Origin of the sequence: uncultured Kordia sp., assembly GCF_947496985.1 — a bacterium.
Lineage (GTDB): Bacteria > Bacteroidota > Bacteroidia > Flavobacteriales > Flavobacteriaceae > Kordia.
In genome coordinates this window covers 230,686-402,469 of the sequence record NZ_CANMEZ010000005.1, presented here as the reverse complement: position 1 = coordinate 402,469, position 171,784 = coordinate 230,686, and the positions used below count along the sequence as shown (strand labels likewise).

The following is a 171,784-nucleotide window of genomic DNA, read 5'->3' as shown; positions in this document are numbered from 1 at the left end:
GGAGTTTGAGTGCCATAGATTTCTGTTTGTGTCTGAGTTAAATCAAACATATCAAATCCATCCAAATTCGCCGCATCATCACATTCTTCTAAATCAGTGATCACTAGTGGCAATACTGGAATTGGTGTCACTGTTAATTCTAATGGAGTTACAGTGAAACATCCTGTTACGGTATTGGTAGCCAGCACATAGATCGTTTGACTATCCATCATGATATTAGTATATGGACTTGCCAGTGGAAATAGATTCTGCTCAGCATCTGATAACGTTTCATGGAAACTATAATCTACATCTGGTTCATTGTTGATGATATCATTCACTAAATCTGTTAAATTAAACTGTTGGAAACCATCATTGTCCTCATCACAGATATCAGCTGTTAGCATTCCATTAGGATCCAATGTTGGACTTGGCAGTGGATTGACTCTGATATCAAAGGTGATGGTATTTTGACAACCTGTAGTATCATTGGTTGCTAGTACAAAAATCGTTTGTACTCCAATTTCTGTATTGCTATACATACTTGGATCGGCAATTGGCGTATCACTGGCTAAATCAGCCGCATTAGCGTAATAGCTTAAGCTAATCCCTGGTGCACTGTTGAGTAAATCCTCTGAAAGCGACGTCAAATCAAATACTTCAACTCCATCATTTAAACTCACCGCATCACAGGTATCTAGTCCTGGTAATTGAACAAGTGTTGGCAATTCATTTACAATCAGTGTTAGATTGGTTACTGTAAAACATCCTGTGGTTAGATCTTCCACACGCACCCAAATCACTTGTGGACTTGGTGGAATGTTGCTATAGGCATTTGGATTGTTGATCTCACCTGTGGCAGTTCCTGCAGTAGCATTGACTTGTGTGTTGTAATAACGAACGGTATGTGTTAAGGGATCTTCTCCGTTTAAAATAGCTGTTTCACTCTCTGTTAGATCAAACTGAGTAATCCCATCAGTATCGCCATCACACTCCGCAAGCAAAGCTGCATCAATGGCAGAAAGCTCTGGTGAATCATGTACAATTAAATCAAGTGGGACCACATTGAAACATCCCGTAAGGACATTTTCTACACGTACATAAATTGTTTGATTGTAGGCATTGATATTGGTGTAAGTATCATCCAACACATTGACATTATTATCAGCATCTTCTGGTGTTTCATGATAGGTAACTGTTACCTGTCCTGGAATGAGTCCACCTGTGATTTCGCTCTCAGTACTTCTGATATCAAAAATACCAAAACCGTCATTGTCAGTATCACAGTATTCTAAAGGTGTCGCTGGGAAAACAGCTGGTGTATCATTAATGTTTACCGTTAACTGTGTAACAATATGACAACCAGTATTGATATCCTCCACACGAACAAATACCGAATATGTAGTTGGTGTTGCAGTGTTTTCATATGGCATTGGAAGTGCATTCATATCACCATCCGCATCCACTTGCGTTAAGTGATATGAAACATTTAAATCTGGGTTCGATGCCGTTATTTCATCATTTTTAATTGTTAAGTCTGTTGGTGCTATTCCATCCGCAGTTTCATCATCACATGCTTCAAGTGTAGTTGGCGCAACAAATACTGGCAATGGTGGTACTTGTAATTCAAAACTTCCTACTTGAATACATCCAAGAAGATTTACAGCACGTACCCAAATTAATTGCCCATCTGTTCCTATTGTGTTGGTAATTGGAGCAACATCAGCATCAGCGTCTGCTTCATTTAAGTGATAACTAATTGTAAGACCTACTTGTCCATTTTCAATTACCGTTGTATGTGTTGTCAAATCAAACATCTCCATCATATCACCCGTGTTATTAAAATCACAAGCAATCATTGGTGGAATGTTGTCTAAATTTGGTAATGGATCTACAATTAAGATCAATTCTACTACACTATGACACCCTGTAATATTATCTGTAACTCTTGCATGAATAATCTGCAAAGAAGGTGTCGTCGTTGTGTATAAGCCCATGATTTCTGTTCCTGCTAATCCAGCTTGTGCTAAAGCATCTGATGTATAGTAGCTAACAGTAGCTGTTCCTACTAAAGCACCTAAAATTTCAGCATCTTTAGTAGATAAATCAAAGGTTCCTAGATTATTTGTATCATTCCCATCCGTATCATCACAAACACTATAGTTTGTTGGTACTGTTGCTACGATACCTGGGTTTACTTGTAAATCTAAAGACGATGTATTTACACAACCTGTAATCGTGTTTTCGATACGAATATGTACCGTTTGATTGTCCATTGTTTCATTTACATATGCAGCTGGAAGCGGTGTCCCTCCTCCTGCTAACGCTTCTGCTGGTGTTAGGTAATAACTAATTACCATTGGATCCGTAGAAGTTTGTCCTGCAAGTATTTCTGCATCAGCATTTGTTAATGTAAACCCTACAAAGCCATCTGTATCATCATCACATTCTTGTAATGTAGTTGGCACTACTGGTGCTGGCAATGGATTTACTTGTACTTCAAAACTCGTTGTTGTGTAACATATATTTGTAGTATCAGAGCTATCTACTCTTACAAATATTACTTCTGTTGGATTTGTATTTACGTATGTTGTTGATAATGGATTTGCATCTGCGTCTGCGTCTGCTTGATTTCCATGAAAAGTAACCTCTACATCTCCTAAAGCTTGTCCTCCTATTATCTCTGTGATTTTAGTTGTAAAATCAAATGTATCAATTCCGTCATTTGAAACATCATCACACACAACCATATTTACAGGCTGAACTGCTGTTGGTTGATAGTCTACACATATTTCAAAATTTGTTGTATCAAAACAAGATGGATCAACATTATTTTCAATCCTCACAAAAATCTGTTCACAATCATTTGTATTTGTGTATGGGCTTACCAATGGATTTGTTCCTGTATCTGCATCTATTTGTGATCCATAATATGTAACAGAAAACGTTGTTCCATTTTGTGTTCCTAAAACTTGAATATCATAATCTGTTAATGTAAAACCTTCAACTCCATCATTACTATCATCATCGCACACAACAACATTTGCTACTACATTTGCTATTGGCAATGCATTTACTGTAACATTATACTGAGTTATAGCCACACAAGTAGTTGCTATATTTTCTACTCTTACTACAATTAAATCTGTTGGATTCACATTAGGATACATATCTGGAAGTGGGTTCGCATTTGCTGTAGCATCTGCTACCGAACTGTGATATGTGATTGTAAAATCTAATGGATCTTGCGCGCCAAGTATAGAAGGTATTTGTGATGGTAAATTAAAAATTTCAGTCCCATCATTTGTAGGATCATCACAAACAATTATATCAGCTGGTGCTGTAAGTGTTGGTTCTGAATTTAGCACTAAATTAAATGATGTTAATGCATAACAAGATGGATCTGCATTATCTTCTATTCTAACAAATATATCATCCGTTGGTGCTGTTACATTTGTATATAAACAAGGTAATGGGTTTTGATCTGTATCTGCATCATTTTGCGTATCGTGGTATGTTACTGTATAATTTGCCGGATCTAAAGCTCCTAAAACTGCTGCAGTTTGTGAACATAAATCAAATTCTTCTTCACTATCATTTCCAATATCACACAATACTATATCTGGTACTGTATTCGCCGTTGTATTTCCAATATTCAGTGTAAATGAATCTGTAGAGAAACAATCAATTGTTGTTGTTCCTGTATATGTTATTCTTACAAAGATTTCTTCACCATCATTTCCGGTGTATGCTTGTGCTTCTGCATCTGTTAATGGATTTGCTCCTGTATCTGCATCTGCTTGTGACAAATGATAGGTGACTTCCATATCGGTAGTATCTGCAATAGGCGCTAATACTTGCGCAGTATTCACTGTTAAGTCAAATACTTCCGTAGCATTATTAGAACATTCAGATAAGTTTGAAGCAGGTCCGTTGTTAATTTCAGGAGCTACATCAATACAGATTGTTTCTGTATACACACAACCTAAATCATCATTTACTTCATATGTATAACAGTGTTGACCAGCTGTTGCAGGCTGTACTGTAATTACGTTTCCTACTGTATTTGTAATAGATGGATCTGTTAACCACTCTTCTGTTAAGATAGAAGAAGGTGGAGGAAGTAAACTTGAATCAAAATCTAAGTTCCAAGAAAAAAGTGTTCCATCATCTGCTCCCCATGTATCAATGATTTCAAATGTCCAAGTTCCATTTAACTCAGAACCTAAAAGATTATCAAACGAACTAGAAGCTAACGGCGCATAAGTTCCTGCTGGAACAGTAGTAACACCTCCTAAATTTGCTGCTTGATCCAGCGTTTGTGTTGCTGTAGGAGAAAAACAATATTCCCATCCTGTACCTGGGTTTCCATTATCTGCTTGATCAGGAATCCCTAAATTATCTCCTGGATCCGTTCCATCACCATATGAAATAAATAATACTTGCGATCCGTTTGGTGCTGTCAAAATCATATCCAAATCTCCCATAAAAGAATGCTCCATTACGATACAGATTTGATTGATTTGAGATACATCTGTAATTACTTGTCCTGACCCATAACAATCAACTTCAATAGTAGAGTTATAAGATGTCGCCGTACCTGTTGACACTGTATCTTGCAACCAAGTTTGATCAAATATTTCTGGGGCACAATCTTCAAAAGGAGGAATCACTGCAACTCCTGTAATGTCTGTAGATTCACCAAAACATATTTCGGGATTTGCCGCCTGAGTTCCTGTAAAATCTACTGGTGTAGAAACATATACCAATTGATCTATATTATTAACACTCATACAATCATTATCAGGATCTCCATCTGAGTTCGCTGGATTATTATCACGTATAACTAAATTAACTCTATAAATTCCTGATTGCGCATAAGTATGTGTTACACTTGCTCCATTTAAAACGTTTGTATCACCCATATTCCATTCGTAGGTAGCTCCAGTTCCATCAGAAGCAAAAGTTCCACTTCCATTTAGTGTTAATGGATCTCCTAAACAAACTCTTAAAATTCCATCAGTTGAAACAGCAGGAACAGCACTATCTAAATTTGCTGTAATTGTTTGACAAGGTACAAAACAACTTAAAGCTGCTTGCCACCCAATATTTACACCTGCTCCATCAGATACAAATCGAATTGTTAAACATCCTGAAGTATTTGAACCAGAAGCCTCCACTAATCCTGGAGAAGCGGTTCCTGTATAAGTCCCTATTAATGGAGATGAAGTGTCTGGGCCATCAAAGATATCCATAAAGTCACTATTATTTTGCAAACCAAACGACGCAAAATCCATACGTACGGATTGTCCTGGTTCAGAAGTACATAGTGTCAACACGAAGTTTTCATCATTAGAGTATTGTCCGGCTCCACTACCTCCTGTATCTAGAAAAACAGGACTCGCTGAACAGTCAACATCTAAGTTTCCATTCTGCATTAATATATTCTGACTTAACAGTATACATGGTAATAATATCAGTAGAAAGGTTAGTATTTTTTTCATTTCCTGTGTTTTTAGCGAGTTTTTTGAGGAGTTATTACAAGAATGTATTGTTGGTTGATCCTGTATCTAGTTAGTTCATTTGAGAAAAAGTTAATATCATATCGCAACGGATTGAAATTATTAACATTAAACATGTTATTCCTCATTATATTTTTGTTGTAAGTTTTAAAAAGCGGAACTGTAGAAAGATTTACGAAGTCCTCTCCTTCTTTATAGTTTAATCTGTAGAATGAAATCCTGTTAAGCAGCAAATCTTTGAATCGCTCATAACGGATAGGATCGGAAAAAACGATAGTATTTGCTTGTTTTTGATAAACTTCTTTTATAAAGTTATCTACTTGATTAGGTTTTACTTTAGGTGCCTCTTTAGTGTTTTGTGCAAAAGTACTAGTTATACAAAAACACAAGGCAATAATTAAAAAGCTGCATGTACGCATAGAAACAATCTTTAAATTCAAATATTATAAGCCCTCATAACATATTAACGTTTAAGAACTTGTGTTCTGGTTGGTATTTAATTATGGTATTTATAGACAATGCCCTTCGTCCAATAAAAAACTCATAATTAAAGCTTCAATTCTTCTCTTTCTTTATATAACAACAACACCTATGAAAATCCGACATTGTGTTAAAAAAATTATTTTGAAACGCGGAAAATTAAGAAAATTTTATGATATACATAATTCTTTAACACATTTATTTACGGCGTGTTCGATCAAATCATATTCAATAATTAATTATCTTTGCAGTCTTGTTAAATTTTGAAAAAAATTGTGTAAGAATACTAAGTTATTTAGAAGTTTAAAATCTTCTACAAAATTCGGTAATTTACATCCTAATTTTTCACACATTAAAGAAATATTGAATAGATGAAAATAGATAAGGCACTTGAAGAGGAAATACAAGCTATAGGAGATGACCATATAATGACTTCATATGATACTCCATTGCGTACTGATGCTTTTGAGTTAAGCGATGCTGAAAAAATAGCTAGTATCAAAAAAGACGTTGCCAATATTATGCAAACATTAGGTTTGGATATGACTGACGATAGCCTGAAAGGAACTCCTAATAGAGTAGCAAAAATGTTTGTCAAAGAAATTTTTGGCGGATTACATCCTGACAGAAAGCCAAAAGCTTCTACTTTTGACAATAAGTATAAGTATGAAGAAATGCTCGTAGAAAAAAACATTACGGTGTATTCTACTTGCGAACATCATTTACTTCCTATTGTTGGAAGAGCGCACATTGCTTATATCTCTAATGGAACAGTTGTTGGACTTTCTAAAATGAATAGAATTGTTGATTATTATGCAAAAAGACCACAAGTTCAAGAGCGTTTAACGATTCAAGTCGTAAAAGAACTACAAGAAGTATTAGGAACTGATGATGTTGCCTGTGTAATTGACGCAAAACATCTCTGTGTTAATTCGCGAGGAATCAGAGACATAGAGAGTAGCACTGTAACTGCTGAGTTTGGCGGAAAATTTAAAAACGAAAAAACTCGTCTAGAATTCCTAGATTATATTAAATTAGATACAAAATTTTAAACAATCACATTTTTTATTAATACCATGAAATTATATCAAGAACAAGAACTAAAAATATACAATTCCCTCACAAACCAAAAAGAAGTTTTTACACCTATTAATGAAGGTCATGTTGGAATGTATGTCTGCGGTCCTACAGTATACAGTAATGTACACTTAGGAAACGTACGAACGTTCATGTCGTTTGATATGATTTTTAGATATTTAAACCATCTAGGCTATAAAGTACGTTATGTGCGAAACATTACGGATGTTGGTCATTTAGAGAATGATGCGGAAGAAGGTGAAGATAAAATTGCCAAAAAAGCACGTTTGGAAGAATTAGAACCAATGGAAATTGTACAACGTTATACAATTGATTTCCATGAAATTCTACAAAAATTCAATTTCAAACCACCTAGTATTGAACCAACAGCTACTGGGCATATTATTGAACAAATAGAAATTGTAAAATCCATTCTTGAAAAAGGATTTGCTTACGAAGTCAATGGCTCTGTATATTTTGATGTTCATAAATTCAATGAAACGAATGATTATGGAACATTAAGCAAGCGTAATTTAGAAGATTTAGTACATAATACACGTGCGCTAGACGGACAGAGTGATAAAAAGAATCCACAAGATTTTGCACTTTGGAAAAAAGCTGACAAAAAACACCTCATGCATTGGCCATCTCCTTGGAGTGAAGGTTTTCCTGGTTGGCATTTGGAATGTACAGCAATGAGTACAAAATATTTAGGTGAAAAATTTGACATTCACGGTGGCGGAATGGACTTGAAATTTCCACATCACGAATGTGAAATTGCCCAAAATGAAGCTTGCAAAGGAACTTCCCCTGTAAATTATTGGATGCATGCTAATATGCTGACAATGAACAGCAAAAAAATGGCGAAATCAACAGGAAATAATATTCTTCCTGGCGAAATTTTCTCTGGAGATAATAAAAATTTATCTAAAGGGTTTGCTCCTAGCGTTGCTCGTTTCTTTATGATGCAAGCACATTACAGAAGCATTCTTGATTTTAGTAATGATGCATTATTAGCTTCTGAAAAAGGTTTCAATAAGCTAATGGAAGCAATCAAAACACTTGACAACTTAAAGCCCGTTGGCGATAAAACAAGCTTTAACTTTTCTGTATGGAAACGTAATTGCTACAACGCTCTGAATGATGACTTTAATACTCCAATTTTAATTGCTGACTTGTTTGAAGCTGTAAAATACATCAATCAACTAAAAGATGGAAAAGCAACTATTTTACCTGAAACTTTAGTTGCCTTAAAAGAAAGTATGCATGCATTTGTATTTGAAATTTTAGGGTTAGAGCGACAAACTGGCACTACTGATGATGGAAATGCACTTTCAGGCGTAGTTGAGCTATTGATTAAACTTAGAAATGAAGCAAGAGCCAATAAAGATTTTGCAACATCAGATAAAATTCGTGATGAATTATTAGCTTTAGGAATTCAATTAAAAGACGGAAAAGAAGGCACTTCTTTTGCTGTCAGTTAATGCATAGCATATATAACTAACAAAACAACATACATCATATGAGTGGCTTAGGAATTATTTTCCTCATTGTTGGTGGTATTATTATTTTATACAATATCATCATACAATTTGCGAACCTGTCAAAAATTATTCAATATTCTTTTGCAACCAACTCACTCGGAAGCTACTGGGAATATTATTTTAAAAATAATTTTAGCGCAAGAGCTCTTATATCATCGTTGATTGGTTTAGTTATTGCTATTGCAATTTTCTTTGTCATAGCACCATTCATTCTGTATAGAAAATATGTTTTAAAAAATGATATTGATAGTCAGTTAAAATCTGGATTATTATTTAATTATGAAGAATCATATCCACATACAAATAAAGATGGAATTTTCTATACAAACATTGATTTCTTACATGTAAAAGATATACAAGTTAACACTACTGGAATACTCAAACTTGATTTGATTACGGTTGTTTCAAAGGTTTCTGAATATTGCGAAGCAAACAACAAGAAAGTTGATTTCGCTTTTATGGAAAAAGTAAAATTGAGCAATAAAGCTACCGCAACAGTTCCAGTAATGATGACTTTAAATGATAGAAAGTATCCTTTGTATTTAATTTACACAGAAGAACACAAAGAAAAGTTTCAAGAAATGAAGAAATTATTATTTCAAAGTGATTACAGAGATTGCATCTACTTTTCTATTCATAAAATAGTGTAACTTTACATAATTAATCAAACAAAAACGACTATTAAAAAAGTACTTATATATCCGTTTATTTTATTGATTCGCTTTTACCAAAGTGCAATTTCTCCATTTACTCCCGCAACCTGTAGATATTCACCAACGTGTTCGCACTATACTGCAGAAGCATTGCAAAAACATGGTTTATTTCGTGGTGGGAAATTAGCGATTAAACGTATTTTTAGCTGCCATCCTTGGGGCGGAAGTGGTCATGACCCTGTCCCAGATGAATTACCTAAAAACAAATAAGATTTCAATTTAAAATCTTTTGAATTTATTAAACTTTTAAAGCTAACAACAATACAATATTGGCTCAACTTCCAACTTTAAGCACATCTTACATATTTCTCACAATTGAGTTTCATAAAATAACATTCCTTTACCATTTGCTTTCTTTGATTTTCGTTTCGTTTGCCTATATTTACATTTTATAAACAACTCCATATGCACTTACTTAGTATCAACTGGAATCCTAGCGAAGTTTTACTGAATTTAGGCCCAATTCAAATCAGATATTACAGCTTAATGTTCATTATTGCATTCAGCTTAGGATATTATATCATGAAACGAATTTATACAGTTGAAAAGATTCCACTGGAATATTTAGACTCTTTATTTATGTACACGGTAATTGCCACCTTACTTGGCGCTCGATTAGGGGAAGTATTCTTCTACAATTGGGGTTACTACCAAGAACATTTAATAGAAATCTTACTCCCAATAAAAGAAGATCCTAATGCAAGTTTGTTTGGGTTTATTAATGGATATAAATTCACTGGATTTGCAGGATTAGCAAGTCATGGAGCAGCCATCGGGATAATAACAGCATTGTATTTATACAGACGCAAATACGAATACAAAACCTTACTTTGGATTTTAGACAAAGTTGTAATTCCTGTGTCTATTGGTGGAGTTTTTGTTCGACTTGGAAATTTTTTCAATTCAGAAATTGTTGGAAAATTTACTGATTCCAATTTTGGAGTCGTTTTTCAAGGAAGAGGCGACACACTTCCACGTCATCCAGCGCAATTATACGAAGCATTTTGCTATATATTTGTATTTGCCATTTTATGGTATGTATATTGGAAAACTGACAAGAAAGAAAAACATGGATACATTTTCGGACTATTTCTAGTGCTTTTATGGACTGTTCGTTTCTTTGTTGAATTTGTAAAAGAAAGTCAAGGTGGATTTGAAGATAAACTAGGAGATGTACTTTCCACGGGACAATGGTTAAGTATTCCTTTTGTCATAGTTGGATTTTACTTTATGTTTAGAAAAACTAAAAATACAGCTTCAGAAGCATGAAAAAAATTTTAATATTACTTTGCTTTACAATTACATTTGTTTCATGTAAAAATGATCAAAATAAAAAAGTAAAAACTGCCGAAATTAAGTTTACAAAAGAAGGTGAATTAACGCTTTTTAAAGCTAGCGGCGACGAAGTAATTACTATTGATATAGAGTTTGCAGAAACTGATTACGAACGCGAAACTGGCTTGATGCATCGCACCTCAATGGAAGATAACCAAGGAATGCTATTTATCTTTTCCACAGAGTTTCCACGTAGTTTTTATATGAAAAATACATACATTCCTTTAGATATAATCTACTTAGACGAACAGAAAAAAATTGTTAGCTTTCAAGAAAATGCTGTTCCACTTAATGAAGCAGGTTTACCTTCGGAAATTCCTGCTATGTACGTATTGGAAGTTAATGCTGGATTAGCCGAAAAATGGCTATTAGAGATTGGTGATACTATTTCTTTTTCTAAAACTAAATAAGACGTCTAGAACTATTCCATACACACCAAATTCTCAACAAAGTAAAAGCACACAAAGTCAGGCTAATTATTGAATTATACGGTTTTACCATACTAGAATCTTATTTCTGGTTTATATCTTTAAAGTATAAATTTAGAAATTATATCATCATGAAAACTAAAAAATTCAAAAGCTTACTATTAAACAAAACATCAGTTTCAAAATTAACTTCTCAACAACTTATTGGTGGCGCTCCTACAACTCACAAAACAAATATTACTTGTGGTGGTATTTGTGAGAATAGCGTTATTATTTGTAATGTAAAATAACACTCAATCAATCAGCTATATACAAAGTAACGTTTCGAAGTATTTTAAACATTGATTATCAAGCAAACTTTATGGTTTTCCCGTAACAAAATTTTATTTCTGATTTATAATTTAGAAGTTCACATAAAACTTTGAAAACATGAAAACTAAAAGAGCAAACAGTTTATTATTAAACAAGAAATCAATCGCAACTTTTGAAATCACTGGAGGAAGAGCTGCGCAACCAACTACTAATGTTACTAATGTTACTTGTGGTGGTATTTGCAAAAAATCAGTAATTATTTGCGACAAGTAATTCAACAGAAGTCATGTATCGTTTCACACAAGAACGATATATCATACTTGAAAAATAAAAAGAGGCTGTTTAAAGAATAACGAAAAGCATCATTCTGGACTTGATCTAAAATCCAATCATATTGTTTTACAATGATGATGAGAAACCAAATCAAGTTCGATTTGACGAAAATTCAACTTTTTAGACAACCTCTTTTTCAATCACCTATCTTACAACAATATAGCCTAAAAACTTTGACCGTTAATTCGATAATCAAGGTTTACTTTATTATTTTTCTTGATACTGCTTTTATAGTTTCGTACTGATTAATTATTTAAACCATTATTATGAAAAAGCAACAATTAAGATCACTTAACTTAAAGAAACAATCAATTTCTACGCTTCTTACAGGAGGAAAAACAGCCATCCCAACAACATTAAAAACCAATGCAACTTGCGGAGGCGGTATATGCGATGCGTCTGTTCTTATAGCATGTACTTCTATAGCTAATTGCTCTTTAGTTTGTGGTGCCCCAGAACTAACTAGAGGTAGTTGTTAGTTAGTATATAGTATAGTAAAAGAGTAAAAAAGAGCATCACTAAATTTAGTGATGCTCTTTTTTTTAAGAACCCAAATATCAATCAATTCAAAATTCCTTTTAATCAGAGATACTAATACGATAATCAATGCTACTATTTTTAATTATTCTAGCTTCAATATTATAGCTTCATGACCAAATAAAATTCTATATTATAAAAAAACAACATTTAAAACTTTAAAGCTTAATAAAATTTCGATCCATTCATTTATTAAAGGAGAAAAAAAGACTCCTCTTTCTACAGATTGCTAGATTATAAAGAAACTAGCTTTTGAAAAAGCAAAAACGCCACTCAAATGAGTGGCGTTTTTTATTCATATAAGTATATAAGAGTGCTTATTCAGCTTCTTCTAACCCTTTGTTGATATCACCATCTTTGATTGTATCAAACATTACTGGCGTTGCAATAAACATAGACGAATATGTACCCACAATTACACCTACAATTAATGCAAACATAAATCCACGGATAGATTCTCCACCGAAGATAAAGATTGCTAATAACACTACTAAAGTAGTTAACGATGTATTTAACGTTCTACTTAATGTACTATTCAATGCCGCATTTACTACTTTACTAAACTTCCAGTTTGCATTCTCATCCATGAATTCACGAATTCTATCAAACACTACCACGGTATCATTCAGCGAGTATCCAATTACGGTTAGTATTGCCGCAATAAATGCTTGGTTGATTTCCATGTTGAATGGAAGGAATTTCCAAGCTAAAGAGAAGATTCCTAATACAATTAACACATCATGGAATACAGCCGTAACCGCTCCAAGTGAGAATTGCCATCTTCTGAATCGCAATAAGATATATAAGAATACTACTACTAATGAACCTAATACAGCCCAGAATGAGTTTTTCTTGATATCATCCGCAATAGTCGGTCCTACTTTAATAGATTTCATAATTCCCGCATCTTTATCTTCAGCACCATCTACAAATCGTGCAAGTGTCATATCTGCAGGTAAGAATGATTTTACTCCATTAAACAACATGTCTTTGATTTCATCATCAACTTTAGTTCCTGTTTCGTTTACTTTGTATTTAGTTGTAATTTTTAACTGATTATCATTTCCAAAAGTTTTTACTTCTGGCGAGTTTTCAGCTCCAAAAACAACCGTCAATTTATCTTTTACATCTTGTGGGCTTACATCATTTTTAAATCGTACTTGATACGAACGTCCTCCAACAAAATCAACACCTTCATTTAAACCATTTCCAAAGAAATAAGATCCTAATCCTACCAATATCACTGCTCCAGAGATAACATATGCAATTTTACGTTTCTTTAAGAACTCAACATTCATATTTCTGAATAAGTTCTTCGTAGCTCCTGTAGAGAATGCTAATGTGTTTCCTTTTCCAACATACCAGTCAATTAATAAACGAGTGATAAAGATTGCTGTAAATAATGACGTTGCAATACCTATTAATAAAGTAGTTGCAAAACCTTTAATTGGCCCTGTTCCGAATAAGAATAAGATTAAAGCCGTTAAACCAGTTGTAATATTGGCATCAAAGATAGAAGACATTGCTCCTTTCCAGCTAAATGCATGACTGATTGCTTCTTGTAATGTTTTCCCTTTTGCTAATTCTTCTCTAACACGCTCATATAAAAGTACGTTGGCATCCACCGACATACCTATAGTAAGTACAATACCAGCAATTCCAGGCAGCGTTAATACAGCGCCTAAGTTTGCTAATACTCCAAAAATCAATACAATGTTGAATACTAAGGCAATATCTGCAAAAATACCTGCTCTACCATAGTAGAATACCATCCAAACTAATACTAATGCTAATGCAATAAGGAATGACATTAAACCACTATCAATTGCTTCCTGCCCTAATGATGGACCTACAATTTCTGATTGTAAGATATCTGCTGTAGCTGGCAATTTACCTGCACGTAATACGTTTGCTAAATCTTGCGCCTCTTCAATTGTAAAGTTTCCTGAGATTTGAGAGTTTCCACCTGAGATTTTTCCGTTCGTTACACTTGGCGCAGAGTATACAATGTTATCTAAAACAATTGCGATAAATCCGCCTTCTTTATGTACTTCTTCTGTTAATTTCTCCCATTGCTTCGCTCCAATTCCGTTCATTTGCATGTTAACGTTTGGCTTATTACCTCCGCCTTGAAAACCTTGACTTGCTCCATCAATTACATCACCTTTCATTTGAGGCTCAGAGTTAGCTCCTTTTCTTTCTCCTGCTAACACATATAAATCTTGATATCCTTGCTCGTCAATTTCTTTTCCAAAAGCAAAACGAATAGAACGCAAATCTGCTGGTCTTACTTGCTTAATAACATCGTTATCAAGCAATTTCATTACAGTATCCTTATCAGTTTCTTTTACTTTACCGATAATACCACCACCTTGGAATGTAAATCTAATTCTATCAAATAATGGATTTACCACATTTAAACTATCTTCTTCTGTAGACGTTAATAAGTCTTCTGCTTGCTTGTCATCTGTTGCATCTTCCGCAGTAGCATCATCAGCCACTTCCTCTTTCTTTTCTTCTTTTTGAGAAGCATATTGAGGAAGCTCTTTTAACTTTTCGTTTGCAGCCGCAAGGAACGTACTTAATTTTGAGTTATCGTTGTACGTTTTCCAGAATTCAAGTTCAGCTGTTGTTTGTAATAATTTCTCAATACGAATTACATCTTTTGCTCCTGGTAATTCAATTAAGATACGTCCAGAAGTACCTAAACGTTGAATGTTTGGTTGCGTAACTCCAAACTCATCAATACGCTTGTTTAATACTTCTTTTGCAGAAATAATAGACTCATTGATTTTTTGTCTAATTACACGCTTTACATCACTGTCAGGCGTTTCAAATGAAGGAATATCTTCTTGTAATGCTTGTGTAAAGAAAATATCTGGATCTGCCAATAATAAACCTGCTGGCTTTATCTCGTCAAACGCTCTAAAAAACGATTCTACATAATCTTCTTGTGCATTTGCTTGTAACACATCAGCTCTTTCTAAAGCTTTGTTAAACGTTTCATTTTCGGTTTTGTTAGCCAATCCCCTTAAGATATCTTTTACAGATACTTGAAGAATTACGTTAATTCCACCTTTAAGGTCTAATCCTTTGTTTAGTTCTTTTTCTTTTGCTTCAGAATATGTAAATGAAGTAAGACCATAACTAATTGGCTCATTTCTATCTATAGAATCTAAATACTGCTTTTCAACAAGACCTCTTCTTGTTGAAGTTTCTTTTGTTTCAGATTCGCCTGGCGCTGGTTTTGGCACTTGCGAAACTGCATACGTTTTTGCCTCATTTTCAATTTTATTCGTGATAAACGTAAACGATAATTGGTAAATACTTACCAATCCGAATAAAAGGGCAAATAATTTTATTAATCCTTTGTTCTGCATTATTCAATATTTTTGGTCAAATTTTTTAAAACGAGCAAATATATAATTTACCGCATGATTTGACAATTATTTTTTTTCGTGATTTAATTGTGATAAAAAGTCTTTTACAACTTTGAGCTAGCGTATTTAAAATCATATAACTAATTGATTTAACACTATTTCTTGAAGTAATTCTTAGCTTTCAGACTAAGTAATTACGAATGTAAAGAAGAAGTTGGCCCTGCGCGTACATCAGGAATTTCGTATGAAATGTTTTCTTTAAGAATCGTAGTATATGTTGATTCTGTATAAGCTAATGCTATTGTAGTTTTGAATTCTCCGGTAATATACGAACTCGTATTTCCAAACGAATTTGGACTTGGCGGAGACTTGTCGTAATCTTTTTGTAATGCTAAAACGTACTTTCCATGAATGTCTGCATACGGATTTGAAGTAGTTTGTATCTCGTATACATCTAACTTAAATGTGTCAACATTTCCGTGATCTTGAATCTTGACAACTTTATTATTCGTTGGAATATTTTCAGAATGTCTTTCAGATGTAATTCCTTTGGAAGAAAGTATACTTTTGATATCTGCAACAGCAGCATCACTGTAATATGCGATTTTCAGAATTCCATTTTCTTGTTCTCTAACTTGAATATCTGAAATTCCTAACGCTTCTAATTGCTGTTTGATTGCTTGAATAATATCTTCAGTGTCTTCAACAACAACTTCTTGATCAACAAATTGAAGCTCTATTTCCTGATTTGGTGCAGGATTTTGCTTCTTGTAAAAACCAAGGAGTGTAATTAGAATGATTAAAGCACTAAAATACCTTTTTGCAATCATGCGCCAAATATAAAAATAAAGACTGCATTTACGCAGGATTTTGTAATTAATTTTTAGCAATATTTTGATAAGAAGTGTTTATATGTGAACAAATTACACTAAAATATATGCTTGCAATTTATATGTACTCATATTATAAATATTTACTTTTCTTAAGTTTTGGAATTGCAAGAACAAAATACAACGCTAACATATTCACATTTAAAAACTTACAACTCCATTATTTTTACAATTTTAACTTTAGGAATTGTTCTTGTTTGAATAACACTTGCTAAAATAGCCGCTTCTGCTTTGGTAAAACCTCCTGAAATTTGAGTTCTTCCTCCCTTGATAGCACCTGCACTAACTCTTGGTGCCGAATATACAATGTCGTCAATTACGATAGCAATATATCCTCTTTCTTGATATACTTTTTCGGTTAATCGTTCCCAAATAACAGCTCCTTCTTCATTCATCTGCAAATCAATCATATATTGATCATCACTATACTGACTTTGACTATAAGAAGCATTTTTCATGTATGAACCATCTAAATGCGGTTCGTTTTCTGATGTTAAAAAAACAGGATAGAGACCTGATACTCCATTCTCATCTTTTCCTAATAGAAATTTCACTCTTCTTTTGATTGAGCTTATAAAAATAGGCGTTTTGAATATTGATGTTGCTTTTAAATTTGCTATGTTTTCTTTAGATACATACCCTATAACACCGCCAAAAAGCGTTTTTTCAATATTGATATTTTTTAGAAACTCTAAAACATCTTTATTACCAAGAGTTTCATCCGTTGTTAAATTTTCTTCGTCAGTTGCAGGGTATTTTTCTTTAAAATAATCCATGATGAGTTCTTTAGATGTACATACTTCGTAGAACTCTAAATTCCCTTTTGTTGAAAAACATGCTTCTAACACTTCAGAAGCAAAATGACCTCTATAACTCAGTGTTAACAATTCTTCCTTCTCAGAAACCACACTTACATTTTTAGCGCCAAGCGATAGCAATCGGTTTTGAATATTCTGTACAGCTTCATCTTTTTCATTTTCTGTAAGATCAGTCGCTTCAATTTCTAATTGAATCATATGAGTGGGACTAAAAAACATTTTATTACACCCTAATAATAGGGTTAACAATAACATTGCACTGATTAGAATAGCTGTTTTTTTCATTTGGCAAGTATATACTTTTTGAATTACTCTTTTGCGAGTATTATATCAAATTACTATAATATAGATGAAAATAAAAAATCCTCACGAAAATAATCATGAGGATTTTTATAAATATATGTTTTTAGAATTTTATAATTCTAACAATCCGTTTGTTTTCTTTACACCTTCAGCACTTTCTGTCATGTGAGTTTTTTCAGCATCGCTTAATTCGATTTCTACGATACTTTCAATTCCGTTCTTTCCTAAGATTACTGGAACACCAATACATAAGTCGTCTAATCCGTATTCACCCTCTAATAAAGCTGAACATGGGAACATTTTCTTTTGATCACAAGCAATTGCTTGAACTAATCCTGAAACTGCTGCTCCTGGTGCGTACCATGCAGAAGTTCCTAGTAATTTTGTTAATGTTGCTCCACCAACTTTCGTTGCTTGTTTTACTTCTTCTAAACGTTCTTCTGATAAGAATTCAGAAACTTTTACACTGTTACGAGTTGCATGTGCTGTTAAAGGAACCATTCCTTTGTCACTATGACCTCCGATTACCATTCCATCAACATCAGAAATTGGTGCTCCTAATGCTTCTGCTAATCTGTATTTGAAACGCGCGCTATCTAAAGCTCCACCCATTCCAATGATTCTATTTTTAGCTAATCCTGTAGTTTTGTGAACTAAATACGTCATTGTGTCCATTGGATTACTTACAACAATGATGATTGTATTTGGAGAATGTGCTATTAAGCTTGAAGAAACTGTTTTTACAATTCCTGCGTTGATTCCGATTAACTCTTCACGTGTCATTCCTGGTTTACGAGGAATTCCAGAAGTAATTACACAGATATCGCTACCAGCTGTTTTTGTGTAGTCATTTGTACTTCCTGTGATTTTTGTATCAAAACCATTTAGAGAAGCTGTTTGCATTAAATCCATTGCTTTTCCTTCAGCATATCCTTCTTTAATGTCTAATAAAACCACTTCTGAAGCAAAATTTTTGATTGCAATATACTCTGCACAACTAGCACCAACGGCTCCTGCTCCTACAACTGTAACTTTCATATTTTTATATTTTTTTGATGTATTGTTTTTAACGCTGCAAAGGTCACATTTTTTATACGGAAAAACAATGTTATTTTGAATTATTTACAGTAAGGTATTTATCGGATACTTAATGCGATACCTGCCGTTAAGGTATTGAATTTCTGCAAGGTGTAATCACCAAATATTTTTACAGGACCTAAATTTAGTCGCGCTCCAAGTGTCGTTCGAACACCATTAGCTTCAAAGTCTAGATTTACAGGATTAGAGATCGTTTCTGTTACAGTTGCAACGTTATTCCCATTACTGTCTTGCACGTCATACGTTAAACTATAATCTCCTTTTATATTGATTTCAGATTTCCCATTGTTATACCCGAAACCACCATATAAGGTAATTATTTTAAAATCTAACGAACCTATAGCTTGAATTGTCCAAGCATTCATTGTGAATTCTGTTTCACCATTCTGAATGCTTACATTATCCGTTAGACTATCATCATTGATAGCATATGTAGCTTTTAAGTTTGTAAATGCTCCAAGAATAGAAACACTTAATGGTAATTTATCTATAGGTCCAAAATATTGTGTAATATCGTGTTGCAGACCAAATCCTATAAGACTAGCTTCTACATCATCGTCAAAGTTGATTTTTGGTACGAATCGTAATTTCACGTCTGTTTTTGTTGGCAACCCTACTCCAACTTGAATCATTGGTGCTGGCGCTGCATTTATAGGAAAATCTTCTGCTATTCCACCTGGCATATTAAAACTTCCCACTTTGAATGTATTTGTTCCATCAATAGGAATACTAACATCTATTGTAGTTTCAGCACTACTATCACTCATTACTGTTGGCAACGATGTTTCTCCGTTTGCAGTTGTTAGAAATTCATAATCGGCAGGATTGAATGTAAAGTTTTGCTTAGCGCTTGGGACAAAGCTTAAGTTTGCAGAAATGGTGATATCGAAACCAAATTTCTTATGCGTTTTAGCAGTTGTATACCAACCACCATTGATACTGTATAATAATCCTTCCATTAAAGGATTCATATAATTTTCAGTAAGTTTACTTGCATCATCTCCAGCAAGTAAGAGGCTTTCTAATTCTTGGGCTTTCACAGAAGTGATCATTAAAAGAATAATGATCGAGGCTTTTAGTTTTTTCATTTTTGTTAGGTTAAGTTTACTGATTTTAAAAGTAGTAAAAAACTAATATAATACATAGAGGAAATTCCCCCTTTTTCTTTTCAATTTTGAGAAAAGAGCACAAAAAAAAGCAACTACTTAATAGATAAGTAATTGCTTTTGATATAATTTTGAGTGAGTGTCTTTTAGCTACGCATCAATATTTGCATATACTGCATTTTTCTCGATAAATTCTCTACGTGGCGGAACTTCGTCTCCCATTAACATTGAGAATACTCTATCCGCTTCTCCTCCATTATCAATCATTACTTGGCGTAATGTTCTAAACTCAGGATTCATTGTTGTATCCCATAATTGTTCAGCATTCATTTCCCCAAGACCTTTGTATCGTTGAATGTTTGCACCTCCACCAAATTCATTAACAATAGAATCACGTTGATCATCATCCCAAGCATATCTACGTTTTGCTCCTTTTTTCACTAAGTATAGTGGTGGCGCAGCAATGTAAATGTGTCCGTTTTCAATCAATTCTTTCATGTAACGGAAGAAGAATGTTAAGATTAAAGTTGCAATATGCGATCCATCGACATCGGCATCACACATAATTACAATTTTATGATATCTTAGTTTTGAAAGGTTTAATGCTTTACTATCTTCTTCTGTTCCGATTGTTACACCTAAGGCAGTAAAAATATTTTTGATTTCTTCGTTTTCAAAAACTTTGTGTTGCATCGCTTTTTCAACATTTAGGATTTTACCACGTAATGGTAAAATTGCTTGAAACATACGATCACGACCTTGTTTTGCAGTTCCGCCTGCCGAATCTCCCTCGACAAGAAATACTTCACATTTTGCAGGATCTTGCTCAGAGCAATCACTTAGCTTCCCAGGCAAACCTCCAATGCTCATCACCGTTTTACGCTGCACCATTTCACGCGCTTTTTGAGCGGCATGACGTGCTTGCGCAGCTAATACCACTTTTTGCACAATGGTTTTGGCATCATCTGGATGTTCTTCTAAGTAATCCGTTAGCATTTCAGATACAGCCTGACTTACAGACGCTGATACTTCACGGTTTCCTAGTTTTGTTTTGGTTTGTCCTTCAAATTGAGGTTCTGCAACTTTTACAGATATAATTGCTGTTAATCCTTCACGGAAATCATCTCCAGAAATATCAAACTTTAATTTGTCTAACATTCCAGTTCCTTCCGCATACTTTTTCAGCGTATGCGTTAAACCTCTTCTGAATCCTGATAAGTGTGTTCCTCCTTCGTGTGTATTAATGTTGTTTACATACGAATGTAAGTTTTCAGAATATGAAGTATTATACGTCATAGCAACCTCAACAGGAATTCCGTTTTTTTCTCCTTCAAAGGCAACAACATCTTCAATAATTTGCTCACGGTTTCCGTCTAGGTATTTGATAAATTCCTTGAGTCCTTCATCTGAATGAAAAACTTCACCAACATACTCTCCTTTTTCATCCTTGTTACGTTTATCAACTAATGAAATTGTGATTCCTTTATTAAGGTATGACAATTCACGCATACGATTAGCAAGCGTTTCATAGTTGTATTCTAACGTTTGTGTAAAGATAGAAGCATCAGGTTTAAACGTTACAGCGGTCCCTCTTTTATCAGAATCACCAATTGCTTTTACGGGATATAATGGCTTTCCTCTTTCGTATTCTTGTTCCCAAATTTTTCCATCTCTGTAAACAGTAGCTCTTAAATGGTCTGATAATGCGTTCACACAACTTACACCAACTCCGTGTAATCCACCAGATACTTTATAGGAATCTTTATCGAATTTTCCTCCGGCACCAATTTTAGTCATTACAACTTCTAATGCAGAAACACCTTCTTTTTCATGAATTCCTACAGGAATACCACGACCGTTATCTTCTGTAGTAATAGAATTATCTTCATTAATGACAACCGTAATCGTATCACAGTGACCTGCTAATGCTTCATCAATAGAGTTATCGACAACTTCATATACCAAGTGGTGTAAACCTCTAACTCCAACATCTCCAATGTACATGGAAGGACGCATACGTACGTGTTCCATTCCTTCTAATGCTTGTATACTGGAAGCGGAATATTGATTTTTGCTTTCTTCGCTCATAAATGTTCTCCTTAGTTTTATATTTTTAGAACTGCTTCGCGCGTTCTTATTTTTTAATCGCTAAAGAACAAATATAATATTTCAAAAATTCATTTTTACATACTTTTAAGCTGCTTTTTAAATAGTTATTAACATTTAAGCTTTTTACAGAAAATTGCTTAGAATGGCTTAAAATAGCTTTTTCAGCATTTTGAAGTTGTTTTTTTACGGACGCCTGATTAGAATATGAAAAGAATAGCTCAGAAACGATATTTTGAGCTTTATTTTTTTACTTAAAATGCTTTAAATTTTGTATTTACAGCAAAAAAAAACTTTTTTACTACGCCTCTCTTTTGTTTTTAGTAGATTTGTTACACTAACAACTATTATTAAACATGAATCAATGAAAACAAAATTACTTTTAGTTGCGCTGCTTTTTAGCTTCGTAACCTATTCACAAACAATTTCTTCGTTTAACAGTGACCCAAACACAGATTTTACGATTGTAACACCCGCAGCTGCACTTGATCAATCACCAACAGGTATGAACGCAATTTGGACATTTAATAATTTAACTGCAGGAGGAACAAATATTGATACCTATGCCCCGCCAACAGCAGCAGAATTGACTACATATCCAGGGACTACAGAAGTTTTATCAATTACTACACAAGGTGGTACACCAACGGTAAGTGAATTTTTCCAAAGAACTGATGGAAGTGGAACATATATTACTGGTGCTTCACAAGGTGATATTGTTTTAAATTACAGCTCTACAAATGCTTTTGTAGGCTTATTTCCATTAAACTTTGGAGCTAATAACTCAGGAACTGCCGCAGGAACATTTACATTTATGGGAACTAGTGGTACTTTTACAGGAACATTTACAGCAACTGTTGAAGCGTATGGAACATTAAACATTCCTGATCCGACTTTTCCTGATTATTCATCACCTGTAACACGTTTACGTATTGATCAGACATTAAGTTTTAGCATTCCTCCTATTTTTAATAATATTGGAACATTGACACAAACTACGTATTACTATTATGATAATACTGCTGATAATATCGCATTTAGATATACTAATGCTACTTTAGTTTCTGCATTTTTAGGTATCAACCAAACTACTGAAACTTATGAGCGTAATACAGCCGTTACACTTTCTAGAAATACGGTTGATGCTTCAAATTTTCAGTTGTATCCGAATCCTGCTAAAGATTTTATAACAATTGACTCTAAAGATAATCAAGTTATTAAAAGTGTTTCTATTGTAGATATGCAAGGAAGAAATGTATTTAGTTCAACTGTTGAAACTGAGCGTATTTCAGTGTCAAATTTACAACAAGGAATGTACTTTGTAACGCTTGAAACTGAAACAGGTGCTACAACTACAAAGAAATTTATGAAACAGTAATAGTTTACTTATATAAAAATTAAAACGCTCAGAGCAATATAGGAACTCTGAGCGTTTTTTTATGGCTTACATTTAAACAACTTTATTAATTATGGAATAGTGTTTGATAAATATCTATGAAACCGACTATTATGAAAAAACTACTATTTCTATTTACTCTTTTGTTAAGCTTTCAATCTGTGATTGCAGATTGCTCAGCCTTTGGAATCCAATTTTATCCGATGCAAGAAAAGATAAATCGCAATGCAATGTTTATTATTCAGGGGTATGCAATGAATATTAAAACTATTAAGACATTTAAGAATCGAAAAGTATATTTAAAAAGTGAATCTGGCGAACTTGTTGAATTAAAATTACAAGAGATTTTGTATAGTCAAATGAATTTAGCACAAGCTATTTTTATGCCTTCAAAAACATTGCGATCAAACACGAAATATTTTTTAAAATACGAGAATCAAACTGATAAAGAAACTAAAGATATGCAATCTCGATTTTATGGTGATAAAAAGCCTTTGTATTGGATTACTAGTACTGAAGAATACGGCAAAACATTTTCGACACCAGTTTCCGCTACATACAAAACTTCACGTGTAGAGTATTATGGTTGTGGGCCAGAAGCTAATGCCATTTTTGACGTAAAGAACGATCCAAGCAAGAAAACTTGGTACAGAACTGAACTTCTTGATGTTTCAACAAATACTACAAGTGTATACTATATTCAATCCTATAATAATAAAATTAGTGTTGGTCATGATATGTGCTCTGGCGCATTTAGCTTTAATAGAAAAGGAATGTATAAAGTGCGTTTTACACCTATAAATTCGGATGGAAAAGCAGCTAGAGCTACAAATTGGATTACTTTTAAGAGTCCTTTTGCGGGAAATAAATTAAATGGGTTTTAATGGAGAGTAATTCCTGATTTGTTTGCGCTTATGTAATTTCAATTATTTGAAAGATAAAAAATCATTAAAATTAACCTTAAAAGCTTGAATTGGTTAGGAGTCCATATTATATTTGTATTTTATTACATACGTACTCAAAAATAATATATGAGATTATATGATTTAATACTGAAATCTAATGAAATTTCCATCTCTTTAGATGAACTACATTTAAGTACTCACAACCAAAAACAGCTAGAGCAATTACTTGATGAGTTTAATTATTTTGAAGCTTTAAAGCTGTATGATTTACCAATAGCAAATAAAATACTATTACACGGTCATACTGGTTGTGGAAAAACTGCTACAGCGAAAGCTATTGCAAAGGAGTTAAATAAAGAAATCATTATTCTGAATTTAGGAAATTTTGTTTCTTCCAAATTAGGGGAAACCGCTAAGAATATTACGGATATATTTAAAAAAGCTGCTCGTGAACAAGCTGTTCTATTTCTTGATGAATTTGATTATATCGGAAAGATTAGAGATTACGACAGTAAAGATTCTGGAGAAATGAAACGTATTGTAAATACAACCATTCAACTCATCGATTATTTATCGAACGAAACTTTGTTAATTGCCGCAACAAATTATGTAGAAATTATAGACACAGCTTTGTTACGACGTTTCCAATTAAGGCTTCAATACGATTTGCCAAATAAAGAAGCTTTAGATCGTTATTATGAAGACCTTTTAAGTAAGTATCCTAAAAAATATCAAAAGCTTACAAGAGTATATAATATTTCATATGCTGAGGCTAAAGATATTGTCATCCATAGTATAAAGAAATACATCATTGCTGCCGAAAAATTAAAAGCTATTGAAATAACTCAATATTTGTTTTCGTATGGAACATTGCAATTAAAAAATGTTCAACAAGAAACTTATGGACGTGTTTTAACTGGAAGTAAAGACTCTTTAAAAAACTACACGCTAGATTCTTTAAAAATTACCGACACTGAAGTACTCACAAAAAGCAAACAAGAGTTTCATCCTATCGCAATAAAAACAAATAATAATGATGACTTTATTGAAGGTGTTATTTTTGAGATAACAGAACAAGAGTTATTAGATACAGATACGTATGAAGTAGATGATTATGAAAGAGTTTTAGAAACATTTGCTTCTGGTAAAAAAGCTTGGGTTTATGTAGCAAAGAATAACTAAATTAAAATAGCGCCTGAACCATTTTTATCAGCATAAGTAATTTCTCCATTAGTAAATGTTACGCCAGTTGCAATATCATTTTGCAACAACATCGCTCCGTCAGCATCTATATAATCTAGTAAAGGCGCGAATTGAGTAAGGTTTGAAATTCCAATGGTAGATTCTGTCATGCAACCTACCATTATTTTGAGTTGTTTTGCTTTCGCGATTTGAATCATTTGTAATGCCGGTGTAATGCCTCCACATTTCATAAGTTTGATATTGATTCCGTGAAAAACGTCTGCACAAATTGAAACATCTTTGAGTTGTTGACAACTTTCATCCGCAATGATAGGTAATACACTTTTTTCTTTTAGAATTTTCATGCCTTCCCAATTGTCTGCTTTTAGTGGTTGTTCTATAAATTCAACTCCTATTTTTTTGAAAGCTTCTGCATTTTTAAGTGTTTCTTCTATTGTCCAAGCACAATTAGCATCTACTCGAAAAACTGCATCTGTAATTTCGCGAAGTGATTGAATGATTTCTAAATCGTTTTTTGTACCTAATTTGATTTTATAAATAGGCCAAGGCGTTTCTTGAATTTTTGATTTCATTACCTCAACAGAATCAATTCCTATGGTGAAGTTTGTTTTGGGTAAGTTTTCATCATGTTCACTCCAAAATCTTCGTAATGGCTTTTGTTGTTGTTTTGCATATAAATCCCAATACGCACAGTCAATTGCGCATAACGCAAAGTAGTTGTCGTTTAAATGCGGTTCTAATTGTTTCCAGAGCTTCGTAGGATGTGTGTTTTCTTCAACAGCTTCAAGTACAGATTTGACACTTCTGGCGGAAGCCTTTAAACTTTCAATAGTACTGTTATAATAAGGATTGACTGTTGCTTCTCCATAACCTGTATAGTTTCCATCTGATATTGAAACTACCACCGTTTTTTGAACCGTAACCGTATATCGCGAAATTGTAAACGGATTATTTAAAGGCAGTTCAAAGTTTTGTATGGTTATGGTTAGTTTCATGTTTTAAAGATAGTTGTTTTCTTTATTTCGAAAATAAAAAAGCGTCATATTGATTTAATATGACGCTTTTTAAAAGTGTAATTATGTATAAAAGTGTGTGTGCAAATTAATACGCTTCTTCGTGAACATTTGCTACTGCTCTTCCTGAAGGATCGTTCATGTTTTTGAATGATTCATCCCATTCTAATGCTGTTACCGAACTACATGCTACTGAAGGAACCGATGGAACCGTTAATGAAGCAGTTTCTGATGGGAAATGTTCTTCAAAAATAGTCCTGTAATAGTATTCTTCTTTGGCTCTTGGTGTTTGAATTGGAAAACGATACTTAGCATTTGCCAATTGCTCATCAGATACTTCGCTTTCTACTAATTCTTTTAAGGTGTCAATCCAACTGTACCCAACTCCATCACTAAATTGTTCTTTTTGTCTCCAAGCTACGCTTTCTGGTAAGTAGGATTCGAAAGCTTTACGCAATACCCACTTTTCCATACGTTTGCCGTTGATCATTTTATCTTCTGGATTGATGCGCATGGCTACATCCATAAACTCTTTATCTAAGAAAGGCACACGACCTTCAATTCCCCAAGCAGCTAAGGATTTGTTGGCACGTAAACAATCGTATTGATATAACTTGTCTAGCTTACGAACCGTTTCTTTGTGTAATTCTTCTGCGCTTGGCGCTTTGTGAAAGTATAAATATCCTCCAAAAATTTCGTCAGCTCCTTCTCCAGAAAGTACCATTTTAATCCCCATAGACTTGATGACTCTTGCTAATAGATACATAGGCGTCGAAGCGCGAATTGTCGTAATATCATAGGTTTCTAAGTGATAAATTACATCTTTTATCGCATCCAATCCTTCTTGGATCGTAAATTTTACTTCGTGATGAATAGTTCCAATATGATCTGCGACTTTTTGGGCTGCAGCCAAATCTGGAGAACCTTCTAACCCAATTGAGAACGAATGTAATTGTGGCCACCAAGCTTCACTTTGATCGTCTGTCTCTATACGTTTTTGCGCATATTTTTTCGCGACAGCAGATGTTATAGAAGAATCTAATCCACCTGAAAGTAATACTCCATAAGGAACATCAGACATTAATTGTCTGTGAATTGAAGCTTCTAATGCTTCACGCAATTCGTCAATACTTGTTTGGTTTTCTTTTACTGCTTCATATTCCATCCAATCACGTTGGTACCATTTTTTTAATTCTCCTTCTTTACTATCTAAGTAGTATCCTGGAGGAAATACTTCTATTTTACTACAAACGCCTTCTAATGCTTTTAATTCAGAAGCTACATAAAATGTTCCGTTTTTGTCCCAACCAATATATAAAGGAATAATTCCCATATGATCTCGGGCAACTAAATATCGATCTTCTTGTACATCGTACACTGCAAAACCGAAGATTCCATTTAATTCATCTAAAAATGTACTTCCTTTTTCTTTGTATAATGCTAGAATTACTTCACAATCGGATTGTGTTTGAAACACATATGAATCTTTAAATTGCTTACGTAATTCTCTATGATTGTATATTTCGCCATTTGCGGCTAATACTAATTGTTTGTCTTCACTGAATAATGGTTGTTTTCCAGAAGCTGGATCTACAATTGCTAAACGCTCATGCGCTAGGATTGCTTTTTCATTACTATATATTCCTGACCAATCTGGTCCACGGTGACGGATTTTTTTCGACATCTCTAAAAGTTGAGGTCTTAATACTTCTGTTTTTTCTTTTAGATCAAAAGCGCATACAATTCCACACATAATCTTTTCTTTTTATTATAATTACACTACAAATATGAATTTAAACTTTCATTTTAAAAACATATCAACTATTTATAGTTATAATTTAAAACTAAAAAAGATTATTTAAGTGTCAATTGAAAATTTTAAACCTAAAAAAGACGAACAAACTTACAGACTATAAAAATGTAATGTATTATTCTCACCAAGTACAGTTTCTCAGATCCGTATTACAGACTTCAAAGCAAGAATCTCCTGTAAAGTCTTTAAATCCTCCTTTGATATTCTTTCTATTGAAAAGATTTACAATAGTGTTTCTTTTGAATTGTAAGCGTTGAATTTGTTTTCTTTTTTTCATGAGATTGGTTTTTAAATTATTACTTAAACTTATTGCATTTCCATGAAAGGTCTGTATGGCTTCACCGTACTTATTAAGATAATATATATGTTTACATGATAGTTTTTGAAGATCAGCAGAATTTTAACATCTCTAGTAAAAGTTTAACATTATTCTAAGAATAAGTTTTAGTAGTTTTATATCATAAATAATTCATCATGAAAAAAAGCTTTTTAGCTACCGTTTTTTTTATTGCACTACTACTTTGTAGTGTTGATGCTTCTGCTCAAAAATTTAGCGATATTGACAAAAGCCCTCATGATATTAGTTATTTTAAAGCAAAAAGAAATGCGCCTCCTGTGATTAAGGTTGTCTATGGAAGACCTCAAAAGAAAGGAAGATCTATTTTTGGAAATTTAGTTCCGTATAGTAAAGTATGGAGAACTGGCGCAAATGAAGCTACTGAGGTTACGTTTTTTCAAGATGTAAAATTAGGCGAAAAAGAAATCAAGGCTGGAACGTATTCATTATTTACGATTCCTGGAAAAAAATCTTGGACAATTATTTTAAATTCAGACACGGACATTTGGGGTTCTTATTATTATGACGAAGATAAAGACGTTGCCCGATTAGATGTTCCTGTTAAAAATATTGATACAGTTGAATATTTTTCAATTGCATTCAAAAAAGAAACTGATGGTACCAACATGGTATTAGCATGGGACAATATCAGCGTTGCTGTACCGTTTAGTTTTTAATTATTCTTTATTTATTGTTATTATTGGTTATTTGAAGAACTCAGAGGTCGTAAGACTTCTGAGTTTTTTTTGTTCTATATATTGAACTTCTGAATACTAAAAGTACTTTCTATTGTTAATTATTAACATACAAAGTGTTATATTTATAGAATCCCTACCAAGTTAAACCCTATTCTATTAATTTAATTTGATTAACCAAACATTTATGGAAACTTCAATTAGTATTAAAAACATTGCTGAATCACTTCGAGAAAGACATCTTTTTATGAATGATTATTTAAACATTACAGGTAGCTTCACCTCTTGGAAAAAAGATGCTTTACCTACGAATGTTGTTAAAGTGGAAGACCAAGACTGTTTGAAAATGATTAAAAGAGGTACAATGGTTGCGCTTGTTACAAAAGATGAAAACTTAGTAAATAATTTTACGAATGCGTTGCATTATAAACGTGATAGTGATATGATTACTGTTTTTGAAACACTTTCAAATAAAATAGCAACACAAGAAGGAAAAGAAAATAGCATTCTTGAAAATGATGTTTCGTCTGTTTTTTCTATTTCTTACGAAAATGAAATGATTCTAACTGATATGATTTTAGATCCACAACTTGGATTTAATTTTATTGCTATTGATTTTTACGGTGGAAATATTAATTTGGAAAAACTTACTACAACTATCCTTTCAAAAGAAGCTAATGAAACAAACTACACAGCTGTCATTGGTGTTTTTCCTCCGCAACTTTCAGCTATTGAACTTGCTGCTTTAGTAGAATGCCCTACACATGACAATTCTGTCACGGTAAATTTTAGTCCTCAAGCTAGTTTCTTTAAAAATATCGTACACACAGCAGCGGAAACAGCTAAAGAAACTGCTAGAGCAACTAATGTTACAGCAAAAACTGCTGTTGACACAGCTGAACTTACTGAAGGAGTTGGACAAGGTGTTGGTGGTGATGGTGGCGAGGAAGCACTTTTACGATTAAGAAATGTTGCAAAAGATGCTCAAAATAAGGTTTCTAAAAAAGAGGTTTCCATGTTGCACAGTACGGACTCAGAAGCTTCGGTTAGCGAATTACTTAATTTGAGAAATAAACTTCTAAAATCGTAATGAATGACATCTCAAATATATACTTTTAGTATACTTACATTTTTTGGTGTTTGGTTACTCATCTCTATATTTTGTCAATTTAATAAAACTAAAATTAGCACTTTTTTAAGACAGTTAGACCTTTTCTCTTTAATTCCATTTTGGTCATTTTTTGCGCCCAATCCAGGCACAACAGATTATCATTTGTTATATAGAGACAAGGTCAATTCTAGTACTGGCAGTTATTGGAAAGAATATAAACTCAGTAGCAACAGATCGCTTATTGGAGCTCTATGGAATCCTAAAAAAAGAACTAAAAAAGTATTGTCGGATGCAGTATCTTCCTTGATCACTTTATCAAAGGATATGAAGGATAATGAATATAAAACAACGCTTCCTTATATTGCTTTGTTAAATTTTATTGCTTCTATTCCAAGAGAAAATTCAGCTACAGCTACACAATTTATCATCATGGAATCTTACGGACACTTTACAGAAAGTAAACCTGTAGTAATTTTCAGGTCAGAATTTCATAAGATTTAAATTATGGAGCAGTTTACGGATATCACTTTTGTGTATTTGTGCGTTAAATACGTTGCACTTATTGGAATTTTAATCTCATCTTTAGAGTTATTATACAATTGGAAAACGTATAAAGATGATGCTCTTTTTAGTTGGAAAATTATTTCTTCTACGAAGACATCGCAACACAAAGGAATTCATGATTTTTTAAGTTTCTTTTTAAAATATCCTAATTTTCTAGGTATACTATCTGTTCAGGTTATTGCTGTCCTATTAACTTTTATATTAGGAAACACGCTTGAAACTCTCCTGATCGCTATCATCATAATCACGACATTGTTAATAAATTATAGAAGTATTTATGGGCAAGATGGTTCCGATCAAATGTCGTCTATTATTTTAGTTACGTTGTTTATTTATAGTATTGACCCGAGCAACTACATGATAGCTAATGCAGGAATTTGGTTTATTTGCTTACAAGCAATTTTATCGTATTTCACAGCAGGTTTTTATAAAGCTAAAGGTGAAAAATGGACAACCAAACCGAATGCCGTTTTTTTAATATTTAATACTTCAACATACGGTTCTAAACCTATCGCTTCCGTATTAAAAGATAATGCACCAATGACTAAATTATTAACATGGTCTACCGTAGTTATTGAGTGCACTTTTCCGTTGGTTTTAATTACTGGATATCCTGGAATGATCGTATTTTTAGGATGGGGATTTGCTTTTCATTTGATGAATGCATTAGTTATGGGACTCAACTCTTTTTTCTGGGCATTTATAGCTACCTATATAACTATTATATATTGCGCATTTCAAATAGCTGAGTATTGGATTTTATAATTTTGAATTGCTGTGATTTTGAAAATAATCTATTTTACTTTTTTCCCAGCTACATATGTAGATTGAACCGTTGTTTTTAGAATTTCGTTTTCTGGAATTTCCATGATGTTTTTGTCTAAAATGATAAAGTCTGCAAATTTCCCAACTTCAATACTCCCCTTTTCGTTTTCTTCAAAATTGCTATATGCTGCCCAAATGGTCATCCCTTTTAGTGTTTCTTCGCGAGATAAGGCATTCTCTTTTTGGAAACCATCTTTTGGATAGTTATCTGAGTCTTTTCTGGCTACAGCCGCATAAAATGTTTTAAACGTACTTACATCTTCTACTGGAAAGTCCGTTCCTAAAGCAACTTGACCTGAAATATCTAATAGTTTTTTATATGCGTACGCATCTTTTAAACGTTTTTCTCCCAAACGATCGCCTGCCCAATACATATCACTTGTAGCGTGCGTAGGTTGTACTGACGGAATGATGTTTTTGTTTTCAAATTGTACAAAATCGGTTTCATCAATTACTTGTGCGTGTTCTACTTTCCAGCGACGGTCTATTTGCCCTTTAAGTACGTTTGCATAGGTTTTTAGCACTTGATAATTTGCCGAATCGCCAATAGCATGTGTATTCATTTGGTATTTCGTCTTAGCAATTCGTGCTGCTAGTTTTGACAATTCTTCTGGACTTATAACCATTGCACCAAAATGATTTTCCTTGTCTGTATATGAATCTTTTAAAACAGCTCCACGCGAACCTAATGCGCCATCTCCATATACTTTGAATGATCCGACGTTTAAATAATCCGTTTTGTACGGTTCTTTGTTAATGTAATGTGCTACGTTTTCGGGTGTATTGCTAATCATTGCATACATACGCATGCGTAACGCGCCTGCTTTCTGCAAACTATCAATTAAATTGATGACGCTTTTGTCCAATCCAGCATCATTAACGGTTGTTAGACCATAATCAAAACATGCCTTTTCTGCGTCTTTTAAAGCTTCAATTTGTTGCTTTTTAGATGGCTTTGGAATGATTTTATCAATTAGATCCATTGGATTGTCTACTAAAATCCCTGTTAACTTTCCATCTTTCAATTGTATTTCGCCACCAGCTATTTTTGTTTCAGGATTTATTCCTGCCAAATCCAATGCTTTCTGATTTACCAAATATGCATGTCCATCTACACGCGTTAATGCAACTGGTGTATCTGGAAACAACTCATCTAATTTATCTTTTGTTGGAAATTCTTGTACTTCCCAATCATTTTGATCCCAACCACGTCCTGTTATAAATGATACTTTTTTTTCTTTTTGAAACGCTACAACTTTTGCAAGTACTTCTTTGTAACTTTTTGTTCCTACTAAATTTACACTTTGCATGTTCATTCCTAAACCATAAAAATGACAATGCGCATCTATAAATCCTGGAAAAACAGTTCTTCCATTTACATCTATCGTTTCTGCTGCTTTGTATTTTTCTAAGATTTCACTTTTATCTCCAACAGCAATAAATCTTCCATCTTTTATTGCAAATGCTTCAGCTTTTGAAAATTCTGAATCTACTGTATAAATTTTTGCGTTGGTAACAATCATATCTACTTGTTCTTTTTCCGTACAAGATGTGAACAGCAATGTGATTGCAATGAAAATGGTTAGTTTATGCATTTTGAGTTGATTTGGTGTTTGAAAATTAAAACGTATTTCTAGCACTTCTCGATATAACTTTCTTTATTTCTTTGCGAAAATCACTCGAAGAGACTTTTTAAGGAATTAAAAATACAATTTTTTAAAATTGTTCGTAGATGTTTTGAGTTTGATTGAATAAAATTCACAAAAAAAGCGTCCAATGTGAATTGAACGCTTTTATTTATACTCTATTTTATCTTTTAGAAGTCAAACTTATATGTTGCTCCTGCCATGATTTGAAATTGCTGCACTGGGAAATTTACCCAACGTTGGTAATCTTGATTGGCAATATTGTTTGCTTTTACAAACGCCGTTAACCTATCATTGAAACGATATCCTAAATGTGCGTTCACATCAATAAAGCTATCTAATGTAACAATTGTTGATGTTGGCGCAATAATTCCACCTGCACTCGTTACTAAATCTTTGCGTTCTCCAATGAAGAAAATATTTGCACCAGCAAACCAGTTTTCAGTGATTTGATAATCTGCAAAGATAGAAGCTTCCAATTCTGGCAAGTTCCAAGCTTCTGCTTGTTGGTCCATGCTATAATTGAAGTATTCTGCTTTTGCTCCAAATTTAAAGTTACTTGTAATATCTACGTTTACTTCTCCAAATACTGATATTGTATTTACATCGTCATATAGCACATTGAATGAATTTCCGTAGGTATATCCATTATCTGAAGTTGCAGAAGGATTGAATTCATTTACTTGAAACAATGCTTTTCCGTTTTCAGCAATATATGAAGCGCGTGCATTATAACTCACACTTGATGTTAGCTTTCCTTTGATTCCTAAATATCCATTATATTGCTGATCAGTTGGAGCAATTGCTAACGTTGGTGACACAAAGTTATTTTCTTGTACAAAGTCGTAATATGAATTTTGTTTTAAATCACCTTCTATTCCTGCGTAAGCGATTACATTATCACCACTTAATTTGTATTGCGCTGTAATTCTTGGGTAGATGTAAATATCATTTTTACTGTTTTCAGCATCTAAACCATAATAAATTCCTGCTCCAAAGTTTACCGTTAGGTCATCTCTAAGAATCACTAAACTTGGTGAGATTCCAGCTTTTAAATTACTATAATCAATTCCACCTGTACCTACGATATTGTTTTTGAACGTTCCCCCAACATAGTCTATATCTACAACTGTTTTGATCAATTCACCAGCAATTGCTACTTCAAATTCAGGCTGAAGTATTAATCTATTTTCTCCTGAACTAAACGCATCAAACATTCTTCTGTATAATACAGTTCCTCCATTAAAAAACGAGTCTTCCATTTTTACATCCGCACCAACATACACGTTATGATATGTTTGTTGTTCACTTATTGTTCCTATTTGATCAGGCGTTAAGAAACCTTCTGGCAATCCATACCAATTATAAACCTGATGTTGATATCCTAATTTTCCTTTCCATGATAAATCACGTCCACGATTGATATATGCTAAGTCTAGTTTTGTATCAAAGAATTTATCATCTAATTGTACATTGTCAATTCCGCCTTGCGAAGAATGATGATTTAAAGAGATGTCAAATGTTTCGTCTCTACTAATCGCTCTACTTGTGTAAAAATCAAGTGCAGCTGTATTGTAATTTCCTAAACCAAGTGATAGATACGTATTGTATAGTTTTACTTTTTTTGCTTTCTTCAACCCTTCTGCTTTTCCTTTTGCAGGCGTAAATGTTGACGCTACTGGAAACGAAAAAATAGAATATTTAATTTCCTTCTTTTTGTTTGTTTCTTTATCGTTTAATGAAGGTGTTTGTTTTATTTTGAAAGCATCCGAAATTGTAGGTGTATACGATCGTACTACGTTTACAACTTCCGTTCCGATGTTTTTTTCCTTCTCCTTCTCTTTTTCGTCTTCTGTTTTCTGAGCATTCGCCAAATTAGCCATAAAGAATATCGCTAGAATAAAACTTGATTTTAATATTTGGTTTCGCATAAATTGCTTGCTTTGTATGTTTATGTTTGATTTCAAAATGTCGTCTTTAGGATTAGTTTCCATCATTATCTTCAGCTGGCGTTACAGATGAATTACGTTTAGCTTCCTCTTTTTTGATTTTAGCTAATTCCTTTTCTGCTTCTACAACTTCTTCAGGATAATCCGTAAAGTTTTTAATAACACTTTCTAAAATATATGTTGCTTGGAATGCATCTTCTAAGGCATAAAAGTTTTTCGCCATTAGAATTAATCCTTTTGCGCCAAATTGCTTATAACTCGAATAGTCTTTTACCAATTTTTGAACCGCCGTATTAGATGCATCATGACTTCCTTCTTTGTTTTTGAAATACGCATCATAGTATAATGCTTCTGCCGCTAGTTTTCCATTGGCAATTTTTTGTACCTCTTGGTATGCTAATTTCGCTTTATCTTCATTATTCGTAGCAATTGCAGAGCGTGCAATAATTACGTGCGCATCACTTTTGATTCGATCATCTATTTTTTCGTTTGCCAATACTTTTTCAGCATAACTTACAGCTTGTTCATAACTGTTAAGCTCGTAATTCGCTTTCATTAAGTTTGATTGTGCAAACGTGATATTCTGTGGGAAATCAGCGCTTTCTTCCAATCGTTTTAATACTGGAATTGCTTTGGTATAACTATCTGTCTCTAAGAATACTTGTGCTAAACGCGCCAAGGCTTGCTCTGTATATTCGTTACGCTCTGTCTGTAATACAAATTCGTAATACGGAATTGTTTTTTGCGTTTCTCCTTGACTAAAGTATGATTGTGCTAAGTAGAAGTTTGCATTGGTAGCATGCAATCCATTTGGAAATTGCTGTATATATTTTTCAAATCCTTCTATAGCTTTCTTTGTATTGTTTTGGATGAATTGTTTTTCAGCAGCTTCATACGTTGCGTTATCCAATTCTGCATCTGTAACATCTACAAAATCTAGATTTTTCACCCAGTTTGCATATACTTCCACTTGACCTAATTCAATGTAAATCAATTTTGCAGTTTCCACAGCTTGAACCGATTCTTCTGTATTTGGAAATTTAGCAACAACTGCTCTAAACTTCGTCAATGCGACTTGATTTTTTCCTGAATTATAATTAATCAATCCTTGTTTTAAAATTGCTTTGGGTACATATGAACTTTTTGCATAGTCTTGCACCATCTCTTCATACGTATTTAATCCATCTTCAATTTTTTCTTCGCTAATGTATGTATTTCCTAATTCGTACAATGCATCATCACGTAATGATGATTTTTTATACTTTTTGGTAAACTTATCTAATTCACTAATTTTTGTATTTGTTTTTCCTGTAAAGCCATAACTAATTGCTTTTTGAAAGTATGCGTAATCTTCATCCACACCTTTCATTGCAATTGCTTTATCATATGCTTTAATAGCATCAGCATATTTACTTGTTACAAAATGACTGTCTCCTAATCGCAAATAACTATCATTTACACGGCCTTTATCATCCCCGTTATTTGCAATAAACTTTTCAAAGTTTACAATTGCATTTGAGTAATCTTTTTGTTTAAAGTACGTATATGCTAAATTATAATCAATGGTTTCTGATTCTTCCGTATCTGTAATATTTGCATTTACAAACGACTTGAAACCAGCTAATGCAATGTCATAATTATCTAATAAATAATTAGTTTCCGCTTTCCAAAAAGTAGCTCGTGCTGTATATTCTGGCGCTTCGTTTTCTTTCAATGATTTTTCAAAGTATGTTAATGCATCTTGATATTTTCCATCATTGAATAATTCAATTGCTCTGTAAAATGCTACTTTTTGATATGTTGCTTTGTCACTGTATTTTTTACTTGCTTCTAATAAGCTTAACGCCGCTTCGTAATCTTTTGACGTAATGTATGAACTTACTAATAACTCTTCCAATTCGGCTTGGTGTTCTGTTTCTGGATATTTTTTAAGGTATGAAGTTAATACAGAAGGAACACTTTCGTACGGATTCCCTATTTCGTAACTCAAACGCGCATAGTTTAATCCGGCATCTTCTTGAATTTTTACATCAAAATCCATTTGTGAAGCATTACGAAATGCATTCAATGCTTGTTGTTTTTTATCTGTATTTAAGTAACATTCACCTAAGTGATAGTAAGCATTTTGTGCTACAAAGTTGCTTCCGCTTACAATTTTATTGAATTGTTTGATAGCGTTTTCATAATCTTGTTGCTTATAATATGCATATCCTAATTGGTAGAAATCTGTGTTGTTCCATTTTCCTTTTTTACCTTTATATGCTTTTAAATATGGAATAGCTTCGTCATATTTTTTTAGATTGAAATAACTTTCTCCTATAATTTTATTGAGTTCAGAAATTTCTTTTCTATCAGCATTTGGCAATTCCTTTTTAGATAAATCAATTGCTTTTTGAAAGTTTCCAAGCTTAAAATTCATATCTGCTTTGAAATATGATAGTTTTTCATTGAATTCATCTTCTTGAGAAACGCCTTCAAAATACTCGTTTGCTTCTTCATATTTATCTTCTTGATACGCAATGTATCCTGTATAATATTTTGCTTGTGAACCGTATTTTTGAGAATCTAATAGTTTTTGAAAATACTTTTTAGCTTCATCATATTTTTTGGATGTAAAATAGGCGTATCCTTTTTTGAAGTTATAGTCTTCTCGTTGTGAATTTGTCAAATTGTTTTCACCTGATTTGTCATACCATTTTAACGCACGTGAATATCTTCCATTTTCAAAATAGTAATCTGCTACATCAATGTACGCTGAATTTCGTTTGGTACTTGTTGGATATCTTTTTACAAAATCCTCCATCATACGATCTGCGCCTAATTGATTTAATCGAACAGCACAATTGGCTATATAATATGCACAATTGGCTTCTGTTTCATAATCTTTAGTATCGCCTTTTACACGATCAAAAAGTGCTTGTGAAGCTTGATATTGTTTACTGTTATACAAATGTAATGCTTCATTATAATCTTTTAAATCATGTGTGTACACTTTGGTTTTTTGTGCGTATGATAGTTGAAAACATACGAACATGAAGCATAGCATAAATTGAAGATGTTTTTTGCTCATGAATCTTGTTATTTTATGAGTTTTGCAATGAATTGCGATTAAAAATCTTGATGATATATTGGTATTTCAAACTTTCATAATAAAGTTCTAACACATCATAAAGATTGGTTTTTTATTACTTACAAACTTAACGCAAATATATCTGTTTCGCTAACTTTCCGTACTTGCTTTTTGTTAAGAAAAACACAATTGTCTTAATCACATAACGTGTGTTTTTTAGGATAATTATATTTTTCAGTAAGAATTGAGATATTAGTATTACCTAATACATATTTTTTAGTCCTGAATTCGAAATTTAGTATTGTGAGTATTAAGTTGAATCATCTAAAGAAACAACTCAACAAACAGGTAAAAATCGCTCAATATTAATTTTGCGATAGTGAAAAACCAGATTATGAATTATATTTGTTTACTTTGTGTATTCGATTTAAAATCATTCACTATACATGGAGCAAATTCTCAACCTTAGAGGCGTTTCTATTTTTCAAAGAGAAAATCTTATTCTATCAGATATCAACCTTGCTATTAATAAAGGTGATTTTGTATACTTGATAGGAAAAACTGGTTCAGGGAAAAGTAGTTTTATTAAAACTTTGTATGGCGATTTACCTTTGACAGAAGGAGAAGGAAGTATTGTTGATTTTGATTTGAAAACATTGAAAGAAAAAGAAATTCCTTTTTTACGTAGAAAGTTAGGGATTGTTTTTCAGGATTTCCAACTACTCAATGATAGAACTATAGCAGCTAATTTATTATTTGTATTGAAAGCTACCGGCTGGAAAGATAAAGAAAAAATGGAAGCTAAAATTGATGAAGTTTTGGACAAAGTAGGTATGAAGACGAAAAACTTCAAATATCCACATCAACTTTCTGGAGGAGAACAACAACGTATTGCAATTGCGCGTGCACTTTTAAATGATCCGGAACTTATTATTGCTGATGAGCCTACTGGAAATTTAGATCCGCAAACCAGTATGGAAGTAATGCAAGTACTACAAGAAATCAATAAAAACGGACGTACCATTTTAATGGCGACTCACGATTATGCTTTGATTTTAAAATATCCTTCTAAAACTCTTAAATGCGACGGAGGCAAAGTCTTCGAAGTGGTTCAGAAGAATGTATAATACACTCAAAAACACCCTTAAAAAGATACTACCAAAGCGTTTTATCTTTAATAATGAACCATTTTTCAGGTTTTTTTATGGTATTTTTTATTTAGGAAAATCACATCAATGTACTGTATGTGATAAAAAACTAGGTTCTTTTATCAAACTAAAAAGAAATGATTTCTTGTGTCCTTTTTGTGGAAGTTTAGCTCGAAATCGTCGTCTTTGGAATGTATTACATACTGAATATTCTTTGCAAGGAAATGTGCTGCATTTTTCACCTTCAAGAAATATCTACAGAAAACTAAAAAAACGCACAGACATTTCATATATCACTTCCGATTATGAAGATGAATTTATTGCTGATCATCATTTTGACATTACAAATATTGATCAAAAAGACGCTTCTTTTGATCGCATTATTTGTTTCCATGTATTGGAACATATTTCAGAAGACACAAAAGCAATGCAAGAATTATACAGAGTTACCAAACCTGATGGAATTGTTTTTATTCAGACACCTTTCAAAGAAGGAATTATTTATGAAAATGAAGCTATTACAAGTCCCGAAGATCGTTTGAAACATTTTGGTCAGGAAGACCACGTTCGAATTTATTCACCTAAAGGACTGAAAGAAAGATTGACAAATGTTGGTTTTCAGGTAAAAACGCTTACTTTTGAACCAACAGAACATGATAAATATTATGGATATATTTCTCCTGAAACTATTTTAATTGCTACCAAACAATGTTGTCAATCTTAATTCCTACCTATAATTATGACATTTACCCATTGGTAAAACAACTACACGCACAGCTATCTAAAACGGATTATATTTTTGAAATTTTATGCTTAGATGATCATTCAAAAGATGTAGATTCCATAAAGCAAAACGAAAATATTAATTCATTAGCGAATGCTTCGTACACAATTTTACCTGAGAATATCGGTCGCAGCCGAATTCGGAATTTGTTAGCTCAAAAGGCAATTTATAAATGGTTGTTATTTTTAGATGCAGATGTATTGCCTGTTGCCGAAGATTATATCACCAAGTATGTAGCATCAATTTCTGATGAAAAAGAAGTAATTTATGGAGGTATTTTATACCAACAAGAAAAACCAAAAGAGGAAAATGTATTGCGTTGGATTTATGGAAAAGAACGTGAAGCATTGAGCGTTTCTCAACGTCAACAAGCTTCATATTTACGTTTTTTAACCTTGAGTTTTTTAATCCGAAAAGATGTTTTTGAACGTGTAAAATTTAATGAAGAAATTCCAAATGCACGACATGAAGACACCTTATTTGCAAATGACTTAAAGCATAAGGAAGTGCATATGACACATATTCACAATCCTGTATATCACCTAGGTTTAGACACAAGCAAAGGGTTTATTCAAAAATCAATGGAGTCAGTAGAAGTGCTAATTTTATTCATGAAGAATAACTTAATTGAACCCAATGACATTTTAATAACGAAAGTATTTTCACGCGTTAAAAAGTTTGGACTAAATCATTTGTTATCAATAATGTATACTTGGTTTGGAAAATTATTTGAAAAAAACCTATTGTCTAAAAATCCTTCAATGTTTATTTTTGACTTGTATCGATTAACGTATCTTTGTTACTTAGACAAACGCCAATAATGCCTTTATTTTCTGTTATTATTCCGCTTTACAACAAAGCAATGTACATTCAAGAAACCATTGAAAGTGTATTGCAACAGCATTTTTCAGATTATGAAATCATTGTTGTAAACGACGCTAGTACAGATGACAGTTTACAAATTGTCTCTACAATTTCAGATCCTAGAATTTCAATTATTGATAATCCTAAAAATTTAGGATTATCAGCTACTCGAAATGTTGGAATTTCCAAAGCAAAAGGAAACATTATCGCACTATTAGATGCTGATGACATGTGGCTTCCTAACTTTTTAGATACAATTAAAAATTTACACGATTCATTTCCTGAAGCAGCTATCTACGGAACTGATTACAGTGAAATTTACACTACTCATAAAGCAATTGAATCTAAAAAAAATATTCCTATTTCATTAAAAGGTACTTCTTTTGTGGTGAATGATTTTTTTATTGCAAATATGTTTCAACCTATTTTCAATCCAAGTTGTTTGGCTTTTAAAAAAATTATTTGTGAAGATTCAAACGTTTTTGATTCTGCAATTACATTTTCAGAAGATATTGATTTTTATATAAAATATGGTTCAAAACATAAAGTAGCATATCACTATGAATCGTTGGTAAAAATGCATTTTGATGTTCCTAATCAAATGACTAGAAGTGCTATTAGCAAAAAAACACTTCCCGATTTAGATCGCTATGAAACTTTAGCTAAGAATAATGTTTCATTAAAAAAGTTTTTGGATTTGTATCGATATATTTATGCGTCCTTGTATCATTTAGAAAATGCTAAGCTGCAAAAAAAGAAAATGTTACAACAAATAGATTATGCTAATTTGACATTAAAACAACGCTTACTTTTAAAAAGTCCACGATTTATTTCAATTTTACTTAAGAAGCTAAAAGGTATTTTATTGAAGTATAATATTAAAGTTACTTCGTTTTAAGTTAGGCTGTTTGATAAAAATGTTAGATTAAAAACACAAAACATTCTCTATATTCAATAGCATGTATACTACTTAGAAAGTTTTACATTCTCTTTTGTTATCACAAAATCCTGATAATCACGAATATAATCAGACTCATCAAATTCATCAGAAGCTAATACTAAACAAACTGCACCTGAAGAAAAGTTTTCCAATTCGCGCCAAATTCCATGTGGAATTAAACAACCTTGATTGGGTTTATTTAATAATACGCGTCTTTTTTCTGTTCCATCTTTAAATATTACCTCAAAACTTCCACTCAATGCAATGAGTACTTCATGCTGTTCTACATGCGCGTGTCCGCCTCTTTTTGCACCACTAGGGATGTCATATAAATAGTATACGCGTTTACACTTAAAAGGAATAGTTTCTCCTTCAATAACAGAAATATTCCCTCTAAAATCTTCTATTTTGGGGATGGTTATAAGTTGTATATCAGCTACAGTAGTAGACATATTTTAGTTGTTTAAGAGGTGAATCCATTGCTGGATTACTAGTTTTTCAGTGAATTTTTTTATGGAAGATACTGTATTTTGTTTACATTTCCCATACAAGTCTATATTTTCGACCAACAGTATCATAGCATCTTTTAACTTCACAAAGTTTTGATCTTCAACGAGCAAACCATTGCTTTTTTCTTGAATAATTTCATTTGGTCCAGACTTACAATCAAATGAAATTACAGGCGTTTGTTGTTTCAATGCTTCTATTATAACCATTGGAAAGCCTTCTACCCTACTTGATAACACTAAATATTTTGCATTTTTTATATATTCAGCTACATTTTCAACAAATCCCATCAATTTTACATGGTTTGTAAGTGCTAATTTTTCAATTAAATTTTGCAAAGATTCTTTATCATCTCCATCACCTAAAATTAATAGTTGAATATTTTTTTGGGCTAAGTTAGTAGCTTTGTAAGTTTCTATCAAACGATCAAATTGTTTGATGTCGTTTTGTAAGCGTCCAACAGCTACAATGTAATTTTCTGGAAAAATGGTTTGAGTTTCCTGAACTTTTTCTGTTTCAATAATATAATTAGGAATATGAATCGTATTTGTAAATCCGTAATCTGCAATTAGTTTTTCTTCTATTCCTTTGGAAACAGCAACAATTGCTTTTGTTTTATTGTAAATTTTCTTAAAAAAATCACTTTTAGGAATATGCCATGCTATTTCATAACTATGTACCATCATGATCATTTTTTCAGAACGAAATATAAATCGATGTAGTAAGCGCTCCATCCAAACTCTACTTCGTATTCTGAAATCAATATATACATTTGCATTACAATCGTTGTATGCTTTTTTAAATGCAAAAAATTTACGGACCTGTTTGATAATTTTCATCGAAGATTCCTGAAGACCAAGGTTATATAATTTTCCATCGTATGAATAGGTAATTTGATCTTTTAGAGCGATAATAGAAACGTCAAATCCTTGCTTGTGTAATGATTTTGAAAAGCTAGCTGCTTGCTTTTCTGAACCACCTACACTTAAACTATCGACAATTATACATATTTTCTTTTTAGAATTTTGCTGCATAAAGTTTTCCTACTATCTTTCACGCAAATATACTGTTATTTATGCGAATATTATTGATTGGAGAATACAGTAGATTTCATAACTCACTGAAAGAAGGTCTACAAAAATTACATCACGATGTCACGTTAGTCGGCAATGCTGATAGTTTTAAAAATTTCCCTATTGATATTTCGTTAGATGTTACTTTTTTCAACAAAAAATTACCCAATCTTTTTCGTCAATTTTTTTATCGTATATGCAAAAAAGATATTGCCTTTTTGGAAACTGCATATCGTTTTTACAAACATAGAAAAGCATTTCAAAATTATGATGCCGTACAATTGATTAACGAGTTTCCATTTGCTACTATTCCATTTATAGAGCGCAAATTATTGAAATACATTTTTAAACATAATAAGAATGTGTTCTTATCTTCTTGTGGAGATGATTTTCATTATTTGAATTATATTTTACATGCAGATCTTCCTTATCATATTTTAACACCTTGCGTTCAAAATAAAGCAGTTAAGAAACAATTTATATATTCATTACAATATTTATGCAAGTCACATAAAAAACTTCATCATTTTGTAATTGATAATGTAAAAGGAATCATTCCTGCTAATTTTGATTATGATATGGCATACAAAACGCACCCAAAAGCTTTGCCATTAGTTCCTTTCCCTATAAATGTTGATTCATTACCGTTTAATAAGCTTACGAATACTGAGAAAGTAATCATTTTTCATGGTGTGAATAAGGTAAATTATTTAAAAAAAGGAAATGATATTATTGAAAAAGCCTTGGTAATTATTGCTGAGAAGTATCCGGAAAAAGTTGTTGTAAAAACTGCTTATAGTTTGCCATATAATGAATACATTAAAACCTATGATGAAGCACATATTATCATGGATCAGGTATATGGATACGATCAAGGATATAATGCTTTGGAAGCCATGGCAAAAGGAAAAGTAGTGTTTTCAGGAGCCGAAACTGCTTTCCAAGAATACTATAAACTGGATAATACTGTTGTGATTAATGCAACTCCAAATGTGGAAGATTTGGTTGAAAAACTTAGCTTTTTGATTGAAAATCCAGCAGAATTAATTCAGATTGGAAAAAACGCACGTGCTTTTATTGAAACGCATCATGAATACGAAAGTATTGCTAATGAGTATGTGAAACGCTGGAAAATGTGATGTAGAGATTGAAGTTTAAATCAAACTATCGTCTTTTCGAGTGATTTTCAATAAAAATTTTATCGAGAAATACTTAGAAACGATTCTTTTAAATTACTTTTCTTCTCTTCCAATATAAGTTATTGCAACTGCAATAAGACTCATTCCACTTATTAAACCTAAACCGATAGCGCCGCCATTCATTCCTGAATGCGTAGTTACATAACTACTAGTTGTATAATAAGATATATTTTCACTAATAGCTGGAGAAGGGTTAGCAACTATTTGATTTACTTTTTCATTGATTTTCAAGCTTCCGAAATAGGCAGAAGCAATTCCGCAAATTAAAGCTACTAAGATTAAAAACCCTCTAAATGTATTCATATACTTTAATTTTATTACAATCGGTTAAAAATACAAATTGATTGAGGGAAGAATTCAAATATACATTTTTTCACAATATAAAAACAAATCATTTATTTCAATCTTCTAATTCCTTCAAAGACAACGATACTTACAGCATTTGCTAAGTTTAAACTTCTTATATGCTCACTAAACATTGGAATGGTATATAATTGATCTGGGAATTTTTCTGTAATTTCTTTTGGCAAACCAACCGATTCTTTTCCAAAAACTAAATATAAGTCATCTTCATATGGAATTTCATCATAGGTTTTTGTTCCATGACTGGACAAGTATACCATTTTTTTAGTTGAATTTTTCTCGTAGAATTCTTCTATATTTTCATAGATATGAACTGATAAATGCTGCCAATAATCCAATCCAGCACGTTTGAGTCGTGCATCTGTTATTTCAAATCCGAAAGGTTTTACTAAGTGTAAGTTTGATCCTGAAGCCAAACTGAGTCTACCTATATTTCCTGTATTTGTTGGAATTTCAGGTTCTATAAGTACAATATTGTATGCCATTATTTAAAGTCTATGTAATCAATTTCCATTTTAAAATCACCTGCTCTTTTTTCATTTGTTACGAAACCTAAACGAAGTATGTTTGTTAGTTCTTCTTCTGTAGGTGCTCCAGGCTTTTTTCTTCCAACACTATATTTGATAAATTCAGAAAATAAAATTTCTTGTTTTACCCATTTCCAATCTGTATTTGGCAAATCGCGTTTGTAGTATGGCAAAAACCAGCGTTTATCCATTTCCATCGTCATTGCCATTGCATATCCTTTAGAGCGATATTTGACAACAATTTTTGTGTATTTAGATAAATCCATTTTTTTAAATGGACCCTTGTATGATGAAAAACCGCCATTATTTCGCAACGAAACTGTTCCACTAAACACGACACAATCATCAAACATAAACGTCTTCCCTTTGGAAAGTCCGCCCATAACACCATCATTTATGATTTGCCAGCGTTCGCCGTCTAAATCAGATCCGAAATCAACTTTCAATTTTTGAGCTATGGTAACTTGCGCGAAGATTAATAAAGAGACTAGTAAAATTCTTTTCATTGCTTTTTTAGTTTAAATATACAAAGATTTGAAAAAGGTTTTATGAGATTTCACTAACTATTTTAGCAGGAACTCCAGCAATAATAACATTATCAGGAAAACTTTTTGTCACTACGGCCGCGCTTCCAACAACAACATTTTTTCCAAGTGTAACACCTTTTAGAATCGTAACATTATTTCCTATAAATACATTTTCATCAATAAAAACTTCTTGTGGATCAGGATCAGTTTCATGACGTTTATCTATAGCTAAGTTATGAAAAGAGCTATCACTAATATGACAATTATAACCAATAACTGTATTTTTTGAAATCGTAATTTTCTTTTCAGCTGTTATCACACATGAATTGTTGATTGCGACATATTCACCAAAGTGAATTTCAGCTTGCTTTCCTCGCGCCTCTACATATCCGTATCCACTCATTAAATAAGGCGATCTATAGATTCCGAAACATGCATTATGCCCAAAATATATCGTTCCATTTCCTTCTAACAATAGAGGTTGTACATATATGGGTTTTCCTTTTTTGTTGGAAATTGTACTTAGAAATTTATATTTCCGCACTCTCCAACGCAATAAAATATGTTTTAGCAATTGCTTCATTGTTCCAAAAATACACTTTTTCGTTTAGCTATACTTTTTCTTGATGAATTTTACTCAATAATTAAGATTTGGACACAGGAAGTTTGCCAAATAACGATTTTCTAAAAATGAGTACTAATAATAGTAATGCAACAAAACTTCGTGCACAATGCGCCATCACAACACCTTCTATACCAACTTGATTGGTAAAATAAATACTTAATGAATAGAATAAAACTAATGAACTGATTTCCACAAAAAGATAATATCCGAGCATTTTTTTAGCATATAATTGATACGCTATTACGAGTGATATTACTTTAAAAAAATCACCTAATAGTTGCCAAAAGAATAAACTTTCAGTTGGTAAAAAGTCTTCATTATAAATAAATTGAATGACCCAAATTCGTAAGAAATAAATGACAATAAGTCCAATGGTGAAAATTGGCAAAATGGTTTTATAGAAATTAAAAACAATAGTTCTAAAACCTGTAATCGTTTTGTTTTCAGAAAGTTTTGGCAATACATACAATGTCAACAAAGACGTAACAAATATCAAGTATTGATTAGAAATTCGCTGCATTGCTTCCCAATAACCCGCTGCATCTTCGCCTATAGTTTCAATAATATGATTTCGAACAAATACATATATAATTGGAAAAATAAACGCTGAAATAACTGCCATTAATGTATACGACAGGTATTTTTTTACATATGCTTTTGAAAATGCATTTACCGTAAATGTTGTTGGTAATAAAATTCGTTCTCTGTATAGTAATATCAAGCTAAAAACTAGCAAAATAGAAGGCACAATACTTAACGAAATTAATGCTCCATCTAATGCAAATTTCCACATTAAACATACCGTAAACACTAAATTTACTAGATATCCAACAATATTCAAGATGATGAATTTCTTGTACTTTTTAAATCCATTAATGATTCCTAAACACAATACATTTATCGCGTATAATGGTAAAACGAGCGCAAGAATTTTAAAGATGTAACTAAATTCTTTTCCTTTAAAAATAAGTTCATTCCAATAGTTTGCTCCAAAAAATAGTAATGTTGACACGATTAGTGTTGCAACAAAAATGATACATAAAGCCGTAGATAATACTTTTTGAAGTTCCGATTGATCATTTTTATGTTCGGCTGTATATTTTATGATTCCCGCACTGATTCCGAAAGTTGCCAATGCATAAATTGTTTTTAGAAAATCGCGCATATTTCCTACGGAAGCCATTCCTTTTGTTCCCACAAATTCGGCTAACGCTTTAGAAGTTAATACACCAACAAGTACATTAATTAATATTGCAATGCTATTGAAGGAAGTGATTTTCAATAGTAAATTATTTGCAATATGCTTTTTTAACTTGTTCAAGAATATTTGTTTAAAACAGTAATAATTTCATCAATTTCAGCAGTTTTCAAAATTGGATTGATTGGTAAACTCAAACATTCTACATGAATTTTTTCAGTAATCGGAAAACTACGTTGATTCCACTCTTTATAAGCTTCCTGCTTGTGTGGTGGCGTTTCGTAATGAATTAAAGTTCCTATGTTGTTTTCAGTTAGATATACTTGTAATTTATTTCGATTTTCGGTTCGTACCACAAATTGATGAAACACATGTGAGTCGTCATTTTTATAGTTTGGCAAGATGAGTATCGGATTGTTGATTTCGTTTATATAACGCTTTGCAATCTGCCTTCTGATTTCATTATCCGCATCTACGTGTGGCAATTTTACATTTAAAAAAGCAGCCTGAATTTCATCCAATCGATTGTTAACTCCTTTATATTGGTTTACATATTTTGAAGAACTACCATAATTCCGCAGTTTCGTAATGATTTCAGCTAGTTTCTCATCATTTGTAGTTACTGCTCCAGCTTCACCTAACGCACCTAAATTTTTGGTTGGATAAAAACTAAAACCTGCCGCATCACTTAAGTTTCCTGCTTTTTTATCGTTTGCATTTTTAGCTCCATGTGCTTGTGCAGCATCTTCCATCAACAATAAATTATGCTTTTTTGCAATCTCATAAATCGTAGTCATTTCAACCAGTTGTCCATATAAATGAACTACCAAAATTGCTTTCGTTTTTGGTGTAATCGCTGCTTCTATTTTTGTTGGATCAATATTGAACGTGTTCAAATCAGGCTCTACTAATACAGGTTTCAATCCTGCTTTAGTGATTCCTAAGATACTCGCAATGTATGTATTTGCAGGCACGATTACTTCATCTCCTTCTTGTAGTTTACCTAAGACTTTATATGCTTCTAAAATTAAAATTAACGCATCCAATCCATTGCTAACTCCAACACAATAGTTGGTGTCACAATACTCAGCATATGACTTTTCAAATGATCTTACATTGTTTCCCAACACGTAATAACCAGAATCTAAAAACTTCTTGAATACTTCTTGAAACTCAGTTTCAAATCGTGCGTTGAGTGTATGTAAATCGAGAAATTTTATCATGCAATCGGAATTTTATAAATGTCTTGTGTAAAACATACACAACCAAGTTCTTCTTTTTGTTTCAACAAACCTACATTGTAACCATGTTCATTGTTTGCATCCACCGTTCCCATGCTAAAATAGTGCATTTCTTCTTCTTTGAACTTTTCTATCAAATACATAAATAGATATTCCAACGCACGTAGCGATTCTCCCTTTTCAGTAGTTGCACCATATTGCGATTTTACTACTTTTTTATGTGTGAATATCGTGATTCCTGCTAAGATTTCTCCATCTAGCTTTAGGTTGTATTGTATGATATTTGATGGAAAATGTGTTTGCAATTTGATGATTTCGGCTAACGAATGCACAGGTTTTGCGCTATATTTTTCATCTAGTTTTGGCATTAAAACATCATTCCAAAATTCAGAAAGACTTGAAGTTTCTTCAATTTCAAAGCCCAAACTATAATTTTTTTCGTAATGCTTACGCTTTGTTTTATGAATGTTTACAGGTTTCCCATAATCTATTGCTAATACCAGATTTCGATCGATTAAATCTCCTTGCTTTGAAGTAAAATAATTCAATTCGTCTCCATTTTTTTCATAATAGATTCCTGGAATTGACTTGAGTATGATTTCTAAAAAGTTATTCACTTTCGCATAATTGATCACAGTTTGTAACAATTCATTCACTTCATGCGCGCCACTTTTTTTAGATAGAATCAAACCACCAAATGTTAATCCTTGATGCGAGTACAATATCTTTTCACGAAGGTTTGCTGGAAACAAAGCAATTGGCTTTTCTTTTTTAAAAAGTACCAAAGAATGATCTTCAAATCGATCTTTATGATATTCCATAAAGTCACGATAGAATAAAAATGAACTATTTTTTGCTGTTGTGACAAAGGTATCCCAAAGCGTTTTGTGTTCGGCTGTATATTTAGTTAGTGTGTAAATTCAGGTTGTGTTTAGAAAAAGTGAATTTACTAATTTTAACGGGAGTTTGGTAGTTGTAGTATGAAAAAGTTGATTTTCAGTTACAGTTCTCAGTTTTCTACCTCTATCCTAGTAAATTATATTGAATATAATACAAGCATTATGAAATTGATAAATTAAAAGAAAAAACTACTTCTCTACTTTCTTAAAAACAATATTTCCTTCGTTATCAATGTATTGATATATTCCTTTTGGGGCTTTGTCAATTATTTTAGAATAGCTTGTATCTTCTTGTAAATGTTGCAGTAAATCTTCATTCTCTCCTAAATAAGCAAACAATGTTCTAAATAGATTGACAGGTGTTTTTAATTTTGAATCATATGAAGGAGCATTATTATTCGGCCATTTTATTGCCAATGCAGATGAAAATGCCGAGTAAATTAAATCTCTATCTGTTAGTTTGGTTTCTATCTGTTTCGTGTATTCCATTCCTACATAACCACCGTGATCTGCAGTAATGACAATTAAACTATTCGGGTCATTTTGAGTGATTACTTCTATAGTTTCAACTAGCCATTCATTTGCCATTTTAAGCTTGGTTATGTATTTTTCTTTTTCTCCTTCTATGCCCGAAGAAAATGTTTTTTTAGTAACAATATGACCTGGCGCAATTTTTTCTATAAAGTAAAAATTATGTGTTTTTTTATTCGTTTTAATTGCTTCTTTTAACGGCTCTATTAATTCGTAACTTTTATTAAAAGCGCCCATTCCTAACAACGGAATTTCACTGTCTTTTATGTTACATTCATCATATAATAATTGCGGTCTATTTAAAAGCAAATATGGATATTCCATAAAAAAGAATGTTTTGTACTCATTCATTTTTAAGGTAGAAATTACAGGATTATCTCCCGCTACAATTTTTCTAGCACCAAAGATTCCATTTTTGCTTTCTCCATTTTTTATGTAATGATGTTTCATCGCAAACATAGAACTGTTTGATAATACTGTAGATGCGTAATTACTTCTATAATTATTGTATACTTTAAAGTTTTTCTCAGCTAAATATCTGTCAAAATCTGAGTTGTCAAATTTATAATATCCTTTACCTAACTCAGAGAAATTCAAATATCCATCGGGTTGAATGATGTATATGTTCGGATGTTTTGTAAAAGTCGTTTCTGTTATATTATCTGGCTGTTCCAACCATGCATTGGAATGCGTAATATAGTTGAGTAGTAATGGCGCTAGATTTATAAAAGCCACTAAGGCAGCAAGGTATTGTACGACAATTATTTTTTTGTAATGCTTACGAAGAAGCATCGCAATTAATACAAAAATGATAATACAAAGTAGTATTCTTTTACGATGATGAAATCCAAAAATTCTTCCCGCAAGGAAAAGAGTAAAGAAGGAAGCATTTAAGATCGGAATTAAAAAAACTTGATACTTTTTTAATCCTTTGATTTTGTCTACTATTTTTTTTGAGATTATAAATACTACAACCGGTAATACTATATACAAACCAACAATGAGACAGAATTGGAATAATGAATTGACTAAGTTAAAATTAGAATCGTAGGTGTAAATTAAAGAATACAATCCGGAAGCAATGGCTGCAATGATAGGATATTGCTTGTTATTACTTATATATTCTTGGATTGAATTTCTTAGACGATTAAGCATTTTTATTTTTTAATAAGTATAATACACGTTCCGAATCTGGAATTTCTTTTTTGTCTACTAGTTGAAAATGGTTTGTATAGGTTTTTTCAAAATTCTCCAGATTGTAATGTCCAAATTGATCCTTGAATTCAGCTTTTGCGTTTAGCAAACGTGTTGCGTACGAATCGTTTCGTTTTGGAAATTCAATGATTAAATGTCCTGAAAAAGAAGCAAAGAATGCTGCTGAGTTTTCAAAAGGTACGTTTCCAGTTAAAGATAAGTGATGAATTAACGCTAATGCCAATGTTGCATCTGGTTTGAATTCTTTTACTCGTTTTACAAACGAGAAACGTTCTGTATTTTGAAAACCGATACTTGCTGATGGATTTAGTAAATCTATGACAAAAGGCAACATGTTTGTTTCCTTGTTTTTCTTAACCGCATAGTAATTTTGATCTACCGCATTGTTATCAATATCACCTACCAAGGCAAGGTCAATTTTGGAATTAATTTCACGTACAAATGTTCCATCATTTCCACCAACATCAATTACAGTTTTTGCATTTAGTTGTTGAATCCAATTATTTATTATCTTAGATTTTTGCGTAAATGCTTTATCTGAATAGTTCGTTTTTTGGTAATAATTTCCCCATTCCGATTGTTCTTTAAGTTGTAGTTTTTTTATGTAATTATATAAACTATCAATAATATTAAACAAGCCTTTTTGGGATAAAGAAGCTTGTTTTGTAGCTTTTACATCTTCTTCTTGATGCTTGTTTTCATATTTTGCCAATAAGTGAATATTGGTATATAAAAACGGATTGAGTTTTGTGCTTTTTGGCAACAAGGAAGCTATCATTTTTAATGGAATTCCATCTATGAAATTCGACATTGTTTTTAGGAATTCTGCACCGTGATATTTTGATAATAGTAAAGGTCCTAAAAAGTGTGTAATGAATTGTTTGTACGCTCGCCAAGGTGTATTTTCTTGATAAAAGTCTAGCGAAAGCGTATCTATAAAGATGGCATTTCCTTTGTAAAAAGCAACATTATATGCTGTTGCGTCTTTTAAAGAAAAACCATTTTGTAATGCATATTTTTGCAGTTTTAAAGTTAATAAAGCTGCTTCTTTATATTGCTGAAAACTCCATTCGTACGGATAGGTTATGAACGGAATTTGCTCAGGCTGAATATATATTTCAGTTTCTGTATTTTGGAGTTCTTCATGCGAAATTAACAGCTTGTGCTGAAATGCTTTTTCAAAGAAACCAGAATTTTTAAGTTTGTTATATTGTGGAAAATAACTCGGAAATATAACGCGTTTGATTGTATTATTTTCTACAAATACATGCCCGCTAGGATCACGATATGAAGAATCATGTCGCAAATTATTTGTCATCTTTCGATGGGTTTTCTATCTGAGAATCATCTATATTAATATCATCAAATACATCTTGATCAGACGTATTTTTATGCAAACCAAAAATGGTTTTTATTTTAAACATTACATTTTTAGAAAATAATACAACACCAGCAACAATAGCTACAAGTGCCTGAACCAGCATAGCTCCTAATCCTGCGTCAAAATAAAGAAAGTGCATATTTTTGATATTTCGGTAAAGATAGAAAATAGAATTTTAATAATTTAATATATTTTAAATATCATATTCCCTCTTTTTTACGCGCTGTCAAATGGTAGATATTGATTCCTAAGATGGCAAAATTTGTGATAATAATTGGCAAACCAACACGTAATGTAGGCATTAAAAATCCATACAGTACAAATAGTAGACATCCAACTGCATTGATCATTCGAAGATTTTTTAAGTCTTTCATTGTGAATGATATCAATACTGCCAGTGATGCTAAATATCCTATTAATTCTGTTCCTGTGATTCCTAGTATTTCCATGTTATTTAATTTAAAGATTGAAAAATTAAAAGATTCAAAAATTGGTATTCGCTATGTACACTACATAAAAAAGGTTTCACTGCGTAACAATGAAACCTTTTTTTCGATGTGAATCGTATTTTTTAGATGATCTTGTTACGTTTTCTTTCCACTTCTGTTAAGTGTACTTTTCGTAAACGTAAGAAGTTTGGTGTTACTTCTACATATTCATCTTTCTGGATGTATTCTAATGCTTCTTCCAAAGAAAATTTGATTGCAGGAACAATTTTTGCTTTGTCATCTGCTCCTGAAGAACGTACGTTTGATAGTTTTTTCGTTTTAGTAACGTTAACTGTCATGTCGTCTCTACGAGAGTTTTCTCCAATTACTTGTCCTTCATAGATATCTTCTCCTGGATCAACAAAGAATTTTCCTCTGTCTTGTAATTTATCAATTGAATATGGAATTGCTGTTCCTTTTTCCATAGATACTAATGAACCATTTTGACGTTCTGGAATTCCACCACGTAATGGTTGGTATTCTTTGTACCTGTGTGCCATGATTGCTTCTCCAGCTGTAGCTGTTAACAATTGATTACGTAATCCGATGATTCCTCTTGATGGAATTAAGAATTCGCATACCATACGATCTCCTTTTGCTTCCATACTTAACATTTCACCTTTACGAAGGGTAACCATTTCTATCGCTTTTCCAGAAACATGCTCTGGTAAATCGATTGTTAATTCTTCAATTGGCTCACATTTTTTACCATCAATTTCCTTGATAATTACCTGTGGCTGACCAATTTGCAATTCGTATCCTTCTCTACGCATTGTTTCAATCAATACTGATAAGTGAAGTACACCTCTACCAAATACGATGAATTTATCTGCGCTATCTGTTTCGTTTACACGTAAAGCTAAGTTCTTTTCTAGCTCTTTCATTAAACGATCTTTGATATGACGTGATGTTACAAACTTTCCATCTTTTCCAAAGAAAGGTGAATCGTTAATTGTAAATAACATACTCATTGTTGGCTCGTCAATTGCAATAGTTTTTAATCCTTCAGGATTTTCTAAATCTGCAATCGTATCTCCAATGTCAAATCCTTCTAAACCAACAATTGCACAGATATCTCCAACTTGAATTTCAGAAACTTTCTTACGTCCAAGACCTTCAAATGTGTGTAATTCTTTGATTCTAGATTTAACAATCGTTTTATCACGTTTTACCAATGCTACTTGCATTCCTTCTTTTAATGATCCTCTTTGTAAACGTCCGATAGCGATACGTCCTGTGAATGAAGAGTAATCTAATGAAGTAATTAACATTTGTGTGCTACCTTCTTCAAATTCTGGTGATGGAATGTGTTCCATTACCATATCTAATAAAGGCTCTATATTTTCTGTTTCATTTTTCCAATCGTCAGACATCCAGTTATTTTTAGCCGAACCGTATACTGTTGGAAAATCTAATTGCCATTCTTCTGCACCTAATTCGAACATTAAATCGAATACTTTTTCGTGTACTTCATCTGGCGTACAGTTTTCTTTGTCTACTTTGTTTACAACTACACAAGGTTTTAATCCTAAGTCAATAGCTTTTTGAAGAACAAAACGCGTTTGCGGCATTGGTCCTTCAAAGGCATCTACTAATAATAAAACTCCGTCAGCCATGTTTAATACACGTTCTACTTCTCCTCCGAAATCGGCGTGACCTGGTGTATCAATAATGTTGATTTTAGTTCCTTTGTAGTTTACAGAAACGTTTTTAGAGGTAATCGTAATTCCACGCTCACGTTCTAAATCGTTGTTATCAAGAATTAAATCTCCTGTATTTTCATTTTCACGAAATAGTTGACAGTGATACATAATCTTGTCTACTAACGTTGTTTTCCCGTGATCTACGTGTGCAATAATTGCAATATTTTTTATTGAAGCCATTGTTACCTCTTATTTTTAAGCGTGCAAATGTACTGTTTATTTGTTAGAGAATGTAACTTTCTTCAATTTTTTAAGTTATCTTTCTGTTAATTAATCTTTTAGAACATTTATTTACAATCCTTTTTTTAGCAGATTTACATCATATTTTATGTATCTACGTTTTCATCATACTATGTTTATTGCATTCCCGTAAGACGTTAGTTTTCAGATTTTTTACTTTTAAGTATTCTATTTTTAATCATAAAAACACCTACCATGTTAAAGAATATTTTAAAAATAAACGGAATAAAAGAGTTGAATAAAACTCAACAACAAAACACTTTAGGAGGTTTCATTGGAAATTGTTCTAGCTATAATGGTCCAGTTTGCTTTGGTCCAGTCCAAGGTTGTGGAAGCTGCGCTCATTATAACTCTTTACCTATTGAATATCAAGCATGTGCTTTGGTTCACATTAGCTGTGAAGAGTTTGATCCAATATAAAAAATAAACGAACTTTTGCGTGTTTTTCAACTACTTTTGCTACAAGAGGTAGATTTCCTTTTTGCTTTTGAAATTTACAGTATCTTTGTGCAAAATTTATAATTTATGCAACTGAGTTCTATTCCAAAAATAAAACATACTGATTCTAATAACTTCTTTTTACTTGCTGGTCCATGTGCTATTGAAGGTGAAGAAATGGCTTTGCGTATTGCCGAAAAAGTAATTAAAATTACGGATGCTTTAGAAATTCCATATGTCTTTAAAGGAAGCTTTAAGAAAGCGAATCGTAGTAGAATAGATAGTTTTACTGGAATTGGTGATGAAAGCGCTTTAAAGATCCTTAGAAAGGTTTCTGAGACTTTTGATGTACCAACGGTTACAGATATTCATGAAGCTTCTGATGCTGCAAAAGCTGCCGAATATGTAGATGTGTTACAAATACCTGCATTTTTGGTTCGTCAAACAGATTTAGTTGTCGCTGCTGCGAAAACAGGAAAAGTTGTAAATTTGAAGAAAGGGCAATTTATGAGTCCTGAAAGTATGCAACATGCCGTTAGAAAAGTACATGACTCTGGAAATGAAAATGCATGGATTACAGATAGAGGAACTATGTTTGGTTACCAAGATATGATTGTTGATTTTCGTGGAATTCCAACCATGAAACAGTTTGCTCCAACTGTTTTAGATGTTACACATTCATTACAACAACCAAATCAATCGACTGGAGTTACTGGCGGACGACCTGATATGATTGAAACTATTGCACGTGCTGGTGTTGTAAATAATGTAGATGGATTGTTTATTGAAACACATTTTGATCCTGCAAATGCAAAGAGTGATGGTGCTAATATGCTTCATTTAGATCACTTGGAAGGTTTATTAACCAATTTAGTTAAGATTCGTAAAACAATAAATAGCTTATAAGACTGCTTAGAATTTAATATATATAAAGTCGTTAGTAGAAGCTAGCGGCTTTTTTTAGTACTTCTATTAATACTTTGTCATTGATACCTTCAACTTTTTTGTAGCGTAACGAAGCCATGACCTTCCGTTTTTCAGTCACTAAATGTTCTTTATGAATTTGTATTTCTCCGCCTTTTACAATTCCTATATCAACATATTGTCTTTTGTGACTTGCATTTAGATAGCAGAATGGCTTTCCCTTTATATAGTAGAAAGGAATTCTGTATTTGTATTTTAGCTCTATATCAGGAAATGAATATTCTATTAATACCTGTAATTGTAATAAGATAGATTTATACGGTTCCGGTTGTTGTAAGATGTAATTTTCTGCAGGATTCATATTTCAATATATAAAAACCCAAGATACTTTTTATTTTGAAATTAGTATATACAATAAAAGGACTTCTACAAGAAGTCCTTTTATATTACTTTCCTAAATCTACTAACAGATAACTTGTGTTTCTGTACATATAATTTTAGACTCATCACCTTGAGTTGCTCCACAAAATTTTGAATCATCAGTTGTTCTAGTATTTGTAGGGCGTGAACACATTGTAGGCACTATGGATATACATCTATCATCCTGTGTTTCAATGGGCACACATACACCAGAAGGGCATGTAAATCCATTTCTAGATACTATTTCTGTTCCTGGTCCTTGTAAAGTCCCACCTTTTAAGCTTTTTAATGAACTAAAAGTAGCAACAGTTATTTTTTGGAATTGTAATTTAGAGAGGAAATCTTTCTTTTTCATTATACTGTGGTTTTACTAAGTTATCCTCAAATATAAAACCAGAAGTGTAATTTTACATAAAATACATCTAGAAATTTATAAATTTCGAGAGCAAAAAAAATCACATAACACCCTTATTATCAAGACTCTTAATGTAATATGACGGATACAAACCTGTTTTGTTTTTAAAGGCTCTGGAGAACGATTCTGAACGATTAAAACCTATTTCTTGCGCTATAGAATCAATAGTATAAGAACGGAATTTTTTATCGTTTTTTAACCGTTTAATTGCATAATTAACTCGTAATTCTGTAATATATGCAGTAAACGATTTCCCTTTATGCGCATTGACTAACTTTGATAAATAAGAGGTATTTGTCTTTAATTTTTTCGCCACTTCATTTAAACTACAATGTTTGCTTAAGTACGATTCTTTTGCTTCAAAATTATTCAGTTTTTTGAGGAGTTTCGCTTTGGTTTCATCAATAATTTCGACTTCTTTAATCTCAGCTTTAGCAATTTTCTTGACTTTACCTTTTTCAACAACTGCTTCCAACTTTTCTTCTTTTTCTTTCTCCTCTATACTCCTTAATAACTCTTCAAATTTACGTTGATTATTTTTTTCTCGTTTTCGGAAAAAGAAAACTATTCCAATTACCGTAAATGAAGCTACAAAAACACTTACTATTAATATATTCTTTGTTTTTTCGGAAGATTCTTCTGCTGCAATCAACTCTTCTTTTAACGATTGTAAATCATATTTTTTTACAATATCTACACTTATGTTATCTTGTCGTTTATCATTTTTCTTATAGACCTCGTTTGCTTTTTCATAATACTTTAAACTATTTTCAATATCATTAACCTCTTTGTATGACTTTGCTAATAAAGCATATGCTTCTTCTAATTTTATGAAATCAAGTTTATGCTTTTGCATCAAAGTATCTGCTTTTAGCAAAAACTCTATAGCTACTTTATATCTTTTTTCTTTATAGAAAACTTCTCCTTTTTCTATATATAATACAGGAATTTCATGATCTATGGTTTTTAAATTTTCTGCAATGTTCAATGATTTCTGTATAAACTCATGTGCTTCTTCAAAATCTTGATTTAAAGAGGCTATTCTTCCTAAAAATGAAAAAAAGTAAAATTTTGCCTCATTATCATTTAACTTTTCGCTTAACTCTAATCCTTTCTCACAGTAGCGTTTTGCTTGATTGTAATCTCCAATCCCAATATATCCTTTAGTTAATGCTATATAAACATTTATATGTAATGTTTTAGGTTCATCATCCTTAATTGTTTTTAATAACCCGTTTAACAATTCTATTGCACCTGGAAAATCATTAGTTTGCATTTTTATTAAAGAAATAGTTAATGATATTACTTGTTCTCTAACTTGGTCATTAGTCTTTTTAGCTAAATCTAATACTTGAAGATAATCCTCCATAGCTTTTTCATATTCTCCAAAATCAAAATAACTATTTCCTCTATCTTGTAAAGAAGTCATAATTAAGTTATCATCATTTAAAGATTTTGCTATTTGTAGAGATTTATTAAGGTTAACTACAGATTCTTCATGATTCATTATATTATTCTGCCAATTTGATAAACAAAGGTATCCCCAATATTGTTCTATTGAATCCTCTGAAGTTAACATACTATTTTTTACATGCATTATACATATAGTAGTTTTCAAAGAATCTTTCTCATATTTTTGTGCAAACAAACGCGCAAATTCTTTAGGCGCTAACTCTTTTAAAGATGCTTTGAATTCTTCTTTGTTAAAGCTTTGAATTGTGTCTTGCAAACTGTTATTTGCAAAAGATTGCTGATTATAGCCAAAAGATATAATCAATACTAGAAGTACCATATGTTTTTGGAGGTGCATATGAAATAGGTTTTCTTAGGTTTTAATGTATTGTTAAGTCGGCAGTATATCAAAAATAAGGGTTTTACATTATTTTTACTACAGTTTTCCCAGCAATTTTTAACAAATGCCATTAGTTTGTTAGTAATCAAATTGATAATTTTAATAACTGGACTCGGATTTTATGAATTCAGAGATGCTTTTATAAAGTTACCATTTATATTTTTTTGTTTGTGCCATGATAACAATAGCTTTGCCTTTAAATACTGTAATAAGTACGAAAGAAAGTAGAATTTAAAAAACACATCATACATGCAGTTCATCGTATACATCATTATGAAGATTTTTTCTTAGGAACGAACCCATTTTTAAGAAATTGAATAAAAAAACTCCCTAAATATGATTTAGAGAGTTTTTAATAGATTATTATTTTGTGTTCTTAACATCTATCCCCTGATGCTAAAATGACACAGTCTAAACTTCTATCAGTTTTTGTATCTCCTGTTTTACAATTATCATATTCTATTGTTTTCGGTTCAGTAGTAATAACACATGGAGAATTAACAGAAGGTACATTATCATCTCCCGCTCCAACAATGTTATTCAATTTAGATACGTTTATTTTGTTTACTTCCAACTTCAATTTTATTTCTCTTTTCATATTGCATATTTTATTAATGAATGTTCTTCCAAATATAGTAGAAAATGAAATTGACGCTTTACATAGTTAGTCGTTATTTATAAATAACGACTATTCGGAATTACTGCCTGCCTGTTTTTCAAGCTCTTTCACAAAGTACGAAGGGTACAAACCTGTTTTTACTTTAAACGCTTTTGAGAATGATTCTGACCTTTTGAAACCAATTTCCTGTGCTATAGCACCTATGGTAAATGATCTAAATTTACGATCATGTGATAATCGTTCAATAGCATAATCAACTCGTAAATCTGTAATGTAAGCTGTAAATGATTTTTCTTTATATGTATTAATCACTTTGGAAAGATACGTTGTATTCGTTTGAATTTTTTTCGCTACTTCTACCAAAGTACTATCGTTATCTAAAAATAATTCTTTGTCTTCAAATTCTTCCAACTTAGTTAAAATTGCTTCAATTTTCGGATCAATTTTAGCGGGTTGCTCTTTCGAAATTTTTTGAGATTTTTCGACTATTTTTTCTTCTGAAGCTGTCTGTTTTTCATCTTTGTGAAGTTTAATTTTCTGTCGTTTTTTTTCTAATTGATTCATTAGATTTTCAAAACGTTGTTTGTTTTTACGTTGTTGTTTTTTATTGAATATTAATAACCCAATAATGATAATTACCAATAGTACAACTCCAATTGTATAGAATGTTTTAATACGTTTTGAATTTTGCTGTAATTCTTTTATTTCCTCTTTCAGTTTTACGAGATCATATTGTTTGATAAGATTCGTATTTATTTTATCTCTTATTTTATTATTTTCAGTACTTATTTGTTTCGCTTTTTCATAGTATTTTATAGCTTGTTCACTATTTCCAAGCTCTTTGTATGATTTTGCAAAACAGTAATACATTTGTTGAATACTCAAAATTTCAACATCATAGTCTGCTTTCATTGCTTCAATTTTATGAAGCTCATCAACAGCTAACTGATATTTTTTTTCATCAAAATAAGCTTTCGCCCTATAAAATTTCAAAAACAATCGCAGGTTTTTACGAATGAATTGCTTTTCCATTATTTCATCTGCTTCATCCAAAAAACGATGACATTTTTCATATTCTTTGTTACTTCTGGCTATTTCTGCAAAAGCTGATAAAAAATGTGCCATAGCAAGTTCATCATTTATATCTATATTGAGTTTTGTACCTTCTTCGCAGTAATGACGGGCAGCATCATAATCTTCAATGTATATATAAGCACCACATATGTTCAGATATAAGTTTAATCTACTTTTTTCATTAATGATATCTGGTTGCTTTTTTATCTTTTCCAAATTTTCAAGCAGCAATTCAATTGCTCCTTTTGTATCATCTGCCTGCATTCTTACCAAAGCAATATTACTTTTAACAGCGATTTGCCATCTTCTATTTTTTTCTTTTTTTGCAATATTTAATGCTTCATAATACAATTTTAAAGCAGGTTCATGATCTGCCTGATAATAGTGAGTAACACCTTTACTTAGTAATCCCAAATATAATATACTGTCGTTCTTTATTTCTCTGGATATTCTAATTCCTTTTTCTAATAATGATAATGATTCTTCAATATTTCCTTTTGCTTCTTCCCAAATCGATACTGTTATAGATGCTCTAGCAACTTCTTTCGGTGTTCCTGAAGCTATATATATACTTTTAATGTGATCTGATATAATGCTCGCTTTTAGAGAATCGACATCATATACACGATACAATATAGAAGTCAGTGTACCCAACGATTTATTTTCTAATGACTTTTTAAACGTTATTGTATCTAATGAAGAAGATATTGTGTTGTCATTTTGAGCTTGTACAATACATGTAACGCAACTCATAAGCGCACATAAAAAGAGTACATTGTACTTTTTAAAGAGGGATATTGACATATATTTTGTTGTAGTTCTATTTTAGGTATATTCAAATGTAACGAATTTTGTGACTAAATCATTATTTATTAGGAATTGTAATTATAAAAGTTGTTCCATTTCCTTCAGAACTTTTGACATAAATTTCGCCATCATTACGTTCTAATATTTTTTTCACCAATGCCAATCCTATTCCGATAGAATTCCCTTTGGTTTCCGCATCAAGTCTTTGGAATAGTTGAAATATTTTTTCGTGATATTGTACTTTTATTCCTGGACCATTGTCTTGTATTGAAAATTGATGCCCTCTGTTTGTGAGTTCATAATCAATATGGATTTCTACCTTTTCTTTATCTGTATGCTTAATCGCATTTTGAATGAGATTCTGAAAGATTTGCAATAACTGCGATTCACTAAATTCTAGTTTTGGTAATACTTTTTGAATCTGTATTTGAACATTTTCCTGAGAATTTACTAAAACGATGCGTTCCACTAAGTGCTGTACATCTACCATTTTCGTTACTTGTTGCGTATCCATTTGTAAAGAATAGTTCAGAATTCCTTCTACCAATAAATCCATTTGAGTAATTTGTTCTTTTATCAACCCTAAACTTTTGGTAGTTTCTTCATCAAAGTTATTTTCATCATCATCCGTAAGCCAATCTGACAATGTATACATATTTCGCAAAGGACGTTTTAAATCGTGCGAAACTACATAAGCAAATTCTTCTAAGTCCTTGTTTTTTCGTAATAACTCTTTGGCTCTATTTTCAATATCAAGCGTACGTTTTTTTACGGTTTCTTCTAAATTTAAATTGATTATTTCAAGTTTTTTTCTATATCGAATTAAACCATTCATTACCAAAAAAGAAAATATAAATATAGTCCCTAACGATAGTAAAATAGCACTTTCAGACATGCTATCTAAACCTGAATTAAATACATGATATGATAAATGCAATAATTCGGAAGCACTATATAGCAAAACTAATATTCGGTTACTCAATAATAATACAGATCCAAATATGAACACATAGGTTACTAGTAAAAAATCTAAAGAAAAATTATTAACGCTTGTTCCATAGGCTAAATAATGTTGAAATAATAAGGTTGCAACAAATACAAACCAACCATATTGACTAAGTATTGATTTATTTTTTAAATATGGTAATAATCCAATAAGTAAAAAGAGACTAGCAAAGATGATATTTCCATAAAAAGGTATGATCAAATCTGGATTGTAATGTTTCATGACTTCCAAGTACACAAACGTACTTGGTGCACCAAGAATAAGCGTTATACTGCTATTCTTGATTTCAAAAGGCTCCAATTTTCCTAGTTTTTTAAGGAATTGTATGATCATATACTATGATAAGGTAATGCGCTGTTTGCACTATTGTTTAATGGTAAAAAAGAAGCTCGTTCCTTTTCCTACTTCACTTTCAACATATATTTCTCCACCATTTCGTTCTATTATTTTTTTGACTAAAGCCAAACCAATCCCAACAGAATCTACTTCGGTTTCTATTTGAAGTTTTTGGAAAAGTTCAAAGATTTTCTCAAAATATTTTTCTTCAATTCCAGGTCCATTATCGCTTACCGTGAATTGATGCTTATCATTTACTACAGCATAATCAATGTGAATTTCTACTTTTTCTTTGTCATTATGCTTGATGGCGTTTTGAATCAGATTTTGAAATACTTGTAATAATTGTGATTCATTAAATGATACTTTCGGCAATTCTTTCTTTAGTATTATTTGTACGTTTTCACTAGAGTTTACTGTGATTATACGTTCTAAAAGCACCTGTGCATCAACTACTTTCATCTCTTGATCTGTTTTCATTTGAAGTGAATAGTCTAGAATTCCTGCTACAAGTAAATCCATTTGTGTCACTTGCTCTTTGATCAATCGTAAACTTTGATTTGCTTCCTGATCAAAATCATGTGCTGCATCTTCTGTAAGCCAATCAGTTAAAGTGTAAATATTTCGTAACGGACGTTTTAAATCGTGCGAAACTACATAGGCAAACTCTTCTAGGTCTTTATTTTTTCGCAATAATTCTTTCGCTCTATTTTCAAGATCAATCGTACGTTGCTTGATACGATCTTCTAAATCTGCATTGACAGATTCTAGTTTTTTTCTATATCGAATTAAACCATTCATCACCAAAAAAGAGAAGATAAATATTGTACTCATGGAAACTAAAATAGCACTTTCAGACATGCTGTCTAATTCAGAATAATACACACGATATGAAAGGTGTATCAATTGCGAAGCACTGAATAAAATAACCAATAATCGATTACTCAGCAACAGTACTGAACCAAATATAAATACATAGGTAACTAATAAATAGTCGAGTGAGAAATTGTTTAATGCGGTTGTATAGGTAAGATAATATTGAAATATGATGAGCGTGACAAACACAATCCACCCATAAATTTCATTTAGAAATTTACTTTTCGCAAACGGCACTAATCCAACAAGCATAAACAATATTGTAAACACTTCTTGTCCTTGATACGGAATGATTAAACCAGGGTTATAATATAGCATAATCAACACATATACATATGTGCTAGGAGAAGCTAAACAGAATGTAAAACTACTATTCTTTATTTCGAAAGGTTCTAATCTTCCAATATCAGAGAGATATTTGAAAATTTTATTCAAGCAATACTTTTTTAATTAAGCATTTAAAGTTATGGAAATCATTGTAATTAACAAGCGTATTAAAAATGATTTTTGTTTGCATAGCTAAGTTTTTTTATTTTACTTTGTATTTCAAAGTACTTTAAATATGACTTCATCAGACTACTTAAACGACATTAAAGAGATTAAAAACCTCATGAATAAATCTTCACGATTTATTTCCTTGAGTGGACTTTCGGGCATTATGGCAGGTGTGTATGCTTTGATTGGCGCTTGGTTTGCACGTCAAGAATTAGGAAAATTATATGCAACAAAACGATATTTGTATGAAGGAGGAAGTTATGCTGGTTCAAATGATATCACCATTAAATTGTTAGCCATTGCAGCCATCGTCATTATTTTAGCTATTGTGACTGGAATTATTTTGACACAACGAAAAGCTAGGAGAAACGGTGAAAAGATATTTGATAAGTCAGCGATTAAATTATTAATAAATTTTTTGATTCCGTTAGCTACTGGTGGTGTGTTTGCTTTGATAATTTTACAAAAAGGATATGTTGGATTAATTGCTCCTGTTACACTTATCTTTTACGGACTTGCCTGTGTAAACGCGAGTAAGTTTACACTTGGACATGTAAAGTTTTTAGGTTTTGCAAATATTACTTTAGGCTTAATTGCAACACAGTATATAGGATATGGTTTGTATTTTTGGGCAATAGGATTTGGATTGTTTCACATTATTTATGGAGGATTGATGTATATCCTTGTTGAAAGAACTGCAAAATAGACAACGTGAGTATTATTACAAACATAAATAAAGCTTTTGATCACCGAATTCGTTTGGGTATTATGTCCATTTTGATGGTGAATGAATTTGCCGATTTTAAAATGCTGAAAGAGTTGTTGTCTATTACGGACGGAAACTTAGCAAGTCATGCAAAAGCATTAGAAAAAGTGGAATATATCAAAGTGGAGAAACAGTTTATAGGACGAAAACCCAACACACGATATAGCGCTACTCCTTTAGGGAGAATGGAGTTTAAAAAACATATTGAAGCTCTTGAAAATTTAATTAAAAAAAGCGAATAATTATATATTGATAACACATACTAATTCAATACAAACACTTACTATATGAACACTATGTATCACATAAAAAACACGGTACTTTGTACAACTATAAAAAGCTAAGCTTCACTCCTAGCAAATAAAATATACTATTTTTTTACACATTTACTTTGAAATCCAAAGTACTTTAAAAACTAAAATCATGGAACACCAAACAGCAAACAAGATTACACACAAAAACGAAAAAAATAAATTTAGTACTTGGCTAAAAACTTCTATTACCGCACGTATGGTAATGATGGGCGCATTAGTTTTATTATTAATGATTCCATTAAACTTGATTCAAAAATTGATTAAGGAACGTGAATACAGACAGCAAAGCGTTGTAAATGATATTAATGATGGTTGGGGAAATTCAATTTTACTTTACGGACCTATTTTAAAAGTTCCGTACAAAACTTATGAGGAAACTGTAAAATATAACGCAGATACAAATAGTACATTTAAAGAGAAACGTACTATTTTAAAACATGCCTTTTTTTTTCCTAAGAATTTGAATTTTGATGCTGATGTAAAAGCTTCCCCAAAGAAACGTAACAATTTTGAATCAGCTGTATTAACCGCAAACATTGCCGCTACAGGAAGTTTTGAAATTCCTGATTTTTCTTCAAAATCCATTCCTGATGAAGACATCGTTTGGGAAAAAGCAACATTATTAATTAAAACTACCAATTTAAAAGGTTTAAAAAGTGAAGTCGCGCTAAAACTAAATGGAAACATGTATGGATTTGAAACTAATTTTAGTAGTACAAATTCACATAGTAATAATTTAGACGAATTGGAAAGCTCATTTTTAGCTTTAAAAGATATTCCAAAAACTAGTGAACAATCGTTTAGTTTTTCATTGTTATACAATGGAAGTCAAAGTATTCAATTTATTCCTATTGGAAAGATTACCAATGTAAAAATGACTTCTGATTGGAAAGATCCAAGTCATATTGGAAACTTTATCACACAAGATGAAAACGCAACTGAAGATGGTGGTTTTGAAGCAAATTGGCGTATTCTTAATACAAATCGTCCGTTTTCACAACAGTTTTTTTCGGCTTTACCAACATTATCAGAATTTGCTTTTGGAACAAAATTCATTATTCAACTTGACGAATATCAAAAGAGTGATCGTGCTGCAAAGTATGGTTTTTTAGTTATTGGCTTAACGTTTTTGGTGTTCTTCCTTATTCAGACATTAAGTAAAATAAATATTCATCCTTTTCAATATTTAATGATCGGAATTGCGTTAGTAATGTTTTACACTTTGTTGATTTCAATTTCTGAACATAGTAGTTTCTTAAAAGCATATCTCATCGCAGGCGCTGCCGTAATTGTTATGATTACACTTTATTCTAAATCTATTTTAAAGAATTGGAAGTTTCCAGTATTTATTGGAGTTTCCTTAACCGCTTTATACGGATTTATTTTTGTGATTATTCAATTAGAAAGCTACGCATTATTAGTAGGAAGTGTTGGATTATTCTTGATTTTAGGATTGGTGATGTTTGTATCAAGAAAGATAGATTGGTACTTCGATTCCACTCAGCAACCATTCGATCCATATCAATCAAAAGATTCAAATGAAAACCAGCCTGTTGTTACAGATTAGTTTACCTGTATTTAATAGCATAATAACTCATAAGTAAATTAACATTAAAACCGATTAGTTAGTCAGTTAGTTTGGTGAATGCGATTCCTAGCTTCTCAATTACTTGAGAATTGGGAAGTTTAGGTTTCGCTTCTAAAGATTCTATTTCACATTCAATTACACACACATGAATATTTCATTTTTATACAAATTATTACAAACCGCTAAAATCACAGCTATTTTAAGCTTTTTAGGTGGCACTTTTTTATTGATACTGTATTTCTATTTTTCAGGATCTAAAACAATTTTAAGCTTAGGTATTTATTATACATTGTTCACATTAATGTTGAATAGCATTCTGTTTTTCACACTTATAATCACATTCATGAATAGTGAAATTAAGCGTAAAAAAATTCTAACGTCATTATTCATTATGATTATCAATATTCCAATTGGTTGTTGTTATGTAGCTGCAATTTTATCATACCCTATTTAAAATTTATTCATGAAAAAATCTATTGTAAAATTCGGCTTCATACTTCTTTTAATGTTGTCATTGAAAGCAATTTACAGCGCAAGCACATTAGAGCAATTGCGGTATTTTATGTACCCTATGATTCCTTTTATTGAATTATTTTCGCAAACAGCTTTCTATTGGATTCCAGAAGTTGGTTATAGTTCTTCGCTAAATATCATCATAGAAAAATCCTGTGCTGGTGGCAATTTTTTCATTATCTGCTTTGCATTTTTAAGTTTTAAACTGTGGAAGTTTCAATCATTTCTACAGTTTTCATTACGCATCTTTTTCCTTGGCATTTGTAGTTACCTCATCATGATTTTAGCAAATACAGCTCGTATTGTAAGTGCAATTAAACTTGCTCAATTGGATGCTACAACAACGTTTATCGACCCAAAAACTGCACATTTAGCACTTGGCAGTATTCTATATGTACTTATACTTCTTTTCATTAATCACCTTATTACGTTAAAATATGTCAAAGTTCAAATTTCATAAATCGTTAGGATATTTTATTACCGTTATTTTATTACAAATTATTTTGGGTTTTATATTGTATAATGCCTTTAATTCTCCAACAGGAAATTCCTTTGAATGGTCTGCAATTGCTACCTATTGGTTTGTATTATTAGTTGCTATTGCTGGGCTTATTTATGCAGATATTACAGAAAAAATAAAACATTGGATTGTACCTATTATTATTATTTCGGGGTATTTGCTTTTCATTATTTTCTTATTGAATTCTAATTTATTTTTAAGTATTCCCCGTATAAAATCGACAAGTGTAAATTATGAATTGATTCCGTTGTATTTGACATTTCCGGGAGTTTTCCACGCCATGATAGACATTATTCTTAGCTACTTTAAACCAACAGGAAAGTTTTCTGCAAATTTAAAAAATTTCATGTACGCACTTTCTGCTCCAATTTGCACATATCTTATTATCACAATCATTATTCCTCTTTTCAGAGGTGAGCAATACATTACTTTTAGCTTGAAATCTTTTATAGTACAAATTTCTATTTGTATTTCTATTGCGTCCTTTCTATTTTTCTTTTTACGCATGATTTTAGGAAATATTATTGGAAGAAACCTAAAAGGTAATCACACCTTTATGATATTACTATTCGGACTCTTATTACCTATTATTGGATTACTAGTAAATTTAGAATTTACAATTTTTGGAGATTTCAATTTCATCTTAATTTATATTGCCCTTATCGGAAATGCAATTGGTTTATTTTTATTATTAAGTGATACAGCTATTCATAAATTCATTGGCTTTCTATTAGCTTGTTTTGGATTGCCGTATGTATTGTATTTCTTTATTATTTTCTTACCATATATTCCACTTTCGTTTGTTGCGTTAATTGTATTAGGCGCTGGGATTTTAATGTTAACGCCAACTGTTTTATTACTTATACAGCTTCAAATACTATCCAAAAATTATATCAACATTGTAAAAGTATATGGGAAAGAAAAAGTGCTTTCATTAGGTATTTTATGTGTATTGATTTTACCCGTTTCATTTGCTCTTTTTTGTCATAATCATAAAGTATTGCTTGAAGAAGTCATTGCAGAAACCAGTTATTTTGACGCTAGCAATCATGAGTATAGAGATTTTGATGTAGATAAATTAACCTACATTTTTCAGCAAATGGAAAAAAATCATCGTAGACTTTCATTTGATAATTTTGAAAAACGATTGCCTTTATTATCTATTTATTATGATTGGTACGTGTTTGATAATTTGCAATTGTCACGACAAAAAACTGCAGAAATTGGTCATTTATTTTTGGGAGATAAAAATTATACTTTTTCTGGTTATCGTCCACCAGAAACCTTAACAGCTTCGGTAAAATATACGTATACAACTGAATATATCGCTGAAAGTGATTTTTATAAAACACAGGTTGATTTTAAAATTACGAATTTGGATAATGTTGGTATGCGCGAATTTCGTTCTGAGTTTTCCTTACCGAAAGATGTTTTTATCAGTGATTATTATTTAGATATTGGAAAAGAAAGAGTTTATGGAATTTTAGCTGAAAAAGAAGCCGCTAATTGGATTTATGAACAAATTACAAGTCAGCGTCGTGATCCAGGAATTTTACAATATGTGTATGGCGATGTACTTTCGCTAAAGGTCTATCCTTTTTTAAAGAATGAAGCACGAACTACTGGTTTTACATTACATCATAGAAATCCCGTTCATTTTTCCATCAATGAAACACCTATTGATATTGATGTAGAACCTTTATCGCAGAATGTAACGGAAATTGCTACAAATGCTTTTTACATCCCAAGTGAAGTGAAGGAAACATTGCCAAAAGTAGAAATACCTATTCGTTATTATTTTTTGGTTGATAATACGATGGAAGGTGAAACACAACGTGCTCAATTTGAAGAAGATTATAACAGTTTAGCTCCCACAATCAAAGAGAATGCGCAGGTTTTGTACATAGATTCAGATGTAAATTGGGAAACGCAAACAACACCAAAAAAGTCAGGGTTCAATTTACTAAAAGCAGTTTCTCAGATTCAATATCTTCACCAAGATCAGAAAACTATTCCGTTTGTAGTTGTATATGCTCCAAATACAAATCGTTTTTACGGAAAGTATACGCAATGGGAGTTGAAACGTATGTTTCCATATGATAATTATGTAGCATACACCTCTTGGAATCAGCAAGTATTTCCAACACTAGAATTTGTAAAATTTTCCAGAAATGGAAAATCGTGTTATACACCAAATAACAACTTGCCTTCTTTAATTTCTCTTGATAAGATTGATGATTTTTCAATGCAACTGACTTCAAATTCGTATTTGAATGCCTTGCAATTGCGTAAGTATCATGAGGTAAATGATTTGAATCCAAAACGCAAACGAACACGTTGGCTGGATGGCTTACGCCAGAGTTTTTCTCAGAATATTTTAACGCATAGTACTACATACCTTTCTTTAGAAAGTAAAGAACAAGAAGCATGGTTATTGAGAAAGCAAGAAGAAATCATGAATGCTACCTATACTACAAAAGCAAGTACCGAAACACAACGCATGAGTGAACCGTATTTCTGGATATTATTGATTCTCTTTTTCATTTACATGGGACGACAACATTTTTTACAACAACAAACAAAACGATAAATAATATGAATTTACATAGTTATAAATTGAGCCATTTTCTAGCCATAAATAGTCTATTCTGCATTTTATTGTTACTATTTCGTGTATATGTTACCGGAAGTTTATTTTACAGTTTTTTGATTTGGAATTTGTTCTTAGCGGCAATTCCATATTGGATTTCTTTAGCACTGTCTAAAACTATTTGGTTGAAAAAACAAACACTTATTTTGCTTGCTATTTTAGGAGTTTGGTTATTATTTTTACCAAATGCACCATACCTCATCACCGATTTAATGCATTTACGGCATGCAAAATCTTCACTTTCTTGGCTTGATCCTTTTATGTTATTTGCTTTTGCTTGGAACGGATTGATTTTAGGATTGTTATCCATGCATCACGTTTTTCAAATCTTAACCTATAAATGGAATAGCGTTGTTGCAAAACGCTTATTGTTTATCGTGGTATTCTTATGCGGTTTTGGAATTTACCTAGGAAGATTTCAACGTTGGAATTCATGGGAATTATTTAGTGACCCTATTATTTTATTGAAAGATTGTTTAGATAGTATTTCCAATCCAATATACAGAACGCGTACATTAGGTATTACCGTAGGTTTTGGAGTTTTCTTATGGATCTTATTTTTAACAACAACATCATTTTTCTCTATAAAAAAAGCACCTCAATAATGAGATGCTTTTTTTAGACTCAAGTTTTTGATATTCAACTAACAACCTGTATCTACTATTAGTTCTACAGCACCTGTTGCAAAACAACCTGTACTAAGATCTTCTATTCTATAAAATATGGTTTGCGGATTTACAGTATTTGTAAAAGTAGTAGGCAATTGATTTACATTGTTTTCTGCATCAATTTGCGACTCATAATACGTTACTTCTAAACCTGCTATTCCTAACGCTATTTGATCATTCAACTGAGATAAGTCAAAACTTCCCATTCCATCTCCATTTCCATCACAAACTGTTAAACTAAGACCAGTAACAGTTGCTGGCATTGGATATACTTGGCATACTAATGTTGATATTTGTATATCTCCAGTTGGAGCTACAATACGTACAAACAATATAAAACTATCTGATGAAGTTGAAATGTATGGAGATGTTAAGGCATTTGTTCCTGCATCTGCATCTGCTTGTGTTTCATGATAGCTTACTGTGGTTGTTCCTGGTATTCCGCCTTCCATGAAATATTGATCCATTGCATTAAGATCGAATACACCTACTCCATCTTCACTAGCACATACTCCTAAATCTCCAGTTGTTGGGTATGATGCTCCATCATTGTCTACAATGGTTACGATACTAATTAATGCTGTATTTGAAGTATTATTACTAGTTACATTTACTTGTAGTTTAAATGACTCCGTTGATTCTGGAGCAGCATCATCTACAATTGGAATTTGGACTACTAGAGAAGTATTTCCACTTGGTATGGTAACCGTAGTATTAACACTTGTATAATCCATAGGCGCAACTGCTGTATCTGCTGTTGTAAAAACTAATAATTCTACATCTTCGTTTATAGCTGAGCTTAAAAAGATTTCAACAGAAGCCGTTCCATTATCTTCACTAACTGTTGTACTTTCTGCAGAGACTATAACAGTAGATACTGGATCGTTTGGATCATTTGGATCACTTATTCCTGTTGGTACTTGATTATTACCTGGTATATCTATTCCTGTCGTTTCTTCACAATCTGTTAGTCCATCACCATCAGTATCCTGATAATCATAGTATAAATATATCATTGCTATAGATGATTGACCAGTAACTGTACTTGTTCCTTTTATAAAAATTATTGACGGATCAGTAAGTACACTAGTTAACGGCACTTCATATGTAGCTGTTGTTATTGGGTCTGTTTCTGAAGTAGCATCTGATTCATTTTCATAGAATGCATATGTCATGTTAGCTGTGCCAGGCCCATTATAATTAGCTGTAACAATATCTTCTAAATTATAAACTAAAGGATCACAACCTGTTCCAGCAATTTCAGTACCATATACAATAACATCTTGCGGATCTAAATAATTTGGTATTCCATCTTCATCAGTATCATCATTTGTAGGATCGTCATCACCGTCATAATCTTCATCTGCGGTATTTATACCATCGCCATCATCATCTTCATCTAAATAGTTTGGTGTTCCATCTTGATCAGTATCGTCATTCGTAAGATCATTATCACCGTTTATATCTTCAAAAGCATCAAAAATACCATCACCATCTGTATCAACAAATCCTGTACACGAACTTAATGTTCCTAAGTCAATTGTAGTGTCTCCATCTAAAGTTCCTGTAATTACTTCTGTCACTTGATTATTTGCTATATCTATTCCTTTTATAGAATAATCTATTGTTCCACAGTATACAACTGCATATTCAAATGTACCATCTGTTACTGGAATTACAGTTGTGGAACCTCCAATGAAAAGTTGCATATAACCATCTGTTACATTCTCACCATCACAAGTCACAAATGTTCCTGTTAACATGGTTGTATTTTGATTTGTATCACTAACAGTTACCGTTATTGTTGTATCATTTGTAAAAGGACCTATTGTTGTTGTAAATGATTCTCCATTGCATGAAGTTCCAGGAATTGTAAGTGTAAGCTCTTCTCCTGCTGGAGCTAATCCACATTCAACTCCGCTTGCATTTGTATTTCCATAAGTACCTGTTGAGTTTAGTAGTGAAGAATATAAATCTACAGATGTATAAGGCATTGGATTTCCACTTTCATCCTGTAATTCTATACATAAATATACTGATTCATATGGGTAATCATAGTTCCAAAATGAGAAGTGACTTACATCTCCAACATATTTGTTTCCTTGTAATGTTGCTTCACCTTCTTCTATCCAATATCCTTCAGTTTCATCAAAATGCCATAATGGAATTGTAGCTGGCGGATTTGAAGTATTTACTGCTAGCGGCATAGAAATTTGCGATGTACTTCCTTCTGCTAATTGTAATTCTTCTCCTGAAGCACTTTTCAGTTCCACTGCTAGCATTCCGTAGGTTTCTAAAGCAACGGCATCTCCACTAGCGTTTTGAGCAAATAACATTCCTGGCATCATTGCCTCCATGTTAGCATCATCTGGGCTTAAGTGTTTTAAGATTACTTTTACTTCTCCGCTGTAAGTAGTTCCATTAGATTTTGTGAAATTCCCTTCAAAGGTAACTTCAGTTCCGTTTGATAAGTTTACAGTTGCTTCAGATCCAGTATTTATAGTAGCGATTACATCTTCTTTCAAAAGCATTATTTCTACACGATTTACTTCAGTTGCAGAAGGCGCTAAAGATCTAGATCCTATAATGTATCCATCTTTTTCTGCAGTGATGTATGCAAATTTTTCATATGCCGAAGCATTATCTACAGAGAATATTCCGAAAAGATCGGTAGCTGTTGTTGTGTTTCCTACACGAACAGTTGCGCCTTGTATTGGTTCGTTTTGTTCGTTTACGACACGACCTAAAAAGCGTGCTGTAATTGTTGTTCCGAAGTTTTCTTCGAAATTGATATTTACTTCTGGATTTTCATTTTCTGGAGTTGTTGTACTATCATCATTCTCGCAAGAGAAAAAACTCAACATACTTACACAGAATAGTATTGAAACTAATTTTTTCATGAGTTATCGGTTTGGTTGTCTTTGTAATTAGAACAACCAAACTATTGAAACTCCTACAAATATTTTTTATTTTGTTTTATTTTCCATCTACATAATCTTGTAAATATGCATAACGTTCAGTAAGCTTCCCATCAGAAGTTGTCATTCTAGCTCTTGCTAATACGCCATCTTTATCATCGTTGTAAAAAGCTGGAATTACATGTTGCAAAAACATCTCTCCAAATCCTTCACTAGCATCTTTTGGTAACTCGCATGGAAGATTATCAACTGCCATTACTGTAATAGCATTTTTTGCATCAAAAGCGACTTCTTTTTCTGTTTTAGGATCATATCCATAGAAAGGATCTGCAATTGTAGATGGACGAATAGTACTCGCTACAGGTCCGTCAATATCACAAGAAATATCAGCTACCAAATTAATTTTAAAATCTGCATGTTTGGCATCTTCTCTTGTGAATAAATACGGAGCGCCATCACCATAAAAATGTCCAGCAATAAAGAAATCTGTCACTTTTGCATACGGCATAAAATTACTTTCATAACCACTTGGATCTTTGTAGAATTCGTATTTATCACCTGCTTTGCCATCAGTACGCTTGTTGTATTCCATGACATCAATCATACAATACACAGGCTCTGTAAAGTCAGCAGTTAAATATACAGTGTCTGTCACTTCTTTGATTCCTAAATGATCTAGAATTTCTTTTGCTCCATAGGCAACTTTTCCAGTTCCTGAGAGCACTATTTTTATATTTGGAATGGTAATTTTGTCTAATTCTTTCTTGACAGCATCTAAATCTGCAAGGTCTTCTACTTTTGGCAATTCAAATAATCCATCACGTAATCCTAATGCTCGAAAACCATTGTATGTTCCTACTAAACCTGCATAACGCCCGAAACCAATCAAACGTCCGCCATTTGCTTTCGTAATGACTTCATGATCGTACATTTCAATGTTTTTTGCCAACATTGCTTGTAATAGTTTACGATTATAAGGTTGTTTTTTTATGGTGTGTGAAAAGTAAAAGTATTTTTTATTTGGGATTAAATAATCAATTGGCACTTCTTTTACACCAATCATTACATCACAATCTGAAACATTATCAGTTACTTCAAATCCTTTTTCAGCGTAAGCGTTGTCTGAAAACACGCGAATATCAGAAGATTCTATTTTAAAAATTGCTTCTGGAAATTGCGCTTTTGCTTCAGCTAATTTTTCTGGAGAGAATACCACACGTCTGTCTGGCGGATTTTTACGTTCTTTTATGATTGCGAATTTCATAGACTTTTTTTGGTTAACATCAGTGTTTATGACTGACACAGTTAAATTTGGTATATTTTTTGCTTTAAAAATAGTAGTATTTGGAACAAAAAACACAAAACTATTAAAATTTGTGCTATTTTTGCTGTCCTTTTACAAATTAAGAGTAAAAGTTCTCAAACATATTGGGGTCGACTGGTTTTGACAGCGAGTCGAATTGGAGTGTAAGCACGTCGAGCGCTGAGAAACAGCTCGTAAATCTCATATTTCACACTTTTTAAATGGCGAAAATAACTACGCTTTAGCTGCCTAATCTGAATTATAGTAGGATAAGCCCAGTTTCCGTTAGACGGAAAAGCTGAATGTCTCGTGATAGCCCTTGTTGCCGGCGATCATAATTGGGACACCATAAAAGACAACATCGAAACTGCGTAACTTCGCCGTAGTTTTTACAACTAAGAAGATAAGCTTATAGTAGGTGGTTTTTGGTCAGCTATTAGTCGAAAATTAAACAAGAACTAAGCGTGTAGAAAGCATTTTAATTGCTTGTTTGGACGAGAGTTCGATTCTCTCCGACTCCACTTTAAGAGAATTATCATAGAAATTATGGTAATTCTCTTTTTTGTTTCCACTCAAATCACTTGATATACTTACGATTGCAACGAAAATTGAATTGATTCGAAAAGTTCGAAATTGATGATTTTTGAAATCACACCCAATTCCTTCATATCTTTGTTTATAAAACTTATTGTTTAAATAGCAAATAAACAATACTCCATGCAAGTAATAGAAAACGATATAATTTTAAGATAGTGTTTTCCCTATTTATATAGGTGCTTTTAACTCTTCTTTTCACTTATTTATTTCATAAACTTTGTGTTAAAATATAAAGTATCTAAAAACAGAAAATATTTTTTTGTAAGTTAGTAATGGTAATAAGTAAGAAATAGCTCTTTTAAATTTGTAAAAATTAACTTCTATACTAACCATATAGATTTTTTACAAAAAGAATTATTTCACATCAATAATCGAGGGAATTACATGAAAAAAGTACTATTAGCATTGATGTTTATCATCATTAGCAATGAGTTTGTTTATTGTCAATACACTATTGAAGGTGTTGTGACAGATGCTAAAAACAATCCACTTCCTGATGTGTTTATAAGTGTGCTTAAAGACAATGAAATTGTAAAAAACCTCATTACTGATAGTATTGGGTATTATAAAATTGAAAACTTAAAAAGAGGAAACTATAATCTTAATTATCATCATATTGGTTATACAGATTCGATTATAACCATTGACCTGCAAAAAAATACAATACAAAGCTTTAGTTTTAATAAAAGTACAGAACTTTCAACAGTAGTAATTACTGCCGAGAAAAATATCATTGAGCGAAAAACAGATCGATTGCGCTTTAATGTTGCAAATTCAGACTTGATTATTGGAAATAGTACTTGGGAAACCTTAAACAAAACGCCTTTTGTTTCAACGAATGAAAATGGAAGCATTGAAATTGCAGGAACAAGTGGTGTAATTGTGTATATAAACAATCGGAAAAAGCGACTTTCAGGAGAAGTACTGATGAATTATCTTAAAAGTTTACCTGCTGACAATTTAGAAGCAATTGAAGTCATTACGACACCTTCAAGTCGGTTTGAAGCGGAAGGTGGCGCAGGAATCATCAATATTGTTACTAAAAAAAATAAAGAAGAAGGCTTAGAAGGAAATACAAGTGTAAGTACAAGACAAACCAGACTTTTTTCTGAAGCTGGAAGTATCTATCTCAATTATAGAAAAACAAAGTGGAATTTATACGGAACCGCTTATTTGAGTAATAGAGAACGCTTGACAAATTATGAGAAAGATATATTTTATGACGAATCATCTAATATAGAAACACGCTTCATAGATAGAGAAAATACATCAAAAACGCTCTTTTCAGGAGTAAATTTAGGTGTTGATTACGAAATCAATTCAAACCATATTGTCGGAATGTTATTGGAATATTCAGGTTCTGATGAAAACCAACATAGAGATGCCATAAGTTTTGATTCGTATGCACTTAGCGATTCACTTACTTTCACAAAAAACAAAGATGAAGAAGCTGATCAAAATTATTCTCTCAACTTAAACTATCAAGGAAAATTAAGCGAAAAAGGCACGTTACTTACCGTTGATGTTGATTTTATAGAATTTTCATCTGACAATACAGGAATTAGTAAAACCGATGTTGTAACACTAGAAAATAATGATGTTTTATATATACGCGATTGGTTCCGAAATGCTACAGTACAAGATATAAATAATACATCTTTTAAACTAGATTTAGAGCTACCAATAAATGATAATATCTCAATTGAAACTGGTGTAAAATTATCATTTTCTAAAGTTGATAATGATTTAGATTTTGACAATAGAGATACTACTGGAATGATTTGGATTGACAATTCAATGCAAAGTAATTTCTTTGAATATGATGAAAATATAAATGCTATTTATGCGGTAATCAATCATACCTTAAGTGATAAATGGTCATATCAACTTGGAACACGTTTGGAAAACACAATAGCGAAAGGAAAACTAGAAGGCGAACGAGTTGTAGATAAAAACTATACCAATTTCTTTCCAACAGCATTCTTAAAATATGCACCAAACAATAAACATAGTTTTGTGTTTTCTGTGTCAAGCAGAATTACACGTCCAAGTTTTTGGGATGTAAATCCATTTAGAGTATACACAACTGACAGAGCTTTTTTTGAAGGAAATCCTTTTTTGAATCCTTCTCGATATTATCGCCAAGAATTAAATTACACAAAAAATAAAGGTAAAGTTCAGATAATAGCACAAATTGCTGCAAGTCAACTTTTTGATGAGTTTTATGCATTACCTTTCAATTCAGATGAAGGCATCATTATTAATAGAAAAACAAATTATGGAAATAAATATTCATATTCAGGAAGTATCACACTTGCAACCCGAATATTATCTTGGTGGCGATTAAATACCACTACACTTTTTGGTCATGTGCAAACTACAGGAAGTTATGCAGATGATACAATAACGATTGATAGTAATACGTTATTATTAAGCTTAACTGCGAATCAAACTTTTACTTTATCTAAAGTAAGAGGAATCTCCTTAACTATATTCGCAAAAAACACTTTCCCCTTTACGTTAGTCAATACCGAAATCGGAAATCGACTAGAAACTGAAATTGCATTACGAAAGAATATTGGAAACTTTAGTTTGTCCCTATCTGGAAGAGATCTATTTAGGAGCAACAAAGACCGATATGATATCAGCGTTGGCGACATTCGTATTAATGACACCAACTATCATGATACTAGAAGTGTTGCCTTTGCAATACGCTATGCTTTCGGCAAATCAACAGTAAAAAATCAACGGTATAGAGACCCAGGGAATAGTGATATTCAACGACGTCTCTAAGAGTTGAAACGAACATATAACGATTTTAAAAATTTCATTTAACCACAAATGAAGGGCAATTGCCATGTCCTTACTAATGGCATTTTTATTAACCATTTAAATATTTTAACGATGAAGAAAAAATCAAAAATCACTTCGAGTTTAAAAGAAAAGGAAATTGTTAACAAAGTGTTGAACGACTCTAATGGAGAGCAGTTAGACCTTTACAAGGCCATCTTTGGAGGAAAGTTAAGTGCTTCTTGTCCAGTAGTAGCAGTAAGTGCAAAAAGTGCACGAGCTTCTGCTTATGACAGAGACACTTTCTTACAGGCTGCACCAGCACCTCATACTCCAATTGCAACGAATGCGTCAGAAGCATCTGCTGAGTAATGAAAATGTATCTAGATAATTTCTAGCAATAGAGATTATCTAGATTTTTAACAATCTGATTAAAAATTTTAATGATGTATAGAGTCACTTCTTTTGTTTTAAAAATTGCTAGTAGATGTAATCTCAACTGTTCGTATTGTTATATGTACAATATGGGCGATCAAACATATTTGAAACAACCCAAATTTATGGCATTAGAGACCATAGAAATTTTTGCGCAAAAACTAAAAGAATATTGTGAAAGCATGAAACTTGAGTTTGCACAGATTGTATTTCATGGAGGTGAACCGCTTTTAGCGAAGCCAGATTATTATGAAAAATGTGTTGCAATTTTTAAAAACACGGCTCCAGAATTAGAATTTACATTTACCATACAGACCAATGGTGTAACGCTAGATCAAAACTGGTATTCCTTATTCAAAAAGTTAAATATTTCAATCGGAATTAGTATTGATGGTCCTGAGAAATATCATGATGAGTATCGCATATTCCACAATGGAAAAGGCTCATATACACAAGTAGCAGAAGCTATTAAACTAGGAAACAAAAACCAACTAGCTGGCGTATTGTTAGTGGTAAATATTAGCATTCCTGTAGAAGAATTATATACAGAAATGAAAAATTTAGGTGTAGCCCGATTAAATTTATTATTACCCGACGGGCATCATGATAAACCGCCTTTTGGAATTGATGAAACGCAATGGAAAAATAAAAATTATGCTCCGTTTGCAGATTGGTTTATAAGCTTATACAAACTATGGAAAAAAGATAAAGAACGCCCAGGAATATACTTTTTCGAAACCTTAGTCAAAATGATTATGGGCGAAGAAGGAATTGGAAATCAATTAGTTGGAAGGCGCACAAATGGTGTTATTGTACTAGAATCTGACGGAAGTATTGAAGTGGTTGATTCATTAAGAGCTTGCTTTGAAGGTATTACCCGAAATGAAATCAATATTCATAACAATACTCTTGAAGATTTATTTGAAAACGATACGTTTCAACTCTATTACAAAGCGCATGATAAAGTTGCTGAACAATGCCTTAACTGTCCTGTATATGACATTTGTGGCGGTGGCTTTTTAGGACATCGCTATTCGGAAGAAAATGGATTTGACAATCCAACAATGTATTGTCAGGATATGGTTCGATTGATCGCTTACATACAAAATGATATTTTAGAATCATTACCTGATGAAGCGGTGGCTGAATTAAATATTGAAAGAATAACCTATGAAGAAATTATCAATGGTTTTGAAAAAGAAAATGAATTGAAGATTGATCCTGAAGTACAGAAAGAATTAGCTTCATTTAAAAAAGAATTACAGATATGAAACTACAGAAAGGAATGCGCGTTTTTGGAAGTATCAAAGATATTTCTGATCAAATCCTAATCAACACAGGCGTACAGAATGTTCATGAATATAACGGGCTAACGTATTTTAAAGATGCCTATGTACCATTACAAACTTGGAGGTCGCTAACAGATGTTGAATCAAGATTGTTAGTAGCAAAAAGAGCTAAGTTTTCCGATCATAGTAAAAGTGTGTATGTAGGTGAAATTCCAGCAAAACTCAAAGATGCATTTCAACCTTTAGATTTAAAAAGTTGTACAATTCCGAATGAAGTGTTGCCAAAATTTCACGACAATAAAAAGATCGTAAAAAAGATCAACAAAGAATTACATGCATTTCTAAAAGACTTATCATCCACAGGAAGTTTCAAATTTCATCGTGTCACTAGAGCAATCGCCAATAAAGAAACGATTTCATACCATTTAATGGGCGAAACTCAAACACATATAGGTTTACACATTGATCAAAGTAGACGTTTCAAAATTCATACAGCATACAAATCTGGAAACAGAATTTCTATCAACTTAAGTGAAGAAACACGGACACTGATATTTACCAATTTAACGCTGATTCAAATTTATAATCTATTAAGTCAAAAAATTGATCTTAGTAAAACGGATCTCAATCCTGATAATATTGCAGAACTCTTCTACATACATTATCCAGATTATCCGGTTGTAAAAGTTGCCATAAAACCATATCAATATTATGTAGCGCCCACAGATAATTTTTTTCACGACGCTTCTACTGTAGGAAATAAAGAAATAGATGTAACTATTGTATACACAGGTTTATTTGATCAACTTCCTTAATTCGTCAACTATGAATATTATACAAAACGGCATACGGTTACACAGTACAATTGAGAATTTTTTTGAAGAAATTCAAATCAATTCTGGAACAACTCATCATTCAAATCAAGAAAAAAGTAAAGTCAATTATTTAGATTGGTCTTTTGTGCCACAATATGAAGATGACGCCTATGTTGTACATCGTGATTGGCGAAAATTATCAGCTACAGAAATCAAATCATTAAGAGCAACTTCAAACAGAAATTATTACAATACCATATATGTCGGCGATATTTCAGATGAATTAAAAGAAATCTTCGACGCCTTAAAATTTAAAGAATGCCTACAACCAAAAGATGTTCATGAATGCATGAAACGTGATCATGACATGACATTAAAATTAAGCAATACCATGCAAACATACTTGAATGATTTTGCAAATGAAAAACCATTTCACTTTCACTTTATTGGCGCAAATCTTCCTAATATAGATATGGTTGCGGCCGATAATACAATGCTTCCTCCTGATCATCAAGAAGAAGATAAAAAATGTATGGGAATTCATAATGACGGTGCCGAACCAACATCTGTACACGCAACATACAAATCGGGCAATCGTTTTACGATAAATTTAGGGAATGAAACACGCTATTTTTTATATGTAAATCTATCGCTAACGCAAGCTTTTAATATGCTCAAAGAGAAATTAGGCATATCTGTTGAACATGTTGATTTATACAATATATCTAAACTATTTTTCAAACATTTTCCAGACTATCCAGTAATTAGAATTCCACAAAAACCATATCAATACTACATTGCACCAACAGATCATTGTTTTCATGATGGTTCAACGTATGGAATGACAACATTGGATGTGTTAATGATTTATTTTGGAAAATTTCAATATTAACATTCATAATTAAACACAAATTATAGATGAAAATTAAAAGACACATAATGGTTCACAATTCGCTTCCAGATGGAGCAAATGCGTTGACTATAAACTCAGGAACTGTTTTTCATACACATCATCAACCGCCAGTTGTAAAATACTTGGATGAAGAATTTGTTCCAGAATATGTAGCGCATGCGTATGTGAATAAAAGAGATTGGCGAAAGTTAACGGCTGAAGAATTGACTTGCTTAACGCCAGATGAAACTCGAAATGATCATAATACCATATACTTAGGTGAAATTCCAAACGAATTGAAAGCTTGTTTTAAAGAATTGGAATTAGATGAAAGTGCAGACAGAAAAGAAGTATACGTACGTTTTCAATCAAATCCTGAATTGACGCAAAAAGCAACACAATTATTACATGAATTTTTAGTACCGTATGCAAACGATAAAAAGTTTAACTTTCATTGTATTGGCATCAATTTTCCAAATATTGAATTGGTTGCTTGTAACACTACAATGTTGCCAGAAGGATATAAACAAGCAGACAAAAAATGTTTAGGAATTCATAATGATGGAACACAATTGATGACAATTGAAACCGCACATGAATTTGGAAATAGAATTAGCATCAATTTAGGGAAAGATTCAAGGTATTTTTTGTTTGTTAATTTGCCTTTAAAAGTTGCTCGCAAAATGCTTGAAGAAAAACTGAGCACAGACGAATTTATACAAGTAAATATCTCAAACATTCCTGAGTATTTTTTTAAACATTTTCCTGATTATCCAGTAATTCGCGTTGAGCAAAAACCCTATCAATATTATATTGCCGCTACGGACAACTGTTTCCATGATGGATCAACTTTAGGAGGAAAACACTTGGATGTGTGTATTGTATATTTTGGAAACTTTCAATATTAAAAATTAGGATTATGACAGCAATAGCAACAACAGTAATGATGAAAAAAGGAATTGGTATTCATAACAGATTGCCAAACGGATTTGATGCTATTCAAATCAATTCGGGAGTTGTACATCATAAAGAACATACAGGCTCGCAAGTAAATTACGAACATTTTTCGTTTATGCCTTTATATATTGATGAAGCGTACATTCCAAAACGAGATTGGCGACCGTTGGACAAATTGGAAAAACGTATTGTCACGCCAACTGAAAGTTTGAAAGATCATAACAATATCTATTTGGGAACATTACCTGAAAAAGCAAAGCAATTGATTCGAGAAATTGATTTTAGTTCGTGTAAAAGCAGAGAAGATGTAATGCAACGCTTTGGCGAACACAAAGAGTTAACAATGGCGTTAAATACTGAATTACACAATTTTTTACAAACCATTGCAAATGATAAATCCTTTCATTTACATTGCATTACAGCAAATTTACCTAATGTAGAAATGGTTGCTTGCGACATTACACGATTGCACTCAAACTTTACAATTCCTGAGAAAAAATATATGGGCATGCACAACGATGGAACTCAATTTATGACTTTGCATACAACATACAAACACGGAAACCGAATTTGCATCAATCTTGGAGAAGAAACACGTTACTTTTTATATATAAATCTCTCAATGATTCAGGTATACAATATGCTAAAAGAAGTTACAGATATCAGTAAAGTTGATGTGTATAATGTAGCTGAAACCTTCTTTAAACATTTCCCAGAGTATCCAGTCATTAGAATGGCACAAGAACCTGGACACTATTATATTGCTCCAACTGATAATTGTTTTCATGATGGTTCTACGCTTGGAAATACAAAATTAGATATCAATATGGTCTATTTTGGGAATTTTACACATTAAAAATTATATCCTTTAAATGTTAATTATGGTTTTCCCGTAATTAAGTAAGGATTTGTTTTCCTAATTTTTACTCTTTATTAACTTAATATACTCATTATGAAAAAAAAGGAAATCAAAACTTTAAAGATCAATAAACTAAATGTATCTGACATGAATCCTGAATTAGTTAGAGGTGGTAGACTTCGTAGCGATTGGACAGATTTATCAGAATGTTGCCAACAAAGAGAAAGATAGTATAAAGCGAACTTCGGTTCGCTTCTCCTTTATTATATACTTACATTACTTAATTAGTAAGTATGAAATTATCTCAAAAAAAGGAAAATTGAATACTTTTTATTAATTAAATTCTCAATAATTTCATTGAAAATTCATCAAATTTTAACAAATTAATAAAAGAACTACATAGATCATTGTCTTTTTCGCAATAATTTCATCACAGTATCTTAACTATAAAAAAAAGCCCTATTTTTGTTATTCAAGATGAAAACCTTCATCTTTCACTCGTCTAAAAAATCTCCCCTACTATTTATTTTCAATAAAAGCATCCCATGTGACTGGGAGTAGCGAAGCTATGCTTTTAAAGCTTAAATTAGTACATTTTATATTTTAAATATCAACATCAAGAAACAGTTATCCAACTACTGATTTTTCATATAAAAAATCACACAAATAGCGTTTTTAAACATTTTCAAACTGTGTATTCTTAAACTCTTTTAAGAAAAAGAATTTATTAAAGTTTCTTACAAAGGTTCTGCAGTAATTGAAAAATAAAACAAGTTATCTAAACTTACATAATACATACATGATCAATTTATTTTGTTTTCCATATGCAGGCGGATCTGCTTATGCATATTCTTCATGGAAGAAAGGTTTGACAGAAAATGTCAACCTAAAATTAATTGAACTAACAGGAAGAGGTGTTCGAATTGGTGAATCATTATACCCAACAATGGAAGCTGTTATTAATGATTTATATGACAAAATTAAAAATGATTTAGGAGAACATTTTGCGTTTTTCGGACATAGCATGGGCGCTATCATTGCTTATGAATTGGCCTTGAAAGTTAGTAAAGAAGAAGGTCGTATTGCTAATCATCTTTTTCTTTCAGGAAGAGGCTTCCCAAAAATTAAAGAAAATGATTTCAAGCATGAACTCCCTGAAGATGAGTTTAAAGAAGTACTAATGAATTTAGAAGGAACTCCGAAAGAAGTATTTCAAAATCCTACACTATCAAAACTATTTTTACCCATCATTAGAAGTGATTATAGATTGGTAGAACGCTACATTCCTAGAAAAAACATGTTGCAAAGTATAAACACAGAAGTTAGTGTTTTGAGCGGAATTAATGACATTTTCTCAAATGAAGAATTGGAGAAATGGGCAATCATAACAAATAAAAAATGCACCATAAAATATTTTAATGGAGGACATTTCTTTATCAATGAAAAAAAAGAAGAATTAATAAATTATATAAACGAAGTATTAGAAGTTCATACAATTTAACAAAGGTTTAAAAAATGGAATCAAAAATAATAGGCAAGGTAAATTTTGAAGATGACTTATTGAACAAAGAGTTGGCTCTTATAGATACTTTTGAGTTCAATGATTCTTATAGTGAATACGCATCAGGAATTTGGAAAACATGTATGCTCTGGAATCGTTCTGGTTTAAAAAATGATCATTTATCTATTGAGCATGATCAATATGTAAAACCCACAGAATACGGAAAACAATTGTCATATGTTAATGATATTGTTGATCAACTTTTCAAAAAAGAACACATCAAAGCTATTCGTCTTTTTATGTGTATCAATGGTTTAATTATTCCACATCGAGATTATTTAGAGTTTAAAAAAGGATTTACAAGAATTCATATTCCATTAAAAATTAATGAACACGCATTGACTTCTGAAGAAGATATTGTTTACAATATGCAAAAAGGTGAAATTTGGTTTATAGAAGGACGAAAAATTCATAGCGCTGCAAATTTTTCTAAAACGAAACGTATCAATTTAGTAATTGACTTTGCTCCAGAAATTCCATTTGAAGAGTTATTTCAAAATTTAGAAAATTACCAACCAGATTTAACGCCAAAAATTAATCAACGACAACAGTTAAAAGAAGAAGAGCTAAGTTATATTAAAGGATTATCAAAAATTATTAATGAAATGAATTTTGATGATATCTTATCAATCCTTTCTAAAATACATTTCTACAGAGACGTATCTAGCGAGCTTGTTTTTAACTGGCTAGATGAAATTGCTTCTTCTTCTAATAATTATAAGATTCAAAAAAGAGTACAAGAAGTTACCGATTTATTAATCAGAAAAGGACCTGTACACTAATCACTTTCAATAAGAGACTTTTATCAATATGATATGCAGAAAACTAATTGTTTTTGATAGCATTCTAGATCATTTTACACTCAATAACCTGCAAAAAACACCAATAAAATTTAAAAACCAATTAGAAATTATGGAAAACGTTAAACATGAATACAATAAGCTCCTTAAAGCGGAAACCATTGTAAAAGCAAACTCTCTAATAGGAGACCATCCTGTTTTTAGCAATGATGCTTTCTCATGGACTGAAGAATTACAAAAAAATACCGCAGTCATTACTGATGAATATAAAAAGTTCGTAAAGGAATTAGCTATTGAAAAATTACCAACACTTCGAGATCTAACAGAAGACAAAACTGAAGGTCATGAAGATTGGAGAATTATTGGATTAATGGCGTATGGAGAAACCAATACAAAAACCATCGAGCGCATGCCAAAAACGTTCGAAATTATTTCTAAAATTCCCAATGTAATTACATGCTTCTTCTCTATTCTATCACCAGGAAAACATATCAAACCACACAGAGGTCCATATGGTGGCGTTATAAAATGTCACTTACCTATCATTCTTCCTCAAGATGGTGATGATTATTGGTTAAAAGTTGATGGAACTAAACACCAATGGAAAATGAATGAAACACTCATCTTTGATGACAGTTATATTCATGAAGTACACAATAATACTGACGAAACAAGAGTAGTGCTACTAATAGAATTTTTAAGACCACTTCCTGAAGAAATTGATCAATTAAACAAAGCAGTAGTAAAAGAAATCAGAGAATCTAGTCAAGTAAAAATTCCTAAAAAACTATACGAAGCTTGGGAAGCAAAAGAACTTAAATAGTTAATCCTAAAAAATATGCTAGATACAAATCTCGAAAAAAAAGCTGCTTTTTTTAAAGAAAACAGATACGCTGTTGTCGAAAAAGTATTTGACGACGAAGCCATAAAAGCATTCTCAGAATACTTTTTAATGAGTGAAAACAGACAAACAATAGACAGTCGTTTTTACAACTTAAATGCACGAAAAATAAAATATGGCAATGAACTCGGAGATAGTATTTTACTCTCCTTAAAACCAATAGTAGAAAAGGTTACAGGATACAATTTGCATCCTATGTTTTCACTATCATGCGTATATAGAGAAGGTGCCGAACTTGGAAAACACAAAGATTCTCCTAGCTCAACCATTAGCGCAACATTAACGCTTGGATGCAATCCAGAAACTGGCTGGAATATTTTACTTGATGATAACGGAGTAACCAAAGAAGCCGAAATGGGGCAAGGAGATTTTTTAGTCTTCAAAGGAAACGAAATGACGCATTGGCGTGAACCATTTACCGGAGAATTCCAAATACAAGTATTTATGTTTTACACAGACGCAGATGGACCTTATGCCAAAGAAGCAAAGTATGATGGCCGTAAGCGATTGGGAACACCAAAGTCATTAGCACAGCTCTCCAAAAATGGGTTGAAAATAGTAAAGCTATACATAAAAAGACTATTCCGTAAATAAGTTTTTATGGTTACAATTGTAAATATCTAAATAGTAATATGGCAAACATTTGTTTCATAATATTCAATCAACCAAGTCATTACAATGCAACTTTTGCTATTGCACGTGCCTTAGAAACAAAAGGACATTCAATTACATATTTAAGTCATAATGAATCGCAAAAAGCATATGTAGAAAAGCAAGGTTTTAAGTTAAACAGAATTTTCAAAGAATGTTATTATAAGCATGAAGGACAAACAGTTGCTGATGAAAATGATTACAGACGACCTCTTGCCATTTTAAAAGAAGTTATTGCACAAACCAAAGAATTAAAAAAGATTTTTATTGAAGGAACAGAAGCGCAACAATTAATTGATCGTGAACAACCTGATTTATTTATAATTGATTATTCATACGTTCAGTATTATTTCAATCTTCAAAAATTTGGCATTCCAATTGTAATGTTGGAAACAACCGTAAGTTCTGTAAGAACTCCAAAGTATCCGGGTGTATTTTCTACACTAATGCCTGAAGATACATTTTTAGGAAACCTTAAAATATCACTCAATTGGAATACATATTATTTTAAAAGATGGTTACTAAATACTTGGTATAAAATTCTTTTCAGAGGATATGATCCAAATTCTATCATCAAAATGATGATTAAAAAAGCTGGAATCCCTAAAAATAAAATTGATCGATCTAGAGCTTTTTATGTGGGAATTAAAGGTGTAAAAGAATTGGTATTATGCGAAAAAGAATTTGATTTTCCTGGAAGAAACATTCCTGATCAATATCACTTGTGTCCAATTATAGATCAACAACGAACCGGAACATTTATAAAAGTGGATCAAACTGAAGAAATAAATACTTCGGAAGTATTAAATGCTCTTGAAAACACGCCAAATATCATATACAGTTCACTAGGAAGTTCCGCATCCTTATGGTTTCATGATAGAACTACATTTTTCAAAAGATTAATTGACGCCGTGAGAAGCTTAAGTGACACGATATTAATTCTTTCTGTCGGAAAAAACTTTGATCAAAAATCATTAGGAACCATTCCAGCACATGTATACATTTACGAAAGAGTACCACAATTAGAAGTATTAAAAAAGGTAAAATTAATGGTTACGCATGGTGGACTCAACTCTGTAAATGAATGTATTTTTAATGGAGTTCCCATGCTAGTTGACACCTTAGGATTGCCATACGATCAAAATGGAAATGCAGCAAGAGTTGCGTATCACGGTATGGGACTACGTGCCAATATAAGAAAAGAAGCCACAACTGAATTATCTAAAAAAATTCAACAAATTTTAAATGATTCTTCATTCAAAGAAAACATTCTAAAAATGCAAAAAGTATATATAAATGCGCAAGATGCAACAAAACACGCACTTGTTGTAGAACAATTTTTAGATACTACACATACTAATTAAACAACAACATGAAAATAGTTCAAAGTTTTTGGTCTAAACCAATGCGAACACAAAGCAATGATATCGAAGGAAGATTCAGCGGAGGCTGGTTAGACAAAAAATATTTATACATGAGTTGGGCATTAAGTTGTTTACAATTTAGAAAATATTTTGACAATGTAGAATTGGTCACTGACGCATACGGAAAAAAAATCCTCATAGATGTTTTAAAATTACCATATACTAAAGTTACAGTTGCGCTAGATGAGTTAGACAAATATCCACAAGACCTTTGGGCTTTAGGAAAAATATACGCATATAGCATTCAAAAGGAACCATTCATTCATGCGGACGGTGATGTTTTTATATGGGAAGATATTCACAACAAAGTGAAAAATGCGCCTTTGTACGTACAAAGTTTAGAAGTAAACATGCCTGTATATCATACACATTTTAATGAAATAGTAAATGCTTTCGAATACATTCCTGATGTATTAAAAAACATAACTCCAAACAAAGACATACTTACGGCAATCAATGCTGGATTGTTTGGAGGACACAACTTAGATTTCATTCAAGAATACACAAAAGAAGCTTTCAAATTTGTAGATGATAACCTTGAAAACATGGACACTATTACCAAAGGTCCGTTTAATATGATTTATGAACAACTCTTGTTCTTTTACATGGCTAAACATAAGCAAATAGAGATTACATCATACTTTGATTCTCCTAACAATTTTGACTTAGTCCAATTCAGCGGTATTCCCGGAAAGATAAAATACATTCATCCAATTGGTGTATTCAAAAAATCATTAGAAGTGAACGAAAATATAGCTAATAAATTATTATTAGAACATCCTGAAACTTACTTCCATATTGATGGATTGATAAAAAACTTAGCTCTTTAAACTCTTTACTTCAAATCAAAAGCTCTTATTCGTAATGAATAGCACTACTCAAACAGAAATATATAACAAAGCCGTTTCTATTGCAGATATGGTCAGTACAACAACTAATTTTAAGACCGTTGAAATAGTAAAAAACATTCAATTGCTTATCAAAGCACTTGAATTTACTGATCAAAAAAAATACTTACCAACGTTATATACTTTAGCAGATAAATTAATAGAATATAACGATACTATTAATCCTAAAGACTATAGTTTATATCAAGGTCAAATGGAAACTGTATATATTCTCATACAAGTTTCAAAAGCAACGAATAACAATACATATCTAAACAAAGCTTTAGAAATTACAAAAGGTTGTGATGCTGATTTTTTACATTCTCCAGATATCACTAATGGACTTTACAAAGGAAGAGCAGGAACTTTACTAACATTGCTACATCTATATGACGCTAGACAGTTAGAGTGGATTTTAGAAAACATTATAGCATATATAGAACGAGTTATTAAAGATACGATCGTTACGCAGGAAGGCGCATATTGGGATCACAACAATCAAACAATAAAAGGATCATGTGACTTTGCTGAAGGAACTGCCGGAATTGCTTTTGTTTTTAGAGAACTAGCTACATATTTCAATAATGAAGCACTCAACATTATTTCAGATTGGGCTACGGATTATATAAATGCACAATGGAATGAACAACATCTAAATTGGGCAAATTATAAAAAGAAAATAACCTCAAAAGAAGAACTACATTACTATATAAATGCTTATAACAATAAGGAACTTCAAGTATTTTCGCCAAACTACAACGACTATTCATGGAAACATGGAAGTAACGGAATCATCACAAGCGCTCAAAATTCTTCCAATTCACAACTAAAAGCAAATATTGCTACAGTTGCTGAAAAAATACAAACAGTAGTTACTACTCATAGAAGCAACGATGAATTTCTTGAACAAATTAGCACATTGTACTATGCTGGAATTCTATTAAAAAAAGATAGTTACAAAGAAAAAGCACGTTCACTATTTCTTGATCATATAAAAAATAGTAACGATGAAGTGTCACTGGGAATGTTATGTTTCGAGCTTAGCAATGATACTATTCAATCTTCTTTACACTGTCCAATACTACAAAATCATAGTTCAGAAAAAAGCAATTTAAATCTAGATACAATACAGGTAAAAAATTTGTTATTGCAACGAACTTTCCCAAAAAGTTTACTCTTTCTTACGCAAACTTTTCCAACAGAAGTAACTGCTTTTTTTAATGAAAAGAAAAATATTTCAAACTTCACAGAACTTTTATATAGTAAATATCCTTCAGTAGCATCTTTAGAAGATGTTTCCTTACAAATGGAAGTATTATTAGAAAAAGCACAGTTTGAAATGTTTACACCCAATAGGAACAACACTTTACTATGGATTCAAAAAATAGTAATGCAGCAACGTTTCTCTAAGCGCTATGCAGACGCTGAAGAAGTTGTATTAAACAAAAAATTAATACTGAATACTGAAGACATGAATATGGTGAAAATATCTAATATGGAAGAGCTTGATTTCACCAATCCTAATGGACATTCGCTTGAAGCTTTCATAAGTTACGGAATTGATTCTTTCATGCTACAAATGACAGACAAAGGAACAATTCATAGAACTTCATTACAAATGATAAAACTTATCTACGCAAGTTTTACTCAAGAAAACACAATACAAAATATCATCACGCTATTAGTTCAATTCCTTTCTGGGCAAGATGTTCAAGTAATATATGGCGTTCGAAAAACACTATTTATTGATGATCATATTGACTTTGAAGTAGGACTCAAAAAAGCGCTAACGCGAATTACCATAGACATGGCATACAATGGAATTTTGAAACCCGTAGATGGAAAACTATGGGCGTAATAAACAACGATAAATAATTTAAAAGGCTTACAATGAAATATACAAACTTGGTAAATGCGCTTATAGATAGAGGTAGTAATCCTGAAGCAAATATAGGTATCACATACATTGGTGCTGGCGGAAAAGAAACATATATTTCCTATCCAGAATTATTCAAACAAGCAAAAACTGTATTATTCAATTTACAATCACAAGGAATAAAAAAGGGAGACGAACTTTTATTTCAAATAGCTTCAAATGAAATATTTGTACCCGTTTTTTGGGGTTGTATTTTAGGAGGAATAATTCCTGTTCCGTTAGCAAGTGCTACAAATGAAAATCTAAAACAAAAATTTATCAATGTTTGGGAAAAACTAAACAATCCATTTTTAATCTCCTCAGAAAAAGCAAAAAACAAACTTCTAGATTATTTCCATACTGAAAAAGAACATAAAAAATATGGAGAAGTAGTAAGCCATTTTATTGATGAAACTAGCGTATTTGAACTCACAGGAGAAGGTGAAATCCATCATCCTCATGAAAAAGATATGGCATTCATACAATTCTCATCAGGTTCTACAGGGAAAGCAAAAGGAGTTGTATTAACGCATGAAAACTTAGTCACTAATGTATATGCAATGCGCGATGGTATTGAACCAAGACCTACTGGGGAACGCTTTTTAAGTTGGTTGCCATTAACGCACGATATGGGAATTATTGGATTCCATTTTGGACCTTTCATTGCTGGCTGGAATCAATACCTTATGCAAACAGAAGTCTTTACCAGAAGACCAAACATATGGCTCGATAAAGTTTCTGAACACAAAATATCCTCTACCGTTTCTCCAAACTTTGGGTACAGTTATGTATTAAAATATTTCAAACCTGAAGACGGTGAAAACTTAGACCTATCTTGCTTGCGCTACATATTTAATGGTGCTGAACCAATTTCATTTGATCTTAGTAAAAAATTCACAGAAGTTTTCGCTCCTTTTGGATTTAAAGATACTGTAATAAGACCTGTATATGGATTAGCAGAAGCTAGTTTATGTGTTACAATATCTGACTTATCTACACCTATGGAGTGTGAATATGTAGATAGAACATCATTAATCATTGGAGAAGAAATATCATTAAATGCAGATCGTAACAATGCTATAAAATTAGTAAAGCTTGGAACAGTTGTAAATGATTGTAAAATGAGAGCTGTTGGAGCGAACGGTGAAGTTGTTTCAAATAAAACTGTAGGGAAAATTCAAATTGCAGGAAAAAATGTTACCAAAGAATATTACAATGATCCTGAAATTACAGCAAAACTAATTCAAAAAGATGGTTGGGTTGACACTGGTGATTTAGGATATATTGACAACGGAGAACTTGTATTAACTGGACGAATAAAAGATGTCATATTTATCAACGGAATGAACTTTTACGGACATGATATTGAATTTAAGCTTGCAGCTAAAAATGAGGAACTAGAATTAGGTAAAGTTATTGCTTTTGGATTTTATGATGAAATAGAAAAAACACAAAAACTGGGTGCATTCATTCAAACACGAAAAAAAGCCGATGCCTTATTAGAATTAGCAACACTTGCTAATGAAACAGTTTCTTCAATATTTGGAATTAATATTTCTAAAATAATTCCTGTAAAGAAAATACCAAAAACGACCAGTGGAAAACTACAACGTTTTGTATTAGAACAACAATTTCTAAACAACGAATTTACAGAACAAATCATTCAACTTGATGGCGCTACACCAAAGACAAATGCTGTAGAAACTAACACTAAAAACCCTGAAGATCCTGAAGACCCAAGTCGGCGGCTCTTACCAAAAATAACAACTGCTTGGAAGCAGATTATTGGTTTAAAAGAAATTGACCAAACAAAAACTTTTTTCGAATCTGGCGGATCATCCTTGAAAGCAGCAGAACTAGCTATTAAACTTTCAAATGAATTCGATATTCAGTTACCTGTAGAAATTGTCTTTGAATATCCACTTACTACAACATTAGCAAAAGAAATTAATCGCTTAATTAATGAAAAGCCAACAGTAAGTCTTAAAGAAGAAATCACAAACTATCAGGAGTTTTTTCCGTTATCATCTGCGCAAAAACGATTGTATTATCTATACAAAAGCAATCCAACTTCATTAGCATATAACATTCCTATTGCTCTTTCAATCTCAGGTGACTTAGACAAAGAAAAAGTTGAAAATGTATTAAAAACGATTATACAAAGACATGCATCTCTTCGTACTACATTTGTGGAAGAAGGAATGATTCCTACCCAAAAAATTCATGAGAACATCCCATTTTCTATTACTTATGAGGAAGTACCAGAAAAAGAAATCGCACAAAAAACAAAAGCATTTGTAAAACCATTTGATTTACAAAAAGCACCATTAATTAGATCTGGTATATTCAAACATGAATCTAAGAAATATACATGGATCATAGACATTCCGCATATGATTTCTGATGGATTATCCATGAGTGTTTTATATAGAGAATTTGTACAACTGTACAATAATGATGAAGTTTCAACTATTGATTTTAATATTCAAGAATACATTACAAAAGAAGATCAATTTAGAAATACAAAGAGTTATGAAACGCAAGCTTCATATTGGAAGGAAAAATTCAACGATTCAATTCCTGTGCTTGACTTACCGTTAGACAACGAACGTCCAATAGAAAAAAGTGAAAAAGGCAATCGAATTCCATTTCAACTTGATGCTGAAATCACACAGCAAATACGAGCTTTAGCAAAAGAGCAAAATGTCACTCCACACACACTATTACTAAGTGTCTATTCCATCTTGCTCTCAAAATATAGCCAACAAGAAGATATCGTTATTGGTGTTCCAGCTTCCATGCGAAATACACAAGCATCACTCAATGGGTTTGGGATGATGATCAATATTTTAGCGCTCAAAGCACATCCGGAAGGAGCAAAAAAATTCTCAGACTTTTTAAATGAAGTAAGTCAACAAATTGTAAGTGCTTACAAAAATAAAGAATATCTTTTTGAAGACTTGGTAGATGCAGTCGTAAAACAACGCATCTTAAATCGCCAACCAATTTTTGATGTTGTATTTACATTTCAAGATATGCAACTTCCTAAATTTGATTTACTAAATTGGAATGTTTCACTACAGCCATTACATACTGGATATAGTAAATTTGATCTTTGGTTAGAAATTGTTGATCTACAAGACACATTACAAGGAAGTTTTGAATATACTACTGACTTGTTTTCAGAAGAAACAATGACTCAATTTACAGCACATTTCAACACATTACTAAAAAATATAGTAGCAAAACCAACGGAAACCTTAGCAACTCTTGAATGTCTTCCTGAAAAGGAAAAAACAGTATTAACAACAATTCTAGATAATACAAATGTTGCGTATCCAGAGAAAACAATCTGCGATATTTTTGAAACGATTGCAAGTAATAAATCCGATAACATTGCCATAAAATTTAATGACACTGAACTATCCTATAAAGATATAGATCAAAAATCAAATCAGGTTGCTGCGTATTTATCAAAAGAAAACATTGCTAAAAATCAACCTATAGCATTACAATTTGAACCTTCTACTGAAATGATTATTTCTATAATTGGTGTGTTAAAATATGGTTGCTCATACGTACCTATAGATCCTACACTTCCTGAAAAAAGGAAAGTATTTATTTTAGACGACAGCAAATCATCTATAATCCTTACTAGTGAAACGTTTGTGAGTACTAATGTTTCTATCAAAGAAATAGCAATAGAAACTATTCAAAACGAAACCAATATAAGTTTTGAAAAAACGGTTATCAGCCCGAAAGATGAAGCATATATTATTTATACTTCAGGAACAACTGGCGTTCCAAAAGGAGTTTCCATTTCGCATGAAAATGTAGTTCGATTATTTTATAACGATACAAACCTATTTAATTTTAAAGATACTGATGTATGGACATTGTTTCATTCATATAATTTTGATTTCTCCGTTTGGGAAATATTTGGTGCATTACTCTTTGGTGGAACGTTGGTAATTGTACCTAAAGAGATTCGAAAAGATGCGTTCAAATTTCATGAACTCTTAGTGAAACAAAAAGTTACGGTATTAAATCAAACACCGTCCTCATTTTATAACATCGCTAACATCGCAAACACAAAAGCTGAGGCTAATCTTTCTTTAAGGCATGTCATTTTTGGAGGAGAAGAACTTGCACCAAAACAATTAGCAGATTGGCACAAAAAATATCCAGAAACAATGTTAATAAACATGTATGGAATCACTGAAACTACAGTACATGTGACATATAAAGAAATTGACAAAGCAGCTATTGAAAGTAATTCTAAAAGTATAGGAATACCAATACCTACTTTAAAAGCTATGGTTTTAGATGCTAATTTAAAGGTGGTTCCAAAAGGTGTAAAAGGCGAATTATTCATTGGTGGAAAAGGAGTTAGTAACGGCTATATCAACAATGCTAAACTTACGCAAGAGAAATTTATTGATGATCCGTTTGATCGCAATCAAAAATTATATCGTACAGGCGATATGGTGCGAATCAATTCAGACAATGAATTAGAATATTTAGGTCGATTAGATGAGCAAATACAAATTAGAGGTCATCGAGTTGAATTAAAAGAAATTGAAGAGTGTTTAGGAAACTATTCCAACATTACGAATGTAACGGTCGTAGCTTTCAAACTTGGCAATGAACAAGTATTAAGCGCTTATTATACAGCAAAAACTGTAATTGATGAAAGTGAATTTAGAACTTGGGCATCTACTGTGTTACCAAATTACATGATTCCTGCCTTCTTCAATAAATTGGATACAATGCCGTTGACAAGCAATGGTAAAATAGATAAAAAACACTTCAAAAAACCTGAAACATTTCTAACAGAAACAAAAGCTATAAAGCCTACAAATGAAGTAGAAGCTGCTTTAGAAGAAATATGGGCTAACGTTCTTGGAATTGAAAAACAATACATCAGTACAGATAAAAATTTCTTCGAATTAGGCGGAAGCTCTATAAAAATCGTGAATGTTGTCAGTCAAGTTGCAGAAAAAGAACTTGGAGAAATTTCAGTAGTAGATGCCTTCAAATATCCAACGATTAAAATGCTAGCATCACACTTAACAAAAGGCAGACAAACTTCGGAAAATCTAAAACGTGATGACAAAGTAATTGCTAAAGGTAAAGAAAGACTGAAACAACGATTCAAAAGAGCTAAAAAAGTCAACTAAAAGTCCATTAAACACAATCAAAAAAACCGTAGCACAACTTATGAATGGATTGGAAATAGCCGTAATTGGAATAAGCTGTAGATTCCCAAAATCTAAAAATCTTCAAGAATACTGGAAAAACCTCATAGATGGAAATGAGCTTATTTCATTTTTTTCTGATGAAGAATTACAAAACTTAGGAGTTGATGAAACACGTATAAAAGATTCAAAATTCATTAATGCATCAGGTGTCTTAAATGATATCGATTGTTTTGATGCTAATTTTTTCGATTACACACCAAAAGAAGCACTCAGAATGCATCCAAGCACACGAATATTTCACGAATGTGTTTGGCATGTATTGGAAGATGCTGGCTACGATCCTTTTAGCTACAAAGGATTAATTGGTATGTACGCAGGAAGTTCGCAAAGTTTAGAATGGAATATGGACGCTTTTCAAAATGCTACAAGTGACACTGAAAAATATCAAGCATATATACATTCACCACAATTTATGGCATCGCGATTAGCGTATAAAATGAATTTAAAAGGTCCCGTTTCCTTAATTAACACAGCATGTTCTACCTCTTTAGTTGCCATTCAAGAAGCCTGTAAAAGTTTACTAATTGGTGAATGTGATATGGCTGTTGCCGGAGCTGTTTCTGTCCATAAATCAATAACTCCTGGATACGAATATCAAGAAGGCATGATTATGTCTGTTGATGGTCATTGCAAAGCTTTTGATGAAAATGCTACTGGAACTGTTCCTGGTGATGGCGCAGGAACTGTATTATTAAAACGTTATGACGAAGCTGTAGAAGATGGAGATCGTATTTATGCAGTTATCAAAGGTGGCGCTGTTAATAATGATGGGAATAGAAAAGTTGGATACACAGCACCTAGTATTGAAGGACAAATACAAGTAATTCAATCTGCAATTCAAGTTTCTGAAATTGAACCTGAAAGCGTTTCATTTATTGAAACACATGGAACAGGAACCAATATTGGCGATCCTATAGAGATAGAAGCTTTAAAAACCGTATACGGAACTCCAACAGCTTCCAAATACATATTAGGCGCATCAAAAACCAATTTAGGTCATTTAGATGTCGCTGCTGGAATGGCAGGATTTATCAAAACAATTATGGCGCTATATCACAAAAGCATTCCGCCTACATTACATTTAGAAACGCCTAACAAAAAAATTCAACTTGAAAAAACACCATTTCATATCAATACAAAACCAATTGATTGGAAAACAGAACAAACTCCAATACGCGCAGGAATTAGCGCATTTGGAATTGGTGGAACAAATGCACATATAATTCTGGAAGAAGCGCCTAAAAAAGTAGTTTCAGCAGAAAAACAAGAATCATATACAATTCAACTTTCAGCAAAATCATCAGAATCATTACATGTTATAAAACGACAATTGGTTGATTATATCGCTCAAAACAATGATGTTTCTCTTGGAGATATTGCTTTTACGCTTCGCAAACGTGCTTCACTTCCTATTCGTGAAAGCTATCGATGTAAAGACATTTCTGAATTACAAAAAGTATTACAAAAAGAAGTGGTTACAACTGTACAAGCTCAAAAAAAGAAACTGGTATTTATGTTTTCTGGGCAAGGTGCACAATTTGTGAATATGGGGAAAGATCTCTATGAACAAAACATATACTTCAAAAAAGAATTAGACGCTTGTTTACAAACATTACACAACTACACAGGAATTGATTATAAGGATATTATATATCCGAAAAATCCTGAGAATAAAGCTTCTCAAATAAATGAAACTATATATACCCAGCCGCTTTTATTCTCTTTTGAATATGCTTTAACTAAATATCTAATACACATAGGTTTACAACCAGATTACCTAATTGGTCATAGTTTAGGTGAATATGTAGCAGCTTGCATTTCAGGATTTTTTGAACTTGAAGATACACTAAAACTGATTGTAGACAGAGCAAAATTAATGCAATCCATGAAAGCTGGTACAATGATTAGTGTAATGCTTTCTGCTTCTGAAGCCAAACAATACACCAACGATCAGGTTGCTATAGCTGTAATCAATACACATAAAAGCTGTGTTCTTTCAGGAACTGATGCAGCAATTCAAAAATTACAAACTAATTTTAAAGAACAAGGAATCATTTCCATTCCATTAAAAACATCACATGCATTCCATTCACATATGATGGAAGGAATGCTGGAAGCATATATTCAAAAACTAAAAACTGTTTCCAAAGGAACTATTCAAATTCCATACATTTCTAACCTTACGGGAGATTTTATCACACAAGAAATGATACAAGACGATTCCTATTGGACAAATCATCTTAGAAACACCGTAAATTTTGCTAAAGGAATCGATACATTAAAAGATGAAGGAACCACACTATTTCTTGAAATTGGACCAGGCAATACGCTTGCAAGTATTGTAAAATCCCACTTAGGAAGAAACTATAAAGACATTGCTTGGAATACAAGCAAAAAAGCAAAGGAAAACATCGATGATAACGAATTACTCTCTCAACGAATTGGCATGCTTTGGGAAAAAGATTTCATCGCAACAATTCCTTGGCAAACTGAAAACGAAACAAGATCAGTAATCACATTACCTGCATATCCTTTTACCAAAACGAAATTTGAAAAGAAGAAAACAACAACTCCTATAAAAAGTAAACAACTTAGGTATTACACCCCAAATTGGATCCGAAGAAAATTACCTAAAAATACTGATACAAAGAATGATTCAGCGAAAACTTGGCTGTTTTTTACTGATAATACTTCGCATAGCGAAATACTATTACAAAACAAATTCTTTACGCATCAAAACGTAATAACAATCAGTCGATCAGAAACATATGAACAACTTAGTGAAACAGCAATCAGTATCAATCCAAAAGAAGCATCACATTATGAACGCATCTTACAACAACTAAATACTGAAAATGTAGAAATTATCTATTTGTGGAATCTTGAAACAAATAATAATACTTCTGAAAATGATCAACTCTATGCCTCTTTTTATAATATTCATCGCTTAGCAAAAGCATTTCATACTGTAAGCATTCCTTTAAATGCACATATAAATGTCATTACAAATTCACTACATAAAATTATTGACAATGAGTATAAAAACACATTGCAAGCAATATTAGAAGGAATGTTAATTGCTATTTCAAAAGAATTTGAACACATAACCACAAAAACAATTGACATCCAATGTACAAATCATACTATTGATGAAATTACAGTTGTTGAACTTATTAAAGAATTCAAATCAAATCAAAAAGAAATCGCAAGCGCATACAGAAATGGACATCGTTGGGTTCAAACTTATGAAAACTATGATGTTTCCAATATAAAATCTGTAGCAATACAACACAACAATACATATATCATTACTGGTGGTTTAGGTGAGATTGGATTGGAAGTTGCATTAAGCATAGCAAATCAGGAAACTGTAAATATCATATTGATCAATAGAAGCACAAAAGGTATTGATCCTTATAAAAGCTGGGCATCACAACTAAAAACGACTACAACAGACCAAACAAAACAAGTACTAGAAAAGTTAATCGCAATAGAAACACTTGGTTCACATATAAATTTAATAACTGCAGACATAGGAGTTCATGAAGATGTCCAAAAGGCAATCAAAACAATCAAAGACAAACATACAAATATAAACGGCGTACTTCATGCAGCAGGAATTGCAGATTATGGTGGCGTTTTAATTCATAGGTCAGAAGCATCAATTCAAAAAGTACTTACGCCTAAAATAAACGGAACAATACACTTAGCAAACGCATTACAAAATGAAGAACTAGACTTTTTTATACTATTTTCTTCGTTAGCATCTGTGTTTGGCGCTTATGGACAAGCTGCGTATGTAGTTGCGAATAATTTCTTGGACGCTTTCGCGAAAAACAACAATTACCTTCTAAAATGTAAATTGATTACAAGTGTCAATTGGACAACTTGGAAACATATGGGTATGGCTGCTCCTTCAAAAAGAACGAATCAGTCAATTGATGAAATTAGTATCACAAAAGAACAAGGTGTAAAAGCATTACAAACAATACTTTCGCTACAAGAATCACAAGTAATTGTATTAGACAGAACATTAAAACAATTACAAAACGAGAGTGAAAACTTCTTTAAAAATAGAACTCACAAAAAAGAAAACCCAGTAAAAACAGTCAAACTTTCCCGAACAACATTAGGTCTTAATGGTGAATATATTGCACCAGAAGGTGAACTTGAATTGAAACTAGCAACACTTGTAGAAGAGCAAGTCGGAATTTCAGGAGTTAGTGTACAAGACAACTTTTTTGATTTAGGTTTAACCTCTTTAGACATTACAGAGTTAAACGGAAAATTGCAAGAAACTGCTAACACAACTGTCACAATTACAGATTTTTTCAATCATCCAACCATTCGTGAATTGGTGACAAATATTCAAGGAATTATACCCGAAGAAGAAATCGCTGAACAAGAAGACAGCTTAGATATCTTAAATCGATCATTATCTTTTTTTAACATGAATAATGAGCTAGAAAATGAATAAGAAAACAAAACTAACAGGCATGGAAATCGCCATCATTGGTATGCATGGTGAATTTCCTGGCGCAAAAAACATAACTGACTTTTGGAAAAACTTATGCGAAGGAAAAGAAAGTATTTCGTTTTTTTCGGAGGAAGAAGCCAAGAAAAAAAGTTTTCATAAAGACAGTATTTCTTTAGAAAATCATGTTAAGGCAAAAGGTGAATTAGACAATGTAGCGTGCTTTGATGCTCGTTTTTTTGGATATGCAGCTGCAGAAGCAAAAGTAATGCATCCGCAAACGCGACTATTTCATCAATGCTGTTGGTCAGCAATGGAAAATGCAGGTTTTGATCCTGAAAATTTAAATGAAAAAATCGGGCTCTTTGGAGGAAGTTCTTCTAGTTATGAATGGCGAAAAGAACTTTCAAAAGGAAGTGCAACAGCTTTTGATGAATATGCAAATTCATTGCTTAGTGATAAAGATTTAATGATTTCTAGAGTTGCTCACAAACTTAATCTTAAGGGTCCTGCAATTGCTGTTCAAACAGCGTGTTCTACTGCTTTAGTTGCCATTCATTTAGCGTGTAGATCCTTATTAATGGGCGAATGCAAATCAGCGCTGGCTGGTGGTGTTTCTGTCAATTTACTCAATGAAGGAGGATACATTCATGAAGAAGGAATGATTCTATCGCCAGATGGAAAATGCAAACCTTTTGACAAAACGGCTAGTGGAACCATATTTAGTGATGGTGTTGGTGTCATTGTTTTAAAACGTTTAACGGACGCCATTACAGATAATAATAAAATTCATGCCATCATAAAAGGTTCTGCAATTAATAATGATGGACATCAAAAAGTTGGGTATACTGCGCCAAGTTTTCAAGGACAAAAAGACGTCATAAAATCGGCGCTTCATATGTCAAGAGTTACTCCAGAAACTATTGGTTATGTGGAAACACATGGTACAGGAACTTTTTTAGGCGATCCAATTGAAGCAAAAGCATTGACAGAAGTTTTCAAAGGTCAAAAAGAAAAAACCTGTGCGCTCGGTTTTGTCAAAGCAAACATTGGACATTTAGATGCTGCTGCTGGTATTGCTGGAATTATTAAAACAATACTATGTCTTCAACACAAAGCAATTCCTCCGCATCCAAATTTTAAAAATTTAAATCCTGAAATAGATTTCAAAAACAGTCCTTTTTACATCAACGATTGTTTACTTGATTGGAAAAATGATGAAATTCCTTTAAGAGCTGGCGTAAGTAGCTTTGGAATTGGCGGAACGAATGTACATGTAATTTTGGAAGAGAATCCGCAAGAAGAAAAAGAAAGTTCACCCGAAAAAGCACAACTCCTCACCTTCTCTGCAAAAACGAAAGAAGCACTTCAAAGGCAATTACAAGTGCATACCGAATTTTTCAAAAAAGATAAAACAATACATTTAGGAAATGTTGCATATACACTTTCTAAAAGATCTAAATTTAAGTACAGAGCTGCTATTATAGCTAATAATATAGCGGACGCAATCACGCAATTAGAAGTAAAAAATTGGATTACAAACGATTCAGAAAACAATAATAACGGTCATTCTTATGATAAAAGTAACGAGCTGGTTACACACGCACAATCATGGTGTCAAGGAAATGATCTAGACAGAAAAAATATCGATCTTAATCTTACCTATCAATTATGTGATTTACCATCATATCCATTTGCTAAAACTGAGTTTCCGCTAAAAATTGAAAATACTTTAGATGTTAAAAAAGAAAGTGATAAACATCCAAAATCTCAGAAAGTAGAAGATTGGTTTTATACTACTAAATGGACACGTGATCATCATTCATTAGAAACAAACAGTACTGAAAAAAACTCAAAAACTTGGTTAGTTTGTTATGAGCAAAACACTTTATATGATGTAATAATTGATCAATTAAAAACTGCAAACATTAGGGTAATTCTTATTCAAAAAGGAAATGCATATAATAAGCTTAATTCAGAAAACTATACCCTTTCCAATACAAATTCTGAAAATGATCGTTTAGTTGCCGATTTAGCAAAAAACGGAGACAGAATTGATACTATTTTATATCTCTGGAAAGATACACAACATACAACTGATACGTTTGTAAACTATATTCAGTTGCTCAAACTCTTGACAAATCATGATGTTTTAAATGAAAAAGCAATCGCAACAACACTTTCAATTAATGCATTTGATGTTATTGGAATTGAAGCTGAAATTGATCCTATAAAAAGTACGTATAGCGGACTTGCCAAAGTAATCAATAATGAATTTAACAACCTAAAAGCAAAACATATTGACATTGGATTATTTGACACTATTGAATCATTAAATAATCATCAATTATATGCTAAAAAAATACTTTCTGAAATCAATAATTCAGCTACAGATGCTTTAATTGCGTATCGTGGAAATCATCGTTGGATTCAAAAAACTGATAAATTAAATTTAGAAAGCACGAAGGAAACTTCAATTCAAATCAAAGAAAAAGGTGCTTATATAATTACTGGTGGTTTAGGTGGTGTCGGATTAACTTTAGCATCTTTCTTAGCCAAGAAAAATACGTGTACATTAGTTTTAACAACACGAAACTCTTTTCCAGAAAATGCACATTGGGAAACGATTTTACAAGATGAAAACACGTCAACTTCTCTAAAAGAAAAACTAACAAAACTGATAGAAATTGAACGTTCTGGTTCACAAATCATGATTGTTTCGGTAAATGTTTCTGATGAAACTAGCATGCGCGAATTTTTCAATACTGTAAAAACAAAATTTACAACAATCAATGGAATCATTCATGCAGCCGGAATTGCAGATGGAAGTTTACTTCGATTTAAGGAAACGAAACAAATTGAGGATGTACTAGAAGCCAAAGTGCAAGGAACACTTGTGATTGACAAACTCATACAAAACGAAGCTATCGATTTTGTTATTTTATGTTCTTCGCTAAGTTCGTTACTTGGTGAAATTGGACAAGCTGCGTATGTGGCAGCCAATGCTTTCATGAATCATTATGCACGATCAGCACACAATAAAAATAACATAAAAATTATTTCCATTCAATGGGATCGCTGGTTGCAAACTGGAATGGCAAAACAAACAAATGCAATTTATAAAGATGAAATTTCTAATGATTTAATTGGATTAACGCCTGTAGAAGCTGTGTTGGCTTTTGAAAAAATTCTTTCGCTTAATATTCCAGATATTGCCGTTTCTGTAACAAATTTAGAAGCACGAATTAAAGCAGAATCTAAACGTTTACAATCATTTTTAAACGAAACCAACGAAGAAGAAACTGCTGAAATTTTAGATCAAACACAAATAGAAAAAGGAATTACAACACTATTTGAAAAAATATTAGGTGAACGTCCTAAACTTGATGAAAATTTCTTTGAATTAGGTGGCGATTCATTAAATGCACTTCGATTACTTTCTTTAATTCAAAAACAATACAAAACTGAACTTTCGTTGGAAGTATTCATGGCAAACTCAACTATTGCCGCTGTTACTGCAAAAATCATGACGTCGCAAAGTTCATTTAGATCAAGTACAATTCCTGTACTTGAAAAAAGCACACACTACAGAGTTTCCTCTGCTCAAAAAAGAATTTATGTGCTTCAAGAACTAGACAGAGAAAACATTTCGTATAACATGTTGCAAGTGTTACGTTGCGAAAATATGAACATTGATCGTTTGCAAGTTGCGTTTCAAAAACTACTAGATCGACATGAAATTCTTCGCTCCTATTTTATATTTGATCAAGGAACACCTGTACTAAAAATACAAGATTCATTAGAATTTACAATTGAAAATTTAACGGTAGCTTATGAAAGTTTAGCGCAAACTATACAACAATTTGTACGTCCGTTTAATTTAAATATTTCTCCATTAATTCGTATTGGAATACTCGAAACTCATGCAGAAACAATGTTACTTGTAGACATGCATCATATTATTTCGGATGGTGTTTCGTTAAATATTTTAATTCGAGACTTAATTGCTTTCTATGAAAATGAAACACTCGAACCATTAACCGTACAGTACAAGGATGTTGCTGCTTGGCAGTTGCAAAACGCCTATACAGAGAGTTTAGAAACACAACGAAACTTCTGGCAACAAAAAGAATTATCAAAAATTCCTGCATTAGAATTACCGATTGATAAAACAAGGAAAAAGAAAAGTACAAATGGAAAAGTTTTCCAATTTGAACTTTCTAAAGAAAACGAAATACAACTTCAAGAATTTACAAAAAAGTATGAACTGAATAATTTCAACGTACTATTAAGTGCTTTTTACATACTACTTTTAAAAGTATCCAATCAAAAAGAAATCATTGTCGGAACTTCTGTTGTGGGAAGAGCGCATCCTGATATGGAGAAATTAGTTGGATTATTTGCGAACACAATTCCATTAAAAGCTATAATAGAAACCACAACAAAGAGTATAGATTTTATCAAGAATGTAATGTCTGAAACCGAAAGTTGTTTTGAAAATCAAGAACTTCCTTTTGAAGAACTCATTGCAGACGCTTCTCTTTCATGGGCTACAGATCGGAATCCTTTATTTGATGCCATGTTTGATTATAAGAAACAATCAAATGTTATAAAAAGTAACGATGGAACTGTTCTTATTGAGCGAATTACAGATTTTGAAGACCATCAAACGACTTCAAAATTTGATCTTTCTTTGACAGGTTTTGAAAGTGATTCAGGCATCCGATTCAATCTTGAATATGCAACAGATCTTTTCCTTAACGAAACAATGGAACGCTATGCAGATTATTTTAATGAAATTCTCTCCGCTTTCCTTACGACACCAAATACAACTATTGCTTCGTTATTACAACCAAATTTAGCAGAAACTAAATTTCTACAAACTTATAACGCAACTGAGAAACCTGAATACCTAGGAAAAACGGTGTTGGATGAATTTAAAAAGCAAGTCATTCATGTTCCGAATGAAATTGCTATTGTACATGAAAATACGAGTATAACGTACCAAGAATTGGATAAAAAATCCAATCAATTAGCACATTATCTAATTGAAGATTTAAACATAAAACCAGGTGAATTAGTTGCTACATTAGCTGATAGAAGTATCAATTTACTTGTTGGAATTTTAGGGATTCTAAAATCTGGAGCTGCCTTTGTCCCAATAGATCCAAAATATCCTGAAGAAAGAATACAGCTAATTCTTCAAAATGCAAATATTAATACCGTATTAACTGAAACAACGTATTTGTTTGACATTTCCATAGATGCAACAAATCTATTTGCGCTAGACATACAATTAGATGATATAGCGGGACCGATAACTGCGCCTACAATACAAATTGAATCCAATCAGTTAGCCTATATTATTCATACTTCTGGCACAACAGGAATTCCTAAAGGCGTAATGATTTCACATGAAAACTTGTGTAATTACGCTTTATGGGGAAAGAAAACATATACTGAAGATACGCCTACTTGCTTTCCTTTATTCACCTCAATTTCTTTTGATTTAACCATGACTTCCATCTTTGTTCCTTTAATCAGTGGACATACAATTGAAGTCTATTCTGAGAAAGAAACACCAATAGCATTACTTACAGAAATCATTGAAGACGATCGTGTTACAATTATGAAATTGACGCCATCGCATTTAAAAATTATTGCGAATCACTATCAAAAACGAGGAATTTCAAATACGAATTTAAAGCGTTTTATTGTTGGTGGAGAAGCATTTTCAGTAACGATTGCTTCAAAAATACATGAATTATTTAACGGAAACTGTACACTATTTAATGAATATGGTCCAACTGAAACAACGATAGGTTGTACTGTTCAAAAATATGATTTTCAAAAACATACAGGTCATACAATTCCTATTGGAACACCTGTGGCAAATACAAAAATTCACATTCTAAACGATTCTTTGACACATGTTTCTTTAGGAGCGTATGGAGAAGTATATGTTTCTGGTAATAGTGTTGGCTTAGGATATTTGAATAACTCTGAAGAAACACAAAATCGATTCCTTCCAAACCCTTTTGAAGCCAATACGAAGATGTACAAAACAGGTGATATTGCTAAGTTTTCATCCAGTGGTGAATTAGTGTATTACGGTAGAAATGATGAACAAGTAAAAATTCGAGGTTTTAGAATTGAAACCAAAGAAATAGAAAAAGAAATACAGACACTATACCCACAATTTCAAAATGTCTTGGTTACTGTAAAAGAAGATGCTTTAGGTGATGACGTTTTGTACGCTTATTATATTTCAAATGAAGAAATTAAGGATAAGGAAATCCGAGAAAAATTAACGGTACGAATTCCATCTTATATGATTCCAAATCATTGCATACGAATTTCTGAAATTCCTATGACGATTAATGGAAAAGTAAAATGGAGTGAATTACCAAATGCTGTTAATCAGAAAATGGAAAATCATGAGCATCCGATTTCTGATACTGAAATTAAATTAACAACCATTTTTGCAAATCTTCTTGATCAAAATCCTGAAACTATCGGTGCTACAAGCGACTTTTTTGATCTTGGAGGACAATCACTAAAAGCTGTTGGACTAAGCGCTCAAATTTATGAAACGTTCAATGTTGATATAAGTTTACATGAAATCTTTAAAGAACCAAATGTGCGAGCATTGGCAACATATATTGATCGTGTAGAAAACAAAATTGAAAAGCAACCAATTATAAAAGTTAAACTTAAAGAATATTATTCCACTTCAAACGCTCAAAAAAGAATATATCTAGAGCAGCAATTACATCAAAATAGTACGATGTATAATACTGCACTAAAAATTCCTTTAGGAAATGTAAATGCTACAAAATTAGAAGCTGCTTTCTATACATTGGTTATGACACATGAAGCATTACGTACATCTTTTCATATCATTAATGATGAAGTAGTTCAAAAAATCCATCAAGAAAACTCAATAATATTTCAGTCAAAAAAATACGATTCGCATGAAGCGATACCGCAAATTGATGCTGCTTTTTTAAAGCCTTTTCAATTAGATCAACCTACTTTGATTCGCATCTTTTTAGCGCAATTTCCAAGCGATCAAAACATAGTATACTTTGACATTCATCATATTATTTCTGATGCAGTTTCGGCTAAACTACTAATTCACAATCTTCTTGACTTATATAATGAACAAGCAATAGAAACTTCTAAAGTTACATATAAAGATTATGCTGAGTGGGAAACTACTCAGTTACAAATTGAATCCACAACTGATTTCTGGACAAAGCGTTGCTTAGATGCAAAAGCAGTGAATTTACCCTACGACAAAGTTGAACGTACAATAGCTACTTTAGAAGGAAGTGAATTAAACTTTGTCTTCGATATTTCAAAAACAACACACATACGAACTTTTTGCAATCGAGAAAAAATAACTGAAGCTACCCTGTTTTTAGGCACATTAGGCATCTTACTTTCAAAAATTAGTGGACAAGAAGACATCATTGTAGCAACACCTTTTTCTGAACGATTTAAAGAAGAAACAAAAAACATTGTCGGCATCTTTATCAAAACATTCCCAATACGAATGTTGCCTAAAAATAATCATACCATTCTTGATTTCTTCAATGAAATACAAACAGAAGTTTGGAATATTTTAGAATATCAAAAACAAGCAATTGATAGTAGTCTAAATATTCCTAATGATGACTTTTTGTATGATATTCTATTCTCTTACCAAGAAAATGAAGGTCTAATAGACGCTTTAAAACAACATGGATTATATAATGAATCGCTTTCCATTGAACCAATTTTCAAAGAAGTAAAGTCGAAACTTATCTTTATGATTGACGATCAAAAAAATAACATACAACTAAAAGTAGCATATAGAAAAGAACTCTTTTTAGAAGAAACTATCATGCGATTAGTAAACTATTATCAAGAAATCATTGAGTTAATTATAGATAATAAAGTCAGCAAATTACAAGATATAACACTTCAAAATCAATTGAACGAAGTAAGTAAGGAATTGCCCAATATGGATTTTGATTTTTAATCATTGTACACAACCAAATCAACATGAAAGATCAATTACATATCATAGCGGCACAAAAGAAAAAAGAAGCAGCTTTTTGGCTCTCACAATTTGAAAATATGCCAAAAACAGACGCGCTCTCAGAAACATTCGTTGCAAATTCGGCAAAAATTGGTGCGACTTCAAAAGAAATTCCTTTTTCAATTGATGACGAAACGTACACAGAATTGATGCGTATTTGTAAAAAATCTGATCACTCATTACATCTTTTTTTACATACAGCATTACTTGTATTACTATACAAATACACAGGAACAACTGAACAAACTATTGGGACAACAGTATACAAACAAGATATTGAGAAAGACAAAATCATCAATACAGTATTGCCGCTAAAACAAACCATTCGTCCTAAAGATTCTATAAAAAAGGTACTTTTAAATACACGTACTGTATTAACAGCTGCAATAGAACATCAAAATTATCCTTTTGAAATTTTAAAACAACAAATATTATCGGAAGCCGAAGCTACAAATCCTGTACTTTTTGATACAGCTTTAATATTAGAAAATATCCATGATGAACGCTTTCTTGGAGAATTACAACCATTAGTTGTATTTATTTTAAATAACGATCAGACAAAATTAAAAGGGAAACTCTCGTATCAGGAAGGAAGACTTTCTAAAGAAGTAGCAATGGCTATTACAGAACATTTTAAATATGTCTTACAACAAATTGTACATCAATTAAAAAGCTCAGTTTCAAAAATATCGTTAGTCCCACCAGCAGAAAAACAATTATTAATGAACGGTTGGAATGCAACAACTAACAATATTTCTTTAGATCAAACCATACACAAACTATTTGAAGTACAAGTTCTTAAAACACCAAATAAAGATGCTATTGTTTTTAACAATAACAAACTAAGCTATAAAGAACTGAATATAAAAGCCAATGCATTAGCTCATACTTTACAAGATAAAGGAGTTATAAAAGGTGAAATAATTGCTGTTATGACAACGACTTCTTTAGAAATGATTATTGCATTACTTGGAGTCTTAAAAGTTGGTGGAAGTTTTCTTCCAATTGATCCTGTAAATCCTTCTGAAAGAATACAAACAATTTTAGAAGATAGTAATGTTCGTTTTGTAATCACAAATGAAATTGAAACTAAAAAACTAAGCGCAGATATAGATGTTATTGAAATTAATCATGAAACACTTCTTAACTCTGAAATAATTTTCACTTCGCATATTGGGAATTCCTCTGAAACCTGTTATGTAATTTACACTTCAGGATCTACGGGAACTCCAAACGGCGTAAAGGTTTCACACAGTGCGTTGGCAAATTTATGTACATGGCACAATGACTACTTTACGGTAACATCAGAATCGCGTGCTACAAAAATTGCAGGTTTTGGTTTTGATGCTTCAGTTTGGGAAATATTTCCATATATGATTCAAGGAGCTACGCTTTTCTTAACGTCAGATACTATAAAGTACGACATTCATGAATTGCACAGTTTTCTTGAAGCACATACTATAACACATTCTTTCTTACCTACAAAACTGGGAGAAGCATATGTACAACGCTATGATTCAAATTGTTTGCAACATTTGTTATTAGGTGGCGAAAAACTATCGCGTATCAAAAAACGTTCGTATACAATTACAAATGCATACGGACCTTCTGAAAATGCAGTCGTTGCAACGACTTTTAAAATCACAAAAGATAACTATGTAAATATTCCTATCGGAAAACCAATTGCGAATACGAAAGCATATATTATACAACCTAAAACATTGGAATTATTACCAATTGGTATGTGTGGTGAATTGTGTATTTCTGGTGCAAGTTTAGCAGATGGTTACATATCCAATACAGCACTTACACAACAACGCTTTTGTAAAAATTTAATCAACAACAATGAAGTTGTTTACAGAACTGGCGATTTAGTTCGATGGAACACAAATGGAAATCTTGAATTTATTGGTAGAATAGATTCACAAATGAGTCTTAGAGGTTTCCGAATAGAACCGCAAGAGATAGAAACTGCGATTTTAAAAATAATTAAAGCGACACATTGCGTAGTTGTCAAAAAACAAATTAATGAAACTGAAAGTGCCATTTGTGCTTTTATTGAAAGTGCGCAAACCATTGACATTACTCAACTCAAAAATGATTTAAAAAGTAGTTTACCAGAATATATGATTCCTTCATATATTGTTCAATTAGAGAAACTTCCGCTGACTAACAATGGAAAAATTGCACTTAAAAAATTACAACTTCCAAAACGTAAAACACATGATATTATTCTTCCTGAAAATGAAATTGAAGAAAAACTAAGACAAATTTGGAGCCGTATTTTAAAGATTCATATTGATAAAATAAGTACTGACGATAACTTTTTAGAATTAGGAGGAAACTCATTAAGTGTTACGCTTTTAAGCGCGAATATTAAAGATGAATTTCAGAAACACTTTCCTGTAAAAAGGTTGTTCATGGAAACTACAATCCAAAAGCAAGCTACCTATATTGCTATTGCTAAAACGACGACTATTACAAAGATTCAAAAAGCAGGTAAAAAGAAAAGTTATGCATTGTCATCTGCTCAGAAACGAATATTCTTTCATCAAACACTAAATCCTTCAAGTACAATATATAATATTCCAAATGTATTTGAACTGAAAAATTACGAACTCGAAAAACTCGAAAAAGCATTCAAAGAACTTATTTCGAGACATGAAATTTTACGTACATCTTTTGAAATTGAACACAATAAACCTGTACAAATAATTCATGATTTTATTGATTTTTCTATAGATCAAATTCATACAGAATCATCATTACTTGAAACGACTTTGCAAAACTGTGTACAAGCGTTTCAATTAAACACAGGAAAACTATTCAAAGTAACAATTATACAAAGTGATGATGAACAAACCTATCTATTTATAGACATTCATCATATGATTTGTGATGGTGTTTCTATCATGATTTTACTAAATGAATTGGTTGCACTCTATGGTGGAAATACGCTTGAAACACCAAACATACACTATCGTGATTTTTCAGAATGGGAAAATCATACCACACAACAACTACAGAAAAAAGTGCACGAAAAATTCTGGCTAACAACATTACAAAAACCATTACCAACTGTTGATCTTATTACAGATTTTAAACGTCCAAAAGAAGCTTCATACGAAGGAAACACATTGCACTTTTCATTAAACACATCTGAATTTGAAGACATCCAGAAGTTAACAAACGCAAATGGAACGACGTTGTTTGTATTCCTATTAAGTGTGTTTAAAATTCTATTGTCTAAAATTTCTACGCAAAAAGATATCATTATAGGAACTGCCGTTACAGGTCGTGAACATCCGCAGCTTCTGGAAACAATTGGCAATTTTGTAAACACGGTTTGCATTAGAAGTCAAGTTAATGAAAACGAATCCGTTACAGACTATATTAAGACATTAAAATCGAATGTAATTTCTGTTTTTGAACATCAAACATTTCCATTTGAAGAAATTGTTGAAAAATTAGACATAGTCCGAGAAGCAGCTCGTAATCCATTATTTGATATTGCGTTTGTACTTCAAAATATTGTAAACGAACAAATACAAACCATTGAACAAAATAACCTGTCCATAAAAAAAATGGAACAACTTGCATTTACTGAAAATACCGCAAAAGTTGATCTTGTATTTACAGCAATTTTAGACGGTGACAAATTGGCGTTTACAATCGGTTATAAAACAGCTTTATTTAAAGAAAACACCATACATCAACTGTTTGAATATTACAAACACATACTTCATACCATTATAAAAAATGAACATATTCGTATAGAAGACATCAAACTTCCAATGCGTATAAAAGCCGTTCAAACGACTAAAGTAGATAGTTTTAAAGAGGATTTTAATTTCTAAAAATCCTACTAACCAGCATAACAATTTTAAAAATGAACGATAGAAAACTAGCGTTAAACATACAAAAGAAAGAGCGAAACTATTGGGAACAAAAACTATCGGATGTTCCACAATCATCTATATTTCCTATAGATTTCCCTTCTGTAGCAAACGTTTCTAGTACGCAAGACAGCATCCATTTTAAAGTAGAAAACACAGTACACAAAAAAATACTATCATTAAGCGAAGGTTCACACGCAAAGCTATACATGATTCTTACCAGTGGACTTTTAGCATTATTACACAGATACACAGGAGATGAAGACGCCATTTTAGAAACCACGTTATTCTCTAACGGAGAAGATGAAGATATTTTAAATGAACGCCTAATTTTAAGAACATTAGTAAATGATGAAAGTAGCTTCAAAAATATTTTAATGGCAGTTCGGAAAGAAGTTGTCGAAAGTATTGAGCATCAAAATTATCCTTTAGACCTTTGGATTGATGAAAAGGACGCTAAAAATGAAGGAAATAAACATGCTTTTCTTCAAACAGGAATACGTTTAACCAATTCACAAGCAATTGCACCAAAGGCAACATATGCGCTATTTTTCACATTTACAGAAGATACTAATGGTCTACAATGCGAACTTACATACAGCACATCAAAATATAAAAAAGCAAGTATTATTCGTATTATAAAAAACTATCAAAACATGCTAGCTTTGTTGCTAACTGATCCTGATAAAGCAATTGGAAACTTAGACATTTTAGCTTCAGAAGATAAAGCAGTGTTGTTCAATTATAACACACAAAAAGAATATAATACGAATATTGCAGTTCATGAACTTTTTGAAATTCAAGCACAAAAATATCCTGAAAAAATAGCCGTTTCAGACCAACATGAATCGCTTACTTATAAAGAACTAAATGAACTATCTAATCAAGTAGCTCATAATTTAGTTAAAGAATACGACATCAAAAAAGGCGATATTATTGCGGTTTTGCACGAACGTTCTCCAAAAATGATTGTTGCCTTATTAGCAATTTTAAAAGCTGGTGGTGCATATGTTCCAATTGATGTAAACTATCCGACAGAGCGCATTCAATACATATTAGAAAATACTAAAAGTAAGCTCTTATTTACATCATCAAACTTCTTATTTGACTTAGATTTCTATGAAGGTATATTCTTTGCTTTAGACCTACAATTGGAAGATTTGGCGGAATCTAAAGAAAATTTACATACAGAAATAACAACTGAAGACTCTGTATATGTAGTATATACATCAGGTTCTACAGGTCGTCCAAAAGGTGTTGAAATTCGACATAAATCGTTGGTTAATTTAGTACATGTTTACAAAGAACAATTCGATATTACTGAAAATGATCACTTAACACAAGTAGCAAGTGCCGGTTTTGATGCTATGGGATTTGAAATTTGGCCAAGTTTGCTAAATGGTTGTTCATTACATATCATTGATGAACTTACACGATTGGATCAAGTACTATTAAAAAAATTCTTAGAAGAAAAAGAAATTACAGTTTCCTTTCAACCAACAGTATTAGCAAAACAACTATTAGAACTTTCTTGGAGCAAAGGAACGCTGCGCGCATTGATTTCGGCAGGAGAAAAATTACACCTAGATACACTTCCAGAAGTCCCTTTTGACATCTACAATCTATACGGACCAACTGAAGATACGGTTTGGAGTACTTGGAAAAAAATGACTTCTGAGAGCAAGCGTCCATACTATTCCATTGGAAAACCAATTCTGAATCATAAGCTCTATGTTTTAAACAAAACACAGCAACTACAACCAATTGGAGCCAAAGGAGAAATTTGCATTGGAGGAATTGGTGTAGCAAAAGGATATTTACATAATGAACAACTTACTGCAGAAAAATTTATCAAAAACCCTTTTAAAGAAGATGAATATTTATACAAAACTGGCGATGTTGGTATTTGGCATGATGAAGGTGAATTAGAATTTATAGGTCGTATTGACGACCAGGTAAAAATTAGAGGTCAACGTGTTGAAATCAAAGAAATAGAACATGTAATTCTTAAAAAATCGAATATTTTGGAAGTTGTCATCATTCCAAAAAATGATCAAGATAATCATGTGTATTTAACTGCTTTCTGTGTTGCTTCGGATATAAATAGTGTGAGTTCGCTCAAGCAAGAATTGGCAAAGGAATTACCAGATTATATGATTCCTACAGAGATTATACATATAGAAACATTGCCATTAACGGCTAATGGAAAAGTAGATAAAAAAGCACTACAACAGCAAAAAGTTGAAGCTCAAAGAAGCCAAAACTATGTTGCTCCGCAAGGAAAAACAGCTATCAAAATTGCTAAACTTTGGGGAGAAATTCTAAATATAAATCATGAAAATATTAGTGCGGAAGATAACTTCTTTGATATTGGTGGACATTCACTAAAAGCGACTATTCTAATCACATTGATGAATGAAGAATTTCGCACGTCATTCACGCTAAGTGATATTTTTAAACACAACTCTATTGCACAACAAGCTATCTATATTGATGATTTAGATACAGAAACTGCTATAGAAATGAACATTCCATTAGTAGAAAAACAAGAATATTACCCATTATCATCTACGCAAAAAAGGCTCTTTTTTGTCAACCACTTTGGTGGAATTGGAATTACATACAATACACCATTAATTGTAGAAACGGAAGGTATTCTTGATATTGTACGTATGGAAACGGCGCTTAACAAGTTAATTGCCAGGCATGAAATTTTACGAACTTCATTTGAATTAAAAAATGAAGTTCCTGTACAAACGATACATCCTGAATTGAAATGTGCTATTGATATTGTTGAAAGAAATAATCAAGAACTAAACAATCAAATTAGAGCATTGATCACACCTTTTCAATTACATACGTTGCCATTACTTCGTGTATTTTTTATCAAACTAACACCAGAAAAAGGAATCTTAATATTTGACACACATCATATGATTTCTGATGGTACCTCGCTTGGAATCATCATTAAAGACCTTTTAAAATTATACAATGAAGAAACTTTACCAAGTTTAGCCATACAATACAAAGATTATGCAGCTTGGCAACAAAGTGATGCTTATGCAGAATTTCTAAAACCACAAGAAGAATTTTGGTTAAACAAATTATCAAATGAACTTCCTGTATTAAAACTTCCGTTAGATTATCATCGAAAAAACATAGAAGAATATGATGGAAGTAAGTTTGAATTTTTGCTTGATATACAAACGACCAATGATTTAAAACAACGTTGCAAAGAGGAAAAAACGACACTTTTCACAACACTTTTCAGTGTATTTAGCGTCTTTATCTCCAAAATTACTGGACAACATGATATGATTATCGGAACACCAGTATTTGGAAGAACACATGCAGGTTTGCAAGACTTAATTGGAATGTTTGTAAATACACTTGCCATTAAAATTGCTTCTGAAAAATCGATGACTTTGCAAGAGTTTATGCAAGTTGTCAAAACAGAAGTTTTAGAAGCTTTAGCCGCGCAAGATTATCCGTTTGAAACTTTAGTAGACAAACTTTCTGTAGAAAGAGATATGAGTCGAAATCCATTATTTGATGTATGTCTAGTAATGCAAAATATGGACATTCCTGAAATAGAATTTCCAAATCTAACAGTGCGTCAACGCGATTTTCATGGCGATACTTCTAAGTTCGATTTAACGTTATTTATAGTAGAAACACCAGAAGGCATTGTATTTAGCTTTGAGTATAAAACTGGTTTATTCAAAGCAGAAACTATTGAAAAGTTTGCTGGTTATCTGGAAGAAATCACAAAAACATTTATTCACAATCCACAACAACAAATTCAAGAAATAAATTTACTATCTGATATTGAAAAAACACAACTATTAGAAGAATTTAATGACACTTATTTTGAATATCCACACGTTGAGAATGTGATGGAAATATTTAAAAAACAAGTAGTTGAAACTCCAAATGTTGTTGCCATAACTTTTGAAGGTAAAACACTTACTTTTCAAGAATTAGATCAACGTTCGAACGCTATTGCGAACTTTCTAATTCATGAAGAAAACACGACACAAGAACAAGCTGTTGGAGTTTTGATGCCAAGATGTATTGATTTGTTTCCTGTAATTTACGGAATCTTAAAAGCTGGCGGCGTATATGTTCCGTTAGGAATTGGATTGCCTGAAAAAAGACTCAGACAAACGATTGAAGATTCAGAAATTGCAACAATTCTCAGTCTTACAAGTGAATTAAAAACACTAAACAGATTACAATGGGAATGTCCAAAATTTCACAGTTATGTTTGTTTAGATAGTGATGATATTTTTAATGAAAAAGAAACACAAGAAAATCTCTTGATGGACAAACAAATTTGGGATCATGTTGGAGAAACAAGTGAAAACGAAATTGAAGGTGGTGGATGGCAAAGTAGTTACACAGGGCTTGCTTTTTCAAAAGAAGAAATGCAAGAATATGCCGAAAATGTAACAAAAAAAGTACTTCCTATTTTAAATAAAAATAGTAGCGTTTTAGAAATTGGCTGTGCTTCTGGAATTACCATGTATTCATTGGCTCCAAAAGTTTCCATGTATTATGGAACAGATTTATCGGATGTCATTATTCAAAAAAACAAAGAAAAAGTTCGTTCTGAAGGAATTCAAAATATACAATTGAAGTCGCTTCCTGCAGATCAAATTGATACTATTACGGAAGAAAACTTTGATGTAATCATAATTAATAGTGTGATTCATTTATTTCATGGGCACAATTATTTCCAAAATGTATTACAAAAAGCGATTGATAAAATACATGACAAAGGATACATTTTTGTAGGAGACATTATGGACCATGAGCTAAAAGATGTAATGACGGATGATTTTGATCAATTCAAAAATGAAAATCCTAACTACAGAACAAAAGTAGATTGGTCGCAAGAATTATTTGTAGCAAAAGATTGGTTCAAAGATATCAGTACGGAACTAACTGCTATGAAAACATTACAATTTTCAGACAAAATCAACACTATTGAAAATGAGCTTACCAAATATAGATATGATCTTCTTATTGAAATTGACAAAAGTAATACCGTACAACAGATCATTTCAAAAAAGAAACAACAATACGATCGTACGATTTTAGAAAAACATATAACAAAAACTGTTGAAAACACTACTAAATCAGACAATCTAGCATATATAATTTATACCTCTGGCTCTACAGGAATTCCCAAAGGAGTTATGATTGAACATGCTTCTTTACTGAACAGAATTCATTGGATGCAACGTAAATATCCACTAAGCTCAGAAGATGTTATCTTACAAAAAACAACACTCACATTCGATGTTTCTATTTGGGAGTTATTTTGGGGCGCGTTTACAGGTGCGTCGGTTTCCTTATTACCAATTGACGCAGAAAAAGATCCACGTCAGATTGTAGATAACATTCAAGAAAACGAGGTTACAGTAATGCATTTTGTGCCTTCAATGTTAACGGCTTTTCTTGATTATGTAGAATGGAACCACTGTATTGAAAAACTAACAACATTAAAATATATTTTCTGTAGTGGAGAAGCATTAGGTCGCGATCAAATTCGTAGGTTTCACAAACTTTTCAAAGAACAAACGCATACCAAGTTGATCAATTTATACGGTCCAACAGAAGCTACAGTTGATGTTTCGTACCATGAATGCAAAGAAGAAGCTCCACAAACAGTCGTTCCGATTGGCGCACCAATAGACAATATTCAACTATTTATTGTAGATGAAAACTTAAAGCTAGTTCCAATTGGTTTAGAAGGTCAATTATGTATTGGTGGAATTGGTATAGCACGCGGTTATCTGAACCGAACAGAACTTACCGAAGAGAAATTTGTACCAGCTCCTTTTTTAAACAATAAAAAAGTATATCTCACTGGAGATTCGGCAAAATGGTTACCAAATGGCGAAATAGAATTCTTAGGGAGAATAGATCATCAAGTAAAAATTAGAGGATTTCGAATTGAATTACAAGAAATTGAAAATCAACTACTAAATATTCCTGATATTGGAACAGCCATCGTAATGGCAAGAACACAAACTACTACAGACGATGACACTTCCGAAAGTAGCAACAGTTCCTATTTGGCAGCATATATTACAAGTTCGCAAAGAATAAAATATTACGATCAGGCAGCTACGTTATTGAAAAAAGCACAATTACAAAATAAATACATACACAAACTAGCCAATGGAATGCCTCTATTTCATGTGAATACACGTGAAGCAGATTTTATGTATGGTGAAATTTTTGAAGAAAACTCATATTTAAGAAATGGAATTCATTTAGAAGAAGGCGCTTGCGTACTTGATGTCGGAGCAAACATTGGTATGTTTTCTGTGTTTTTGTCACAGATATTGAATGATGTTACAGTACATGCTTTTGAACCCATAACTCCATTATTTGAAAAACTACAGCTAAACGGTCAACTATACGGAAACGCAACTATAAAAGCACATGCTGTAGGAATTTCTGATAAAGAAAGTGAAGCTACCTTTAAATATTATCCAAACGCTTCTATCATGTCTGGACAGTATGGAAATGTAAAAGATGATGCTAGTTTGGTAGATACGTACATGAAGAATCAATTATCAGGTGATGCAATGGATGAACAAGAACGTGCTTCCATACTTCATGAACGTTTCAAAAATGTAGAAGAATATGATTGTAAATTGAAATCTATCTCTCAAATTATTGAAGAAGAAAATATTCAAAAAATCGATTTATTAAAAATTGATGTAGAAAAAAGTGAATGGGAAGTACTAAGCGGTATTCAAGAGAAAGATTGGACACTAATTCAACAAATTGTTATTGAAGTTCATGATGTAAATGATCGCTTAAAGCAGATTCAACAAAAAATAGAATCACACGGTTTTACTATCATTACCGAGCAAGATGCCAACTTTACTGACACACATATTTATAATTTATATGCAACACGCACAAAGCCTGACACTTATGTAGATAACAATTCAACAACAATACAATTACACTGGAAATCAGATCAAGAAATCGTCAAAGACATTACTTCAAAACTAGGGAATGTGTTACCCGATTATATGATTCCTGCGCAAAGCGCCATTGTAATTCTTGATGAAATTCCAACGCATCCTAATGGTAAAATCAATAGGAAATTATTACCTGATCCATTACAATTAGCATCTTCAAACAATGCTGCATATACTGAACCCGCAACCGATTTAGAATACCTAGTCTTAGGTGTTTGGCAAAAAGTAATCGGAAGAGAAAAAATAAGTACAAAAGATGATTTCTTTCACATTGGTGGCGATTCTATCAAGTCCATTCAAATAGTTTCAAGATTGAATACAAAAGGATACACCATAAAGATGAAAGATGTCTTTGAGAATCCTACCATTGAAAAACTAGCCAAAGTTTTGACTAAGAATGAAATTGTTCGCGATCAATCTGTCGTTTCTGGAGAAATTGCATTAACGCCAATCAAAAAAGCATTCTTTGAAAGCGATGTAAAATATGCAGATCATTTTCACCAAGCGGTTCTATTATTCAAAAAAGAACGATTTGACCTAACAGTTTTAGAAAATGTGATTAAAGAACTTATCAAACACCATGATGGACTTCGATCAGTTTTTCATAAAAATGCTGCAGAAGAATTCATTCAAGAAATACAAGATGTTGACCATCCAATTGAGCTAACAACACATGATTTGAGTGCAGATTCTGATATTGAAACAACCATGAAAACCATCATGTTTGAAATGTCTTCAAGTTTCTCACTCGAAACTGGTCCATTAATTAAGTTCGTAGTATTCAATAGCGCTAAAGGTGATTATTTATACATCCTAAGTCATCATTTACTTATTGATGGAATGTCGTGGCGTATTTTAATTGAAGATGTAAACACGCTTCTACTTCAAGCAAAAGAACAACAAGCGTTCCAATTACCACTCAAAGTATCATCTTTAAAAGAATGGTCGGAGGAAATGTACGCACAGTATCTTGAAAGTTCAAAACTTGAAAAAGAAGTACACTTTTGGCAGTCGTATCAAGATCAAGAATTTTCAAAAATTCCAGTTCTTACTAATAAAAACACATCGGTAAAAGAAGTTGCTTTCGTAGAATTTTCTTTGAATAAAGCACAAACTACAAATGCAATTCAAGATGCAAATACAGTATTCAATACTAAAGTAGATGATCTTCTAATTGCTGCGTTAACACGAAGTGTTCGTGAGGTATTTTCAGTTACAAACGAAATTCCAATCTCATTAGAAAGTCACGGGAGAGAACCATTTAATGCTACAGTTGATGTTAGTAGAACCATTGGTTGGTTTACAACATTATATCCTGTAATTGTTGGCGCGCCTATAGATTATGACTTAAAACAACATATAAAATATGTAAAAGAAAAAGTCCATCAAGCTGCTGAGCATAAATTAGGCTATGCCATTGGGCGTTATTTGCATAAAGAAGAAAGTGCAACACTACAATATATCAATCCGCAAATACTATTCAATTACTTAGGTCATTTTGATGCAGATATTAGTAATATCAGTGAACTTGAAACTACAGATATTACACTTGAATATATGGAACATCCACAAAGAACACGTGTATACGACATAGAAATTACAAGTGTTGTGATCAAAGGACAATTATCGGTTCGTATTTCATACAGTTCCAACAAATTTGAAGAAACAACGATGAATGCTTTCTTACAAAAAATACAACAAAATTTAGAAACCATTATTGAGTTCTGTTTAGGTTGTGAAGAAACCGAAATCACGCCTAGCGATCTTACATTTACAGACATATCACTAGAAGAATTAGATGCATTAGAATCTTTCTTTGACGAATAAAAATACGCCACAACCATCATGAAAAAAAATGGAAACATAGAAGATGTATACACCTTATCTCCTTTGCAAGAAGGTATGTTGTTTCATGCGCTACACGATACAGAAATCAATGCCTATTTTGAGCAAATTTCGTATCGAATAAAAGCGGCTTTACAGATTACAACTGTTAAGGAAGCTGTTACTACATTATTTAAAAGACACGATGTTTTAAGAACCTCTTTTTTAGATCATTTAGAAAAACCTGTACAAGTGGTTCTAAAAAATAGAATTCCTGATTTTTTCCATCAAAAGCTAGATAATACACTAGACAAAGAAACTATTGACTCAGAAATTGCAACATATAAAGTAGCGGATAGAAAAAAAGGATTCGACCTTAAAAAGGGAAGTTTAATGCGATTATCAATTCTTCAGATTGATGCTACTACATTTGAATTCATTTGGAGTTATCATCATATCATTATTGATGGTTGGAGCATGGGAATTTTAATTGAAGAATTCTTCGAAATCTATAATGGATTGCACAACAAACGTCCAATTCGTTTAGAAGAACCTACCCCATACAAACGTTATATTTCTTGGTTAACGAATAAAGATACCAAAGTATCTACTGATTTTTGGAAAAACTATTTGGCTGATATTACAACACCGTCACATATTCCTCCAACAAAGCTATATGTTGCAGATTCATCGTATAAAAATGAACGTAACATCTTAGAATTTTCAGAAGAAGAAACCAATCAACTAAACTATTTTGTCAAAGGACAACAGCTTACACTGAACAATTTCATTCAGACAATTTGGGGAATTGTTTTATCAAAATATACCAAACAAGAAGAAGCCATTTTTGGAATGGTAACTTCTGGAAGACCGCCGGAAATTAGAAACATTGAAGCTATGGTTGGACTTTTCATCAACACGATTCCTGTTCGGATAAAAGTTGATAAAGAAAAAACAATTGCGGCGCTTTTAAAAGAAGTTCAAAGCAATGCGCTACAGCAAGAAGCACATCAATATGATCCATTGGCAGATATTCAAGCTGCAACTCCTTTAAAAAATAATCTGTTTGATCATATTTTAGTGCTTGAAAACTTTCCAATTGCAGATCAACTAGAAGCATTTTCAAACGCAAATAAAAATGAAGAAAAGCTTGATTGTACTATTGAAAATATTGACGTTTTCGAACAAACAAATTACAATCTTAGTTTACTAATTCAACCTACAAAAAAGCTAATTATTGATTTTCTTTTTAATGGAAATGTACACGATCCTGCTTTTATTGAATTGATTGCTACTGATTTTAAAAGACTCATTCTACATTCAATAAAAAACACAGCACAAACTGTTGGTACGCTTTTTCAGCTTTCAGAAGTAGAATTACAACAATTAGCACAATTTCACACACATGAAAAACAGCAAGAAACACTTCCAAAAGAATCATTGGTTGCTGCATTTGCAAAAAATGTACAACAGACACCAAATCGGATTGCATTGTATTTTGAAGGGAATACAATGACTTATCAAGATTTGGATGAAGTTTCTAATACTGTTGCAAATTATTTACTTCACAAAGGAGTACAACAAGGTGATATTGTAGGAATTATTGATGATAGAACGGAATCATCAATTGTTTCTATTTGGGGAATTTTAAAAGCTGGCGGTGCATATGTCATCTTAGATAGTTCGTACCCTATTGGTCGAATTCAATACATGTTAGATGATAGTAAACCAAAATATACACTGATTTCAAGTGGTAATCCTTTAAAAAATGAATTGAGCAAAAACGAACTAATTTGTTATGAAGATGCGTTTACAAATTCGCTTGAGAAAAGTGCGTTTCCTGAAATTAAACCGAATAATTCAGCATATGTAATCTATACTTCTGGTTCTACGGGAGTTCCAAAAGGGATTGAAGTTTCGCATGAAAACGTATTATATTTAGTAGATAATTTAGTAGAAAGTGTCTATTCATACTATCCAAATAATGAAGCGCTAAAAGTTGCCTTATTGGCTTCTTTTTCTTTTGATCCTTCTGTTCAGCAACTATTTGGCTGTTTCGTTTTAGGACATTCATTATATCTTGTTGATAAAGAAACGCGGAAGGATGGTTATCAACTCATGGAATATTTTACAAACCATGAAATTGACATTACAGACGGAACACCTTCACACATAAGAATCATGGCAGAAGTATTGGATACATTGCCAAAAATGCCACCTTTAAAACACTTGCTCATTGGTGGTGAACAAATGGATTTCCCAGCATTGAAAAAAATATATGATCGTTATGGTGAAAATGCTCCAAGAACAATAAACTTGTATGGTCCGGCAGAATGTACTGTTGATAGTATTGCGTTTGAGATTAACGCAGAAAACATTCAAAAACTAAGCTTTGCTCCTATTGGAACACCAATGAAACATGCAGAAGTATATATTCTGGATGAAAATAAAAAACAGGTTCCAATTGGCACACAAGGTGAAATTTGTATTGCTGGAAAAGGTGTTTCTAAAGGATATTTCAATACCAAACTTTCAATGCCTAAACGATTCATCCAAAACCCTTTTAATGTTGATCAACAACTCTATTGCTCAGGTGATTTAGGACGTTGGTTACCTGATGGAAATATTCAATTTATTGGACGAAATGACGATCAAATTAAAATACGCGGTTTCCGTGTAGAAGTTCAGGAAGTAACAACCCAAATAGCAAAAGTAGCAGGCATTCAATCAGCATACGTACTTCCGTGGAAACAAGGAGATAATTATCAACTATGCGCATATATAATTCCTGAAAAAGAAGTTTATGACTTGCAACAACTCAAAGCTGCATTAACAACATTTTTACCTTCGTATATGATTCCATCTTTCTTTACAAAAATGAAGGAATTTCCAATGACGGTAAACGGAAAAATTGACGCTTCTAAATTTCCAAATCCAACAGAAACTATTACAGTTGAAACCATTCATAAACCTTCTAACAAAACAGAAGAGACTTTAGTCAACATATGGAGTCAACTTTTAAAAATTTCTGTAGAAAATATAAATGTAACGACTTCATTCTTTGAATTAGGCGGACATTCTGTAAAAGCAATGATGTTAGCATCAAGAATTCAAAAACAACTAAATATCAAAGTAGCTGTTTCTGAAATATTTAAACTTCAAAGTATTCGTGAAATTGCCAATCATATAAAACATCTTTCCATACAAAAAGCGCAACAAATTCCTGTAATTGATAAAAAAGCAGCATATCCATTATCGCCAGCACAAAAACGAATGTATCTTTTATATGCCTTGGAACGAAACAATATTGCCTACAACATGACACAAGTTGTTGAAATGGAATCGTTACAAAAAGGAAAGTTAGAAACAGTTGCGCATCAATTAATTCAACGCCATGAAAGTCTGCGAACCGTTTTCTTTATGAAAAATGGAGACATCTATCAAAAAGTATTAGATACAATTGATTTCACTATAGAATATCACAAATTAGATACACTTGATAGCATTGAAGTCAACAAAAAGGTAACGGCTTTTAAAAAGCCATTTGACCTCAACAACGGTCCTTTATTTCGTATTGGATGTATTGAAACACCAAAAAAATCAATATTACTTGTTGATATTCACCATATTATTTCTGATGCTTCTTCTACCGAAATTCTACGAAAAGATTTCATGGCATTTTATCAAGGAACTTCATTATCACCATTACGTATTCAGTATAAAGATTATGTCGTTTGGTCTGAAAGTGAAGCTGAAAAGAAACGCAAAGAAGCACAAAAAGCATATTGGTTACAGCAACTTGAAGGCGAACTACCTATATTAGATTTGCCAATAGATCATACACGTCCAGCTATTAAAAGTTTTGAAGGCGATAGTTATATTTTCAATATTCATGAAGACGATTCCAATGCGTTGGTTGCCTTATCCAATCGTTATAAAGTTTCATTGAACACTACATTGACGGCTGTTTTCAATATTTTTTTACATAAAATCACAAAAGCGGAAGACATCATCGTTGGTGTCCCAATTAATGGACGAAAAGATACAGATCTTGAAAATATTATTGGACTATTTGTAAACACACTTGCTATCCGAAGTTTTCCGACTCCAGAAAAAAGTTTCGAAGCATTTTTACAAGAATCTTCAGATACTATTTTGACGTCTTTTGATCATCAAGAATATCCTTTTGATGAATTGGTGAATGCATTAAACATTAAAAGAGAATTGAGCAGGTCGCCAATTTTTGATGTATTATTTAATGCTATTTCCATAGATTTAGAAAAAGAAGATATACAGTCTAATATTGACTTATCGACAGCAACACATGCTAAGTTTGATTTGAACGTTGCAGTCATCAAATTACATAAAGAAATTAGTTTCCATTTTGATTATTGCAGTGCATTATTTACAAAAGATACCATCAAACGTTTTGCAACGTTTATTCAACAAATTGTCAGAGAGGTTATACAGTCTCCAACAATAAAAATTAATGACATTTCTATTCTTGATGCGCAAGAAAAGCAAAAAGTATTGGCAATTTCTAGAGGTCCAGAAGCAGCTTTTGAAAATAAAATGACCATTAATGAACTGTTTGAAAAGCAAGCCGAAAAAATACCGCATCATCCGGCGTTAATTTTTGGTAATGAAAAAATGTCGTATGCTGAATTGAACGCAAAGGCAAATCAATTAGCACGCGTATTACGAAGAAAAGGTGTTGCCTCTGATGTTCCTGTAGCACTTTTGTGCGATCGTTCTTTTGAACTCATTATTGCAGTTGTTGCCATCCTAAAAGCTGGTGGTGTTTACATGCCAATTGATATCAGTTTACCAAACGAGCGAAAACAACAAATGCTAGAAAATGCTAACGCCAAATTGATCTTGACCAACTTAGATAGCGGTTTGGAAAGTTTGAACAATTATGACATTACGGATTTACGAAACGAAGCCTTACAAGATGAAGATTTTTCGAACCTACCAATTATAAATGCTGTAGAAGATTTACTCTATATTATTCATACTTCTGGTTCTACTGGTGTACCAAAAGGTGTTATGTTAGAACAACGAAATCTACTGAATTTACTTTTACATCAAACTTATCATACCGATTTAACGTTTAAAAACGTATTGCAATTTCACGCAATTAGTTTTGATGTTTCTGCACAAGAAATTTTCTCTGCATTGTTAGAAGGTGGAAGTCTTATTTTAATTGAAGAACGTCATACCAAAAACATTTTTGAACTCTTTGAAATCATAGAAAAAGAAGAAATTGAAAGTATCTTTTTCCCAGCATCTTTCTTGAAATTCGTGTTAAACACAAAAATTTACTTAGAACGATTGCCAAAATGTATCCATCATATTTTAACCGCTGGAGAACATGTAATTGTTACAGATAATTTTAGAAATTACATGCGCGAAAACAATGTTTGGTTACACAATCATTGTGGCCCATCTGAAACACATTCGGCAGCCTACAATCATATGTCGCCAACCGGGCATGTGCCAGATATTCCTCCCATAGGGTTTCCAATTGCAGACACAGATTTATATGTATTAAATGATAAAAAAGAATTGTTACCAATTGGCGTAGAAGGCGATTGGTATATTTCTGGAGCTTGCGTAGGACGCGGTTATATAAATGACAAAGCAAAAACTGATAGTAAATATACTCCTGATCCTTTCAACGAAGGACAAATGATGTATAACACAGGTGATATTGCAAAATGGCATCCAAACGGAATGTTAGAAATTGTTGGGAGAAAAGATTTTCAAGTAAAAATTAGAGGGTTTAGAGTTGAAATTGGCGAAGTAGAAAGTAAATTCCTGTCCTTACCATATGTAACTGAAGTTGCTGTTTTAGAACGGCTCGATGAACAAGGAATCAATCATTTGGTAGCGTTTGTTGTTCAAAACGAAGAGAAAACAGAAAAACAACTTCGTAAAGATATTGCTAAGAAACTTCCAGAATACATGGTTCCGACTTATATGATAAGTTTGAACGAGATTCCACTAAACACGAACGGAAAAGTGGATCGTAAAGTATTATTACAAAGTTTTGACAAAACAGATTCAGACGATGAAGAAACAGTATTAAATTCTAATGAAGCTCTTAAAAAATTGTGGTCAGAATTATTAATGATTAACACCAAAGAAATTGATGAAGATGATAACTTCTTTGAAATTGGAGGTAACTCAATGACCGCTTTGAGTATGATTGCCCGGCTAAAAGAAAGTTTTGATATTGACATTGAGTTGATGGCGTTTTTTGAAGATCCTACAATTGCAAACTTACTCACCTACTTTGAAAAAGATTCAGAAAAAAGTCAATTGCATTTATTAAATGCCGAACACAAAAACAAAGTGTTTCTTTTTCCTCCACGAATCGGATATGGTTTTGTATACAAACCACTTGCAGAACAAATAGATCATACAGCAATGTATGCATTTGATTTTATAGAAGCTGACAATCGAATTGAACAATACGTTGACAAAATTCTTTCTATTACTTCTGGCGAATCTATCGTATTAGCGGGTTGGTCTTTAGGAGGGAATTTAGCTTTTGAAGTTGCCAAAGCTATTGAAACCAAAGGAATTGCCATTGCTGATGTATTGATTATAGATTCATTAAGAATACATACTAAAATTGATGGAATTGATGATATTTTACAGAAAGATGAATTCCATAAAGAAGTACATGGGTACATTAAAAAATATCCTGAACTACAAACTATTCAAGATACTGTAATTGGCAAAAGCAATGCCTATTTTAGATATTATTTAGACACTATAAACTCAGGAAGTATAAAAGGAAATATTCAATTTCTAAAAGCTGAAAAAACAAAAAAGGAAGCCATTCAAGAATGGAATGACGTTACCTTACAAGACATACAAACACATGATTTACATGGAGAACATCAAGAATTATTTTTACCAAATACAACTGCACTCACAAACAATAAAGACGTATTGAAAAGCCTTTTACATACAATTTTCAATAACTAAACCAATACCAATTCATTTACAGACCTAAGTGCTTCCTTATGAACAATTCAAACATAGAATTACTTTTACTAACATCTGTTTCCATTTTACTATTAGTCGTTGTATACTTTACAGGTAAAACAATTGTACAAATACTAAAGAAGCAACGAACATTTACAATACCAACAAAGAAAACCTATTCAAATTATGGTGTTTTCACTGCGTTCTTAGCGTTACTTTTATATGGCGTTTTTTCATTACCTCAATTATTGGAAAACGAAACTGTATTAAAAGAAATTGTATTTAGTGATTCCGTTTACATACAAATTTCAAAAGTGCTGTTCTTAACATTCATTGCAATTACAAGTATTTTATTTTTCCTATCTACTTTATATCCTGCTGAAGAACGAAAATATAGATATCTATTCATCATCGCATTGCTTACAATCCTTACGGGAATTGCCAATGCTGGATGTATTTTTATATTGATTAGAGCCTTAGATACGGATGCTAATAATGTATATGGCTTTTATTTCTTAGTAACTCTGTTTGTGTTTGTAGTGACAAAAAAGGTCACAGAGTCGTATCTAATCCGAACTGCTAATAAGCTAATTCAGGAAATTAGAACCAATCTTATTGAGAACATTTTAGAAACAACTTACGAACGATTTGAACAATTAGAAAAAGGAAGGATTTTTGCAACACTGAGCGGCGATACTATAAAAATATCTTCGTCTGTTGCAATTGTATTAAAACTTATTACAAGTTCCATTACTATTATTGTTGCCTTTATATATCTTTGGGTTATAGCACAATGGGCAACTATTTCTATGATTTTCATTGTCTTTTTGTTAGTAGTTCTCTACTATTTTGTTGCCAAAAAAGCGACTGTTTACATAGAAAAAGCAAGAAACATCAATGATAAATATTATACTTTTTTAGAAGGCTTGATGGAAGGATATCCCGAATTGAGCATCAATACTACCAAAAGGAAAATGTATGAAGAAGAAATGTATGCGCTCAACAAGGATTTATGTAACACCAATTCAACGGCACAAGTACAATATTTAAATGCTCGAATTCTTAGTGACACTTCTATAATTATGGTTTTAGGTGTTATCTGTTTTGTAGCACCTATTTACTTTCCTTCAATAGAAAGTAAAGTACTGTTGAGTTTTCTAATGGTAATTTTATACTTATTCGCGCCCATATCAGATGTCATTACAATTGCGCCAACTCTAAATGAAATTAAAATTTCTTGGGATCGAATCAATAATTTTCTAAAAGAACTCGAGCTCGAAAAAGGACAACAACAACCATTACAAGAAATTGCTTCTGTAGATACTTTTTCACTGAAAAACATTGAGTTCAATTATAAAAACAAAACTTCTGAGAAAAAATTCAAGATTGGTCCTATTGATCTTACTCTAAACAAAGGAGAAATTCTATTTATTATTGGAGGGAATGGTAGTGGTAAATCAACACTAGCAAAAGTAATTACTGGTTTATACAAAGCTGATAAAGGAAAACTTAAGATAAATGGAAAAGAAATAGATAATGGAAGCTTAGGAGAATTATTTTCTATCGTATTCAATGATTCCTATTTGTTTAAAAAATTATATGGAATTGATACTGATAAAGAAAAAGAACGTATTGATTCATACCTGAGTTTACTAAAACTAGACAAAAAAGTACGCTTAGTTAATTCAGAATTTGACACCTTAAAACTATCAAGTGGTCAGAAAAAAAGACTTGCCTTATTAAAATGTTTCATAGAAGATTCACCAATCTATTTATTTGATGAATGGGCTGCCGAGCAAGATCCTGAATTTAGAAAATTTTTCTACAGAACTTTGCTTCAGAAAATGAAAGCTGAAGGAAAAATAATCATCGCAATTACACATGATGATAATTATTACGACGTTGCTGACAAAATTATAAAATTAGATTATGGAACAATGATCACTTAGCAATAACTATTAAAGAATATTTTCAATACTGATTTGCATTGAACAGATACTTTATACTATAGTGACTGTTTAGAAACCCCAAAAAAATTATGAATATAAAAACAATCAGTTAAAAAAAATGCAATCTATATGGTAGAAAAAATCGACAAAAATAGTTTACCAAAAAGTATAAAAGGAATTATCTCTTTTGGTTCTTTTCACTCTAAAGACCCTAAAAAAAATTATAGTGATGAATTTTCAGACTTAGATTTATTTGTCTTTACAACAGCACCAAACAAAATTTTATCCATAAATGATATTGGATGGTTATCATGCTTTGGAAAACCAATGTCTGTTTTAATAATTGAAAACCCTTTTCAAAATACAAGAATTACTCGAATTATGTTTGATAATCTTTTCAGTATTGATTACATACCTGTTAAGTATTCTAAATTTAGTTTAGTTAAAAAGTATTTATTTTTAAAGAATAAAGGATTAGAAAAAATAATACCGAATCATAGTATCGTTCATACTGAATTAAAGGCCTTTTATTCATATTTAATAAGAGGGTATGCTATTCTTTATGATACGAAAAACATGAAAAAAATTATAACCAAAATTGAAGAAGAATTTGCAGGTTATGATGACAGTTTGGTGACAGAAAAGAAGTTTAATGAATGCTATCATGATTTCTGGCATTCGGCCTATAAAATTTTGGGTAAAATCAAGAGGCATGATATGTATTATGCCATTGTATTACTTGACAATATATTTAAAAGAAGACTTGTTCAAATGATAGAATGGGAAACAAGATACTTTTACAAGAGTAAAGACGATTTATTTTATTTAGGTAAAAAAATAAATAAATGGTCAAATGAAGCAACTCTTAAAGAATTGAATAAAACTATTTTTTCCTTCAATGAACAGGAAAATATTGAAACATTAATTACACATATCAATTTATTTCAAAAAGCTAGTAAAAATGTTGCCAAAGTTCAAGGGTATAATTTACAGGTAGACTTAGAAACAAAAATAGTTGATAAAATACACTCTTTCCAAGAAAAAGAGAAATAGTAGTTCCATATATCAAACCAACTATTTCCATACTCATTTATACAATTAAACCTACCTAAAATACAGATGGATATTAGAAAACATAAAACAACCTAAAACTAGCAATATGATTCCTAAAGTTTCTATAATCATCCCTGTTTACAATACTGAAAAATATCTAAAAAAGAGTTTAAATTCGGCCATCAATCAAACCTTGAAGGAATTAGATATTGTAATCGTCGATGATAAATCAACTGATAATTCGCTTCAAATCATACAAGAATTTCAAAAAAAAGACGATCGAATTACCGTAATTGCTTTAGAGAAAAATAGAGGAAACGGATTTGGAAGAAATAGTGCGATACAAAAAGCTTCTGCGCCTTATATAATGTTTTTAGATTCTGATGATTGGTTAGAACCAAACGCTGTTGAAATAGTATACAATGAAGCGACCAGAAAACAAAGTGAAGTATTAATATTTGGGTATTTTGAAGTAAAAACTGATAAAAAAGGAAACATCATTAACACCTATCCTGTGCTACCTACACTTGAAGATGGTGCTACCAACTTTATTCCATATTATCTAAGTAATAGAAAAGGATTTTCTTCGGCCGCATGGAGTTATATATTCTCAAGAGATCATATCATCCATAACGAAGTAAAATTTACAGAAAATATCTTTTTTGAAGACATTGAATTTGTGAGCAAAGCTGTAATTAAAGCTAAAAGAATAGATGTTTACAAAGAACAAGCGTTGTATAGTTACTTGCGCCGTCCAAGCTCTATAACTTCCTCATTCTCAAAAAAGAAAATAAAAGATTTGTACCAGGCAAATCATTTACTTTCAGAATCATTAAAAAAAGAAGGAATCTATAAAATATATGAAAAAGATTACATGTTACGCTTCGTAATTGAATGTGTACATTGGAGTTTTTTAGACTATATGCACATGCCAAGTCGTTTATTAGATAATGAAGTAAAAAAGTTTATGAAAACCGTCAAAAACGATTTTATCACTGATGAAAATTTAGAATTGGTAAAAAGTAAAATTGATACAATGCAATCCGATGAAATCATTGTAAAAACTACGTATCAAAATATGTATGACACGTTGGTTTTAATAAAGAACAATCCTATTTATTTTAAATATCGATTATTTACTACTCTCAAATGGCTTAGCTATTATAGGTTTTTCACCAAGTACAATAAGATTATTAAAAAAGCTGAAATGAGCTAATCAACTAACAAAATATAGCTATAAAAAGTAACGTTTAGCTTTTGATAAAAAAAAGCTATTTCAAAAAAAAACGTTCTTTTTTCCAATATTAAAAAAGAGAATTACCATATATAATTATGGTAATTCTCTTTTTCATTTCTATCTAAATCTTCTAAACTTCAAGTTCAATTGAATGTTAAAGTCTGACTCAGTTTTCAATTAAAAAAATAAAAATATCGCAAAATAGAAATCGTGCATCATGCAACTTATCCGCTAAAACATTGAACATTGAAAAGATTGATGCAACAAATGTTTTACTGTTCGCGTCATGAGTTGTATTATACTTTTATGAATTACGGTAGTTTTACAACTAATACTAACAAGAAATATAGATATCTGTATTTCTTCAATTTTAAATTTTAATACTACAACCCTCTTTTATGAATTTCGTTTCAAAATACTATACTGTAATTATTTGTTTTTCTTTAACGATCTTTACAACTATACAAGTACAATCACAAGAATCAAAACAGCATGAGATGGAAGCAAAAATTGAATCCATTCTGGCAAAATTAACGCTCGAAGAAAAAGTTGCCATGTGTCATGCACAATCAAAATTCAGTACCAAAGGAGTAGAACGTTTAGGAATTCCTGAAATATGGATGGCAGATGGTCCACATGGAGTTCGTGCTGAAATAAGTTGGGATGATTGGGCATATGCAGGTTGGACAAATGATTCCATCACTGCATTTCCTGCATTAACCTGTTTAGCATCAACATTTAATCCAACACTCGCTGGTGAATTTGGATTCAATCTAGGAGAAGAAGCTCGTTACAGAAAAAAAGATGTGCTATTAGGTCCTGGTGTAAACATATACAGAACACCAATGAATGGACGTAATTTTGAATACATGGGAGAAGATCCATTCTTGGCATCTACCATGGTAGTTCCATATATCAAAGGTGTTCAAAAAAATGGCGTTGCAGCATGCGTAAAGCATTATGCTTTAAATAATCAGGAACACAAACGTGACTTAATTAATGTTGAAGTAAGTGATAGAGCTTTATATGAAATTTATTTACCTGCTTTTAAAGCAGCCGTTCAGGAAGGAAATGTATGGGCTATTATGGGCGCGTACAATAAATTTCGTGGAGAATACACAACGCATCATGCATTCTTAACTAAAAAAATATTAAAAGGAGATTGGAAATTTGACGGAGTTGTAATTAGTGATTGGAGTTCTGCACACGATACCAAAAAAGCTGCTCTAAATGGTTTAGATCTTGAAATGGGTACAGGAACCGATGGTTTAGGAACAACAACTGCAAATCATTACGACCAATACTACTTAGCATCTCCTTTCCTAAAAGCGTTAAAAAACGGAGAAATTGCAGAATCCGTAGTTGATGATAAAGTTAGAAGAATACTACGTTTAATGTATCGTACAAACATGAGTAGCAATCGTCCACTTGGAAGAGCAAACAACGTAGAACATCATGAAGTAGCTAGAAAAGTAGCTACCGAAGGAATTGTTTTATTGAAAAATGACAATAACTTCTTCCCTATAAAAGACGATAAAAATATTACAATTGCAGTAATTGGTGAAAACGCAACACGATCAATGACTGCTGGTGGTGGTTCATCAGAATTAAAACCAAAATTTGAAATCTCTCCACTAGAAGGGTTAAAAGCGCGTTATAAAAATGCAAAAATCATTCACAGTATGGGATTTGCTTCTGGAGCTTCTGTATATGACGAAATATTACCTTCTCCATATGATGCAGATTCATTAAAAATTGAAGCAATTAAAACAGCTAAAAAAGCAGATATCGTCCTTTTTGTTGGCGGTTTAAGTAAAAGTCACTTACAAGATTGTGAAGGTGACGACAGAAGACAATACGAGTTACCATTCGGACAAGAAGAACTCATCAACGAGATCAAAAAAGTAAATAAGAATATAGGATTTGTGTTAATTACAGGAAACGCCGTCGATATGCCTTGGCTAGATAAAGTTGATGGCGTTATACAAACATGGTACTTAGGCTCTATGGCTGGTCATGCTATCGCAGATGTAATAAGTGGTGATGTAAATCCTTCAGGAAAATTACCATTTTCATTTCCTAAAAAACTAACAGATAATGGAGCACACTCATTTGGAGCATCTTCTTATCCTGGTGTAAATTTAACACAAGAATACAAAGAAGATATTTTAGTTGGCTACCGTTGGCACGATACTAAGAAAATAGATCCATTATATGCATTTGGCTATGGAATGTCATATACTGACTTTAATATTAAAAATGTAGCTGTTAATAATAAGAAATATGCTAAAAACGGTACAATTACAGTTACTTGTGATGTAACAAATACAGGAAGTATTGATGGTGCCGAAGTTATTCAAGTATACGTAGGAAAATCAAAATCTAAAGTAAAAAGAGCTATAAAAGAACTCAAAGGGTTTTCAAAAGTGTATCTTAAAAGCGGTGAAACGCAAAAAGTTTCTATCACAATTGATGTTAATAAATTGGCTTTCTATGACGAATCAATTTCAGATTGGAATATTGAAGAAGGTGGATATGAAATCTATGTTGGAAATGCTTCCAACAACATATCAAAAAAGCTTAAAATAACTGTAAAATAAATACTTACATTAAAGTATGAAAGTATTCAAAAAGGTATCAATTCTATTATTATTACTATTTGTTTTAGGGTGTAAAAGCAATTCCAAAGAAAAAGAATCGGAAACGCTAACTCCTGAAAAGATTGATGCGTTATTAGTAAAAAATACATTCAAAGCTTCTAATGGATTAGAAATGCCATATCGTCTATTCAGTCCTGACGATGCAACCAATCAAAAAAAATCACTCATTATATTTTTACACGGACGCGGAGATCGTGGAACGGACAATGGTTCGCAAATATATCATGAAGCTGGATTTATCACGAATAAAAACTCACTCTTAACCAATGAAATGCAAGCCAACTATCCTTGCTATATCTTGGTTCCGCAATGTTCGGATAAAACAAAAAATGAAGAATGGGCAAAATGGATAGGAAATACCCCTGAAACTCCATTTGAAGGATTAGGAAAAGATGGTTCGTATCACATTAATCCAACACCTTCCGAATCTGGTGAAGCTGCGCTAGAATTAATTGAAAAAACAATCCAGAACAACAATATTGATGCAAATAGAATCTATATTCTAGGATTGTCAATGGGCGGATTTGGTACTTGGGAATTTGTTGCTAGAAAACCACAATTATTTGCTGCAGCTGTTCCAATGGCTGGTTATTCTGATCCTTCACAAATTGAAACTATAAAACACATTCCTTTCTGGATTTTCCACGGAAACATTGACAAATGGAATCCTGTAGAAGGTTCGCGAAACATGTATAAACTATTATCAGAAAAAAATGCAGACGTAACCTATACAGAATATGAAAATACCCAACATGGAGACGCTTTTAAAGAAGCGTTTAAAGAGCAAGAATTAATTACTTGGTTATTTTCTAAATCAAAATAAAACGTATAAAAATCGAATCAACTAACATGAAAAAATATATTCTCATCATAGCAGCTACTGTATTTGTAAGCTGCAATTCAAATAAAAAACAACCTGAAAAATCTATGGATACAATTAAAACAAACGAAGTAACTGTAGCCTATCAAGTTGACGCAGCATTAGGGGAAGGTGCTATTTGGAATCATGAAACCAATGAATTATTCTGGATTGACATTGAAGGGAAATCATTAAACATGTTGAATCCAAAAACGAAGCAAAATCGTTCGTTTTCAACAGCTTCACAAATTGGAACAGTAGTTCCTAAAAACAAAGACGAAGCATTGATTGCTTTGGTTGATGGAATTTACACCATGAATCTTAACACAGGACAAACAACTGTGTTTGCAGACATGAAAGAAGCATTAACAGGTTGCAGACTCAACGATGGAAAATGTGATCCTGCTGGAAGACTATGGGTAGGTTCAATGAATTGGCAACAAGAAAAAGGAAAAGCAAAACTGTTTACGATTCAAAATGATGCTGCTGTTACTACAAAAATTGACAGTGTAACGATCTCTAATGGAATTGTTTGGACAAAAGACAAAAAAACAATGTATTATATTGACACGCCAACTTCACAAATAAAAGCATACGATTATGACAATGCTACAGGAAATATTTCGAATGAACGTGTCGCAGTTGAAATTTCAACAGATTTAGGTTTTCCTGACGGAATGACCATTGATGCAGAAGATATGGTTTGGGTTGGAATGTGGAATGGAAATGCAGTTATCCGATTCAATCCAAAAACTGGAAAATTACTTCGAAAAATAGAAGTTCCTGCACACAATGTTACTTCTTGTGCATTTGGCGGTGATAATTTAGAAACGCTCTTCATCACTTCTGCCAAACTAGATATGACAGAAGAAGAACTCAAAAAATATCCACTTGCAGGTTCAGTATTCAAAGTGAACCCTGGCGTAAAAGGTGTAAAAAGCAACTTCTTTAAATAAAATTTAAACTAACAACCAACCATAGTATTAATCGTATTTAATATGAAACTCCAACAACTTACAAAATCAATCTTTTTTGTACTCTTTAGTTTATTACTAATCAACTGTGCAAATGAAGAAAAAACAGTACCAACAGCAAGTGCTACAAATGATAAAGTAGAAAGTAAAGTCAATGAAATACTGGCTAAAATGACACTTGAAGAAAAAATTGGACAAACCAATTTACGAGGAACTTCAAGCAGAGTAAAAGGTCAATTACCTGAAGAATTAAAAACCGCTGTTAGAAATGGTGAAATTGGCGCATTCTTAAATGTAATGAATCTGGAATATGTAGAAGAATTACAACGCATTGCAGTTGAAGAAAGTCCAAATGGAATTCCGTTAATATTTGCGCGTGATGTAATTCATGGCTTCAAAACGATTTTCCCTATTCCACTCGGTTTAGCAGCTTCTTTTGATGCTGAGACTGCTAAAAAATCATCTGAAATTGCTGCCTACGAATCTAGTTCTGCAGGAATTCGCTGGACATTTGCACCAATGTTAGACATTGCAAGAGACAGTCGTTGGGGACGAATTGCTGAGTCTCCTGGAGAAGATCCATACCTAGCTTCTATTTTAGGAAAAGCATATGTAGAAGGTTTTCAAGGAAATGATTTAAGTAATCCAACAAGTATTGCCGCTTGTGCTAAACACTTTATTGGTTACGGAGCTGCTATTGGTGGGCGTGATTACAATACGGTAAACATGTCAGAACCTTTACTTAGAAATATATACTTACCTCCTTTTCAAGCTGCCGTAAATGCAGGAGCAGCAACGGTAATGACTTCTTTCAATGAAGTAAATGGAATACCTGTAACTGGAAATGAGTTTTTATTAAAAGATGTATTACGTGGTGAATTAGGGTTTAATGGTTTTGTTGTAAGCGACTGGGATTCTACTATAGAAATGACAGCACATGGTTTTGCAAGAGACGAAAAACATGCCGCAGAATTATCAGCAACAGCTGGTTTAGATATGGAAATGACTAGTAAATCATATGAAAACAATCTAAAAGATTTAATTGCAGAAGGAAAAGTTTCAGAAGCACAGCTAGATGATTTCGTGCGAAATATTCTTCGTATCAAATTACAACTAAATCTATTTGAAAACCCATACATTCCAAAAGATCACACAGGAAATCTATATGCAGAAGCACATCTAGCGGAAGCTAAAAAAGCGGCTATAAAAAGTACGGTTTTATTAAAGAATAAAAATGTGCTTCCATTAACAAACACAACAAAAGTAGCTGTTATAGGTCCATTGGCAAACAAACCACACGAACAATTAGGAACTTGGTCATTTGATGGCGAACGTGAACATACTGTAACACCAATTGATGCGTTCAAAAAAGCCAATATTAACTATCAATTTGTTGAAGGGTTGACACATAGTAGAGATAAAACAACCAAAGGTTTTTCCAAAGCTATTAGTACTGCAAAAAACTCAGATGTAATCCTATTTTTTGGAGGTGAAGAAGCCATTTTATCAGGAGAAGCACATAGTAGATCAAACATTGATTTGCCAGGCGCACAAATACAATTATTAAAACAACTTGCAAAAACAGGAAAACCAATTGTATTGGTAATCATGGCTGGAAGACCAATTACGATTACAAACATTATTGATGATGTAGATGCGGTAGTAATGGCTTGGCATCCTGGAACTATGGGAGGAGAAGCTATACACGAAATTATTTACGGAATTAGTCAACCTGAAGGTAGATTGCCTGTTTCTTGGCCTAAAAATGCAGGGCAATTGCCATACTTCTACAATCACAAAAATACAGGAAGACCAGCAATTCCTGACGAATACGTACATATGGACAGCATTGCTATCGGAGCTTGGCAAAGTTCATTAGGAAACGATTCGCACTATTTAGACATTGGATACACGCCACATTTCCCGTTTGGATATGGCTTATCATACACAGATTTTAAATACGACAACATAACTATTTCTAAAGAAACAATAAACTTCAACGAAGAACTCACAATTACCGCTTCTGTAACAAATACAGGAAAAAAAGATGGAAAAGAACTTGTACAACTCTATGTACAAGATCTTGTTGGAAGCATAACAAGACCAATTCGAGAACTAAAAGGTTTTGAGCATGTATCGCTAAAAAGCGGTGAAACGAAAGAAGTAAGTTTTAAAATTTCGTCAGAAGATTTAAAATTTGTGAATTCTAAAATGATCAATGCAGCCGAAGAAGGAAAATTCAATGTTTGGATTGGTCCAAATGCCGCATCAGGATTGCAAAGTTCATTTTATTTAAAAAAATAAATGGCACGTATCATTATTATAATGGGCGTCAGTGGTTGCGGAAAAACAACCGTTGGAAAAAGTATTGCTACACAACTAAAGCTTCCTTTTTTTGACGGTGACGATTTTCACCCGAAAGCCAATATTGAAAAAATGAAGCAACACATTCCGCTGAATGATATTGATAGAAAACCTTGGTTGGAAATCTTAGCTTCAAACATTAAATACTGGTCAATAAGTGATGGCGCAGTCCTCGCATGTTCGGCTTTAAAAGAATCTTATCGTAAAATTCTTGCTACGCACATAAATACTATTGATTGGGTTTTCCTTACGGGAAAGTACAAAGTAATTCAACAACGTTTAGAACAACGGGAGCAACACTTTATGAAATCGACCTTATTGCAATCACAATTTGATACACTTGAAATTCCTACCTATGGATTTCACATCTGTATTGAAAAAGAACGAGAAGAGATTGTTACTGAAATTATAGAAAAATTACACACAAATGCATAAAACAGATTTCGGCTTAATAGGTTTAGGCGTGATGGGAAAAAGTATCAGCTTAAATGTTGCTGACAATGATTTTTCCATATCCGTTTACAACAGAACTGAAGCAGACGAAGCACATATTGTTTCTGAATTTATCCAACAACATTCAACATATGAAAATCTTGCTGGATATACTGATATTACCGAATTTGTAAGATCTATTAAAAGACCGCGTAAAATTTTATTGATGATCAAAGCTGGAAAAGCAATTGATGCCGTTGTTGCGCAATTATTACCTTTTCTAGAAGATGATGATATTATTATTGATGGCGGAAATTCGTTATATAAAGATACGATTAGAAGAACAGAAAGTTTAGCTTCAAAAAACATACACTTTGTGGGTTGTGGAATTTCCGGAGGTGAAGAAGGCGCTCGTAAAGGTCCTTCCATAATGCCAGGAGGAAGTTTAGAAGCATACACACATATCTCTCCTATTTTAGAAAAAATTGCCGCAAAAGATAAAAATAACAAACCGTGTTGTGTTCATGTAGGAACTGATGGTGCTGGACATTTTGTAAAAATGGTGCACAACGGTATTGAATATGCTGAAATGCAATTGCTCGCAGAAATCTATTCAATATTGAAAAAAACACATACAAACGAAGAAATTGCAAGTATTCTAAGTGATTGGAATACACGTAGTGAAGCAAGTTATTTACTAGAAATTACAATTGCTATTTTACGTAAAAAAGAAGGTCATGAGTATATCATAGATCGAATACTAGATAAAGCGCTTAGCAAAGGAACTGGATCGTGGTCTAGCAAAGCCGCTTTAGATATTGGAATGCCGTCAACTATGATTTCTTCAGCTGTTTTTGCACGCTATGTTTCTGCTTTCAAAGAACAAAGAGTTACTTTATCGAAATCATTTAAAAAATCGAATGTCTCTGAAGGTATAGAATACAGTTATTTAGAAAAAGCATATCGTTTTGCAAGAATCATCAATCATCAACAAGGATTTGAATTGATTCAAGAAGCATCAAAACAATACAACTGGACATTGAATCTTTCTGAAATTGCTCGTATTTGGACAAATGGTTGCATCATTCGTTCACAATTCATGGACGATTCAATAGAAATTCTACAAAATCATTCGAATTATTTTGAAGACAAAAAAACATTTGAAGCACTCCGAAATTCTGAAAAATATATCGTAAAAGTATTACAATATAGATTGAATAACAGAATTTCATTAGACACGTTTAGCGCGGCTTATAACTATTGGATTTCAATGACAACGGCTAATTCATCCGCAAATATCATTCAGGCGCAACGTGATTATTTTGGCGCACATACTTATCAACGAAACGACATAGATAATAGCAATTTTTTTCACACAAACTGGTAACCAACTATGATTGATTATTATTTAATTTCAGCAGTATTTATTGGCATTGCCATTTTATTATTTTTAATTCTTAGACTTAAAATTCAAGCGTTTGTTGCGTTATTAATTGCAAGTATTGCAGTTGGAGTTATTTCAGGAATGAAACCTGCTGATATTATTGTAACCATGAAAGACGGTATGGGAAATACCTTAGGTTTTGTAGCTGTCGTCGTTGGTTTGGGTGCAATGTTTGGTGCTATTTTAGAACATTCGGGCGGCGCAAAAGCATTGGCTTCTTATTTGCTAAAACAGTTTGGAGAAAAAAATGCTTCTTGGTCTATGGTGATTACAGGATTTTTTATTGCGATTCCCGTATTTTTTGATGTAGCATTTATCATTTTAGTACCACTACTCTATTCGCTACAGCGAAAAACAAAAAAATCATTATTACTCTATGCAATTCCATTATTAGCTGGTTTGGCAATTACGCATGCGTTTATTCCACCAACACCAGGACCTGTCGCTGTTGCAGATATTTTAAAAGCAGATTTAGGCTGGGTTATTTTATTTGGTTTTTTAGTTGGACTTCCAACGGCAATTGTGTGTGGACCACTTTTTGGAAAATATATCGCAAATAAAATCTTTGTAGAAGCGCCAAAATCCGAAATTGAAGAAGATGATCATTCTGATGTTATAAAAAATTATCCATCCGTAGGAATGATTCTTTCCATTATTGGAATTCCTATTGTATTGATTGTGAGTAATACGGTTTTAAATAGTAAACTATTTGAACCAGAAACCATTCCTGTAGATGTCAAGAATTGGCTTGGCATGATTGGGCATCCATTTACAGCTTTAATTTTAGCAAATTTAGTCGCTTGGTATTTGTTAGGTATTCGTAGAGGTTTCACCAAAGAAAAATTATTGGACATTACTACAAAATCTATGGGACCCGCTGGAATCATTATTTTATTGACAGGTGCTGGAGGCGTTTTTAAGCAAGTTTTAGTCAATACTGGAACTGGGGAAATGCTAGCCAACTATTTTGCAGATAAAGGTGTTAGCATCTTATTATTTTCGTTTATAGCTGCTGCTTTAGTTCGTTTACTTCAAGGTTCGGCAACTGTAGCAATGATTACTGCTGCAGGAATTACGGCTCCTTTGTTAGCTATTGATATTTCAGCTATTGATAAAGCATTGTTAGTTATTTCTATTGCCGCAGGTGCGTCTATTGCTTCTCATGTAAACGATAGTGGCTTTTGGTTGGTGAGTAAATATTTAGGCTTGACCGAAAAAGAAACTTTTAAAAGTTGGACAATGATGACTACACTACTTGCACTTACAGGATTTACTGTTGCCGCCATTTTTTCGTTGATTTTTTAAGTTCTCGATTGCCTTCGAAATGACAAATTTGTTATTTTAGACACATTTACATACAACGTTATTGATTTTCAATACTTTTCACGACACCGCCAATTGGAGCTATTTGCACTGTTTTGTTGTCTTTTTTTAGATAGAAAAGATAACTACTATTCACACCTACAATTCTTACATTTATTTTTTCACCATCAATAAAAGTAACGTGATCCGTGTATTTTATTTCATCATTTTCAATTTTATCAGCCAATTTAAAACCTTGCCCAATTCCAGTTCCTATAAAGAAACCAAATAACGAAACGGATAGTAAAAATAGAAACGTTTTTAATAGCGAAGATTCAACTTGTGCATTTGTTGCATTCTCATCTAGTTTAAAGCTTTTTTGAAACCAATTCTTTGCTCTTTTTTTTACTAAAAATCTAGGTAATTGAAACACTAAAAATAGCACAACAAAGAAAACAATTAGGGTTGTAATACTGGAGGTTAGTTTGGCAATAGGACTCATTAATACATCCAAAATACCTGAATAACTTAGGATATTGACACCTATTTGTTTGTAATAAAATGTTTCACTTAAAATTCCAATCGCGATTAAATAAATATAACCTACAGATAGAATTTCTTGAAAGGATTTTAGCTTGTTCATTTTGACAACAGTTGTAGTGACTAAATATACAGATTTATACGTTAATCGTACTATTTCTTTAATTTATACAACATTCGTAAGCTTCGCACCCAAAAACTCCAATTACTTTTCTTTTTTGTATTTGTCAGTTTATTTTCAAGTTTATCAAAAGCATCTTCTAGTAAAGCATCATGTAAGGAACGAATAGCAAAAACCCAATATAATGTAGCTTTTCCTGTAGTTTTCATATCAATAACATGTGTAATTTGTGTTTGCTGGTCGGAAATTTCTTTGAGTTCTAACTTATGGATTCCATCAAATCCTTTTGGGCTGGAAAATAGAAATTGTATAATTTCATCTGGTTGATATGTTTCAATCGTATAACGCACAGCTCCATGCCCGCCTTTTGAACCAACTTTCATACCTTCTCTAAATTTCATCGCTGGCCAGTTCTCTTTAGGCCAAACCTCATCGTGTTTCGTTCCTAATGTTTGTAAGGCTTCTGTCATTCGTTCTTTGGAAGCTTGTATAATTCGTGTATGAATATTTAATACGTTCATTTGTTAGTATTTTTAAAAGCATTTTTCACCATACGCTTTACCACAATTCTATGAAAAGGCTTGACAAGGTTCATATATATTTTTCCTTTTGTATTATTGTATTCTACTAAAGTAATCACTTTTATATTGTGATTAACTTCATTACTATTTACCACAACCGCTCTAAAATTAAGATGCGAATCATTAGCTCCCAGAATTATTTCATTATTAGTAATAGAAAATATTTTAAAAAAAAAGAGATATCCACCAACTCGAAACTCCTCATTATAGTCTGCAGGAACTCCTGTTTTTAATCCAATAAATTTTACAATTTTATTTCTTAAGATAAACAATTTTTCAATCCATTTTGGTGGATTATTAAAGATAAGATTTGTTGTTTTCTCTAATGTATCTTCATGATTTGTTGTCGAAAATGTATCCGAAAAATCAATTTGATTTAACAGTTTTGTTTGTAAATAATTTTCTGGTGTTACTTCTTCTTTTACTTTTTTCATGGTCAACTTTTATTCTACACATATAAATTAGTACAAATGTACTAAATAATTTCAATTAGGACAAGTGTACTATATTTTTTAGTTTTGTCAATATGAGTCGAACGAAAGAGAAAATATTGAAACAGTCGTTAATATTATTTAACGATCAAGGATTGGATCATGTTTCGTTACGATCTATTTCTAATGCACTTAACATGAGCGTTGGAAATCTTCAATATCATTTTAAGAAACGTGAAGATATTATTCATGAGTTATACTTTCAGTTAGTTTCGACAATAGATATCGCCATTGAAAATAGTGGTAACACACAGTCTAAATTGGAAGAGTTTTTTGAAACAACAGCTGCAATTGTGAATTGTTTTTATGAATATCGATTTATTTTTCAAGATTTCACTTCCGTGATGAATCAACATGAAGCGATTCGAACGCATTATCAAGAATTAATGAAGAATAGGAAATTACAATTTTCAGCTTTTATTGGTTCACTAATTAAACGTAATTTAATGCGTAAAGAACTACTTCCAAACGAGTATGACCACTTATTTGTTAGGTTTCAAATTTTAAGTGATTTCTGGATGTCTTCTTCTTTAATTGAATTAGAAAAAGTTGCTCAAAAAGAAGTTTCCATGTATACAGAAATGATTCATCAAACAATTTTTCCGTATTTAACAGAAACTGGTAAAGAGGCATATTTGATGATTCAAAAGTCTATTTAGACTATAAATACTTATACTGTCAAAAATATATCAATTTTACTTTTTGTACTTTATAAATTGTATGAAATCATTATTCTTTACAGAAAGAATGTACGGTGTTTTTCCAATAGTGATTGTTTGTAAATCTTTTACATCTCCAGACGTGTAAAATCCACTTTGCATCACAGGTATTGCTTGAAACATTCCTTTTCCATTTCCTTTTAAGAGCGCTCCGTGACTTCCATCATTTCGTGGCGTTTCTACTTCCGAATTATATAAGTTTCCAGCGATTAGCAGATCTAAATTTCCATCTTTATCATAATCATTCACTAAGATTTGATTGATACTTGATACTTGCGCCTCCATGGGTAATTGATGAATTTTGAAACCATCTTTTGTATTTTCCAGATAGATACTTGCAAACGATTTTACTTGATAATGTAATGCATTTTCTAAGTTTTTCTTTCCATAAACATCAATGAGTGTTGCCGTAGAAAATTCATCATAGTTTTTAAATTTCTGCTTGATTCCAGGTACTTGTTGAGATGAACATTGACGACCGCGCAACGGATATTGTTCACCATCTTCATAGTAACTTAATACAATGTCTTCCTTTGAGTTTTTATCAAAATCTTCCACATAAATATCAAACGTTTCATCTTCTGTAGCTTTGTATTTATAGTTAAGTCCGTTGTTTCCGATAACATAATCTAGATCGCCATCATTGTCAAAATCACCTTGATTGATGCTCCACCACCAACCTGTAGTTTCAGTAAGTCCAAATTTTTCCGAAACATTTTCATAAACACCTTTATTATTTTGCAATATGGTAATTGGCATCCATTCTCCTACAATTATAATATCATCCCAAGAATCATTATTAAAATCTGTAATAATAGCGCTTGTTGCCATTCCTAAATTGTGAAGACTCGATGCGAAGTTTTCGGTATTGTCTTCAAATTTTACCACTCCATTCATTGATATGTTTTCCAATAGATAACTTGATGTCGGAAACGGATATTTTCCAGGTGTTTGCCTTCCTAAAACCAATACATCTTGTTTTCCATCTTTGTTATAATCTAATTCATAAATACGTGAACCACTGATTTTATTTTCAGGAATTGCCATTTCTGTTTTTTGAAACATTCCAGTTCCATCATTTAGATATAATCGATCTTTTAAGAAGTTGGAGTTTTCAGAGAATTCATATCCACCACTCACAACATATATATCTTGATCACCATCATTGTCAGGATCAAAGAATAACGCACCCGTATCTTCTGAAATTTTATCGGCATCAAAGGCTGTTGTTTTTTGCACTTGAAAACCATCTTTCGTTTGTATATAAATGGTTGCAGGCATTCCAAACGAACCACCTACGAAGATATCATCTAGCCCATCGTTGTTAACGTCTGCTGTTGCAGTTGCTGGTCCAAGTGTGGACATTTTGTGTGGTAATAATATTTGTTTTGCAAAATCGTCATGATCGTTTTCTATATGCTTTATTTGTGAAGAAAGTGCTTTGTTTGTTTCAAATATTTTTGCTGATTTTTTTGTGCTTTTTTGTATTTCAACTACAGCTTGATTATAATTGAATACAAGCGTTTGATTTACTTTAACAGTATTTTGCTTGAAGATTTTTCCATCATTCCAAATGACTTTGAGACTATCAATTTGTGAAGCTTTTTTCAATCCGAAATGTAATTCTGGCTCTACAGATGATTGAAAACCTCTGGTAAGTGTAAGTTCTTGTACTTGTTGTTTTCCATCTGCATATAAAATTACGCGCGAACCCAACCCATTTTTATTTGTGGTATTTCCGTTGAATAGAACTTTCAAATAGTTGTTTGTATTGGAAGCATTGTTCTGAAAAACAACTGCTTCTTCATCTATATTATTTATAATGATCTCTAAATCGCCATCGTTATCTAAATCAGCGTAAACTGCTCCATTTGAAAATCCTTTGTGTTCAATTCCCCAATCTTGATTTACTTTTTTAAATTCTAATCCTCCAAGATTTTGATACATAAAATTGTCAATTTTTTCACTTGGGATTTGCTTGCTTTTTTCTAAAAGAGATAAGTCTTCGTATGCTGCTTTCCCTATATTTTTAAAGAAGTCTTTATTATTGATTTCTTTGCGCGTTCCGTTACTTACAAACAAGTCTTTGTGTGAATCGTTGTCAAAATCGGCAAATAGTGGAGCCCAACTCCAATCGGTAGATGATGTTCCTGTTAAGCGAGAGATATTAGAGAATTTTGGCACACCGTTTTCCATATATCCAGAATTCAATTGCATACAATTGTGCATGTATTGATAGTGAAAACCATATAAAACTGTTTCATAGAACAATCGTGGATTCATGCTTGCCATATTTGCTTTTTGACGTCGATTGTTATCAGCATCCATATCTGCTTGAAAAATGTCTAAAAAACCATCATTATTAATATCTGCAATGTCAACGCCCATTCCATAAAACGCAGTTTGATTTGTTGCTTCTTTGATGACTTCTTTGAAAGTTCCGTCTTGGTTGTTGATGTACATGAAATCCGGTATGCTGTAATCATTTGACACATATATATCTAACCAACCATCGTTGTTAATATCTGCAGCAGCAATTCCGATAGAGAAACTGTAATTTTTCACACCAGCTTCTTCCGTTACATTTGTAAATGTATCTCCATCATTTCTGTATAATTTGTCTGATTCTGACATTTTTGCATTGTCCATACGATTCTTGTAAATCATATTTGGAGTGGACGGATGTCCAATTGGATAATTCGCCAAATACATGTCTAAGTCACCATCATTATCAAAGTCAAAAAAGGTAGCTTGTATTGAGTTTCCTTCGTCTGCTATTCCATATTTTTCGGCAGCTTCCGTAAATGTATTGTCTTTATTATTTATAAAGAGTTGATTTTTTTTGTTTCCGCTTTTCCCAGCAACTGAGCAATAGATATCTAAATAACCATCATTGTTAATATCTACCATTGTAGTTCCTGTATACCAGCGATCATCACCAAAGATGTTGCTTTGGTCTGTAATATCTTTAAATTCTAAATTTCCTTTATTAAGGTATAATTTGTTGTGCACTTGGTTTCCTGTGAAGAAAATATCTGGCAAACCATCATTATTAATATCTCCTACAGAAACACCGCCACCCATATAAATTGAGGTGTATTTAAAGTAGTTTAATGAATCTGTTTCAACTAGTGCATTGTTGAACGTGATATTTGTTTTTTGAGTGTCTAGTTTTGTAAAAAGCTTCTCATTTACGACAACTTCGTCGTTTTTAGGAGCACAACTGTAGATGAGAAGAAAAACAATAAGAAGGCTGCTTAGTCTTTTCATTAGTGAAGTAGATTTGTTTGTTTTACTAGTTAGTGTTGTTTTAATATAGTTTTTTAGTAACTTTTTAAAATGGATTTATACTAAAAAATAACAAAGCAGTATGGTATAACACACTGCTTTGTTAAAGCAATTCAAATATTTTATTTTAAATAAAAATTGACGTTATCGTATTCTATTTTTTAGTACCCAGGATTTTGATCAGCTATTGTTAATTCTGAATTTTTGTCAATTTCTGTAATAGGAATAGGGAATAAATCATTTTTAGCTGCATATCCTGTTCCTGCTAATTCTGTTGCTGCTCTTCCCCAACGAACTAAATCCCAGAAACGTTGTCCTTCATGAGCAAGCTCTAAGAATTTTTCATTTACGATAGCATCAAATAAATCGTTTCCTCCAAGAGAACCATTTACATCAGCTAATCCAGCTCTGTTTCTTACTTTGTTTAATTCTGTACGTGCATTTCCATCTTGTCCAGCTTTGTTATATGCTTCTGCAGCTAGTAATAATACTTCTGAATAACGGAATAATCTAAAGCTTGTACTGTAATTTAATTCACGAACTCCATCGGAACTTGTTTCTTCTGATCTTGAAGCATATTTTACTCTAATTGCTCCTTCGTAATCCCAGATAACTCCTCCAGTTGCACTTGTTGGATCAACACTACCTCCTAATGCTACTAATTCAGCTTCTGTTAGTAATGTTGCTGCTTTTCTGTTTGTATCTCCGGCTGCATCAAATGCATTTGCAAGTTTTGCTGTTGGTAAGTTGAATCCCCATCCGTTTAATAAACCAGCTGCAGATACATCAAAAATTCCATCACCTCTAGGTCCCATTAATTGGATATGTAAGTTACTTTCGTTTCTTCCTCCCCAAGCAATATTTCCCCAGTCTCTTCCAGACGTAGAAACAAAACCTAACTCTACTAAAGATTCTTGTCCAAATTCACTTGCAGCTGTCCAAACATCAGCAGGTGTAGCTTCTAAATCGTGAGATGGATTTCCAATTACTGATTGGAAAAATGGTAATGATTCTGAGTATCTTTCTTGGAATACTAATACTTTCCCCATTAAAGCTTCTGCAGCTCCTTTTGAGAATCTGAATTCGTCAGCTACTGCTGATTTTTCAGGTAAGCTTGCTATTGCATCTGTTAAATCTGCTTCAACTTGTACATAAATTTCTGCTCTTGTTGATTTTCCAAGTCCGAAATCAGCTGCTCCTTGTGGCAACGTTAAACGTAATGGAACATCACCAAACATGGTTGTTAATTCAAAGTAGCACCAAGCTCTAATAAATTTAGCTTCAGCTGTTGCTCTGTCTTTATTACTTAGTGTGCTTTCTTTTAAGCTTTCAATTACTAAATTAGAAAGTGCAATTGTGCTATAAAAGTTATTCCATACACTTTCTATTGATCCGTTAGCAGTTGAAATATTTGCATAATCGTCAATATCTTGCAATTGTGGTTGGTCACTTGAGTTACCTCCTGCTGCATTTGCATCATCTCCTGGAAGTAGTTTTACCAGAAAGGCGCTGTGCCAATCTCTACTGTAATTCAAGTGGAATAAATCATAAATACCTATTACGGCTGCTTCTACATTTTCTTCCTCTTGGAAGAATGTTTCTAGGTCTTCTACATTTTCAGGAGCATTTGTAGTAAAGTCATCACTACACGCAATAATTCCTAAAAATAAAACTAAGGCGGTTAAAAGAATGTTTTTTTTCATTTTTCAAAAAAAGTTTTTTTGGTTAAAAGTCTAGAGCTAACCCAAAGATCATTCTAGCGGCTGTTGGATAATAACCTCTATCTACTCCGATATCGTTAAATCCAAAGTTTCCAATTTCAGGATCTAATCCTCTGTATTTAGTAAATGTTAAGTAGTCATCTAAAGATACGTATAATCTTAGATTATTTAAATGTAATTTTTCAGATATCCTTTGTGGTAATGTATACCCTAATTGAATCTGCTTAATTCTCATATATGAACCATCTTCTACCATTAAGTCAGTATCATACGAATCTGTAATCGTTGCTGACGATGGGAAAGTTGCATTATCACCAGGGTTTTGCCATCTATCATTAAAGAAATGTACTGGCTTGTTAGTGATAGGTCTAGAAGGTTGGTGATACGAAGTAAAGATTTCGTTCCCAAGACTTCCTTGGTATTGAATATTTAAATCAAATGCTTTGTATTGGAAGTTAAAGTTTCCTCCAAATAATACATCTGGATGTGGTGAACCGATGAATGTTTTATCTGCATTTGTAACGTTTCCATCACCATCAGTATCTACTCTTACAAGTTCTCCTGTTGCTGGGTCTACTCCATTTGTTTGGTATCCAAAGAAATACCAAGCTGGTAAACCTTCAGTAAATCTTGTAATTCCATCATCATTCTGTGGTGCTCCCGCTCCTCTTAACGATGTTCCTTCTGGTAAGAATAATATTTCTGTTACTTCATTATCTAATGTAGATAAGTTTGCGTTAATTTCATATTTGAACTCGTTATCTCTATTAGCGTATCCTACTTCAAATTCAAAACCTTTATTTACAATTGTTCCTGCATTAAATTCATTTGATGTAAATCCTGCAGAACCTGGGGTAATTAAGCTACCATCAGATACAATTAAGTCTTCTGTAGTTTTCTTATAATAATCAACTGAGAAACGTAATTTATTTTTCAATGCTCTAAAGTCAATACCAAAGTTTGTTTGAGTAGATGTTTCCCAAACTAAGTTAGAGTTTGCAAATCCTGTAATTTGTGCTCCTCCAACTCCTAAATAGTCTATTGGAAGTCCATTAATATTTCTTGTGATGCTAATGACATCAGAGTTTCCAGATAAATTAGATTTGTTACCATTTTGTCCCCAACTTCCTCTTACTTTAAAGTAGTTTACAAATGAATCAGGATTCCAGAAATCTTCTTTTGATAATATCCAACCTCCAGAAAATGCTGAGAATGTACCTGCTTTATTTGCTGTAGGGAATTTATCCGAACGATCTCGTCTTATAGATGCTTCAAATAAGTACTTTCCATCATAGTCATATGAGAGTCTACCATACATAGATACTAAGTTATCTCTAAATGTATTGATGTTTGCTGTTCTATCTTCTACTGTAAACCCTGGTAAGTCTAAATCAAAAGCTGTAAAATCAGGAATTCCTATAGAACCACTTCTTGATAAAATTGTTGGTATTTCAGTTTCTTCAGCAGAATATCCAGCTAATGCAGTAAAGTTATGCTTATCAAATGATCTTGTGTATGATGCAAAGTTTTCCCATAACCACTTTTTTGAACGAATTCTTGATTCAGACATTGTGTAGGTTGTATTTTGTGCTTCTGAAGCTACAAAGTATGGTAAGATTGTATTTCTGTTATCAAAATCTCTGTATTCATATCCAAATCTAGTTGTAAAGCTTAATCCATCTAAGATTTTGAATTTACCATAGATAGTTGATAAGAATTGATTATTTTGGTTTAAAGTTCTGTTTACATTAGAATATGCAACTGGATTTAATGTTTCTCCAGTTGAATACGTTGGATACCCATATACATTTCCATTTCTATCTGTTAGCAATGGTACATCTGGGAAACCGTTATCAGAAGCTCTATCAATTACTTCTTGCGGCACTTGACCTGGAGCATAAGTAACTGGTGTTAATGGATCTAACACTAATGCATTTTGTATTACACCTCTTGTATCATTGTTTTCCTGTACACCTTCTTTATCTATAAATGAAGCGTTGGCGCTTACACCTGCTTCAAACCAATTTGTAATTTCGCTTTTTAAGTTTAAACGAATTGATGTTCTTTTAAAAGAAGAATTCTCCTTAGCAACAATACCATCTTGATCAGTATGCGACGCTGAAAAATAATATGAAATGTCTGCTACTTCTCCTGATAAACTTACATCATAACGTTGCATGAAAGCTGAATCAAATACTTCATCTATCCAATTAGTATCAACTCCATTATTTACTACAGAAGTTACACCAGCTTCATTCATATAAGTTACAAACTGGGCTGCATTCATTAATTGAATATCACTTTGAAGTGTTTGGAATCCTACTTGCGTATTGAAGTTTACTTTGATTTTTTTCCCTTTACCACTTTTTGTTGTGATAATGATAACACCATTTGCGCCTTCTGTACCATAGATAGCTGCCGAAGCTGCATCTTTTAATACTTCTAGGTTTTCAATGTCCGATGGAGGAATGTTATCAATTGTTGAAACTTTCATTCCATCAACAATAAATAATGGTTCAGAAGTTCCACTTGATCCTGTACCTCTAATTCTAATTCGAGCACCTGAACCTGGCGAACCTGATGATGATGAAATAGTAACACCCGAAGTACGTCCTTGTAAGGCTTGTTCAACTCTTTGATTGGATACACTTTTGATGTCTTCACTGTTTACACTTGATATGGCACCAGTTACTAAACTTTTCTTTTTGGCTCCGTATCCTACAACGACTACTTCATCAAGAGCTGCTGCATCTTCTTCTAAAGTAATGTTTACTGTAGCTTTCCCAGCTACGGGTACTTCTTTGGTTACGTAACCTACATAACTTACAACTAATATGGCATCAGATGCTACGTTTTTAAGTGTGTAGTTACCGTCAAAGTCAGTAGAGGTACCATTATCGGTTCCTTTTACAACAACTGTTGCACCAAGTAGTGGTACATCAGCACTTGTTACTTTTCCCTTGATTGTTTGGGCTTGTAAAAAGCTTCCATAGAGAAAGGCTATTAAAAAGAAAAACTTTTTTAGCGGTATAATCTTCATAGAAAAATTGGTTTAATGTTAGTTTGTTTTAATGATTAATTTTTAAAAAATGAAAACTATGAGGAAAATTATCAGTGCAATAATTGCAGCAATGAGAATTAACTCATTTAGCACTCTCCATTTAAATTTTTTAATTCGCATTTCACAAATGTTAAAAAAATATTAATTAATTAATGTGAATTATAAAGCATATGATGCAACTTTTGATGCGTTTTTCGACAATTACAACGTTGTAGTTGCATATGTTTTATGATATATGCTACATTTATAACATTCTAAACAAAGAAGTCCATTTATTTTAATCATCCTTAATTTTCAAGCAGTTAGCGTGTACATTTCTTGTATTATTGTAGCATTTCACACAAAAAGGCAGCCATGACACATTTGTTGCATTGTATTTTCACTCCATAATTACAGCACATACAGACTTTCTAAATATTTTGTTAAAAAAAGGAACCATGAAATATACTATTTTAACATTAACAAAAATTGTAAATCTCCTATATTCTAATTAAATGTTAAAAAAAGTCAGCTTTAATTTTATTAAGGTTTTACCGTAAATAATTCCTGTCAGTATTTCTTACTTTTAGTTAATTAACTTTTAAAATTTTATATCATGAAAAAAAAGAATCTTAAATCGTTATCAATTAACAAGAAATCAGTTTCTAATTTGAATACAGAAGCAACAAAAGGTGGAGGAACTACTACAAGTTATGCTCCAAGAAACTGTTGGGGAACTTTACAAGAGTATTGCACCATAGCTGCAAACTGCACACAAGGTTGGGTTTGTGATATGGGAACACATCCAGCATAAAAATTTTAGTAGTATTAATATGAAAAGGATTCTCATACGAGAATCCTTTTTTTATGCAGTTCTTTGTTATATTATTTAATACCTTCCAGATATAATCTTTTTCAGAAACTTAAGAATAGCTTGCTTTAAATTTACAATATTCAGATTTTTAACGAACAAACCATAGTACTCTATGGAAAAGAACTACCTAAAGCTGATAATGCTTTATTTCTGATTTATGTTACTTACTGCTTTCTATTTCTTTTGGCAAGACACCAAAGTGACTTTTAAAGCATTTTGTAAAGTATGATGGTGATGAGAAACCTACTTTGTAACATACTTCGCTTATGTTATTGTTACCCGTTTCTATGATTTGCTTGGCACGCAATAATCGAATATTACGAATAAATTCATTTGCCGTTTGGTTTGTTAAGGCTTTTATTTTTCGATAGAATTGACTTCTACTTAAGTTTAATTGTGAAGCCAACGATTCCACGTTTAAGTTAGGATCACCAATACTTTCATTAATGTAACCCAATACTTTTTCAATAAATTCTTTGTCAATAGAAGTCGTGGTTTTATTATCTGCATCACTGATAACACTAAAGTATTTATTGAATATTAATTGTCTACTTGTAATTAACTGTGACAAGCGTAATTTTAATAAACCGACATCAAAAGGTTTTACCATATAAGCGTCTGCTCCGTTTTCAATACCTTCCATTCGGTTTTCTATACGTGTTTTAGCCGTTAGCATTAGTAATGGAATATGACTCGTTTTGATATCACTTTTTATGTTTTTACAAAACATGAAACCATCCATTTCGGGCATAATAACATCTGTCATGATAATATCTGGCAAAAATTCTTTTGCCAATTGTAATCCTTCTTTTCCGTTTTTAGCAAGCAGTATTTTGTATTGTGTTTTTAGTTCATTTTTCAGATAATTTCGTAATTCTGTATTGTCTTCTACAATTAATAATGTATGTGATGCTACATTTACATTTTCCTCATCTTCTTCTGGAATATTTTCAGTACTTGGAGCAGGAATTACAAAGGTTTCTTCTTTTTGAACTTGATCTTCTACTTTTTCTGATAGTCGTTCGTCTTCACTAAAATATTCTCCACTTGCAGGCAATACAATTGTAAAAGTTGTTCCTGTACCAACTTCACTTGTTACTTTTATTTTCCCTTTGTGAAGTTTCACGAAATTTTGCACTACTTCTAAGCCAATTCCTGTGCCGCCATAATAGGTTTTGTTTAAGTTATCAACCTGATAGAAACGTTTGAATATTTTATCTACTTGATCTTGTTTTAAACCTGGACCTGTATCTGAAATTGAAATTTCAATTGCTTTTATTTTTTCTTTGTCATTAGCCAATGGTAAATCAACTAAGTCTTCTTTTGCAGATAAATCAACTGTGATAGCGCCACCTTCTGGCGTTACTTTAAATGCGTTTGATAAGATATTGAAAACTATTTTTTCCAACATACGCTCATCAGCAAAGACTTCAATATCCTGAATGTCTGTATCAACACTAAGATGAATGTTTTTTATGAATGCTTCTTCTTTAAAGTGACTTGTTACGCTTTTCGTAAACGATACAAGATTGAGTTCTCGTACTTTGATTCGAACTTTATCTAATTCAAGCTTTCTAAAATCCAATAATTCATTAATTAAACGATATAATCTATTCGTGTTTTTATGAATGGTATTGTGTTTTTCTTTAATTCTTTCAGGAATGATAGAACTATCATTTTTAATAATATCTTCCAACGGACCAATAATCAAGGAAAGTGGCGTCCTGAATTCGTGTGATATGTTTGTGAAAAATTGTAATTTCTTTTCATTCAATTCTTTTTCTAACAAACGATTGTTACGTTCGTTGGCTACTAATTGCTTGTCTTTTATTCGCGTCTGCGTTATTTTATTCAACAGATATACACCTAATAAAACTAACAAAGCATATGATAACAATGCCCAAGTAGTTTTCCACCAAGGTGGCAAAATTGTAATATTTAATAACAGTGGAGATTCATTCCAAACACCATCATTGTTTGCCGCTTTTAGTTTAAATGTATACGTTCCCGGATCTAAGTTGGTATACGTTGCACTTCGTTTTTTACCAACATAATTCCAAGAAGTTTCATATCCTTCTAAGTAATATGCATATTCATTTTTTTCTGGTCGTGTGTAGTTTATACTTGAATATTCAATTGTAAAAACCGACTGTTTGCTATTAAGTGTTAAGCTATCTGTTTTAGATATTACTTTTTCTAAGGGCGATTTTTCTTCGTTAGGAATTACGTTTTCATTGAATAATTTAAATTCTGTCAGATATAATGAAGGTACATTTTTGTTGATTTTTATGTCTAACGGATTGAAATAATCTACACCTTGAAAGTTTCCAAAATATAACAATCCATCTTTGTCTCTAAATGCAGAATTGATGTTGTAATCATTAGACAATAAACCGTCATTACTTGTATAATTTGTAAACGTGTTGTCTTTTACATTTAACTTTGTTATTCCTGAGTTTCCTGCTATCCAAATGTTTCCATCTACACTTTGCGTAATTCCGTTTACATTTTCTTCAACCAATCCGTTTAGTTTATTATACCAAACAAACGTTTCGGTTGCAGGATCATATTTACACATTCCAGCACCACGTGTTCCTACCCAAATAGAACGATCAGCACTTTCAAAGATGGGTAATATATTGTCTGAACTATTGTGGTTTTTGAAGTTTTCAGGCATTTTATCTCGCATCGAAATCACTGAAAACTCACCATCATCTAACTTTTCTACTTTAAATAAACCTATTTCAGTTCCTAACCAAATATGATCATTACGATCTATAATAACTTTTCGCACTTCAATATCTACTAATCTATTGGTAATAAAAGGTTCAAAATTGTAATGTGTAAATGTATTTGTATTTGGATCAAACGAATGCAATCCACTATTGTATGATCCTATCCAAATAATACCTTCAGAATCTTCTGCAAGCGTTAATATAGTATTAGAACTTAAATTTTCATTTGTGTTTTTCCGTGTAAAATTGACAAACTTCTTTGTTCCTTTTTTCAAATAAAACAATCCTTTATCCCAACTTCCAGCCCACAAATTTTGATTTGAATCAACTAGTAAGCTTTCAATATAATCACTAGTAAGACCTTTATATGTTTGATCATTTTTTGTATTGATGTGAGTTATGTTATGATTTTTCTTGTCAAAAACATCAATTCCTCCACCATCCATACCAATCCATAAATTATTATCATCATCTTCCTCTATGGCAGCAACAGAAACATATTGCAATGAATTTGGGTTTTCCGGTAAGCTTCTGATTTCATTAAACTTATCATACAAATTATCATATACAGAAACACCTTTATTATAATAACCAACCCAAATACGTTCATCTGTATCTAAGTACAAAGACCAAATAGAATTGGAAAGAATACTACTTGTATTGCTTTTATTGGCTTCGTAAAGATTTAAAATTTTACCAGTTTTGTCAATGTGATACAATCCATCATTTTCCGTTCCGCATAATAATGTTCCGTTTTTTAATTCGGCTAAGGATAGAAATTGATTTTCTGAAAATGAAAACGTGTCAATTTTGTGAATTGGTTCATTATTGGAAGATATAACGGTACGCACTCTAATTAGTCCATCAGTTTCGGTACCTAACCAAATCGTATTCTCTTTATCAATTAATAATGATTCCGTTGGATTGTTTATGTGAAAATCACCTGATGTATTCTGAAATACTGCCGGACGTAGTGTATTTGTTTTGTAATCATACGATTTAATTCCTCTATCTGTTGCCACGTATACATTTCCATCAACATCTATATCAATTGCACTTCCATTTAACGAAATAGATTCCAACGATTCGTTACTCAGCACACGTTCTACGGTAAAATCGTTCAAATTCATTTTGAACAATCCTAAATCGAGCGTACCTAGAAAAAGATTCCCATGCTGATCTTCTTTCATACTACTAATCGTAATATTTTCACTTTCTTCAATATTGAAAGCTTCGCTAGGTATTCGCTGAAATCGATCATTTTCGCGATCGTATAAATTGAGTCCATTTTCAGTTCCGAACCACAATCTATTTTTACTATCTAAGTATGAACTTTGCACCAAACTACTACTCAACGAAGTAGGATCATCAATAATGTATTTATATGATTCATAGCTAATTCCGTCGTAACGATATAATCCTGCACCATTTGTTCCTAACCAAATAAACCCTAAATCATCTTGGATAATTGTGTAAATTCCAACTTTAGAAATCCCTTCTTTTATACTCACAAAGTCATATTTCTGCGTCGTTTCTTGTGACCAAGAATTGAAACAAACTAAGTACATTAGCAAACTAAAAAAACAGAACCTCTTTTTCATATTATAGTGTCATTTCTACCATCAAACTTATCCAATTTTACATCTTTATCAAATTTAAATTAAAAATCATTTAGGCTTCTTCCCAGAAACCTTCTATTTCTTCAAGTGTTTTCCCTTTGGTTTCTGGAATATATTTGTATGTAACAAACACAATCACAAGGATAAATGCTATGAAAATGAAATACGGTAATGAACCATTCCAAGTTGGTCCATTATTTACTTCACTTCCCATAACAACAGGAAACGATTGTGATACTACATAGTTTGCTGCCCATTGTGCTGCAACAGCAACTGACATCGCTACACTTCTAATTTTGTTGGGAAACATTTCTGATAATATCACCCAAACTACTGGTCCCATTGATAAAGCAAACGAGCCAATAAAAATTAAAACTCCTAGTAATGAGATGATTCCAACTGATTGCTGTTGTAAACTTACACCAAGTAATAAAAATCCGAGAATCATTCCTCCTGAACCTATATAAATTAATGGTTTTCTACCAAATTTATCTACCGTAAACATTGCCACAAATGTGAATATTAGGTTTATAAATGCTAGTAATATTTGTTGTGCTAATACATCTTCTTTTCCAAAACCTAAGGCTTTTTCAAAAATGTCTGCTCCGTAATATAATACTGCATTGATTCCTGTAAATTGTTGCAAAACAGACAATGCTGTTCCTATAATAATGATTCCTAAAATAGCTTTTGAAAAGTAATTCACTTTTACTTTGTCTGTACTTTTTGTTAGTGAATCTTTTATATCTTCTAATTCTTTTGAAGCAAATTCTTCATCATGAATTTTATTTAACACCACTAATGCTTCGTCATCTTTTCCTTTTAATGCTAACCAACGTGGGCTTTTTGGCACAAAAAACAGCAATACTAGAAATAACAAACTTGGAATTAATTCTGACCAAAACATGCGTCGCCAACCAAAATCAATATTTTGAGCTTCTGACAGATTGTTTCCAATAAAATATGTCGCTAAAAACACAACAAAGAATCCAATTACGATGGCTAATTGATAATAGGTTACCATTTTTCCACGAATATCACTTGGTGTAATTTCGGCAATATACATAGGTGCATTCATAGAAGCGATTCCTATTCCTAAACCTCCTAAAATTCTAAAGAATACTAATGTAGAAACGGTTTGCGGAAACAATTCTGGCAATCCTGAGCCGTATGCAGATAATGTGAATAAAACCGCAGAAATAATCAACGATTGCTTTCTTCCTAATTTTATACTTAAAAATCCAGCTGCAATAGCTCCAAATAAACAACCTATTAACGCACTACCAACAACCCAACCTTTCATGACATCATCTAACACAAAAAATTTACTTAAGTAAAATTGTGCTCCATTAATGACTCCAGTATCATAACCAAATAATAATCCGCCCAAAGCTGAGACGGCAGTTATGAGTAGTAAAAAAGTTTTTTTAGACATAGCTATTAATTTAAGGTTGTTAGTGTATTAAATTTTTACTAAAAATAGCGCGATAATAAAATAGAAATGTGATAAATCGAGCAAATAATACAACAAATGATGCATCCGTATTCGTATTGAAAAAAATAGTCCTTACACTATATTTAATTAAGGTTACTTCAAAAGAAATTGAAATTTTAATACTATATTTCATCAATCGATAGCTACTTATAATATGACTCTATTTCAACAGTTGAAAAAATTTAAATGTTATGCAATTGCTGTACTTATTACTAGCGTACTTGGTTGTGTTTCCAAAACAGATACCAATCACGTAAATGAGCATCAATATACAAATGAATTGATTCATGAAACAAGTCCTTATTTGTTACAACATGCACACAATCCTGTAAATTGGAAGTCGTGGAATCCGAAAGCACTTGCGCAGGCTAAAGAGGAAAATAAACTCATTATTATATCTATCGGATATTCTGCTTGTCATTGGTGCCATGTAATGGAAGACGAAAGTTTTAAAAATGATTCTGTAGCCAAGTTGATGAATGACAAATTTGTCAGTATTAAAATTGATAAAGAAGAACGACCAGATATTGATCAGGTATATATGAATGCTGTTCAATTAATGACAGGAAGTGGCGGCTGGCCATTAAATTGTATTACATTGCCTGATGGACGACCTATTTTTGGCGGCACGTATTTTACCAAAAGACAATGGATGGGAGCGCTCAACGATATTTCTTCATTATATGAAAAGAACCCTGAGAAAGTGATGGAATATGCTGAAAAACTAACTGAAGGTATTCAAAAATCAGAATTAATTACCTTAAATAAAGAAGCAGCTCCATTCAACCTTGAAACCATTCAATCCTATGTAAAAACCTGGAATTCTTATTTAGACTTCAATAAAGGCGGTCAAAAAACACAACTAAAGTTTCCAATGCCTACTAACTTAAAATTTCAATTGCGTTATGGAATTCAACATACTGATGAAAAAGTGCAATCATATGTAAATACTACACTAAAAATGATGGCATATGGCGGTATTTACGATCAAATTGGTGGTGGTTTTTCAAGATATTCTACAGATAAAAAATGGCATGTCCCACATTTTGAAAAGATGTTATACGACAACGCTCAATTGGTTAGTTTATATTCTGAGTCATATTTGGCAACAAAAAATGAATTACACAAAGACATTGTTACAGAAACACTTACATTCATAAACCGTGAATTAACAACTACAAACGGAGCTTTTTATTCTTCGCTTGATGCAGATAGTATGACAGCAACAAACGAACTGGAAGAAGGAGCTTTTTATCGTTGGACGAAAGCTGAATTAGAAGTTATTTTAAAAGAAGATTTCGAATTGTTTAAAAAGTTTTACAATGTAAATTCATATGGAAAATGGGAAGACAATTATTATGTTTTAATTCGAAAAGAATCTAAAGTTGATTTTGCCGCAAAAAATAATCTTGATCTTGATACGCTTAGCGCGAAAATACAAAACTGGAAAAAATCACTATTTGAAGCACGTGAACAACGAGCAAAACCACGATTAGATGATAAAGTATTGACTTCTTGGAACGCATTGATGCTAAAAGGATATGTAGATGCGTATCGTGCATTTGGAAACGCTGAATATTTAGAAGCTGCTAAAAAGAATGCACACTTCATCATACAGAATCAACTCCGAACAGATGGCGGACTGAATCATAATTATAAAGATGGTAAAAGTAGTATTAATGGATATTTGGAAGACTATGCGGCTGTTATAGAAAGTTTTATTGCGTTGTATCAAGTAACTTTTGATGAAGCATGGTTGCAAAAAGCCAAAGAATTAACCAATTACACACAGACACATTTTAAAGACGAAAAAACACAGATGTTTTATTTTACATCTGATACAGATACAAATTTAATTGCTAGAAAAACAGAAGTGAACGATAATGTAATTCCAGCTTCTAATTCTATCATGGCAAATAATTTATTCAAACTGAGTCATTATTATAGTAACAAAGAATACGAAAACCAAGCGAAGCAAATGTTAACGAATATGATTCCAAACATAGGCAATTCGCCTTCTTCCTATTCCAACTGGTTACAATTAATGTCAAACTACACAAGTCCGTATTTTGAAGTTGCCATTGCAGGTTCAGAAGGATTGGAAAAAATGCAGCAATTAAACACCTATTATTTACCCAATATTTTAGTTGCCGGAACGATGTCAGAAAGTACGATTCCACTTTTACAAAATCGTTTTATAGAAGATGGTACTTACATTTATGTCTGCGTTAATGGAACCTGCAAGCTTCCTTTAACGGAGGTTGAAAAATCTATTGAATTAATAAAGTAAACTCGTTCAATTTCTTTTTTGTTCCTTTAACTTTTCAATCTCTAATTTTAGGCTATTAATTTCATTTTGTTCACGAACTTTCTCTTTTAAAGTTTCAGCATACTCTTTCATGATTTTCAAATTCTTTTTATTGAAATCCCTCCCTTTTTTCTTATCGTCTTCAACTACAGAAAACCAAACAGGGTTAATTCTATTTTTATGTGGAGGATTGAAAAAGTAAATTCCATATTTTACTTCATCTCTATCTAAGAATAATGCCATTTTATGGAAATTTTTAATTTTATTGATATTATGATAAGTAAAATTTTCTTTACTTAAATCATTTTTTATAAAATTAATAATAGATTTAGGTGTCATTTCATCTTTATCTTCTTTTTCAAAAAAAACAGGGTGCTCACATTCGTAATATAATTCAATTGTTTTTCCTTTATCAAATATTTTCTCAAGATGCGTATTTTCTTTATTAGAACTTTTAATATGTAGGTTAATCAATGCACTTCCGGAATAAGAAACCATGATTAGTTTATTCCAATCTTTTAGGTTATTCACTGAATAATCATAAAAATGCCATGTTAAACTCAAATTTGTATTAATGATATTTTCACTATTAAAAGGGTAAAATTTCACATATTCAGGATCATCATATTTTGAATTTATTTCATGTGAACCTGTGTAGGGAATCTTATTATGAATTGAGCACTCTAAAATTACATCTTTAAAAATTTTATTTACATCACTATTTTTATATTCTTCTATAATTTCTCCTATAATCTTAGCAAATTTTTCGTAAAATTCTTTATTATTAACAGTAAGATGTTTGGTTTCTTTATTACCATAAAATGACTCATAAATTTTTTGAGATTTTAAAAACTCTTCATTGACTAAAAAGCTATCTTCTTTGAAAGTTCCACTTCTTTCATGGTGCAATAAATCAAAAATGTATTCTAACTTATTTTTATCTGAGTTCTTATTATCAAGAAATTCTTCAGAATATAAACGGTAATATTTCCCTGTCCTACCATGTGTAATTACATTTATTGGAACTTCACCATTAAATTTTAATAAATCAAAAAGTAAATTTACCTTATATCTATCTTGAAGAAGTTGTTCTAATCCTTTTGCAGTAGGATCTGTTTTTAGAATCCCCTCTAGATACTTTTGTGTGAAAATTTTACAGATAAACAAATGTCTCAAAGGTAAGGCAGGCTCAAATGGAGAATTAAAATAATCTCTAATATTTTTATATAAGCTTAAAAATTTAAGATTTATATTGTCCATTGAGTTTACATCTTTACTAGCTACAAAAAGTTTTAAAATAGTTTTTTTTACTTTTTTTATTTGTTTTTTTTGTATACTATATCTTTTTTTCAGTTCTTCTTTTTTTCTATCATTTACTTCGTTTAAAATCTTAATTTCTAATTTTTTCAATCTGTCATGATCAATATAATAGGTTAGTTCTTTCTTAAATTTATCATATTGATTATAATCATTTATATGATCTATCTTTTCGGAGATGTTTTGTAAAATTTCTATCGGATGAGGATTGAATATATAAAGACTAGTCTCAAATCTATCTTTTTTTCTATGCCTATAATTTTTGAGTATATTTTCACATACATGCTCGAATACATCAGTATCATTAAATGCATATCCAACTGCAATAATGTTGAATCTTTTTATCTTTTTTTCACCTTGATCAAGTTCATTAGTATGGGAAACTGTCCCTTTAAATATTTTTTTAAGTAAATCTCTAATAGAGCTTGACAAGTTTAAATATTGTGGCACAGAATACAATAGCGAATCAATATCACTGATTGTGCCATGAGGTTTTATATAAAGAGGTATTCTTAACCTATTTTCAACAATCGCTTTCTCAAACTTTATACATGATGCATCATTTGTGATTTTCATCCAGTCAGAATCTCCCATTTCATCTTCAATAGCACTATCTAACATTTCATCAAAATTTAAGTTGATGATGACATCTATAAATCGATGATTAAACATATGTGCAATGATTTCATAAAATAAATTTGGTATATATCTATAATTTAAAAGTTCAACAATACATTTTGTTATATCTTCTTTATTAATAAACTCATGTAAAATTTTTAAAGCACCTTCAAATCCAATTTTATCCAATAATGTCTTCATTTTCATTGAATCATCTCTTACCCGATTTATATGTTTGAAAGCATCTGAAAAAAATTTCTCTGCAAAAGGTCTAGTCTTTTTATTCTGTTCAATTATTTTGGAGATTTCTTTTTCTTTTTCTTTATCTTTTTCTAATTCTTTTTTAGTTCCGTATATCATTTCAAAAACTGATAATTTCTCATAAAGTTTTTCTACAATTTGATCTGTTGTGTAAGCTTCACTACATGCATTTTTAGAAGCTCCTGCTCCAATTATGAGAATGTTTCGAGAAAAACCTATATCATCTTCTGTAATTCCTCTTTTGAGTATTGTTTCTATCCTTTTCCATTTTATCTCAGAAGGATCAAAATCTGAATCATCAGTATTCTTAGTTGAAAGAGACAAATTATAATGATTAATAGCTAATGCTTTTGCTAAACTGTCCATACATAAAGGTTTTCTTAAATATAGGAAAAAGAAGCCAAAAACCTCATTACTGCAAATCTAAATCCTACATTTTTGTTTAATCCTAAATTTATCTACTTATTATAAACATCAAAGCTAGTCTACTTACAAATCATAAATTTAGAGTTATCTTATTTATAGAAAAATATTTCAAAATTAGCTTGTAATTTTATAGTTTTGAAGCATTCTTACAATTCATAAAAACCGAGAAGCTTTGTTTTTCGGTATTCAATTTTCTAAATACTTTAAGATCATCATTCCGTTTACAATCTATGGCTGCTCAACGTAGAGTTTATTAAGGAATATCTTATACCATTGTATGTTAAAAAGTCATAACATATAACTTCATATACTAAAAACTCAACACAAGTTTGTCGATGTTTTAGGGTAACAAATATTGTAATCGTGAACTTTTACATTATTAACTTAAATTTTCATATTATGAAAAAAAGAAATGTAAAAAGCTTAACGCTTAACAAAAAGTCAATTTCTAACTTTAGAGCTAACATTGTAACTGGTGCGGCTCCTAACACGAAAACGTATTGTAATTGTGCGGACCCTATTGCGGAACCATTAACAATTGAAGTATACTGCTGGGGACCATCAGGACGTATGCAATGTACATCTGAGTAATTTCATTAATTTGAAAATTATTTAATTAGCGGGCTTCGGCTCGCTTTTTATTTTATAAATAGAAAATTTTAATAGGATATTTTTCATATATTGATAATGAAATAAAACCATAAATTATGAAAAAAAGAACAACACAAAGTTTAGCATTAAATAAGAAATCAATTAGTAAATTAGATCGTATTATTGTATCAGGAGGAAGATTAGGTTCTAATCAAACAACTATTCCAGTAGGAGTTTGCACTTGTCACTTATCATGTTATTCTTGTCCTGACTGTCCAACAGAATTAAAAACTGCAAAATAGTAATTCATAAAAACTGTTATAAAATCTCTTAGTATTTTAAATATTAAGAGATTTTTTAGTTTTTAAACTATAGATATGTATAAAAAATCATCAAATAACTAGACATCTTCCCTGTCTTTGCAGTGAATCTATTAGATAAATACAATATTTTATGAAAAAAGTTGTTATTTTTGTGTTCACTTTGAAAGAATTATTAGATTTTTTGAATCTAATTCTGACCACAACACTCATGTTTTTTCTACATTGATTGCCCCCAAAATCACGTAAACTATTTCATGAATTATTTTTGAATAACAGATGTCTTTTTAAGTGTTTAAAAATGAATTTAACCTATTAAAGAAAACTAAAATCACTTAATAAACTATTGTAAACAAAGGAATTACATAAAATTTAGATTTTAAATGTTTTATTTTATACTTTTTTTGAAAAAATATAAAATGTTTAAAACAAGGACACTTTAGTTACATAACAGTGTCAGATAATTAACAAATACTTGTTAATATTGTTTGTATTTAAAATTTATAAAATCCTAAAAATCAATAGCTAAAATTATTTTTGTGAGTTTTTTTTTATATTTTTATGCTGTGAAAATACAAATTACCATATTATTATTTTTCATATTTGCCCTTAACCTACATGCTAACATCCCGAATAAAGCGGATGATCAGCTACAGGATAATATTACCTCAAATGTGGTTCCAAGCCAAGGAGAACAAGCTGGTTCTTATATCATAAGTCCAGATGAAGGTGGTTCAGGGACATTGAAAGGTAGCTTAAATTCAATTTTAGGTTATTCTATATTTATATTCTTCTCTGTATTAATAATTATATTGATTGATAACAGAAACCTAGAAAAACGTTACAAGAAGTTAGTTTCAGACTTTAAAAATAAAGATCCGCTCTTATAAAAATATAATCCATAAAAAAAGTCGAATAGTAATATTCGACTTTTTTATGCTGTATTTTCAATGGAATTAATTAATTCCTTTTATGATATCATACTTTGTAATAATATGATGTTTATTGTTTCCTAAATCAACCAATACTGCTTGATTGTCTTTTGTAATTAATTTTGAAATATCATCAATAGAAGCATTTTTGTGTACTACAGGAAACGGTTCTTGCATGATATCTGAAATGTACATGTCGCTAATTTCTTTGTTTTCCATATATTTTGAAAACAATGTAGTTTCATCAACTGAACCTACAAAACCTTCAGTATCAACCACAGGAATTTGAGAAATTTTGAATTTACGCATACGTTCTATTGCATGTGACACCAATTCTCCTGTTTTTACGGTTACCAATGGTTTATCATGATGATCATTAATTAAATCTGAAGCTGTTGACACTTCTTCATCTAAGAATCCGCGTTCACGCATCCAATCATCATTAAACATTTTCCCTACATATCTACTTCCGTGATCATGAAATAACACAACAACAACATCGTCTTTTGTAAAATGCTCTTTTAACTGCAATAATCCTTTAATAGCAGACCCTGCAGAGTTTCCTAAAAACATTCCTTCTTCTTTTGCTAAACGTTGTGTATATACAGCAGCATCTTTGTCAGTTACTTTTGTAAATCCATCAATGATATCAAAGTTTACATTTTTTGGTAAAATATCTTCTCCAATACCTTCTGTGATGTATGAATAAATTTCGTTTTCATCAAAAATTCCTGTTTCATGGTACTTTTTAAATACAGAACCATACGTATCAACTCCCCAAATTTTCACATCAGGATTTTGTTCTTTTAGGTATTTTCCAACACCAGAAATTGTTCCTCCTGTTCCAACTCCAACAATAAAATGTGTTATTTTCCCATCTGTTTGCTTCCAAATTTCTGGACCAGTACTTTCATAATGCGCTTTTGCATTACTTGGATTATCATATTGGTTTACATACCAAGAATTAGGAGTTTCTTCTCCTAAACGCTTTGAAACCGAGTAATATGAACGTGGATCATCTGGTTCTACAGCAGTTGGACACACTACAACTTCAGCTCCAACAGCACGTAAAATATCAATCTTTTCTTTCGATTGTTTATCAGCCATTACACAAATAAGTTTGTATCCTTTTATAACAGCCGCCAAAGCTAATCCCATTCCTGTATTTCCAGAAGTACCTTCAATAATCGTTCCTCCTGGCTTCAAACGTCCATCCGCTTCTGCATCTTCAATCATCTTTAACGCCATTCTATCTTTCACAGAATTTCCGGGGTTAAATGTTTCATATTTTGCCAATACCAAAGCGTCAACATCTTTTACTAAGGCATTCATTTTCACTAAAGGTGTATTTCCAATAGTTCCTAATATATTTTCTGCGTATTCCATGCTTCTAATTTGAGCGTACAAAGATACAAACTCTCTTTAGATTTATATTACACCAATTATGATTTAAAATTTAAAGCTATAAATTGCACATACAAAGAGTAATTGCTTCACCTTTTGAAGGAGGACAATAATCACTATCACAAATATCAATAGAAGGTCGAGGTCCACAAATAAATACACTCTCTCTTGTTGTTGTATTTCCCCCTTTAATTTTAGATTGATAAAAATTCGAAATTATTTTTTTATTCAGTTTTAATGATTTAAAATTTTTCCTTTTCATAATATCATGATTTAAGTTAAATATAACTCTAACTTACATATAAGCTTAGTAAAGTCCAAATGGATATTCTTATAATCTAAAACACCAAAAAAATCAGGTAAACTTAATTGCTTTTACAGGCGTAATTTTTGTGATAATATAAGAAGGTAATATTAACATTAATACACACAAAACCAACGTACCAATATTCAATGCTATGATATGCCAAAGTTCAATATGTGTTGGAATAATAGTAGTGTGATATTGTTCTGGATTTGGAAATTTTAGAAACCCAAATGTACGTTGCGACCAAATAAGTCCTATTCCAAGAACGTTTCCGATTAATAATCCTATTGCAATTAAATAAGTTGCGTTGTATAAAAATATTTTTTGAATACTCCAATCATTACTTCCTAGTGATTTTAAAATTCCAATCATAGGAGTTCTATCTAAAATCAATACTAACAAAGCAGTAATCATATTGATTCCTCCAACAATAATAATGATTCCGATGATTAAAAAGATATTGACATCAAATAGTGAAATCCATTCAAAAATAAACGGAAACTTACTCACTATACTTTGTGTATCTAAATTTGGAGGTATGACATCATAAATTTCATCGTCTTTCTGCTGAATCAATTCAAAATCATCTAGAAAAACTTCAAAATTTCCTATTTGATCTTTTTTCCATTTATTCATTCGTTGAATATGACGAATATCAACCAACATGACATTTTCATCAAATTTTTGAAATCCAGATTCGTAGATTCCAACAATTTCAAACGTTCGTTCATTAGGAATTTCGTTTGTATTTTCTTTTAAAAATAAGGTTTTGAATGTATCGCCTAACTTAAATTCTAAACGTCGTGCTAAATAACTTGAAATTAAAATTTCTCTATTTTCACGTTTTTCAGACACATTTGGCAAACGTCCTTCTTTTAAAAAATCTTCAAAAGGAGTCCAATTATAATCTTTCCCAACACCTTTTGCTAAAACTCCTTCAAATGTTTTTTCGGTGCGAATAATTCCTGCTTTCGTAGCTACAGCCTGGATATGCGTTACGCCTTCAACCTGTGTAAAACTTGGGTAAAACTCTTGTTTT

112 protein-coding genes and 1 other RNA gene (1 of these 113 cut by a window edge) are annotated in these 171,784 nt (G+C 32.0%); 66 read left to right on the top strand and 47 right to left on the bottom strand.

What is annotated here, in order from left to right:
- Positions 1–5,483, bottom strand: a 5,483-nt coding sequence (locus Q0828_RS15455) for a PKD domain-containing protein (protein ID WP_298422943.1), incomplete at its 3' end; no start/stop codon positions are given.
- Between the two features lie 869 nt (positions 5,484–6,352).
- Between Q0828_RS15455 and folE the strand changes: the two genes are divergently transcribed.
- The 8 genes from folE (at position 6,353) to Q0828_RS15415 (ending at position 11,663) form a co-directional block, all read left to right on the top strand.
- Entirely contained in the window at positions 6,353–7,033 is a 681-nt protein-coding gene (folE, locus tag Q0828_RS15450; protein WP_298422940.1) for a GTP cyclohydrolase I FolE, read from the top strand.
- Positions 7,034–7,057: 24 nt separating this feature from the next.
- Positions 7,058–8,542 carry a cysteine--tRNA ligase gene (gene cysS / locus Q0828_RS15445; RefSeq protein WP_298422937.1) on the top strand — a complete coding sequence of 495 codons (1,485 nt, stop codon included), beginning with the start codon at positions 7,058–7,060 and terminating at the stop codon, positions 8,540–8,542.
- Between the two features lie 38 nt (positions 8,543–8,580).
- The gene (locus tag Q0828_RS15440; protein WP_298422934.1) at positions 8,581–9,252 is read left to right on the top strand and encodes a hypothetical protein; all 672 of its coding nucleotides are present in this window, start codon (positions 8,581–8,583) and stop codon (positions 9,250–9,252) included.
- Between the two features lie 30 nt (positions 9,253–9,282).
- Positions 9,283–9,525 carry a membrane protein insertion efficiency factor YidD gene (gene yidD, locus Q0828_RS15435; RefSeq protein ID WP_298422955.1) on the top strand — a complete coding sequence of 81 codons (243 nt, stop codon included), beginning with the start codon at positions 9,283–9,285 and terminating at the stop codon, positions 9,523–9,525.
- A 195-nt stretch (positions 9,526–9,720) separates the two neighbouring features.
- Complete coding sequence (gene lgt / locus Q0828_RS15430; protein WP_298422932.1) at positions 9,721–10,584, top strand: prolipoprotein diacylglyceryl transferase; 864 nt, start codon at positions 9,721–9,723, stop codon at positions 10,582–10,584.
- A complete protein-coding gene (locus Q0828_RS15425) occupies positions 10,581–11,060 on the top strand; it encodes a DUF192 domain-containing protein (protein ID WP_298422929.1) in 480 nt (159 codons plus the stop codon). The genes lgt and Q0828_RS15425 overlap by 4 nt, the downstream gene beginning before the upstream one ends.
- A gap of 149 nt (positions 11,061–11,209) precedes the next feature.
- A complete protein-coding gene (locus Q0828_RS15420) occupies positions 11,210–11,368 on the top strand; it encodes a hypothetical protein (protein WP_298422927.1) in 159 nt (52 codons plus the stop codon).
- 139 nt (positions 11,369–11,507) lie between these two features.
- Entirely contained in the window at positions 11,508–11,663 is a 156-nt protein-coding gene (locus tag Q0828_RS15415; protein ID WP_298422924.1) for a hypothetical protein, read from the top strand.
- Positions 11,664–12,577: 914 nt separating this feature from the next.
- Here the strand turns inward: Q0828_RS15415 and secDF are convergent.
- From secDF to gyrB, 6 genes are all read right to left on the bottom strand, one after another.
- Complete coding sequence (gene secDF / locus Q0828_RS15410) at positions 12,578–15,640, bottom strand: protein translocase subunit SecDF (protein WP_298422921.1); 3,063 nt, start codon at positions 15,638–15,640, stop codon at positions 12,578–12,580.
- Positions 15,641–15,834: 194 nt separating this feature from the next.
- On the bottom strand, positions 15,835–16,470 hold the full coding sequence (locus Q0828_RS15405) for a hypothetical protein (protein WP_298422918.1): 636 nt from the start codon (positions 16,468–16,470) through the stop codon (positions 15,835–15,837).
- 209 nt (positions 16,471–16,679) lie between these two features.
- Positions 16,680–17,546, bottom strand: a complete 867-nt coding sequence (locus tag Q0828_RS15400) for a hypothetical protein (protein ID WP_298422915.1) — start codon at positions 17,544–17,546, stop codon at positions 16,680–16,682.
- Between the two features lie 216 nt (positions 17,547–17,762).
- Complete coding sequence (gene mdh, locus Q0828_RS15395; RefSeq protein ID WP_298422913.1) at positions 17,763–18,689, bottom strand: malate dehydrogenase; 927 nt, start codon at positions 18,687–18,689, stop codon at positions 17,763–17,765.
- 98 nt (positions 18,690–18,787) lie between these two features.
- A complete protein-coding gene (locus Q0828_RS15390; protein ID WP_298422910.1) occupies positions 18,788–19,837 on the bottom strand; it encodes a DUF6588 family protein in 1,050 nt (349 codons plus the stop codon).
- Positions 19,838–20,005: 168 nt separating this feature from the next.
- The gene (gyrB, locus tag Q0828_RS15385) at positions 20,006–21,943 is read right to left on the bottom strand and encodes a DNA topoisomerase (ATP-hydrolyzing) subunit B (RefSeq protein WP_298422907.1); all 1,938 of its coding nucleotides are present in this window, start codon (positions 21,941–21,943) and stop codon (positions 20,006–20,008) included.
- Between the two features lie 382 nt (positions 21,944–22,325).
- Here gyrB and Q0828_RS15380 point away from each other — a divergent pair, with 382 nt between their 5' ends.
- From Q0828_RS15380 to Q0828_RS15370, 3 genes are all read left to right on the top strand, one after another.
- The gene (locus tag Q0828_RS15380) at positions 22,326–23,339 is read left to right on the top strand and encodes a T9SS type A sorting domain-containing protein (RefSeq protein WP_298422904.1); all 1,014 of its coding nucleotides are present in this window, start codon (positions 22,326–22,328) and stop codon (positions 23,337–23,339) included.
- Positions 23,340–23,470: 131 nt separating this feature from the next.
- A complete protein-coding gene (locus Q0828_RS15375) occupies positions 23,471–24,241 on the top strand; it encodes a hypothetical protein (protein WP_298422901.1) in 771 nt (256 codons plus the stop codon).
- 147 nt (positions 24,242–24,388) lie between these two features.
- Positions 24,389–25,444 (top strand): AAA family ATPase, encoded by a 1,056-nt coding sequence (locus Q0828_RS15370; protein ID WP_366523599.1) that lies wholly within the window; start codon positions 24,389–24,391, stop codon positions 25,442–25,444.
- On the opposite strand, the gene Q0828_RS15360 is transcribed toward Q0828_RS15370, so the two are convergent.
- The 3 genes from Q0828_RS15360 to Q0828_RS15350 all read right to left on the bottom strand — a co-directional run bounded on the left by Q0828_RS15360 (position 25,441) and on the right by Q0828_RS15350 (position 28,568).
- Complete coding sequence (locus Q0828_RS15360; RefSeq protein WP_298422898.1) at positions 25,441–26,460, bottom strand: dipeptide epimerase; 1,020 nt, start codon at positions 26,458–26,460, stop codon at positions 25,441–25,443. The genes Q0828_RS15370 and Q0828_RS15360 overlap by 4 nt on opposite strands.
- Positions 26,461–26,566: 106 nt before the next feature.
- Positions 26,567–28,231, bottom strand: a complete 1,665-nt coding sequence (gene asnB / locus Q0828_RS15355) for an asparagine synthase B (RefSeq protein WP_298422895.1) — start codon at positions 28,229–28,231, stop codon at positions 26,567–26,569.
- 181 nt (positions 28,232–28,412) lie between these two features.
- The gene (locus Q0828_RS15350) at positions 28,413–28,568 is read right to left on the bottom strand and encodes a hypothetical protein (RefSeq protein ID WP_298422892.1); all 156 of its coding nucleotides are present in this window, start codon (positions 28,566–28,568) and stop codon (positions 28,413–28,415) included.
- Between the two features lie 197 nt (positions 28,569–28,765).
- Between Q0828_RS15350 and Q0828_RS15345 the strand changes: the two genes are divergently transcribed.
- The 4 genes from Q0828_RS15345 (at position 28,766) to Q0828_RS15330 (ending at position 31,763) form a co-directional block, all read left to right on the top strand.
- Complete coding sequence (locus tag Q0828_RS15345) at positions 28,766–29,305, top strand: DUF2911 domain-containing protein (protein ID WP_298422890.1); 540 nt, start codon at positions 28,766–28,768, stop codon at positions 29,303–29,305.
- 205 nt (positions 29,306–29,510) lie between these two features.
- Complete coding sequence (locus tag Q0828_RS15340) at positions 29,511–30,413, top strand: hypothetical protein (RefSeq protein ID WP_298422887.1); 903 nt, start codon at positions 29,511–29,513, stop codon at positions 30,411–30,413.
- A gap of 3 nt (positions 30,414–30,416) precedes the next feature.
- Positions 30,417–30,935, top strand: coding sequence for a hypothetical protein (locus tag Q0828_RS15335; RefSeq protein WP_298422884.1), 519 nt, complete (start codon positions 30,417–30,419; stop codon positions 30,933–30,935).
- Between the two features lie 3 nt (positions 30,936–30,938).
- Entirely contained in the window at positions 30,939–31,763 is an 825-nt protein-coding gene (locus Q0828_RS15330; protein WP_298422881.1) for a hypothetical protein, read from the top strand.
- A gap of 29 nt (positions 31,764–31,792) precedes the next feature.
- Here the strand turns inward: Q0828_RS15330 and Q0828_RS15325 are convergent, their stop codons facing one another.
- The 3 genes from Q0828_RS15325 to Q0828_RS15315 form a co-directional block, all read right to left on the bottom strand.
- A complete protein-coding gene (locus Q0828_RS15325; RefSeq protein WP_298422878.1) occupies positions 31,793–33,418 on the bottom strand; it encodes an amidohydrolase in 1,626 nt (541 codons plus the stop codon).
- A 221-nt stretch (positions 33,419–33,639) separates the two neighbouring features.
- On the bottom strand, positions 33,640–35,400 hold the full coding sequence (locus Q0828_RS15320; protein WP_298422875.1) for a TonB-dependent receptor: 1,761 nt from the start codon (positions 35,398–35,400) through the stop codon (positions 33,640–33,642).
- A 52-nt stretch (positions 35,401–35,452) separates the two neighbouring features.
- Complete coding sequence (locus Q0828_RS15315; protein ID WP_298422872.1) at positions 35,453–38,488, bottom strand: tetratricopeptide repeat protein; 3,036 nt, start codon at positions 38,486–38,488, stop codon at positions 35,453–35,455.
- Positions 38,489–38,934: 446 nt separating this feature from the next.
- Between Q0828_RS15315 and Q0828_RS15310 the strand changes: the two genes are divergently transcribed.
- Genes Q0828_RS15310 through Q0828_RS15295 form a run of 4 tightly spaced genes read left to right on the top strand, consistent with a single transcriptional unit; the run spans position 38,935 to position 42,182 of the window.
- Positions 38,935–39,615, top strand: a complete 681-nt coding sequence (locus Q0828_RS15310) for an ATP-binding cassette domain-containing protein (protein WP_298422869.1) — start codon at positions 38,935–38,937, stop codon at positions 39,613–39,615.
- A complete protein-coding gene (locus tag Q0828_RS15305; RefSeq protein WP_298422866.1) occupies positions 39,608–40,360 on the top strand; it encodes a class I SAM-dependent methyltransferase in 753 nt (250 codons plus the stop codon). The genes Q0828_RS15310 and Q0828_RS15305 overlap by 8 nt, the downstream gene beginning before the upstream one ends.
- Positions 40,345–41,241, top strand: a complete 897-nt coding sequence (locus Q0828_RS15300; protein WP_298422863.1) for a glycosyltransferase family 2 protein — start codon at positions 40,345–40,347, stop codon at positions 41,239–41,241. The genes Q0828_RS15305 and Q0828_RS15300 overlap by 16 nt, the downstream gene beginning before the upstream one ends.
- Positions 41,241–42,182, top strand: a complete 942-nt coding sequence (locus Q0828_RS15295) for a glycosyltransferase family A protein (protein ID WP_298422860.1) — start codon at positions 41,241–41,243, stop codon at positions 42,180–42,182. Before Q0828_RS15300 ends, Q0828_RS15295 begins: the two co-directional genes overlap by 1 nt.
- Before the next feature lie 68 nt (positions 42,183–42,250).
- On the opposite strand, the gene Q0828_RS15290 is transcribed toward Q0828_RS15295, so the two are convergent.
- Both Q0828_RS15290 and Q0828_RS15285 read right to left on the bottom strand, forming a co-directional pair.
- Positions 42,251–42,676: an FdtA/QdtA family cupin domain-containing protein gene (locus Q0828_RS15290; protein WP_298422857.1), complete on the bottom strand. Its 426-nt coding sequence runs from the start codon at positions 42,674–42,676 to the stop codon at positions 42,251–42,253.
- A 3-nt stretch (positions 42,677–42,679) separates the two neighbouring features.
- Positions 42,680–43,765, bottom strand: coding sequence for a glycosyltransferase (locus Q0828_RS15285; RefSeq protein ID WP_298422854.1), 1,086 nt, complete (start codon positions 43,763–43,765; stop codon positions 42,680–42,682).
- A gap of 41 nt (positions 43,766–43,806) precedes the next feature.
- On the opposite strand from Q0828_RS15285, the gene Q0828_RS15280 reads away from it, so the two are divergent.
- Positions 43,807–44,943 (top strand): glycosyltransferase, encoded by a 1,137-nt coding sequence (locus tag Q0828_RS15280; RefSeq protein WP_298422851.1) that lies wholly within the window; start codon positions 43,807–43,809, stop codon positions 44,941–44,943.
- 93 nt (positions 44,944–45,036) lie between these two features.
- On the opposite strand, the gene Q0828_RS15275 is transcribed toward Q0828_RS15280, so the two are convergent.
- The 12 genes from Q0828_RS15275 to typA form a co-directional block, all read right to left on the bottom strand.
- Positions 45,037–45,306, bottom strand: coding sequence for a hypothetical protein (locus tag Q0828_RS15275; protein ID WP_298422848.1), 270 nt, complete (start codon positions 45,304–45,306; stop codon positions 45,037–45,039).
- 92 nt (positions 45,307–45,398) lie between these two features.
- Positions 45,399–45,851 carry a tRNA (cytidine(34)-2'-O)-methyltransferase gene (locus tag Q0828_RS15270; protein WP_298422845.1) on the bottom strand — a complete coding sequence of 151 codons (453 nt, stop codon included), beginning with the start codon at positions 45,849–45,851 and terminating at the stop codon, positions 45,399–45,401.
- Positions 45,851–46,399 (bottom strand): CIA30 family protein, encoded by a 549-nt coding sequence (locus tag Q0828_RS15265; protein ID WP_298422842.1) that lies wholly within the window; start codon positions 46,397–46,399, stop codon positions 45,851–45,853. Before Q0828_RS15265 ends, Q0828_RS15270 begins: the two co-directional genes overlap by 1 nt.
- Before the next feature lie 40 nt (positions 46,400–46,439).
- Entirely contained in the window at positions 46,440–47,003 is a 564-nt protein-coding gene (locus tag Q0828_RS15260; protein ID WP_298422839.1) for an acyltransferase, read from the bottom strand.
- A gap of 61 nt (positions 47,004–47,064) precedes the next feature.
- The gene (locus tag Q0828_RS15255) at positions 47,065–48,366 is read right to left on the bottom strand and encodes an O-antigen translocase (RefSeq protein ID WP_298422837.1); all 1,302 of its coding nucleotides are present in this window, start codon (positions 48,364–48,366) and stop codon (positions 47,065–47,067) included.
- Complete coding sequence (locus Q0828_RS15250) at positions 48,363–49,466, bottom strand: DegT/DnrJ/EryC1/StrS family aminotransferase (RefSeq protein WP_298422834.1); 1,104 nt, start codon at positions 49,464–49,466, stop codon at positions 48,363–48,365. Before Q0828_RS15250 ends, Q0828_RS15255 begins: the two co-directional genes overlap by 4 nt.
- Positions 49,463–50,305, bottom strand: coding sequence for a GNAT family N-acetyltransferase (locus tag Q0828_RS15245; protein WP_298422831.1), 843 nt, complete (start codon positions 50,303–50,305; stop codon positions 49,463–49,465). Before Q0828_RS15245 ends, Q0828_RS15250 begins: the two co-directional genes overlap by 4 nt.
- A gap of 267 nt (positions 50,306–50,572) precedes the next feature.
- A complete protein-coding gene (locus Q0828_RS15240) occupies positions 50,573–52,069 on the bottom strand; it encodes a hypothetical protein (protein ID WP_298422828.1) in 1,497 nt (498 codons plus the stop codon).
- Positions 52,062–53,447, bottom strand: coding sequence for a class I SAM-dependent methyltransferase (locus tag Q0828_RS15235; protein WP_298422825.1), 1,386 nt, complete (start codon positions 53,445–53,447; stop codon positions 52,062–52,064). The genes Q0828_RS15240 and Q0828_RS15235 overlap by 8 nt, the downstream gene beginning before the upstream one ends.
- Entirely contained in the window at positions 53,437–53,649 is a 213-nt protein-coding gene (locus Q0828_RS15230) for a hypothetical protein (RefSeq protein ID WP_298422822.1), read from the bottom strand. The genes Q0828_RS15235 and Q0828_RS15230 overlap by 11 nt, the downstream gene beginning before the upstream one ends.
- Positions 53,650–53,710: 61 nt before the next feature.
- A complete protein-coding gene (locus Q0828_RS15225; protein WP_298422819.1) occupies positions 53,711–53,959 on the bottom strand; it encodes a uroporphyrinogen decarboxylase in 249 nt (82 codons plus the stop codon).
- A gap of 122 nt (positions 53,960–54,081) precedes the next feature.
- Positions 54,082–55,881 carry a translational GTPase TypA gene (gene typA, locus Q0828_RS15220; RefSeq protein WP_298422816.1) on the bottom strand — a complete coding sequence of 600 codons (1,800 nt, stop codon included), beginning with the start codon at positions 55,879–55,881 and terminating at the stop codon, positions 54,082–54,084.
- Between the two features lie 255 nt (positions 55,882–56,136).
- On the opposite strand from typA, the gene Q0828_RS15215 reads away from it, so the two are divergent.
- Positions 56,137–56,361, top strand: a complete 225-nt coding sequence (locus Q0828_RS15215; protein WP_298422812.1) for a hypothetical protein — start codon at positions 56,137–56,139, stop codon at positions 56,359–56,361.
- 105 nt (positions 56,362–56,466) lie between these two features.
- Positions 56,467–57,285: a 3-deoxy-8-phosphooctulonate synthase gene (gene kdsA, locus Q0828_RS15210; RefSeq protein WP_298422809.1), complete on the top strand. Its 819-nt coding sequence runs from the start codon at positions 56,467–56,469 to the stop codon at positions 57,283–57,285.
- Positions 57,286–57,316: 31 nt separating this feature from the next.
- Here kdsA and Q0828_RS15205 read toward each other — a convergent pair whose 3' ends face one another.
- The 7 genes from Q0828_RS15205 to Q0828_RS15175 form a co-directional block, all read right to left on the bottom strand.
- Complete coding sequence (locus tag Q0828_RS15205) at positions 57,317–57,664, bottom strand: DUF1801 domain-containing protein (RefSeq protein ID WP_298422806.1); 348 nt, start codon at positions 57,662–57,664, stop codon at positions 57,317–57,319.
- A gap of 102 nt (positions 57,665–57,766) precedes the next feature.
- The gene (locus Q0828_RS15200; RefSeq protein ID WP_298422803.1) at positions 57,767–58,078 is read right to left on the bottom strand and encodes a hypothetical protein; all 312 of its coding nucleotides are present in this window, start codon (positions 58,076–58,078) and stop codon (positions 57,767–57,769) included.
- 100 nt (positions 58,079–58,178) lie between these two features.
- Positions 58,179–59,948, bottom strand: coding sequence for an AraC family transcriptional regulator (locus Q0828_RS15195; RefSeq protein ID WP_298422800.1), 1,770 nt, complete (start codon positions 59,946–59,948; stop codon positions 58,179–58,181).
- A gap of 418 nt (positions 59,949–60,366) precedes the next feature.
- A complete protein-coding gene (locus Q0828_RS15190) occupies positions 60,367–60,588 on the bottom strand; it encodes a hypothetical protein (RefSeq protein ID WP_298422797.1) in 222 nt (73 codons plus the stop codon).
- Between the two features lie 90 nt (positions 60,589–60,678).
- Positions 60,679–62,487 carry a helix-turn-helix domain-containing protein gene (locus tag Q0828_RS15185; RefSeq protein WP_298422794.1) on the bottom strand — a complete coding sequence of 603 codons (1,809 nt, stop codon included), beginning with the start codon at positions 62,485–62,487 and terminating at the stop codon, positions 60,679–60,681.
- Positions 62,488–62,548: 61 nt separating this feature from the next.
- The gene (locus Q0828_RS15180; RefSeq protein ID WP_298422791.1) at positions 62,549–63,829 is read right to left on the bottom strand and encodes an ATP-binding protein; all 1,281 of its coding nucleotides are present in this window, start codon (positions 63,827–63,829) and stop codon (positions 62,549–62,551) included.
- Positions 63,830–63,859: 30 nt separating this feature from the next.
- Positions 63,860–65,143 carry an ATP-binding protein gene (locus tag Q0828_RS15175; protein WP_298422788.1) on the bottom strand — a complete coding sequence of 428 codons (1,284 nt, stop codon included), beginning with the start codon at positions 65,141–65,143 and terminating at the stop codon, positions 63,860–63,862.
- A gap of 127 nt (positions 65,144–65,270) precedes the next feature.
- Here Q0828_RS15175 and Q0828_RS15170 point away from each other — a divergent pair, with 127 nt between their 5' ends.
- The 7 genes from Q0828_RS15170 (at position 65,271) to Q0828_RS15140 (ending at position 72,159) form a co-directional block, all read left to right on the top strand.
- On the top strand, positions 65,271–65,909 hold the full coding sequence (locus Q0828_RS15170) for a hypothetical protein (RefSeq protein WP_298422785.1): 639 nt from the start codon (positions 65,271–65,273) through the stop codon (positions 65,907–65,909).
- Between the two features lie 5 nt (positions 65,910–65,914).
- A complete protein-coding gene (locus Q0828_RS15165) occupies positions 65,915–66,211 on the top strand; it encodes a transcriptional regulator (RefSeq protein ID WP_298422782.1) in 297 nt (98 codons plus the stop codon).
- A gap of 181 nt (positions 66,212–66,392) precedes the next feature.
- On the top strand, positions 66,393–67,850 hold the full coding sequence (creD, locus tag Q0828_RS15160; protein ID WP_298422779.1) for a cell envelope integrity protein CreD: 1,458 nt from the start codon (positions 66,393–66,395) through the stop codon (positions 67,848–67,850).
- Between the two features lie 166 nt (positions 67,851–68,016).
- On the top strand, positions 68,017–68,325 hold the full coding sequence (locus Q0828_RS15155) for a hypothetical protein (RefSeq protein WP_298422776.1): 309 nt from the start codon (positions 68,017–68,019) through the stop codon (positions 68,323–68,325).
- 9 nt (positions 68,326–68,334) lie between these two features.
- Positions 68,335–68,844 carry an exosortase K gene (xrtK, locus tag Q0828_RS15150; protein WP_298422772.1) on the top strand — a complete coding sequence of 170 codons (510 nt, stop codon included), beginning with the start codon at positions 68,335–68,337 and terminating at the stop codon, positions 68,842–68,844.
- Positions 68,822–71,494 carry an MSEP-CTERM sorting domain-containing protein gene (locus Q0828_RS15145; protein ID WP_298422769.1) on the top strand — a complete coding sequence of 891 codons (2,673 nt, stop codon included), beginning with the start codon at positions 68,822–68,824 and terminating at the stop codon, positions 71,492–71,494. Before xrtK ends, Q0828_RS15145 begins: the two co-directional genes overlap by 23 nt.
- A 5-nt stretch (positions 71,495–71,499) precedes the next feature.
- Complete coding sequence (locus Q0828_RS15140) at positions 71,500–72,159, top strand: DUF1361 domain-containing protein (RefSeq protein WP_298422766.1); 660 nt, start codon at positions 71,500–71,502, stop codon at positions 72,157–72,159.
- Positions 72,160–72,197: 38 nt separating this feature from the next.
- On the opposite strand, the gene Q0828_RS15135 is transcribed toward Q0828_RS15140, so the two are convergent.
- Complete coding sequence (locus tag Q0828_RS15135) at positions 72,198–75,122, bottom strand: Calx-beta domain-containing protein (protein WP_298422764.1); 2,925 nt, start codon at positions 75,120–75,122, stop codon at positions 72,198–72,200.
- Between the two features lie 76 nt (positions 75,123–75,198).
- Positions 75,199–76,404, bottom strand: a complete 1,206-nt coding sequence (locus tag Q0828_RS15130; protein ID WP_298422761.1) for an NAD(P)-dependent oxidoreductase — start codon at positions 76,402–76,404, stop codon at positions 75,199–75,201.
- A 166-nt stretch (positions 76,405–76,570) separates the two neighbouring features.
- Between Q0828_RS15130 and ssrA the strand changes: the two genes are divergently transcribed.
- From ssrA to Q0828_RS14975, 31 genes are all read left to right on the top strand, one after another.
- Positions 76,571–76,967: a transfer-messenger RNA gene (ssrA, locus tag Q0828_RS15125) on the top strand.
- A 457-nt stretch (positions 76,968–77,424) separates the two neighbouring features.
- Complete coding sequence (locus Q0828_RS15120) at positions 77,425–79,833, top strand: TonB-dependent receptor (protein WP_298422758.1); 2,409 nt, start codon at positions 77,425–77,427, stop codon at positions 79,831–79,833.
- Between the two features lie 171 nt (positions 79,834–80,004).
- The gene (locus Q0828_RS15115) at positions 80,005–80,202 is read left to right on the top strand and encodes a hypothetical protein (RefSeq protein ID WP_298422755.1); all 198 of its coding nucleotides are present in this window, start codon (positions 80,005–80,007) and stop codon (positions 80,200–80,202) included.
- Between the two features lie 71 nt (positions 80,203–80,273).
- Positions 80,274–81,536, top strand: a complete 1,263-nt coding sequence (locus Q0828_RS15110; RefSeq protein WP_366523598.1) for a radical SAM protein — start codon at positions 80,274–80,276, stop codon at positions 81,534–81,536.
- Positions 81,533–82,369: a hypothetical protein gene (locus Q0828_RS15105; protein ID WP_298422751.1), complete on the top strand. Its 837-nt coding sequence runs from the start codon at positions 81,533–81,535 to the stop codon at positions 82,367–82,369. The genes Q0828_RS15110 and Q0828_RS15105 overlap by 4 nt, the downstream gene beginning before the upstream one ends.
- A gap of 10 nt (positions 82,370–82,379) precedes the next feature.
- Positions 82,380–83,261 (top strand): hypothetical protein, encoded by an 882-nt coding sequence (locus Q0828_RS15100; protein ID WP_298422748.1) that lies wholly within the window; start codon positions 82,380–82,382, stop codon positions 83,259–83,261.
- Positions 83,262–83,287: 26 nt separating this feature from the next.
- On the top strand, positions 83,288–84,169 hold the full coding sequence (locus Q0828_RS15095) for a hypothetical protein (RefSeq protein WP_298422744.1): 882 nt from the start codon (positions 83,288–83,290) through the stop codon (positions 84,167–84,169).
- A gap of 11 nt (positions 84,170–84,180) precedes the next feature.
- Positions 84,181–85,074, top strand: coding sequence for a hypothetical protein (locus Q0828_RS15090; protein WP_298422741.1), 894 nt, complete (start codon positions 84,181–84,183; stop codon positions 85,072–85,074).
- Positions 85,075–85,876: 802 nt separating this feature from the next.
- A complete protein-coding gene (locus Q0828_RS15085) occupies positions 85,877–86,578 on the top strand; it encodes a thioesterase domain-containing protein (RefSeq protein ID WP_298422738.1) in 702 nt (233 codons plus the stop codon).
- A 14-nt stretch (positions 86,579–86,592) separates the two neighbouring features.
- Positions 86,593–87,420 carry an aspartyl/asparaginyl beta-hydroxylase domain-containing protein gene (locus Q0828_RS15080; protein WP_298422735.1) on the top strand — a complete coding sequence of 276 codons (828 nt, stop codon included), beginning with the start codon at positions 86,593–86,595 and terminating at the stop codon, positions 87,418–87,420.
- 130 nt (positions 87,421–87,550) lie between these two features.
- Positions 87,551–88,261 carry an aspartyl/asparaginyl beta-hydroxylase domain-containing protein gene (locus Q0828_RS15075; RefSeq protein WP_298422732.1) on the top strand — a complete coding sequence of 237 codons (711 nt, stop codon included), beginning with the start codon at positions 87,551–87,553 and terminating at the stop codon, positions 88,259–88,261.
- Positions 88,262–88,276: 15 nt separating this feature from the next.
- Complete coding sequence (locus Q0828_RS15070) at positions 88,277–88,933, top strand: hypothetical protein (RefSeq protein ID WP_298422729.1); 657 nt, start codon at positions 88,277–88,279, stop codon at positions 88,931–88,933.
- 38 nt (positions 88,934–88,971) lie between these two features.
- A complete protein-coding gene (locus tag Q0828_RS15065; protein ID WP_298422726.1) occupies positions 88,972–90,354 on the top strand; it encodes a glycosyltransferase in 1,383 nt (460 codons plus the stop codon).
- A gap of 8 nt (positions 90,355–90,362) precedes the next feature.
- On the top strand, positions 90,363–91,244 hold the full coding sequence (locus tag Q0828_RS15060) for a DUF6734 family protein (protein WP_298422723.1): 882 nt from the start codon (positions 90,363–90,365) through the stop codon (positions 91,242–91,244).
- Between the two features lie 34 nt (positions 91,245–91,278).
- Positions 91,279–93,159: a lanthionine synthetase LanC family protein gene (locus Q0828_RS15055; protein WP_298422720.1), complete on the top strand. Its 1,881-nt coding sequence runs from the start codon at positions 91,279–91,281 to the stop codon at positions 93,157–93,159.
- Between the two features lie 32 nt (positions 93,160–93,191).
- A complete protein-coding gene (locus Q0828_RS15050) occupies positions 93,192–98,396 on the top strand; it encodes a non-ribosomal peptide synthetase (RefSeq protein ID WP_298422717.1) in 5,205 nt (1,734 codons plus the stop codon).
- Between the two features lie 40 nt (positions 98,397–98,436).
- On the top strand, positions 98,437–102,954 hold the full coding sequence (locus Q0828_RS15045; RefSeq protein ID WP_298422714.1) for a type I polyketide synthase: 4,518 nt from the start codon (positions 98,437–98,439) through the stop codon (positions 102,952–102,954).
- A 19-nt stretch (positions 102,955–102,973) separates the two neighbouring features.
- A complete protein-coding gene (locus tag Q0828_RS15040; protein ID WP_298422711.1) occupies positions 102,974–110,977 on the top strand; it encodes a non-ribosomal peptide synthetase in 8,004 nt (2,667 codons plus the stop codon).
- A 23-nt stretch (positions 110,978–111,000) separates the two neighbouring features.
- Positions 111,001–114,894 (top strand): amino acid adenylation domain-containing protein, encoded by a 3,894-nt coding sequence (locus tag Q0828_RS15035; protein ID WP_298422708.1) that lies wholly within the window; start codon positions 111,001–111,003, stop codon positions 114,892–114,894.
- 32 nt (positions 114,895–114,926) lie between these two features.
- Positions 114,927–123,767 (top strand): non-ribosomal peptide synthetase, encoded by an 8,841-nt coding sequence (locus tag Q0828_RS15030; protein ID WP_298422706.1) that lies wholly within the window; start codon positions 114,927–114,929, stop codon positions 123,765–123,767.
- Between the two features lie 18 nt (positions 123,768–123,785).
- Positions 123,786–130,763 (top strand): non-ribosomal peptide synthetase, encoded by a 6,978-nt coding sequence (locus Q0828_RS15025; protein ID WP_298422703.1) that lies wholly within the window; start codon positions 123,786–123,788, stop codon positions 130,761–130,763.
- A 38-nt stretch (positions 130,764–130,801) separates the two neighbouring features.
- Positions 130,802–132,712: a cyclic peptide export ABC transporter gene (locus Q0828_RS15020; RefSeq protein ID WP_298422700.1), complete on the top strand. Its 1,911-nt coding sequence runs from the start codon at positions 130,802–130,804 to the stop codon at positions 132,710–132,712.
- Between the two features lie 129 nt (positions 132,713–132,841).
- A complete protein-coding gene (locus Q0828_RS15015) occupies positions 132,842–133,765 on the top strand; it encodes an aminoglycoside 6-adenylyltransferase (RefSeq protein WP_298422697.1) in 924 nt (307 codons plus the stop codon).
- A 106-nt stretch (positions 133,766–133,871) separates the two neighbouring features.
- Entirely contained in the window at positions 133,872–134,981 is a 1,110-nt protein-coding gene (locus Q0828_RS15010; protein WP_298422694.1) for a glycosyltransferase family 2 protein, read from the top strand.
- Between the two features lie 518 nt (positions 134,982–135,499).
- A complete protein-coding gene (locus Q0828_RS15005) occupies positions 135,500–137,602 on the top strand; it encodes a glycoside hydrolase family 3 C-terminal domain-containing protein (protein ID WP_298422691.1) in 2,103 nt (700 codons plus the stop codon).
- Between the two features lie 16 nt (positions 137,603–137,618).
- Positions 137,619–138,485, top strand: a complete 867-nt coding sequence (locus Q0828_RS15000) for a prolyl oligopeptidase family serine peptidase (RefSeq protein WP_298422688.1) — start codon at positions 137,619–137,621, stop codon at positions 138,483–138,485.
- 26 nt (positions 138,486–138,511) lie between these two features.
- Entirely contained in the window at positions 138,512–139,477 is a 966-nt protein-coding gene (locus Q0828_RS14995; RefSeq protein ID WP_298422685.1) for an SMP-30/gluconolactonase/LRE family protein, read from the top strand.
- A gap of 42 nt (positions 139,478–139,519) precedes the next feature.
- Positions 139,520–141,799: a glycoside hydrolase family 3 N-terminal domain-containing protein gene (locus tag Q0828_RS14990; protein ID WP_298422682.1), complete on the top strand. Its 2,280-nt coding sequence runs from the start codon at positions 139,520–139,522 to the stop codon at positions 141,797–141,799.
- Positions 141,800–142,294, top strand: coding sequence for a gluconokinase (locus Q0828_RS14985; RefSeq protein WP_298422679.1), 495 nt, complete (start codon positions 141,800–141,802; stop codon positions 142,292–142,294).
- Positions 142,287–143,678, top strand: coding sequence for an NADP-dependent phosphogluconate dehydrogenase (gene gndA, locus Q0828_RS14980; RefSeq protein ID WP_298422675.1), 1,392 nt, complete (start codon positions 142,287–142,289; stop codon positions 143,676–143,678). Before Q0828_RS14985 ends, gndA begins: the two co-directional genes overlap by 8 nt.
- Before the next feature lie 6 nt (positions 143,679–143,684).
- Positions 143,685–145,040: a gluconate:H+ symporter gene (locus Q0828_RS14975; protein ID WP_298422672.1), complete on the top strand. Its 1,356-nt coding sequence runs from the start codon at positions 143,685–143,687 to the stop codon at positions 145,038–145,040.
- A gap of 58 nt (positions 145,041–145,098) precedes the next feature.
- Here the strand turns inward: Q0828_RS14975 and Q0828_RS14970 are convergent, their stop codons facing one another.
- The 3 genes from Q0828_RS14970 to Q0828_RS14960 are packed head-to-tail and all read right to left on the bottom strand — an operon-like array spanning position 145,099 to position 146,713.
- A complete protein-coding gene (locus Q0828_RS14970) occupies positions 145,099–145,680 on the bottom strand; it encodes a hypothetical protein (protein WP_298422669.1) in 582 nt (193 codons plus the stop codon).
- Positions 145,681–145,730: 50 nt separating this feature from the next.
- Positions 145,731–146,219, bottom strand: coding sequence for a hypothetical protein (locus Q0828_RS14965; RefSeq protein ID WP_298422666.1), 489 nt, complete (start codon positions 146,217–146,219; stop codon positions 145,731–145,733).
- Positions 146,216–146,713, bottom strand: a complete 498-nt coding sequence (locus Q0828_RS14960) for a DUF2867 domain-containing protein (protein ID WP_298422663.1) — start codon at positions 146,711–146,713, stop codon at positions 146,216–146,218. The genes Q0828_RS14965 and Q0828_RS14960 overlap by 4 nt, the downstream gene beginning before the upstream one ends.
- A 92-nt stretch (positions 146,714–146,805) precedes the next feature.
- Here Q0828_RS14960 and Q0828_RS14955 point away from each other — a divergent pair, with 92 nt between their 5' ends.
- The gene (locus tag Q0828_RS14955) at positions 146,806–147,429 is read left to right on the top strand and encodes a TetR/AcrR family transcriptional regulator (RefSeq protein WP_298422660.1); all 624 of its coding nucleotides are present in this window, start codon (positions 146,806–146,808) and stop codon (positions 147,427–147,429) included.
- Between the two features lie 36 nt (positions 147,430–147,465).
- Here Q0828_RS14955 and Q0828_RS14950 read toward each other — a convergent pair whose 3' ends face one another.
- The 3 genes from Q0828_RS14950 to Q0828_RS14940 all read right to left on the bottom strand — a co-directional run bounded on the left by Q0828_RS14950 (position 147,466) and on the right by Q0828_RS14940 (position 155,538).
- Positions 147,466–150,759, bottom strand: coding sequence for a VCBS repeat-containing protein (locus tag Q0828_RS14950; RefSeq protein ID WP_298422658.1), 3,294 nt, complete (start codon positions 150,757–150,759; stop codon positions 147,466–147,468).
- Positions 150,760–150,938: 179 nt separating this feature from the next.
- Positions 150,939–152,480, bottom strand: a complete 1,542-nt coding sequence (locus tag Q0828_RS14945) for a RagB/SusD family nutrient uptake outer membrane protein (protein ID WP_298422655.1) — start codon at positions 152,478–152,480, stop codon at positions 150,939–150,941.
- Positions 152,481–152,502: 22 nt separating this feature from the next.
- Complete coding sequence (locus tag Q0828_RS14940; RefSeq protein ID WP_298422652.1) at positions 152,503–155,538, bottom strand: TonB-dependent receptor; 3,036 nt, start codon at positions 155,536–155,538, stop codon at positions 152,503–152,505.
- 616 nt (positions 155,539–156,154) lie between these two features.
- Between Q0828_RS14940 and Q0828_RS14935 the strand changes: the two genes are divergently transcribed.
- Positions 156,155–156,352 carry a hypothetical protein gene (locus Q0828_RS14935; RefSeq protein WP_298422649.1) on the top strand — a complete coding sequence of 66 codons (198 nt, stop codon included), beginning with the start codon at positions 156,155–156,157 and terminating at the stop codon, positions 156,350–156,352.
- Between the two features lie 220 nt (positions 156,353–156,572).
- Here the strand turns inward: Q0828_RS14935 and Q0828_RS14930 are convergent, their stop codons facing one another.
- Both Q0828_RS14930 and Q0828_RS14925 read right to left on the bottom strand, forming a co-directional pair.
- Positions 156,573–160,658, bottom strand: coding sequence for a two-component regulator propeller domain-containing protein (locus Q0828_RS14930; protein ID WP_298422646.1), 4,086 nt, complete (start codon positions 160,656–160,658; stop codon positions 156,573–156,575).
- 160 nt (positions 160,659–160,818) lie between these two features.
- Positions 160,819–162,201: a sugar porter family MFS transporter gene (locus Q0828_RS14925; protein ID WP_298422643.1), complete on the bottom strand. Its 1,383-nt coding sequence runs from the start codon at positions 162,199–162,201 to the stop codon at positions 160,819–160,821.
- A gap of 232 nt (positions 162,202–162,433) precedes the next feature.
- Here Q0828_RS14925 and Q0828_RS14920 point away from each other — a divergent pair, with 232 nt between their 5' ends.
- A complete protein-coding gene (locus Q0828_RS14920) occupies positions 162,434–164,551 on the top strand; it encodes a thioredoxin domain-containing protein (RefSeq protein WP_298422641.1) in 2,118 nt (705 codons plus the stop codon).
- Positions 164,552–164,557: 6 nt separating this feature from the next.
- On the opposite strand, the gene Q0828_RS14915 is transcribed toward Q0828_RS14920, so the two are convergent.
- Complete coding sequence (locus Q0828_RS14915) at positions 164,558–167,131, bottom strand: SIR2 family protein (protein WP_298422639.1); 2,574 nt, start codon at positions 167,129–167,131, stop codon at positions 164,558–164,560.
- A gap of 459 nt (positions 167,132–167,590) precedes the next feature.
- Between Q0828_RS14915 and Q0828_RS14910 the strand changes: the two genes are divergently transcribed.
- The 3 genes from Q0828_RS14910 to Q0828_RS14900 all read left to right on the top strand — a co-directional run bounded on the left by Q0828_RS14910 (position 167,591) and on the right by Q0828_RS14900 (position 168,992).
- Entirely contained in the window at positions 167,591–167,782 is a 192-nt protein-coding gene (locus tag Q0828_RS14910; RefSeq protein WP_298422637.1) for a hypothetical protein, read from the top strand.
- 116 nt (positions 167,783–167,898) lie between these two features.
- On the top strand, positions 167,899–168,084 hold the full coding sequence (locus Q0828_RS14905) for a hypothetical protein (RefSeq protein ID WP_298422634.1): 186 nt from the start codon (positions 167,899–167,901) through the stop codon (positions 168,082–168,084).
- A gap of 557 nt (positions 168,085–168,641) precedes the next feature.
- Positions 168,642–168,992, top strand: coding sequence for a hypothetical protein (locus Q0828_RS14900; RefSeq protein ID WP_298422631.1), 351 nt, complete (start codon positions 168,642–168,644; stop codon positions 168,990–168,992).
- Positions 168,993–169,058: 66 nt separating this feature from the next.
- Here Q0828_RS14900 and Q0828_RS14895 read toward each other — a convergent pair whose 3' ends face one another.
- Entirely contained in the window at positions 169,059–170,420 is a 1,362-nt protein-coding gene (locus tag Q0828_RS14895) for a pyridoxal-phosphate dependent enzyme (protein ID WP_298422628.1), read from the bottom strand.
- Between the two features lie 373 nt (positions 170,421–170,793).
- On the bottom strand, positions 170,794–171,784 hold the 3' portion of the coding sequence (locus Q0828_RS14890; protein WP_298422625.1) for an FtsX-like permease family protein. The gene runs 251 nt beyond the window's last position; the window shows 991 of its 1,242 coding nt (coding positions 252–1,242); its start codon lies off the right edge, out of view; it ends in the stop codon at positions 170,794–170,796.

What these genes read in the sequence shown, in the direction of transcription:
- folE (WP_298422940.1), top strand. Translation starts at nt 6,353, where the DNA reads ATGAAAATAGATAAGGCACTTGAAGAGGAAATACAAGCTATAGGAGAT.
- cysS (WP_298422937.1), top strand. Translation starts at nt 7,058, where the DNA reads ATGAAATTATATCAAGAACAAGAACTAAAAATATACAATTCCCTCACA.
- Q0828_RS15440 (WP_298422934.1), top strand. Translation starts at nt 8,581, where the DNA reads ATGAGTGGCTTAGGAATTATTTTCCTCATTGTTGGTGGTATTATTATT.
- lgt (WP_298422932.1), top strand. Translation starts at nt 9,721, where the DNA reads ATGCACTTACTTAGTATCAACTGGAATCCTAGCGAAGTTTTACTGAAT.
- Q0828_RS15425 (WP_298422929.1), top strand. Translation starts at nt 10,581, where the DNA reads ATGAAAAAAATTTTAATATTACTTTGCTTTACAATTACATTTGTTTCA.
- Q0828_RS15420 (WP_298422927.1), top strand. Translation starts at nt 11,210, where the DNA reads ATGAAAACTAAAAAATTCAAAAGCTTACTATTAAACAAAACATCAGTT.
- Q0828_RS15415 (WP_298422924.1), top strand. Translation starts at nt 11,508, where the DNA reads ATGAAAACTAAAAGAGCAAACAGTTTATTATTAAACAAGAAATCAATC.
- secDF (WP_298422921.1), bottom strand. Translation starts at nt 15,640, where the DNA reads ATGCAGAACAAAGGATTAATAAAATTATTTGCCCTTTTATTCGGATTG.
- Q0828_RS15405 (WP_298422918.1), bottom strand. Translation starts at nt 16,470, where the DNA reads ATGATTGCAAAAAGGTATTTTAGTGCTTTAATCATTCTAATTACACTC.
- Q0828_RS15400 (WP_298422915.1), bottom strand. Translation starts at nt 17,546, where the DNA reads ATGATTCAATTAGAAATTGAAGCGACTGATCTTACAGAAAATGAAAAA.
- mdh (WP_298422913.1), bottom strand. Translation starts at nt 18,689, where the DNA reads ATGAAAGTTACAGTTGTAGGAGCAGGAGCCGTTGGTGCTAGTTGTGCA.
- Q0828_RS15390 (WP_298422910.1), bottom strand. Translation starts at nt 19,837, where the DNA reads ATGAAAAAACTAAAAGCCTCGATCATTATTCTTTTAATGATCACTTCT.
- gyrB (WP_298422907.1), bottom strand. Translation starts at nt 21,943, where the DNA reads ATGAGCGAAGAAAGCAAAAATCAATATTCCGCTTCCAGTATACAAGCA.
- Q0828_RS15380 (WP_298422904.1), top strand. Translation starts at nt 22,326, where the DNA reads ATGAAAACAAAATTACTTTTAGTTGCGCTGCTTTTTAGCTTCGTAACC.
- Q0828_RS15375 (WP_298422901.1), top strand. Translation starts at nt 23,471, where the DNA reads ATGAAAAAACTACTATTTCTATTTACTCTTTTGTTAAGCTTTCAATCT.
- Q0828_RS15370 (WP_366523599.1), top strand. Translation starts at nt 24,389, where the DNA reads ATGAGATTATATGATTTAATACTGAAATCTAATGAAATTTCCATCTCT.
- Q0828_RS15360 (WP_298422898.1), bottom strand. Translation starts at nt 26,460, where the DNA reads ATGAAACTAACCATAACCATACAAAACTTTGAACTGCCTTTAAATAAT.
- asnB (WP_298422895.1), bottom strand. Translation starts at nt 28,231, where the DNA reads ATGTGTGGAATTGTATGCGCTTTTGATCTAAAAGAAAAAACAGAAGTA.
- Q0828_RS15350 (WP_298422892.1), bottom strand. Translation starts at nt 28,568, where the DNA reads ATGAAAAAAAGAAAACAAATTCAACGCTTACAATTCAAAAGAAACACT.
- Q0828_RS15345 (WP_298422890.1), top strand. Translation starts at nt 28,766, where the DNA reads ATGAAAAAAAGCTTTTTAGCTACCGTTTTTTTTATTGCACTACTACTT.
- Q0828_RS15340 (WP_298422887.1), top strand. Translation starts at nt 29,511, where the DNA reads ATGGAAACTTCAATTAGTATTAAAAACATTGCTGAATCACTTCGAGAA.
- Q0828_RS15335 (WP_298422884.1), top strand. Translation starts at nt 30,417, where the DNA reads ATGACATCTCAAATATATACTTTTAGTATACTTACATTTTTTGGTGTT.
- Q0828_RS15330 (WP_298422881.1), top strand. Translation starts at nt 30,939, where the DNA reads ATGGAGCAGTTTACGGATATCACTTTTGTGTATTTGTGCGTTAAATAC.
- Q0828_RS15325 (WP_298422878.1), bottom strand. Translation starts at nt 33,418, where the DNA reads ATGCATAAACTAACCATTTTCATTGCAATCACATTGCTGTTCACATCT.
- Q0828_RS15320 (WP_298422875.1), bottom strand. Translation starts at nt 35,400, where the DNA reads ATGCGAAACCAAATATTAAAATCAAGTTTTATTCTAGCGATATTCTTT.
- Q0828_RS15315 (WP_298422872.1), bottom strand. Translation starts at nt 38,488, where the DNA reads ATGAGCAAAAAACATCTTCAATTTATGCTATGCTTCATGTTCGTATGT.
- Q0828_RS15310 (WP_298422869.1), top strand. Translation starts at nt 38,935, where the DNA reads ATGGAGCAAATTCTCAACCTTAGAGGCGTTTCTATTTTTCAAAGAGAA.
- Q0828_RS15305 (WP_298422866.1), top strand. Translation starts at nt 39,608, where the DNA reads ATGTATAATACACTCAAAAACACCCTTAAAAAGATACTACCAAAGCGT.
- Q0828_RS15300 (WP_298422863.1), top strand. Translation starts at nt 40,345, where the DNA reads ATGTTGTCAATCTTAATTCCTACCTATAATTATGACATTTACCCATTG.
- Q0828_RS15295 (WP_298422860.1), top strand. Translation starts at nt 41,241, where the DNA reads ATGCCTTTATTTTCTGTTATTATTCCGCTTTACAACAAAGCAATGTAC.
- Q0828_RS15290 (WP_298422857.1), bottom strand. Translation starts at nt 42,676, where the DNA reads ATGTCTACTACTGTAGCTGATATACAACTTATAACCATCCCCAAAATA.
- Q0828_RS15285 (WP_298422854.1), bottom strand. Translation starts at nt 43,765, where the DNA reads ATGCAGCAAAATTCTAAAAAGAAAATATGTATAATTGTCGATAGTTTA.
- Q0828_RS15280 (WP_298422851.1), top strand. Translation starts at nt 43,807, where the DNA reads ATGCGAATATTATTGATTGGAGAATACAGTAGATTTCATAACTCACTG.
- Q0828_RS15275 (WP_298422848.1), bottom strand. Translation starts at nt 45,306, where the DNA reads ATGAATACATTTAGAGGGTTTTTAATCTTAGTAGCTTTAATTTGCGGA.
- Q0828_RS15270 (WP_298422845.1), bottom strand. Translation starts at nt 45,851, where the DNA reads ATGGCATACAATATTGTACTTATAGAACCTGAAATTCCAACAAATACA.
- Q0828_RS15265 (WP_298422842.1), bottom strand. Translation starts at nt 46,399, where the DNA reads ATGAAAAGAATTTTACTAGTCTCTTTATTAATCTTCGCGCAAGTTACC.
- Q0828_RS15260 (WP_298422839.1), bottom strand. Translation starts at nt 47,003, where the DNA reads ATGAAGCAATTGCTAAAACATATTTTATTGCGTTGGAGAGTGCGGAAA.
- Q0828_RS15250 (WP_298422834.1), bottom strand. Translation starts at nt 49,466, where the DNA reads ATGATAAAATTTCTCGATTTACATACACTCAACGCACGATTTGAAACT.
- Q0828_RS15245 (WP_298422831.1), bottom strand. Translation starts at nt 50,305, where the DNA reads ATGGAATATCATAAAGATCGATTTGAAGATCATTCTTTGGTACTTTTT.
- Q0828_RS15240 (WP_298422828.1), bottom strand. Translation starts at nt 52,069, where the DNA reads ATGCTTAATCGTCTAAGAAATTCAATCCAAGAATATATAAGTAATAAC.
- Q0828_RS15235 (WP_298422825.1), bottom strand. Translation starts at nt 53,447, where the DNA reads ATGACAAATAATTTGCGACATGATTCTTCATATCGTGATCCTAGCGGG.
- Q0828_RS15230 (WP_298422822.1), bottom strand. Translation starts at nt 53,649, where the DNA reads ATGCACTTTCTTTATTTTGACGCAGGATTAGGAGCTATGCTGGTTCAG.
- Q0828_RS15225 (WP_298422819.1), bottom strand. Translation starts at nt 53,959, where the DNA reads ATGGAAATACTAGGAATCACAGGAACAGAATTAATAGGATATTTAGCA.
- typA (WP_298422816.1), bottom strand. Translation starts at nt 55,881, where the DNA reads ATGGCTTCAATAAAAAATATTGCAATTATTGCACACGTAGATCACGGG.
- Q0828_RS15215 (WP_298422812.1), top strand. Translation starts at nt 56,137, where the DNA reads ATGTTAAAGAATATTTTAAAAATAAACGGAATAAAAGAGTTGAATAAA.
- kdsA (WP_298422809.1), top strand. Translation starts at nt 56,467, where the DNA reads ATGCAACTGAGTTCTATTCCAAAAATAAAACATACTGATTCTAATAAC.
- Q0828_RS15205 (WP_298422806.1), bottom strand. Translation starts at nt 57,664, where the DNA reads ATGAATCCTGCAGAAAATTACATCTTACAACAACCGGAACCGTATAAA.
- Q0828_RS15200 (WP_298422803.1), bottom strand. Translation starts at nt 58,078, where the DNA reads ATGAAAAAGAAAGATTTCCTCTCTAAATTACAATTCCAAAAAATAACT.
- Q0828_RS15195 (WP_298422800.1), bottom strand. Translation starts at nt 59,948, where the DNA reads ATGCACCTCCAAAAACATATGGTACTTCTAGTATTGATTATATCTTTT.
- Q0828_RS15190 (WP_298422797.1), bottom strand. Translation starts at nt 60,588, where the DNA reads ATGAAAAGAGAAATAAAATTGAAGTTGGAAGTAAACAAAATAAACGTA.
- Q0828_RS15185 (WP_298422794.1), bottom strand. Translation starts at nt 62,487, where the DNA reads ATGTCAATATCCCTCTTTAAAAAGTACAATGTACTCTTTTTATGTGCG.
- Q0828_RS15180 (WP_298422791.1), bottom strand. Translation starts at nt 63,829, where the DNA reads ATGATCATACAATTCCTTAAAAAACTAGGAAAATTGGAGCCTTTTGAA.
- Q0828_RS15170 (WP_298422785.1), top strand. Translation starts at nt 65,271, where the DNA reads ATGACTTCATCAGACTACTTAAACGACATTAAAGAGATTAAAAACCTC.
- creD (WP_298422779.1), top strand. Translation starts at nt 66,393, where the DNA reads ATGGAACACCAAACAGCAAACAAGATTACACACAAAAACGAAAAAAAT.
- Q0828_RS15155 (WP_298422776.1), top strand. Translation starts at nt 68,017, where the DNA reads ATGAATATTTCATTTTTATACAAATTATTACAAACCGCTAAAATCACA.
- xrtK (WP_298422772.1), top strand. Translation starts at nt 68,335, where the DNA reads ATGAAAAAATCTATTGTAAAATTCGGCTTCATACTTCTTTTAATGTTG.
- Q0828_RS15145 (WP_298422769.1), top strand. Translation starts at nt 68,822, where the DNA reads ATGTCAAAGTTCAAATTTCATAAATCGTTAGGATATTTTATTACCGTT.
- Q0828_RS15140 (WP_298422766.1), top strand. Translation starts at nt 71,500, where the DNA reads ATGAATTTACATAGTTATAAATTGAGCCATTTTCTAGCCATAAATAGT.
- Q0828_RS15135 (WP_298422764.1), bottom strand. Translation starts at nt 75,122, where the DNA reads ATGAAAAAATTAGTTTCAATACTATTCTGTGTAAGTATGTTGAGTTTT.
- Q0828_RS15130 (WP_298422761.1), bottom strand. Translation starts at nt 76,404, where the DNA reads ATGAAATTCGCAATCATAAAAGAACGTAAAAATCCGCCAGACAGACGT.
- Q0828_RS15120 (WP_298422758.1), top strand. Translation starts at nt 77,425, where the DNA reads ATGAAAAAAGTACTATTAGCATTGATGTTTATCATCATTAGCAATGAG.
- Q0828_RS15110 (WP_366523598.1), top strand. Translation starts at nt 80,274, where the DNA reads ATGATGTATAGAGTCACTTCTTTTGTTTTAAAAATTGCTAGTAGATGT.
- Q0828_RS15105 (WP_298422751.1), top strand. Translation starts at nt 81,533, where the DNA reads ATGAAACTACAGAAAGGAATGCGCGTTTTTGGAAGTATCAAAGATATT.
- Q0828_RS15100 (WP_298422748.1), top strand. Translation starts at nt 82,380, where the DNA reads ATGAATATTATACAAAACGGCATACGGTTACACAGTACAATTGAGAAT.
- Q0828_RS15095 (WP_298422744.1), top strand. Translation starts at nt 83,288, where the DNA reads ATGAAAATTAAAAGACACATAATGGTTCACAATTCGCTTCCAGATGGA.
- Q0828_RS15090 (WP_298422741.1), top strand. Translation starts at nt 84,181, where the DNA reads ATGACAGCAATAGCAACAACAGTAATGATGAAAAAAGGAATTGGTATT.
- Q0828_RS15085 (WP_298422738.1), top strand. Translation starts at nt 85,877, where the DNA reads ATGATCAATTTATTTTGTTTTCCATATGCAGGCGGATCTGCTTATGCA.
- Q0828_RS15080 (WP_298422735.1), top strand. Translation starts at nt 86,593, where the DNA reads ATGGAATCAAAAATAATAGGCAAGGTAAATTTTGAAGATGACTTATTG.
- Q0828_RS15075 (WP_298422732.1), top strand. Translation starts at nt 87,551, where the DNA reads ATGGAAAACGTTAAACATGAATACAATAAGCTCCTTAAAGCGGAAACC.
- Q0828_RS15070 (WP_298422729.1), top strand. Translation starts at nt 88,277, where the DNA reads ATGCTAGATACAAATCTCGAAAAAAAAGCTGCTTTTTTTAAAGAAAAC.
- Q0828_RS15065 (WP_298422726.1), top strand. Translation starts at nt 88,972, where the DNA reads ATGGCAAACATTTGTTTCATAATATTCAATCAACCAAGTCATTACAAT.
- Q0828_RS15060 (WP_298422723.1), top strand. Translation starts at nt 90,363, where the DNA reads ATGAAAATAGTTCAAAGTTTTTGGTCTAAACCAATGCGAACACAAAGC.
- Q0828_RS15055 (WP_298422720.1), top strand. Translation starts at nt 91,279, where the DNA reads ATGAATAGCACTACTCAAACAGAAATATATAACAAAGCCGTTTCTATT.
- Q0828_RS15050 (WP_298422717.1), top strand. Translation starts at nt 93,192, where the DNA reads ATGAAATATACAAACTTGGTAAATGCGCTTATAGATAGAGGTAGTAAT.
- Q0828_RS15045 (WP_298422714.1), top strand. Translation starts at nt 98,437, where the DNA reads ATGAATGGATTGGAAATAGCCGTAATTGGAATAAGCTGTAGATTCCCA.
- Q0828_RS15040 (WP_298422711.1), top strand. Translation starts at nt 102,974, where the DNA reads ATGGAAATCGCCATCATTGGTATGCATGGTGAATTTCCTGGCGCAAAA.
- Q0828_RS15035 (WP_298422708.1), top strand. Translation starts at nt 111,001, where the DNA reads ATGAAAGATCAATTACATATCATAGCGGCACAAAAGAAAAAAGAAGCA.
- Q0828_RS15030 (WP_298422706.1), top strand. Translation starts at nt 114,927, where the DNA reads ATGAACGATAGAAAACTAGCGTTAAACATACAAAAGAAAGAGCGAAAC.
- Q0828_RS15025 (WP_298422703.1), top strand. Translation starts at nt 123,786, where the DNA reads ATGAAAAAAAATGGAAACATAGAAGATGTATACACCTTATCTCCTTTG.
- Q0828_RS15020 (WP_298422700.1), top strand. Translation starts at nt 130,802, where the DNA reads ATGAACAATTCAAACATAGAATTACTTTTACTAACATCTGTTTCCATT.
- Q0828_RS15015 (WP_298422697.1), top strand. Translation starts at nt 132,842, where the DNA reads ATGGTAGAAAAAATCGACAAAAATAGTTTACCAAAAAGTATAAAAGGA.
- Q0828_RS15010 (WP_298422694.1), top strand. Translation starts at nt 133,872, where the DNA reads ATGATTCCTAAAGTTTCTATAATCATCCCTGTTTACAATACTGAAAAA.
- Q0828_RS15005 (WP_298422691.1), top strand. Translation starts at nt 135,500, where the DNA reads ATGGAAGCAAAAATTGAATCCATTCTGGCAAAATTAACGCTCGAAGAA.
- Q0828_RS15000 (WP_298422688.1), top strand. Translation starts at nt 137,619, where the DNA reads ATGAAAGTATTCAAAAAGGTATCAATTCTATTATTATTACTATTTGTT.
- Q0828_RS14995 (WP_298422685.1), top strand. Translation starts at nt 138,512, where the DNA reads ATGAAAAAATATATTCTCATCATAGCAGCTACTGTATTTGTAAGCTGC.
- Q0828_RS14990 (WP_298422682.1), top strand. Translation starts at nt 139,520, where the DNA reads ATGAAACTCCAACAACTTACAAAATCAATCTTTTTTGTACTCTTTAGT.
- Q0828_RS14985 (WP_298422679.1), top strand. Translation starts at nt 141,800, where the DNA reads ATGGCACGTATCATTATTATAATGGGCGTCAGTGGTTGCGGAAAAACA.
- gndA (WP_298422675.1), top strand. Translation starts at nt 142,287, where the DNA reads ATGCATAAAACAGATTTCGGCTTAATAGGTTTAGGCGTGATGGGAAAA.
- Q0828_RS14975 (WP_298422672.1), top strand. Translation starts at nt 143,685, where the DNA reads ATGATTGATTATTATTTAATTTCAGCAGTATTTATTGGCATTGCCATT.
- Q0828_RS14970 (WP_298422669.1), bottom strand. Translation starts at nt 145,680, where the DNA reads ATGAACAAGCTAAAATCCTTTCAAGAAATTCTATCTGTAGGTTATATT.
- Q0828_RS14965 (WP_298422666.1), bottom strand. Translation starts at nt 146,219, where the DNA reads ATGAACGTATTAAATATTCATACACGAATTATACAAGCTTCCAAAGAA.
- Q0828_RS14960 (WP_298422663.1), bottom strand. Translation starts at nt 146,713, where the DNA reads ATGAAAAAAGTAAAAGAAGAAGTAACACCAGAAAATTATTTACAAACA.
- Q0828_RS14955 (WP_298422660.1), top strand. Translation starts at nt 146,806, where the DNA reads ATGAGTCGAACGAAAGAGAAAATATTGAAACAGTCGTTAATATTATTT.
- Q0828_RS14950 (WP_298422658.1), bottom strand. Translation starts at nt 150,759, where the DNA reads ATGAAAAGACTAAGCAGCCTTCTTATTGTTTTTCTTCTCATCTACAGT.
- Q0828_RS14945 (WP_298422655.1), bottom strand. Translation starts at nt 152,480, where the DNA reads ATGAAAAAAAACATTCTTTTAACCGCCTTAGTTTTATTTTTAGGAATT.
- Q0828_RS14940 (WP_298422652.1), bottom strand. Translation starts at nt 155,538, where the DNA reads ATGAAGATTATACCGCTAAAAAAGTTTTTCTTTTTAATAGCCTTTCTC.
- Q0828_RS14935 (WP_298422649.1), top strand. Translation starts at nt 156,155, where the DNA reads ATGAAAAAAAAGAATCTTAAATCGTTATCAATTAACAAGAAATCAGTT.
- Q0828_RS14925 (WP_298422643.1), bottom strand. Translation starts at nt 162,201, where the DNA reads ATGTCTAAAAAAACTTTTTTACTACTCATAACTGCCGTCTCAGCTTTG.
- Q0828_RS14915 (WP_298422639.1), bottom strand. Translation starts at nt 167,131, where the DNA reads ATGGACAGTTTAGCAAAAGCATTAGCTATTAATCATTATAATTTGTCT.
- Q0828_RS14910 (WP_298422637.1), top strand. Translation starts at nt 167,591, where the DNA reads ATGAAAAAAAGAAATGTAAAAAGCTTAACGCTTAACAAAAAGTCAATT.
- Q0828_RS14905 (WP_298422634.1), top strand. Translation starts at nt 167,899, where the DNA reads ATGAAAAAAAGAACAACACAAAGTTTAGCATTAAATAAGAAATCAATT.
- Q0828_RS14895 (WP_298422628.1), bottom strand. Translation starts at nt 170,420, where the DNA reads ATGGAATACGCAGAAAATATATTAGGAACTATTGGAAATACACCTTTA.